Here is a 183,959-nt window from a genome sequence, read left to right as displayed (position 1 = left end):
CTTACGGTGACCGGGACAAGAAGCCTTTTGGTGACCGTCCGCGTCGTGAGGGTGAGGGCGAGCGCCGTAGCTTTGGAGCCGGTGACCGTGACCGCAAACCCTCCGGGGACCGTCCGCGCCGCGATGGCGAGGGAGAACGCCGGGGTTTCTCCGGTGGTGAGCGCAAACCGTTCGGTGACCGTGACCGCAAGCCTTACGGTGACCGGGACAAGAAGCCTTTTGGTGACCGTCCGCGTCGTGAGGGTGAGGGCGAGCGCCGTAGCTTTGGAGCCGGTGACCGTGACCGCAAGCCTTACGGCGACCGCGACCGCAAACCCTTTGGTGATCGCGAAAACCGCTCCTTTGGTGACCGACCGCGCCGTGACGGTGAGGGCGACCGCCGGAGTTTTGGCGGGGGAGAGAACCGGAAGCCTTTCAGCGACCGTCCGGGCCGCGGCGACCGCCAGGACCGTGCGCCCCGGAGCTTTGACCGCGACGCCGGACCCCGCACCTTTGACCGCGACGCCGGACCCCGGAGCTTTGACCGCGACGCGGGACCCCGCACCTTTGGCCGGGACCGCCAGGAAGAGCGTCCTGCCCGCGTTCCCAACCTGCGCGACCTCCGAAGCGCCAACCGTCCGGATCGCGAACGGTCTCCCCAGATTGACGACGATGTTACCGGGAAAGAGCTGGACCGGGCCACGCAGCACCAGATCAAGACTCTCGAGGCCGCCAGCGCGGAGTGGGTTGCCCGCCACCTGGTGATGGCCGGCCGCTTGATTGACGACGAGCCGGAACTGGCGTTCCAGCACGCCCTTGCTGCCAGCCGGCGCGGTGGAAGGCTCGCTGCTGTCCGCGAAGCTGTTGGACTTACGGCCTATGCTGCCGGCCACTACGGCGAGGCGCTTCGGGAATTCCGGACCTACCGCCGGATCAGCGGCTCCAACGTACATCTGCCGGTGATGGCTGACTGCGAACGCGGCCTCGGGCGTCCGGACCGTGCGCTGGACGTAGTACGGTCCGAGGAAGCCCAGGACCTCGACGCTCCCGGCAAGGCCGAGCTCGCCATCGTGGCTGCCGGCGCGCGTACCGACCTCGGCCAGCTCGACGCCGCCGTGGCCGAACTGGAGATCCCGCAGCTGGACATCAACCGTGCGTTCTCCTACAGCCCCCGCCTCTTCCGCGCTTACGCGGACGCACTCGCCGCAGTGGGCCGTACCGCCGAGGCGGAGAAGTGGCAGAAGCAGGCGGTGGTGGCGGAGAACGCCCTCGGCCTGGGCGTTGACGAAGAACCCGACATTATCGACCTGGGCTGGGACGAGCAGGAGGAAGCCCGCGAGGAAGCAGAACGCCGGCGCTTGCTGGACCGCGCCTCTTCCGCTTCGGCTTCAGCTGCTCCCGCTGACACGCGTGCAACAACCGGCGCAGCCGCAATATCTGAAGCCGTCCCAAAAGAGGCATCCGGAGCAGGCCACGCCGTCGACGCCAGCATCGATGACGAGGAACCGGACTACTTCGTTTCCGACGACGCCGAATCTGACGAGGACTCGGTCGAAACCGATGAACTGGACCACGACGGAGAGGAACTGCCCGCCGGCAACGCTCCTGAAGATCAGCAGGATCACCAGGATCGCCGGGAAGACTAAAGGCCAATGACAGAAGCGACTCTGATTTCCCGGTTCGATGCACTGCTCGCAGACCTGGACGGCGTGGTCTATGCAGGACCGCACGCCATCCCGGATGCGGTGGAATCACTCCAGCAGCTGGCGGGCCTGGGGGTGAGCCTGGGCTATGTGACGAACAACGCCTCGCGCCGTCCTGCCGATGTCGCAGCGCATCTCCGGGAGCTCGGTGCACCCGCCGATGACGACCAGGTGGTGAGCTCATCCCAGGCTGCTGCCGAGTTGCTGGCCTCTGAGCTGCCCTCAGGTTCCAAAGTGCTTGTCACCGGAAGCCCTGCCCTGGCACACGAAATCGACCTGGTTGGCCTGGTTCCCGTGTATGGCCAGGAGGAGGACCCTGTGGCGGTGGTCCAGGGCTTTAACCCGGCCATCGGCTGGAAGGAACTCGCTGAGGCAGCCTACGTGGTATCTGCCGGCGCGATGTGGGTGGCTACCAACACTGACATGACCGTACCGCAGGCCCGCGGCATCGCACCCGGAAACGGCACCCTTGTCGCGGCGGTCACCGCCGCTACAGGCCAAACACCCCGCGTCGCCGGCAAACCTGAGGCGCCGCTTTTCCACTCCGCCGCAAAGCGGCTTGCCGCCGAGCGTCCCCTGGTGGTCGGCGACCGGCTGGACACAGATATCCTGGGCGGCAACAACGCAGGCTTCGCCACCGTGGCGGTCCTTACCGGCGTCGACACCCGGCTGACCATCCTGGCTGCCCGCTCTGCTGAACGCCCTAAATACATCATCAGTTCCCTGGCCGGCTTGCACCGCCCGTACCCGCCAGTCACGGAAGCCGACGGTACCTACACCTGTGGCGAGACATCCGCACGTGTGGCAAACGGCGCCGTCGGCATCATTGGCGCCCAGGACAACCTCGATTCGTGGCGTGCGGCGTGCGCCGCGTGGTGGGCAGCGACACCGGACGCCTCCACGCCCCAGGCGCCGAAGCTCGTGTGGATGGATCACTAGGCTGGTTGCATGTCTGTGCTGAGCCAACCCGACCATCCAACAGCAGCCCAGCCCTCCCCGGACTGGCCGCAAGCCGGCCAGGCCGAGGTGGCGGACCCTCTGGTCCAACAGTCCCTCGGCCGCCTGGACGCTTTGCGCCGGACACCGGTGGCGGAGCATGAAGCGGTTTACAGCGAACTCCATGATGAACTGCGCGCCGCCCTGGACGCCGATCCGGCGGAGCACCACCGCGCCCGGATCAGGAATTCGGACGGCGCCTGATGCCGCTGCGCCTTGACCAGGCGTTGGTTGCGCGCGGCCTTGCCCGGTCCCGCACCCATGCCGCCATGCTGATAGCTGAAGGAAAAGTTAGCTCGTCGGGCCAAGTGCTCGGCAAGGCATCACTCCAGGTTCCTGAGGACAAAGACCTCGTGGTCCGGCACGACGGGCAGGACAGCTACGTGAGCCGCGCCGGGCACAAACTGGCAGGGGCCCTCGATGCCTTTCCCGAAGTTTCTCCCGCCGGGAAAAGGTGCTTTGACGCCGGCGCCTCCACCGGCGGCTTCACTGATGTGCTGCTCCGGCGCGGCGCCTCGCGGGTGGTGGCGGTCGACGTCGGGCATGGCCAGCTGGTCCCTCAGCTGCGGGACGATCCGCGCGTGGAAGTCCACGAGGGACTCAACGTCCGCTACATGAAGCCGCAGGACATAGGCGGCGCGGCTTCGCTGACCGTGGCTGACCTGTCCTTTATTTCCCTGACCCTGGTAGTGCAGCCGCTGGCGGATTGCACCGAGCCGGGCGGTGACCTGGTGCTGATGGTGAAGCCGCAATTCGAGATCGGCAAGGACCGCCTGGGCCGCACCGGGGTAGTCACCTCTGAACGGGAACGCCGGATGGCGGTGGAGAAAGTGGCCCGGGCAGCGCAGGAGGCGGGACTGGAGCTCGCCGGCCTTGCCCAGAGCCCGCTGCCCGGCCAGGACGGAAACGTTGAATACTTCCTGTGGATAAAGCGCAGGATCAACCAAGAGTTGCCTAAGATCGAAGAGCGAGACGCAGCCACCGCTGCCTTGCTCGGACGTATCTGGCACAACCACTAGAAAGCGGAACCTGATGAGCAGGCGTGTACTGGTCCTCGCCCACACTGGCCGTGAGGAATCTTTGAAGGCCGCCTGGGAGGCCTGCGCCCAGCTTCACGCCTCCGGCATAGTCCCGGTCATGCAGGAATCAGAGCTGGATGACATGGAAAGGTTCTTCGGACACCTCGCCCAGCCCGTGGAGGTGCTCCACGACCACGTCCAGCTCCCCGACGTTGAACTGGTGATGGTCCTCGGCGGGGACGGAACGATCCTGCGCGCGGCCGAACTGGTCCGGGAAGTGGACGTGCCGCTGCTCGGCGTCAACCTCGGCCACGTGGGCTTCCTCGCCGAAAGCGAACGGGCGGACCTGGCCCAAACCGTCGAATGGATCGCCAGCCGCGAATACACGGTGGAAGAGCGCATGACCATTGACGTCCAGGTGTGGGTCCGGGGACAGAAGATCTGGCACACCTGGGCCTTGAATGAGGCCGCAATCGAGAAGGCCAACCGCGAACGCATGCTCGAGGTGGTTACCGAGGTGGACCAGCGTCCGCTCACCTCCTTCGGCTGTGACGGCATCGTTGTTGCCACTCCCACGGGATCAACGGCCTACGCATTTTCAGCGGGCGGTCCTGTGGTGTGGCCGGAGGTGGAGGCACTCGTCATTGTCCCCATCAGCGCGCACGCACTCTTTGCCAAGCCGCTGGTGGTCTCGCCCCGCTCACGCCTCGCTGTCGAAGTCCTCGGCCGCACAGATGCCCAGGGCGTCCTCTGGTGTGACGGCCGGCGCTCCGTGGATCTGCCGCCGGGCGCCCGGGTGGAAGTGACGAAGTCAGCAACTCCTGTGCGGCTGGCGCGGACCCATCAGACCCCGTTCTCGGCGCGGCTGGTGCGGAAGTTCGAACTGCCCATCCACGGCTGGCGGGGACCCGTCCCCAAAGCCGAATCCATCCACACGGGCCCCATTCCCATCGTCCGGACACCCCGGCCCATGCCGCCGCTCCAGGTGGCCGGCAGCGGGCAGCCGGACGCCGATCCCGATCCCTCAACCGCAAAGTGAACCATGCTTGAAGAACTGAGAATCCGCGATCTGGGCGTCATTACTGACGCAACTCTGCCGCTGGGCCCCGGGCTCAGCGTGGTCACCGGCGAAACCGGTGCCGGAAAAACCATGGTGGTCACCGCCGTCGGCCTTCTCCTGGGAGCCCGAGCGGACGCCGGCGCCGTCCGCAGCGGTGCCAAGAGCGCAACTGCAGAGGCCGTGATTAAGCTCGATTCCGGCCACCCCGCCATTGCGCGCGCCCTCGACGCAGGTGCCGAAGCGGAAGAGTTCGACGGCGGCGCTGAGCTGATCCTCGCGCGCCGGCTTGGCTCAGATGGCCGCAGCCGTGCTTTCCTGGGCGGGCGTGCCGCACCGGTGGGTGTCCTTGCCGAGATCGGCGAAACGCTTGTTGTGGTCCACGGCCAGTCGGACCAGATCCGGCTCAAAGGCGCGGCAGCGCAGCGCGGGGCGCTGGATAAGTTCGCGGACGAATCGTTGGCCGGTCCGCTGGGCGCCTACCAGGACCTTTACAGCCACTGGAAGTCAATCCAGGCAGAGCTGGACTCGCTCCGCAGCGCCGCCCGGGACCGGCTCCGGGAAGCCGAGTCCCTGGAGGCGGCACTGGCTGAGATTGACGACGTGGACCCGCAGCCGGGGGAGGACGAACTCCTCAAAGCAGAGGCAGTCAAGCTCGCCAACGTCGAGGAACTGCGGATTGCGGCGAGCACCGCCCACCAGGCCCTGATCGCCGAGGACTTTGGCGAAGCAGGCGACGCAACAACCCTGGTGGATGCCGCCAAGCGCACCCTGGAGCACGTGGCTGAGCACGATGCCGAGCTCGGTTCCGCAGCAGCCCGGCTGGCTGAGGTGGGGTTCCTGCTGAACGATATCGCCACCGAACTGGCCAGCTACCAGGCCGGGCTGGACAGCGAAGGACCTGAACGGCTCGCCGAGATCGAGGACCGGCGCGCCGTCCTGGCCAAGCTGATCCGCAAGTACGCGCCCTCCGTCGACGAAGTCCTCCAATGGGCTGACAATGCCCGGGTGCGCTTTGAAGAGCTGCAGGACGATTCAACCCGGATCGAAACTTTGGACGCCGAGGTGACCCGGGCCGGGGCGGACCTGCAGAAGCAGGCGGCGGCCATCACTAAAATCAGGACCAAAGCGGCCAAGGAGCTTTCATCCCGCGTCAGCGCTGAACTGAAGGCCCTGGCCATGGCCGATGCCACATTGGTGATCAACCTCGAGGGCACTGGCCAGCCGGGACCGCATGGCGCGGACGAAATCAGTTTCCTGCTGCAGCCGCACTCAGGAGCTCCCGCCAGGCCGCTGGGCAAGGGGGCGTCCGGCGGTGAGCTGTCGCGCGTCATGCTGGCCATCGAGGTGGTGCTGGCCGCCGTCGACCCGGTTCCCACGTTTGTCTTCGACGAAGTGGACGCCGGAGTGGGCGGACGCGCCGCCGTCGAGATCGGCCGCCGTCTGGCCATGCTGGCACGCCACGTGCAGGTGCTGGTGGTTACCCACCTGCCGCAGGTGGCCGCCTTCGCGGATCAGCACATTACGGTCACCAAAACCTCCGTGAGGGGAGCGGACGGCAAGACAGCCACCGGTTTCACCTCAAGTGATGTCCGACTCCTCGCCGGCCCGGAACGGGTGCGCGAACTGGCCCGGATGCTGGCCGGCCAGGAAGACTCGGAGTCGGCGCAGGCACATGCGCAGGAGCTGCTGGACGACGCCAAACTGCTGCCACAGCGGGCCTGACCCGTTGCCGGCCACGGACGGCCGGCCCGGCGGGCCCCTTGCCTGCCTCAAGTCCGGAGCCGCAGTATGGATCATTTGGGGAACAATTACCGGACCCGTGGAAGGCTCATTTGATGATAGGCTCGAATTCCGTGGTGCAGCGATCAAATTCCCGTGTAAATTCCCGGTTCCCGGGCTCGTCCAAGACGACCAAACACATCTTCGTAACCGGTGGTGTGGCGTCCTCGCTCGGTAAGGGACTGACGGCATCAAGCCTCGGTCATCTGCTGCGGGCACGCGGCCTGTCTGTAACTATGCAGAAGCTCGATCCCTACCTGAACGTGGATCCGGGCACGATGAACCCCTTCCAGCACGGCGAAGTCTTCGTCACTGACGACGGCGCCGAGACAGACCTGGACATTGGACACTACGAGCGCTTCCTCGACGAAAACCTCGAGGGCTCGGCCAATGTGACCACCGGCCAGGTGTACTCCACCGTCATCGCGAAGGAACGCCGCGGTGAGTACCTCGGCGACACCGTACAGGTCATTCCGCACATCACCGATGAGATCAAGCGCCGCATGCGCCTTCCCGCCGAAGGCAAGAACGCCCCGGACGTCATCATCACCGAAATCGGCGGGACCGTTGGCGACATCGAGTCCCAGCCGTTCCTCGAATCGGCCCGCCAGGTCCGCCAGGACATCGGCCGCACCAACGTTTTCTTCCTGCACGTGTCCCTGGTGCCGTACATTGGGCCCTCCCAGGAACTGAAGACCAAGCCCACCCAGCATTCCGTGGCGGCGCTGCGCTCCATCGGCATTCAGCCCGAAGCGATCGTTATCCGCTCAGACCGCGAAGTGCCGGACGCCATGCGCGAAAAAATCGGCCGGATGTGCGACGTCGACATCGACGCCGTGGTGAACGCCGCAGATGCCCCCAGCATCTACGACATCCCCAAGACCCTGCACAGCCAGGGCCTGGATTCGTACATTGTGCGTGCCCTGGACCTGCCGTTCAAGGACGTCGACTGGACCAGTTGGGACAAGCTGCTTGAGGCCGTCCACAACCCCAAGCACCACGTTGAAATCGCACTGGTGGGCAAGTACATCGACCTCCCGGACGCCTACCTGTCCGTCACTGAGGCACTGCGCGCCGGCGGCTTCGCCAATGATGCCAAGGTCAAGATCCGGTGGGTCCCCTCCGACGAGTGTGAAACCCGTGAAGGTGCCATCCAGGCCCTGGACGGGGTCAACGCCATCTGCGTCCCTGGCGGCTTCGGCATCCGCGGCCTGGAGGGCAAGCTCGGCGCCCTCAAGTTTGCCCGCGAAACCAAGCTTCCCGTGCTGGGACTCTGCCTGGGCCTGCAGTGCATGGTCATTGAGTACGCCCGCAACGTTGTGGGGCTGGAGGGGGCTTCCTCCAGCGAGTTCGAGCCGGACTCCAAGTACCCCGTCATCGCCACGATGGAAGAGCAGCTGGAGTTTGTTGAAGGCGGCGGCGACCTCGGCGGCACCATGCGCCTGGGCCTCTACGAAGCCAAGCTTGATGCCGGCTCGGTGATCGCCGGGACGTACGGCAAGACCACCGTCAGCGAACGCCACCGACACCGCTACGAGGTGAACAACAAGTACCGTGAGCAGATCGCAGCCGAGGGGCTCGTCTTCTCCGGCACGTCGCCGGACGGCAAGCTGGTGGAGTTCGTCGAGCTCCCCGCCGACGTCCACCCGTACTACGTGGCCACCCAGGCGCACCCTGAGCTGAGCTCGCGCCCCACGCGTCCGCACCCGCTGTTTGCCGGGCTTGTGAAGGCAGCCCTGGACCACCAGGAGGGCGCCGACACGGCCGCCGGCCTTGGTGCTGTTGCTCCGGAGGCCGAGCAGTCCGGTACGGTAGCCGCTAAGTAGTTCCCGCACGACAAAAGGACGGCGCGATGCCCGGTACACCTGAAGCCACCCATGTAGTCCAGGTTTCGGATGCACCGAGCCCGCGCCGTCTTTTGTCTACGGAAAAGGTTTACGGAGGCCGGATCTGGGACGTGGTCAGTGACACCTTCCTGCTGCAGGAAACGGGGGAGGCCCTCACCCGGGACTACATTGAACACCCTGGCGCCGTGGCCGTCCTGCCCATGAACGACGACGGCGAGATCCTCCTTCTGAAGCAGTACCGGCACCCGGTGGGTATGGACCTCTGGGAGATTCCCGCCGGGCTGCTTGACATCGAAGGTGAGGACTTCGTGGTGGGCGCCGCCCGTGAGCTCGCCGAAGAGGCAGATCTCGCTGCCGGCACCTGGAATGTCCTGGCCGACTTCTTCAACTCACCCGGTTCCTCGAGCGAGGCCATTCGAATTTACCTGGCCCGAAACCTCACCTACGTCCCGGACCATGAGCGCCATTTGCGTACGGACGAGGAAGCCGAGATCGAGTTTCACTGGATCGCCCTTGACGACGCCGTGCAGTCCGTTCTGGCCGGCCGGCTCCACAACCCGTCCGCCGTCGTCGGGATTCTCGCCGCTGCAGCGGCCCGCGCTGAGGGATATGCCACTCTCCGCCCCGCGGACGCGCCCTGGCCCGCGCACCCCAGCCAGCGCTGATGGTCCCTGGTCCCTCTGCTGAGCTGGCTCCTGCTGCACCGGTTCAGGAAGCTCCGGAACAGATCAGTGACGCCGCGCGGCCAGTTGCCCCGCCATCGGCCATTGACCGCGGCATCACGGACTACCTGCAGCACATGGGCGTTGAACGGGGCGTTGCAGCCAACACGCTGGCGGCCTACCGCAGGGACTTGGCCCGGTACTCCCGGCACCTGGCCGCAGCCGGCTGCAGCCGCCCCGAAGACATCACCCGCCACCATGTGACAGGCTTCGTGCGCGCCCTCACGGACGGGTCCGACGGCGGGTCCGCCCTCGGCGTGCGCTCCGCCGCCAGGACAGTGGTGGCCGTCAGGGGGCTGCACAAGTTTTGGGCCCTGGAAGGGTTCACCACAACGGACCCCGCCAGTGATGTACACCCGCCCATGCCCGGGAAGCGCTTGCCAAAAGCCATCAGCGTGGACGAGGTCACCAGGATCCTGGAGGCGGCCGGAACCGACACCGCCACCGGGCTCCGCGACCGCGCACTCCTGGAATTCCTGTACTCCACCGGCGCCCGCATCAGCGAGGCGGTGGGGCTGGACGTGGATGACATCTCCCTGCAGGAGCCGGAGACGGGGCCGGCCATCGTACGGCTGTTCGGAAAAGGCTCCAAGGAACGGCTGGTACCGCTGGGTTCCTACGGCGCCCGTGCCCTCGATTCCTACCTGGTCCGCGGCCGCCCGCTGCTGGCCGCGAAGGGAAAGGGAACGCCGGCGTTGTTCCTTAACGCCCGCGGCGGCCGCATCAGCCGCCAGAGTGCCTGGACCATCCTGAAGGCTGCCGCGGAGAAGGCCAACATCACCAGGGACGTCTCACCGCACACCCTCCGGCACTCCTTCGCCACACACCTGCTCGAAGGCGGCGCGGACGTGCGCGTGGTCCAGGAGCTGCTGGGGCACGCGTCCGTGACCACAACCCAGGTCTACACACTGGTCACCGCGGACACCCTGCGTGAGACTTACGCCGCAGCACACCCGCGGGCACTGGGCTGATCGTGGCTGCTGCCGCAGTAGCACTGTGTTTCCTGCTCCGCGAGGTGGACGGCGCCTCCCAAGTCCTGCTGGGGATGAAAAAGACCGGCTTCGGGCGTGGAAAGATCGTCGGCATCGGCGGCCATGTGGAAGCGGGGGAAACTGACGCCGAAGCAGCCATCCGGGAGGTTCGGGAGGAAGCCGACGTGGGAATCCTTCCCGGTGACCTGAGGGACGCCGGCATCGTGCGCTTCGTGTTTCCTGCCAAACCCGAGTGGGACATGGACACGCGGCTGTTCACCTCCGTCCGCTGGGAAGGCGAGCCCACCGAGAGCGATGAGATTGCTCCGGCCTGGTTCGACACCGCTGCCCTGCCGGTGGACCGGATGTGGCAGGACGCCGGCCACTGGCTGCCGGTGGTACTCGAAGGCGGCAGGGTGAACATCGTGGTCACCATGGACAACGACAACGAAGCCGTCGCCTCATCGGAAAGCCTCCTCTTTTAAGGCAATAAGCAACATACCGCGGCCCGGCCACCGGGAGGTGACCGGGCCGCCGTCGTACCTTGGCCGATGAGGCGCCTAAGGCAGGTGCCGCTCCTCGGGCCCCACGTATTCGCTCAGCGGCCGGATCAGGGAGTTGGCCTCCAGCTGCTCCATGATGTGCGCGGTCCACCCGGTAATGCGGCTGGCCACAAACAGGGGAGTGAAGGTGGGGGTATCGAAGCCCATGAGGTGGTAGGTGGGGCCGGCCGGATAATCGAGATTTGGCTTGATGCCCTTCGCCTCGTCCATGGCTGACTCCAGCCCGTTGTAGAGCCCCAGCAGCTCAGGGCGGCCGTAGTGGGCGATCATTTTGTCCAGGGCGGCCTTCATGGTGGGCACCCGTGAGTCACCGTGCTTGTAGACGCGGTGACCGAAGCCCATGACCTTCTTTTTCTGGGCCAGCGCGTCTTCCATCCATGCCTTGGCGCGGGCCGCCGCTTCCTCCAGGGATTCCTGCGGCCGGATGCCGATCTCGTCGAAGGTGTGCATCACGGCCTCGTTGGCGCCGCCGTGCAGTGGCCCCTTCAAAGCACCGATGGCTCCCGTCACCGCCGAGTGCAGATCCGCGAGCGTGGAGGTGATCACCCTGGCTGTGAAGGTCGAGGCATTGAAGGAGTGCTCGGCGTAGAGGATCATTGAGACGTTGAAGGCCTCCACCACCTCCGGCACCTGTTCCTCGCCGAAGGTCATCCACAGGAAATTCGCGGAATAGCCGAGGTCATCACGGGGTTCGATGAGACCGTGCCCGTGGCGGCGGCGCTGGTCGTAGGCCACCACCGCCGGCATGGCCGAGAACAGGTCAATGGCTTTGGCCATGTTGGCCTCGCGGGAGGAGTCCTCAGCGAGGAGATGCCGGGCTCCCATTACCGAGGCGGCGGTCCGGCAGACATCCATCGGATGGGAGCTCTCCGGCAGCGCGTCGATAACCTGCTTGACCACCGGGTCCAGGTCACGGCCCGCCCGCTCCCGGGCAGTGAACTCTGCCAGCTGCTGCCGGCCGGGCAGCTCACCATTCCACAGCAGGTAAGCCACTTCCTCGAAGCTGCACCTTGCGGCAAGCTCCTGGACCGGGTAGCCCCTGTAGAGCAGGGAATTGGTGTCCGGGTTGACCTTTGAGACGGACGTGTAATCCACCACTACGCCGGCAAGACCTTTTTTGATGTCCTCTTCAGCCATGCTGAAACTCCTTCGTTCCTGTCGCCTGTTGTGCCGGACCGGGCCGGCGTGGCTTTCCCTACTCCCCGGGGACCCGGAAATTGAATACTCCGCTGTCGAAGCGGTTATAGCCTTCGTAGTCAACGAGATCGTATAAGCGTGCGCGGGTCAGCATGCTGCCCACCTGCGCTTCCTGCGTGCCCTCAGCCTTGATCGATTCCAGCGTACGCTCGGCGGCGCCCATGGCACTACGGAGAAGCGTTACCGGATAGATGACCATGTTCACGCCGGCACGTTGAAGCTGCTCCGTGGTGAACAGGTCGCTCCTGCCGAACTCGGTCATGTTGGCAAGGATCGGCACGTCCACGGCTTCCCGGATGGCCCGGAACTCGCCAAGGTCCTTCATGGCCTCGGGGAAGATGGCGTCCGCTCCCGCTTCCACCAGGGCCCGGGCGCGGTCCTGCGCGGCCTCGAGCCCGTCCACGGCGCGGATGTCGGTGCGCGCCATGATGAGGAAGTTCGGGTCGCGGCGGGCGTCCGCAGCTGCCCGGATGCGTTTGGTTGCCGTCTCCAGGTCCACAACGTTTTTGCCGTCCAGGTGGCCGCAGCGCTTGGGGTTGAACTGGTCCTCGATGTGAAGCCCGGCCAAACCTGCGTTCTCAAGTTCCTGCACCGTCCGTGCCACGTTCATTGGTTCACCAAAGCCGGTGTCGGCGTCCACGATTGCGGGCAGGTCCGTCATGCGGGCAATTTGCCCGGCGCGGGTGGCCACTTCCGTGAGGGTGGTCAGGCCGATGTCGGGCAGGCCCAAATCATTGGCCAGGACGGCCCCGGAAATGTAGACGCCGGCAAAGCCCTTTTCCTCGATCAACCGGGCCGAGAGCGGGTTGAATGCCCCGGGGAACTGGGCGATGGTCCCGGCGGCAAGGAGTTCACGGAACCGGAGCCGCTTCTGCTCGGGCGTTACCTGGGAGTACAGCATCAGAAGAGTCCTTTGGGGGAGGCGGCGGGATCGATGACGCCGGGCGCCGCGGTGATGTTCAGCTGGTCCAGCTCGCCGGCAGCGAGCTCCGGCAGGCGTTCGACGGCGGCAAGGAACCGATCGATCTCTGCCTCCTCCACGAGGCCGGCGGCGAGGGTGCGGAACTTGTTGACGTACTGAGAACGGCCGAAGGGGCGGGCGCCGAGCGGGTGGGCGTCGGCAACGGCGATCTCATCCTTGAGGACGGTCCCGTCTGCGAGGGTGATTTCCACGGAGCCGCCGAAGGCCTTCTCCGAAATGTCCAGCGAGTGGTACCGGCGGGTCCACTCGGGGTCTTCCTCGGTGCTGACCTTTTGCCACAGGTCTACAGTGTCCGGCCGGGCAGCACGGGCAGGGGAGTAGGAATCCACGTGGTGCCAGGCGCCGTCCTGCAGGGCGACAGTGAAGATGTAGGGGATGGAGTGGTCAAGGGTTTCCCGCGAAGCGGTGGGGCTGTACTTCTGCGGATCGTTGGCCCCGGACCCGATGACATTGTGGGTGTGGTGGCTCGTCCGGATCAGCACGGACTTCACGTTGGCGGGATCCGTAGCCTCAGGGTGCTTCCGGTTCAGCTTCCGCGCCAGGTCAATCCAGGCCTGCGCCTGGTACTCAGCGGAGTGTTCTTTGGTGTAGGTGTCCAGGATGGCCCGCTTGGCCTCGCCGGCTTCGGGCAGTGGTACCTGGTAGGAGGCGTCCGGGCCGTCCAGCAGCCAGGCGATCACCCCGTCCTCGCCTTCGTAAATGGGAACCGGGGAAGTCTGTCCGCGCATCGCCCGGTCTGCCGCTTCCACTGCCATCTTGCCGGCGAAGGCTGGGGCGTGGGCCTTCCACGTGGAGATCTCACCCTTGCGGGACTGCCGCGTGGCGGTGGTGGTGTGCAGGGCCTGTCCCACGGACTGGAAGATGGTTTCGACGTCGAGCCCCAGCAATGTTCCGATCCCCGCCGCGGCGGAAGGGCCCAAATGGGCAACATGGTCGATCTTGTGCTTGTGCAGGCAGATTGCCTTCACCAGGTTCACCTGGATTTCATATCCTGTGGCGATGGCACGCACCAGGTCCCGGCCGCTGGACCCCACATGCTGGCCCACGGCGAGGATCGGCGGAATGTTGTCCCCGGGGTGGGAGTAATCCGCCGCCAGGAACGTGTCATGGTAGTCCAGCTCACGCACCGCCACCCCATTGGCCCACGCCGCCCACTCAGGGGAGACGCGCTCGCCGATCCCAAAGACATGTGAGCCCTTCCCGCCGGAGCTGGGGCCGTGGGTGAGTGCCTGCGCCCGGGCTGCAATGATCGGTGCCCGGTTGAGCGAGGCGACTGCCACGGAAGCGTTGTCAATAACGCGGTTGATCACCATGTCCGTGACGTCGGCGGGCACCTTTACGGGATCGGCTGCAACCTTCGCGATTTTGTACGCAAGCTGGTCCTCGCGCGGCAGGTTTTCTTCGCTTTTGTAAACGCGGACGTGGTGTTCCTTGACCATGGTGCTCCTTAGCGGGATGGGTGGGTGGCTTTGATGTGGCACAGGCTGCGGTGGAGGTGGAGGGTGGTGGCGGCCTGGGCCAGGCGCGGGTCCCGGGCCGCAATGGCCTCGGCAATGGTGGCATGCTCCGCCGCTGCTGCTGTGAGCCGGGAAGCGTCATCGGCAGCAAGGCGTCGGATGCGGACCAGATGGACCCGAAGGCTGCGCATGGCCTGGGCAAGGTAGGAATTGGAGATGGCGGAATCAACGGCGGAGTCCAGCCGGCCCACCAGCAGGTAATAGTCCTCCAGGGCGGGGGCAGCCCCGGTAAGGAGCGACGGCGCTGCCCGGAAGCCGGCTTCGAGCTCCCGGAACGTTTCCGGATCGCCGCGTTCGGCGGCGAGGGCGGCTGCTTTGCCTTCCAGCGTCTCCCGGAGTTCGAACAGTTCGTCAATATCCTCCAGCGAAATATCTGTGACGACGACGCCGCGGCCGCCCGCCGCCGTCGTCAGTCCTTCTGCGGTCAGGCGCCCCAGCGCCTCCCGGAGTGGCGTGCGTGAGACGCCCAGGCGTTCTGCCTGCTCCACTTCGGCAAGCAGGGCGCCTGGCTGGAGGCGCCACTGGACGATGTCATCGCGCAGCGCGGCGTAGGCGCGGTCGCTTGCTCGCACTGGTTTCCCTTCGATGGTGGAAGGCCAGTGTATACAGGAGGGCCTGCCTTTGCACCGTTCCCCGAAAAAAGACCATCAACTCCCGCCGTGTGTATACAGCGGCTCTCCAGGTGCTCGATCCAGCCTATGTACAGGCCGGGTTAGCGGCCGCTCCACCGGTATTCGTTCTCCGGCCGGCCCGGCGTGCCGTAGCGGGATGTCCTGGATACCGTTCCGGCGTCGGCGAGGTACTCCAGGTAGCGGCGCGCGGTGACGCGGGACATGCCCAGCGCGTCCATGACCTCGGTGGCGGAGACGGCGCCGTGCTGCTGCTTTATGAACTCCTGGACCGAAGCCAGGGTGGACACCGAGAGGCCCTTCGGCAGGGGCAGTTCGGAGGGTGCCCGCAGGCTGGCAAACGCCTGGTCCACGTCCGTTTGGGAGGCCCCTGACTTCCCGTACCCGCCTTGCGGTCCGGCCAGTTGCTGCCGGAACTGCTGGTAGCTTGCCAGTTTGTCCGCAAAGGTTGCGTAGGTGAACGGCTTGATCAGGTACTGGACAACACCGATGGCAACGGCGCTGCGGACGATGGCCAGCTCCCGGACTGCTGTGATGGCGATGATGTCTGCAAGTATTCCTGCCGCCCTCATCCGGCGGGCAATGTCCAGGCCATGGAGGTCGGGCAGGTTCATGTCCAGCAAAACAAGTTCCACCGGGTTTCCTGCGGCGGCGAATTCGTTCAGCAACCGCAGGGCTGACTGGCCGTCGGGGGCGGTGCCGGCGAGTTCGAAGCCTGGCAGCCGCCCCACGTAGGCTGCGTGCGCGGCGGCTGAGATGGCCTCGTCCTCCACCACGAGGACCCGGATGATGCTCATTGTTGGTGCTCCTTCTGTGCCGGGATTGCTGCGGGGAGGAACACCTCGAACTTGGCGCCCCGCCGTCCATTAATGGCAAGGCTGCCTCCCAGGCGCTGGACCGCCTGCCGTACCAGGGCGAGCCCAATGCCCCGGCCGCCGGGGCCTGCCGGTTTGGTGCTGTACCCGTGCCGCAGAATGTTCTCCGCTGCGGCCTGATCGATGGCGGGGCCGGAATCATGGACTGTGATGTCCAGTCCTTCCTCGTCGGACTCCACCGTGAGCTCCACCCGGCGCGGCGGCGGGCCGTCCGCCGCCGCGTCCATGGCGTTGTCCAGCAGGTTACCAAGGATGGTCACCAGGTCCTGGACGGCGATTCCGGCAACACTGGCTGAGCCGAGGGTTGCAACATCCAGCTGCACCCCGCGTTCGTGGGCTTCAGCCACCTTGCCCATCACCAGGGCGCCAACAACGGGCTCATCCACGGAGCTGAGCATGTCATCGGTCAGCTGCTGGCTAAGCTCCAGGTCCTTGGTGGCGAAGGCCAGGGCCTCCTGGGTGCGGCCCAGTTCCAGTAGGGAAACCATGGTGTGCAGCCGGTTGGCGTGTTCGTGCGTCTGGGCCCGGAGGGCATCGGAGAGGGTGCGCATTGTTTCCAGCTCGCTGCCAAGGGCTTCTATTTCTGTGCGGTCCCGCAATGTTGCCACGGTGCCGTACACGGGCGTTCTGCCGCGGCTGCCCGGGGATCCGGGCCCCTTGGCGGGACCCTGGTTGACCACCAGGATGCGCGAACCGGTCAGGATGATCTCGTCCTTGGCGCTCCGCCCGGACTCGAAGAGCGTCCGGAGCCCCTCCTCGAGCGGCAAGTCGGCCAGCGAGGGCGGACGGGCAGGGTCTTTGCTGGCGGGTCCTTCCAGGCCCAGCAGTTCCGCCGCCTGGTCGTTGTACATCACCACCTGGCCCTTTGTGTCGATGAGGATCAGTCCCTCCCGTACGGAATGCAGCACCGATTCGTAGTATGCAAACAGTTGGGCAAGCTGCTCCGGCCCCCAGCCGCGGGTGACCCGGCGGAGGTAGCGGCCCAGCAGCCACGACGCGAGGGAGCCCCCCACCAGCAGGGCCAGGCCGATGGCCAGGAGGGCGGGCAGGCGCCCGGCGAGGGCCACATCGATGGTCCGCACAGTCACGCCGACAGACACCATAGCCTTCACCGCTCCCGCGCCGTCCTTGACTGGAACGATGGAGCGGACTGATGGCCCAAGGGTTCCGGCCACCACCTCAGTGAAGGCCTCGCCGCGAAGCGCGGCCTCGATGGAACCAATGTAGGGCCGTCCGATTTCCTCGTTCCGGGGATGCGTCCACCGCGTCCGGTCCGGCGCCATGATGGTGATGAAGTCCACGCCGGTTGCCGCTATGACGTTATTGGCAAACGGCTGGAGGGTAGGGGACGGGTTTGGGGAAGCGGCCGCTTCCAACACCAGCGGACTGGCTGCGATGGCAGCTGCTATTCCCGCCATCCGCTGCCCCGCTTCGTCATAGGTACGGTCGCGGGCGTCCACATACGTGGCCGTGCCAACCACGGCGATGAACGCCGCCACAATCAGCAGGTTCGCCACGAAGAGCCGTCGGGCGATACTCCAGCGGTGGATCATCTGTACCTCCCACGACCAATATGAACGCAACGGTGAGCTGGATCACCACGTGCCCAATGATGGATATCACACCGGAGGACGCGTAGAGCCCAGAGATTGTGCCGCAGCGTCTATCAGATTATCCAAAGGAGACACATCATGGCTTCTCAACGAGGAGAGTCGCTTGACACCGTGGGGACGCGGCGCAAGGGCATCGACAAATCGCATTACCTCTACATCGCCGTTATCGCCGCCGTCATCCTCGGCGCACTGGTCGGCCTGATGTTCCCTGAGGTTGGCAAATCCCTCAAGCCGCTCGGCGACGGGTTCATCAAGCTCATTAAGATGATGATCGCTCCGGTGATCTTCTGCACCATCGTCCTGGGCATCGGCTCCATCGCCAAGGCGGCCACGGTGGGCAAAGTGGGCGGCCTGGCGCTCGGTTACTTCGTCGCGATGTCGACGTTCGCGCTCGCGATCGGCCTGGTGGTGGGCAACCTGATCCACCCGGGCGAGGGCCTGAAGCTGGCGCCGTACGATCCCAACAAGAAGGCAGAGGTCGACAGCACCGTTGCCTTCCTGCTCAACATCATCCCGGGCGATATTCCGGTCCTGCCGACGCTGTTCGCCGCCATCCTCGTTGGCTTCGCGCTTCAGAAGATGGGCCCGCAGGGCGCGCCGATCCTCAAGGCCATCGGCCACGGCCAGGTACTGGTCTTCCGCATCCTGATCATGATCATGTGGCTCGCCCCCGTCGGCGCCTTTGGTGCCATCGCCGCCGTAGTTGGCGCCACCGGCTTCCAGGCCATCGTCAGCATGTTCACCCTGATGGCCGCCTTCTACATCACCTGCGCCCTGTTCATCGTCATCATCCTGGGCGGCCTGCTCAAGGTGGTTACCGGGGTCAACATCTTCAAGCTGATGAAGTACCTGGGCCGGGAGTACCTGCTCATCTTCTCCACGTCCTCCTCCGAAGCTGCCCTGCCCCGCCTGATCGCCAAGATGGAACACCTCGGCGTCTCCAAGCCTGTCGTCGGCGTCACGGTACCCACCGGCTACTCCTTCAACCTGGACGGCACGGCCATCTACCTGACCATGGCCTCTCTCTTCGTTGCCAACGCCATGGGAACCCCGCTGGACCTCGGCGCACAGATCTCCCTGCTGGTCTTCATGATCATCGCTTCCAAGGGCGCCGCCGGCGTCACCGGCGCCGGCCTGGCCACCCTTGCCGCCGGCCTGCAGGCACACAAGCCGGAACTGCTGGGCGGCGTGGGCATGATCGTCGGCATCGACCGGTTCATGTCCGAGGCCCGTGCCCTCACCAACTTCACCGGCAACGCTGTGGCCACCATCCTGATCGGCACCTGGGTCAAGGAGATCGACGGCGCCCAGGTAAACGACGTCCTCTCCGGCCGCGAACCGTTCGACGAGGCAACGATGATGGCGCACCACCACGGCGAGGTGGTGCACAAGGAAGAAGGAGCCCGGACGGTTCCCGCCAGCGCCTGATCCTCCTTACGGGCGGAAGCTCTGCCGACAAGACAAAATTGCCCCCGCAGCCTTCGCTGCGGGGGCAATTTTGTCTTGTTGCAGGCCAACCTTCGACCTCAGCTAGAGGGTCAAGGCTCAACATCCGCAGAAAGTCAAGTTGCCTCGAATACCGTGTCGGGCGCTGTAACCTTGGGAAGAAGAAGGAGCGTTGCTGGCCAGCCAGCGGCAGGAAATCAACGTCATCGAAAGTGTGGATAGATACGTGAGCAGCGAACAGGGTTCAGCAACTCTGGAGGGCACGCAATTCGACCTGGAAGATGCGGTGATGGGACCCACCGGGCGCCCCTACCGTGAGTTCCCGGAACCAGCGCCCCTGGCCTCCCACGGTCCGGCCCGCGTCATTGCCATGGTCAACCAAAAGGGCGGCGTAGGGAAGACCACCTCCACCATCAACCTCGCGGCGGCACTGGCCGAGTACGGCCGCCGTGTGCTCCTGGTCGACTTTGATCCCCAGGGCGCACTGTCTGCCGGCCTGGGCGTTAACCCCCATGAACTCGACCTCACGGTCTATAACGTGCTGATGGACCGCAAGGTGGACATCCGTGACGCCATCCACCAGACCGGCGTCGAAAACGTGGACCTCCTGCCCGCAAACATCGACCTTTCCGCGGCGGAAGTCCAGTTGGTCAACGAGGTGGCCCGCGAGCAGGTCCTCGACCGTGCCCTCAAAAAAGTGGAGGACGATTACGACGTCGTCCTCATCGACTGCCAGCCGTCCCTTGGCCTCCTGACCGTCAACGCCCTCACCGCCGCGCACGGCGTCATCATCCCGCTCATCTGCGAGTTCTTCGCCCTGCGCGCGGTTGCGCTATTGGTGGAGACCATAGACAAGGTCCAGGACAGGCTTAACCCGCGCCTGCAGGTGGACGGTGTTCTGGCCACCATGTACGACGCCCGGACGCTGCACAGCCGCGAGGTCATTACCCGCCTGGTGGAGGCCTTCGGGGACAAGGTTTTCGAAACCGTCATCAAGCGCTCCATCAAGTTCGCGGACGCTACTGTCGCAGCAGAACCGATCACCAGCTACGCGGGCAACCACGTGGGTGCCGACGCCTACCGCAGGCTGGCCAAGGAGCTGATTTCGCGCGGCGGCGCACCGTAGCCACCCGGGTGGCCGAATCAAAACCCGGCTTCGAGGTACGGCTTGCCAACTTCACAGGACCCTTCGACCTCCTGCTGGGACTGATTGCAAAGCACCAGCTGGACATCACCGAGGTAGCCATTGCCACGGTGACCGACGAGTTCATCAAGTACATCCGGAACCTGCAGAAACTGGGCGAAGAGTGGGCCCTGGACGAGGCCAGTGAGTTTCTGGTCATCGCGGCCACGCTGCTGGACCTCAAAGCCGCCCGGCTGCTCCCTGCCGGGGAGGTCGAGAACGATGAAGACATCGCGCTGCTGGAAGCCAGGGACCTGCTCTTCGCCCGGTTGCTCCAGTACAAGGCCTTCAAGCACGTCGCGGGCCTTTTGGGCGAAACCCTGCAGCAGGAGGCCGAGCGCTTTCCCCGGCAGGTGGCACTGGAGGGACACTTCGCCGCCATGCTTCCCGAGCTCGTCTGGAAGCACACTCCGCAACAGTTTGCCCGCATGGCTGAGGCCGCACTGCTGCCAAAGGCCTCAAAGCCAACAGAAGTCGGCCTGTCCCACCTTCATGGGGGCAATGTCAGCGTAAAGGAGCAGGCAGAAGCGATGGGCCTGCGGCTTCAGCTTGAATCACCGCTGACCTTTCGCGCCCTGATCGCCGATGCCGAATCCACCCTGGTGGTTGTTGCGAGGTTCCTTGCCCTCCTGGAACTGTTCCGGGACAAGGCCGTTTCCTTCGACCAACTGTCCCCGCTCGGGGACCTGGCTGTTCATTGGACTGCCGGAAAGGCGGAATGGTCTGCCGAAAACCTGAGCGAAGAATTTGAGGAGCAGCTGTGACTGAGCAGCCAACAAAAGCGGCCCCCGCTGCGGAGCCGGACATTGAAAGTCTTCCCGGCGGGGCCAAGGCCGCCCTTGAGGCGGTACTTATGGTCATCGACCAGCCGGCCTTGGAGGAAGAACTGGCGGCAGGACTTGACCTTCCCCTTGCCACGGTCGCTGCCCTGCTCGCAGAACTTCAGCGGGAGTATAGCGGCTATACTGTTAAAGCCCCGGATTTGGATCAAGCCAGTGGAACTGGTCTAGGCTCCAGCCCCCGGGGTTTTGAATTGCGGAAAGTCGCCGGTGGCTGGCGGATCTACTCCCGTACGGAGTTTGCGCACATCGTGGGCAAATATGTGCTGGAGGGCCAGACGGCCAGGCTTACCCAGGCCGCCTTGGAAACGCTGGCGGTCATTGCATACCGCCAGCCGGTTTCCAGGACCAGGGTGTCCGCAATCAGGGGAGTCAATGTTGACTCTGTCGTACGGACGCTTGCCCAGCGCGGACTGATCGAGGACTCGGGAACGGATGCAGAGTCCGGCGCCATCCTCTACCGGACCACTTCATATTTCCTGGAACGGATGGGGATCGGCTCGGTGGCTGAGCTGCCGCTGCTGTCCCCGCATCTGCCGGGGCTGGACGGTATCGCAGAGTTCTACGACACCGAAGGAATGTAGCCAGGGCGCAACCCCGGGCTGCACGCAAGAGTACTCACAAGGGCAGATTATTTCTGCAGGGCTGGCTAGGGTTGTCCATGGACACCCAGCCGGTCAACATATCGAAGGACGGGTCATGACACAGGCGGGACGCCAGGGTTCACCACGTAACGGTTCGGGACGTAACGGTTCGGAACGAAACTCATCACAGCGCAGCTCCTCCCAGGGCGGCAAGCCGGGCGGCGGTTTCCGCGGCGGGGCCCCAAAGCGCGGTGCCGGATTCGGCAGCGACCGCCCGCACCGCGCACCCAAGCCCCGCGAGGAGCGCTTCATCGATCCGGACGAGGCTGCTGCCGGTGGCCAGCCGGGCCGTGGGGCAACGGATCCAAAATCCGCCAAACCCTCTTCACGGAAGCCTGCCGCCCGCAAGCCCGGCGCGAAGAAAGCACCAGGGACCCCGGGAGCCCTTAAGCCAAAACCGCGCACCGGCGCGCCGGGAGCAGCAGCTTCCCGTGCTTTCGGCAGCGAACGCTTCGGCCAGAACCTGGGTCCGGTCCGCCGGCCCTCCCGCAGGAAAGCCCCGCGGGGCGAGGTTCCCCAGTCTGAACTCCATGATGCCGACGGCGTCCGCCTGCAGAAGGTCATGGCCTCCGCCGGCGTCGCGTCACGCCGTGTCTGCGAGGAAATGATTGCCGAGGGCCGGGTGGAGGTGGACGGCCAGGTAGTCACCGAGCTCGGCGTCCGCATCGACCCCAAAACCGCTGTCATTCACGTTGATGGACTCCGGATCCAGCTCGACGAGAACCTGGTGTACATGGTGTTCAACAAGCCCAAGGGCGTTGTTTCCACCATGGAGGATCCCGAGGGCCGCCCCTGCATCAGCGACTTCCTCCGCCACCAGCAGGGCGAACGCCTGTTCCACGTGGGCCGGCTCGACGTCGCTACCGAGGGCCTGCTGCTGCTGACCAACGACGGCGAACTCGCCAACCGCCTGACGCACCCCTCCTACGAGGTGCCCAAGACGTACCTGGTCCAGGTCCGGGGCCCCTTCCCGCAGGGCATTGGTGCCAAGCTCAAGGAAGGTGTGGAACTTGAGGACGGTTTCGCGTCAGTGGATTCCTTCCGGCTCGTGGATTCCACTCCCGGCCACGTCCTGATCGAAGTAGTGCTGCACTCTGGCAAGAACCGCATTGTCCGCCGCCTGTTCGACGCCGTCGGATTCCCGGTACTGCGGCTGGTTCGCGTCAAGGTAGGTCCCATCGGCCTGGGTGACCAGCGCCAGGGAAGCATCCGCAACCTTGGCAAGCAGGAAGTCGGCCATCTGCTGGCGTCCGTAGGGCTCTAGGGCATGTCCGCTTTCCACAGCCAGGGCCGCGGGCACCTGGACGGTCCCGTGGTGGTCCTCGGCACGGGGCTTCTGGGCACCAGCATCGGGTTGGGCCTGCGCGGCCGGGGTGTGCCGGTTTTCCTTTCCGACCCTTCGCCCACCAACCAGGCTGTTGCGGTGGACATTGGCGCGGGCCAGCCCTTGGCCGGGTTTGCCGGCGCCAGCCCGCAGCTGGTGGTTGTCGCGGCACCGCCGGATGTCACGGCCGATGTTGTGGCAAAGGCGCTGGCTGATTACCCGCACTCCGTTGTTGTGGACATCGCAAGTGTCAAGGCGGAAATCCTCGCTGCGCTGCGCAGCCGCGGCGTGGATCTTTCCCGCTACGTTGGCACGCATCCTATGGCCGGGCGGGAAAAGTCCGGCCCCGTTGCAGCCCGCGGAGAGCTATTCACCTCGATGCCCTGGGTAGTCTGCCCCTCGGAGGAAACGTCCGGCGCTGCCCTTCAGACCGCCCGCTCACTGGCTACGGACCTGGGGGCGGTTGTTTCCCAGTTCACTGCTGACGAACACGATGAAGCCGTGGCCCTGGTATCGCATTTGCCGCAGGTCATGTCATCGCTTTTGGCCAGCCGGCTGCAGGGAACCCCGCTGCACGCATTGTCCCTTGCAGGCAACGGATTGCGGGATGTCACCCGGATCGCCGCGAGTGATCCTTCCCTCTGGGTCCAGATCCTGGGCGGCAACGCGGCCAAGGTGGTCGAAATTCTCTATGGTGTTCGGGAGGACCTCAACCGCCTTATCAGCACGCTGGAAGAGCCAACAGCCCCGGGCGCCCGGCTTGACCTGGCACAGCTGATGAGTGAAGGCAACGCGGGACAGGCGCGGATTCCGGGCAAGCACGGCGGGCCTCCCCAGGCGTATTCGTGGCTCACCGTCCTGGTGGACGACAAGCCGGGTCAAATTGCCCGGCTCCTCACCGAGATCGGCGAAATCGGCGTGAACCTTGAGGACCTGCGCCTGGACCACTCGTCAGGCCAAAACGTGGGTATGGTGGAAATCTCCGTGTTGCCGAACAAGCATGACCACCTGATCGAAGCACTCAACGACCGCGGATGGCGGGTACTCCAGTAATGACACAAGAACTTCTTGACACCGTGCCCGCGCTTCGCGTCGGCAGGCCGTTGGTGGTTGCCATCGACGGGCCGTCGGGTTCCGGCAAGTCCAGCGTCAGCAAGGAAGTGGCCCGCAGGCTCCGGCTTGCCTACCTGGACACCGGCGCAATGTACCGGGCTCTTACCTGGTACTGCCTCAACCAGGGCATCGACCTTGACGACGGCGCGGCGGTGGAGCAGGCGTCCAGGGACCTGGTCCTGGCCCTGAGCACCAGCCCGCAGGAGGAGTACGTCCGCGTGGGCGGGGTTGACGTTACGGATGCCATCCGTGAACCTGCCATCTCCTCGGCAGTCAGTGCCGTTGCCACCACCCTTGGGGCGCGGACGGAGCTCATCCGTCGCCAGCGCGAACTGATCGACAAGCACCACCGCCGAATGGTGGTGGAGGGCAGGGACATCACCACCGTCGTCGCCCCCGGTGCTGAGGTGCGCATGCTGCTGACGGCCAGCGAAGAGGCACGGCTGCGCCGGCGCGGAATCCAGCTCGGCGGTACCCAAAACGCCGAGCAGCTGGCCGCACAGGTAACGCACCGTGACGCCAAGGACTCCACGGTGGTCAACTTCACGCAGGCCGCTTCCGGCGTAGTGACCCTCGATTCTTCCGATTTGGACTTCGACCAAACAGTTGCCGCGGCCCTCGTGATTGTGACCAAGGTTTTGAACCGTGACTGATACCACCGCGGCCAAGCCCAGGCCGGACATCCCATCCGCCTGGACCATGGCCTGGAGCAGGCCCGTCGGCTGGATCCTGGACCACCTGGTCTACCGGACGTCGGTCACCGGCCGGGACAACGTTCCCACCGGCGGTCCCGTCATTTTCGCAGGCAACCACATCAGCTTCCTGGACGGACCGGTGATGTTCGGGGCTTCGCCGCGCCCCATGCACATCCTGGTGAAACAGGAGATGTTCAAGGGCTTTCTTGGCGGGGTGCTGACCGCATCCGGCCAGTTGCCCGTGGACCGGTCAGGTGACCGTGCGGCACTGCAACGCTGCAAGGACGTGCTGGACTCCGGCCGTTGCGTCGGGATCCTTCCCGAAGGTACGCGGGGGAGCGGGGCAGCCGCTGACATCAATGGCGGCGTGGCCTGGCTTGCGTTGAACTCCGGCGCTCCGGTAGTGCCGGTGGCCATCCTGGGCACCCGCAAGGGGGACGAGCACCTGGATTCGGTTCCGCGGCCGGGCAGGCGGTTCCACGTCAGCTTCGGAAATGCGCTGACGCTGACACGAAGGGCCGGTGAAAGCGGCCGGGCTTCCATGGACCGGGCGGCCCTGGAGATCCGGGCGGCATTATCGGGGCACGTGCAGGACTCCATCCAGCTCACGGGCCAGCCCCTGCCGGATGCACACTTTTCCAAAGATTTCACAGCAGTAGCCGGGACGCCGGCAGATGACCACTAAGGACGATGCAATGAGCGACACAACCCAGAATTCCGGCCACACCGGCGCGGGCGATGACGAATACATCCCCTCCGGCGCGGACCAGGTGGCCGAACGGCTGGCCGCGATAGACGACGACGAGGCGGAGCTCCGTGCTGCCTCGCTCCGGGCGGGCCTGGAGGACTACGACCTTGACGAGGACGACGCCGCGCTGCTCAGCGGCGAATACGACGACGAGGACTATGAAGGCCCGGTCAAGCTCGATCCCGTCCTGGCCATCATCGGGCGCCCCAACGTCGGCAAGTCCACCTTGGTCAACCGCATCCTGGGCCGCCGCGAAGCCGTAGTGGAGGACACCCCCGGCGTTACCCGCGACCGCGTGATGTACTCCGCCAACTGGAACGGCCGCAACTTCACCCTGGTGGACACCGGCGGCTGGGAGCACGACGCGCGGGGCATTCACGCGCGGGTGGCCGACCAGGCGGAAATGGCCGTGGAACTTGCAGACGCAGTCCTCTTCGTGGTTGATTCCGCTGTGGGTGCCACCGCCACCGACGAAGGTGTGATGAGGATGCTGCGCCGCAGCAAGAAGCCGGTCATCATGGTGGCCAACAAGGTTGACGACTTCGCCCAGGAAGCCGACTCCGCCACGTTGTGGGGCCTCGGCTTCGGCGAGCCGTATCCGGTCTCTGCGCTGCATGGCCGTGGCGTGGCCGACCTTTTGGACCATGTCATGGACGTCCTCCCCGAGTTCTCCACGATCGAAGGATTGGAACGCTCCGGCGGCCCCCGCAGGATTGCGCTGATCGGGCGCCCCAACGTGGGCAAGTCTTCACTGCTGAATAAGCTGGCCGGCACCGAGCGAGTGGTGGTGGACAACACCGCCGGCACAACCCGTGATCCCGTGGACGAATTTATCGAACTTGGCGGCCGCACCTGGCGGTTCGTGGACACTGCAGGCATCCGCCGCCGCCAGCACATGGCCCAGGGCGCGGACTACTACGCCTCCCTGCGCACGCAGGCCGCGCTCGAGAAGGCCGAGGTCGCCGTCGTGCTCCTCGCCGTGGACGAAGTCCTCAGCGAGCAGGACGTCCGGATCCTCCAGCTCGCCATCGAATCGGGCCGCGCCATGGTGCTCGCCTTCAACAAGTGGGACCTGCTCGACGACGAACGCCGGCGTTACCTCGAACGTGAAATTGAGCAGGACCTGGCCCATGTTGAGTGGGCGCCCCGCGTCAATATCTCGGCCAAGACCGGCTGGCACAAGGACCGCCTGGTTCCGGCACTGGACCTGGCGCTGGAAAACTGGGACAAGCGCATCGCCACAGGCCGCCTTAATGCCTTCCTCGGCGAACTCGTGGCCGCGCACCCGCACCCTGTCCGCGGCGGCAAGCAGCCGCGCATCCTTTTCGGCACCCAAGCCTCAAGCAGGCCGCCAAAATTCGTGCTGTTCACAACCGGATTCCTGGACCCCGGCTACCGCCGCTTCATCACCCGCAGGCTGCGGGAAACCTTCGGTTTCGAGGGCACTCCCATCGAGGTCAACATGCGGGTGCGGGAAAAGCGCGGCAAGAAGCGCTGATTCCGGTGATCTTTGCGACACGGGAGACCTGGAAGGCCGGAAAGTGTCACTGGCACCCTCCGGAATCGTGTAAGCTCTTCTAGGTGGTTCGGCCGGACTGCTGGTGAAAATCCTCGGGGAAATCCTGGATTAAGCACAGCGGAGAACGGCGGAACCAGCGGGCTGTAGCGCAGCTTGGTAGCGCACTTGACTGGGGGTCAAGGGGTCGCAGGTTCAAATCCTGTCAGCCCGACCACAAAGGCCGGAACCACGCGGAAACGCGTGGTTCCGGCCTTTTTTGTAGCCACTGTCCAGCATCGGGACATTCACTCAAGGCTTGGCAGCGCCCAGCCGACAGTATTCCTGGGCGCTGCCAAGAGGGCCTTTTCAGCCCTTACGTGGAGGCGTCGCGAGAGCACCCCACGCTTCGGTTGTCAGTACCTCACCAAGTAGATGTAGATGACGAACTTCCACTCTCCCTTGTAATTCTTGTACCAGGCGCGGTGGTACTTGCCGTGGCAGTCCTTGTCGTGATGGTTGTGGACGTAAACATACTTATAGTTGCCGTCCCAGGCGCGATCATACTTATGGCCCTTGGCGTCGTGATCATGGTGGTGGGCGTGCCTATAGCCATTCGAGTGGTCGTGGTGATGTCCGCGCTTGTGGTCGTTGACGTACTTGCTGTGATGCGATTTGCCATCTCTGTCTTTGTAGTCGTCGCCGGCAACAGCGGCACCAGCTGATCCACCGAAGATCAGGCCTGTGGCGAGGACGGTGGAGCCGAGGAGGCGGGATACTTTGTTCATTGCACTTTCCTTACGTGATCGCATGATCGATACCGCAGGAACGGGAGAGCCGGCAGGGTGGGCACGGCCGTCATTGGGCGCGGTCCACTCCGTTGTTGACTCGCCTGTCTACGGTTTTGTCTCAAGCCCGATCGATGTGCAGGAAGCACCAAGCTTGAGGATGCGAGCGCCCGTACCAATGTTAAACCTGCTACTTCCCCCGGTTTATCTGTTGAGGGGCGCTGTGGGTGATGACTGAACACACGGTAAAGGCCCAGAGAGGCACTTTATGTTCGTATTGAGCGCCGGTTTCTGGACCCTCATGTAATCAGATGCCGTCCGCCGGGTTTGTATGCGGGGGGACGTGCAAACAATGATAAGTCGCTGGGCGCACGCTGTGAAGGCTCGGTGTTCCATTACGCAAAAGTTTCTGCGAATACTTATTCCGCCCCGTTGATTGCGGCGCCGCTGGAAGCCTTCTGCCCAGTTGGGGCCTGCCCGGCCAGTTTCGGCTGCGTGGCACATACTTGCTCCCTGGACCCTGTTGAAACACGCTTTGGTTCCAGGCGCAAGGGAATTAGCAGAAACTACAAATTGGCTGAAGCGCGCGAAGCGCGTTTACTTCAGGAACTTTGACGTCCTGCGGTCGGCGAGGATTTTGCCCTTGGTCTGGCACGTGGGGCAGTACTGCAGGGCGGTATCGGCGAAGGAAACTTCCCGCACGGTGTCGCCGCACACGGGACACGGCTCGCCGGTCCGGGCATGGACCCGCATGTGGCTGCGCTTGACGTCCTTTAGGTCCTTCGGTGGTTTCCCCCGGGCCTCGGCAAGGGCGGTTCCCAGCACACCGTGGATGGAATCATAAAGAACCTGTACCGTCTCACGGTCCAGAGATTTAGCGGTGGCGAAAGGGGAGATCCGGGCAGCGTGAAGTATCTCGTCACTGTAGGCGTTGCCGATGCCGGCGATCACACTCTGGCTCCTCAGGAGGCCCTTGATTTGCTGTGAGCTGGCCGCAAGGATTTCGGCCAGCATGTCGGCGTCGAACGCCTCGGTGAACGGATCCGGCCCGAGCGTTGCGATCCCCGGCACCTCCTGGGGATCCCGCACCACGTAGACGGCCAGGCTCTTTTTCGTACCGGCCTCCGTAAGGTCGATGCCGCGCGGCCCATCCGGGCCCCCGAAGGTAAAGCGCGCCGCGATGTGCCCCTTACCCATCCGCAGCTGGGCGTCGGTGGGAGAGTCGGTAAAACGCACCCAGCCGGCCCTGGCCAGATGGAAAACCAGAGAGATGCTGCCGGTGTCGATGCTGACAAACTTGCCGAAGCGGCGTACGCCCGTCACCGTCCTGCCTTCCAGGGCGGTGAACGGCGGATCTGCCGTTTTGAGGACAGCGAAGGACACGATCTGCACTTTGGTCACCGAGGTTCCCCTTAGATGATCGTCGAGAAATTCAGCCAGGCCGGCCACCTCGGGAAGTTCCGGCATGGCCTACCCCGCTGCTTCCCGGCGTCCCGGAAGGGTGCGTGCGCTCATGCGTCCCATCTTGTCAGAATCCCCGGCGAACGCTCCGGCAGTTGTGCCTATACTTTCAGCGGCGGCCCGTTCGGGCCCCTTTGACATTGGTGTTCCACCCATGAAAGGCCCCTGATGAGCAACATTCCCGAAGACCTGTCCTACACCGCCGAACATGAGTGGGTATCTGCTCCCAATGGCGACGGTGTGGTCCGGGTGGGCATCACCGACTTCGCCCAGGACGCACTGGGTGACGTCGTTTACGCCCAGATGCCGGAAGTGGGCACCAAGATTACGGCAAACGAAGTTGTTGGTGAAGTCGAATCCACCAAAAGCGTCAGTGACATCTACGCGCCCGTCAGCGGCGAAGTGGTGGCCCGGAACGAGTCCCTCGACACTGATTCAGCGCTGATCAACACCGATCCCTACGGCGACGGCTGGCTCATTGAAGTAAAACTCGCCGAAGCGGACGCCGTTGAGTCGCTGCTCAGTGCATCCGAGTACGAACAACAGGTAGGCTAAAAGCTATCCGGTAAATCCGGTTCGGCCAGCTGAGCAGACGGCACGTCTTCGCACGTCAGCGGCCGGATCGGGAGCCGGTGCCGGACCCGCAAGGCAGGCCCGGACGGCAAACGACACTTGCAGGCGTGAGAGCTGCAGCGGAAGAGGAGGAATCCATGGCTGGCCACACAAACAACCCTGCCGATGGGGAATACGGCAATGGTGCGGCCAGGGCGTCGGAGACCACCTCAATCCATCTCACCCCGGTGCGCGATGAACCCACCATCACCCCCAAACTCTCATCCGACGAGCGGAGCTCTGTTGAGGCACTGCCCGCCGGGTCCGCGCTCCTCGTTGCGCACAGCGGACCCAACGCCGGCGCCCGCTTCCTGCTGGACTCGGACGTCACCACCGCCGGCCGGCACCCCGACGCTGATATCTTCCTGGATGACGTCACGGTGTCCCGCAGGCACGTCGAATTCCGGCGCACCGCCCGCAGCTTTGAAGTAGTGGACAAGAACAGCCTGAACGGAACCTACGTGAACCACGACCGCGTGGACAGCGTTGAACTCAAGTCCGGCAGTGAAGTCCAGATCGGCAAGTTCCGCCTCACCTTCTACCTGAGCCCTGCCAGCGCTGCAGGCCGCGGCTGATCCGGGGACCGCTGCCTGTGGCAATGGCACAACCGGAACGCCGCGGACCCCAGGTCCTGAACATCGGCGAAGTCCTCGCTCAGCTCAGCGGGGACTTCCCTGGCATGACAGCGTCAAAAATCCGGTTCCTGGAGGAAAAAGGCCTGATCAATCCCCGCCGCACCCCGGCGGGCTACCGCCAGTATTCCGACGGCGACGTGGAACGCCTGCGCTTTGTCCTGGCTCTGCAGCGGGACCAGTACCTGCCCCTGAAGGTCATCAAGGACTACCTTGATGCCATCGACAGGGGAGAGCGCCCGGAAAACCTGCCGCCCGGCGTCGTGGTGTCCCCGCGCATCGTTTCGGATGAACTGGCGGCAGAACTGCAGAACCGGGGGCGGAAGCTCACCGAAGAGCAGCTCCGCACGGAGTCCGGCGCCAGCGTTCCGCTGCTCCAGGCCCTCCTGAGCTTCGGCCTGATCAGCCACTCCAACGGGCAGTTCGACGAACACGCCCTCCAAGTCGCCAAGGCCTGCGTGCAGCTGGAAAGCCACGGGCTTGAGCCGCGGCACCTCCGGCCCTTCCAGGCTGCTGCCGAAAGGGAGTTCGGCCTGGTGGAGCGCGCCGTTGCGCCCCTTGCTTCACGCAAGGACGCTTCGTCACAGGCGCGGGCAGCGGAGGCAGCCCGCGAAATCAGCGACCTCTGCCTCACCCTGCACCGTGCTCTGGTGCAGGACCACATCTCACGCATGGACATCTGATGATTGAAGTTGAGATCGTAGGCGTTCGGATCGAACTGCCTTCCAACCAGCCGCTGGTCCTCCTGCGGGAGATGCACGGGGAACGCCACGTGCCCATCTGGATCGGCACCCCTGAGGCCAGCGCCATCGCACTCGCCCAACAGGGTGTGGTTCCGCCCAGGCCAATGACACACGACCTCCTGGTGGACGTGGTCGAGTCGCTCGGCCACTCCGTGGTCAGTGTGAACATCGTGGCCGTGGAGGACAACATTTTCTACGGCCAGCTCCAGTTCGAGAACGGCACCACCGTCAGTTCCCGCGCCTCCGACGCCCTCGCCGTCGCCCTCCGTGCAAAATGCCGGATATGGTGTGCCGATTCAGTGATGGACGAAGCCGGCGTCCGGATTACCGAACACGATGAGGGTGAGGACGCAGAGCCCGGCCCCACCGTGGATGAAGAGCGTGAGATGCGCCGCTTCCGTGAGTTCCTGGACGACGTGGAACCGGAGGACTTCGACGGTTAAGGTCACGTTAAGGTTAAAGTTCAGCCTTAGAGTTTCGACACGCCTCTTTCAAAGGCCCAACGTCTTTGACCTCGGGTCCCCGCGGGCCTAACGTCTAAGTATCGAGTTCCCATTGCTTACGGCAGCCGCGCAAGTCACACTGGAAGGTGCGCCCCGCGGAATTACAGGCATGAATTTCATACCTGTTGAGACTGCTGCAGTTCTTCCCGCGGAGCTTATGACAAGGAGGATCCAGGTGAGTCCCAAAGGCGAAGCAGGCGGGCTTAAACAGCCCACGGCCGGTGTTGCTGTGCCCGCAAGCGGTGCCCAGGGCCTCCTGTTCACCGAAGACCTCCCTGTCCTGGACGAGGACGCAGGATACCGGGGCCCCACCGCCTGTAAGGCAGCCGGTATCACCTACCGCCAGCTGGACTACTGGGCGCGCACGGGACTGGTGGAACCCGCGGTCCGCGGCGCCGCCGGCTCGGGATCCCAGAGGCTGTACGGCTTCCGCGACATCCTGGTCCTCAAGGTCGTCAAGCGCCTGCTGGATACGGGGGTATCCCTGCAGCAGATCCGCACGGCCGTGGAGCACCTGCGTGAACGCGGCGTGGAGGACCTGGCACAGATCACGCTGATGAGCGACGGCGCCAGCGTCTACGAATGTACGTCTGCGGACGAAGTCATTGACCTTGTGCAGGGCGGCCAGGGTGTTTTCGGCATCGCCGTCGGACGAGTCTGGCGGGAGGTGGAAGGCAGCCTCGCATCGCTACCGAGCGAGCACGCTGAGCAGTCCTTTCCCGACGACGAACTGAGCAAGCGACGGGCTGCCCGCAAGATCAGCTGAGGCCTGCCCCGCACCCTTTTGTGTACTGCAGAGGCCGCTCTCCCGAGGGGAGGGCGGCCTCTGCTGCGTTTCTTAGCGTACCCGGCTGCACAAGCCGCTTCCGACCGCCATCACGTTGGCCAGCAGGTCATCGAACAGGGCTGCGGCGGCCTTGGCGGACTCACCGGGCCAGTGGTGCACCGGATGGGCAGCACCCTGGATCTGCTGCCAGTTCGCCTGCTCCGGTATCCGGGGGCTGAGGAGGAGCTCGCCGAACATAGACTCCATTTCGGCCAGCCGGTAGCTGTGCTCGGAGGATCCCGAGCGCACCCGGTTGGCGATGATGCCGGCGGGGGACAGGTTGGGCGCGAATTCCTGCCGGAAAAGCTGGATGGCCCTCATGGTGCGCTCGGTCCCGGCAACGGAAAACAGTCCGGGCTCGGCAACAAGGGCCACCTTGTCGCTGGCTGACCATGCCATCCGGGTCAGGCCGTTGAGGGATGGCGGGCAGTCGATCAGGACCAGCCCGTAGTTCTCCGCGGAGCCCAGCACCGTGGAAAGCCGGCGCAGATCGCGGCGGCTGAGATCGGGGCGGTCGTAGATGCCCGTGTAGGCAGAGCCGACGGCGACGTCCAGGACCGCCGGACCGGAACCGTTGGAACCGGCCTTAGCCGTCCAGCTGCTGCCAACAACGTTCTCAGTGAGCTTGGCGCGGCGGGGGCTCTTGAGCATCCTGCCGATGTCCAGCTGGTCACCGGGCTGCACGCCCAGGGCGGTGGTCGCGTCTGCGTGGGGATCAAGATCCACCACCAGCGTACGGACGCCCGCGGCAAGGGCTGCAGATGCCAATCCGGTGGTGACTGAAGTCTTGCCGACTCCACCCTTGAGGCTGCTGATGCTGACTACTTGCACTTGAGAGACCAAAACCTAACGCCGGATGCCGTGTTGGGAGTAATGTTTGCTCCGGCAGTGCCGAAGCCGGACGGTCCTGCCGCCCTACACATCATATGTGGATGCGTCGGCGAATCCTGCTTTATCAGGCGTTGGCATGGCACCGACTATGCTGCCAGGGCGGTTTCTGCCCGGCCCGACAGAAGGGCACGGGACATGACGGGGAAATCTGTGATGGTGGCCACAAAGATTTGTGTTTGTCCTTGCGGGTCCTAGACACTGTGACCACTCACCGATCCACCCGCAATGATGCAGGAGAAGTATGTTTTCCAAAGTTCTGGTGGCCAACCGCGGCGAAATCGCGATCAGGGCCTTCCGCGCCGGCTACGAGCTGGGCGCTAAGACCGTTGCTGTGTTCCCCAATGAGGACAGGAACTCGATCCACCGCCAGAAAGCGGACGAGGCCTACCTGATTGGCGAAGAGGGACATCCTGTCCGGGCTTACCTTGACGTCGCTGAGGTGGTGCGGGTGGCAAAGGAGTCCGGCGCGGACGCCATTTACCCCGGCTATGGTTTCCTTTCGGAAAATCCGGACCTGGCGCGCGCGGCCAAGGAGGCAGGCATCACCTTTGTAGGCCCGCCGGCCGAGGTTCTGGAACTTGCGGGTAACAAGGTGGCGGCACTGAAGGCAGCCCGCGACGCCGGTGTCCCCGTGCTGAAGTCCAGCGCCCCCTCCAAGGACCTGGACGAGCTCATTGCGGCTGCCGATGAAATCGGCTTCCCCATCTTCGCCAAAGCCGTGGCCGGCGGCGGCGGACGCGGCATGCGCCGGGTGGACACCCGCGAGGCACTGCCGGAGGCGTTGCAGTCCGCCATGCGTGAGGCCGATGCGGCCTTCGGCGATCCCACCATGTTCCTCGAGCAGGCCGTACTGCGGCCGCGGCACATCGAAGTGCAGATCCTGGCTGACGCCGAGGGCAACGTGATGCACCTCTTCGAGCGTGACTGCTCCATTCAGCGCCGCCACCAGAAAGTCATTGAAATCGCCCCGGCCCCAAACCTGGACGAAGGCATCCGGCAGGCCCTATACCGCGACGCCGTCAAGTTTGCCAAGGCCTTGAACTACGTCAACGCCGGCACCGTGGAGTTCCTCGTTGACACCGTGGGTGAGCGCGCCGGCCAGCACGTCTTCATTGAGATGACCCCGCGCATCCAGGTGGAGCACACTGTCACCGAAGAAGTCACCGACGTCGACCTCGTGCAGGCACAGATGCGCATTGCCGCCGGCGAAACGCTTGCGGACCTCGGGCTTTCCCAGGACGCCGTAAAGCTGCGGGGCGCGGCACTGCAGAGCCGCATCACCACCGAGGACCCGGCGAACGGCTTCCGCCCCGACGTCGGAAAGATCACCGGCTACCGTTCCGCCGGTGGGGCCGGTGTACGGCTCGACGGCGGCACTGTCTACTCCGGTGCCGAGATCAGCCCCCACTTCGACTCCATGCTTGTTAAGCTCACCTGCCGCGGCAGGGACTACCCGTCAGCCGTCGCCCGTGCCCGCCGTGCCCTTGCCGAATTCCGCATCCGCGGTGTCTCCACGAACATCTCGTTCCTGCAGGCGGTGCTTGACGACGCCGACTTCATCGCCGGCGACGTCGCTACGAACTTCATCGACGAGCGCCCGCAGCTGCTTAAGGCACGGGTCTCGGCTGACCGCGGAACCAAACTCCTCACGTGGCTGGCTGAAGTAACAGTCAACAAGCCGAACGGCGAGCTGACCGTGCACTCGAATCCTGCCAGCAAGCTGCCGTCCGTGAAGGACAAGCAGCCGGCAGCCGGCTCACGGCAGAAGCTTCTTGAGCTGGGCCCTGAGGGCTTCGCCAAGGCTCTGCGCGAACAGAACGCCGTAGCCGTCACGGACACCACCTTCCGGGATGCCCACCAGTCACTCCTGGCCACCCGCGTCCGTACCCGTGACCTGGTGGCCGCCGGTCCCGCGGTCACCGCACTTATGCCGGAGCTGCTTTCCGTAGAGGCCTGGGGCGGTGCCACCTATGACGTCGCCCTCCGGTTCCTCGGCGAAGACCCTTGGGACCGGCTCGCCGCGCTGCGCCAGGCGCTTCCGAACGTGTGCATCCAGATGCTCCTGCGCGGACGCAACACCGTGGGCTACACGCCCTACCCGGAAGAGGTCACAGAAGCGTTCGTCAACGAGGCCGCGGCAACGGGCATCGACATCTTCCGTATCTTCGATGCGCTGAATGATGTCAGCCAGATGGCACCGGCCATCCGCGCTGTCCGGGCAACAGGCACCGCCGTCGCCGAAGTGGCGCTGTGCTACACCGGAGACATGCTGGACCCTGAAGAGAAGCTCTACACGCTGGACTACTACCTGGAGCTCGCGCAAAAGATCGTGGACGCGGGAGCCCACATCCTGGCGATCAAGGACATGGCGGGCCTGCTCCGACCCGCGGCCGCGGCGAAACTGGTTTCGGCCCTGCGGGAGCGTTTCGACCTGCCGGTGCACCTGCACACGCACGACACCGCAGGCGGCCAGTTGGCCACCCTGCTGGCCGCCGTGGATGCCGGTGTGGACGCAGTGGACGTGGCCTCCGCATCGCTGGCCGGAACCACCAGCCAGCCCTCGGCCTCCGCCCTGGTTGCAGCACTGGCGCACACTCCGCGGGACACTGGCCTCAGCCTCGCCGCCGTCAGCTCGCTGGAGCCGTACTGGGAAGCGGTCCGCCGCGTCTACGCCCCGTTCGAGTCCGGCCTTCCGGGCCCCACCGGGCGTGTGTACCAGCACGAGATTCCCGGCGGGCAGCTTTCAAACCTCCGCCAGCAGGCCATGGCCCTGGGGCTGGGGGAGCGCTTCGAAGCGATCGAGGACATGTACACCGCCGCTGACCGCATCCTCGGCCACCTGGTCAAGGTCACGCCGTCATCCAAGGTGGTGGGCGACCTCGCCCTGCACCTCGTAGGCCTGAACGCCGATCCTGCGGACTTCAACGAAAACCCGCAGAACTACGACATCCCGGATTCCGTGATCGGATTCCTCTCCGGTGAACTGGGTGACCCTCCCGGTGGCTGGCCTGAGCCGTTCCGCACCAAGGCCCTCCAGGGCCGGAGCGTGAAGGTCCGCGACGTGGAGCTCAGCGCCGAAGACAGCGCCGCCCTGAAGTCCGATTCGAAGACCCGGCAGCACACGCTGAACCGGCTGCTCTTCGACGGGCCCACCAAGGATTACCTGAAGAGTGTGGAGACCTACGGCAACATCTCGGTTCTGGACACGCGCGATTACCTCTACGGGCTCCAGCGCGGCCAGGAGCACGAGATCCAGCTGGAAAAGGGTGTGCGGCTGATCGCGTCCCTCGAAGCTGTATCCGAGCCTGACGAAAAGGGCATGCGCACAGTGATGTGCACCCTAAACGGCCAGTCCCGGCCTGTAGTGGTCCGGGACCGTTCGGTGGTCAGCAACGTCAAGGCCGCCGAGAAAGCCGACCCCGCCCAGCCCGGCCACGTCGCGGCCCCCTTCGCCGGTGCCGTCACGGTGACGGTCAAGCCCGGCGACGCCGTGAACGTGGGCGACACCGTAGCCACCATCGAAGCCATGAAGATGGAAGCGTCCATCACGACGCCGGTAGCCGGCAAGGTTGGCCGGCTCGCCATTTCCTCGGTTGAGCAGGTCCAGGGCGGAGACCTGCTGCTGGTGATTGAGCAGTAACGGGGTAACTGATTGAAAACAACGAGAGGGCCCTCCGTCAGGAGGGCCCTCTCGTTGTGTTCAGGTAGTGGTTGAGGCAGGGCTCGATCCTCTGCGTGCTATTCCCCACGCCCCGCTGGGGCCGCTTCGCGGCGAGCGGGGGCGCGGGGCCCCTTTTACGCACGCTGTCGGACCGGGCCCTGCCTCTTGCGCTGCCCCGCCACACCGGGCGTCACGAGCGGGGTGCTGAGTACATTTCTTCGATGACCGTTTCGAAGTCCTTCATCACCTGGGCGCGCTTGACCTTCATTGAGGGTGTCAGGTGTCCGGAGGCTTCGGTGAAGTCGGCGGGAACGATCCGGAAGGACTTGATGGCCTCGGCCTGGGACACCGAGGCGTTTGCTGCGGTGATCAGGTCCTGGACGGCGGCCTTCACGACGGAGTTGTTGGCCGCCTCCTCGAGGGAGGTGTTGGCCGGAAGGTTGTGGCGCTGCAGCCAGCCGGGCAGGGCTTCCTGGTCCAGGGTGACAAGGGCTCCGATGAAGGGCCTGTTGTCGCCGACCACCAGCACCTGGGACACCAGGGCATCGGCGCGGATCTGGTCCTCCAGCAGTGCCGGGATGACGTTCTTGCCGCCGGCGGTGACGATGATTTCCTTCTTGCGGCCAGTGATCCACACGAAGCCGTCGTCGTCGAGGCGGCCGATGTCCCCGGTGCGGAACCATCCGTCGGCGAAGGTCTCCGAGGTCAGGTCCTCCCGCTTGTAGTAGCCGCGCATCACGCAGACGCCCTTGGCGAGGATTTCCCCGTCCTCGGCAATCCTGACGGCATTTCCGGGCAGTGGCTTGCCGACGGATCCGATCTTGATCAGGGACGGGGTGTTGACGGAAATGGGGGCCGTGGTTTCGGTCAGGCCGTAGCCCTCGAGGACCTGCAGGCCGATGCCCTGGAAGAAGTGGCCCAGGCGTTCACCCAGGGGGCCGCCTCCGGAGACGGCGTGCGCAACGTGCCCGCCCATGGCCGCGCGCAGCTTGCTGTACACCAGTTTGTCGAAAAGGGCGTGGCGGAGCTTGAGGCCAAGGCCCACCCGCCCGCTCTGGCGCGCTTTGGAGAAGGCGATGGCGGTGTCCGCGGCCCTATGGAATATGGCGCCCTTGCCGCCGTCCTCTGCCTTGGTCAATGCCGAGTTGTAGACCTTTTCGAAGACGCGCGGCACGGCAAGGATGAAGGTGGGCTCGTAGCTTTGCAGGTCCGCGAGCAGGTTCTTGATGTCGGGCGTGTGGGCCACTGTTGTTCCGGCAGCCATCGCCAGGACGGAGATAAAGCGTGCGAAAACATGGGCCAGCGGCAGGAACATAATGGTCTTCGCGTTTTCATGGACGATTTCGCCGATGATTGCAAGGGCGTTGTCCGAGAGTTCAACGAAGTTTCCGTGCGTGAGCTCGCAGCCTTTGGGACGGCCAGTGGTGCCGGAGGTGTAGATGATCGTGGCGACGTCGTCCAGGCTGGCGGTAGCGCGCCGTGCCTCAAGGTCTGCGTCGCTGACCCCGCGGCCGGCTTCGCGCAGGGCATCCAGGCCCTGGCCTTCCAGTTGCCACACGTGCTGGAGTGTTGTGAGCCCTTCGGCGGTCACGGCCTGGCGGATCACGTCCTCATGGTGCGCCGCCTCGCCGAAGGCTGCCACCGCACCGGAATCCCCGAGGTTCCAGGCCACCTGGGAGGGGGATGAAGTTTCATAGATTGGAACGGATACTGCTCCCGCAAACCAGATGGCAAAATCCACCAGGGCCCACTCGTAGCGGGTGCGGGACATGATTCCTACCCGGTCACCCGGCGCCACGCCGCTTGCCATCAGCCCCTTGGCCAGGGCCGAGACGTCGGCCAGGAAGTCCGTAGCTGAGATGTCCTGCCAGGCGCCGGCGGAGTCGAGCCGCGAAAACAGTGCAGGGTTGCTGGGCTTTGCGGCCTGCCGCAACACCAGGTCAGTGATGTTGGTTTCCCGTGGGACAACAACAAGAGGCGGAACACTGAATTCGCGCACTATAGCTCCTTTGATATCCGAAGACCCGCGCAGGGTATGCCTAAAGACTAGTACGCCTGTAACGGGCCGTGCAGTAAACAAAACTACTGACCAGTAACTTGGGCGTCAATGGTGCCGGCGGGACATGCGGGGCTGCCTCCTCTGTCTCCGCAACCGCAAGCCTAGAATTGTTGACTATGTATGTACCGCCACCCGGCGAACAGGCCGGACCGCTCCGACGACCAGTTCCCTGGAGGCGGCGCCCGGCTACCGGCCCGACCAGGCTGCGTCACGGTGAAGGCTTCCGGGAACACCTGCGCCTTGGGCGAAAAGGCCTGGCCATCGGCATCGACATCGGCGGAACCAAGGTGGCTGCCGGCGTCGTGGATGCCGAGGGCAGGATTCTCAACGAGGCGCGCCGCTCAACGCCGGGCACGGACCCGCGGGCAGTGGAACAGGTCATCGTTGAACTCGTGGCGGAACTTGGCCGGGGGCACCGGATCTGGTCCGTGGGGATCGGCGCTGCGGGATGGATGGACCTCGACGGCGGCACTGTGCTCTTCAGCCCGCACCTCGCCTGGCGGAACGAACCTCTGCGGGAAAACCTGCAGCGCCTCCTGCGCCGTCCCGTCCTGCTCACGAACGACGCCGATGCCGCTGCCTGGGCGGAGTGGCGCTTTGGCGCCGGCCAGGGCGAGGACCGGCTGGTGTGCATCACCCTGGGCACGGGAATCGGCGGCGCCATGGTGATGGACGGGCGGGTGGAACGGGGCAGGTTCGGCGTGGCCGGCGAGTTCGGCCATCAGATCATCATGCCGGGCGGGCACCGCTGCGAGTGCGGCAACCGGGGGTGCTGGGAGCAGTATGCATCCGGAAATGCGCTGGGGCGCGAAGCCCGCATCCTGGCGCGGGCGAACTCCCCGGTGGCCCAGGACCTGCTGGCAGCCATGGGTGGCAATCCCGACATCATCACCGGGGCAGTCGTCACAGAGCTCGCCCTGGCAGGTGATGCCGCTTCCCGTGAACTGATCGATGAAGTAGGTGGGTGGCTGGGTCTCGGCCTGGCCAACCTGGCGGCCGCACTGGATCCCGGCCTGTTCGTTATTGGCGGCGGCCTTTGTTCCGCCGGGGACCTGCTGGTGGAACCCGCCCGCAAAGCATTTTCCCGCAACCTCACCGGCCGTGGCTTCCGCCCTGCCGCCGGCATTCAGTTGGCGGCACTGGGACCGAATGCAGGGCTGATCGGGGCGGCGGACCTCTCCCGCGTGAGCAGCAGGTTACGTGCTTAGGGTATTAGCGGCCAGGCACTAAACGCGGGCGCCGTCGTCGTTCTCGTCTTTTTCCTGCGGAAGCTTCATGATCAGGTAGACCGTACCCAGCACAAACACCGCCACAATGCCTAGAACGGCGAGCACTGGCGCCGACCGCCAGAACATGACTGACAGCAGCAGGGCTATGGGCCCGCCCACAGCAGCCAGCCAGGCCAGCATGGTCAACGGGTCCGTTCCGGCCAGGCTCGGCGGTTCCTCGGGAATGAACTCGCCGTCGTCCGCGTCCACGTCATAATCGCGGGGGCCGGCAGCTGCAGCGCCGTTGCCGTCGCTGCCACCGGCTGGGTCCTGCCGCTCGGCGGCGGACAGCTCGGTGGGGGCTGCCCCGGCAAGTCCCAAGGGGTCAAAGTCACGGAAAGTGGCGGACCTGCCCGCCGCGGGAGTGCCCTCCTGCCCTTCCGGAGTGCCGGCCGGTTCGGTGGCTGCAGGGCCGGTGGGGGAGTCAGCTTCAAGGCGGGCCACGAGGTCACGCCAAACGGCGTCGTCATGATTGGCCCCCTGGTCCGGCGGGCCGGCGTCAGGCCTGTTCACGGAGGGCCTCCTGGCTGGGGCGTGCACCAGCTGCGGCTGCAGGGCCGGCAGCGGGAACAACGCTGCGGATGAACTCCACCGAACCCGCAAAGATCTGGTCGGCGTCGTTGTCCATGGTAGCCACGTGGTAGCTGTTCTCCAGCCGGACCAGCTCCAGGGGAGCGTGGGTGAGGCCGCGGCGAAGTGCCACGATGCTGGCGTCGGACACCACGTGATCAATGGTGGAACGGTAAACCTGCACAGGTGCGGTGACCCTCGGCAGGATCCGGATGGTGTCCTTGAACATTTTGTTGAGTTCATGGGCGGCGGCCACCGGGGTGCGGTTGTATGCGCCCTCGTCCATGCCTTCCTTGAGGATGTCGTTGGCAATGGCCGGCGTGCTCTTCATGACCAGTTTCAGGATTCCGGCGAGCGGCGCGCGGGGATCATCGATCACCAGTGCCGGGTTCACCAGCACGACTCCTGCCACCGGCCGCGTGGCTGCGATACGCAGCGCCAGCGCCCCTCCCATGCTGAGGCCGGCGGAAAAAACGTAGTCGCAGTCCGTGTCGAGTTCAAGGTAGGCGTCGTCAAGTGCGCCGTGCCACTGCTGCCACGTGGTCCTGGCCAGCTCCTGCCAACTGGTTCCGTGACCCGGCAGCAGCGGCATGCGGACAGCGAAACCGGCAGCGGAGAAGGCCTGCGCCCACGTCCGCAGGCCATGGGGGCTTCCGGTGAATCCGTGGGACAGGACCACGCCGATCCGGGGCCCCTCGCCGTTAAATACGCAGCTGTAGGGGCTGTGGTCCGGACTGGAGGTCATGGGGTCTCCACTGAGGTGTTCTGGCTGGAGTGGGCGTAAAAGAAGGCACTGGATTTGGCGAAGATCTCCGGTGCGTCCACGTCCAGCGTAGCCACATGGCCGCTGCTTGCAAGGCTGACGACCTCCACCAGGTGCGTGCCGAGGCGTTTCCGCAGTACTGCCAGCGAAGTGGGCGGAACTACCGCGTCGGTGCTGGACTTGAACACCTGCACCGGGGCAGTGACCCGGGGCAGGCCCCGTGTGGCGGCTCCAAAGAGCTTTTTCAGCTCGTGCACGGCGGCGAGGGGAGTGCGGGAATAGTCGCCGTCTTCGGTGACCACCGCCGTGGCTTGCTCCTCCTGGATGGGGAGGGTGGTCTTCTGGAAGTATTTGAGCACGCCAATGACACGTACCCGCCGGTCATAGAAGCTCAGCCCCGGGTTCACTACCGAGACCCCCGCCACCTGGTGCCTGGACGCAGTCAGGAGCGCGATCGCTCCGCCCATGGACAGCCCTGCCACAAAGCAGGTCTCAGTCCGCTCCGCAAGCTCCAGGTAGGCGGTTTCAAAGCTGCCGTACCATTCGCTCCAGCGTGTCCGGGCAAGCTGGCGCCAGTCCGTCCCGTGCCCGGGCAGAAGCGGAACGGTTACTGCGTACCCCTGGGAGGCAAGGTGTTCCGCCCAAGGCAGAACACTCAGCGGGCTGCCGGTGAAACCGTGGCAGATTGCCACTCCGACGCGGGCGTTTTCCCCATGGCCCGGATAGCTGAAAGCGGCAGGACGGGACGGGATGCTGCTTTCGCTCATGACTCCATCGTGTCACTGTTCCGGGCAAATCTCACTAGAGTATGGTTGCACTGAACTGCCGGTCAGGCCCGACGCGGGGCTTGGCGGCTGCCTTTCGGAGAGGTTTTGCACGTGTTCTATTGGGTGATGAAAAGGATCTTTCTGGGTCCGGTCCTGAAGCTGCTTTTCCGCCCCTGGGTAAAGGGCCTGGATAACATTCCGGCCGATGGTCCGGCGATTATCGCGTCCAACCACCTCTCCTTTTCCGACTCGATCTTTATGCCGCTGATGGTCCGCCGCCCCGTGGTGTTCCTGGCCAAGTCGGAGTACTTCACCGGCACGGGGGTTAAGGGGAGGCTGACGGCAATGTTCTTCCGCCTCACCAACCAGCTCCCCATGGACCGGTCCGGCGGCGCGGCGTCGGAGGCGTCGCTGAGCGCCGGAATGGACGTCCTCTCGCATGGCGGGCTGCTCGGTATCTACCCGGAGGGCACCCGCAGCCCTGATTCGCGGCTGTACCGGGGCAAGGTGGGCGTGGCCAGGCTTGCGCTCAAGGCGGGCGTGCCGGTGGTTCCAGTGGCAATGATTGGAACGGACAAGGTCCAGCCCATCGGCAAACGCCTGCCGAACATCCGCCGGATCGGCATGATTTTTGGTGAACCGCTGGATTTCAGCAGGTATCACGACCAGGCTGGGGACCGGCTGATCCAGCGGCAGGTTACGGACGAGATCATGTTCGAGCTGATGCGTCTCTCCGGACAGGAATACGTGGATGAATACGCGGCGGTGGTGAAGCTCCGGCTCGCCGGCAAGCCGTTGGACCCGGTCGCTGCCGCAGCACCCCCCGCCGCGCCGGCGCCCATCGAAAGTGCCCGCGGCAGCTTCGATGCTGACGCGGCCGGTCCAAGTGCCGAGGCCGGGCAGCCGGGCGCCGGCAGCGAGAAACAGCAGGACGACGGCGGAGCTGCCGCCAGCGCCTGAGCCCTTCTGCCAGGGGCCGCGGCCGGCACCCCTCCGCGGCCGGTGGTGTCTATGACGCCGGGCCTGGGATGCGTGACGCGGCGGTGTTCGGAGCACCTGCGGGACCGTTAGTCTTAGAGGGTGACTGAGCTATCTGCAAAACCTGCCTTTTCGCTGTCCAGCACCGCACAGAGCGGCGCGGCCAACTATCCCGGACTCGACGACTGGCGGGACCTTCCCATCTCCCAGCAGCCCAGCTGGCAGGACCGGGACGTTTTCGATGCCTCCGTCAAGGAACTGTCCGTGCTTCCTCCGCTGGTGTTCGCCGGCGAGGTGGACGTGCTCCGCGAGCGGCTGGCCGCTGCTGCCCAGGGCAAGGCATTCCTGCTCCAGGGCGGCGACTGCGCCGAAACGTTCGAAGCCGCCACAGCGGACAAAATCAGCGCGAGGGTCAAGACCATCCTGCAGATGGCAGTGGTCCTGACGTACGGCGCCGCAATGCCCGTCATCAAGATGGGCCGCATGGCGGGCCAGTTCGCCAAGCCCCGTTCGTCCAACGATGAGACCCGCGACGGCGTTACACTTCCCGCCTACCGCGGCGACATTGTCAACGGCTACGACTTCACCCCGGAATCCCGCGGCCACGACGCCGCCCGCATGCTCCGCGCCTACCACACCTCCGCCTCCACGCTTAACCTCATCCGCGCCTTCACCCAGGGCGGATTCGCGGACCTGCGCTCCGTACACCAGTGGAACAAGGGTTTCACCGAGAACCCGGCCCACGCACGCTACGAGTCCCTGGCGCGGGACATCGACCGTGCCATCATGTTCATGGATTCCTGCGGAGCGGACTTCGAGGCGCTCAAGCGCGTCGAGTTCTTCGCCAGCCACGAGGCTCTCCTCCTGGACTACGAGCGTGCCCTCACCCGCATCGACTCCCGCACCGGGTTCCCCTACGACACGTCCGCGCACTTCCTTTGGATCGGGGAACGGACCCGCGAACTGGACCACGCACACGTCGACTTCCTGTCCCGCGTGCGGAACCCCATCGGCGTCAAGCTGGGCCCGTCCACCACCGGCGACGACGCCCTCCGCCTGATCGACAAGCTGGACCCGGAGCGCGAGCCCGGCCGCCTGACCTTCATCACCCGCATGGGCGCCGGGAACATCCGGGAGAAACTGCCCGCCGTCGTCGAGAAGGTCACGGCCTCAGGCGCACAGGTGCTCTGGGTCACCGATCCCATGCACGGGAACACGGTTACGTCCCCCAACGGGTACAAGACCCGCAATTTCGACGACGTCATTGACGAAGTACGCGGCTTCTTCGAAGTGCACCACGCCCTGGGGACCGTCCCTGGCGGCCTGCATGTGGAAATGACCGGCGACGACGTCGCGGAGTGCCTCGGCGGCGCGGACCCCATCGACCAGGACGCCTTCCTGGACCGTTATGAGTCAGTATGTGATCCGCGGCTGAACCACATGCAGTCGCTGGAGATGGCCTTCCTGGTGGCTGGGGCACTGGCCAAGCGCTGAGCCGGGCCCATCCCTGAAGCGCGCAGGCGCTTGTCCTGACTGGCACGATCGGGAACCGGCACGACGGGTGTGGGCGGAGCGGATCCGCCTACACCACAGTCAGTGTGATGACTGATCCTTCGGGTACTTCGGTATCCACGGGGTCCTGGTCCCGCACAGTGCCAAAGAAGCCGCCCAGGATATTATCTACCTGAACCTGGAAGCCCAGGCTTTCGAGGGCACGCTTCGCTTCAGCCGCCTGCCGGCCGATGTAGCTGGGCACCTCCACCATTCTCGGTCCCTTTGAGATGGTCAGGGTCACCGTCCCGCCCCGGGTGAGGGTGCCGTTTGCCGGAGACTGGCTCACAACGGCGCCCTCCGGGATATTCCTGTCGAAGACCTCTTCCCGCGCTACCTCCGCCTCCAGGCCGGCCGCCTCGATGGCGTCCTTGGCATCATCCTCGTCCAGGCCCACAACGTTGGGTACCGGGATTGGCTCCGGACCTTTGGACACCACCAGGTTGACCGGAGTGCCGTGCCGTAGCGGGGTACCGGCGGCCGGATCCTGGGACAGGACAACTCCCGCCGGCGCAGCCTCGTCAAACTGCTCCGTGACCGTTCCCAATGCCATCCCGGCACTGTTCAACCCGGTTTTTGCTTCCTCGATGGTTGCCCCGGTCAGCCCGGGCAGAGGAAACAGTTGCGGGCCCTTCGAGACAAAGACCGAAACAGGCTGGAACTTCCGGATTTCCGACCCGGCCGGGGGTTCGGTGCCCACCACCAGCCCGCTCGGCACGGCGTCGTCGAAAACGTCCCTGGTGGTGGACCGGAACCCCGCCTGGCTGAGGAGTTCCTGGGCCTGTGCCACCGTCTTGTTCGCCACGGCAGGAATGGCCGCAGCCGAACCGGGCCCCATGCCGAAGAACCAGCCTGCTCCTGTTGCCAGCAGCGCGGCGATGAGCAGGACAACCACCCACAAGACCCCCCGCCGGCGCGGGCTGCCCTCGCGCAGGTTGCGTGCCGGAGTGGCCGCAGCCCGTGCGCGGGCTTTTTCCTCTTCCTTATCAGCCTTGCGCTGGGCCCGCTTACTGATCGCCGCAGGCGCCGCCGCCCATGGTGCGTCATCGTCCGTCCCAGGGGGAGTGAGTTCATGCCGAAGACCGGGAGCAGGAGAGCTGGCTGCCTGACCGGTGACCTGGCCCGGCCCCTGCTCCTCCACTTGCTGCAACGGGCGGTACGGCGGTAACGACGGCCGGCCAAAGGGCATAACGCTCGTTGGATTGTTGGTACGGGCTATAACTTCGGTGTGGTTGTGGTTCCCGGCGGGACCCGGGCTGCCTGCAGCCAGGGCGCCAGGCGGCTGCAGGTCCAGTTCGCGGTCACTGAGGTTGGTCCTGATATGGCGCAGCTCCTGTAACAGGGCGTTGCCGTCGATGGGACGGTTCTCCGGATCGTTGGCAGTACACCACTGAACGAGTTCATCCACTTCGGCCGCCAGGCCCGGCACCAGTGCCGAGGGTGGACCCACCGTCCCGTTGACGTGCTGATAGGCCACCTGAATGGGGCCCTCGCCCGTAAACGGCTGCTGGCCCGTGAGCATCTCGTAGAGCATGATGCCCGTGGAGTACACATCGCTCCGGGCATCGGCGGGTTTGCCGAGAACGAGTTCGGGGGAGAGGTAGGCCACCGTTCCGAGCAGCGTTCCGGTGCTGGTGGAGGTGGTGACTGCCCGGGCCAGGCCAAAATCCCCGATCTTGATCCTGCCGTCTTCGGCTATCAGGACGTTTTCAGGTTTCACGTCCCGGTGGATGAACCCGGCTGCGTGGGCGGCGCCCAGGCCTTCCACCACCGGATCAATGAGCGCCAGCGCGAGCCGGGGCGGAAGCGCGCCCTTGGCCTTGAGGACGTCCCGCAGCGTATGACCCTTGATGTACTCCATCACCAGATACGCGGTGTTGGCGTCGGTGCCTTGGTCCAGAACTCCCACGACGTGCGGGTGGGAAAGCCTGGCTGCGGCCTTGGCTTCCCGGCTGAGCCTGTCAAGGAAGTTTTCGTCCGCGGAGAGGTGGGGGTGCAGTACCTTCAGGGCCACGTCCCGTTCCAGCCGCTGGTCGGTGGCCACATAAACGGTGGACATGCCGCCCCGCGCCAGCCTGGACCTGACGGCGTACCGGTTGTCCACCAGGGTTCCTACCAGAGGGTCTGACACGTGTTCCTGCACCCTACGATCGTAATCCAGCAATGAAACGGGTCCGAACCGATATCGGTCCGGACCCGTGCCGCCTTCCGCTGGCCGCCCCCGCGTTGCGGGAGCAGCCGGGGTTGCTAGCCGAAGTTCTTCTGGTGTGCCTTAATGGCGGCGACGTAGGCCTTGGTGTCCTCGTACATGCCGTATTTGCTCACCGAATACTGCCCCTGGTAGTAGCCGGCGATGGCTGAATCCCTGTCCTTGCTGGTGGCGAGGAGCTGGCGGATGATCGCCACACCTGCCGTCGCATTGTCGTAGGGATCCAAAAGGTTCAGCTTCCGGCCCACCAGGTCCGATGCCCACTGGCCCGAGCTGGGGATGACCTGCATGGTTCCGATGGCATTCGCAGGGGATACCGCACGCTGGTCGAAGCCGGACTCCTGGTGGGCGAAAGCGAGGGCGAGAGACGGCTCCACGCCCATGGCCCGCGCCGTGTTCGCGACAATGCCGCGCATCTGATCGCGTGACGGCACCGGCGAAGCGTTCAGGAGTGCCTTGTTTTCGTTCGCTGAGCTCACCACGGCGGCGGGGTAGGTAAAGCCAAGGAAGGAACTGGGCACGAGGGGCGTAACAGAGGCTGGTGGCTGGGGTGCCTGCTGGCCGGCCCCCGGGATGGCCAGCTTGTTGCCCGGGTAAATCACCGTACGCAGGTTCATCTGGTTCGCGGAGAGGAGGTCCGAAAGCTTGACACCGTGGCGGGAGGCAATGGCAGAAAGCGTGTCACCGGCCTTGACGGTGTACGAGCCGGATGCCGGGGCAGCAGCCGAGGTGTTTGCCAGAGCCGGGGCAGGTGCCGCCGGTGCAGGAGCGGGGGCCGCCGGTGCGGGAGCGGAGCCGCCGCCGCCAACCTTGATCTTTTGCCCCGGGTAGATGATGGAGCGCATGTTGAGGTTGTTCCACGAAAAGACGTCCGACAGGCTTACCTTGTGCTTGGCGGCGATGGCCCCCAGCGTGTCGCCCGGCTTCACGGTGTAACTGGCACCGCCGCTGGCCGTCGACGGTGCGGCAGCCGGTGCAGGGGCCGGAGCGGGAGCTGCGGGCGCCGGGGTACCGGAAAGCTTGATCTTCTGTCCCGGGTAGATAAGTGTGTTCGCCTGCAGGTTGTTGAGCTTCAGGATGTCGCCCGTGTTCAGCCCGAACCTGCCGGCGACAGCGCTGATGGTGTCACCCCGGGCGATGGTGTACTCGGCCGGCACGGAGGGCTGGGCCGGCTTGAAGGCCGAGGGGATGGTGGTGGAGACGGACGACGCCGGGATGACGGCCGCCGTCGCCTGTGCCGCCTGCGCTGCCTGGGCCTTCATGGCCGCGGCGAGGGTGGCCGGAACAACGCGGGCGGGCGGCTCCGCGGCAGCGGGCTGGGCGAGGGCCAGGGATGACAATACGACCGCAGGCAGCGCTGCCGTAGTGGCAGCGATTGTGGGCAGGCTCGGTTTTGGGGGCTGCTTGGGCGAGCGGGACATCGTCATGGAAAGAATCCTCTTCTCAACTGCGGGCGCGGGCGGGGATGCCGCTGTCATTCCGATACTACTGTTACAGGTGTTATTCCTGTTACGAATGTGATCTATGTGAATCTCTCACGAATTTGTCCGTAGCACAAGAATTTCGGCATTTGCCGTAAGCAGGACTTTGTGGAGTGTCCGCAGGTCAGCTGCGGGCAAGCGATGAACCGACTAGGCGCGACGGTATCCACCGTGGCAACCTTGATCCGTGAGTAATGTAGAAAACCTCGTGGGCGAATGGTTGCCCCTGCCCGACGTCGCCCAATTGTTGGATGTCTCGATTACCAAAGTCCACAGCCTTATTGACGAGCATGCTTTGGCGGCTTTGCGGGTGGGAGAACGGAAAATCCGTTCGGTCCCGGCTGAATTCATTCAGGACGGCCAGGTGGTGGACAGCCTTAAAGGCACCATTGTTGTGCTGGCGGACGCAGGTTACTCGGACGAGGACCTCATCATCTGGCTGTTCACGCCTGATGAGTCACTGCGCGGACGTCCCATTGACGCCTTGCGGGAGGGCAGGAAAACAGAAATCAGGCGCAGGGCCCAGACTTTGGCCTGGTAGGTGCCGGCTTTTCCGCCGATCGAATCAGGAGGCGCGGCTGACGGTTGCTTCGGCCAGCCTCTGCAGGGCGGTTTTCGGCAGTTGGTCCAGGGGAAGTGCCTCGAGAGCATCGTAGGCTGCCGCGCCGAATTCGTTGATGAGGACTTCGGTGGCCTGCAAAGCCCCCGATTCTTCGATGATCCGCCGGATTTCGAAAATGTCCTCCTCCGTGAGGTCGGGGCTGCCCAGGCGTGCGTCGATATACGCCGATTCGGACTCCGATGCCTGGTCCAGGGCAAGCGCTACCAGCACGGTCCGCTTGCCTTCGCGCAGGTCGTCTCCGGCCGGCTTGCCGGTGGTGAGCGGATCGCCGAAGACACCCAGCACGTCGTCACGAAGCTGGAAGGCTTCGCCAAGGGGCAACGCGAATGCAGAGTACCCGCGGAGAAGTTCGTTGGAAGCACCGGCGAGTGCGCCGCCCAGCGCGAGCGGGTGCTCGGTTGAATACTTGGCCGACTTGAACCTGATGATGGACTGGGCCCTGCTGACGGCTCCCGCCCGGTCCCGCACGGGTCCGGCTACTTCCTCCAGGATGTCCAGGTACTGGCCGGCCATGACCTCTGCGCGCATGAGGTTGAAGATCAGCCGGGCTCGGCTGCCGGCAGCAGCCCGCTCGCCGATGTCCGTAAACGCTTCTTCGCTGAACGAGAGGCAGAGGTCGCCGGTGAGGATTGCAGCTGCCTGCCCAAACCGCTCGCTGTCCAGGGCCCAGCCTTGGGTTCCGTGGAGTTGGCTGAACCGGCGGTGGACGCTGGGTCCGCCCCGCCTGGTGTCCGAGCGGTCGATGATGTCATCGTGGATTAGCGCGGCAGCCTGGAACAGCTCCAGCGCGGCACCGGCTGTCACGATCTGCCGGGCGGACGGTTCACCGCCGGCGGCCCGCCAACCCCAGTAGCACATCAGCGCCCGGAGCCGTTTCCCCCCGGTCACCAGGTTGGAGATGGAACCCGTGAGGGGTTCGATGTCAGGGGAGATGGCGGACATGATGGATTGCCGGGATGTGAGGAAGTCGGTCAGCTCACCGGCGACCGCCGCTACGAAGGCGGCCTGTTCATCCCTTATCTGCTCAGTTGCCGTCACTTGGCTGACTCAGCTGCCACGTTGGCACCGATGGTGAAGGTGACAACGCCGCCGGCCTCCACGGCGGAGATGTTGACGGTCTCACTGTCTCCGCGGACAAAGTCCTTGGAAGCTACCGCCCCCACGGCCTCGCCCGGCACTGCCTTGAACCCGCGCGCCTCAAGTTCTTTGGTGTAAAAGTCCAGGACGGCCGCAGTGGGCGAAGTGATGGTGGCAACCAAGGCTGCGGTGGCCGGCGTCGATGCCTTGTCGAAGCTGCTGGACACCACGCCCGCGCCCGGCATGAGCGGCAGGAGCTGCTGGGGGAAACCTTCGACGACGGCCCCTACGGTAGCGGAGGTGTTGGGCGAGGCGGAGGGGCTGGCCGCAGCTGTCACAGTGGACTGCACCGTTTCCGGTGCAGAGGCGGAGGCTGTGGGGTCCGGTGTTCCTGAGGGCGTTGGGCTGCAGGCAGCGAGCGCCAAGGCTGCACCGGCAGCAAAAGCGGCCAGGGCTGCTGGCTTAGGTTTTCCAATGACCGTCACAGGGACATTCCTCCTGGTGTAGATGCCGGATTCAGCCACCAGTTTAGTCAGTACAAGGCGATAGGATTGCAGCCGTGGCACCTGTTGGGACGATCGAGCCGGCCGGAGCAGGCCTCCTGCCCCGGAGGCGCAACTGCATCATGCACGTGGATATGGATGCTTTTTTCGTCTCCGTGGAACTGCGCACGCGGCCCGAACTGCGTGGCAGGCCGGTCATCGTGGGTTATCCGGCGGAGCGCTCAGTAGTCCTCTCCGCGTCCTACGAAGCCAGGGCCTTCGGCGTCAAATCCGCGATGCCAATGGCAGTGGCCATGCGCATGTGCCCCCAGGCGGTAGTCATCGAGCCCCGGCACAAGGAGTATTACGAGGTTTCCGCCCAGCTGATGACGATCTTCGAGTCCGTCACCGAACTTGTGGAGCCGCTCAGCGTGGACGAGGCGTTCCTGGACGTCAGCGGTGCGATACGCAGGCTGGGTCCGCCCCGGACCATCGGAGAACTGATTCGGCGCAGGGTGGCTGCGGAGCTCGGCATTACCGCCTCGGTGGGGGTTGCTGAGACAAAGTTTGTGGCAAAAATTGCCTCCACCCGCTGCAAACCGGACGGGTTGCTCCTGATCGGACCTGACGAGACGGTTCCGTATCTCCACAGTCTGCCCGTCGGCGCATTGTGGGGGGTTGGCGCGAAGACCACCGACGTCCTGGCGAGGATGGGCATCAAAACGGTCGCAGACCTGGCAGCCACGCCGGTCTCGTCCCTCAAGAAGATGCTTGGCGCGGGCGGGGTTCATGTCCACCAACTCGCTTGGGGATTGGACCCGCGTCCCGTCACACCCGTCCGTGTCGAAAAGAGCATCGGCGCGGAAGAAACCTTTGCTGTGGACACCGCCAACGACGCCCTCCTCCACCGGGAACTGCTGCGGCTTTCGCACCGTACGGCGGAGCGGTTGCGCAGTTCGGGGATGGTGGCCCGGACCGTCGCCTTGAAGCTGAGGTTCGCGGACTTCTCCACCATCACCCGCAGCCGTACCGTCCAGACTCCCGTGGACAGCGCGCAGCTCATCTATGCCGTGGCGCTTCAGCTCCTGGACTCCGTGGACAGGCCCATGACTGTCAGGCTGGTGGGAGTGCGGGCTGAGCAGCTTGAAGAGGCCGCGCGGACCTCGCTGCAGCTGAGTATCGACCGCAGGGACGAAAACTGGCGCGCCGCGGAGCAGGCCGTAGACCAGGTAGCCCGCAAATTCGGTGGAAAATCGGTCCTTCCTGCCCGGCTGCTTGAGCCCGGCAGCGGTTCCGAATAAGCCTGCAAATAAGCCGTTTGGCGGCTGCCGGGAAAGTCATTGCCGTCTTTCAGAACGGCCCTGAACAAACTATCCTTATAGATACGAAGTTTTGGAGTGACTGGACTTACTGCCTGGCTCTCCTGGTCATGCTTCCGCTCACCGTTTGCATGCCCGGGTTGCCGTTTACCGCTACAGCAGGCGGGTACGGGAACCACCAGGGCATACCAGACGTTATCCGAACAGAAGAAATGGCTGGGATCAGCCCGGACGTTGGCCTACAAAGGAGGTCGTGATGCCGCTGTCGGAGCACGAACAGAAGCTGCTTGAGCAGCTGGAGAAGCAGCTTCACGAGGATGATCCAAAGTTCGCGAATTCCATGGGATCGGACCCCGGGCGTTCGTGGTCTACCAGACACGTCGTGATTGGCGTCCTGTGCGCGCTGGCCGGCGTCTTCCTGCTGCTTGTGGGAGTCACCCTCCAAAACATTTTTGTCGGTGTCCTGGGATTTGTTGTTATGGGCGGCGGCGTCTATTTCGCCACGATGCGCAGCAATTCGTCAGCAACGAAAACCGCCAAGCCCGGCACCGGTAAGGGCGGCAAGCAACGGAGTTCCTTCATGAGCAACCTTGAGGAGCGCTGGGACGAGAGGCGCCGGGGAGAGCCCTAAAGGCTACGGCGTCCGCTGACACCAAAAGCGCAGTACGCACCACTTTGCTCCACAACGTGGGGTTATTGCCAAAAAGACCCGCTTCGGCGGGTCTTTTCGCATTTAAGCGGCCTCCATCTTTCGCGATGTCCGCGGATACGTTGGGGGCACAGGCGCCTTGCGCGTCCGCACTGCGGGAATTGCCGAAAGTCCTCCACTTCCCACCACCAACGCAATTCCGCGTGTTTAGGGGTGCCTTTCCCAGGAATTGAGCGCTTCCCCGCGCTTTTCACGTTGACTGTGGTGGAAAGTGGAGTAATGTGGAGGACATAAGAGGGTGGTTGCAACATAGGGGATGTGCAGTTCCTGACATCGGACAGGCGGTGGGCCAGTGTTTCTGGGCACGCATTCGCCACGTCTGGATGAGAAGGGCCGGATCATTCTCCCCGCGAAGTTCCGCGAGGAACTTGCCAGCGGACTGGTACTCACCAGAGGCCAGGAGCGTTGCATCTACGTCTTCAGCGAGAAGGAATTTGCCCGGGTTCACGAGCAAATGCGGGAGGCACCAATCTCCTCAAAACAGGCGCGGGACTACATCCGCGTCTTTCTTTCTGGAGCCTCGGACGAGGTACCTGACAAGCAGGGGCGCGTGACTATTCCGCCGGCGCTCCGGGAGTACGCAGGGCTCGGGAGGGAACTGGCCGTCATCGGCGCCGGAACCCGCGCCGAGATCTGGGACGCCCAGGCCTGGAATGAATACCTCGCGGAGAAGGAAACCGCCTTCTCCGAAACCGATGATCCCATTCCGGGCATTCTCTGACCGGAACAGGACCGCGGGCAGATGTCTTGGCTGAGATCTCCAGCCGGCCCATCGGCTGGCCAACCTGGCTCACTTCCCCGGAGCCAGGCGGGCACGACGATAGGCGCGGATGGGGATCTGGGCCAAGAACCATACCAGTGACAGCGACGGCGAGAGAGGACGGGGCATGCACGATCAACAGAAGCCAACGTCTGAACGCCATGTGCCGGTCCTTCGCGACCGGTGCATCAATTTGTTGGCGCCGGGTTTTGAAGCGGCGAGGAGCCGCGGCGAAACCCCGGTGGCCATCGACGCGACGCTGGGCATGGGGGGCCACTCCGAAGCCATGCTGCAGCGGTTCCCGGACCTCCACCTGATCGGCATCGACCGCGATGAAGAAGCCCTTGCCCTGGCAGGGGAGCGGTTGGCTCCGTTCCAGGCGCGGACAGACCTGGTCCACGCGGTCTATGACGAAATCGAAGAAGTCATCGCTGACCTTGGCGTGACCGAAGTACACGGCATCCTCATGGACCTGGGCGTTTCCTCCCTCCAGCTGGATGAGCGCGAACGGGGTTTTGCGTATTCATTCGACGCACCCCTGGACATGCGGATGGATACCAGCCGCGGACAGACTGCGGCCGACGTCGTCAACAACTACAGCGAAGAGGAACTCGTCCGGATCATCCGGAAATGGGGCGAGGAGAAGTTCGCCGGACGCATAGCAAACAGGATCGTTGCCTCCCGGGCCTCCCGACCTTTCACCACTACCGGCGAGCTCGTGGAACAGATCCGCGCAGTCGTCCCGGCCGGAGCGGCAAAGTCCGGCGGCCATCCTGCCAAACGGACGTTCCAGGCCCTGCGGATCGAAGTCAACGAGGAGCTTGACGTGCTGGAGCGGGCGGTCCCCGCGGCCGTTGACGCCACGGCCCTGGGCGGCCGAATAGTGGTCATGTCCTATCACTCCCTGGAGGACAAGATCGTCAAGGGAGTTTTCCAGGCCCGATCCAAATCCTCCGCTCCCCTCGGCTTTCCCGTGGAGCTGGAAGAGCACAAACCCGAACTGAAGACCCTGACCAAAGGCACCGAGGTGCCAACCGCCGTCGAAATCGCCGAAAACCCCCGCGCTGCCTCAGCAAGGCTGCGCGCGGTGGAACGTATCCGAACCAGGAGAGCTTAGTGAGCACCGCTGCCGTCAAGAACTTTCCCGTCGTTTCCGGTTCGGCGGCCAAGCAGCTTCCTGCGGGTTCGCCGGCCGGTCCCCGCCGGAACCGCACCCCGCTGTCCGTAGTCCGGACCGTTCCCCGCAAACGCCGCGCCCCCTTCGTGGTGCTCTGCTTCGCCATGCTTGCCGTGGCCCTGATCGCTGTTCTTGTCCTGAACATTTCCGTATCCACGGCGCAGTACCAATTGGTGGAACTGCGCGCCCGGCAGAGCACCCTGACCAAGCAGAACCAGGACCTCACCCAGCAGGTCCAGAACTTCGAAGCACCCCAAAACCTTGCAGCGCAGGCGACGAAGCTGGGCATGGTTCCTTCCACCGTCAAAGGCCAGATTGACCTGTCCACCCTCACCGTCACCGGCAAGGCCACGCCGGCTGTGAAGGACGGTGCTGCCGGCGCCGTTATCCCGGCGCCTGCTGTCGCAGGCCAGGTAACCGTGGTTCCGCCGCCAAGCAAGCAGGATCCGCTGGAAGCCCGGAAGCCCGCCCAGGCACCTGCGGCTGCTTCCGCCCCCACAGACGCCAAGCCCGCCGCCGGCGCCACGCCTGGCCAGGCATCGCCGTCGTCCGCGCCTGCCCAGACACCGTCGTCGGCGCCGGCCCTGCCGCCGGCAGAGCTCCACGGAGGGTCAGTACCGGCACCCGAGCAGAAGGTCCCCGGACAGTAACGCGGCAGGTCTGACAGGCAACAAGGTCGAGCAGCAAGGAAATATCACGGTGGCGCAGAGGACCGGCAAAGCAAGCAGCGGCAAGGTACCCAGCGCCAAAAAGCGGCTCCGGCTGGGACTGGGAATAATGCTGACACTCCTGCTGGTGGTGGGCGGCAAGCTCTTCCTGGTCCAGGGGCTGGACGTCGGTGGAATGGCCGAAGCAGCACTGAACAGCCGGATGAAGCGGACCGTCCTGCCTGCCGAGAGAGGCAGCATCCTGGACTCCCGGGGAACCGTGCTGGCCAACAGCGTGATCCGCTACAACGTGGTGGTGGACCAGCGCGTCAACACCAAAACCGAAACCTTCAAGCGCCTGGACACGGTGGACGGCAAAGAGAAGCTGGTGGATGTCAGCCGTGACCAGGGCCTCACCGAGCTCGCCGCCGCGCTGGGCATGGAAAAGGACGCTGTCCGGGACGCCGTCACCGGCGGGCAGCCCTATTACATCGTTGCCAAGGACGTAAAGCCGGACATTGAGGACCGGATCTCCCAGCTCCAGATCCCCGGCATCGTCACCGAAGGCGTCAGTAAGCGGGTTTATCCCAACGGTTCCGTCGCCGGTGGCATCATCGGGTTCCTGGCCGACGGCGCTACTGGCCAGGCCGGCATAGAACAGACCCAGGACGAACTGCTGAAGGGCGCTGACGGCGAACGCCTTTTTGAAATCGGCGCCGACGGCCTGCGCATCCCCGTGGGAGTGGATGAGCTCACAGCGCCGCAGGACGGTAAGGACATCAAGCTCACGCTCAACTCGGACCTGCAGTATTTTGCGCAGCAGGCCATTCAAAGCCAGTCGGACAAGCTCGACGCAGAGTGGGGCGTCATCATCGTGATGGACGCCAAGACCGGGGACCTGGTGGCGATGGCCGACACCAATTCCCCCGACCCCAACGACCCCGGCCGGGTGGCCGCCAAGGATCGCGGTGTCCGCGCAGTCACGGCTGCATACGAGCCCGGCTCTGTTGAAAAGATGATGACCGCGGCAGCCCTCATTGAAGAGGGAAAGGCCAAGCCGCTCGACTCATTCACCCTGGGGCCCACTTACACCGTGGACGGCCAAACCTTCAGCGACTCCTTCGCCCACGGAACCGAGGAGCGCACCCTCGCGGGCATCCTGGGCTACTCGATGAACACCGGCACTGTCATGGCCGGCCAGCGCCTCAGCAAGGAGCAGCGGTACGACTGGCTGAAGAGGTTCGGCATCGGCGAGGCGCCGGACATCGGGCTTCCTGCCACGGCCTCCGGCATCCTCACGCCCTGGCAGCAGTGGGACGGGCGCCAGGAATACACCGTGCTGTTCGGGCAGGGCGTGTCCCAGTCCACCCTCCAGACGGTACGGGCATTCCAATCCATCGCCAACGACGGCGTGATGCTCCAGCCAAGGCTGATCGACGCCCACGTCTCCCCGGACGGAAGCGAGGAAAAGGTGCCCGCCGCACCGTCGCGGCAGGTCGTCTCGGAGAACACGGCCCAGCAGGTCCGGGACATACTGGAAAGCGCCGTGACGGAGGGCCAAATCAAGGACGCTGCCATCGACGGCTACCGCGTGGGCGCAAAGACGGGCACCTCTGAATCCCCCTGCGACGACGGCAAGTCCGGGTTCTGCGGCTACACCGCCTCCATGGTGGGCATGGCACCAATGGATGATCCGCGGTTTATTGTGGAGGTGGTACTCCAGCGGCCCAAGGGCAGCATCTACGGGATTACCAACGGGCCGGTCTTCCGGTCCGTCATGAGCCAGGCGCTGCGGACCTACAATGTCCAGCCGTCCACCGGCGAACCGGCCAGGCTTCCCCAGTTCGCCAAGTAGCACCCCCGCAACAGCCAACCAGCAGCACCACCGGTTCATCCATGCCGGGCCCGATCCACTAGCACCATCGGAGATTCCTTGTCTGACCTCAATCCGTCCGATAGCCTCGCCGTCCCGGAGGGACCCGCCGGCCAAAGCCGCTTCCGCCCGTCAACTGTAGAAGCGGTCCGGCTGGCAAGCATCGGCGATGCCATCGACGTAGCGGTTCCCGGTCCGGCCGCTGAAGTGGAAGTCACCGGAATTTCGCTGAACTCGCGGACAGTCGAACAGGGGGACCTCTACGTCGCCCTTCCGGGCGCGGCACGCCACGGCGCGGATTTTGCGCCGCAGGCCATCAAAGGGGGAGCCGTTGCCGTCCTCACCGACGATGCCGGAGCCAGGCTGCTCGCGCTCTCCACCGAGGTGCAGGTACCGGTAATCATCGTGGACTCGCCCCGCAACGTGGTGGGTCCACTGTCCGCCTTGATCTATCAAAGCCAGCCGGGCGGCGCCCAGCCGCAGTTGTTTGGCGTCACGGGCACCAACGGGAAAACCACCACCACCTACTTCATCAACTCGCTGCTGCGCGCCCTCGGCCGGAAGACCGGTCTTATCGGCACCATCGAGATACATGCCGGCGGCGACCCCATCCCGAGCCTGCTCACCACGCCCGAATCTACCGACGTGCACGCGCTGCTGGCCCTCATGCGGGAAAGGGGACTGACCGCCGCCGCCATGGAGGTCTCGTCCCACGCCATCTCCTTCCAGCGGGTGGACGGAGTGCTTTTCGACGTTGCAGGCTTCACCAACCTCACGCAGGACCACTTGGACCTGCACCACACCATGGACGACTATTTCGCCACCAAAGCGGAGCTTTTCACCCCGCGCCGCGCCCGCGCTGCCGTTGTGACGGTCGACGACGAATGGGGCCGCCGTCTCGCCGGTGCCACGGAGGTGCCGGTCACCACCCTCTCCACGACCGCCGGAACCACTGCCGACTGGACTGTGACGGCTACCGCCGCGCGCGGCCTCGGCACGGAATTCACCCTCAGCGGCCCGGACGGCGCCATGCTCACTGTGCACACCGGACTTCCCGGCAGCTTCAACGTAGCCAATGCGGCGCTGGCCGCAGTGATGGTCCTGACGGCAGGCGTGGACGCCGCCGCGCTGCAAGCGGCACTGGACGAGCACGACCCCTTCACAGTAGCGGTGCCCGGACGCATGCAGCTGGTCTCCAGGCGGCCGGCCGCGGTGGTGGATTTTGCCCACAACACCGACGCCCTGGCCCGTGCCCTCGAGGCCGTACGGTCCCCGCAGCAGGGGTCACGCCTTATCGTCGTGTTCGGTGCAACCGGCCAGCGTGACCAGGGCAAACGCCCCGCCATGGGCGCCATCGCGGCGCGGCTCGCGGATACCGTGATCATCAGCGATGACGACCCCCACGATGAAGATCCCGCCGCTATCCGCGCGGACGTCCTGGCCGGAGCCAGGGAAGCAAAGGAAAAGGACTCCCTGGTGTGTGAAGTCCTGGAAGTCTTCCCCCGCGCCGACGCCATCCGCCATGCCGTGGAGTTGGCCCGGCCGGAGGACACTATCCTGGTGGCCGGCCGGGGCCATGAGGTGTGGCAGGAGGTCAAAGGCGTCAACCTTGCCCTCGACGACCGGGTGGAACTGCGCAGCGCCTTGACAGCCAGGGGATTCAACGTTCTCCAAGACGACCGGATAGAGTCCTAGACCGAGATGATTGCATTTACTGCGGCGGAGATCGCCGAAATCACTAACGGGCGCCTGGACGCCGATCCCGGGATTACGCCCCTTTCGGTGGTCACGGACTCACGCGAAGCCACGCCGGGTTCGCTCTACGTTGCAAAGCCGGGTGAGCACGCGGACGGCCATGACTACGTGGCAGCTGCCTTTACAGCAGGCGCCACCCTTGCGCTCGTGGAGCGGCCGGTGTCCGCACCGGGCGGAACACCCTACCCCTCGGTGCTGGTCCAGGATGCCGTCCTTGCCATGGGCGCCCTGGCCGCCGAGGCCGTGCGCAGGATCCGGGCTGCCCGCGCCAGGCAAGGCAGCGAACTCACGGTCGTGGGTATCACCGGCTCGGCCGGGAAAACCACCACCAAGGACCTGCTCGCCGGCATCCTGGCCACACAGGGAAACACCGTGGCGCCGCAAGGGTCCTACAACGGTGAAATCGGTGTCCCCCTGACCGTGTTCCGCGCAGGAACAGAGACGCGCTACCTGGTGATCGAGATGGGCGCTACCGGAATTGACCACATCCGGTACCTCGCGGACATGGTCAAACCTGACATCGGCGTGGTGCTCGCCGTCGGCACAGCACACGCCGGCGAATTCGGGGGAGTGGAGAACATCGCCCGGGCCAAGGGTGAACTTGTCGAGGCCCTCGCCCCGGCCGGCACAGCCGTGATAAACCTCGACGACAAGCGGGTGGCCGCAATGCGCGCGCGCACCTCGGCGCAGGTCCTGGGCTTCTCGGCAGAAGGCCGCGAAGACGCCGCCGTCCAGGCAGTGAACGCCGACACCAATGCCGCCGGCCATCCTGAATTCGATCTTCAGCTGCCGGGCAGCGAAGCCGGCCTGCACGTGAGCAGCCGCCTTATCGGCGCACACCACGTGGGCAACCTTTTGGCCGCTGCCTCAGCAGCCTGGGCTGCGGGTGTTTCCGGGCGGGACATAGCGTCCTCCCTCAGCAGCCAGACTGCCGCCAGCCGGTGGCGCATGGAGCGCACCGAGCGTCCGGACGGCGTCACCGTCATCAACGACGCCTACAACGCCAACCCCGAATCCATGCGGGCCGCCCTGAGGACGCTCGCGGACCTGGGCCGGGGCAGGCGTACCTGGGCCGTGCTGGGAGCAATGCTCGAACTCGGCGAGGACTCCATCCGCGAACATACCGCCGTGGGTACCCAGGTGGTCCGGCTCAATATCTCCCGGCTGCTGGTGGTGGGCCGGGAAGCACGTGCACTGTACGTGTCAGCGGTGCAGGAGGGGTCCTGGGGCGACGAATGCCTTTTCGCTGAAACAGTGGAAGAGGCCTACGAACTGTTGGACGCTGAGCTGCAGCCCGGGGACCTGGTGCTGTTCAAGTCCTCGAACAGCGTGGGGCTTCGCCATTTGGGCGATCGGATAGCATTACCCCGACAAACCCCCAGCACCGCCGATGAAAGGAGCACTCTGCTGTGATTGCACTTTTGATCGGCGCGGGCCTGGCACTCCTGTTCGCCCTCGTAGGGACCCCGCTCTTCATCCGGCTTCTGGTCCGCCGCGGCTACGGCCAGTTCATCAGGGACGACGGTCCCACCTCGCACCACACCAAACGCGGCACGCCCACCATGGGCGGGACCGTGGTGGTGGCGGCGGTACTGCTCAGCTACGGCCTCACGCACCTGATCATGCTGATGCTGAACCCGGGCTCTTCGGGCCCGTCCGCGTCTGCCCTTATCCTGCTGTTCCTCATGGTGGGAATGGGGCTTGTGGGGTTCCTGGATGACTTCATCAAAATCTCCCGCCAGCGGAGCCTCGGCCTCAATGCCAAGGCAAAGCTGATCCTGCAGGCAGCCGTCGGCATCATCTTTGCGGTACTCGCCCTGAACTTCCCCAACCGGGCCGGTGTCACGCCCGCCTCCACAAAGATTTCGCTGGTCCGTGACCTGCCCTGGCTGGACCTTGCCTTCGGCGGAACCGTCCTTGGGGCCATCCTGTTCGTGGTGTGGTCGAACCTGATTGTCACCGCCGCCACCAACGGCGTAAACCTGACCGACGGCCTTGACGGGCTCGCCGCAGGTGCCGCCGTAATGGTTTTCGGCGCTTATACGCTGATGGGGATCTGGCAAAGCAACCAGGCGTGCGGCTCACCCCGTGAGGCCGGCGGCGGCTGCTATTCCGTCCGTGATCCCCTTGACCTCGCGCTGCTGGCAGCCATCATGAGCGCCGCGCTGGTGGGCTTCCTGTGGTGGAACACCTCACCGGCCAAAATCTTCATGGGTGACACCGGCTCGCTGGCCATTGGCGGCGCCATTGCAGGTTTCGCCATCCTGTCCCGTACCGAGCTGTTGCTGGGCATCATCGGCGGCCTGTTCGTCCTGATCACCCTGTCCGTCATTATCCAGGTGGGCTACTTCAAGGCCACCGGCGGAAAACGCGTCTTCAAAATGGCCCCCCTGCAGCACCACTTTGAGCTGCAGGGCTGGGCGGAAGTAACGGTGGTGGTCCGGTTCTGGATCCTCTGCGGGCTGTTCGTCGCCGCCGGGCTTGGGATTTTCTACGCTGAATGGGTTGTGCTGCTGTGACCGTTTCCCCCCGACTCGAAAACCTCACCACCTGGGACTCCGACTGGTCCGGGCTGCGCGTAGCCGTGACCGGAATCGGGGTCTCCGGTTTTGCGGCGGCCGATACCCTTATCGAACTCGGTGCCCGGGTGGTGGTGGTGGACGCTGCCACGACCGATACTGCCAAGGCCCACGCGGAAACCCTGAGGATCGTTGGCGCAGCTGATGTCCTGCTCGGCGAGGACGCGGTACAGCGCATCCCCCGGATCGACGGTGAACTTCCCGAACTGATCGTGACCTCGCCCGGCTGGCGCCCGGACCAGGCCCTCCTGGCCGCTGCTGCAAGGGCCCACATACCGGTGTGGGGCGATGTCGAACTGGCCTGGCGGGTGCGGGTGCGGGAAGGCCGGAAGACGGCCGACTGGCTTGCCATCACGGGAACCAACGGAAAGACCACCACCGTTGGCCTTACCGAGTCGATGCTCCGCGCCGCCGGGCTTAAGGCGATCGCCGTCGGCAACGTGGGCACCCCCATCCTCGATGCCCTCAGGGACCCCGTGGAATACGACGTTTTCGCTGTGGAACTCTCCAGCTTCCAGCTCCACTGGGCGCAGTCCCTCTCACCGGTCGCCAGTGTCTGCCTGAACGTTGCAGAGGACCACGTGGACTGGCACGGCTCCTACTATTCCTACCTGGCGGACAAGGCCAGGGTTTATGAACAGACGCAAAAGGCCTGCATCTACAACGCCGAGCAGATTGAAACCGAGCGCATGGTGGAGAATGCCGACGTGGTGGAGGGCTGCCGCGCCGTCGGTTTCACCACCGTCACCCCGGCCGTCAGCATGCTGGGCGTGGTGGAGGGACTGCTCGTGGACCGGGCGTTCATTGCCGAACGCAAGGACAGCGCCGCCGAACTCGCCTCCATGAGCGACCTCGGTGCATTCGCCCCGCGGCACATGGTGGCCAACGCCCTGGCAGCCGCCGGACTCGTGCGCGCCTATGGCGTAGAGGCAAAAGCCGTCCGGCAGGGCATTCAGGACTACATCCCCGGCGACCACCGCATCCAGCCCGTGGCCCGCCACAACGGTGTCCTCTGGGTGAACGACTCCAAGGCCACCAATCCCCACGCGGCGGCTGCCTCGCTGGCTGCGTTCAGCAACGTCGTCTGGATCGCCGGCGGACTCTCCAAGGGTGTGACCTATGACGATCTGGTCCGGGAAAACGTCCAGCGGCTCAAAGCCGTAGTGCTGATCGGAAGCGATACAACTGCCCTCACCGAGGCCCTCCAGCGACACGCGCCCGATGTCCCCGTGATAACCCCGGCCGCAGGCGAAACTGAAATGGTGCAGACTGCCGCGGCGGCCGGCGCCGTCCCATCCGGTTCTTCCGTACCTGGTGAGACGGTAATGGCCAGGGCCGTAGCGTCAGCAGCGCAGCTCGCCGCCTCAGGCGACACTGTGCTGATGGCTCCGGCGGCTGCTTCCATGGATCAGTTCTCTTCCTATGCCCACCGTGGCGACACCTTCATCAAAGCTGTCCGCGGGCTGGTGGAAGGGCAGGCACAGACCGGCGAGGAGTAACAATGGCCAGCACGCCAATGCGCCAGCAGCCAGCGAAGCAGCAGCAGCCGGTTGGACAGCAGAGCGGCAAGCCACGCCCGGGTTCCTCGGCAACAGCCGGCCCGCGGCCGGCGGCGGCCGCAGCCAGGCTCCGAACGATGTACCGCAGGTTCTGGTCCGCACTGGAAGGGAACGGCACCTCCCGGAACGGCTCCACGTACTACCTCATTCTGGGCTCAACCCTCGCACTGACTGCCATCGGCATCATGATGGTGCTCTCAGCCTCCAGCGTGGAATCCATTGCCGCCGGAAAGTCGCCCTACGGAGATGCCCTGAAGCAGGGCATGTTTGCCGCCATCGGCATCTTCACCATGTTCGTGCTGTCCCGGATCAACGTCATCTGGCTCAAACGGCTCGCCTGGCCGGCAATCGGGGCGGCGCTGGTCCTCCTGATCCTCGTCCAGGTGGTGGGTGACGAGGTCAACGGCAACAAGAACTGGATCGACCTCGGCGGTATCACCTTCCAGCCGTCGGAAGCATCGAAACTCGCCCTGGCCCTCTGGATGGCCACGGTCCTGGCCATGAAGGGAAAGCTGCTCAGCAAGTGGCAGCATGTGGCAGTTCCGGCCGTGCCTATGGCCATCATCATCGTTGGCCTGGTCCTGGTGGGCAACGACCTCGGAACGGCCATGATCATCATGATGATCACCGCGGCCGCGCTTTTCTTTGCCGGGGCTCCGCTCTACCTCTTCGGTATTGCAGGACTTTTCGGAGCTGTCCTGGCCGGTGTCATGGCCGTGACCAGCTCGAACCGCATGTGCCGCATCACGTCCTGGTGGACCGGGCAGTCCTGCGCCGACGGCATTGACGCCAACTACCAGGCCACCAACGGCCTCTACGGCCTGGCCTCCGGTGGCTGGTTTGGCGTGGGCCTTGGGCAAAGCCGGCAGAAATACAGCTGGATCCCCGAAGCCCACAACGACTTCATCTTCGCCATCATCGGCGAGGAACTCGGCCTGGTGGGCACCGTCGTCGTACTCATCCTTTTCGCCATCCTCGGCGCGGCCATCTACCGCGTGGTGGTGGCACAGGAGGGCATGTTCCACCGTGTCCTGGCCGGCACCATCATGGTGTGGCTGCTCGGCCAGGCCACCGTGAACATGTCCGTGGTGACAGGCCTGATGCCCGTTATCGGTGTGCCGCTGCCTTTCATCTCCTACGGCGGGTCCGCCCTGCTGATGTCACTGTGTGCCATCGGCGTGGTGCTTTCCCTGGCCCGGGAGCAGATGGCCCCGGCCATCCGGCCCAAACGGATGCTGAAGTTCAAGGCGAAGCCGGCCACAGCGGCCGCGCCCAGGAAAAAGACTGCAAGAAAGCGTGCCTAAGCCCCACATGAATTCCCCAAATCCCTCCATCGTCCTGGCGGGCGGCGGAACCGCCGGCCACATCAGCCCCCTTCTGGCCATCGCCGCTGCCATCCGCACCGCAGCACCCGGCGCCGCCATCCTCGCCGTCGGAACACCTGCAGGAATGGAAACCCGGCTGGTGCCCGCCGCCGGGGTTGACCTGGCCACCATCGACCGCGTGCCCCTTCCCCGGAAGCCCTCCGTGGATCTCCTTCGGCTCCCCGGACGGCTCGGCGGCGCCGTCCGGCAGGCCGGCGCCGTCCTGGACAACGCCCGCGCGGACGTTTTGGTGGGAGTCGGAGGTTATGTGTGCACGCCCATGTACCTGGCCGCACGAAAACGGAACATCCCGATCGTGATCCATGAGGCAAACATCCGTCCCGGGCTCGCAAACAGGGTGGGCGCGATGTTCACCAAGCGTGTGGCAGTAGCCTTTGACAGCACCCCGCTGAAGGGAGCCCTGCACGTGGGCATGCCGATGCGCACCGAAATTTCGGGCCTCGACCGGGCAGCTGCGCGGACCGCGGCACGGGAGGCCCTCGGACTGGATGCTGGGAAGCCCACGCTAATCGTCACGGGCGGATCATTGGGCGCGCAAAGCATCAACCGCACCATCACAGCCTCCCTCGGGCAGCTAGCAGCTGCAGGAATCCAAACCCTGCACATCACCGGCCGCGGCAAGTCGGTTCTGGACGACGGCGGCCTGCCGCTGGCCGCCGAAGGCTACCGCCAGGTGGAGTACATCGACGGCATGGAGCTGGCCTACGCCGCCGCCGATGTGCTGCTTGCCCGCTCCGGCGCCGCGACCGTCTGTGAGATCGCGGCCGTCGGCGTGCCGGCCGTCCTGGTGCCGCTGCCCATCGGCAACGGTGAACAGGCCCTCAATGCGGCAGGACTCGTAGCCGCCGGCGGCGCCGTGCTTGTCGCAGACCGGAGCTTCACCCCTGAGTGGGTGGGCAACGAACTGGTTCCCCTCGTCACCGACCAGCCCCGCCTCGCCACCATGGCAGCAAACTCCTACCGACTTGGTATCCGCAACGCCGACCAGCGCATGGCCGGCCTCGTCCTGGAAGCGGTATCCGCATGACCTCCGACACCATCCCCAGCCTCGCGTCCCTGGGCAAGGTCCACTTCGTCGGCGTCGGCGGCGTGGGCATGTCCGCCGTCGCCCGGATCATGGTGGCCCGCGGCGTGCAGGTCAGCGGTTCCGATGCCAAGGACCTTCCCGTTATGGCGGACCTCTCTGCTGCCGGGGCGCGCATCGCCAGCGGTTACGACGCTGCCAACCTTGCCGACGCACAAACTGTGGTGGCAGGCTCAGCCATCAAGGCGGACAACCCCGAAGTGATGGCGGCCAGGGAAGCAGGAGTGCCGGTGCTGCACCGGTCTGTTGCCCTCGCGGCAACCATGGGCGGAGACGTGGTGGTGACCGTCGCCGGAACCCATGGCAAGTCCACCACCACTTCGATGGTCGCGGTCCTGCTGCAGGGGGCAGGCCTGGACCCTTCCTTTGCCATCGGTGCCAACGTGCCTGCCCTCGGCGTCAATGCCGCCTCCGGAACCTCCCCGATCTTCGTGGCTGAGGCCGACGAGTCCGACGGCTCCTTCCTCAACTACCGGCCCAGGATTGCCGTGGTCACCAATGTGGAGCCGGACCACCTGGACTACTACGGCACTGCCGGGGCAGTCTACGAATCCTTCGACCGCTTCACTGAGCTGCTTCCGGCCGACGGCGTACTGATCGCCTGCGCCGACGATCCAGGGGCACTGGCCCTGGCAAAACGCACCCGGGCGCGGGGCAATGCCCGGGTTGTTTTGTACGGGACGGGCGGTGAGGCAGAGCTTGTGCTGCACGACGGCGGCCCGGGAGACGTTGCGGTGTCCACGCCGTCCGGCCGCTTTCCGCTCGAGCTTCAGGTCCCGGGCAGGCACAATGCCCTCAATGCGGCGGCCGCCTTTGCCGCGGCCCTTGAGCTCGGCGTGGAGCCGGCCGTGGCTGCCGGCGCCCTGGCCCAGTTCTCAGGGGCTTCGCGGCGCTTTGAGCTGAAGGGCCAGGCGCGGGGCGTGCGGGTCTTCGACGATTACGCCCACCACCCCACCGAAGTCCGGGCAGCCCTGGCCGCAGCCCGCTCCGTGGCCGGCAGCCATAAAGTGCATGTCCTCTTCCAGCCGCACCTGTTCTCCCGGACCCGCGAGTTCGACCGGGAGTTCGCAGAAGCATTGAACCTTGCCGATACTGCCTGGGTGCTGGACATCTACCCGGCACGTGAAGACCCCATCCCCGGTGTCACCAGCCAGCTCATCGCAGACCACCTCGACGACGGCGGGCGGCTGGTCCGGGCAGACGCGGCCGTGGCTGCCCTCGCCGCGGCCGCCGGTGCCGGCGACATCATCCTCACGGCCGGTGCAGGCGATGTGACCGCGTACGGGCCGCTGATCGTCGAGGCGCTGCGTGCCTAGCTCCCGCCGCCCCACATACGCATCCACCGGCCGGCGCCCTGCCGCCGGAGCTCCGGCCGGCCGAACCCCGGGTGCTGCCAAGGCAGACGTTGCTGCCGATAGCGGCTCCGACGTTATTTCTGCCTCCCGGCCGGTTGAGCAGCTTCAGGAGCCAGCCAAAGAGGCCAAAAAAACCCCGTTCATGCGCCTGGGCAAGGACAAGTTGGCGTCATCCTCCGCTGCCACGGCAGGCCCGGCCGGCAACGTCCTGGCCTTTCCCGAGCCCAAGGGCAAGCGGCGAAAACGCCATGTACTGACCGTGGCGGCAGTGCTGGTTGCCCTTGTAGCAGGACTGCTGGCCGCGGCGGTTTTCACCCCGGTCCTCGCCGTCGACACCATTTCCGTCTCAGGGACGCGCCTGCTGACGCCCGCCCAGGTCCAGACCGCGCTGGAACCCCTGCGCGGCAAGCCCCTGCCACAGGTTACGGACGAGGAGGTAGGGCGCCTCCTCGAACCCCTGGTCCAGGTCAAGTCCGTCTCAGCGGAGGCGCGTCCGCCGTCCGGCCTTGCCGTGGCGGTGCGCGAACGCGTGCCGGTGGCGCTGGTCAAGCAGGGGGAGCAGTACCAGCTGGTGGACGTGGAGGGCATCCAGCTTGCGGCAACCGCAGATCCCGCATCCGTCTCGCTGCCCGTGATTGACGGTGGCGCCGGTACCGTCGGCAAGGACCTCTTCCGCGCCACCGCCGACGTGCTGGGGGCGCTGCCGGCAGATGTGCTCGCGAAACTGTCCAACGCTTCCGCCCAGTCAGTGGACGCGGTGGAACTGAAGCTCGTGGACGGCCAAACGATCATCTGGGGCAACGCGGGGGAGAAGGAACTCAAGGCCAAAGTGCTGGCCGCCCTGCTCAAGGTTCCGGCGGATCCCAAAAACCCGGTTAAGGTGTACGACGTAAGTGTGCCCCGGCATCCGGTGACCCGCTGAGTGCTTTCTTTCCGGTATTAATCCGACACGCGGAGCCGGTTATTGAATGTGGGTACCAGAGGAAATACCGTCACAGACATGAGTTACTTGACATAACTATAACCTTCAACTCGAAGGTTAGGGTTTCAGTCGCTAAGCTCTTCATCAGATTTCGCAATAAGACACGAACAAGGGACACGTAACGTGGCAGCTCCGCAGAATTACTTGGCCGTCATCAAAGTCGTCGGCATCGGCGGCGGTGGCGTGAACGCAGTCAACCGCATGATCGAGGTCGGCCTCCGGGGTGTTGAGTTCATCGCCATCAACACTGACGCCCAGGCCCTGCTGATGAGCGACGCCGACGTCAAGCTCGACGTAGGACGTGAGTTGACCCGTGGCCTCGGGGCAGGCGCCAACCCCGAGGTGGGCAAGCAGGCAGCAGAGGACCACGCAGACGAGATCGAGGAAGTCCTCCGCGGCGCCGACATGGTCTTCGTCACCGCCGGCGAGGGCGGCGGCACCGGCACCGGCGGCGCTCCCGTCGTCGCCCGCATTGCCCGGTCCCTCGGCGCCCTGACCATCGGTGTGGTAACCCGCCCGTTCACGTTCGAAGGTCGCCGCCGCGCGGGCTCTGCCGAGGCCGGCATCGACGCCCTCCGCGACGAAGTGGACACCCTGATCGTTATCCCGAACGACCGCCTCCTCTCGATCAGCGACCGCAACGTCTCAGTTTTGGACGCCTTCCGTTCCGCTGACCAGGTCCTGCTTTCCGGTGTCCAGGGCATCACTGACCTCATCACCACCCCGGGCCTGATCAACCTTGACTTCGCGGACGTGAAGTCAGTCATGCAGGGCGCCGGTTCGGCCCTTATGGGCATCGGCTCCGCCCGGGGCGAAGACCGCGCCGTCAAGGCCGCTGAGCTGGCCATCGCCTCACCGCTGCTGGAAGCGTCCATCGATGGTGCCCACGGCGTGCTCCTGTCCATCCAGGGCGGCTCGGACCTCGGCCTGTTCGAGATCAATGAAGCCGCACGCCTGGTCCAGGAAGTGGCGCACCCGGAGGCTAACATCATCTTCGGCGCTGTCATCGACGATGCCCTCGGCGATGAAGCCCGTGTGACGGTCATCGCGGCCGGCTTCGACGACGTCAAGGCCACCTCGCCGTCCATGGACCAGTCACAGCCGCAGGTAGCCCCGCAGCGGCCGGCCGCCGCTGTCGCTCCGGCGCCTGCCCAGGCTCCTTCCGCCGGCAACCACTCCCTGAACGCGCAGCCGGTCCACGCAGGAGTCGGCGCAGCAGGGCTCAGCAACTGGGGCCAGCAGCGTCCCTCCGCTGTTCCCGCTGACTCAGGCTTCGACGTCGACCTCCCCTCCGTCGTGGAGCCGGACCTCTCCGGCAGCCACTCGGATGACCTGGATGTCCCCGACTTCCTGAAGTAGGCGCCGGATTGTTCCACTGGCGTGCCGAAGTCCGGCCTGGAGTGTCCGTAGGCTTCACCGACGCTGCTGCGGGTAACCTCGCACTGCACGTGGGCGACGATCCCGCAGAAGTGGGCAGGCGCCGGCGGGACCTTGAACGTTCCATCGGCCTCGCTCCGCACGACCTGCGCTTCATGAACCAGGTCCACGGCAGCACCGTGGCGGTCATGGCTCAAGGAAGTGCGGCGCCAGAAGCGGACGCGATGGTTTCGCGCCGGCTTCCGCTGGCAGTCATGGTTGCCGACTGTATTCCTGTCCTGCTGGCAGGGGAGTCAGCGGAAGGGCCGGTCCTCGCCGCTGTGCACGCGGGCCGGCCCGGCCTTGCCAGCGGGGTGATTCCGGCCGCTGTGGGGCGGATGGAATCCCTTGGCGCCTTCGGCATCCGCGCCTGGCTCGGGCCGTCAATTTGCGGGAACTGCTATGAGGTGCCTGCCGGGATGCAGGCCGAGGTGGCAGCGGTTGTGCCTGCGGCGCGGAGCACAACCTCCTGGGACACTCCCGGGCTGGATTTGCCCGCCGGTGCCCGGAGCCAGCTGGAGCAGCTGGGCGTAGGCGTGGAGTACAACGGACCATGCACCCTTGAGACACAGTCGCTTTTTTCCTACCGCCGGAACAGGAACACCGGGCGCTTCGCAGGCGTGGTGTGGTGCCATGACTGATGGCGGAGCAGGGGCGGACCCCCGCCTCGAGGAGCTGAAAAGCCGGCTCAATGCGGTCCGAGGCCGCATCACTGCCGCAGCAGCTTCGGCGGGCCGCGGAGGCAACCTCCCCACCCTGATCGTGGTCACCAAGTTCCACCCGGCGGAGGACATCAGACGGCTCGCTGCGCTTGGTGTTACCGACGTGGGCGAAAACCGTGACCAGGAAGCGGCCGCCAAGGCGGAACAGCTCGCCGACTGCGGATTGGCCTGGCACTTTGTGGGCCAGGTGCAGACCAAAAAGGCCAAGTCAGTGGTCCGGTACGCCGCCGCCGTGCACTCCGTGGACCGGCCGCAGCTTGTCGAGGCGCTGGCCAAGTCAGCGCAGGCCCAGCAGGACACGGCCGGACGGGCGGCGCTGGAGTGCTTCATCCAGGTCAGCCTGGAGGACGACGCCGGAACCCACCGGGGCGGCGCGGCCCCCGGCGACGTCGGGATGCTGGCCGAACGGATAGCGGCAGCGGGCAGCCTCAAACTTGCCGGGGTGATGGCGGTGGCTCCGTTGGGTGCCCCGCCGGAGCCCGCCTTCGAAAAGCTTGCCGCCGTCTCAGCCGGAGTGGTGGCGGAGTATCCCGAGGCCACGGGCATTTCGGCAGGCATGAGCCAGGACCTGGAAGCAGCCATCCGGTTCGGAGCGACACACCTGCGAATCGGCTCCGATATTCTCGGATCGCGTCCCCCCGTGGGGTAGCGTCGGGGCTATTGGAAGTGATGGGCGGGGGACTCCAGTGCTGTCAAGCCATTGGGCGGCCCGCTTACGGACACGATTAGGAGTCGACCATGGCCGGCGCTCTGCGCAAGACAATGATCTATCTTGGGCTCGCCGACGGCGATGAACACTACGAGTCCGAGCAACAGACCACACGTAAGGATGAGGACGAAACGATGGAAGCTGACCGCGAGGATCGCCGTGCACCTGCACCCGTCCGTGAGGTCAGCCGCGAGACGTCCTACACCCCCGAAGAGGAATACCGCGCCCCAGTGACCCCCATCAAGCGCGCGGCCTCGAGCCGCGAGGAGACCAGCGGTCTCCGCCAGATCACCACCATCCATCCGCGCTCGTACAACGATGCCAAGCTCATCGGCGAAAGCTTCCGGGATGGAATCCCGGTCATCATGAATGTGACGGACATGGGCGAGGCCGACGCCAAGCGCCTGGTGGATTTCTCTGCCGGCCTGGTCTTCGGGCTGCGCGGGAGCATCGAACGGGTCACCAACAAGGTGTTCCTGCTCTCGCCCTCGTACGTCGAGGTCATTGGCGATGACAAAAAAGTCAGCGAGACCCAGGCCAGCTTCTTCAACCAAAGCTAGCCGGACCACCTGAGCGATGCCAGGCAGGGACACACCTGCCTGGCATCTGTGCTGAAATAGACAAGAAGCATCGGCCGGGCGTCGCAGTAACCACCACTATGGACATGGAGATATGAATTAAGTCATGGGAATTGTTTTCGGGCTTGTCTATCTCGCGCTATTGCTGTTCTTTGTGGCCTTGATCATCCGCCTGGTATTCGACTGGGTCCAGATGTTCGCACGGGAGTGGCGCCCACGCGGAGCAGCCCTGGTGGTTGCCCATGCCGTCTACTCCATCACGGACCCGCCGCTCAACGGATTGCGCCGGCTGATCCCGCCGTTGCGCCTTGGCGGCATCTCCCTGGACCTGGGCTTCCTGGTCCTTTTCATCGGCGTCAGTATTGCCATGGGGATCACCAGAGGCCTCGCCTGATCCACCCGATAGACCCAGCAGCGCACCCGGATGGAACCCGCGGGAACCACCCATGCAATGCGAAGAAAACTCGCGTTTGACACCGCAGTGTTGAATTAGAGGAACCAGTCCAACTTTAGGTACCGTAGTTTTGACGGCCGGAAGGCCTACTGACTAACCAGACCAGTGAGGTGACCAGATGGCTTTGACGCCAGAAGACGTTGTCAACAAGCGCTTTCAGCCGACCAAGTTCCGCGAAGGCTACGACCAGGATGAAGTTGATGACTTCCTGGACGAGATCGTTGTTGAACTCCGCCGCCTGAACCAGGAAAACGACGAACTTCGCAAGAAGCTCTCCGAAGCCGGATCGAGCGTTCCGGCCAGCTCCGCCGCCGCCCCCGTTGTGGAGAAGGTCCCCGCACCCGTCAAGTCCGACAAGGACGAAGCGCGCGAGAAGGCTGAAGCCGAAGCCAAGGCCGCCGAAGAGCGCAAGAAGAAGGACATCCAGCCGGCTGCTCCGGTGGCTGCCGCTCCCGTCGCCGCCGCTCCGGTCGCCTCCACCGCTTCAGCCGAGTCCGCCGCCGGCCTGCTGGCCATGGCCCAGCAGATGCATGACCGCCACGTTGCAGACGGACAGGCGCAGAAGGACAAGATCATCGCCGAAGCGCAGATCGAAGCCAGCAGCCTCGTCAACGATGCCCAGGAGAAGTCCCGCAAGATCCTGGGTGCCCTCGAACAGCAGCGTTCCGTGCTGGAGCGCAAGGTTGAGCAGCTGCGCGGGTTTGAACGCGACTACCGTTCACGCCTGAAGGCCTACATCGAAGGCCAGCTCCGCGACCTGGACGCCCGCGGTTCAGTGGCTACGCCGGAAGTCAGCGAAGCCAACTAGTCCGGCAAGCACGTATTCTGAAAGCCGGTGGCTGGGGATTCCTCGGCCACCGGCTTTTTGGCATTGAACCAGGTTTCTTAGATGAAAGCACCATGACTGACGAACTCGCCGCCGACCCCGCCCGCCCCGTACCGCCTTCGCAGCGCCCCCGGAAGGCCGTACTGCTGTCCCTCTTTGTGGGAGTCGCAGCTTTCGCCTATGTCCTGGACCAGCTGACTAAAATCTGGGTTACTTCCACCATGGTGGAAGGCGAGCGGATTCCGGTCTTTCCGCCGCTGCTGCACTGGTACTTCATCCGGAACTCCGGGGCTGCGTTTTCCATCGGAGAAAATGTCACGTGGGTGTTCTCCATCATCATGGCCGCGGTTGCTGTGGCCATCCTGTTCCAGGTCCGCAAGCTGGGCTCGAAATGGTGGTCGCTCGCCCTCGGACTGCTGCTCGGCGGCGCCCTGGGCAACCTCACCGACAGGCTTTTCCGGGAGCCGTCCTTCGGCATGGGCCACGTGGTCGACTTCATCCAGCTGCCGAATTTCGCGATCTTCAACATCGCCGACTCCGCTGTCGTCTCGGCCGTCACCATCATCTGCATCCTGACACTGCGCGGAATCACCCTGGACGGAACCCGGCTGACGTCCGGCCACAAGGAAAAGCCCGGCGATGCCTGAACGCATCGTCGTCGCAGAAGAGTATGCCGGTTCCCGCGCCGACGCCGGCCTTGCTGCACTGATGGGCATCTCGCGCTCACTTGCGGCCACCCTTATCGCTGAAGGCAACGTCCTCAGCAAAGGCAAAGCGCTGGGAAAGTCAGCAAAGCTGGTAGCCGGAGACGTCCTTCAGGTGAGCCTGCCGGAACGGCGTGACCCCCTGGAAGTCGTGGAGGAAGTTGTGGAAGGCCTGAAGATCCTGCTGGACGACGACGATTTCGTCGTTGTGGACAAACCCGTTGGTGTTGCCGCCCATCCCTCTCCGGGCTGGGTGGGTCCCACCGTTGTGGGCGGTTTGGCCGGCGCCGGGTACCGCATCTCCACCTCCGGCTCGCCGGAGCGGGCAGGAATTGTCCACCGGCTCGACGTCGGAACCTCGGGAGCGATGGTGGTGGCCAAATCTGAACGCGCCTACACTGCCCTGAAGCGGGCATTCAAGGAACGCACCGTGGACAAGGTTTACCACGCAGTGGTCCAGGGCCTGCCCGACCCGCTGACCGGCACCATCGACGCACCGATCGGCCGCCACCCGGGGCATGACTGGCGGTTCGCAGTCATCGAGGACGGCCGCCCTTCGGTCACCCACTACGAAGTGGTGGAAGCGTTTGGCAAGGCCAGTTTGGTGGAAGTGCACCTGGAGACCGGCCGCACCCACCAGATCCGCGTGCATTTCTCGGCCCTGCGCCATCCGTGCGCCGGTGACCTCACCTACGGCGCTGACCCCCGCCTCGCTGCCACGCTCGGCCTGACCCGGCAGTGGCTGCACGCCCGCGAGCTCGGCTTCGAACACCCGGTGACGGGAGATCCCGTCCGGGTCATCAGTGACTACCCGCAGGACCTTGCGTTTGCCCTCGAAGTGCTGGAGTCCGGGCGGGCCTGACCTGCGGCAGGGGTGCCCGGCGCATAGAATAGTGCGGTGACTTCCAGCAACGACTCGTTTGTCCATCTCCACAACCACACCGAGTATTCAATGCTGGACGGTGCCGCAAGGCTCGGCGAGCTGTTCGACGAAACCGAACGGCTGGGCATGCCCGCCATCGCCACCACGGACCACGGCTACCTCTTCGGTGCTTTCGACTTTTGGAAGAAGGCCACGGACAAGGGGATCAAGCCGATCATCGGCGTCGAGGCCTACGTGACGCCCGGAACGGCCCGCGGCGACAAAAGCCGTGTGCGCTGGGGCGAGGAGCACCAGCGCAAGGACGACATCTCCGGCGGTGGTTCCTACACCCACATGACCTTGCTCAGCTACAACAACGCAGGCATGCGGAACCTGTTCCGGGCCTCGTCCATCGCCTCGCTGGACGCCGTATTCGGCAAGTGGCCACGCCTGGACCGTGAGCTGCTCAACACCTACTCCGAAGGGCTCATTGCCACCACGGGCTGCCCGTCAGGGGAAGTACAGACCCGCCTGCGGCTGGGCCAATACCGCGAAGCGCTGGAAGCGGCTTCCGAGTTCCGCGACATTTTTGGTGCCGAGAATTACTTCTGCGAACTGATGGACCATGGCCTGGACATTGAACGCCGCGTCACCGGGGACCTGCTCCGCCTGGCCAAGGACCTGAACCTTCCCCTCGTCGCCACCAATGACCTCCACTACACGCACGAGCACGACGCCAAAGCCCACGAGGCGCTGCTGGCCATCCAGTCCGGTTCCACCCTCCTGGAACCCACGTACGACAACGGCGGTTCCCGCTTCGCCTTCTCCGGCAGCGGTTACTACCTGAAGTCGCCGCAGGAGATGAGGGAGCTGTTCCGGGACCACCCGGAGGCCTGCGACAACACCCTCCTCATCGCCGAACGGTGCGAGGTTTCCTTCAACACCGGCGCCAACTACATGCCGCGGTTCCCCTGCCCGCCGGGGGAGGACGAGACCTCCTGGCTGGTCAAGGAAGTGGCCAAGGGCCTGGAGTACCGCTATCCCGGCGGCGTTCCGGACGAAGTGCGCGCGCAGGCCGACTACGAGCTTGGCGTCATTACTTCCATGGGGTTCCCCGGCTACTTCCTGGTGGTGGCGGACTTCATCAACTGGGCCAAGAACAACGGCATCCGCGTGGGTCCCGGACGTGGTTCCGGTGCGGGGTCCATGGTGGCCTACGCCATGCGCATCACCGACCTTGACCCGCTGCGCCACGGACTCATCTTCGAGCGGTTCCTGAACCCGGACCGCGTCTCCATGCCTGACTTCGACGTCGACTTCGATGACCGGCGCCGCTCTGAAGTCATCGACTACGTGACCCGCAAGTACGGCGATGAGCGCGTGGCCATGATCGTCACTTACGGAACCATCAAAACGAAGCAGGCCCTCAAGGACTCCTCACGCGTACTGGGGTACCCCTTCAGCATGGGCGAGCAGCTGACCAAGGCACTGCCCCCGGCCGTGATGGCCAAGGACATTCCGTTGGCCGATATCCAGAACCCGGAAGCCAAGCGCTACGGCGAAGCCGGTGACTTCCGGCAACTGGTCAGCACGGACCCCGAAGCGGCCAAGGTGTTCGAGACCGCGCTGGGCATCGAGGGGCTGAAGCGGCAGTGGGGCGTCCACGCCGCCGGTGTGATCATGTCCTCGGACCCGATCATCGACGTCATCCCCATCATGCGCCGCATCCAGGACGGCCAGGTAATCACGCAGTTCGATTACCCCACCTGCGAGGGCCTGGGCCTGATCAAGATGGACTTCCTGGGTCTGCGGAACCTCACGATCATTTCCGACGCCCTGGAAAACATCAAGATGAACCGCGGCATCGACCTGGACTTGGAGTCCTTGGAACTCGACGACGCCCCGTCCTACGAACTGTTGGCCCGCGGTGACACCCTGGGCGTGTTCCAGCTCGACGGCGGGCCGATGCGCTCACTGCTCAAGCTGATGAAGCCTGACAACTTCGAAGACATCTCGGCAGTGCTCGCGCTGTACCGGCCGGGGCCGATGGGTGCCAACGCCCACACGGACTACGCGCTGCGCAAGAACGGAATCCAGGAAGTCATCCCCATCCACCCCGAACTGAAGGAACCGCTCGCGGAGATCCTGGGCGGAACCTACGGCCTGATTGTGTACCAGGAGCAGGTGATGGCCGTGGCCCAGAAGCTCGCCGGTTACTCGCTGGGACAGGCAGACATCCTCCGGCGCGCCATGGGCAAAAAGAAAAAATCCGAGCTGGACAAGCAGTTCGCCGGTTTTTCCCAGGGCATGCAGGACAACGGCTACTCCATGGAGGCCGTGAAGACCCTCTGGGACATCCTGCTGCCCTTCTCCGACTACGCGTTCAACAAGGCCCACTCAGCGGCATATGGAGTGATCTCCTACTGGACCGCGTACCTCAAGGCCCATTACGCCCCGGAGTACATGGCCGCGTTGCTCACGTCCGTGGGCGATGACAAGGACAAGTCCGCCATCTACCTCAATGAATGCCGGCGCATGGGTATCACCGTGCTCCCGCCGGACGTCAACGAGTCGGCCTTAAACTTCACTCCGGTCGGCAACGACATCCGCTTTGGCATGGGGGCCATCCGCAACGTCGGCGTTAACGTGGTGGAAGCCATGGTGGCCGCCCGCGAGAGTGAGGGCGCCTACACGTCCTTCAAGGACTACCTGATGAAGGTGCCCGCGGTGGTCTGCAACAAGCGGACCATTGAATCGCTGATCAAGTCCGGTGCCTTCGACTCCCTGGGCCATCACCGCCGCGCCTTGGCCATGATCCATGAAGAGGCCATCGATTCGGTCATCACGCTCAAACGGAATGAAGCGATCGGCCAGTTCGACCTCTTCGCCGGCTTCGAGGAAGCCGAATCGGAGTCATCGCTCAGCATCGAGATTCCGGACCTGCCGGAGTGGGAGAAAAAGGACAAGCTTTCCTTTGAGCGGGACATGCTGGGACTTTATGTCTCGGACCACCCGCTGCAGGGCCTCGAAGGGGTGCTGAGCCAGCACGCCGAAATGACCATCACGTCCGTACTGGGCGAGGACGGGCCGCAGGACGGCGCCATCATCACCATCGCCGGCATGATCACCTCGCTCAGCAGGCGCATCGCGAAGGCCAGCGGCAACGCCTACGCCCGGGCAGAGGTCGAGGACCTCGGCGGTTCCATGGAAGTGATGTTCTTCGGCCAGGTTTACGGACCCATCGCCTCGGTGCTCGCAGAGGACCTGATCGTGGTGGTCAAGGGCCGCCTGCAGAAGCGGGACGACGGCGCTATCACCCTCAACTGCATGGAATTGTCGGTGCCGGACCTGAGCGAAGGGCTGAACGGACCGCTGGTGATCACTATGCCCACCCACAAAGCCACGGAAGCAGTGGTCACTGAATTGGGCGATGTGCTCCGGACGCACCGCGGGAACTCCGAAGTGCGCCTGCACCTGCAGGGCGACACCCGGACTGAGATCATGGGCCTGCCGGTCCACCTCCGCGTGAACCCGAGCCCGTCCCTTTTTGGTGATCTGAAGGTACTGCTCGGCCCCGCCTGCCTGGACGCCTGACCGACGCCGGCCAGACGACGGCGGAACTTTCCGCCGTCGTCAGGTGCCGTCTTAACGCCAGGCCGGGGCACCAGCCCTGACTGGCCAGAAGGGGCGGCAGGGTGGGCCTTCTAAATCTCGTAGTCGAGGGGCGCGGGCTGGCTGTAGGCGCCCCCGTGGTAAAGGAGGGGCAACCCGTCCCCGCCTACCTGGCCGTCCACCACCTGCACCACTACAACTGCGTTGTTCTCGAAGGAAAGGCGCATCTGCACCTCGCCGATCAGCCAGCCGGCCACGTCCTTCAGTACGGGTACACCGTGCGGCCCGACGTCCCAGTGGTCGCCTTCAAACCGGTTGCCGGCCCCTGCGAACCTGTCAGCGAGTTGCAGGTTCTCCAGCCCCAGCATGTGGACGCCGAGGTAGGTGGTGTTCGCCACGGCGGGCCAGGACCGGGAACTGCGGGCCATGTTGAAGGTGAAACGGGGTGGCTGCGCTGACAGCGATGCTACGGAAGTGGCGGTAAATCCGAACGGGCTGTCCTGGTAATTGACCGTGATGATGGCAACACCCGCGGCATGGCGGCGGAACATCTCCCTGAACGTCCGCTCGAACGGCACGTCATTTGCGGTCACGGGAACTCCTGATCGTGGGTGGATGTGTGTTCTCCTCTAAGCCTATGGGCCGGTTGGCCAGGCAGGGAATCAGTTGAAGCCCCACGTCCGGCCGTTGGCCCGGCGGAACATTTGTTAAGGTTTGTTGCATGATGAAACCAACCCGCCGCACAGGTCCGCGGCTGCCCTGGGCCATGCTCGCGGTTCCGGCAGCGGCGGGAGTGCCCGCGGGAATCCTCTGGTGGCTCCTGGCGCCCGGCGGCCTGAACCTGATCACCAGGGATCCCGGCCTCGCGGCCGGAACCAATCCGCTGGTCTGGTTGCCGAGGGACCTGACGCTGGCCGCGATCCTCGTCTTCGCCGGGTGCCTGCTGGCCGTGTTTGTGGCGGACAAAAAGCGCCAGGATCCGCAGGCCGCCCTACTGATGGGGCTGGCCGGGGCTCTCTGCGGCGCTGTCCTTGCCTGGCAGGCGGGCCTGCTCTCAGCCCTGCTGTGGGGGCCCGCGGTGGATGCCTCGGCCAACGCGAGCATCGCGTTTTCGTTGCGCTCCCTGCCCGTGCTGCTGCTGTGGCCCGCTGCTACTGCAGTATCCGTCTTTGTGCTGGAGCTGATGCACCTCCTCGGACAAAAGGACAGCGGAGGGAAGGACGAGGGCCGGGCCGGGCGGACGCGGCACGTTGCCTTCGGGCCCGTAAAATAATGCGGTGACCATTTCTTCGGGCTTTCCCGCCACCCCCGCCGCCACCGTGAACTTCCGCACTGTTGATCTTCGCGGCCGCAACCTGACCCTCGCGGAACTTCGCGCCGCCGTGCCGCGCGCGCAGGGCCAGACCATGGCTGACGCCGAAGAGAAGGTCCTTGACATCATCTCTGCTGTACGCCGGCGGGGCTTTGAGGCACTCGGAGAACTCGCCCTTCGCTTCGACGGAGTGGCGCAAGAGCACCCGCTGGTCCCGCGTGAGGCCCTCGCGGCGGCGCTGCAGCAGCTCGACCCCGCCGTCCGGCGGGCGTTGGAGGAATCCATCAGCAGGGCACGGCGGTTCGCGGACGGCCAGCGGCCCCGCGACGTCGAGGTCCAGCTTGGCGACGGCGCGCTGGTGAGCCAGAACTGGGTACCGGTGGCACGCGTGGGGCTCTACGTGCCCGGGGGACTGGCCGTCTACCCGTCCTCCGTGATCATGAACGTTGTTCCGGCCCTCGCCGCCGGGGTGGAGTCGATAGCTTTGGCGTCGCCTCCGCAAAAGGAGTTCGGCGGCCTGCCGCATCCCACCATTCTTGCCGCCGCCGCCCTGCTGGGCATCACCGAGGTGTACGCCATCGGCGGTGCCCAGGCCATCGCAGCCTTCGCCTATGGAGTGACCGCAGCGGAGGCCGGTCCGGCACTGGACCCGGTGGATGTAGTGACCGGACCGGGCAACATCTTCGTTGCGACGGCCAAGCGTCTGGTGAAGGGGGCGGTGGGCATCGACTCCGAAGCCGGGACCACCGAGATTGCCATCCTGGCGGACTCCACGGCCAAGCCTGCCCTGGTTGCCGCGGACCTGATCAGCCAGGCCGAACACGACCCCAAGGCAGCCTCAGTGCTGATCACAGAGTCGGAGGACCTTGCCGCCGCCGTCCGGGTGGAGCTGGACCGGCAGGCGTCGGCCACCAAGCACTCCGCCCGGGTCCGGGAAGCGCTGTCCGGCCCGCAATCCGGGGTGGTCCTGGTAGACGGTTTGGAACAGGGCATCGCCGCCTGTGACGCCTACGCGGCCGAGCACCTGGAGATCATGACCCGCGATGCCGCGGCAGTGGCCACCAGGATCCGTAACGCGGGTGCCATCTTTGTTGGTGATTTCAGCCCCGTGAGCCTCGGGGACTACTGCGCCGGCTCCAACCACGTCCTGCCCACCAGCGGTACAGCTGCCTTCTCGTCAGGCCTGAACGTCACAACCTTCCTGCGGGCCATCCAGGTGGTGAACTACAGCCGGGAGGCGCTGGCGGAAGTAAGCGGCCACATTGTCAGCCTCTCCGGCGCGGAAGACCTTCCGGCCCACGGCGAGGCGGTTACCGCCCGCTTCTCCTGAGCTCGCAGAGCCGGCAGGCACCGTCATGTAGTAGTGCCCACCACTACATGTAGTAATTACAGGGTTGTGATTAGCTCCGTGCCGGACGTAAACTGAAGTCGCTGCGGGCAGGGCCTTGCCTTGCCTGCGGCTTGGACAAGCAACCGTCCACCAAGCGAAGAAGAGCCAGCGAAAGAAGGGACGCCATGTACTGTCCGTTCTGCCGCAATCCCGATTCCCGGGTAGTTGACAGCCGCATGGCGGACGACGGCTCAGCCATCCGCCGGCGCCGCCAGTGCCCCGAGTGCGGACGCCGCTTCACCACGGTGGAAACCACCAGCTTGTCCGTGATCAAGCGTTCCGGCGTAGGGGAGCCCTTTAGCCGCAGCAAGGTCATCAACGGTGTCCGCAAAGCCTGCCAGGGGCGCCCGGTGAGCGAGGACGACCTCGCGCTGCTCGCCCAGGAGGTCGAAGAGCAAATCCGCTCCTCCGGCGCCGCGGAAATTGACGCCCACGAGGTGGGACTCGTTATCCTCGGCCCCCTGCAGAAGCTGGACAAGGTGGCCTACCTTCGCTTCGCGAGTGTCTACCAGGCGTTCGAATCCCTCGAGGACTTCGAAACCGCCATCGCCCTGCTCCGGCAGGAAGCTGCAGAGGGCGCGAACGGCGCCAAAAGCTCCGAAAAGAGCCCCTTATAAGCTCCGGTGGTGGCACTGGAGGGGAAGCCGCAGCCACCACCGGCACCACGCCCGCGCTCAAGGCGCCTGGCGATGGCGGCACCGATGCCCCCGCCGGCACCGGTGGCCGCCAGAACGCCCCATCCCGTACCGGCTGAGGCGCCCCCGCTACTTCGCGAGCTTATGCTTCAGTGCGATTTCGATGGCGGCGCCCACGATGCCGGCCTCATTCCGCAGGACTGCCGGCACGATTGGCGTGCGCAGCTTGAGGTTGGGCAGATATTCATCCGCACGCTTGGAAATGCCGCCGCCAACGATGAACAGTTCGGGAGAGAACAGGAACTCGACGTGGGAGAAGTAACGCTGCAGCAGGACGCTGTACTCGTCCCATGTCAGGCCGTCCCTCTCGCGGGCCACGGCGGAGGCCTTGGTTTCGGCGTCATGGCCGTCAATTTCCAGGTGGCCCAGTTCGGCGTTGGGTACGAGTTGGCCGTTGAAGATGAAGGCTGAACCGATGCCGGTTCCGAGGGTGATTACCAGGACGGTGCCGGCCACGCCCGCGCCCGCACCGTACCGGGCCTCGGCAAGCCCGGCAGCGTCGGCGTCGTTGATGACCTCCACCGGACGGCCCAGGCGCGCCGTCAGGAGGCCGTCGATGTCCGTGTTGAGCCAGCTTTTGTCCACGTTCGCGGCGGAGTGGACCACACCGTGCTGGATGATGCCGGGGAAGGTGACCCCTACGGGGGAGCCGGCAACAGGGGCTTCGGGGCGGGCCGAGAGTTCGGAGACCACCAGCGCCACTGCTTCGGCAACCGCCTCGGGGGTGGCAGGCTGCGGAGTGGGAACGCGGAACCGTTCACCCAGCAGTTTGCCTTTTTTGAGGTCGACGATGCCGCCCTTGATTCCCGTGCCTCCGATGTCGATGCCGATCAGCGGGGCGTTCTTGTGCGACTTTTCGTCCTTCTTGGCCAATGGGTTTCCGTTCGTGGCAGGGGCGGGCAGGGAAGGGGCGGCGGGCAGCCGGCCCCGGGGTGTTGCGTGGCCGGCGGCCTGCCGATGACAGGTGCCGGGCCGGTACCGCTGGAGGGCACGGGTCAGGGCAGGGTAAGGATCTCCGCGCCGGACTCGGTGACCAGGAGGGTGTGCTCAAACTGGGCAGTGCGCTTGCGGTCCCGGGTGACAACGGTCCAGTCATCGGCCCACATGTCCCACTCCACGGTGCCCAGGGTCAGCATCGGTTCGATAGTGAACACCATCCCGGGCTCTATGACGGTGTTGTAGGCGGGGGCGGCATCGTAGTGCGGGATGATGAGTCCGGTGTGGAAGGCTTCGCCTACGCCGTGTCCGGTGAAATCCCGGACCACACCGTAGCCGAAGCGCTTGGCGTACGACTGGATGGCGCGGCCGATCACATTGATCTCCCGGCCCGGGGCAACGGCCTTGATGGCCCGGTTCAGGGATTCCTGCGTCCGCTCCACCAGCAGGCGGGACTCCTCGTCAACATCTCCCACGAGGAAGGTGTAATTGGTGTCGCCATGGACGCCGTCGATGAAGGCCGTGATGTCGATATTGAGGATGTCGCCGTCATTGACCACCGTGGTGTCCGGGATGCCGTGGCAGATGACCTCGTTCAGGGACGAGCACAACGACTTGGGGAACCCGCGGTACCCCAGGGTGGAAGGATACGCGTGATGGTCAAGGAGAAACTCGTGGCCCACCTTGTCCAGCTGATCGGTGGTGACGCCCGGCTCAATGTGCTTACCCACCTCCACGATGGCCTGCGCGGCGATTTTGGCGGCGACGCGGATCTTCTCGATAGTTTCGGCGGACTTGACCTCGGAACCGGTGAACTTCGCCGGTGCCGGCTTGCCGACATACTCGGGGCGGGCGATGGACGCCGGTACGGGACGCTGCGGGCTGACGGTTCCCGGGGTGAGGGTGCCGATGGGTGCAGTCGAGGCAAGGGAAGGCATAGATTGATCATATAAGGCACCACAGAAGGCCTAACAACCGGGAGCCGCGTCTGCCGTGCGCAGTGGTTTAAGTTACGCGCGTCACGCCGCAGCTTCCCTGCCTGCCGGAACGGGGAACAAGGGATGACTGAGTATTGGTACAACATCAAAACCCACGAGGTCGAGGAGGACCGGCTCTCCGACTGGAGCCAGCTGATCGGGCCCTATAAGACCAGGGAGGAAGCGGAACACGCCCTGGAGAAGGTCCGCGCCCGCAATGAAACCTGGGAAAAGGACGACGACGACTGAAGGCCGGCGGCAGGCAGGCCGGCGCCGCCGGCCTGCCTGCCGGACCCTTGGGCTAGAAGGAGTGCTCGGGCCCGGGGAACTGGCCGGACCTGACATCTTCCCCGTAAGACGCGGCTGCGTCCAGGAGCGTATTGCGCAGGTCCGCGTACTGCTTGACGAACTTGGCCATCCGGCCGCCGCGCAGTCCGGCCATGTCCTGCCAGACCAGCACCTGACCCGTGGTTTCCTTGCCGGCGCCGATGCCCACAGTGGGAACGGTGACGGCCCTGTCCACAGCTGCCGCAGTCTCCGCCGGCACCATCTCCATCAGCACGCTGAAGGCGCCGGCTTCGGCCAGGGCAACGGCGTCGTCGATCAGGCGCTGGGCGTCGTCGCCGCGGCCCTGGACACGGTAGCCGCCCAGCGCGTGTTCACTTTGCGGTGTGAAGCCGATGTGGGCCATTACGGGAATGCCTGCCTGCACCATGGCCCGGACTGTGGGAGCGTAGTACTTCCCGCCCTCGATCTTGACGGCGTGCGCCAGGCCCTCCTTCAGGAACCGGACGCCGGCGGCAACGGCCTGCTCGGGGGAAACTTCGTAGCTTCCGAACGGCAGGTCGGCCACAATAAGTGCCCGCCTGGCAGATCGCGCCACTGCCCGGCACAGGGGCAGCAGTTCATCGACGGTGACCGGAAGGCTGGTCTCATTGCCAAAGACATTGTTCGAAGCGGAGTCGCCCACCAGGAGCACCTCGATGCCGGCGGCGTCGAAGATTTCGGCCGTGTACTGCTCATAGGCTGTGAGCATCGCAAACTTCGTGCCCTCGTTCTTGGCCTGCTGGAGGTGGTGGATCCGCACTTTGGCCGGCTTCCGTTCCGGGGCCGGCGGGGCGCCCTGGCCGGGACCGCTGCCATAGGGGGCGGGGACGTCGGCGGACATGCTTTGGTCGGAACTGTTGCTTGAGGCCATGGCATGAGCGTAGTGCGACACCCGCGGTCCTAGCCACCGGCAGCGTCAACCTCAGCGGTGATTCACGCCATAGGGGAAGATTGGCGGCGATCCGGTCGGCGGCCGCCGGCGTCGCGATTCCCCGCCCTTCGTGTTAACGCTGTGTTACGCGGCTGGCAGGCTCCAGCACCGGCGTCAATTGCTTAGTACAGTGTTTGTGAACTGCTGCCGGCTTTCCGCGACCGGGGCATGGACGTTGACCGGAGAAGAGGCCATTAATGGACCGCCAGCAAGAGTTTGTCCTGCGCACAATCGAAGAGCGCGACGTACGTTTCGTGCGGCTGTGGTTCACCGACGTCGTGGGTTCACTCAAGTCCGTGGCTCTGGCGCCCGCGGAAGTGGAAGGCGCTTTCGAAGAAGGCCTCGGTTTTGATGGTTCAGCCATCGAAGGCCTCGCCCGCGTGTTTGAGTCCGACATGCTCGCGCAGCCGGATCCGTCCACCTTCCAGATCCTGCCGTGGCGCGGCGAGACCGAGCAGACCTCCCGGATGTTCTGCGACATCCTCACGCCGGACGGCGAACCCTCCACGGCAGATCCCCGCAACGTACTCAAGCGCACCCTCGCCAAGGCGGCCGACATGGGGTTCACCTGCTACACGCACCCCGAGATCGAGTTTTACCTCCTCAAGTCCCAGGAACCGGGGCCGGACGGCGCGCCGGTGCCCGTTGACGAAGGCGGCTACTTTGACCACGTTCCCGGTGGCGTGGCCCAGGATTTCCGCCGCACGGCCGTGACCATGCTCGAATCCGTGGGTATCTCCGTGGAGTTCAGCCATCACGAGGCAGGACCCGGGCAGAACGAAATCGACCTGCGCTACGCGGATGCCCTCCAAACGGCGGACAACATCATGACGTTCCGGACCATCATCAAGGAAGTGGCGCTCCAGCAGGGGACGTACGCCACATTCATGCCCAAGCCCTTCACCGCGCACCCGGGATCCGGCATGCACACCCACTTCTCCCTGTTCGAGGGTGACACGAACGCTTTTTACGAGGCCGGCGCGGAATTCCAGCTGTCCAAGACCGCCCGCCAGTTCATTGCCGGCATCCTCAAGCACGCACCTGAATTCACTGCCGTGACAAACCAGTTCGTCAACTCCTACAAACGGCTGTGGGGCGGCGGCGAAGCCCCCAGCTACCTGAGCTGGGGGCACAACAACCGCTCCGCCCTGGTCCGGGTTCCCCTTTACAAGCCGGGCAAGGGCCAGTCCGCGCGGATCGAGTACCGCGGGATTGATTCCGCAGCCAACCCCTACCTTGCCTACGCGGTCCTCCTTGGGGCCGGTCTGAAGGGCATCGAAGGCGGTTACGACCTGCCTGCGGCCGCCGAGGACGACGTTTGGTCGCTCAGCTCGGCCGAGCGCCGCGCGATGGGGCATGATCCCCTTCCCGCCAGCCTGCATGACGCCATCCGCACCATGGAGGAGTCCGAACTCCTGCCGCAGATCCTGGGCGAGCAGGTCTTCGAACACTTCCTGCGCAACAAGCGGGCCGAGTGGCAGGACTACAGGCTCCAGGTGACGCCCTACGAGCTGCAACGCAACCTGGCCATCCTCTAGGAGGTGGCGGTGAGCCTCGCGCGGCGACTGATCTCGGCCGGCTTCAGTGATCTGGAGAAGGCCGAGCGGTTCCTCGCTGCCCGTGAGCTCGAAGGACTGGATGAGGACCGGCTCTTTGCGGGGCTGCAGATGGCGGCCAGCCCGGACACCGCCCTGCAGTCCGTGGTGCGGCTGATCGAAAAGCATCCGGACCTTCGGGAGCTGGCCGGAGCAGATCCGGAAACGAGTGAAGCGCTCTACCGCGTGCTGGGTGCTTCGGAGGCGCTGGGGGAGTTCCTCATCCGCCATCCGGAACACCTCGACGCCTTCAAGGTCCGGCCCAGCCCCGAGCCGCTGCAGGCGGATCCGGCGAAGTTGCGCGCGGAACTCCTTGCGTCCGTAGGCGCTGATCCGCGTGCCGCCCGTCCCATTGCCGCTGTCACCGGCATGGAAGCCTACGCAGCTCTCCGGACCGCGTACCGCAGGGGACTGGTGGACCTTGCGGTGAAGGATCTTTGCGCTGCCGATCCGCTGGACTTCCTTCCCTTGGCGGGCGGGGAACTGGCAGACCTTGCCGGCGCAGCGGTGGAGGCCGCACTCGCTGTCTCGCGCGCGGAGGCTGCCGGCCAGTTCAGCGGCCCGCAGGTGGCCGAGATTGGCCTGGCGGTCATCGGCATGGGCAAATGCGGGGCCCGGGAGCTGAACTACATCTCCGACGTCGACGTAATCTACGTAGTGGATGCCGGCAGCCTGGAGGATGCGCAGGCCAGCACCATCGGCACGGCCCTGGCCAGCGGCATATCGCGGGCCATTTCCTCCGTGGCCCGGGAACCCGGGCTGTGGGAAGTGGACGCAAACCTCCGGCCCGAGGGGAAGTCGGGGCCGCTGGTGCGCACCCTGGCTTCACACCGGTCCTATTACGAGCGGTGGGCTGAAAGCTGGGAGTTCCAGGCGCTGCTAAAGGCCCGCACCATCGCCGGCGATGCTGCCCTTGGCCAACAGTACGAGGACGCCATTGCGCCGCTGATCTGGAGCTCAGCCGGCCGCGACGGGTTCGTTGAGTCCGTGCAGGCCATGCGCCGGCGGGTCACGGAGCATATTCCGCAGGCGGAGGAACAACGGCAAATCAAGCTGGGCCGCGGCGGACTCCGGGACGTTGAGTTTACGGTCCAGCTGCTCCAGCTGGTCCATGGCAAGTCCGACGAATCCCTGCGGCGTCGGGACACCACCTCCGCCATCGCGGCACTTTCCGCTGGCGGTTACATTGGGCGCACCGATGCTGCCGCCTTCGACAACGCGTACCGGTACCTGCGGCTGCTGGAGCACCGCATCCAGCTCTTCCAGCTGCGCAGGACACACCTGATGCCGGTGGGAGAGCCCGCGCTGCGTGCGCTGGCCAAGGCCGTGCTGGGGCCGTTTTCCAATGAACGCCCGCACCCGGACGCCCTGCTGGCCGCGTGGCAGAAGACCAAGCGCTCAGTACGTGAGCTTCACGAGCGGATCTTCTACCGGCCCCTGCTCAACACCGCCGCGAAACTCAGCAGCGAGGACGCCAGGCTTACCCCGGAAGCAGCGCAGGGCCGTCTCGCCGCCCTCGGTTACCGGGACCCGAAGGGCGCTATGCGCCACATGGAGGCTCTTACCGCCGGCGTCAGCCGCCGCGCAGCGCTGCAGCGCCAGCTGCTGCCCATCCTGCTCGACTGGCTTGCTGAAGGAGTGGATCCCGACGGCGGCCTGCTCGCCTTTCGCCGGGTCAGCGAGGCTTTGGGAACCACCCATTGGTATCTGGGGATGCTCCGTGACTCCAAGGCGGCTGCTGAGCGGCTGTGCCATGTGCTTTCCAATTCGCGGCTGATCGCGGACCTGCTGGAAGTGTCTCCCGAATCGGTGGCGTGGCTTGGCCATGACAAGGACCTCGTCCCGGTCAGCTTCGAGGCCCAATGGCAGGAAATTACCTCCAAGATGTCCAGGCATGCTGACCCGGAGAGCGCCATGCGTCTGATTCGCTTGATCAGGCGGCGGGAGACTCTCCGGATCGCGATCGCCGATTCTGCCGGGCTGCTGAACCAGGATCAGGTGGGAGCGGCACTGGCGGACACTGACCGGGCGGCGGTACTGGGCGCCCTGCGCGTTGCCGAAGGCGTTGTATCCGCCAAAGGTCCGTTGAAGACCGCTGTCCTGGTGGTTGCCATGGGCCGGCAGGGCGGGCGCGAGATCGGTTACGGGTCTGACGCTGACGTCATGTACGTCCACCGGGCGTTGCCGGGCTTCTCCGAGGCGGAGGCGCAGGAGCAGGCAACACGGATCGTAACCAAGGTTTCCAGCCTCCTGACCCAGCCCCTGAAACCGGCGATCATGGCCGAACGGGTGCTGCAGGTGGACGCCGACCTGCGCCCGGAGGGTAAAAACGGAGCGATGGTGCGCTCCCTTGATTCCTTCGCTGAGTACTACCGGCGCTGGTCGCTCATCTGGGAGGCGCAGGCGCTGCTGCGCGCCCGGCCGATGGCCGGTGACGACGCCCTGGCCGCGGACTTCCTGGAACTCATCAACCCCATCCGGTATCCGGAGTCGGTCTCGGGGCAGGACGTTCGGGAAATCAGGCGGATCAAGGCAAGGGTGGAATCTGAACGCCTGCCCCGCGGCGCGGACCCTGCACGGCATCTTAAGCTCGGCCGCGGCGGGCTTAGCGACGTGGAGTGGCTGGTCCAGCTTCTGCAGCTCCAGCACGCCGGCAAACACCCGGAGCTGCGGACCACCTCCACCATTGAAGCCCTCCAAGCCGCAACCGAAGCCGGTCTGCTGGCCAGGGACGACGCCGACCTGCTGGCGTCGGCCTGGCGCCTGGCCAGCCGGATCAGGTCCGCCAACGTCATCTGGAACGGCAAGGCCTCGGACCTGCTTCCGTCTTCGCGGCGCGACCTGGAAGCGGTGGCGCGCTGGTGCGGCTACGAGCCCGGCCAGGCCGCGGTCCTGGAAGAGGACTACCTTCGGGTCAGCCGCCGTGCCAGAGCCGTTTTTGAACGGGTTTTTTACGGCCATTAGCGTGGCGTTCGCGCCGTTGTCCCCGGCGGGCGGCTGGCACGTGCCAGGGGCCCGGTGCTAGCTTGAGCCCATGACCACCCATATCCGCGTCAACCTCCCCGTCAAGGGTCCGGGGCGCTGCGCGGACTTCTCCGCGGCCCCGGCCTTTTCCTCCAGTCCGCACGCCGGGGCGCCGTCCTGAAGGTTGTGAATGCCGGTGTCTGGCTGATCCCGCTGCGGGACCTCGACGACGACGCCCGCGCCATTCAGCTCGGCGCAGTGGCGGAACTGCAACTTGCGCCGGGCCAGGAGCGGTTCGTGGGCGATCCGCTCAGGATGGCCCTTGCAGGGCTGGCCGAGGAGTCCCGGCGTCCGTACGTCATAGAGTCCCTCGGCCTCGCCGTGGGCGTCCTCACCCTGCAGGCCGGGGCAGCCCGGCTTGCGGGTTGGCGGGACGACGATTCAGCCTGGTTGCTGCGGGGTTTCCTGATAGACCGGCGGCAACAGGGCAAGGGGCTCGGTCCGCTGGGTGCTGCCGCCGCCGTGGCGGCCGCGGCAAACCTCAGCGACCGGCACGGGACTGGTGAGACCGGCGTCGTTCTTTCCGTCAACGAGGCGAACCCGGCGGGACTGTCCGCCTACCGCAAGGCTGGATTCGAAGACCGCGGGCAGTACTCCGGGGGCTCAGCAGGACCCCAGCGCATCATGTTCCGGAGCTTCGGCCGGTCCGGCCGGGCATAGGCCAGGCGGTCCGGCATTGCGCTCAGCCCCGGATTGCTTGATTATGTGGATTGGCGGTGTTCTTCAAACCTTGTTGGGGGGAAGGCTTCCACAGTCTTCGTCTCGGGGGGCACTTGTCAGGGGATCCGGCTCCCGGTCTCAGCACGTCTGGAGCTGGATCCCCACCTACAGCCGCCGGTGGCCGGGCCGGGGCACGCGTAGGCGCCCCTGCAAAAGGCGAGTACAGCCTACTGGTGTTCGGAACCGTCGGGAACGGTTAGATATGAGTGCCGGCAGGTTGGAAGTTCGGTAGCCCCTCCAGCCTCCGCCGGCACCAGGATTGCTGAACGGGGAAGCCGGCGTGCCGGCCCAGAAAGCGGCAGGGTGCCATGCGAATCACAGTACACACCGAGGACGGGCTGGATCCGATGGATTGCCCGCATCAGTTCGTTGGCCGCTGTGAACAATGTTCCGCGGCGGGAGGGCCGGCGGATCCTGCCGGGATGGCCGCTGACGAAATTGCCGATCCCGGCTGGTTCGGGACCGGCGCGCTTGCCGGCTGACGGATCATTTTCGCCCGGGAACTGCAAGGGCCGGTCCCGTGGGGACCGGCCCTTGCAGTAATTCCATTCCAGCGGACTGCCTGCGGACTATGCCCGCTTCACCCGCTTGATCCAGCTAGACGCCGTAGTAGAGCTCGAACTCGTAGGGGTTCGGGCGCAGCGACAGCGGGCGGATCTCGTTTTCGTACTTGTACTCGATCCAGGTGTCGATCAGGTCCTGGGTGAACACCCCGCCGGCCTGCAGGAACTCGTTGTCCTCGGCCAGGGCCTCGAGGGCTTCTTCGAGGGTGCCCGGAGCCTTGGGGATGTCCTTGGCTTCTTCGGCAGGGAGCTCGTAGAGGTCCTTGTCGATCGGTGCCGGCGGTTCGATGCGGTTGCGGATGCCGTCGATGCCGGCCATCAGCTGGGCAGCAAATGCCAGGTACGGGTTGGAGGAGGGGTCCGGTGCGCGGAACTCAATGCGCTTGGCCTTGGGGTTGCTGCCCGTGATGGGGATACGGATACCGGCGGAGCGGTTGCCCTGGGAGTAAACCATGTTGACCGGAGCCTCGAAGCCCTTAACCAGGCGGCGGTAGGAGTTCACCGTCGGGTTGGTGAAGGCCAGGACGGCGGAAGCGTGCTTGAGCAGGCCGCCGATGTACCAGCGGGCGGTGTCGGACAGGCCGGCGTAGCCCTTCTCGTCGTAGAACAGCGGCTCGCCACCGTTCCACAGCGACTGGTGGCAGTGCATGCCGGAGCCGTTGTCACCGAAGACCGGCTTGGGCATGAAGGTGACCGACTTGCCCCAGGCGTCCGCGGTGTTCTTGATGACGTACTTGAACTTCTGCAGGTCATCGGCAGCGTGGGTCAGGGTGGTGAACTTGTAGTTGATCTCAGCCTGGCCGGCGGAACCAACTTCGTGGTGGCTGCGTTCAACCTCAAGACCGGCTTCGTCCAGGGCGACACACATAGCATCGCGCAGGTCGGCCTGCTTGTCCGTGGGGGAGACCGGGAAGTAACCGCCCTTGACGGGGGTCTTGTAGCCGAGGTTTCCGCCTTCTTCCTCGCGGCCGGTGTTCCAGTGGGCTTCCTCGGAATCGATCTTGTAGAAGCTGCCCTGCGGGGAGGACTGGTACTGGACGTTGTCAAAGACGAAGAACTCAGCTTCGGGTGCGAAGAAAGCGGTGTCGGCGATGCCGGTGGAGGCGAGGTAGGCTTCGGCTTTTTCAGCCACGCCGCGGGGATCGCGGTGGTAAGGATCGCCCGTGCGCGGGTTGACGATCGAGAAGTTCAGCGCGAGGGTCTTTTCCATGCGGAAGGTGTCCAGGAACGCGGTGGTGACGTCCGGAATCAGCTGCATGTCGGATTCGGCGATGCCCTGGAAGCCGCGGATGGAGGATCCGTCGAAGAGCTGGCCGTTGATGAAGAAGTCGGCGTCAACGCTCTTGGCCGGCACGTTGAAGTGCTGCTGGACACCCGGCAGATCCGTGAAGCGGATATCGACGAACTTAATATCTTCGTCCTTGATGAACTTGAGGACTTCGTCCGCAGTGGTGAACATCTATGCTCCTAACGCATATGTAAATATCTGGCGTGAAAGCCATCTGATCCAGCGCAATCCGAAGGCAGGGAAAACACAAGGTTTCCCTGCTCTGAGCACCTGCCGGGGGATTTGCTTGAAACTGCTAACAGCCTATGGACGCGGCATTTCCCGTCCGTGTCCACATTGTTTCGGGCAGGTTACAGAATGCCCTGTTAGGGCTACGCTATCGGCAGTCCACACTGTGGTCTAACTGCTTCCACACTCTGGGCTGCGCCTGCCCGGGTAAACTTGGACGGTGGTAGATCGCAAAGACATTGGCTCCTGGCTCACCGGCCCTGACACCTCGGGCATCTCGAAGTATCCCGGTGAAAGGCTTGGGTTGCCGGAGTCCGGACCGGGTTCCATTGCCCGCGCCGGGCGCCGGATCATCGCCATTATGATCGACTGGGGCGTCGCGTTGCTGATCAGCAACTACGCCTTTGCCGGCGACGCGTGGGCCACCCTGGCGATTTTCGCCGTCGAACAAATCCTCCTGGTGGGAACGCTGGGTTACAGCATCGGCCACCGCGTGGCCGGCATCCACGTGCTGAAGGCCGGCGGAGGAGCCCCCGGACCGCTCGCTGCGCTGGTGAGGTCGGTGCTGCTCTGCCTGGTGGTTCCCGCCGTTATCTTCGACCCGGACCACCGCGGCCTCCACGACAAGGCTATGAACACGCTGCTCCTGCGCCGCTAGAAGCAGCGTGTTCAGACGCGGCTTGCTTCCTTCGCTGCGGGAGCACTTGCGGCCGCAGCGGCAAGGTATCCGCGTTTGCCCGCCCATCGCTCGAACCAGAGCGTGGCAAACGGGAAGATTGCGGAAAGGCCGGCAAACAGGGCCACCGGGAACGGCCAGCGCTGCAGCCGCCAGAGCATCAGGGCCGCAATCCCGTAACCCACAAACAACGCACCGTGGATGGGCCCTGCTACCTGCACACCAACCTCCGTGGTTCGCGCAATCCACTTGAAGTACATGCCGGCGAGCAGCGCCGCCCAGCTGAATGCTTCGGCGATCGCGAGAATGCGGAAAGCGCGGAGGACGGCGTTCCTCACGGGGGATTGCACCTGGTCCTGTTGCAGCTGGTCCTGTTCCACTGTGTTCTGTCCTGTCGTTGGGCACTGGCCGGTCAAAAAATTGCCCCGGTTCCGGCAGGTGCCGGAACCGGGGCGCTTGCTTCAGCGTCCGCGGTTGGGACGGGCTTTGTAGGGGTCAATTCCCTTGGGGATGGGGAGCTTGTTGCCCAGCGAAGCAATGCGCTTGGATACGGCGTTGACCTCAAGCTTGGTCAGTTCCTTCTTGAGCTTGCCCATCTTCTTGGCCACCTGGCTGATGGGAACCTGGCCTTCGCCGCGGCCGCTTTCGATGACGTGCACGGTGACGTTGGGCAGGATCCTCGCAAGGCGCTTGCGCTCTGCCTCCAGCAGGGGCTTTACCCGGTGCGTGGGACCTTCGCTGACCAGCACGACGCCGGGGCGTCCGATGGCGCGGAACACGGCGTCCTGCGTGCGGGGGTTGACGGCGACGGGCTGTTCCTCGGTGATCCAGCCGCGCCGCAGGGTTCCCAGTGCAGCGCCCGACGCGCCGGGCTGGTTTTCAATCTGGGCGAAGGCCGCGCGTTCGGCGCGGCGGGAGAGAATCAGCGTGGCGCCCAGCAGGCCCAGCGGGATGCCGATGATCAAGCCGGTGATCCAGTTGTCCAGCCAGAAGCCCACGAGGAAGCTGACAGCAACAACGCCGAGGAAAACCAGCAGCATAAGCCACGGAACCATGGGGTCGTGGCGGCGGGTCATGTTGAAGACCTCACCGATCTGCTTTAGCCGGCTTGGTTTCTTGACCTTTGCTTCTTTCGGCTTGCGGGAGAAGAAGCCACGTTTCACTGCGCTTGAGCCCGCAGGAGTGGGGTTGCTGGAATCAGGGGATTTCGCCATAGTGCCTCAATTCTACGTGACCAAAGTCGAAGGGCCGGCACCGGAGTTCTCCGGTGCCGGCCCTTGGGGGAGACGCGTTTAGAGGGTCAGGAATGCGCTGCGAGCAGTGAGCTGGCTTCCTGGCGGGTGGTGCCGGAGGACTCGATGTGGGCCAGTTCGGCGGGGATTTCCCAGCCTTTCTTCCGCATCGCGGTGGCCCAGAGCCGGCCGGCCCGGTAGGAGGACCGGACCAGGGGTCCGGACATGACGCCGAGGAAGCCGATCTCGGTGGCCTCGTCCTGGAGGTCCACGAATTCCTGCGGCTTGACCCAGCGGTCCACCGGCAGGTGCCGCTCACTCGGGCGCAGGTACTGGGTGATGGTGATCAGGTCACAACCGGCCTCGTGCAGGTCCCGGAGGGCTTCGGAGATTTCCTCGCGGGTTTCGCCCATGCCCAGGATCAGGTTGGACTTTGTCACCATGCCCAGCTTCCGGCCCTGCGTGATCACATCAAGAGACCGCTCGTAGCGGAACGCGGGCCGGATCCGCTTGAAAATCCGCGGCACGGTCTCGACGTTGTGCGCGAACACCTCGGGCCGGGAATCGCAGATCGCAGCGATGTGCTCGGGCTTGCCGGAGAAGTCCGGGATCAGCAGTTCAACGCCGGTGCCGGGGTTCAACTCGTGGATCTTGCGGACCGTTTCGGCGTACAGCCACACTCCCTCGTCCTCGAGGTCATCGCGGGCCACCCCGGTGACGGTGGCGTAGCGCAGCTGCATCGACTGCACGGACCGGGCGACCTTGGTGGGTTCAAACCGGTCCACCGGGGACGGTTTGCCGGTATCGATCTGGCAAAAATCACACCGCCGCGTGCATTCAGACCCGCCGATCAGGAACGTGGCTTCCTTGTCCTCCCAGCACTCAAAGATGTTGGGGCAGCCGGCCTCCTCGCACACCGTGTGCAGGCCCTCTTTCTTCACCAGGTTCTTCAGGCCCACGAACTCCGGGCCCATCTGGACCTTGGCCTTGATCCACTCCGGCTTCCGCTCCACCGGGACAGCCGAGTTGCGCTGTTCAACGCGCAAAAGCTTCCGGCCTTCAGGTGCCAATGTCACAGTAGAGCTCCTTCGTGGGTAGCGACCAGGGCGTCTTCATTCTTGCGCAGTTCTTCGGTGATTCTGGAAACGAGGTCAGCAGGGGCGACGTCATAACCGGTTTCCTGGGCGATGGTTGTGACCCCGGCGTCAGTAATACCGCAGGCAATGATCTGCGTGTACGGGGCGAGGTCGTTGTTGCAGTTGATGGCAAACCCGTGCATGGTGACGCCCTCATGAACACGGATGCCGATAGCGGCGATCTTCCTGTCCGGGCCTTTCCCGTCCGCTTCGAGCCATACCCCTGCCCGGCCCGCGATCCGCACAGCCGCTATGCCGTAGTCCCCGAGGACGGTGATGATGACTGATTCGAGGCGTTCAACGTAGTCGCGAATCCCTGCCCGGTTCTTCAGTTTGATTATGGGATAACCCACCAGCTGGCCGGGTCCGTGCCAGGTCAGTTTGCCGCCGCGGTCCACCGGAACCACCGGCGTGCCGTCGAAAGGGCGTTCGTGGTCCTCAGTCCGTTTGCCCGCCGTGTACACGGGGGCGTGTTCAAGGAAAAGGACAGTGCTCGGCGCCTTTCCGGCGACAACGCTGTCATGGAGTTCACTCTGAATGGCCCAACCGCGGGTGTAGTCGACGTAGTCCGGAGCAAGACCCAGCTGTGAAAACTCAAGAGTCATGGCATCCAGCTTAGACCTTGGGCGGCCACAGGCCGGGTTTAGTGCTTAAGCTCACCGTGCGTGTGCGAGCCGTGCGCCTCTGTGTCCGAAGCCTGTGGATAACTTCTGCACGCAAAGTTGGATTCGACTAGACATGGGGCATGGAAGATCTTCAGGGGATGACGGTGTCCGGCTACGCCATAGGACGGCTGCTGGGACGCGGCGGCAGTGCCTCGGTATGGCTGGCAAGGGAGGAACGCAGCGGCCGGGAGTTCGCCCTCAAGTGCTTCCGCCCGCCGGCCCGCAGGTCTTCGCGCGGTGCAGTGATGACTGAAGAAGGAATCCGCCGGGAGATCCGCATCCTGTCGGTCCTCGATCACCCGCATCTCATCAAAGCCCATGACACTGTGCCGCTGGCAAGCGGCGTGGAAGGCCGCGCCGCACTCATCATGGATTATGCGCCCGGCGGGTCCCTGGCCAGCCTGGTAGCTGCCAGGGGGAAGCTGACTGTTGGGGGAAACGGTGACGGTGCTGACGCCCCTTTTCCAGGTCCTGGCGTATCTGCACGGCAAGGGGTTCACGCACGCGGACGTCTCCCCGGGCAACGTTCTGTTCACGGGCCAGGGTAAGCCGATGCTTTCCGATGTCGGCATCGCCCGGATGCTGGGCGATCCTGCCCCTGGGGCCGGTGCGGGCACCCCGGGATTCATGGACCCGGCGCCGGTGGACGCAGTGCGTGCCGGGCTGCAGCCTGAACGCGACGTCTATTCTGCTGCCGCCCTGGGTTGGTTTTGCCTGACGGGCCGTCCTCCGCAGCGCACCGCGGACCGGCCGCCCCTTACCATCCTGCTTCCCGGGGTCCCCCGGGAACTGGCGGCTGCCTTGGAGTCCGGACTGAACGAGGACCGCCGGCTCCGGCCCACCGCCGCTGCCATGGCCACGGCGGTCTACCGAAGCGCGGAGCCCCTGCCGCTGGACCTTGCACCGGCGGTCCACCCCACCGTTGTGCCGGAACTGGTAACCCGCCTGCATGCGCCGGCAAGCCCCGGCAGCCGGCTCGGCGGGAGGATAAGGGGGTTGCGGCGAAGGCTTACGACGGCGAAGTGGGCACGTCCGTTCGTTCCCCCGGAAAAGCTGCCCTTTCCCGAGCCGAAGATGCTTATGCCCCAGGCTTCCCCGGACGCCCTCAGGACAGGACGCCACGCCCGGCCCAGGGGCAGCCGGCGGCTGCGGCGCAGCATTCTTGCCGGTGCAGCCGCCGCGGCAGTTGCTGCCGCCTGGTGGCTGTCCGGTGGAGGTGTCACCTTCGCCGGTCCCGTTGCGCTGTCGGGGCCTTCGACCGCCGGCCCGGGTACCGCCGCTGCCGGCGAGTCCGCTCCTGCCGGCTCGGGTACCGCCGCTGCCGGCGAGTCCGCTCCTGCCGGCTCGGGTACCGCCGCTGCCGGCGAGTCCGCTCCTGCCGGCCCGGGTACCGCCGCTGCCGGCGAGTCCGCTCCTGCCGAAATGGACCAGCATGCCCTTGCGGTGACGGCTGCAAGGCAGCAGGCAGCGTCCCCGGATCCGGCGGTAGCTGTCCAGGGCCTCGCGCTGCTGAGATCACTGGCTTTTAGCGGAGGACAGCTGGAACTCCTGGACGAGGTGAACCAGCATGGCTCGGGTGCAGCGGCTGCTGATCTCGGCATCAGCGCACGGCTGCGGGAATCCGGCCGCAGGCTGTCCGGATTTTCCACCACGCTGACAGAGGTGCAGGCGGAGGAGGGCGGTAACGGGACCCGCACGGTAGTTGCTGTTACCTCGGCCTCTTCCGCTTATGAGGAAACGGATGGCCAGGGCGATGTGATGGCAACGGGAGCAGCCGCGGCCGGGCAGCGGCTCCGCGTGGTGCTGGTCTCGGTGGACGGCAGGTGGCGGGTCAGCGAGATCCTTCCCGGCACCGGCTGACCCTGCGCTCCTGCAAAAGGAGCCCCTACCTTCCGCCCGCCACCCACTGCGCGGCCTGGGCGAGAGTCGGGTGCTGCCAGGAAAAACCCGCAGAGGACAAAAGGGCAGGCTCCATGCGCTGGCTGGCGAGGAGCAGTTCGTCAGCCAAGTCGCCCATCACCAGGCGCAGCACCGGGGCCGGCGCGCGCAGGGCAGCGGGACGGTGCAGCGCCCTGGCCAGCTCAGCCACCAGGGCGTTCACGTCGGCATCCTCGGGGGCACAAAGGTTGACCGGACCGGTCAGTGGGGATTCCAGCAGGAAGAGGAAAGCTGCCGAGACATCCGGCAGCGTTATCCAGGGCCAGTATTGGCGGCCATTGCCGAAGGGTCCGCCAACACCCAGCCGGATCAGCGGAAGCAACCTGCCCAGGGCGCCGCCGGAACGGCTGAGGACCACCCCGGTCCGCGGAACCACTACGCGGACACCCTGCGGAGCGGTGGCAGCTGCAGCCTCCCACTCCCCGCAGATACTGGCGAGGGCCCCGGTTCCCTGGGGAGCATTCTCACGCAGCACAGTGTTCCCGGCATCGCCGTAGTAACCCGACCCGGACTGGCTGATGAAGACAGGCGGTGGAGAGTCGAGCTGCCGCATTGCCCGTGTAAGCGTCCGGGTGGAGTCCACCCGGGAACTGAAAAGCTCCTTGACCCGCCTGCGTGTCCATGGCCTGTCCCCGATGCCCGCGCCGGACAGATTGATGACGGCCCCCGCACCGGCAAGCGCCGCCGGTTCCAATTCGCCCGCGGCGGGGTTCCACCGTACTTCCATCGCCGACGCCGGCTCGCGCCTGACCAGGGACACGACCTCGTGGCCGGCACCGCGGAAAGCCGCTGACATGTGGGTTCCGATCAGCCCGGAGGCGCCGGCGATGACTATGCGCATGGGGTCCATCACACCACGGCTGGCGCGCCCGCGGCACCTCCAACAGGGTTAACCGGGGGCTGACTATGATCAAACGATGACATCTTCGAGCTACTTCCGTTACCCGCACCTGCACGGCGATCTGGTCACTTTTGTGGCTGAGGACGACGTGTGGATTGCGCCTCTGGGCGGCGGCCGCGCCTGGCGTGTCTCCTCGCTCCAGCTTCCGGCCCGCAACCCCCGCTTCACCCCGGACGGACAGCGGCTGGTGTGGACGGTGGTACAGGGAACGGCGCCGGAAGTTGTCTCTGCGGCGGTGGACGGCGGCGACTACCGGCAGCTCACGTACTTTGGCCACAGCACCACCAAGGTCAAAGGCTTTACCGCGAACGGCTCCGTGGTGGTCACCAGCGCCTTCCGCCAGGCTGAGAGCCGGCACACGCACGCCTACAGTGTCCCCCTTGAGGGCGGCTGGGCGGAGGAAATGCCGTTCGGGCCGGTGGAGTCCGTTGCCTTTGGTCCCGAAGTGGGGGATGAGCGCCCGGTAGTGGTGGGCAGCGTGCTCTCCCGCGAGCCGGCCTGGTGGAAGCGCTACCGTGGAGGCACAGCTGGAAAGCTTTGGCTGGACAATGACGGCAACGGCGAATTTGAACGGCTGCTGCCGGACCTTGACGGAAACCTTGCCGATCCCATGTGGGTTGATGGCCGGATCGCGTTCCTGTCCGACCATGAGGGTTACGGCAACCTGTACTCAGTCCTCCCGAACGGCAAGGACCTGCGCAGGCACACGGACCACGAGGACTTCTATGTCCGCCATGCCGCCAGCGACGGCAAGCGCATCATTTTCGAATCCGCCGGTGAGCTCTGGATGCTTTCCAGTTTGGAAGCTGACGCGGAGCGGCTGGACATCCTCCTGGGGTCCGCCTCCCAGTCGCGGCGCCCCACACTGCTCAACACCACCAAGCATCTTGGCGCTGCGGTCCCGGATGCCACCGGGGCGGCCAGTGCCATCGAAGCGCACGGCACCATCCACTGGCTGCGGCACAAGGACGGGCCGTCCCGCATCATCGAAGCTTCGCCGGGCGTCCGCGCCCGGCTACCCAGGCCACTGCGCAACGGGCGGTTGGCCTACGTGGCGGATCACGACGGAGTAGAGGCGCTGTACATCAAGGACGTCGCCGGACCGGTACCCGGGACGGCCGCCGCAGCCGCCCTGGGGACGTCCGTGCCGCCTGTCGGAGACCCCGGCAGCGACTCCCCTTCAACGCCGGGCAAGGCCGAGGCCGAGGCAGCCTTGCCCCAGCCCGTTCCGGCCGCCGGGGCTGCCGTCCTGGCAGGAGCCGGTCCGGCTCCTGCAGCCAGGGACGACCAGCAGGCAGACGTCGCCCCCGGGAACGCACCCACAGCCACCGCAGCGCCGGATCCGGCAGCAGCAACCCGAATCGCCTTCCCCCGCCCCACCCGCACCAGCTCGCTGGAGGCGAGCCCGGACGGCAGCTGGCTTGCCCTGGGCACGTCCTTCGGCGAGGTATACACGGCCAACACCCGGACCGGAGAACTGGCACTCGTGGCCAGCATTGGGGAGGGCACCATCTCTGACCTGGCCTGGTCGGCGGATTCGCAATGGCTGGTCTGGTCCGAACCGGTTACCTCCTTCGGTTCCCGCAGCCGGCTCCGGCTGGCAAAGGTGACCGATTCCAAGGCCGACCCGGTGGACGTCACCGATGGCCGCTTCTGCGATACGTCACCGGCCTTCACCCCTGACGGCAAGTTCCTGGCTTTCCTCTCCAACCGCAGCTTCGACCCCGTGTACGACGGACACTCCTTTGACCTGTCCTTCCCGAGCCCCATCAAGCCTTACCTCGTGGCACTGGCCGCCGACACGCCGTCGCCCTTTGGTCCTTCCGTGGACCAGGACGCGGTGGACGAGACAGATACCGGCGACGGGGAACCGAAGCAGGACGCATCGTCAGCGGCCGCGGAAGTCAAGGTGGACGCGGACGGGCTCGCCCACCGGGTTATCGGTGTTCCCGTGCCCCAGGGCAACTACACGTCCCTCAAGGCAGCCGACGGCGCACTGCTGTGGCTCGACTGGGCACTGGCGGGCGTCACCGGTGACGGCAAAGCCAGCCAGGAAGACAAGGATGCCCGTCCCAGCCTTGCCCGGTTCGACCTCGCCCGGCGGAAGCAGTCCACCCTGGTGGAGTCCCTGGACAGCTTCCGGCTCTCCGGTGACCGGACGAAGGTTGTGCTGATCTCGGACAAGAAGGTCAGTGTTGTCCCGGCCGACAAGAAGGCTGACGAGGACTCGGGCGAGCTGGTCAAGGTTGACCTCGGCCGGGTCCGGGTGATGATGGACCCGCTCAGCGTCTGGGGCCAGGCCTTCGACGAGGCATGGCGGCTGCAGCGAGATTTCTTCTGGACCGAAGACATGGCAGGGCAGGACTGGGAGTCCATCCACAAGCGCTACCGTCCACTGGTGGACCGCCTTGGCTCCCATGACGACCTGGTGGACCTGCTGTGGGAACTTCACGGCGAACTGGGAACCTCCCACGCGTACGTCCGGCCCGCACCGGTCACGGAAAACGGCAGCCATGGACAGGGCCGCCTCGGGGCCGACCTCGCGCTCACGCCCGCCGGCTGGGAAATCACCCGCATTCTCGCCGGCGAATCCTCGGACCCCCTGGCCACCTCGCCCCTGACACGTCCGGGCGTCGGCGCAAAAGCCGGCGACATCCTGCTGGCCATCGACGGCGTTCCTCTCTCCGGAACCGTAACCCCTGCCATGCAGCTGGTGGGCGCGGCGGGCCGGGCCGTGGAGCTGACGCTCCTCAACGGTGCAGCACACGCCGGAGGCACCGGCAGGCAGCGCCGCGTGGCCGTCGTACCCGTCAAGGACGAGGAACGCCTGCGGTACCAGGAATGGGTTGCCTCCAACCGGCGGACCGTCCGGGAGGCCTCCGGCGGCAGCTTCGGCTACCTGCACATCCCGGACATGATGGCCAACGGCTGGGCCCAGCTCCACCGCGACCTCGACACCGAAACAGCGTTGGACGGGCTAATTGTGGACGTGCGGCGGAACCGCGGCGGCCACACCTCGCAGCTGGTGGCCGAACTGATCGGGCGCAAGGTCACCGGCTGGAGCATGCCGCGGGGCGAAAAGCCCCGCACGTATCCGCACCACGCGCCGCGCGGGCCGGTCATTATCCTTGCCGACGAATTTGCCGGATCCGACGGCGACATCATCACCCAGGTCTCCAAGTTGCGGGGCATCGGACCCGTGATCGGAACGCGCACCTGGGGCGGCGTGGTGGGCATCGACAACAGGTTCGCCCTGGCCGACGGCACGGGTGTCACCCAGCCGCGCTACGCCACGTGGTTCGGCGGCGGTGTGGGCTGGAGCGTCGAAAACTACGGCGTCGACCCCGACATCGAGGTCACCTACCCGCCGCACGCCTACGCCGCCGGGCGGGATCCGCAGCTTGAATACGGCATCGGGGCACTGAAGGAGATGATTCAGGAGCTTCCTACCGACCGCCCGCCTGCCCGGGAGGGGTACCGCCGGCTGCGTCCCGCGCCGCTTCCGGCGCGCCAACAGGGGTAGCCGGCGGCCCGCAAACAACAAAAGGGCCCTGCCTGGCCAGAGAACTCCGGCCAGGCAGGGCCATATTTCTTGTCCGAAGAGGCCGGATCAGGACTCCAGGGTGGCGTCCATGGTGATGTCGATGCTGGCGAGGGCGCCGGAAACCGGGCAGCCCACCTTGGCTTCGCCGGCGATCTTCTGGAATTCGTCTTCAGAAATACCCGGCACTGTGGCGGAGACGGTCAGGTGGCTGCCGGTGATGCCGGTGCCCGGCACGAACGTCACGTCCGCCTTGGTACGTACTTCCTCCGGGGTGTGGCCGGCCTTGGCCAGCTCGTTGCTGAAAGCCATGGAGAAGCAGGCAGCGTGCGCTGCTGCGATCAGTTCTTCCGGGCTGGTCTTGCCGTTGGCCGCCTCGGTACGCGCCTTCCAGGTGACGTCGAACGTTCCCAGGCCTGAGGTGGCGAGGCTGGTGCTTCCGGCACCCTCCGTCAGGTTGCCGTTCCATACTGCATTTGCTGAACGTGTTGCTGCCATGTCCACTCCTCAAGGTTGTTTCGAACCGGGGTCAGGCCGGTGCCCGCCCCGCCGTTTCCCATCCTAGGGACTTCACGGGAAGCGTGCACCCGCTGTCCGCTTCTGGTGGATTATGACCCCATGGCGTAAGACGACGGCGGCGGCGCCCCCCAAAGGGGAGCGCCGCCGTCGTGAGGCCGCAACTTGGGGTAATTACTGCCAGATAGTGGCGATGGCGATGTTCAGGAGCCCGAGGCCGCCCACACTGTGCGCCAGGCCCTTGCTGATGTCCTCGCCTGCCTTGTACTTCCGGCGGCCGATGAAGGCCAGGACGCCGACGGCAAGGGCGATGGCGAACTTGATGCCGAGCTTGGCGTAGTTGGCGTCCATGTCCAGGGCCGGGATCAGTCCCATCAGGGCTACGCCGGTGAGGAGCTGGAGCATGGCGCCGTCAAATTGGCGCGGGTGGACGGTGGGCTTTTTCATCTGGCCGATCCAGATGCCGACGATCATGGCGGCGCCAATGATGTGCAGGAAGACCACGGTGTTATAAACGATGTTCATGGGACCAGTGTAGCCAGTCCTTCTACGGCTTGTAGTAGTTCAGCATCGGGGGCGGGCGCACGTGCGTTAACCGGCGACGGCGGTGCAGGCCTTGCGGTGGTTTCCCACCGCTGCCTGCACCGCCGTCGTGCGTTGTGACGCGTTACAGCCCGAGGTCCGCTTCGAAGGCGCCTTCCTCAAGGCGTGCCTTCAGCGTCTGGAGGAAACGGCCCGCATCGGCGCCGTCCACCAGGCGGTGGTCGTACGTCAGGGACAGGTACATCATGGAGCGGATGGCGATTGAATCGTCACCGTTCTCATCGGCCACCACCACGGGGCGCTTGACGATGGCGCCGGTTCCCAGGATGCCCACCTGCGGCTGGTTGATGATGGGAGTGTCGAACAGGGCGCCCACCGAACCGATGTTGGTGATGCTGAAGGTACCGCCGGACAGCTCGTCCGGGCCGATCTTGCCATCACGGGTGCGGCCCGCAACGTCGGCAATCTTGGCAGCCAGTCCGGCCAGGTTCAGGTTGCCCGCGTCGGAGATAACCGGGACCAGCAGGCCCTTGTCGGTGTCGACGGCGATGGCCAGGTGCTCAGCGTTGTGGTACGTGATTTCCTGCTTGCCCTCGTCGTAGGCAGCGTTGAGCTTGGGGTGCTGCTTGAGCGCCTCAGCCACAGCCTTGGCGATGAACGGGAGGAAGGTCAGCTTGACGCCGTTCTGGGCCTGGAACGAGTTCTTAGCCTTGAGGCGCAGCTTGGCGACCTTGGTCATGTCCACTTCATGCACCTGGGTCAGCTGGGTGGAGACCTCGAGGGACTCGCGCATGCGCCGGGCGATGACCTGGCGGATGCGGGGAGCCTTCTGCGTGGTGCCGCGCAGGGAAGAAACAGCGGCGTTGGAAGCGGCCGGGGCTGACGCGGCCGGCGCGGCTGCGGGGGCTGCGGCGGGCGCGGACTTGGCTTCGGCGGCAGCGATGACGTCCTGCTTGCGGATGCGTCCGCCTACTCCTGTGCCTGACAGTGATGCGATGTCCACGCCGTGCTGGTTGGCCAGCTTGCGGACCAGGGGAGTGACATAGCCGGACTTGGATCCACCGTTGGCTGGTGCGGCCTCGGTTGCGGCCGGGGCCGCAGCGGGGGCGGGAGCAGCCTGCGGTGCCGGTGCAGCCTTGGGTGCTTCCGGAGCCGGTGCAGCCTGAGGTGCCGGTGCCGGTGCGGGGGCGGGTGCTTCAGCCTTGGGGGCTTCCTGGACCGGTGCCTCGGTGGAGGGTGCTTCTGCCGGGGCAGCAGCTGCACCTGAACCGATGACAGCCAGGACGGAGCCGACTTCCGCTGTTTCGTCTTCGTTGACGCGGATTTCCTGGAGAGTTCCAGCCACCGGCGACGGGATTTCGGTGTCAACCTTGTCCGTGGAGACTTCCAGGAGCGGCTCGTCAACCTCCACGGAGTCGCCCACGGCCTTCAGCCAGCGGGTGACGGTGCCTTCGGTGACGCTTTCGCCCAGCGCCGGAAGGGTAACTTCATGTCCTTCGCCGCCGCTGGCCGGTGCCTCAGGTGCAGGGGCCGGTGCTGCTGCGGGAGCTTCTGCAGCGGGTGCTGCTGCGGGGGCTTCTTCCGCGGGAGCTGCAGCGGGTGCTGCTGCGGGGGCTTCTTCGGCGGGGGCGCCGCCGCCGGAGCCGTCACCGATGCGGACCAGGGGAGCGCCGACCTCGGCGGTCTCGTCCTCGGCAACCAGGATTTCCTCAATCACGCCAGCGACAGGAGAGGGGATTTCAGTGTCTACTTTGTCGGTGGATACTTCGAGCAGCGGCTCGTCCACCTCTACCCGGTCACCTACCTGCTTGAGCCAGCGGGTGACGGTTCCTTCGGTGACGCTCTCACCGAGGGCGGGCAAGTTAACGGATTCAGACATGTCGTCCCCGTTCTCCTTATTGATCTTTAGTGCGGATGATTGCTGCCTTGTTGGCCAGCCTAATGCACCCGGCATTTCGTGCCGGGTGCACCAGGCCCTTTGGTGCTGGGGGGAGACTAGCCGTGAAGCGGCTTGCCAGCGAGTGCCAGGTGGGCTTCGCCCAGGGCCTCGTTCTGGGTGGGGTGGGCGTGCACCAGCTGGGCAACATCCTCCGGGTAGGCTTCCCAGTTCACGATCAGCTGGGCCTCGCCAACCTGCTCGCCCATGCGGGCGCCGATCATGTGGACGCCCACCACGGGGCCGTCCTTTTGGCGGACCAGCTTGACCAGCCCTGAGGTGCCCAGGATGGAGCTCTTGCCGTTGCCGGCCAGGTTGTACTCCTGGGTCTGTACCTGGTCCTCGCCGAACTTCTCCTTGGCGGCCTTTTCGGTGTAGCCGACGGTGGCGATTTCGGGATCGGAGTAGGTGACCTTGGGGATATTGATGTCCTCGACGATCACGGGCTTCAGGCCGGCGATCTCCTCGGCCACGAAGATGCCCTGCTGGTAGCCGCGGTGGGCCAGTTGGACGCCGGGGACAATGTCGCCCACAGCGTAGACGTTGCCGACGCCCGTGTGGAGGCGCTCGTTGGTGATGACGAAGCCGCGGTCGATGGTGATGCCGGCTTCCTCGTAGCCCAGGTTGGCCGTGACGGGGCCGCGGCCGACGGCGACGAGCAGCAGGTCGGCTTCGAACGTTTTGCCGTCCACCAAGGTGACCTTCACGCCGTCGCTGTTCTGCTCGACGCCCTGGAAGAACACGCCGGTGGAGAACTTGATGCCGCGCTTCTTGAAGGCTCGCTCGAAGTTCTTGACGATGGTGGCGTCCTCGTTGGGAACCAGTGAGGGCAGGCCCTCCACGATGGTGACGTCCACGCCGAAGGACTTCCAGACGGAAGCGAACTCGACGCCGATAACCCCGCCGCCCAGGATGATGACGCTCTTGGGAATGGAGTCCATGGTCAGGGCCTGGTCGGAGGTGATGACCTTGCCGCCGATTTCCAGTCCCGGAAGGGTGCGCGAGTACGAGCCGGTGGCCAGGACGATGTTCCGGCCCTTGTACGCGGTCCCGTTCACGACGATGGTGTCGGTGCCCTGGAGCTTGCCTTCACCTTCGATGACGGTGATGCCCTTGGACTTAATCAGGCCCTGGAGGCCTTTGAACTTGCCGGCGATGATGCCGTCTTTGTAGGCGTTGACGGCGGTGATGTCGATGCCGTCGAGGGTGACGTTCACGCCGTATTTGGCGGAGTCACGGGCGTGGTCGGCGAGTTCTGCAGAGTGCAGCAGCGCCTTGGTGGGAATGCAGCCATTGTGGAGGCAGGTGCCGCCCAGCTTTGCCTTCTCCACGAGGCCGACGGTAAGGCCAAGCTGTACGGCCCGCAGTGCGGCGGCGTACCCGCCGCTGCCGCCGCCGAGTACCAGGATGTCGAATTCTTGCGCAGTTGCCTGATCGGCCACTTAAACGCTCCCTCGCGTGAACGATGACGCGTTCTGCGCGCATCATCTGGTCTTGGAACTTACACTGCCGTGATTATGCCAGCAGGCCTGTTCTCTTGCATTTGTGACTACCGTGGTTCACCTTAGCGAACCACCTATCCATGCTCCACCTTGGCGCCGCGTTTGTGGAGCGCTTGTGTCCAGAGTCACGCGGTACTGCGGTGCAGGGAACAAACCCGCACCGCAGTACCGCGCAGCCTCTGCGCGCGGACACCTGTGTCAGGCCGCCGCGGCCAGGATGTCCTCTACATAGGCCACCAGGGTCCGCACGGTGCAGCCCGTGCCCTGCTTATGGGTGTAGCCATAGGGGCTTCCGTTGTTAAAGGAAGGCCCGGCAATGTCGATGTGGGCCCAGGGGATCTGCTCCCCGTCCTTGCCCTTACCCACGAACTCACGCAGGAAAACCGCAGCCGTCATCATGCCGCCGTGGCGTTCGCCAATGTTGGCAAGGTCTGCTACCTGGGAGTCGATGCTGGGGCGCAGTTCCTCGGGAAGCGGCATGGGCCACACGAGTTCGCCGGCCCGGTCCGCTGCGGCCTTGAGCGGACCGGTCACGCTGTCGGAGCCCATGACGCCTGCGGTGCGGTTGCCCAGTGCGATCAGCTGTGCACCGGTGAGGGTGGCGACGTCGATGATGGCGTCCGGGTACTCGCGGCTGGCTGCGACGATGCCGTCCGCCATGACCAGCCGGCCCTCAGCATCGGTGTTCAGGACCTCAACGGTCTTGCCGCCGAACATCGTGAGGACGTCAGCCGGACGGGACGCTGCACCGGAGGGCATGTTTTCGGCGATGCAGAGCCAGGCAGTCGCCTTGACCGGCAGGCCAAGCCCGGCGAGGGCCAGGACAGTATTAAGGACGACGGCGGCACCGGCCATGTCGCTCTTCATGTCGCCCATGCCAAGGGCCGGCTTGATGGAAATGCCCCCGGTGTCGAAGGTGATGCCCTTGCCGACGAGCGCAATCTTCGACGTCGGCCTGGCGGGGGAGTACTCCACCTTGACCAGCCGCGGCTGGCGGGCGGAGCCCTTGCCCACGCCCATGATGCCGCCGAAGCCTTCCTTCTCCAGCCGCTTCTCGTCCCAGACGGTGACCTTAACGGGCAGGCCCTTGGCCAGCTCCTTCGCAGCTTCGGCGAAGGTTTCGGGATAGAGGTGGCTGGGCGGCTGGTTCACGAGTGAACGGGTGGCGTTGACGGCCTTGCCGATCAACCGGGCACGCTTCAGTGCCGCACCGGTTTCGGCGTGGTCGGCGAGCTCCGTGAAAATGACCGCATTCCGGACCGGATCCTTCAGGCCGTCCTTCGACGACCGGAACTCGGTGAAGGAGTAGGCGCCGAGGGCGGCACCCTCGGCGAGGGCCGCGACGTCGGCAACGGACGCCGTCGGAAGGGCCAGGACAACCGTTGCGAGGCCGGCGAGTTGGCGGACGGCGGAACCTGCTGCGCGGCGCAGTGCCTCACCGGTGAGGGGCTCTGCTGCGGAGACCTTGCCGGTGCCGGCGAGGACCAGGATCCCGGCGCCGGTTTCGGGCAGGCCGGGAAGGCGGACGATCTGGTCGGCGGCGCCCGTGACGCCCAGGGACTTAAGGGAGCCGGCAAGGGCCTCCGCGGACTTGGCGGTGAGGGGGTTATCCAGGAGGACCGGCCCGTCAGTGCCCTTACCCACACCTATGACCACTGCGTCACTGGGGCTCTTCTTCAGGTCCCTTGAGAGGGTACTAAGGTTGATTTCAGTATTCTTGACCACAGGGATCAGTCCTCAATTCTCGAGAGATGTTCGGGCAGGAATGCATGTTCGGCGCTCTGCCATGGATGCCCGGATGCAATCGTTCGGGACGCAGTCCGGGTGTCTGCAGGCCCGTTTGGCAGGCCAGTTCCGATCGTAGCCCGTCCCCGCCCGGGCCGGTGTATTTCCTGAGAGGTGCGCCACAGGCGCAGCAGGAATGTGCGGCTCTCCTGCGGCGTTGTAGAAGGTAACCACCCGCACCTATGAAAGGAACATGCCGTGCTTGAACGGATTTCCGGCTCCCTGCTGGACCCCGATGCGCTTTATGCAAGCAACATCGGGCTGTTCCACAGCCCGGCGCTCCGTGGGCTGAACCTGGTGATGGGTTTCACCGGGTTCGCCGACGCCGGTCACGTGGTAAGGCAGATCAACGCGGAACTGCTTGACACGCTCGACGCCGAACCGGTTGCAGTTTTCGACGCCGACCAGCTGATTGACTACCGGTCGCGGAGGCCGCACCTGACGTTCGTCGAGGACCACCTTCAGGACTACCAGGAGCCCCGGCTCGCCCTCTACCGGCTGAAGGACGGCCTGGGCAATCCCTTCCTTCTGCTCGCGGGCTTTGAGCCCGACCTGCAGTGGGAGCGGTTTGCCCGCGCGGTGGTGGGCATCGTTGAGAAGCTGGACGTCAACCTGGTCACCTGGATCCACTCCATTCCCATGCCGGTACCGCATACGCGTCCAGTGGGCGTGACAGTGCACGGCAACCGGCCGGAACTGATCGAAGGCATCTCCGTGTGGAAGCCCACCGTGGAAGTGCCCGCAGCTGTTGGACACATCCTGGAGCTCCGCCTTGTAGAGGCAGGCCGGAACGTGGCAGGTTACGTCATTCACGTCCCGCACTACCTGGCCGAGGCGGAATACCCCACCGCCGCCGTCGCAGGCCTTGAATATCTCGGTGCGGCCACGTCACTGATGCTGCCCTCGGACAGGCTCCGCGAAGCCGGCCGTGAAGTCAGCCGCCAGATCGCCGAGCAGATAGACGCCTCAGAAGAAGTCCAGCAGGTGGTGGCCCGCCTGGAGACCCGGTACGACGAAAAGGCCGAAGGCACGGTCCGCCGCTCCCTTCTTGCGGACGAGAACGACGAGCTGCCCAATGCGGATGTCCTCGGTGCTGCCGTAGAGGCCTACCTCGCACGCGAGAACCCCGGCCAGTAACAACACTGCCGATTCCCCGGCCGGCAGCCGGATCACGCTGCTGCCGGGCGGCAAGGGCAGTCCGGGCATAATGAGATGGTGACTGCACCCCGCGCCTGGCTGATCTGGACCATTGGCATCTTCGGGTACCTGGTGGCCGTCACCCAGCGCACGTCCTTTGGGGTGGTGGGCCTTGAGGCCACGGAGCGGTTCCACGCCAGTGCCTCCGCCATCTCCTTCTTTACGGTCCTTCAGCTGCTGGTCTATGCCGGGCTTCAGATTCCCGTGGGCCTTTTGGTGGACCGGTTCGGTTCCCGGGCCATGATCGCCGGCGGTGCCGTGCTGATGGGCCTGGGCCAGCTCCAGCTGGCCTTTGCCGACAGTATTCCGGGCGGAGTGGCCGGGAGGGTGCTCGTAGGTGCCGGGGACGCGATGACATTCATCTCGGTGATTCGCCTGATTCCACTCTGGTTTGCGCCCGCCCGGGTCCCGCTCGTGACCCAGCTGACGGGTATGTCCGGCCAGCTGGGCCAACTGTTCAGTGTCATCCCGTTTGCCTTCGTCCTGCACGCCGCCGGTTGGACCCCGGCGTTCCTGATGCTGGCAGGGATGTCAGGACTCGCCGTTGTCCTGGTTCTGCTGCTCCTGCAGGACGTGCCGGCCGGTACGCAGCGGCCGCAGGCCCAGCAGGGGCTGAAGGCGACAGGAGCCTCCCTCGCCCGCGCCTGGCGCCAGCATGGGACGAGGCTGGGGTTATGGAGCCACTTCACCATCCAGTTCAGCGGCACCGTATTTGCAATGACGTGGGGATACCCGTTCCTGCTGTCCGGGCAGGGCCTCGATGCCGGAACGGTTGCCGCCCTCATGGCCCTGTACGTTGCCACCGCCATGGCAGTGGGGCCGTTCATTGGCCGTTTCGTTTCCCGCCACCCGCTGCGGCGTTCAACCATGGTCCTGCTGATCGCCGGTGCCACCGCCGGAGCCTGGGCCGCAGTCCTGGTGACACCCGGGCGCTCGCCGCTGTGGCTGCTGACCGGCCTGGTGGTGGTGCTCGCGATCGGCGGGCCCGGCTCCATGATCGGCTTCGACTTCGCCCGCACCTTCAACCCGGCACACCGGATTGGAACCGCTACGGGCATCGTTAATGTGGGCGGGTTCTTTGCCGCGCTGATAGCCATCTTCCTGATTGGCCTCGTGCTGGACGTGCTTTATGCCAGCGGGTTCTCCAACGGTGTCCTGTATGGGCTGGACCCGTTCCGGATCGCACTGAGTGTCCAGTTCCTGCTGCTTGGTTTCGGAGCTGCCGCCACCCTGGTCTGCCGCCGCAAGGTCCGGCGGCAGATGGCAGCCCAGGGCGTGGTGGTTCCGCCCCTGCGCAGCGCGCTCGCCCGCCAGCGCCGGGAAAGCCTTGCCCGGCGGAGCAGGGCGGCGGCTTCAGAGGACTGACTGGTCCTCCACAGCGCCGGACCCGCCGGGTGTATCCACATACCAACGGGCAGTGCTTTCGAGGGGTGCTCCGGCGGCGGATGCTGGAGCCATGACACTCCCAGAACGCCTGACAATCCGCGGCCCGGAAGACATCCTGGGTTTCATTCCGCACTCGCTGGGATACTGGCCGGCGGAGAGCCTCGTGGCCATGACACTGCACGGCAAAAGGCTGGGAGCCACACTGCGGCTGGATCTTCCCGGGCGGGATGTCCTTGCTGATCCGGCCGTCTTTGCCCGGACAGTTTGCGGGTATCTTGCAGCAGACGAAGATGCGGACGGGACCCTGCTGGCCTTTTACACCAACAACGGCTGGCTGGTGGGGCCGGACCGCTGCCAGGCACTGCTCGAGAGCCTTGAAGCAGCCCTGGGTGAAGCCGGGATGCCCGTCAGGGACGCCTGGAACGTCGGTGACCAGTACTGGCGGCACGTCCACTGCACCGGACCAGCCTGCTGTCCCTTGCCGGGGCGTTCCGTCCATGAAATTACGGACAGCCTGCTGAACACAGAGATGGTGTTCCGGGGAAGCAGCGTGGGACCGGCCCCCGGGCACCGGCAGGCGGCCAGCCCTGTTTCGGAACTCCACCGTGCCGCTGTGCTGAAGGCGGAAGCCACGTGGTCGGCCCAACTGGATCTCCGGCGGCACAGCAGGGCGCAGTTCGCCGCGGTGCTGGGCCAGTGGGAGCTGATGCTCGCCAGGCCGGTTGGGGACCTGCAACGGCGGTCGGTACACCGGGATGCTTTCCTGCGGGCAACGCTCCTGGTGCCCGCCTGGCGGGACGCTGTCCTGGTCATGGCAGCGGCCGGGAAAGCAGCGGCAGCAGCCGGGGCCGAAGAATTTGGAATCTTCAGCGAGGACGCCCGGTTTGGTCCGCTGGAACCTGCGGAAGAAGCCGGTGCAGAAGAAGCGCCAACAGCTGCGGAGGCGCCTGGTTCCGGATCCTTCTCCGCAGCCGGCCTCTGCAGTGGAGCCCTGGCCGCCTCCGGCCGCCAGGCGGGAATTCCTGGTTACGGGGACGTCCTGATGGGGCACGAGCCTGCAGTTCCCCTCTGGCCCAGCCTCGACGCCCTTGATCACGTCCTGGAGCACCTGGCTGTGCTCGGTGGACCGCCGTCAGCGGCTGCCCTGACGGGGAGGGGCTGGATTGCTTGGTGCCGCGGACGCGGCTCCTACTCGGCCTCGTACTTGGGGGAGGCGCTCGAAGCCGAGCCCGGCTACCGGCTGGCAGAGCTGCTGCTCGAGATGGTCCGCCGGGGTACGCTGTGCGGCTGGGCCGCGCGGAAGGAGGCTGCCTGGCAGAAGTTCGGCCCCGACGCGGCATGAAGTGACGGCGGCAGGAACAGCGGGTTGGGCTTTATTTGGCGAAATCGTGAGACAATGGAGGTCGAGACCCGGTTGGGTCCGTGTATCAGGTGCTCGCAGCGAACCCTTACGGGAACATTGCGGCCGCTCCGGCAGTTCTATTTATGGACTCTGCCGGCCGTGGTGGCGCTTGGTTTTCACCACGGACTTGACAGGGTCATAGTGGTGTTGCCCGTATGGCGATTCCACAGACCACCGCTAGAAAGGTTTTCTGTGACCCCGTCTTCCACGAAGAAGGACCCCGCCGCCCAGGACGAACTGTCCGCTGAGCAGAAGCAGGCGGCAACAAACGCCAAGCGGGCCGCCACTCGGGCAGCCAACAAGGCTTCGGCCGCTGAAGCTGGTGCGGACGGCAAGCGCGAGCCCAAAAAGCGCGGGCCCAAGCCCGGCGCGAAGGCTGCTGCTGAGGCCGCCGGAAAATCTGCCGGTGCCGACGCCGATGAAGTCGAGGAAGTTGAGGAAGACCTCGACGACATCGTCCTTGAAGGACCTGACGTTGTCGAGGAGGACGCCGAGGCCGACCCCGTCAAGGGAGCAGCCGGCTCGGGCAAGGGCTTTGTCTACTCCGACGCTGATGACGACGACGCACCTGTCCAGCAGGTCATGTCCGCCGGAGCCACTGCCGACCCCGTCAAGGACTACCTGAAGCAGATCGGTAAGGTAGCGCTGCTCAACGCCGAGCAGGAAGTGGACCTTGCGCTCCGGATCGAAGCCGGACTGTTCGCCGAAGAAAAGATCGCCGCTGACGACGGCTCCATGGACCCGAAGTACAAGCGCGAGCTTGAATTCATCATCCACGACGGCAAGCGTGCCAAGAACCACCTGCTGGAAGCCAACCTCCGCCTTGTGGTCTCGCTCGCCAAGCGCTACACCGGCCGCGGCATGCTGTTCCTGGACCTCATCCAGGAAGGCAACCTGGGCCTGATCCGTGCGGTCGAGAAGTTCGATTACACCAAGGGCTTCAAGTTCTCCACGTACGCCACCTGGTGGATCCGCCAGGCGATCACCCGTGCCATGGCGGACCAGGCACGCACCATCCGTATTCCGGTGCACATGGTGGAAGTCATCAACAAGCTGGCCCGCGTCCAACGCCAGATGCTGCAGGACCTCGGCCGCGAACCCACGCCTGAGGAGCTTGCCCTCGAACTGGATATGACCCCTGAAAAGGTCGTGGAAGTCCAGAAGTACGGCCGGGAGCCCATCTCGCTCCACACGCCGCTTGGCGAAGACGGCGACTCCGAATTCGGCGACTTGATCGAGGACTCCGAGGCTGTGGTTCCGGCTGACGCCGTGAGCTTTACCCTCCTGCAGGAACAGCTTCACTCCGTGCTGGATACACTCTCCGAGCGCGAGGCCGGCGTGGTGGCCATGCGGTTCGGCCTGACCGACGGACAGCCGAAGACTTTAGACGAAATCGGCAAGGTCTACGGAGTCACGCGTGAGCGGATCCGGCAGATTGAATCCAAGACCATGTCCAAGCTCCGCCACCCCTCACGTTCGCAGGTGCTGCGGGATTACCTGGACTAAAGCAGAACACAAAAAGCGGCCCGCCGGCTGCCGCGCCCACACCAGGCGCGGTACCGGCGGGCCGCTTTCTGCTGGCCCTCTTCCGATTCTTTGCTGGCCCTATTTGGAGGAGCCCCTTAAAAAGGTTGGGACCCTGCCTTACGGCAGGGTCCCAACAACTTCAGTAGAACTAGTCGATTTCCACGGCTGCTTTCTCGTGAAGCTTCCCCGTCTCATCGTGCCAGTCCGAGCTCAACGGCTTGAGCGTTGCCTCAACTGCACGGGCGTGGTGGCCACAGAACAGCAGCTCACCGCCGGAGGACTCCAGTACAACCCGGACATATGCCTGAGCTCCGCAACGATCGCACCGGTCCAGTGCGTTGAGTGTGCGGTCTGCCACTGCTGTTGTCATGTCGGCCTCCTTAGTAGATCAGTACGTCTATATAACCAGCATTCGTATCAAAACCATCGCAAGGATGGCCCAAGTTCGCTGTGCGCGTATCCGCAAGACTGCGTCAAGGGCTGCGAAGCGGAACCCAGGCACGCGGCACGTGGCGCGGTGCACACGGGGCCCAAGGTGTGGCAGTCCGCGCTGCCGGGCCGCGCCGACTACCCTAGAAAGAGCGACCCCAGCCCGCTTTTTCCCTCCCTGAAGGAGATCGTCACCAGTGGCACCAAGCTCTGATTACACTGCCCGGCACCTGTCTGTGCTGGAGGGCCTCGAAGCCGTCCGCAAGCGCCCCGGCATGTACATCGGCTCCACTGACTCCCGCGGCCTGATGCACTGCCTCTGGGAGATTATCGATAACTCTGTGGACGAGGCACTGGCCGGATTCGGCCACGACATCAAGATCATCCTGCACGCGGACAACTCGGTGGAGATCCACGACGACGGCCGCGGCATCCCCATCGACAAGGAGCCCAAGACGGGACTCACCGGCGTCGAGGTGGTCTTCACCAAGCTCCATGCCGGCGGCAAGTTCGGCGGCGGCTCCTACACCGCTTCCGGCGGCCTGCACGGGGTGGGCGCGTCCGTGGTCAACGCGCTGTCCTCCCGCCTCGACGTTGAGGTGGACCGCGGCGGTAAAACCTACAAGATGTCCTTTCGCCGGGGCGAGCCCGGGCGCTTCAAGGACAGCGGGTCGAAGTCCGATCCGGCTGCCCCGTTCACCCCGTTTGTGGACGACTCAGTGCTCGATGTCGTGGGCAAGGCTAAGCGGGGCATCACGGGAACCAGGATCCGCTACTGGGCGGACCGGCAAATTTTCACCCCTGACGCGAAGTTTTCCTACGACGAGCTTGCTTCCCGGGCCCGGCAGACATCCTTCCTGGTGCCCGGCCTGAAGCTGACGGTCCGCGATGAGCGCAAGGTCCCGGGAACCCCGGGCGAGGCCGGGCCCCATGAAGAGGTTTTCCACCACGACGGCGGCATCTCCGAGTTCGTGGAGTTCCTTGCCGCCGACCCCGCCGTCACCGACGTGTGGCGGCTGCACGGCTCCGGGAAGTTCAAGGAGACGGTTCCCGTGCTGGACGAACGGGGGCACAGCCAGCTCGCCGAGGTGGAGCGCGACTGCGAAGTGGATGTGGCGCTGCGCTGGGGGATCGGGTACGACAGCACGGTCCGCAGCTTCGTTAACATCATCTCCACGCCCAAGGGCGGAACCCACCAGTCCGGCTTTGAGCAGGCACTGGTGAAGACCTTCCGCAAGGCAGTGGAAAACAATGCCCGCAAACTCAAGGCCGGCAACGACAAAATTGAAAAAGACGACATCTTCGCCGGCCTTACGGCCGTCCTGACCGTACGCCTGGCTGAGCCGCAGTTCGAAGGCCAGACCAAAGAGATCCTGGGCACCTCAGCCGTCCGCGCCATCGTGTCCCGGGTGGTGGAGCGTGAGATCACCGCGAAGCTCACCTCTGCCAACCGGAACGACAAAGCACAGTCCGCGCTGCTCCTGGAAAAAATCGTCAGCGAGATGAAATCCCGGATCTCGGCCCGGGTGCACAAGGAAACCCAGCGGCGCAAGAACGCCCTGGAGACCTCCTCGATGCCCACGAAGCTTGCGGACTGCCGCACGGACGACGTCGAACGCTCCGAGCTTTTCATCGTGGAGGGCGATTCGGCGCTGGGGACCGCCAAACTGGCGAGGTCCTCGGATTTCCAGGCCCTGCTGCCCATCCGCGGCAAGATCCTCAACGTGCAAAAGGCATCGGTGGGGGACATGCTTTCGAACGCCGAATGCGCGGCCCTCATCCAGGTGGTGGGCGCCGGATCGGGCCGCAGTTTCGATATCGCCGCCGCGCGCTACGGCAAGGTGATCCTGATGACCGACGCCGATGTGGACGGCGCGCACATCCGCACGCTGCTACTGACCCTCTTCTTCCGCTACATGCGGCCCATGATCGATGACGGGCGCGTGTTTGCCGCCGTCCCGCCGCTGCACCGGGTGGAAGTCATCAACGCCGGCCAGAAGGCCAATGAAATGATCTACACCTACTCGGAGGCCGAGCTCCACGTACTGCTGGCCCGGCTCGCCAAGGAGGGCAAGCGGTACAAGGAACCCATCCAGCGCTACAAGGGGCTGGGCGAAATGGACGCTGAACAGCTGGCCGAGACCACCATGGACCCACGCCACCGCACCCTGCGGAAGGTGGGGATCGAGAACGCAAAGCAGGCGGAGGAGATCTTTGACCTCCTGATGGGCTCGGATGTCTCGCCGCGGAAGGACTTCATCATCGCCGGCGCCTCCAGCCTTGACCGGGAGCGCATCGACGCCTGACCCCGGGAAGCCAGGCAGGAAATACGACGGCGGCGCGTCAGCCGAGCAAACCCGGCACCACGAGCAGTGCGGTGGGCAGTGCCAGCAGGAGGACGCAGCCGGCGAGCACCAGGCTGCGGACCGGGGAGGACAGCTGGGGCTGCGGGGAGAGCAGCCGGCTGACACGCGAGGCAGTGGTGCGGGCCGAATCCGAGCCGGACGCGGACTCGATACCGGCAAGGGCCAGACTCGGGGCTCCGGAGTGAAGTTCGGCGTCACGGGCAGCCCCCGCCGAGCCGCTGGCCACAATCGCGATTGCCTTGATGAGCGTGGCCTTGCTCTCGGTCTTGAGTGCGACGTCATCTGCCAGCATTTCGATCAGGGAGTTGACGGACTCCTGGGCGAGCCGGGTGGTGGGCAGCCAGGGCAGTGCCTGGCGCCAGGCGGCGAAGGCCCACAGCAGCAGGTGGTGCCGCTGGCTCAGGTGCGCGTTCTCATGGATCAGGACTGCCCGGAGTTCGGCCGGTTCGAGGGCTGCCATCAGGCCGTCGGAGAGCACAGTCACCGAGCGCGCGCCGCCGGGGAGGCAATAGGCCACGGGCGAATCGTGGCTGATGACCAGCGTCCCGGCTCCCTCCGCGGACGGTGAGGCCAGGAGCGCCAGAAGCTCGCGGTGCCGCCGCCGCTGGCGCTCTATCTTGTAATAAGTCAGCAGGAGGGTGAATACCAGGTGGGCCGTCAGCAGGGCCGCGGCGGACAGTGCGAAGATGTGCCAAAAGCCCAGCGCGGTGGTGGGAGCATTAAAAAGTACCATCCCCGCAAGAGCCCGGAGGCCGGCGAGGAGATTGTCACCAATGGGCTCCAGGCCGTATACCAGCATTGCCCCGATCATGGACAGCCCGCCGGCCAGTGCAATGGCCTGCCAGAGCAGCATGGCCGTGAAAGGGCTGCGCGCGGGCCACTGCGCCCTTGACAGGAGGATAGGCACCGGCCATGCCAGGACTATCGCAAGGACCGCCAGCAGGTATGAGGCCCAGAACATGGTCCGTTAGATGTGGCCAAGCAGTTTGCGCAGAGTTTCGGCTTCACCTTCGGAAACGGATCCGATAAAACGGGCCAGCACGGCCTCGCGGTCCGGAGCTGACCCCAGAACCTCGTGCATCAGCTCAGCGGTATGCTCCTCGCGGCTGGACACTGCCTGGTAGCGGTGCGGGCGGGTGCCGCGTTCGCGTTCCACCAGGCCCTTTTTCTCCAGCCGGGACAGCACGGTAAGGACGGTGGTGACGGCAAGTTCCTTGCCTTCGTGCCCGGCTGCCCCGCCCTGGCCGGCCGAGGTCTGCGCAAGCCGGTCCCGCAAGGTGTTCGCGGTGGCTGCTTCATGGCCCGCCCAGAGCAGGTCCATCACTGCCCGTTCCAGTTCACCAAGACTAGCCATTGCATTTTTCCTTTGTTTCCCCGCACCGCAGCCGCAGAGGCAGCGCAGTGACTCATGCGTGTGTTTCACCTATAGGAACCAATTTACCCCTATTCCCCGTCACTTTCTACATTGGGTAGAACAGCCATCACCGTGGGCGCCAAAAGCGTGAGCCATCGATGAGACGGCGCGTTTTACACTCCCTGCGGCGCTGTTCTACACTTTGTAGAAGTTAGACTTTCTACAGCACGTAGAAAACCTGCATCGGCTGACAGTAGGGACCGCCTTGGACGCTTTGGACGCTCTGGAAATCGCACGGTGGCAATTCGGCATCACCACCGTCTACCACTTCATGATGGTCCCGCTGACCATCGGCCTGGGGCTGGTGGTGGCCGTAATGCAGACTGCCTGGCACCGGACAGGGAAGCCCGAGTATCTCCGGATGACCAAGTTCTGGGGCAAGCTCTTCCTGATCAACTTCATCATGGGTGTGGCCACCGGCATCGTCCAGGAGTTCCAGTTCGGAATGGCCTGGAGCGAATACAGCCGCTTCGTCGGCGATGTCTTCGGGGCTCCGCTGGCACTCGAGGCGCTCCTGGCCTTCTTTGTTGAGTCAACGTTCCTGGGCCTGTGGATCTTCGGCTGGAAGCAGTTGAAGCCGGCCGTCCACCTGGCGTGCCTCTGGATTGCCGTCATAGGCTCCGTGTTCTCCGCATATTTCATCATCGTGGCCAACAGCTGGATGCAGCACCCGGTAGGTGTTGAAATGATTGATGGCCGGCCTGTCATGACAGACGCCTGGGCGGTCTTCACCAACAACACCGCACTGGTGGCAGTTCCGCACACGCTGTTCGGCGCACTCGCCGTCGCCGGCGGTTTCCTGCTCGGCATCGCGTGGTACCACCTGTGGCGCAGGCGTCGCGACGGCGTGGACACCGTCGGTGCCGACGGCAAGGTCATCGCCGGCGAAGCCCAGGACATTCCCGGCCGGGACAAGGACGACCACAAAGTCTGGATCCGGTCCCTGCGCATCGGCGCGGTGGTAGCCATGATCTCCTTCGCCGGAACCGCCCTCACCGGTGACCTCCAGGGCAAGCTGATGTTCGAGCAGCAGCCCATGAAAATGGCGGCCGCAGAAGCAGCCTGCCACGACGGCACCGGCTTCTCGGTGTTGAGCATCGGCAACCTCGGCTCGCAGAACTGTGACGACATCGTGGCCCTGATCGAGGTGCCCGGCATCCTCTCCTACCTGGCCAAAGGCGACTTCACCACCGAAGTCCAGGGCGTCAACAGCCTCCTGCCCCAGTACAAGGAGGCCTACGGCACCCACCTGCCGGACAACCCCATCTACGGCGAACGCGCCGGCCAGGAAATCGACTACCTCCCCGTCATGGAGGTCACCTACTGGGGCTTCCGCATGATGATCGGTTTCGGCGGGATCGCCGCCCTGGCGGCCCTGGTGGCACTATGGCTGACCCGGAACGGAACCGTGCCCGAGTCCAGGTGGCTCATGCGCCTGGCCGTCTTCGGAATCCTGGCCCCGTTCGGTGCCAACGCCGCCGGCTGGATCTTCACCGAAATGGGCCGCCAGCCCTTTGTGGTGGCCCCCAACCCCGACCCCAGCGGCATCGACCAGGTGTTCATGTTCACCGCCGCCGCGGTGTCACCCGGAGTCACCGCCGGGGAGCTGCTGGCCTCACTCGTCACCCTGGCAGCCATCTACGGGGTACTGCTCGTAGTGGAAGTGAAACTGCTGGTCAAGTACATCGGGGGCGGCGTGGTGTCCGCCATGCCGGAACTGGTGCACGCCCCCGTCGATGAAAACGAGGATGCCACCCCGGGCCAGGGAGGCCAAGGCAGCGGAAAACCCGCCGACGACGTCCTCGCCTTCGCCTATTAGTCCGCGCCCGCCAACGAAGATCAGAGGAAACGACGAATGGAACTGCTGCCAACCATCTGGTTCATCGCCATCGCGGTGCTGTGGACCGGCTACCTCTTCCTTGAGGGCTTCGACCTGGGCGTCGGGATGCTGATGAAGCTTTTCGCCCGGAACAACACCGAGCGCCGCGTCCTGCTCAACACCGTGGGACCGGTCTGGGACGGCAACGAGGTGTGGCTCCTGACCGCCGGCGGCGCAACCTTTGCCGCCTTCCCGCTCTGGTACGCCTCGCTGTTCTCCGCCCTCTACCTGCCGCTGCTGGTAGTCCTGGCAGCACTGATCTTCCGCGCTGTGGCCTTCGAGTACCGGGGCAAAGTGGACACGGACCAGTGGCGGAACCGGTGGGACTGGGCCATTGCCCTGGGGTCCTTCTTCGCAGCCTTCGGCGTGGGTGCGGCGCTTGCGCTGACCACTACCGGGCTTCCCTTGAACGCCAACGGGGACCGCGAAGGCGGGCCGCTTGCATGGTTCAGCGGCTACGCCGTGCTGGGCGGGCTGGCCGTGGTGGGGTTCTCCCTGGTGCACGCCCTCGCATTCCTGGCATTGAAGACCGACGGCGACGTGCGGCACCGCGCGCGCAAGTGGTTCGTCCGCCTTCTCCCCGCCCTGCTCCTGCCGATTGCGGGCTGGGCGCTCAGCATCCAGTTCCTCGAAGGAAAACTTTGGACCTGGGCACTGGTGCTGCTGGCTGTCGCCGCCGCGGGTGCAGCCTGGGCCGCGGCGCGCAAGGGAAGGGAGGGCAAGGCCTTTATTGCGCTTGGCGCCTTCCTGGCCCTGGGATCGGCCTCCATCTTCGGGGCGGTGTTCCCGGTGGTACTGCCGTCCACGTTGAACGAGGCCTTCGACCTCACCATTTCCAACGCCTCATCCTCTGACTACACTCTGGGCCTTATGAGTGTTGTGGCAGCGTTCGGCCTGCCCCTGGTCATCGCCTACCAGGCCTGGACCTACTGGGTGTTCCGGCGGCGGGTCAGCGCCGCGCATATTCCGGAAGCCCACAGCTTCCTGCCGGCCATCGCCGCCAGGGCCTTCACCACCAAGGGCTGAGATGCGTCCAAGTTTCCCTGCCGGCCCGGCAACCCGCTCCGCCATTTACTGGCTGGGACTCCTGGCAGCCCTCAAGGCGTTGTCGCTGGTCCTGATCGGCCATGCTGTGGCCTCGGCGCTGGCCGGCCTCGCGGCCGGGGACACAGGCTGGGCGGAGCAGATTTCTGTCGGAATGGCCGGCGTGGTGCTGAGGTCCCTCACGGTCTGGGGGCAGGCAGTTGCAGCCCGCCGTGCTGCGCTGGGCATCAAGGAGGAACTCCGGTCCGGACTGCTCGAAAGGGCACTGCGTAACGGCGTCCGGAGCGAGGGACCAGCCGACGGCGGACTGGCGGTCCTGGCCACCCGCGGACTGGATGCCCTGGACAGCTACTACACCCAGTTCCTGCCTGCGCTGGTGAACTGTGCGGCCATCCCGCTCCTGGTGGGGGCGCGCATCCTTTTTGCAGACTGGGTCAGTGCTGTGGTCGTGGTCCTGACCGTTCCGCTGGTGCCGCTCTTTATGGTGCTGATCGGCCGGTACACGGAGGACAGTGTCCGCGAGGCACAGGCCTCCCTTGCCCGGCTCTCCACGCACATGCTGGAACTCGCCAAGGGGCTGCCAGTCCTGGTGGGTCTTGGCCGCGCCACCGCCCAGCGGAAGGCACTCGAAGAAATATCTGAGGAGTACCGGGCCCGGACCATGGGCACGTTGCGGACCGCGTTCCTCTCGGCGCTGGCCCTCGAGCTCATCGCCACCATCTCCGTGGCCGTGGTGGCTGTATTCATCGGCGTCCGCCTGGTCCACGGCGACATGCCCCTGGAGGCCGGCCTGCTGGCCCTGATCCTGGCGCCGGACTGCTACCTTCCGCTGCGCGAACTGGGAACCGCCCACCACGCCAGCGATGACGGCCGGGTGGCGCTCGCCCAAACAACGGCAGTGACCGACGCGCCGGAGCCGCAGCCTCTGCCCGCTGCCAAAGCCGGCCGGCCCGGTGCCCCGATAACCGTCACCGGACTCACCGTGACCTATGACGGAAGATCCCGGCCCGCCGTCGGCCCCCTCACCTTCACCGCGCCCCAGAGCAGGATCACCGCGCTGGACGGGCCCAGCGGCGTCGGCAAAAGCACTGTGCTCGGGGTCCTGGCCGGGACCATCGGCCATGGCGCCGGCACCACCGTCAGTGGCACCCTCACCGGCCTGGACCGCAGCAGGATTGCCTGGGTTCCGCAGCATCCGGTCATGGTGGCGGAGACAGTGCTCGATGAGATCGTGCTCTACCTCGGCGGCGATTCCGGCACGCGAACCACTGAGTCGGGAACCAGTGAGCCGGGAAGCACTGAGCACAGGCGCACGGCAGCGGAAGCTGCCGCCAGGGCCTGTCTGGCCCGCGCTGCAGCCGGACACCTCGCGGCAAAGCACCCCGCGGAGCTAAGCCCGGGGGAGCTGCGCCGCGTGGCCCTGGCCCGCGGTTTGGCGAGGATCGAGGCCGGGGCCACCGTCCTGCTGCTGGATGAACCAACAGCACACCTCGATGACGAGTCCGCAGCATTGGTGGAAGAGGCCATCAGGAAGCTCCGTGGACACGTCACGGTCATCCTGGTGGCCCATGAAGAACGCACCCGGGCGCTGGCGGAACACCTGGTGTCCGTGGGTGGAAACGGCCTGACACATCCGCTCCCCGGCAGCTCGCAGGTTGCCGAACCCGCGGCCGCCTTCGGTCCTGGTGCAGCCCTCTCCAGCCATCCGAAGACGGCCGCAAAAGAGCCGGAGTCGGCAGCCAATGCACACCCTGATGAATGCGGCGGCACAAGTGGCGTCAACGGACCCGGCTCAGCACAACTGCTCGCGGCACTTCTGGCGCCCGTGAAGGGCAAGTTCGCAACGGCAGCACTCGTGGGGACGCTGGCGGCGGTCTTCGCCGTCGCCCTCTCCGGGCTGTCCGGCTGGCTCATCATCCGCGCCAGTGAGCAGCCGCCCATCCTCTACCTGCTGACCGCGATCGTTGGGGTGAGGTTCTTTGGGATCGGCCGGGCAGTGCTTCGTTACTGCGAGCGGCTCCTCCTTCATGACGCCGTGTTCGCGGCACTGACCCGCCTGCGCGGCAGGTTGTGGGAAGCGTTAAGCCGGCGCGCACTGCCGCTCCGCCGGCTCCTGCAGGGCGGCAACGTCCTGGGAACGGTGATCGACGACGTCGACACCGTCCGCGATCTCCTTCCGCGGGTTGTCCTGCCGCCTGTCACAGCATTCGCGGTTGCCGCCCTGGCTTTGGTGCCCACCTCGCTGCTGGTCCCGGCGGCGCTTCCTGCCGTGATCGCAGCCGGCCTCACCGGCCTCCTGCTCGCCCCGGCAGTAGCACTCTGGGGCGACCGCAAGTCCGCCGCTGCCGAGCAGTTCCTCCGGTCCGGAGTCCTGCGCCGTGTTTCGGCAGCCCTGGACGCCCGCGCCGAACTCTTTGCCAACGGGGTGTCTGCCCGCGTTATGGACGTGTTGCGGGACCAGGACCGCCAGGCCACAAAAGCCTCCCAGCGCTCTGCCTGGGCTGACGGGTTGGGCCAGGCCCTCACCACCGCAGCCTGCGGAGCTGCGGCCCTGGCAGCTGCCTTGCTGGCTGGCCCCGCCGTGCTGGCCGGCCAGCTCGCGCCGGCGACGGCGGCCGTGGTGGTCCTGCTGCTCCTTGCACTGGTGGAACCCTTCGCAGCGATGACGACGGCGGTGCGGCAGTTCCCCGCGCTGCAGGCCGTGATGCAGCGCGTCAGCGAGTCCGGGGCCCTGGACGAGAATGTCCGGGATGGTTCCGGCAGGGGACTTGGTGACGGTTTGCAAGCCGTGCCTGCTCGTCTTAACGGGGTTCCCGGCGTCGAACTGGCAGGGCTTGCCGCTGCCTGGCCCGGGGGTGCCCCGGTGTTTTCCGGGCTGGACGCCGTGGCGAAGCCCGGGCAGTGGCTGGCCGTTACGGGACCCTCAGGGTCGGGGAAGTCCACGCTGCTCTCGGTCCTGCTTGGCTTCCTGCCGGTTGCGGCGGGCCGGATCGGCGTGAGCGGCCGGGCGGCGTGGTGCCCTCAGGAAGCGCACCTGTTCGATTCAACCATCCGCGGGAACCTGCTGCTGGGCCGGCCTTCCTCTGACACCGGAAGCCCCGAAACAATCAGCGACGACACCATGCTGGCCGCGCTTGCGTCAGTGGGCCTGACCGGCTTACTGGAGCGGCTTCCCGCGGGCCTGGACACCCGGATTGGCCCCGGTGGCGCGTTCCTCAGCGGCGGGGAGCGTCAGCGGCTGGCAGTGGCCCGCACGCTCATGACCGGGGCCGAGGTGATCCTTTTGGACGAGCCGACGGCCCATCTGGACGCGGAATCGGCCCGGGCCATGCTGGCGGACCTGCGGCAGGGCTTGCGCAGCCGTACGGTGGTGCTGGTGACACATAACCCTGCCGACATCAGGCCAGAGGATGCCCGGCTAGTGCTCGCCACCGGTTCAGGACAGCCGTCCCGGGAGCACGGGCAGGACCTGGCGGCGTCGTTTCCGGGGAATCAGCCGTCCACGTCGTGAAGGTGGTGCATCAGGTCATGGAGGAAGTACTGGGACAGTGTCAGGACGGTGAACTCGGAGCCGTTGCTGCGCAGCCCCTTGCGCCCCCATTGCGGCTCGCGGACCGCGGCGAAGGACTCCGCCGCCTGCTTGCCTTCCGCCGCCAGTTCTGCGCTGACAACCGCGGGGTCGGCGTTGGCGTAGTCCTTGTCAACGGCGGTCTGGTCCTGGTCCCAGTTGTCGAACCGGGCGTCCTCTGAATCGAGCATGAGGTTCAGGCGCTGGTCAAAAAGGCTGAAGACGTCGCGGACATGGCAGGCGTATTCCAGGGCGGACCAGGTGTGGTCGTCCGGGCGCTCGGCAGCATCAGGACGCCGGAGCACCGCACGCCAGCGGGGGAGCATGCTGTCGATACTGCCCGGGACTGTTGACGGCGTCACGGTGGAGGCGTCGAAGGAGCATTCCGGGCACGGACGGGTCAGGACCCAGGTCCAGTCCTTTTCATCAGGAACGATAGGCATGGCAGCAGTCTAAGCGGGATCAGTCCAGGCCATGGCAGGGCCCACCACTTCCACCGGCTGGGACAGCGGCACGCCGGAACCGTCACGCCGGCCGTGCTCCTGGGGGAGGGACCGTGCCACCCCGGCCGCAGAGGATGCCTTCGCCGGGCCGTGGCCGGCCCACGCCAGCAGCAGGGTGTCCTCGCCCTTCAGGAACCGGTGTGCCCGGACTCCGGCGGTCGCCCGTCCCTTCGCCGGGTACTCCGAGAACGCCGTCACCTTGGCCGTGCCAGGTGCCGTGCCGGGCAGGGCGCCGGTGGTACCGGCAATGGTCACCACCACTGCGGCCTCATCCTTGGGCTGGACAGCGCCGAAGAACAGCACGCGGTCACCGGCAGCAAGCTTGATCCCTGCCATGCCGCCGGCAGTGCGTCCCTGCGGCCGCACCACTGCAGCGCCGAACTTCAACAGCTGGGCCTGGCTGGTCAGGAACACCAGTTCGGCATCGTCCGCTCCGGCGGGGGCTACTCCCACCACGAAGTCCTTGTCCTTGAGCGCGATGACTTCCCAGTCCTCCCGGTTCAGGGGGTAGTCCGGCTGCACCCGCTTCACCACGCCCTGGGCCGTGCCAATGGCCAGCACCTCGTCCAGCGGAGCGAATGCCACCAGGGTTTCGCCCTTCAGCAGGGTGATGAAGTCCTTGGCCGGAACCCCGCCGGCGAGGTTGGGCAGGCCCGAGACGGGCGGCAGGACCGGCATGTCCATCACCTGCAGGCGGAGCATGCGCCCCTGGGAGGTGACAGCGGCGATCTCGCCCCTCGCGGAGGTCTTGACGACGGAGGTGTACACGTCATGCTTGGTCCTCGGCCCGGCCTCAGCCAGTGGTTCCCGGTTGGTGGTGCGCGCTATCTGCCCGGATGCGGTGACGATGGCCCAACAGGGGTCGTCGGCGATTTCCAGCGCCAGCGGGGCCGCCTTGCCTTTCTTTCCGTTGCTCAGGGCGAGGTCGGCGGCGACGGTGGGGGACACGGCTTCGGATTCGAGCAGCAGGGTCCTGCGGGGCGTGCCGTGCTCTTCAGCAATGGCGCCCAGTTCGTCGGACACAAGGGTGCGCAGCCGCTCCTCGGAGCCAAGGATCGCCTCCAGCTCCGCAATTTCGCGGCGCAGCTCGTCCTGTTCCTTCTCCAGTTCAATCCGCGAGTACTTGGTCAGCTGGCGGAGCCGCAGCTCCAGGATGTAGTTCGCCTGGATTTCGGTGAGGTCGTATATGGACATCAGCCGGGCCCGGGCGGCCGCGGCTTCATCCGACGACCGGATGATCTGGATGACCTCGTCGATGTCCACGATGGCGATGAGGAGGCCCTCCACCAGGTGCAGGCGGTCCTTTTTCTTCCCCAGCCGGAAAACGGTCCGGCGGCGCACCACGTCAATCCGGTGGTCCACGTACACGGTCAGCAGCTGCACCAGGCCCAGGGTTTGGGGCTGGCCGTCCACCAGGGTGACGTTGTTGATGCCGAAGGAGTCTTCCATCGGGGAGTAGCGGTAGAGCTGCTGGAGCACGGCGTTGGGGTTGAAGCCGTTCTTGAGTTCGATGACCAGGCGCAGGCCGTGCTTGCGGTCGGTCAGGTCGACGATGTCGCTGATGCCTGTCAGTTTCTTGGCGTTGACGGCGTCCTTGATCTTCTCGATGACCTTTTCCGGGCCCACCATGTAGGGCAGTTCAGTGACCACCAAACCGGTCCGGCGGGCGGAAAGCTGCTCGACTTCCACCTTTGCGCGGGTCTTGAAGGACCCGCGGCCGGTGGCGTACGCATCGCGGATTCCGTCCAGTCCCACAATCCGCCCGCCGCTGGGCAGGTCCGGCCCGGGAACGAAGCGCATGATGTCGTCCAGCGTTGCGTCCGGGTTGGCGATCAGGTGCCGGGCAGCGGAGATGACCTCCACCAGGTTGTGCGGGGCCATGTTGGTGGCCATCCCGACGGCGATGCCGGTGGCGCCGTTGACCAGCAGGTTGGGGAACGCCGCCGGCAGGACCTCCGGCTGGGTCAGCTGGTTGTCGTAGTTGGGGACAAAGTCCACCACGTCTTCATCGAGATGGTTGGTGAGGGTGAGCGCAGCGGCCGCCAGGCGGGCCTCCGTGTACCGCGGTGCCGCAGGGCCGTCGTCGAGCGAGCCAAAGTTTCCGTGCCCGTCGATCAGCGGCAGCCGCAGCGAAAAGTCCTGGGCCATGCGCACCATGGCGTCGTAGATGGCGGTGTCGCCGTGCGGGTGCAGCTTGCCCATCACTTCGCCAACCACGCGCGCGCTTTTGACGTGGCCGCGGTCCGGCCGCAGGCCCATGTCGCTCATCATGTAGAGGATGCGCCGCTGCACGGGCTTGAGTCCGTCCCTGGCGTCCGGAAGTGCACGGGAGTAGATCACCGAGTACGCGTACTCCAGGAAGGAGCCTTCCATCTCGGAGGTGACATCGATATCCACGATGTTCTCCGTGTAGGGGGAGCTGTCAGCCACAGCGGGGGCGGTACTTTGGCGGCGGGCCATGGGGTTGGTAAATCCTTCTGGGTACTGTGCAATCGGTCTATTGTGCGCAAGCTGCGGTGCTGCGGGAGTTTTTGGCTAGGCTAAGCCTATGGTGGATCAGCCCGGGGACGGCGAATATCCGGAACATTGGGAAGCCGATGTCGTACTGCGCGACGGCGGGACAGCGCACCTGAGGCCCATCCACCCCTCGGATGCGGACGCTGTCCAGGCCTTCCACATCGGGCAGTCGCAGGATTCAATTTACATGCGCTTCTTCGCCTTCAAAGCCAGGCTGTCCAGCAAGGAGCTCAAGCGCTTCACTGAGGTTGACTACAAGGACCGGGTGGCCTTTGTCATCACCATCCGCGGCGAGATCGTGGGCATCGGCCGCTATGACCGGCTCGATGACCCTACCGAAGCGGAGGTGGCGTTCAACATTGCCGACTCCCACCAGGGCAGGGGGATCGGCTCCATCCTGCTGGAACACCTTGCCGCCGCAGCGCACGAAAACGGGATCCGGCGCTTTAGTGCCGAGGTGCTGCCGGAAAACCGCAAGATGTTGAAGGTTTTCTCCGAGGCCGGCTACGACGTCCGGCGGCACTTCGATGACGGCGTCGTCAGCCTCGAGTTCAACATCGACCCCACCGAGAAGTCCCGTGCGGTGATGGAGTCCCGGGAGCACCGCGCCGAGGCGAGGAGCGTGCGGGACCTGCTGACGCCGTCGTCCATTGCCGTGATTGGCGCCAGCCGCAAATGGGGGACAGTGGGCTACCAGCTCCTGGAGCACATTATTGAAGGCGGCTTCCGCGGCCCCATCTACGCCATCAACCCTGAAGCGCTGGAACTGGCCGGCATGCTGTCCTTCGGCAAACTGTCCGAGGTCCCCGACCCTGTCCAGCTGGCCGTCGTCGCCGTGCCCTACGAGGAAGTCCCTGCCGTAGTGGCGGACTGTGCCGCAGCCGGCGTCAGGGGACTGGTGGTCGCCTCGGCAGGCTTCGCGGACGACGGCGAACGCGGCCTGTTGCGCCAGCGGGACCTTGTCCGCCAGGCCCGGGCGAGCGGCATGCGGGTTATCGGACCGGCGTCCCTGGGGATCGTCAACACCAATCCCGAGGTGTCGCTGAACGCTTCGATGGCGCCCACCCTGCCCCAGCGCGGCGGGCTCGGCCTGTTCAGCCAGTCCGCCGCCATCGGTGTCTCCCTGTATGCCGCCTCCAGCCGGCGGCGGCTGGGCCTGTCCACGTTCCTGTCGGCCGGGAACCGGGCCGACGTCTCGGGCAACGACATGATGCAGTACTGGGAGGACGACCCGGAGACTACCGCCGTCGGGCTCTACCTTGAATCCATCGGCAATCCGCGCAAGTTCTCCCGGCTGGCCCGCCGGCTGGCCCGCATCAAACCCGTGATCGTGGCCAAGTCCGACGCCATGGGGCTGCGGCTGCCGCCCGGGCACGCTGTCCGCACCACCCAGGCACCCTCCGGGGCGCTGGATGCAATGCTGCGCCAGTCCGGCGTTATCCGGGTGGAAACCATCGAGCAGCTGGTGGACGTCGCCCAGGTGGTCTCGGGCCAGCCGCTTCCCGCCGGCCCGGGACTTGCCATCTTCAGCAACTCGCAGGCACTGGGCAAAGTGGTGGCGGACAGCGCCACGTCCCAGGGACTCGCCGTCGAACAGCTGGTCACCGGAGTGGACCTCGACGCCGGCCAGTCAGTTGCCCTTCCCGCCCTGCGGGCCAGCCTGCTCAAGACGCTGGGGTCCGACGCTGTCCACTCGGCTGTTGCGGCCCTGCTTCCGGCACGCGGGCTGACGGTGGACAGCATCGCAGAAGTCCTGGCTGAATGCTCGGCTGCTACCGGAAAGCCGGTCGTCGCTGCCTTTACCGGCATCCTTGACCCTTCCATCTCCGTTGAGGGGATGCTGGGGTCCCCGGAGTGCGGGGTGCCCAGTTTCTCCAATCCCGGTGCCGCTGTTGCCGCGCTCGCCGCCGTGGTGCGCTACTCCGAATGGGTCTCCCGCGACCAGGGTCATTTTGTGGAACCTGAAGGCTGCAATCCGGAGCTTGCCCGGGCGGAACTTGAAGCCCTGCTTCAGGATGTCAAAGGCGAACAGCTGAAAAAGCTGGATCCTGCCGCCGCGGCGTCGCTGCTGGGCCACTACGGGATTAGGGTTCTGCCGTCCGTGGGCTTTGATAACCCTGACCAGGCGGTTAAAGCTGCCGACTCCCTCGGCTGGCCGGTGGTGCTCAAGACCACCGATCCCGCCCTCCGGCACCGCCTTGACCTCGGCGGCGTGCGGCTGGACATCCAGGACGCCGAATCGCTTCGGCTGAACGTGCAGCAGATGCGGCGCGTGCTTTCGAACTACGGCAACCCGGCACTGGAGGTGCAGAGCATGGCTCCGGTCGGCCAGGCCTGCACCTTCAGGGCTATTGAGGATCCGCTGCTCGGGCCGGTTATCTCCTTCGGGCTTGCCGGAGACGCCGTGAACCTGCTGGATGACTGGTCCCACCGGGTGCCGCCGCTGTCCGCTGCCGACGTCGACGACTTCATCCGGGGGCCCCGCGCAGCCCAAAAGCTGTTCGGATACCAGGGGCTGCCCGCCGTGGATGTCGAAGCCCTTGAAGATTTGGCCGGCCGGTTCGCCTGGCTCAAGGACAACCACCCCGAGATCGCCCTGGTGGAGCTCAACCCGGTGCTGTGCGGCACGTCGGGAGCCACCACCCTCGCCGCGGACGTTCGGATCGGCAACGCCGCCAAGCGGACGGACAGCGCGCGCAGGGCCATGTTGGGCTGAGGCGGTTAGCAAGTGACCGGCCGATCTGTGAAAATGGGGGAATGAGCTCTCAGCCTCCCGCCTCGGCGCCAGAAACGCCCGGCAATGAAACCACGGCACTGCGTCACCACAGCTCACACAACCACAGCGCGCAGGGCCAGAGCCTCGATGGTGCGCTCCAGAAGGCAGGCTTTTACCCCCTTCTCGTGGCCGATGTGGTGGACGACGCCCTGGACGGCCGCGACTGTGTTGCCCACCTGGTGCACCTGGAAACCCACTTCGACCGCGCCGAGGTCCGCCGCCACATCACGGTGCTCGTCCTTACTGCAGACATGCTGGTCATTACACATGTGGACGACCAGCAGCTGGACGAGGCAGGCGAGCAGATCGTGGCCCAGATTTCCACTGAGTCCGTCCCTGTGGCGCAGATCCGGTCCGTGGTGCTCAGCTACATGTACGCACAGCCGCAGGACTACAAGCCATCGGATCCTGTCCGTGAACTAACGCTCTCCATCGCCTGGTCGGGCGGGCAACGGCTGGACATGGGTCCGGCGAGCTGCGGCGACCCGCAGTGCGAAGCTGACCACGGCTACAGCGGAACCATCGCCCAGGAGGACATCGTCCTGCGTATCAGCGCGGAGGCGGACGGCCTGCAGGCAGTCCAGGACGCCAAGCTCTTTGCCCGCGCGCTCCGGGCCGTCAACACCGGTTCCCCGGCTCCGCAGGCACACGTCCAATCTTTGCCGCCGCGGCCGCGTGCCGGGGTATTCGGGAACCGCCTCAGCCGCGGGCACCAGCCGCGCTGATGCCGGAAGACCGCCACCCGAACCATGCTGTTTCCGCCCGGCCCCGCAGCCAGGTTGTCCTGCCGTCCGCTCCCGCCTACGGGCAGCGCTCGGTCGCGGAGGTGCTCACCAGCGCCGCGGCGAGCCTGGGCGTGGAGGGGTTCGCGAACACCCTTGGCCTGCCGGCGGCATCACGTGTCTGCGTGGTGCTGGCGGACGGGCTCGGCCGGAACCTCCTGAAGCAAAAATCGGCCCACACACCCTTCCTGCGCTCCGTTATCCAGGCAGGGCAGGGTGAGGTCCCTGTCTGGCTGGATTCCGCGTTTCCTTCCACCACCGCAGCTGCCCTGTCCAGTTTCGGCACCGGCCTGGCGCCCGGCCAGCACGGCATGGTGGGCTATGACGTGCTCGACCCGGAGCAGGACAAGGTAGTCAACCTGCTCGGGAACTGGGACGCCGGCGTTGATCCCGCGGTATGGCAGCCATTTCCCACCGTGCTGGAACGCGCGGCGGAACACGTGAACGTCACCACGGTGAGCCTGCCCCAGTTCGGCGGTTCCCCCATGACACGGGCTGCACTGCGGGGCGGCAACTTTCTCTCCGCCACAACAGCGCATGCCCGGACGGAGGCCGCGGCCGAAGCGATGTCCGGCGCCGGTCCGTCGCTTATGTACTTTTACCTCAACGAGCTGGACAAGGCCGGGCACCGCTACGGCTGCCAGTCCGAGCAATGGGAGCACCAGCTCGAAGAGCTTGACGCAACCATGAAGCGGCTCAACGCTTCCCTTCCGGCCGGCACCACCATCCTTCTCACCGCCGACCACGGAATGCTGGACGTGCCCGAACAGCGACGCATCGATTTCTCCGCCGACCCCGCGCTGGTGGAAGGGGTGCGGCATACGGCCGGGGAACCCCGGATGGTCCACCTCTACCTTGAGAACGGGGCAGGGGAAGACGTCCGGGAACGGCTGCTCGCAGCATGGCGGGGACGCTTTGGTGATCAGGTGTGGGCCTTCACGCGGGAAGACGCACTGGCAGCGGGCCTCTTCGGCGCGGTCCGTCCCGCCGTCGAGGGCAGGATCGGCGACGTGATGATCGCGGCGCGGGACGCCGTCGCCCTTTACGACACGCGGCGCGTCCGCCCAACCGCTATGGAGGTGGTGGGCCAGCACGGCTCACTCACCAAGGCCGAGCGGGAGGTTCCCCTGCTCTGCTTCAGCGCCGGCGGCAGGAGCCCCCGGCGTGGCTGAACTCGTATTCTTCTCCGGCACCATGGACTGTGGAAAGTCCACCCTCGCCCTGCAGATGGACCACAACCACCGGGCACGGGGACGCGGCGGAGTGCGCTTCAGCCGCAACGACCGGGCAGGGGAATCGCGCATCTCCAGCAGGCTTGGCCTGGAAACAGACGCGGTGGAGGTGCTGGACGGCACTGACTTCTGGGAGGAAGTCATGCGCCGGCGCACACAGGGGCAGCGGGTGGACTACCTGATTTGTGACGAAGCACAGTTCTACACCCCTGAGCAGGTGGAACAGCTGGCAAAAGTCGTGGACGAGATTGACGTGGACGTCTTCGCGTTCGGCATCACCGCCGACTTCCGTACCCGGCTGTTTCCCGGATCCCAGCGGCTCGTTGAACTTGCCGACCGGGTGCAGGTCCTCCAGGTGGAGGCGCTCTGCTGGTGCGGCCGCCGTGCCACCCACAACGCGAGAACGGTCGACGGCGTGATGGTCACCGAAGGTGCGCAGGTAGTGGTGGGCGATGTGGACATGGCGGGAGACTCCACCGCCGTTTTGATTCCCGCGGATCACGTCCCCGTGGTGGGGTACGAGACGCTCTGCCGCCGGCACTACATGCGACGCGTTACCGCGCACGGGGCCGCATTGATGGGCCAGCAGGACCCGCTGCTGCCCTTTGAAATTGATGCGTGCCTGTGGCGCGGCTCAGGCGGAACCGGAGTTACGGAGGCCTGAATTTCGGCGCCTGGCCTGATGCTCCGGGTTCGCAGCCCTCTGCCGCTTGCTGCTCCTTCGTCTCTCTGACGCGCCCGCACAAATGACTCCGGCACCGGTGCCGAACCTCATGGACCGGCTATTGGGCTGGAGTTGGAGCACCTCGCCGGAATACAGTACTGGACCGAGGGGACTACCTGAGCAGTAAGAACCCGCTTGTTAGAGCCGCTTTGTGACGGAAACCCAACACAGGAGCGTTGCCTGCTGCGCTGCTTGGACGCCGTGCGGGCTACCAGTTAATCGCCCCGCGTACCGAAGACTATCTCGTCCCACGAGGGAACGCTGGACCGCTTGGGCCTGCCCGGCTGGCGCTCGGGAGCGCCGGTCTCCGGCAACTGGCCGGTAGTGGGGGAGGCGTCTTCACTGCGTGAGGCTAAGCGCCCGAGGTTCCCGCCCAACAACTCGTTCAGGCCTCCGCCACTGGCGGACCCGCTGTTGGTGCCGCTGTTGGTGAAACCGTCCGAACTGGTGCCGCTGGCGTCCCCATGGCCAGCCTCGGAGGTGCTGCCGGAGGAGCGTTGGGGGGAGGCAACAATGGTGATTTCGCGGGTGTCGGTGCTCACGCCGTCGTGCAGCTTCAGAGTGTCATCCGGGGCGTCCCGGTGCGGCGGAATGAGGCTCAGGCGCGAAAGCATGGAAGGGCGGGCGTCACGCCGGCGGATGAAGGAGCTGCCCTGGGCCGCCTGGTCCTGTGCAGCCGCACCTTGTCCAGCCGGACCGTGTGCAGCGGGCGCCTCCGGTGTGTCTTTCTGAGGCTGGTCGTTGTGCTCTTCTGCGTCAGGGGTCACTTCCGACGGCCGCGGGTGTGCTGCGGGAACGCCGTGGGTCAGCAACAGGGCCAAGGCGTCGTCGGAATTTTCGTCGACGCCCAGACGCTGGCCGCGGCGCGACCGGAGCATGTCAAGGAGTCCGTCTGACTCCTTGCCGTCCGTCTGTCCGGCGTCGGGCCCGGAACCGGGCGAAGGGCGGGCCGAGTCTGCGTCAGCCTCGAAGTCGAATGGACGGTCGGATACCGCCGAGAGCCGGCGCGCCGGTACGGGCCCGTCCAGGGGCTCGAGCTCGCTGAGCTGCTGCGCCCACCTGTTTGCGTTCTGCAGTGACCTCCTGGCCGGGCTGAAAGTCCACAGTGCCGGAGGTTCCTCACCGATGCCGGCCTTCCCGCCCGTGTTGGTTTCGAAACTCGCCTGAACCGTCCACGTTCCGTCCTGGCGCCGCCAGGAATCCCACTCGACGGTAGAGGGGTCAATGCCGTGGGCTGAAAGCCGGTGGGCCACCATGTCCGCCAGCGTGGCTGGGTTGTCGCCGAAGGCCGACCTGTAGATGTCGTGACCGGGCGAAGGTGAAGCTACTTCCACCTTGCGCGCCTGCTGGGCAACATACTCGCGTTCTGCCAGAACGGGTCCTTCATACCGTTCCACCTTGGCCAGCGGCAGGCCGGACAGGTCTGCCACCTCCGCAGCGGTCGCTCCCGCCCGGATTCGGGCCTGGATGTCCCTCGGAGACATGGGAATGGCAGGCCGCTCAGCGGGCGGCCTTGCGGCTGACCTGCTCGCGGTCCTCAGCGCTTCGTCGATCGGCAGCTGGAACATCTCGCCGCCGGCACCGCTCAACAGGAGATGCGCTCCGTCGTCGTGCACGCCTACAAGCCGTAGATCCTGCATACAAATCCTCCACCCTGGCATTACTATCAGTCGGTACTCTGCCACCCGCTGAACCTGTTTTGGCTCAAGGGACAGGGCGCGCCGCGATATTCCGGCCCAACGCCGGGTACTGGGCGGCTGAAGGGCCCCCGTGCGGGCATGCCGCGGCCGGGCACAAAGCCGGGACGTTCGGCGTTATGGAGGGTGATGTCCGCAGGTTTGGGCCAAAGGAAGAGGGTTACAGCGACAATGGCCACCGATTATGATGCGCCGCGCAAGTCCGAGGAAGAGCTCGGGGAGGATTCCATCGAAGAGCTGAAGACCCGGCGGTCAGAAAAACCGGTTGCGGTGGTGGACGAGGACGAAAGCGATCTTGCCGCAGGCTATGAGCTGCCAGGTGCCGACCTTTCCGGCGAAGAGCTCACGGTGCAGGTGATTCCGGCGCAGCAGGACGAGTTCACTTGTTCTTCCTGCTTCCTTGTCCGGCACCGCTCCCAGATTGCACGCGAGAAGGACGGGCGCTTCTACTGCAGGGAGTGTGAGGGCTGAACACGGTCCGGCGCGGGGGCATTTGCGCTGAGCCAGCCTGGCAGGGCAGTTCAGCAGGCAAGGCGGGGTGCAGGCGTCACGACGGCGGGATCCTGCCCGGCCAGGCAGGTTACCTGCGTGACAGGGCGGCGGTGAGTTCCTCCGGGCGCCGCGTGGAGGTCAGCCAGTACGGCGTCTGGTCGGACGGATCGGTAATTCCGATCTTGACCACAGGGTCGATCCAGCCGCGGAAGCAGAGGTAGGCCAGCGCGTTCAAGCGGGTGCCGCGTTCTGCAGTTGCCTCCTCGCCCCGGAACGCCTCGACCTCGCCCACGAACCGGCGCTCGATGCTGGCCCGGCCAACTGTCAAGGAATCCTCGGTAACCGTGATCGCCGGAGTGGACAAAACCAGGAGTACCGCCATGATGGCAAAAAGCACTCCTGCGGCCGTGAAACCCGCTGCTGTGCTGATGGGCGCGAAGACCAGGATCCCGGCTCCTGCCACACCGGCAGCAATGATCCAGATCCACATGTTGGGCCAAAGCTTCTCCCGGTAAATCACCGCGCCCCCGGTGGACGGTCTCTGGGGGACGGGCGCGGGAGAGCTTGATTCGGGCATGAGCCAAGCTTTCCATCTTTGCCCTGCTAATTCATCTTGGGCTGTTTCTTCCTGCGCGGGACTGTTCCCGCCACCGTCACCTCCTCGCCAGGTGCAGCCGCCGGCAGGAGGCCGTCCCTAGGAGCGATTGCCACACGCGGGTTAGAGTGAGTGACTGTGACTGATCATCCCGCCACAGTAGATGCCTTTCCCGTTGAAGCTGCCGCAGCCGGTCCCGCCGCGGCCCCGGGCGCTCCCACCTTGCAGGTTCAGCTGAAGATGCTGGACCAGGACCTTGAAGCCCCGTCCTACGCCCACCCGGGCGACGCCGGGGCCGACCTTCGTGCGCGCGTGGACGTTGTGCTGGAGCCGGGAGAGCGGAAGATGGTTCCCACAGGGGTGGCCATTGCCCTTCCTGAAGGTTTCGTCGCATTGATCCATCCCCGCTCGGGCCTGGCTACAAAGCACGGCCTGACCATTGTGAACGCGCCCGGAACTGTCGATGCGGGCTATCGCGGCGAGATCGCCGTCACCCTCCTGAACACCGACGCCAGGGAGAGTATTGAGCTGCGCCGCGGCGATAGAATTGCCCAGATGGTCATCCAGCGCGTGGAGTACGCGCAGTTCATCCCCGTCAACGAATTGAGCGGATCTGTACGTGGCACAGGAGGTTTCGGCTCTAGCGGCGGCTTCAACGCCCCGGGCGCCTGAACTTTAGCTCTTCCTCAACCCTTCTTCCGTACCGGCGCAGGCATGCCGGACGGCAACAGAGCACGACGGCGGGGCCCCAAGGGCCGGACCGGCAACCAATTAAGGAGATACCCAATGGTCTTTGGGCTCGGCAGGAAAGCCAAGAAGGAACAAGCAGCCGAACCGGAGGAACTGTCCGCTGACGCGGAGACCGCGGAAGAGGCAGCGCCCGTTCCTGGACCTCGCTCGAACGGCCCGTTCGACGAGTCCGAAATCGGCAGCCGTGATGGCTATGTCGATCTGGGTGCGCTCCTGATCACACCCAGCGAGGGACTGCAGCTCCGGCTCGAGGTGGAGGAGGCCACCCAGCGGGTCGTTGCCGTCACCATGGACCTCAACGGCTCCAGCCTGCAGCTCCAGGCCTTCGCAGCCCCCAAGAGCGAGGGGCTCTGGGACGAGATCCGCGAGCAGATCGGCCAGTCCGTGGGAGCCCAGGGCGGGCAGGTTGAGGAAGTCGAAGGCGCTTTCGGCACTGAACTCGTGGCAAAGCTGCCGGCAGGGCTGCCGGATGGCAGCCAGGGCTACCGGGCGGCGCGCTTTATAGGAGTGGACGGTCCCCGGTGGTTCCTCCGGGGCGTTCTCGGTGGAGCCGCTGCACTGGAGCGCCCGGCCGCTGAACCCCTTGAAGCCCTGTTCCGCCAGGTAGTTGTGATCCGCGGAGACAGCCCCATGCCGCCGCGCGACCTGCTGCAGCTCCGGCTGCCGAAGGACGCCACCCCCACGCCGCCACCGGCTGCACCTGCACTTCAGGAACCTGAACGTGGTCCTGAAATCACACAGATTGGCTGATGCCGCAGCCGGGGGAGCTCCGCTGGACGAAAGCGGCGATGTTCCCCTCAGCCGGCTGCCGCTCAAGGGCCGGCTGGTCTGCCGCGGCCGCATCGAATCGGTGACCTACGTACCGGCCGACAGGACTGCAGCCTTCAGCGCCATAGTCTCGGACGCCGACCCCCGGGAATCAGGAGCCGGAACCGCAGCCGGACCCCGAGGGCGGCTCCGTGTGGTGTGGCTCGGACGGCACCGCGTCCCAGGCATCGAGGCCGGCGCCGAAGTCCGGCTCAAAGGAATGGTGTCCCGTGTAGAGGGCATGCCCACCATGTTCAACCCACGCTACGAGATATTGTCCCGCCAGGAGAACGAATGACTGCGTCCACGCCCCGCCCTTCCGGTACCGGCCCGAACAATGCCTCAGGCCCGGACGGTGCTTCGTCGAACGGCCGGGGCAGCCTGGAAAACAGCGCGGACCTTAACGGCGCCGGTGAAGTCAAACTGCCAGGCGCTGCCGGCGATGACGCCACAGGCCAGGCACCGTCCCCGGCAGCGGGCTTCGCTGCCGGCTACGCAGCAAAAGCCGGGCTGCACCGGACCCATGACGGCCGGGTGGATGTGCTGCGCAGCGCCGGCGGGTTCCAGGGCATCGCCGAAAGCATCGTTCCGGGACTGTTGTTCCTCGTGGCCTACACCATCACGCGGGACCTTACGGTGTCCCTTGTGGCCGCGTTGGCTGCCGCGGCCATGTTTACCGTGGTGCGGCTCGTGCAGCGGCGTCCCCTGACGCAGGCACTCGCAGGCGTGGTGGGTGTCGGCATATCCGCCTGGGTGGCCAACACCACCGGAAAAGCCGAAGACTTCTACCTTCCCGGGTTCTTCACCAACGCCGCCTACATCGTAGCCATGGTGATCTCCATTGCGGTCAAGTGGCCCGTGGCCGGGCTGCTCTTTGGGTTCATCCGCAATGAGGGCCTGGACTGGCGCAAGGACCCTGCCAGGGTCAAGGCCTACCGGATCGGCACCTGGATCATCGTCGCCGTATTGGTGCTTCGGCTTGTGGTGCAGGTACCCCTGTACCTGATGGGGACGGACGGACTCGCCGCGCTGGCGACCACCCGGCTCATCATGGGTACGCCGCTGTATATCCTTGGCGTCTGGATCGCCTGGCTCGTCACCAAGCCCGCTCCCATTGAGGACGAGGCAGCGGACGGCCCCGCGAAAGGTTGAGCGCGCGGCTTAACCGTCGAACCCGTCGTCGTCCGGGCCTTGCTGCTCCAGGTGCCCCGCATCTTCGCCCGGGCGCGGCTGCGGCTCCGCCGATTCGGGGGAGAGCAGGGCACGCAGCTCGTCCTCGGCGGCGATGGTGGTGACGAAAAAGAGCTCGTCGCCGCCGTCGATGACATCGTCCCGGCTCGGTGTGATCGGCGCGTGATCCCGCAGGATGGCCACCAGGGTGGAATCTTCCGGCCAGCGGATTTCCCCTACGGTTAGGCCAATCACATGTGAATCATGGGGAACAGTGAACTCCACCAGCGAGGACACCCCGGTCTGAAGGGTGAGCAGACGCACGAGGTCGCCGATCTCCACCGCCTCCTCCACCAGCGCTGTCATCAGCTGCGGCGTATTGACGGCAACGTCCACGCCCCAGGAATCGTTGAACATCCAGTCGTTCTTGGGATTGTTTACCCGGCCCACCGTGCGTCCAACGCCAAACTCGGTTTTGGCCAGCAACGACACCACGAGGTTGACTTTGTCGTCACCGGTGGCGGAGACCACCACGTCCGCGTCCTCCACCTTGGCGCCCTGCAGCGTACTGAGCTCGCACGCGTCCCCCACAAGCCAGTGGGCCCCGCGGAGTCCGCTCCGTCCGATAACCTCCGGCTTGAGGTCGATCAGCAGGATTTCATGCTTGTGCGCCAGCAATTCCCTGGCGATGGACGAACCGACGCTGCCGGCACCCACGATCACGACCTTCACTGGAACTCCTTGACGGGGGCTTTGGCCAGGATCTGGGCCACCTGGGCGCTGCGGTCCACCTGCAGCATGGCGTGGACGGTGTCGCCGTCCTGGTAGGCGGTTCCGGCGTCGGGCAACAGTCCTTCACCAAACCGGGTGAGGTACGCAACGCGGACATTGGCCGCCTTTTCGATGCTGCTGATCCGATGGCCCACCCAACCGGCGTCGAGATCCAGCTCGGCGAGCACGAGCCGCCCGGAAGGCTCCCGGAAGTCCCCGGCCAGGTGCTGTTCGGGAAGGATGCGGCGCAGTACCTGGTCGGCGCTCCAGCGCACCGCCGCCACCGTGGGGATTCCAAGGCGCTGGTAAATTTCGGCACGGCCGGGGTCGTAGATCCGGGCAACCACGTGGGGCACATGGAACGTTTCCCTGGCCACCCTGGTGGCCAGGATGTTGGAGTTGTCGCCGCTGGACACCGCGGCGAAGGCATATGCGTCGGCAACCCCTGCCTGCTTCAGGGTGTCGCGGTCAAACCCGACGCCGGTGACCTTGCGTCCGGTGAATCCCTGGCGAAGCCTGCGGAAAGCGCGGTCGTCCTGGTCGATGATGGCCACAGAGTGCCCGGCGTCTTCGAGCGTATGCGCAAGCGTCGCCCCCACCCGGCCACATCCCATGATCACGAAATGCGCCACCAGTATCTCCTCTGTGTGTTTCCCACGGTCCTGCCGCTAGAACTCTACCGTCAGCGCCGGAAGGCAGCTGTCCACGGGCCGTCATGACACAGCCCGGGAATCAGACTAGCTTTGTGGAGTGCTGACAATACTGAACGCTGCCAAGCGCGTGCTCGTAGGCAGGCCGTTCCGAAACGACCGGATGGCGCATACGCTGCTTCCCAAGCGGATCGCACTTCCGGTTTATGCTTCCGATGCCCTCTCATCCGTTGCCTATGCCCCCGACGAGATCCTGCTCACCCTGGCGCTGGCCGGCGTCAGCGCGGTGGCGTTCTCACCATGGGTGGGCCTGGCCGTCATGGTGGTCCTGCTGACGGTTGTCGCTTCCTACCGGCAGAACGTGCACGCCTATCCTTCAGGCGGCGGGGACTACGAAATAGCGGGGGAGAACCTGGGAAAGTACGCCGGCCTCACCGTCGCATCGGCTTTGCTGGTGGACTATGTCCTGACTGTTGCGGTATCGATGTCCTCGGCTGCCTCCTACGTCACCACTGCCATTCCGGCACTGCACGGCCAGCAGGCCGTGATCGCCACCATCGGCGTGGTGGTCCTTGCGCTGGTGAACCTCCGCGGAGTCAAAGAGGCCGGCAGCGTTTTTGCCGTGCCCACCTACATCTTTATGGCCTCAATCCTGGGCATGACGGCGGTGGGCATTTTCCAGGCGGCCACCGGCCAGCTGGGGGAAGCGCCCTCCGCGGCCTTCACCATTGTGCCCGCGCCCGGCTTTGACGAAGGGCTGGTGGGACTCGCCGGCGCCTTTCTTCTCCTGCGCGCCTTCTCCTCCGGTGCCGCCGCACTCACCGGCGTGGAAGCCATCAGCAACGGAGTCCCCAACTTCAAGCCGCCGAAAAGCAAGAACGCGGCGACCACCCTGCTGCTCCTGGGCGTGATCGGAGCGTCCATGCTCGCGGGGATCATCTACCTGGCCAACGCCACCAAGGTGCACATAGTCCTCGATCCCGCCACGGAGTTCCTGCTGAATGGCAGGCCTCTTCCGGAGGGCTACATCCAGACTCCCGCCATCAGCCAGATTGCGCAGACCATTTTCGGTCCGGGATCCATCCCCTTCTACATCGTGGTGGCCGCCACCGGCGTCATCCTGGTGTTTGCCGCGAACACGGCCTTCAACGGCTTTCCGGTGCTGGGGTCCATCCTCGCCCAGGACGGGTACCTTCCGCGCCAGCTGCGCACCAGGGGTGACCGGCTGGCCTTCAGCAACGGCGTCCTTGCCCTCGCTGCCGGGGCCCTGGTGCTCATCCTCGCCTTCAACGCCGATGTCACCAGGCTCATCCAGCTGTACATCGTGGGCGTATTCATCTCCTTCACTGCCAGCCAGCTCGGGATGATCCGGCACTGGGGCCGGCAGCTGAAGCTGGCGAAAGACAAAGGCGTCCGACGCCGGATGGCCAGGTCCCGGGCCATCAACAGCGTCGGTTTCGGCATGACCGCCCTGGTCCTGGTCATTGTCCTGATCACCAAGTTCGAGCAGGGCGCCTGGATCGCCCTGCTCGCCATGTTCGTTCTCTTCCTGATCATGTGGAGCATCAGGGCGCACTACGACAACGTGGCCAGGGAGCTGGCAGTGGACGAAGACTCCTCCCCGCGCGCCCTGCCCACCCGGGTGCACGCCGTGCTGCTGGTGTCCCATGTGCGCAAACCCGTCCTCCGGGCCCTCGCCTACGCCAGGGCTTCCCGGCCATCAAGGCTGGACGCAGTGACGGTGGACATCGACCCCGAAGAAACCGCCGGGACAGTGGCTGACTGGGAAAAGCTCGAGATTCCCGTGCCGCTGACCGTGCTGGCCAGCCCCTACCGTGAGACCGTCACCCCCATCATGGAGTACGTCAAGCAGATGCGGCGTGACTCGCCGCGGGACCTGATCGTCGTCTACATCCCCGAATACGTTGTGGGTAAGTGGTGGGAGCAGCTGGTCCACAACCAGACCGCCCTGCGCATCAAGACACGGCTCCACTTCGAGCCCGGCGTCATGGTGGCCAGCGTTCCCTGGCAGCTCAAATCATCCGAAGAAGCAAAGAACCTGCAGGACATTCAATGACAACAAAGACCCAAACCCAGGCGGAACTGACCGGAGAAACCGGCAGGGAAGTAGTGCTCGACGTCGGGCCTGTCGCCCACGGCGGGCACTGCGTCGCAAGGCACGAAGGACGCGTCATTTTTGTGCGGCACGCCATCCCGGGCGAGAAAGTGCGGGCGCGGCTGACGGACGCCGGTGAAAAAGCCAAGTTCTGGCGCGCCGACGTAGTCGAGATCCTTGAAGGCTCGCCGGACCGGGTGGACCATTTCTGGCACCCTGCGGATTCGCTCCGCGCCTGGCGCCGCGGGCACCCGCCGGTCGGCGGCGCTGAGTTCGGCCACATCACCCTGGCCCGCCAGCGCAGCCTCAAGGCAGAGGTCCTCTCGGAACAGCTCAACCGGCTGGCCGGCGTCGGGCAGCTCCCGGACGGCTGGGGCACCGTGGAAGCGGTGGGCGGCAGCCCATCCGCGCCCGGGGCAGGGGGCGGGGCAGCGCCCGACGGCGCGGACGGCCTCCGCTGGCGCACGCGCGCAAGTTTCTCGGTCACCCCCGGCGGCAAGCTCGGAATGCATGCCCACCGCTCGGCAGAGATCGTCCCCATCCAGGAGATGCCGCTGGCCACTGACGCCATCAATAACCTGCGCCTGTGGGACATGGACCTGCAGGGTGTTGACCGTGTTGAGGTGGCTGCTCCGGCGAATGGTTCCCGCCCCCTGGTGCTGCTGGCTCCTGCCGCTGGAACCAAGCCCAAGCGTCTTGCCGCCATTGCGGCAGCCCTTCCCGCTGACGTCTCCGTTGCAGCCTTCGATCCCATTACCGAGGACGTCCAGCAGTTGCGCGGCAGGCTGTGGGTGCAGGAATCCGCCGCCGGGCACGAGTACCGCGTCACCGGTGCCGGGTTTTGGCAGATACACCGCGACGCGCCCGGGACGCTTGTGGGGGCAGTCACAGAATTCCTGCAGGGCGGCGGCTTCCTTCACCCAGGCGCTGTAGTGGCGGACCTGTACGCCGGAGCCGGCCTTTTCACTGCCGTCCTTGCCGACGCCGTGGGCGCTACGGGGTCGGTCCTCTCGGTGGAAGGCGCCCCGGGGACCAGCCGGGACGCGCGCAAGAACCTGCACGCAGCGCCCCAGGTGGAAATCGTCCAGGGCCGCGTCGAGCGGGTCCTGCGCCAGAAACCGCGGGACTTCGACGCCTTGATCCTCGATCCGCCCCGGGCCGGCGCCGGAAAGGCAGTGGTGGGCCAGCTTGTTGCAGCCCGCCCGCGCGCCATTGCCTACGTGTCCTGCGATCCGGCGTCGTTCGCCCGCGACGTGGGGTACTTCCGCCAGGCGGGCTGGGAGCTGGCCGGCCTTCGGGCCTTCGACCTCTACCCCCACACCCACCACCTGGAGACGGTGGCGCTGCTGGCCCCGGGTCCCTGATGCCGCAACTGGTATCGACTACTATGGCGGTAGTAGTCCCACGTCGCGCTCCGTAATCACGGCCGGCCGTGTGCAATTTTCGGGCCCTGCACTAATTAGGGCTCCCTAACTAGCAGGCGGTCAACCGCGCGACAAAGATGAAACTGTTGCGAGAGGAGTCCTGCGATGAGCACTGTGGACAGCTTCGGTTCAAAAGGCAAACTTAATGTAGCCGGAACCGATTATGAAATTTTCCGGTTGAACTCCGTTGAAGGTGCAGAAAACCTTCCGTTCAGCCTCAAGGTATTGCTTGAAAACCTGTTGAGGACCGAGGACGGCGCGAACATCACTGCCGATCACGTCCGCGCCTTGGCAGGCTGGGATCCCAACGCCCAGCCCGATACAGAAATCCAGTTCACGCCTGCACGCGTGATCATGCAGGACTTCACCGGCGTTCCCTGCGTGGTTGACCTGGCGACGATGCGTGAAGCAGTCAAGGAACTGGGCGGTGACCCCAAGCGGGTGAACCCCCTGGCACCTGCCGAAATGGTCATCGACCACTCGGTCCAGATCGACGCCTTCGGCAACTCCGGCGCACTGGAGCGCAACATGGAGATCGAATACCAGCGCAACGGGGAGCGTTACCAGTTCCTGCGCTGGGGCCAGACCGCCTTTGACGACTTCAAGGTGGTTCCTCCCGGAACCGGCATCGTGCACCAGGTCAACATCGAGTACCTGGCCCGCACCGTGATGACCCGCGAAGTTGACGGCGCCCTGCGCGCCTACCCCGACACCTGCGTCGGCACTGACTCGCACACCACCATGGTCAACGGCCTGGGCGTCCTCGGCTGGGGCGTCGGCGGCATCGAAGCCGAGGCTGCCATGCTGGGCCAGCCCGTGTCCATGCTGATCCCGCGCGTTGTGGGCTTCAAGCTGACCGGTTCCATTCCGGCCGGTGCCACCGCGACGGACGTTGTTCTCACCATCACTGAACAGCTCCGCAAGCACGGTGTTGTGGGCAAGTTCGTGGAGTTCTACGGGGAAGGCGTGGCCGCTGTGCCGCTCGCCAACCGCGCCACCATCGGCAACATGAGCCCGGAATTCGGTTCCACGGCTGCCATGTTCCCGATCGACGACGTCACCCTGGATTACCTGCGCCTCACCGGCCGCTCGGAGCAGAACGTCGCCCTCGTTGAGGCATACGCGAAGGAACAGGGCCTGTGGCACGATCCTTCCCGCGAGATCAAGTTCTCCGAGTACCTGGAACTGGACCTGTCCACCGTTGTTCCGTCCATCGCCGGCCCCAAGCGCCCGCAGGACCGGATCGAGCTGACCGAGGCTAAGGACGAGTTCCGGCACGACCTGAAGAACTACGTCTCGCACGACGCCAACGCCGGTACCCTGGACGAATCGCTGGAAGAAACCTTCCCGGCCTCCGACTCGCCCTCCTTCACCGCCGGAGCCACCCACATCTCCGACACCGACCGCGAGCCCCCGAAATACTCGGCGGGCCACGGGGGAGCGGGACGCACCAGCAACCCCGTCCCGGTCAAGATGGAGGACGGCCGCGAGTTCGAACTGGACCACGGTGCAGTCACCATCGCATCCATCACGTCCTGCACCAACACGTCCAACCCGTCGGTCATGCTGGCCGCCGCAGTCCTGGCCCGCAACGCCGTGGACAAGGGCCTTACGTCCAAGCCCTGGGTGAAGACGTCGGTTGCCCCCGGCTCCAAGGTGGTCACCGATTACTACGAGAAGTCCGGCCTGACCCCCTACCTGGAGAAGCTCGGCTTCTACATCGTGGGCTACGGCTGCGCCACCTGCATCGGTAACTCCGGCCCGCTGGAAACCGAAGTTTCGGAAGCCATCCAGTCAAACGACCTCGCCGTTGCGGCCGTCCTCTCCGGCAACCGCAACTTCGAAGGCCGCATCAACCCGGACGTCAAGATGAACTACCTGGCCTCCCCGCCGCTGGTCATTGCCTACGCCCTGGCCGGTTCCATGGACTTCGATTTCGAAACCGACGCACTGGGCCAGGACCAGGCCGGCAACGACGTCTTCCTGAAGGACATTTGGCCGAACACGGTTGAGGTCCAGCAGGTCATCGATTCCTCGATCGACAAGGAAATGTTCGCCAAGGGCTACGAAGGCGTCTTTGAGGGTGACGACCGCTGGAAGGCGCTTGATACCCCCGCCGGTGACACGTTCGCCTGGGATCCGAACTCCACGTACGTCCGGAAGCCCCCGTACTTCGAGGGCATGAAGGCCAAGCCCGAGCCGGTCAAGGACATCACGGGCGCCCGTGTGCTCCTGAAGCTGGGTGATTCGGTCACCACCGACCACATCTCACCGGCCGGTTCCTTCAAGTCCGACACCCCTGCGGGCCAGTACCTGCTGGCCAACGGCGTGGAGCGCAAGGACTTCAACTCCTACGGCTCGCGCCGCGGCAACCACGAGGTCATGATCCGCGGAACCTTCGCGAACATCCGGATCAAGAACCAGATCCTGGACGGCGTCGAAGGTGGCTTCACCCGCGACTTCACCCAGGAAGGCGGCCCGCAGGCCTACGTTTACGACGCTGCGCAGAACTACCAGGCCGCCGGCACTCCGCTGGTTGTCCTGGCCGGTAAAGAATACGGTTCAGGTTCCTCCCGCGACTGGGCTGCCAAGGGTACTGCCCTGCTGGGTGTCAAGGCAGTCATTGCCGAGAGCTACGAGCGCATCCACCGCTCCAACCTCATCGGCATGGGCGTCCTGCCCCTTCAGTTCCCGGCCGGTGAATCGGCTGCAACCCTGGGCCTGTCCGGCACGGAAACGTTCTCCGTGGAGGGCGTCACCGCCCTGAACGAGGGCACCACGCCGAGGACCCTCAAGGTCACCGCGACAGCCGGGGACGGCAGCTCGACGTCGTTCGACGCCGTGCTGCGCATCGATACTCCGGGTGAAGCGGACTACTACCGCAACGGCGGCATCCTGCAGTACGTACTGCGCCAGATCTCCGCCAACTAGCGGTAACTGCCAAGCAGGCACCACCTGCTGAAGCCCCGGCCGGTCACCGACCAGCCGGGGCTTCGGCTTTGCGGCTAAGTCTGGTCCTGCTGACCAAGGCGTTAGAGTTAAACGGCACGTCTACCACCTGAAGGAGGGGTCATTGGGAATCTTGGACACCATCCGGAATCCGCAGGACCTGAACGAGTTGTCCGAAGAACAGCTGGAGCAGCTGGCTTCGGAGGTCAGGGATTTCCTGATCACGAACGTCTCGCAGACGGGCGGGCATCTCGGACCCAACCTCGGCGTGGTGGAACTGACACTGGCCGTGCACCGCATCTTTGACTCTCCCCGCGACAGCATTGTCTTTGATACCGGCCACCAGTCGTATGTGCACAAACTGCTGACGGGCCGCCAGGACTTCAGCACGCTGCGCCAGGAGGGCGGCCTCTCCGGCTATCCGTCCCGCGCCGAATCCGAACACGACATCGTCGAAAGCTCGCACGCTTCCTCGTCGCTGTCCTGGGCTGACGGCATCTCGCGCGCCCGGCAGCTCACCGGGGAAGGCGACCGGCACGTCGTCGCCGTGGTGGGCGACGGCGCGCTCACCGGAGGCATGGCCTGGGAAGCCATCAACAACATCGCCGCCGACAAGCGGCGCCGGGTGGTCATTGTGGTCAATGACAACGGCCGGTCCTATGCCCCCACCGTGGGCGGCTTTGCCGATTACCTCGCTTCCCTGCGCCCCACTATCGATTCCTTCCGCACAGCTCCTGCCTATGAGGTGGCGCTGGACTGGTGGAAGAAGAAGCTGCAGGACGGCGGGCCGGCGGGCCAGTTCACCTACAAGAGCCTGCATGCCATGAAGAAGGGCATTAAGGACTGGTGGGCGCCGCAGGGCATGTTCGAAGACTTGGGCATGAAGTACATCGGCCCGGTGGACGGCCATAACCTCCAGGCAATGGAGAACGCCTTGTCCACCGCCAAGCACTACGCGGGCCCGGTGATCGTCCATGCCATGACCGAAAAGGGCCATGGCTACGCACCGGCACGGGCGCACGAAGCGGACCAGTTCCACGCTGTGGGCATCATTGACCCCGAAACCGGGGAACCCACCGGCACCGCCGGGGCCCAGTCGTGGACCTCCGTTTTCGCTGACGAGATTGCTGCCATTGCCGATGAGCGGAAGGACGTCGTCGGCCTCACCGGCGCCATGCTCATTCCGGTAGGCCTGCACAAGTTCGCGGCCCGGCACCCGGAGCGGGTCATCGACGTCGGAATTGCCGAACAGCACGCCCTGACCTCCGCGGCGGGCATGGCGTTCGGCGGCCTGCACCCCGTGGTTGCCGTCTACGCCACCTTCCTGAACCGGGCCTTCGACCAACTCCTGATGGACGTCGCCCTGCACAAGGCCGGCGTGACGATCGTCCTGGACCGTGCGGGTGTGACAGGGCCGGACGGCGCCAGCCACCACGGCATGTGGGACATGTCCATGGTCCAGATCGTCCCGGGCCTCCACTTGGCTGCGCCCCGGGATGCCAGCAGGCTGCGCGAGGAACTCCGGGAGGCCGTAGCCATCGGCGACGCGCCCACCGTGGTCCGGTTCTCCAAGGGATCCGTAGGCGCCGAAGTGGAAGCACTCGAACGGCTCAGCGACGGCGTGGACGTCCTGTCCCGCAGGCCCAGCGGTTCCACCGAAAACGATGTCCTGATCATCTCAGTGGGTGCCATGTCCGAGCTCGCCCTCGATGTGGCTAACCGCCTCGGCGCGCAAGGCATCAGCACCACCGTGGTGGACCCGCGCTGGGTGCTCCCCGTTCCACGCTCCATCATCGCCCTGGCATCCCACCACCGCCTGGTGATCTGCATCGAGGACGGCGTCCGCGCCGGCGGTGTAGGCTCCCGCATCCGCCAGGAAATGCGCGCAGCAGGCGTGGACACAGCCCTGAACGAGGTGGGCCTGCCGGTCGAATTCCTCGACCACGGCACCCGCAAGCAGGTCCTGGAACGCGTGGGCCTTACGGCACAGCAGATAACGCACGACGTCGTCGCCCAGGTCCTCGGGACAAAAGTCCCCTTTGCGCGTCCCCTGCCCGGCCAGCAGCACCCCACCACCGGCAGTCTTCCGATCCTGTGAGGGGCGAGGACCTACTGAAGTATCCGGGCGTCCTGGGGGAGCCGGAAGCTGAAGACCAGCCCGGGACGAGCCGCGAACCGCAGCACCTGGAACCCGGCCACCTGGTCGTCGCACGGAACCGGAAGTGGAACGGCAAAGCTCATTGGGTTGTCCCTGGGCGCTACCTGGGCGAGGACCGGCATGGCTGGTGGATTTTCCAGGGAACCAATGAATTCTGCTCCCGGCCCGGTGCTGCCTTCTACACCAAGTCGGACGCCGTACTCCTTGTGCCGCGCGAGGGCGACTGGGTTGCCACCTTCTACGACGACGCGCACCCCGGCGGTGTGAGGATCTATATAGACCTGGCCGTAGCGCACGAATGGCACCCCATCCGACCGGCCGTGACGGAGTTCCACGTCATCGACATGGACCTTGACGTGGTGCGGACAGCAGGGCGCGGCGTGTTCATCGACGACGAGGACGAGTTTGCCGAACACCGGGTCGCCATGGACTACCCGGCAGCCTTGGTGGAAACACTCGAGGCCTGTGCGGACCAGCTTTACCAGGCCGTTAAGGCACAGCAGGCACCCTTCGACGGCACGGACGTCGAATGGTTTACAAAGGGACGTTCATGAGCGGAATTGTCAGGGTCTACAAACGGGACGAAGAGGGTACCCTCCATTTCCGGGAAGCCTGGTTCGATGAGGACTACAACCAGTTCCTGATGAACTACGGAGTTGTGGGGCACCAGAGCAAGACAGAGGAAACCGACGTCCCGGATGCGGCTGCAGCCGAAGGGCTGTTGGACGCCTTTGCCGTGCAGTGCGCCGAGGACGGCTACGCCGAAATCCCGTACGAGGAACAGTTCTGGGTAGTGGCCCAGTTTGCGCTCAAAACCAGGGAAGGTACCGACAGGGACCGCTACCTGGAAGAGAAGGCGACCGACGCCCTCATCAGCCATCTTGCCTGGCGCGGACTCGGAACTGTGGAACGCTCCGAATTCACGGACTACAAACTCAACATCTTCTGCCTCTGCCCCGACGTGAACAAGGCAGTCAGCGCCATTAAGGTGTGCAGCCGCGGCGAAGACCTGGACTTCACCAAGCTCAGCATCGGCGCGGCACCCTACAGCGATCCGCAGAACTTTAAGCTCAAGCACTCCGCCAAGCCCGCCAGCACCTTCAGCCTCTAGGAGCGTCCGTGACCACCTACCGCCGCGTCGGGAAGTCCGGCCTGACCGTCTCCACCGTCGGGCTGGGCTGCAACAACCTGGGCCGGGCCAGCACCGTCACGGAGTCGCAGGAGTCCACCAACGCCGTGGTCCACGCGGCGGTGGATGCCGGAATCACCCTGTTCGACGTCGCCGACACCTATGGCCGGGAACCCGGACTGAGCGAAACGATGCTGGGCAAGGCCCTCGGGAACCGGCGTGCCGGCGTCGTGCTGGCCACCAAGTTCGGCATGGACATGAAGGGCGCAAGCGGGCCGGACTTCGGTGCCCGCGGCTCACGCCGCTACATCGTCCAGGCCGTGGAGGCCTCGCTGCGGAGGCTGGCCACCGATTGGATCGACCTCTACCAGTTCCACACCCCTGATCCGCTGACCCCCATTGACGAAACACTGTCCGCACTGGATGCCCTCGTCAGCAGCGGCAAGGTCCGGTACATCGGGCATTCCAACCGTGCAGGGTGGCAGATCGCCCAGGCGGAGTACGTGGCCCGCGAACTCGGCAGCGTCCGCTTCATCTCCACGCAAAACCACTACAACCTCCTGGACCGGCGGGCCGAGCTTGAGGTGACACCGGCAGCCGAAGAGTTCGGGCTGGGGGTCCTGCCGTATTTCCCCCTTGCAAACGGACTGCTGACCGGCAAATACTCGCCCGGGCACGCCCCGGACGGTTCCAGGCTCAGCCACACCCGCAAGCACCTGGTCCACGACGCCGACTGGGACCAGTTGGACCGGTTCAGCAGCTTTGCCAGGGAACGCGGGCTGACCGAGATCCAGGTTGCTTTTTCCTGGCTGGCGGTCCAGCCCTCGGTGGCCAGTGTCATTGCCGGCGCCACCACGCCGGCGCAGGTCCGCCAGAACGCGGAATCGGCGGATTGGTTGCCTTCGGAAAAGGACCTTGCGGAACTGGACGAAATTTTCCCTGCCGCTCCCAAGGTGGCTCTGTTCTAGGCCGGCCATGACAGCCTTCCTGCTGGACGTTGACACCGGCATCGACGACGCCCTGGCCCTTGCCTACCTTGCCGCCTTGCCTGACACGGAATTCGTCTCCGTCACCGCAACCCCGGGAAACGTTGACGTGGACCAGGTGGCGCGCAACACCCTGGCCTTGCTGGAGCTCTGCGGCCGAACGGGGGTGGAAGTGGCTATCGGCGCGCGCGGGCCGCTGGCCATACCGCTGCTGACCACTCCCGAAACCCACGGCCCCCAGGGCATCGGCCACGCAGTCCTGCCCGAACCGGTCGGCAAAGTGTCGCCCCGCAACGCCGTCGACCTGTGGGTTGAGCACGCCAGGGCACGGCCGGGGGAGCTGACCGCGCTCATCACCGCACCCCTGACCAACTTTGCGCTGGCGCTTCGGCAGGAACCGCGACTGCCTGCGCTGCTGGCCAAAGTGGTGATCATGGGCGGCAGCTTCTACCACCAGGGCAACACAACGCCCACCGCAGAATGGAACACGCACGTGGACCCGCACGCGGCCAAGGAAGTGTATGCCGCTTTCCAGGGCTTGCCGCCGGAAAAGCTGCCCATCGTGTGTTCCCTGGACACCACCGAGCGGATGGAACTGCATCCCGAACATGTCCGGCAGCTGGCAGAGGCGGCCGGGGCAAGGGTTCCGGAACTGGTGCTGCCCGACCAGCCGGAGGGCCAGCGCAGCAGCTCCGACAACACCCTGATCCGGCACCTTTCCGATGCGCTCCGGTTCTACTTCGAGTTCCACCGCCACTACGACCAAGGCTATCTGGCCCACGTCCATGACTACTTCGCCGCCGGCGTCGCGGCAGGAACACTGGACTTCGAGGCCCGCCCCGCCACCGTGGACGTGGAAACCGGATCGAAGATGCTGATGGGCACCACCGTCGCCGATTTCCGCGGCCTTTGGGGCCAGCCGCCGAACGCCCGGGTGGTGTCCGCCAACCATCCCGGCGCTGCCTTCCGGGAGCTGGTGTTGGCCGTCGGAAATCTGGCCCGCCGCGTGGGCTGAGCCTTGACCGGGTCCCCATCGCGGAGGCGCCCGTGCACCGGTAGAATAGTCCGCGGACCGGACAGGCGCAGCTGCCTGGCCGCAGCTGCCGAGGTGACATACGCAGCGTTCCATCCCGGCCCGGGATTCCCGGGCCGGCCGTGCGCACCCCTCTAAGGAACTCCATGTCATCGCCCTCCCTGACGCTGCCGTCCCCGGCACCGGCCGCCGCCCGCAAACGACGGGTACTGGAAATCCTCGGCGCCCTGGCCATCGCCGGCACCTACGTCTACCTGGTCCTCAACCAGCCCGCAGACATCACCGGCGGGCCAGGCAGCGCTTCGGCCCTGATCGCACTGTCCGGTTTCCTCGCCGGCGCCGTCCTCCTCGTTGTTGCAGTCCTGCCCACCCTGCCCACATCAACCGTGGTGCTGATCCCGGTGGCCCTGGTGCTGAACATCGTGCTCGGACAGTTCGTCGGCAGCACCCTGGTCCCGTTCTACCTTGACGCGATCGGTACCGTCCTCATTGCGGTCCTCGCCGGCCCGGCTGCCGGGGCAGCAACCGGTGCGTTGAGCAGCATCGTCTGGTCCTTCTTCAACCCCACCGTGCTGCCGTTCGCGGCCGGTGCGGCACTGATCGGTTGCCTTGCCGGGCTGGCTGCCAAGCATGGTTTCTTCCGCCGTTTCTACCTCGCGCCCGTCGCCGGGTTCCTCACGGGGATCATCGGCGGAGTGGTCTCGGCCCCGGTGGCCGCCTTCGTTTTCGGCGGTACATCCGGCGTGGCCACCGGAGCGATCGTCAGTGCCTTCCGGTCCATGGGGGACACCCTCCTGGCCGCCATCACCAAGCAGGCACTCATCTCCGACCCCATGGACAAAGCCATCGTGTTCACCGTGGTGGCCGTACTGGCCTACGCCCTGCCCCGCCGTGCAAGCCTGCAGTTTCCGTTTGTCCGGCGGCACCGGGTGCTGGCCGGCAAGGCTCGCGGACAGGGTTCCTGACCGCCTTCCCATGCGACTGCATCCGCTGACATCCCTCGCGGCTGCCGGCAGTACCGCGGTCATCACGACGGCGGCAGCGAGCTGGCCGCTGTCCCTCGCCGTGATCGCGGCCGCCGTAGGTGTCTCGGCGTGGGGCGGGACGCTCCGCCGCCTGTTGCCCGCGGCAACTGCGGTCCTGGTGCCGCTGTGCCTGTCGCTGGTGGTCCTGCACGGCCTGTTTTTCCCCGAAGGGGCTACGGTGCTGGCATCGTGGGGACCCGCGCGGATCACCACTGAAGGGTTGTCGTTTGTACTCCAGAGGGCAGCGCAGCTGGGCGCTGCGGTCCTGGCTCTCCTGGTGTTTTCCTTCAGTGTCAGCGTTCCGGACCTGGTGGCGGCGCTGTCCGCGAAGGGCGTCCGGAGCCGGGTTGCTTTCGTGCTGGCGTCCACACTGACGTTGCTGCCTGCCGTCACGTCCCGTATGGAACGTATCCGGCAGGCGCAGGAAGCGCGGGGGCTGGTGATTCGGCGCGGCCTGCTGCACCGGATGGCCGCTTTCCGGCTGCAGGCCGTTCCCCTGGTTTCAGCGCTGGTGGAGGACGCCGGAACCCGCGCTGCAGCCCTCGAGGCCCGGGGATTCGGCAGCGCCGGCCCCAGCACCAGCTACCGGGACGTGCCGGACCGGCCCCTCGAACGGTTGCTGCGCGTCCTTTTGCTCCTGGCCGCTGTGGCTGCCGTAGTAGCCCGCGTGTGGCAGGCGGCGGCCTAGGTGCATACCTCCACTGCCCTTGGCGCAGGAATCAGCAGCTTTTCCTTCCACGGGGAAGACGCTCCCGTCCTTCAAGACGTGGCCATCTCCTGCGCCCCCGGGACCCTCACGGCAATCCTTGGTGGATCCGGAAGCGGCAAGTCCACGCTGGGCAGGCTTCTCGCCGGATGGCTGTCACCCGGCCGGGACGGGCACCTTCAGGGGCACCTCGAACTGGCAGGATCCAGGCTGGACTTTACCGGTACCGCCGGCGACCCGCGCCTCAACCCCGCCGAATGGGGTACACGCGTGGGGTTCGTGCCGCAGGACCCCGCCGGAGCACTGTCAACTGTCAGGGCCACCGTGGCCGAAGAACTCGCTTTTGGACTCGAAAATGCGGGCCTGGACCGTGGAGCCATGCATGCCGCCGTGGAACGTACTGCGGGGCTGCTGGGACTTTCCCGGCTGATGTCCCGCCACCCTGACACCCTGTCCGGGGGAGAGTTGCGCCGCCTGGCCACCGGCTGTGCTGTGATAGCTGAGCCGGAGGTACTGGTCCTGGACGAGCCCTTTGCCTCCCTCGACGCCGCCGGGACGGGCGAACTGGTGCTCCTGCTGCGTAAGCTCGTGGCCGGCGGTACTTCCGTCGTCGTCCTCAGCCAGGTGATGGATGAGGTGCTGCTGGAGGCCGACCGGTGGATTGTCCTCGACGCCGGCACGGTAACCGCCAGCGGTACGCCCACGGAACTGCACCAAGCGGCCGGTTGTCTGCCGCCGGCGATCCGGCGGCCCATCAGGCAGCTGGATTTCCAGAAGGCGGCCGGTACCACCGCAGCGGAGCCCGTCCTGGAGCTCCGGGGCGTGACCTTCGGGTATCACGGACGTCCGCGCCGGGTTGGGATGGCCAAGGCAGCCAGCCGCGGGGGCGCCGGGCACCACCGGATCACGGTCCTGCAGGGAGTCGATCTCGTGCTCCGGCCGGGGGAGGTTGTTGCCGTTACCGGACCCAACGGGGCGGGCAAATCCACACTCCTTCGCCACCTCAACGGATTGGTGCGGCCAACATCGGGCAGCGTCCTGGTTGGTGGGAAGAACATTGCCGGCGTGCCCGCCGGGGAGGTCGCCGCGTCGGTGGGACTGCTTTTCCAGAACCCGCGCGACCAGCTTTTCGAACGGACTGCCGCACGGGAAGTCCGGTTCGGACTGGGCCGGAAGTTCGGTGCCGGCGAGGCTGCGGAAAGAACCGCGGGAGCTTTGGCCCTAGTGGGTTTGTCCGGAGCCGCCAATGACCACCCCGGCGAGTTGCCGGCCTCCGGCCAGCGGCTGCTCGCGCTGGCAACGGTCCTCGCCCGCAGGCCCTCCGTCCTTGCCCTTGACGAGCCCACGGTTGCACTGGACGGCCATGGCCTGGCCGTCCTGGACGCCGCTGTGCGGTCCGCAGCAGCGGCGGGGGCCGCCGTCGTCCTGGTCACCCATGACGTGCCCTACGCACGTTCCGTGGCGCACCATCTGTTGAAGCTCGACGGCGGACAGCTGCTGGAGGGCTGATGTCATCGGCGCCGGCACGCCAAAGGGCTCCGTCCGACGTGCCGCACGAAGCCCTCTGCAATGCCCGTGGGGCTGGGGGGGACTAGTTTTCGACGGACTGGCCTGCCGGGCGGGAGGCCACCCCTGGCGGGAGGAACCGTTTGCCGTTGACCCGCTCGGAGGCCCCCACGCGGTCAAGATAGGGCGTGATGCCGCCAAGGAACATCGGCCAGCCGGCGCCGAGAATCATGCACAGGTCAATGTCTTCGGGGCCGGCCACCACGCCTTCTTCGAGCATCAGGCCAATTTCCTCGGCAAGGGCATCCTGGGTGCGCCGCAGGGCCTCCTCCGGTGTGGAGGGGCTGGTTCCGAAAGACATCAGCGACAACGTGGCCTGCGGGATCTCCCGGGTACCGTCCGGGCCGGGAACCCACAGGCTCTTCACGCCGTTGTCGATCAGTTTCTGCAGGTTCGCGGACACCGGAAACCGGTCACCGAAGGCTGCGTGCAGCGACTCCTGGACGTGCTGGGCCACGGGGAGCCCCACCATGGCGCCGAGGGTGAAGGGAGTCATCGGCAGACCCATCGGCCGCAGGGCGTTGTCCGCCACCTCAGCGGGAGTACCTTCGTCAAAAGCGGCAGTGACTTCGCCCATCAGCCGCAGCAGGATCCTGTTGACTACAAATGCGGCGGCATCCCTGACCAGCACCCCCGTCTTTTTCAGCTCTTTGGCAAGCTCAAATGCAGTGGCCAGGACGGCGTCGTCGGTCCTCGGGGCACGGACAATTTCCAGCAGCGGCATAACGGCCACCGGGTTGAAGAAGTGGAAGCCCACCAGCCGTTCCGGGTGCTGGAGGTCCTTCGCCATTGCGGTGACGGACAGGGAGGACGTGTTGGTGGCCAGAATGCATTCCGGGGTGACGATTCCCTCGAGTTCGGCGAACACCTGCTTCTTGACGTTGAGCTCTTCAAAGACGGCTTCGATGACAAAGTCCGCGTCGGCGAAAACCTCCTTGGAAACGGACCCCGTCACCAGGGCCTTGGTTCGGTTGGCGGCGTCCTGGCTGATCCGCTTTTTGCCCAGCAGCTTGTCCACCTCGGCGTGGACGTAACCCACGCCTTTATCCACCCGGGCCTGGTCGATGTCCGTCATCACCACGGGAACCTTCAGTTGCCGCGCGAGAAGCAGCGCCAGCTGGCTGGCCATGAGGCCGGCTCCGACCACTCCCACCTTTGTGACCGGTCGCGCCAGCTTGCGGTCGGGGGCGCCTGCCGGGCGCTTGGACCGTTTTTGGACCAAATCCAGGAAGGCGTACACGGTGGCGCGGAACTCGTCGGTCTGCATCAGCCCGGCGAGGGTTTCGCACTCCAGCGCAGCGGACTCGGCCTGGGTCATGGTGCGGTTGGCTTCAAGGATGTCCAGGACCTTGGCCGGAGCGGGTGCGGCGTTGGACGTTTTGGCTTCCACCAGGGCCCGGCCGGCAGAAACGGCGGCCGCCCAGCGTGCTGCAGTGTCCGGGTGGGCGGGGTCGACGGCGTTGGCACGTTCCGCCTTGGCTTCGCCGGTGATGACTTTCGCGGCCCAGGCAAGGGACTGCTCCAGGAAGTCCGCAGGCTCGAACATCGCGTCGGCAATACCCAGCTCGAAGGCCTGGGGCCCGGTCAAAGTCCGGTTGTTGCTCAGCGGATTTTCGATCATGACTCGCACTGCGTTTTCCGGTCCGATGAGGCGCGGGAGGATATACACGCCGCCCCAGCCAGGCACCAGGCCGATGAACGCTTCCGGGAGCGCCAGCGCGCCGGCCCCTGTGGAGACGGTCCGGTAAGTGGACTGCAGGGCAATCTCCAGGCCGCCGCCGAGGGCTGTGCCGTTGATGAAGGCAAAGCTTGGCACCCCCACGTTGGCCAGCGTGCTGTAAACGTCGTGGCCAAGCTGGGCCATCCATAAACCATGCTCGCGTTTGTCCAGGGTCTTAACCGTGGAGAGGTCGGCACCGGCAACAAGGTAGTAGGGCTTGCCGGTGACACCCACGCCGATGATCTCACCGCGGCGGGCCCGCTCCCGGAGTTCCTCCAGTACGGTGCCGAGTTCCACCAGCGTGTTCGGGCCCAACGTGGTGGGCTTGGAATGGTCCAGGCCGTTGTCCAGCGTGATGAGGGCGAACGTGCCGGGGCTGGGTTTTCCCGCCTGGGCCGGAAGTTCAATGTCCTGGACGTAGGAGTGCGTCACGGTTTCATGAGGAAAGAGGCTGGCAAGCTGGGTGAAATCTGCGGCGCTCATGCTGCTCCTTCGGAAACGGTTTCGGTGGTTGCGGCGGATACCCCTTGCCGGGCTCCGGTGTAGTCGGTGTGGAGAGGGTTCTCCCAAATGACGGTGGCACCCATTCCCAGTCCTACGCACATGGTGGTGATGCCGTACCGCACGGAGGGGTCCTCCTCGAACTGCCGTGCGAGCTGGTTCATGAGCCGCACACCGGAGGAGGCGAGGGGGTGGCCCACGGCAATGGCGCCGCCGTAGCGGTTGACCCGGGGATCGTCGTCTGCAAGGCGGAAATGTTCGAGGAAGCTCAGCACCTGGACGGCAAAGGCTTCGTTGATCTCGAACAGCCCGATGTCCCCGATGGAGAGCCCCGCGTTCTTCAGGGCCTTTTCGGTGGCGGGAACGGGGCCGATGCCCATGACCTCGGGCTCAACTCCGGCATAGGCGTAGCTGACCAGGCGCATACGGATTGGCAGCCCCAGCTCAATAGCGGTTTCGGCGGATGCCAGGATGGCGGCGGTGGCGCCGTCGTTCAAACCTGCGGCGTTTCCGGCGGTGACACGGCCGTGGGCACGGAAGGGCGTGCGGAGGGTGGCGAGGTCAGCGATGGTGGTGCCTGGCCGGGGCGGCTCGTCCACGGTGTTCAGCGTCCAGCCCTGGCCCGGCTTCAGGGTTGCTACGGGCACCAGGTCCTGCTGGATGCGGCCCGCACGCCGGGCCTCGTCGAATTTCTTCTGGGAGGCCACCGCATAGGCATCAGTCCGCTCCTTGGTGATGGAAGGAAAACGGTCGTGCAGATTCTCGGCCGTATTGCCCATGTTCAGCGCGGCTGGATCAACGAGCCGCTCGGACATGAACCGCGGGTTCGGGTCCGCCCCCGAGCCCATGGGGTGGTTGCCCATGTGTTCCACACCGCCGGCGATGACCACGTCGTAGGCGCCAAAACCGATTCCGCCGGCGGTGGAGGTGACCGCTGTCATGGCACCGGCGCACATCCTGTCGATAGCGAAACCGGGCACAGTCCTGGGGAGCCCGGCCAGGAGGGCTGCCGTCCGTCCGAGGGTCAGGCCCTGGTCGCCGGCTTGCGTGGTGGCGGCGATGGCCACCTCGTCAATGCGTCCCGGCGGCAGCGACGGGTTGCGGCGCAGCAGCTCCCGGAGGCACTTGACTATCAGGTCATCCGCCCGGGTGCCGGCGTAGATGCCTTTTTCTCCCGCCCGGCCGAACGGTGTGCGGAGGCCGTCGACAAAAACGACGTCCCGGACAGTGCGGTTGGACGCGCTGCTTCCGTTGTTGCTCACGTTTAACTCCTCATCGAGACGTAGGCGTCAGTCCACTGCCGCAGGGCGGCAGGCAGCTGAACGGCAATACTTTCGATGTTACTCGCGAGTAACTTAGGCCGCAAGGGGTGAGGGTCAGCCCTGCTGTCCGGCAGCGGCCGCGTCCGGACGGGGTTCCCTCGGCGGCAATGGCTGTGGGTTGAGGAAAGCTTCCGTGATGAGCGGCGCCACCAGTTGCACCTGCCACTGACGGGCACCGAGGGTTCGGAGTTCCGCACCGACCGACGATTCGCTGATCTCCGCAGGGGGCCGCCACGCCACCCGGCGCAGGAAGTCCGGGGTCAGCAGGTTCTCCAGCGGTAGGTTCAGCTGATCCGCCTTCTCCTGCAGGAGCGGCCTGGCGGTGCCCAGCCGGGCCGCAGCTTCGGGATCCCTGTCTGCCCAGACGCGCGGCGGGGGCGGCGCGTTTGTGGCAAGGTGCAGCGGCGGAAGTTCTTCCAGGTCCCGGGCCGCGGCAATGCACCGCAGCCACCGGGGAGCCTCGCGCTGCGCGGCACGCCCATGAAAGCCTTTAGTGCCCAGCAGCTGGGGCACGGTGGAGGGCATGGCCTTGGCCGCGGCAACCAAGGCGGAGTCCGGAATGAGCCTGCCCGGGGCCACGTCCCGCTTTTGGGCCAGGGAATCGCGTTCCAGCCACAGTTCCCGCACAGCTGCAAGCTGCCGCCGGTCACGGATCTGGTGGAGGCCGGAGGTTTTCCGCCACGGGTCAACACGCGGCGGGGCGAGCCCGGCGTCCAGGATGGCCGCAAACTCCTGTTCCGCGTACTCCAGCTTGCCGTCAGCTTCCAGGAGTTCAATCAGCTCTTCGCGCAGCTCCGTGAGGACCTCAACGTCGAGGGCTGCGTAGCGCAGCCATGGCTCAGGAAGGGGCCGGGTGGACCAGTCTGCGGCCGAGTGTTCCTTCGCAAGCCCGAACCCCAGCAGCTGCTCGATAACGGCAGCCAGGCCAACCCGCGGCAGGCCTGCCAGGCGGGCTGCCAGTTCCGTGTCAAAGAGCCTGTCCGGCCACATGCCGAGTTCCGACAGACACGGCAGGTCCTGGCTGGCCGCGTGCAGGATCCATTCGACGCCGCGCAGGGCGTCGTTGATGATGTCCAGGTTGTCGAAAGGCTCCGGATCGATCAGCCACGTCCCGGCCCCCTCGCGGCGGATCTGGACGAGGAAGGCACGCTGTCCATAGCGGAAGCCGGAGGCCCGTTCTGCGTCAACTCCTGCAGGGCCGGTGCCTGCGGCGATGGCAGCCGCGCACCGCTCCAGCCCGGCTTGCGTTTCGATGACCAGCGGAACGCCGTCGCGGGGCGAATCGAGTTCGATGATTTGGGGGATGGGGCTGTCAAAGCCTTCCACCGTGATGTGGGGGGCGGTATCAGCAGCCGGAACGCCGGCCGTGGTGTTTTCCGGAATGTTAGGGGTCATGATGCCTTTAGTTTACCGGCCGGCCGTTGGCCGTATGGATCGCCGCTCCGCGCCGAAAGGCACAACAGCCGGGCTCCAAGCCGCACTGCAAGCCACCAGCTAGCTCCTGCGCCGGTTCGGGAGCTGGGTGACCCCGTCAGGAAGGGGTGGCAGGCCAGCAAAGGTGCACACCATGTCAGACCAGGCTTCGAGGTGTGCGGTTACGTCCGACGTGGCCGGAGTCCAGGACGCGCGAAGCTCGATGTCGATGGACCCGGGCCGTTCCGCAAGCGTTCCGAAGCTTTCCGAAAGAACCCTGGTGGCAGTGCCGCCGGCTGCGCGGTAGGGGGCTTTGTGGTTCTCGAGCGCCTCAACAAGCCAGGTCCAGGCCACTGTCCCCAGCATCTCGTCATTTCCCATTTCCGGCTCCAACTGGGCGCGGATGTAGGTGACGATGCGGAACTCCCCGTCCCACACCGCGGAGCCTTCCGGGTCGTGGAGCAGGATGAAGCGGCCCGTTGCCAGCTCAGTTTCGTCGTCGTCCGCTGTTCCTGACGCGGCGGCCAGCGCCATCGCCGCAGGGCCGTGCAGGGGAGTGGCGGCCGTCCCGGGCCCCGGTGAGAGGACCTCCGCCCCCAGCGCCACAGCGAAGGGCGCGAGCCGAGCCGGCGCGGGAATCTCCGCCAGGTGGAGTTCCTCCCGGCACCGGGCTTTCCTGAGGGTTCCCAAGGCGTGAAGAAATTCCGGGGGAACCTTGTCAAGTGCGTTCACCTTCGCAGGTTACGCAACTGGGCCGGTGACGGCGGGAAGGCTCGCCGTCACCGGACGCCGCCTAGCCGGACTGTCTGTTTTCATGGCCTTGAAGTTCATGGCGGATTGCTGCAACGAATGCATCGATGTCCTCCTCGGTGGTGTCAAACGAACACATCCACCGGACTTCCCCGGCAGCCTCGTTCCAGTCGTAGAAGCGGAAGGAGTTCCGCAGCCTGTCTGCCACACCGGCGGGCAGGACGGCAAAGACGCCGTTGGATTCGGTTTTCTGTGTGGGCTGAACGCCCTCAATGCTGTCCACGGCGGTGCGGAGCCTGGTGGCCATGGCATTGGCGTGGGTGGCCGACCGCAACCAGAGGTCGCCTTCCAGGAGGGCGATGAACTGGGCGGACATAAAACGCATCTTCGACGCCAGCTGCATGTTCATTTTTCGGAGGTACACCAGCCCGTGCGCAGCCTCCGGGTTCAGCGCCACCACCACTTCGCCAAACAGCAGCCCGTTCTTGGTGCCGCCGAAGGACAGGATGTCCACCCCGGCGTCGCGGGTGAAGGCCCGCAGCGGGACCTGGAGGTGGGCTGCCGCGTTGGCCAGCCGGGCGCCGTCCATGTGGAGCTTCATGCCTTTGGCGTGTGCGTGGTCAGCAATGGCCCGCACTTCTTCCGGGGTGTAGCACGTTCCCAGTTCCGTGGTCTGCGTGATGGAGACGGCGAGCGGCTGGGCGCGGTGCTCGTCGCCCCAGCCCCAGGCTTCCCGGTCGATCAGTTCGGGCGTGAGCTTGCCGTCCGGCGTGGGGACGTGCAGGAGCTTGATGCCGGCAATGCGTTCGGGCGCACCATTCTCATCCATGTTGATGTGCGCGGTGGAGGCACACACCACCGCGCCCCAGCGGGGCAGCAGCGACTGCAGCGACAGGACATTGGCGCCGGTGCCGTTAAAGACAGGGAAGCACTCAATGCCAGCCCCGAAGTGTTCCTCCATCAGTTCCTGCAGCCGGGCGGTGTAGTCATCTTCCCCATAGGAGACCTGGTGGCCGTCGTTGGCTGCCGCCAGGGCCGCGAGGACCTCCGGGTGAACCCCCGAGTAGTTGTCCGAGGCGAATCCGCGGATGGTGGGATCGTGCAGCCGGGTTCCGGCGGCAGTTTCTGCTGTTGTAGTCATGGCTTTGCTCACGCTTTCAGTCTAAGTACAGTCAGGACGCCAGCAGCAGCCGGCTGCCGTTCAGGCCGGTGGCCCCGGTATCAAACAGGCCGACGACGGCGCGCGCCAGGTCCTCGACATCTGTTGCGCCCGGGAACTTGCGTTCCGGGTGGTTCCTTCGCAGGGCATCGTCCACGAGGGCCTTGACCACCAGCACGACGGCGGCACTCTCCGCGCCGCTGCTCACCACGCTGGCACTCTCCGCGCCGCTGCTCTTTCGGCCGTCGGGCTGGGCAGCTTTGCGAAAGCCGTCCGCGATTGCCATGGTCCAGGTTTCTGCAGCGGCCTTGGCGGCAACATAACTGGCCGTGGCCGCCGTCGGCTTGTCCACGGCTGTGGAGGACACCATGGCAAACCGGCCGCAGCGCGACCCGGCAATGTCGTCGAAGAAGATGCGCGACACGTTCCGGAGGGTGGTGATCGCGCCGCGTTCCAGGAAGTCCCAGTCCCCGTCCGTCTGGTCCGGGATGCCCTTGGCCCCCCGCCAGCCGCCCACCAGGTGGATGACGGCGTCAACAGCACCGGCCGCCGCTGACACCTCTGCCCGCAGCTGCCGAACGTCGTCCAGCTGGGCGAGGTCGCACACAAGTCCTGTCACGCCGTCGCCCGCTTCTTCGGCTGCGGCCTTGATTCTCGCCTGGTCCGAGCCGACCGTGAACACCCGGTGCCCTGCCTTGTGGAGGGCACGGGCGACAGCGATGCCCGAGGCCCCGCTGCCACCGGTGACCAGCACGTTCAGCCCCGGCGCCTGCGTGTCCGGCGCTGATTCCCCTGCCAATGGTTCTTGGGTCACAGAGCAAATGCTCCGGTGATCCCGGCAGTTGATTCGATGACAGGGCGCATCTTCTTCTCCAGTGCTTCGTAGAACATGGACAGCGGAAATTCATCATCCAGCACCTGGTCCGTCAGCCCGCGCGGCGGACCGGCCAGGGCCAACGCCTCGGGGCCCTTAGCCCAGACCGAAGCCGGGTTGGGCGTAACGGTAGCCGAGATCAGCTGGTAAGCGGCCAGCCAGTGCGCCTTCTTGGGGCGGTCGATGGACCGCCAGTACAGCTCGTCGATGGAGGCACCCAGGGCGATGACAGCGTCCGCCACCTCGTCCCAGTCGATGGTGAGCCGGGTGTCGGTCCAGTGCAGGACGTGCTGCTGGTGCAGCCATGCGAACAGGAGCTGCCCGCCCAGCCCATCGTAGTTGCGGACCCGGCTGCCGGTGATGGCGAAGCGGAAGATCCGGTCGAAGATGATGGCGTACTGCACCAGCTTCGCGTGGCGGCGCGCCTCCGGATCAGCGTCCTCATCCTTTTCGATGCGGACGGACTCACGGAAGGCCGTCAGGTCGCAGCGCAACTCCTCAAGGGAGTACAGGAAGAAGGGCATCCGTTGCTTGATCATAAACGGATCGAACGGCAGGTCGCCGCGCATGTGGGTGCGGTCGTGGATGAGGTCCCACATCACGAAGGTGGCCTCGGTCAGGTCCTGGTCGGCGAGCAGTTCCGCCGCGCCCGCGGGGAGTTCCAGGCGGGTGGTTTCGGCCGCTGCCTTCAGCACACGGCGGAACCGGGCGGCCTCGCGGTCGGCGAAGATGGCTCCCCAAGTGAAGGTGGGAGTCTGGCGAACAGCCACCGTCTCGGGGAACAGCACTGCGGAGTTGGTGTCGTAGCCGGCGGTGAAGTCCAGGAAGCGGATGGGCACGAAGAGTTTGTTCGAGTATTCCCCGGCCTCCAGCCCGGCGATGAACTCGGGCCAGATCACCTCGATCAGGACCGCCTCCACCAGCCGGCTGCTGCTGCCGTTCTGCGTGTACATAGGGAAAACCACCAGGTGCTGGAGCCCGTTTTGGCGCTGTTCCTGCGGCTGGAAGGCCAGCAGCGACGACAGGAAGTCGGGGACGCCGAAGCCGTTCGCTTCCCAGTCGGCGAAGTCTTCGCAGACGGCGTCCAGGTAGCTGGCGTCGTGTGGAAAGGCAGGGGCAAGCGCGCGGACAGCGTCCACGATCTCGCCCACGTGCCGGGAAGCTTCTTCACGGGCGCCGGCATCCGGAATTGACCCGTCCTTCACCTGCAGGGATTGCAGGGCGGAAGCCGCGGTTTTGAGCTGGAGCCAGTGCTGGTTGTGCGCGGTTACTCCGGTAGAAGCGGCGATCAGTGTTTCGGTCATCGTCGGCTGCCTTTCTGGTTGCTTGCCATCTTTTGCGAGCGTAGCAAGCAACCAGCAGGACTAATCTCAAAAGAGCCGATGCCAAAGAAGTTCTAATGCTCAAGGTGCTTTGCAGCGCCTCGAGCTCCAGCGCTTCCAGTTACTCAGGCGCCGGCCCGGGCTCGCTGACCTGCGGTTCTTCCCGCGGTACCAGTTTCAGGGAGACGGAATTGATGCAGTAGCGCTGGACAGTGGGCGTTGCGTAGCCTTCGCCCTCAAACACGTGTCCCAGATGCGAATCACAGGTGGCGCACCGGACCTCTATCCGTTCCATCCCCAGTGTCCGGTCGTGGATGTACCGCACCGTGTCCTCAGCGAGCGGAGCCCAGAAGGAGGGCCAGCCGCAATGCGAATCAAACTTTTCAGTGCTGGTGAACAGTTCCGCTCCGCACGCCCGGCACTGGTAGACACCGGCTGTGTGCGTGTCCCAGTATTCGCCGGTATAGGGCCGTTCCGTCCCCGACTGGCGGAGCACGTGGTATTCCTCCGGCGTGAGTTCCTGCCGCCACTCGGCGTCGCTCTTATGGACAGTGGGTTCGGCCGCGGGACCCTCAGGCGCCGGATCGGCAGCCTTGTTCCCGAAGATGCTGTTACCCAGGATGTTGTTTCCGAAGATGCTCATAGCCCTGTCAACGTTCAGGAGTCGCCGATAAATCCCGAACCTGCGTACAGGTGAAGGACGGGGAGACCCAGTTGGTCCTGGGCCTTGTTGGCCCAGTCGGTGTGGAAGGTGTCTGCCACGGCGTGCGGCCTGGTGATCACCACGGCCTGGGAAGCGCCGGTCTCCTTGACCTTCGAAACGAGGCCCTGCACCGCCCCGCCGTCCACTACTTCCCCGCTGACGCCGGCGCCCAGCCCGCCCAGCGCCGCCAGCGATACCGCAAGGGTTTCCGCTGCCTGCGCCCGCTCCACGGCAGGGTCCGGAGCGTGCGCCGTGAGTTCCCGGAACGCCTTGGCAATTTCAAGCAGGGACAGGTTTTCAAGGAAGTCCACCAGCAGATGACGCTCTGTGTTCCCCGGGACCAGCACAACGAGCCGGGTGTCTGCTCCATCCACCAGGCGCTCGATGTTCAGGCGGTCATCCGCCCCCAGGGGTTCTTCGGTCAGGATGACGATGGGATCACTCATGGCCCTAGCCTAGTCCGGCACCAGGTGCGCTGCACTCCTTCACGGGCAAGGCATTCCTGCACCAGGCCGCGGGAAATACGGCCCTGCGGTGCGGGGACGGTAAGAATAGTTCCATGGCACTTTTCCACCGCCCCCGCCCTGCTACGGTCCCGCATTCCCAGGATCCGGGAGCCGGTTTGTCCCACCGCGCGAAATGGGCCATTGGCACGGCCATCGGCGGTGGCGCCCTCGCCGGGCTGCTGGCCACAGGTTCCTCTGCGCTGGCTGTCTATTTTGCCCGCCGCGTCATCATCCCGGCCAGGCAGCGCGCCGAAAACCAGGAAGTCCTCGCGGTGATCCGGGACGGCCACAGGCAGCAAGTGATCCTTGCAGCCAACGACGACACCACGGTGGACGGCGTGTACGGATTCTTTTTCGACGGCGGAAAGGGGCATGCGCGCATCGGCCGCATCGTCTCGTACTCTCCCGCCGAACGGACAGTGGCGCGGGAGGTCGAAGCGGTCTACTCGGGTGACCTCAGCAAGGCGCGCTGGGGCTGGTGGAGCGGTGCGGTCCATCCGGACCCGGCCGCCGTCGGCCTTCCTGCGGAGGATGTGCTCGTTGAGGTGGACCGCGGACAGGCGCCCGCCTGGCTGGTCCGCGCCGGCGGGACAGCACGGACCTGGGCGGTTATGGTCCACGGACGGGGAGCCAGCAGGCAGGAGGCGCTGCGCGCCGTCGGGCCCGCCCTTGAGCTCGGCCTGACCAGCCTCCTGGTGTCCTACCGCAACGACGGCCTGGCGCCGTCCGCGGATGACGGACGCTACGGACTGGGCTCCACCGAGTGGCGTGACGTCGAAGCCGCCATTGAGTACGCGCTGGCCAACGGAGCTGAGGAGATCGTTTTGTTCGGCTGGTCAATGGGCGGCGCCATTTGCCTGCAGGCCGCCGACCTGTCGCGCTACCGGCACCTGATCAGGGCCATGGTGCTGGATGCGCCGGTCATCGACTGGGTGACCGTCCTGGCGCACCATGCGCGACTCAACCGGATCCCCTCGCTGGTGGGGCGTTACGGGCAGCTCATGCTGGGGCATCCGCTCGGGCGTCGGCTCACCGGGCTGTCCGCACCGGTGGACCTCAAGGTCATGGACTGGGTGTCCCGTGCAGTGGAACTGCGGACTCCCACCCTGATCATCCACAGCGTCGACGACGAGTACGTGCCCTATAAGCCCTCGGCGCTCCTGGCGGAAAGAAACCCGGAAATAGTCACCTTCGAGGCCTTCAGCCATGCCCGGCACACCAAGGAGTGGAACGTGGATCCCGAACGCTGGGAAAACGTGGTGAAGGCGTGGCTGCGCCAGCAGCTGGCGCCCCGGCTGAACCCGGGCGGGGTCCGGCAAGGATCCGACGGTGCCGTGGCGGACCGGGTTCAATAAGACCTGTTTGTCCGGGTGGCGCCAGTGGCTGAACCAACCGGGACGTGGTCTCAGCCGATGGGGTGACCCTGGCTGCAGGTGCTCTCGCCCGGCAGAATCTCGTGCCCTTGAAGACACGTCACTGATGGTGGTGGCGGGTTTTCGTGGGCAATAAAGAAGAGGCTGCTCTTTCCGTGGCTGATGGCGGTATCTTCGCGCCGGAGCCAGGAAGTGTGGTGGTTTTTCCCGGTGTCCTGGCCCGGATCATGCGGGGAGTGTTTGAATGGATTTTTGACCACGGTGACCGCGACCTTCCAGTGCCGTCGCTGCTTCTGCAGTGAACCGCCGGTACAACGATTATAGGCCCGCAGCAGGAGGATCAGCCGTGCCTGTCCGGGGCCTACGGGGCGGACAGCGAGCTGATGGGAGCGGTGACGGCGCCGGTGAGGCGGACGAGGTCTCCAGGGGCGAGCTCGATGTCCAGGCCGCGCCTGCCTCCGGAAACCAATAGTGTCTCGAGTGCCAGCGCGCTGCGGTCCAGCACTGTGGGGGAGGGTAGCCGCTGGCCCAGCGGGGAGATTCCGCCCAGCACATATCCGGTACGCCGCTGGGCGGCAGCGGGGTCTGCCATTGCCGCTTTCTTTGCTCCCAGGGCTGCCGCGAAGGCCTTGAGGTCCAGGGTGCCGCTGACGGGTACGATGCCCACCGCCAGCTTGCCTTCCACCTCAACCATCAGCGTCTTGAAGACCTTCGAGGGATCCATGCCGAGGACCTCGGCGGCCTCGGCGCCGTAACTGGCTGCGGAGGGATCGTGGGCGTAGGGGTGCAGCACAAAGGGAACTCCGGCTGCCGCCAGTACGGCGGTGGCCGGAGTTCCCTGTGCTGCGCTTTTGCGTCCCGTCAATGTTTTGGCAGCTAGGAGCGGATGGCGGGCGAAGCCGCAACCTTGCGTTTGATCCTGCCCAGCATCGCCGTCATTCCCCGCATGCGCAGGGGCGTGATGGCGCGGGTCAGGCCCAGCAGCTCCGGCATATCGTCGGGCACGGAGAGGATCTCTTCAGCGGACAGTCCGTCCAGGCCTTCATGCAGGACGCCGGCGAAACCGCGCGTGGTGGGAGCCTCCGGAGGGGCCTTGAAGAAGAGCCGCACGGCAGGTGCCGGCCCGCCGTCGTTCTTCTCCGTCTCAATGGTGAGGAACAACGGCGACTGGCACTCTACAACCTGCTCGAGCAGCTCGGGATGGTTGGTCAGCCGCTCAGGAAGCTCCGGCAATCCCTCGGAGAATTCCAGCAGCAGCTGCAGCCTCTCGGGTTCGGTCAGGGACTGGAAGTCGTCCACGATCGCTGCAAGGGCGGAAGGCAAGGCTTGAGTAGTCATCAGTCCAAGTTTACGCGGGACACCCGCGTTAGACTCCCACTGCCAGCGGAACGGAACCGCGCTCGGCGCCCTTCACGATGGGAACGCGCACGGCATTGCCCCACTCGGTCCACGAACCGTCATAGTTGCGGACGGACTCGAAGCCGAGGAGGTACTTGAGGGCGAACCAGGTGTGGCTGGAACGCTCTCCGATCCGGCAGTAGGCCACGACGTCGTCACCTTCGGTGAGGCCCGCTTCGCCCAGGTAGATGGCATCGAGTTCCTCCCGGCTGCGGTACGTGCCGTCGGCAGCGGCAGCGCGTGCCCAGGGGACGGACGCTGCCGTGGGGATGTGGCCTCCGCGCAGGGCACCTTCTTCCGGGTATGCGGGCATGTGGGTGCGCTGGCCGGTGTATTCCTCGGGGGAGCGGACATCGATGAGCGGGCCGGTGCCCAGGTGCGCCAGGACGTCTTCCTTGAAGGCGCGGATGGGGGTGTCGTCACGCTCCACCACGGGATAGTTACCCCGGGCCGGTGACGGCTTGTCCTTTGTCAGTTCGCGGCCTTCGGCAATCCACTTGTCCCGGCCGCCGTCGAGGAGCCGCACGTCCTGGTGGCCGAAAAGGGTGAAGACCCACAGAGCGTAGGCAGCCCACCAGTTGGACTTGTCACCATAGATGACAATGGTGCTGTCCCGCGAGATACCCTTCGACGACGCCAGTTCGGAGAATGCGGTGCCGTCGACGTAGTCGCGGGTGACTTCGTCGTTCAGATCGGTGTGCCAGTCGATTTTTACGGCGCCGGGAATGTGCCCGGTTTCGTACAGGAGCACGTCCTCATCGGACTCCACCACAACCAGCTGGCCCTTTGCTACGGCTCCGTTATTGATGGCGGCAGCAAGCCATTCGGTGGAAACCAGGCGCTCGGGGTGGGCGTAGGCGGCAAACTTCTCGTTTTGTTCAACTGGGTAGGACATATTTTTGCCTTTCATCGAGAACACGGCCGACCCTTGGGACCGGCATGGGACCTTCTCCCACCCTAGCCACCGCCTCCGGCGGTGTCCGTTTTCCGTTAACAGGAGGAAATGTTGCCTTGGTCACGCTGCGGGGCCCGGGGGTCCGGTTCACCAGGGCCGGGTGGCGGGTTGCCGGTATCCTTTCTGGGGACCAACCACCAGCAGAACGGACCACCTTGGTACAGATCGAACAGCTTGCCGCCCGAACTCCGTCCGTATCGGTGGATGAGCTCCTTAAGGGATTTTTTCCCTCGCCACGCTTCGGCGAGGTCTCCTTTGCGAGTTACCGTCCCGATCCCAAGCAGCCCAGCCAGGCCCACGCCGTCCGTGCCCTCGAGGGTTTCGCCGGGGGCGTCGGGGCAGGTGACGGGGGCGGGCTGTTCAAGAAACTGTTCGCCAAAAAGGACACGTCCCGCGCGGGGATCTACCTGGACGGCGGGTTCGGCGTCGGCAAGACCCACCTGCTGGCCTCGCTCTGGCACGCAGCACCCGGGCCCAAGGCCTTCGGCACCTTCGTGGAGTACACCAACCTGGTGGGCGCGCTGTCCTTCCGCAAAACGGTGGACGCGCTGAGTGGTTACAAGCTCGTCTGCATTGACGAATTCGAGCTCGATGATCCGGGCGATACCGTGCTGATGTCGCGGCTGATGCGCGAACTTGCCGACGCCGGCGTGAAGCTGGCAGCCACCTCCAATACCCTGCCGGGCTCCCTGGGTGACGGCAGGTTCGCGGCGGTGGATTTCCAGCGCGAGATCCAGGTCCTCGCAGACCAGTTCGATGTGATCCGGATCGACGGCGAGGACTTCCGCCACCGCGGACTGCCGGCCGCACCATCGCCCCTGAAGAACAGCGAACTGTCCGCCCACATGAAGGCGGAGTTCGACGGCAAGACGGTGGCGCAGGACGAGTTCAGCACCCTGATTGCACACCTGGCCGGCGTCCACCCGAGCCGCTACCGCCAATTGATCGACGGCATTGACGGGGTGGTGTGGCGCAACGTCAATACCATCACCGAACAGGCGGTGGCCCTTCGGTTCGTGGTGCTGGCGGACCGGCTCTACGACAAAGACGTGCCCATCCTGGCCAGCGGCGTTCCCTTCGACAAGTTGTTCACGGAGGAAATGATGACGGGCGGGTACATGAAAAAGTACTTCCGCGCTGTCTCCCGCCTTACAGCCCTGGCCCGCGAGGGCCAAAACCACGAGCCGTCCTAGCCGGACTCAGCGTGGCGCGATATCAGTAAACGGACGGGCCCTGCCGGGACCCGGCGTCGTACGTTCCACCGCAGCCGGGGGGAGCGGGCGTTAAACGCCAAAGGTGCGGGCGCCGCCTCCCGGCGGGACCCGCACCCCGTTGACGTACTAGGGCAAAGCCCTGGCCAAATCCTTTACGGAGCCTTGTCAACCGGCGGAACCGGGTTGACCGGCGGAACCTGCCCGGGGGCAGGTGCCTGGCCCGAAGTTCCGTTCTTGTCAATGAGCTTGGAAGCGCCATGCTGGATCTTGCTGACGTGACCTGAGTACTTGCCTCCGGTCTTGGTGTCGACAAAATCACCGGCCTTGCTGATGCCGTTCTTGATGGCCTGCTCGTTGCCGTGGATAAGACCCTGAGCCTTGCCCTTTAGGTCGCCAATCAGTCCCACGAGCACCTCCCTTCAATCGCGGAGCCAGGTCGCTCCTCCGCCTAAGATCCTAGCCCTGCCCGGGAGGCATGCCAAGGTAAAAGGGGACTTTGAGCGTTCACCGCCAGCGGATGCAACTGCATCGGCAGGAAAGGGGCATGAAAAAAGCAGCTCCGGGGAGCTGCTGTGTGGGCGATACTGGGATCGAACCAGTGACCTCTTCCGTGTCAGGGAAGCGCGCTACCGCTGCGCCAATCGCCCGGAACCGGAAGCCCGGCTGATGGGATTGTGGGAAATAAGAGAGCGGACGACGAGATTCGAACTCGCGACATCCACCTTGGCAAGGTGGTGCTCTACCAGCTGAGCTACGTCCGCATATGAAGTACGCTCCAGCTACAGCCGGCCGTACTGCATGAAGCAAGTTTCCTTGCTTGGTGGGCGATACTGGGATCGAACCAGTGACCTCTTCCGTGTCAGGGAAGCGCGCTACCGCTGCGCCAATCGCCCATGTTTGTCCGGAATGACCCGGAAACCATGGTTTTCACCGAGGTGGGTACGGGATTCGAACCCGTGTATACGGCTTTGCAGGCCGCTGCCTCGCCTCTCGGCCAACCCACCGTGTAAGCGTCGATTCACAAAGAATCTTTGCCGTGACAGTGTCCTGCGAGCGGACGACGAGATTCGAACTCGCGACATCCACCTTGGCAAGGTGGTGCTCTACCAGCTGAGCTACGTCCGCATTTTGGAGGGCCGATTCGCTGCCGTTCCCGGCATTTCCTCGCTTTCCAACGAGTAAAAACAATATAGGAGGTTCCGGGATTCTCCAAATCGGCGGGTCTTTGTGAAGGAACAATGCCGCCGCTTCCCTGCAACGGCGTGGATTCTGCCGACTTACATGGGTGTAATTCACTAGGGCGCCCGGGCGTTCCGTCGGTTTATGGGCTGCTTGTGCAGGGGAGGGGGACGCCATTGTTTCCTGCTCAGCGCCGGCGCGTATCACCGGTCCTGCTGCACGGGCTAATGCCCCTTCTGCCGTCGGCGGGCGCCGATTTCCGAAATGGCTGCAAGGTCCGCTACCATTCAAATGCATCAGGGCGATTGGCGCAGTGGTAGCGCGCTTCGTTCACACCGAAGAGGTCACTGGTTCGAACCCAGTATCGCCCACCGCATATTGGTCCGTTTCCGCTTATCCGCAGCGGGAACGGACCTTTTTTGTGCGCCCGGACATTCTGTCAGCCCCCTGTGAAAGAGTCTTTGTTATGACTGCTCCACTTCTTGCCCACGCCACGGAATACGGGCGGATGTACGCCCGGTCCACCTCTGAGCATTTTTCCGTGCCGTCCATTACCACTGTGATCGGCCAGCAGCCGCACGGTCTTGACGGCTGGTTTGGGTATATGGGCGCGAGTAGCCTGGCGAAGGATCCGCTGCTGGCCGACTGCCTGGGCAGCCCTGCCAAAATCAAGCAGGCGGTCAACCGCGCGGCCAAGGCTGCGGAGACGTACCGGGACGAGGCCGCCAGGCGCGGGGACCGCGTCCACTTCTACTGTGAGCAGGTGGCCCTGCGTGCCCTCGGCCGGCCGCACGCCATGAGGGAAGCGCGCGAGGCCCTGGCGTCCAACGGGGAGGAAGCTTTTGCGGTCCGCTTCGATGAGTGGTGGGAGCTCTTCAGGGTGGAGCCCATTGCCCCGGAAATCACGGTCTGGAACAACGCGGTGGGCTACGCCGGCACCCTTGACCTGGTGGCGAGGATCAACGGACGGGTTTGCCTGATCGACTACAAAACCAAGGGCACCACCCGAGACGGCCTGGTTAAGCCGCTGGACGACAAAGTGGTGATGCAGCTGGTGGCCGGCATGAAGGCCGAAGAGAGCCTGGTGGACCCGGTGGCAGGGACGTGGGAGCCCTGGAAGTACGGCGATAACCCGGTCTTGCTGGCTGTAGCCATCGGCGAAACAGAGGTCCGCCCGGTACGCGCCAACCCGGACGTCCTCAAACACCACTGGTGGAAGTTCTGTGCCTTGCGGCGCGTCTGGGAGCTTTCCGCGGACACCCTGTCCGCAGGTGCGGCACTGCTGCCCATTGCCCCGCCGCCGCTGCCGCAGGCGCAGCCCGCCTGAGGGCGCAGGACCGGAACTGCCTGTTGTTCGTCTGCGCCTAAACTGGATTGGTCCCCTTTGCCGCCTACCTTAAGGAAAAACAGCCCATGGCTATTCTGAATATCCGCATCATCGGTGATCCTGTGCTCCGCACAGTGGCCGATCCTGTTACGGAATTCGGGCCTGAGCTGGCCAAACTGGTGGCGGACATGACCGAGACCATGGAAGACGTGGACGGTGCCGGCCTCGCCGCACCGCAGGTCGGGGTAAGCAAGAGGGTGTTCACTTACCGGATTGACGGCGTGGAAGGGCACATCATCAATCCGGTGCTGGAAAACAGCGAGGATTTCCAGCCGGACCAGGTGGAGGGCTGCCTTTCCATCCCCGGGTTGGGCTTCCCGGTTCGGCGTTTCCGCTCTACCCGCGTCACCGGCGTGGACATGCAGGGGAACCCCGTGTCATTGGAGGGCGAGGGGATGCTGGCGCGCTGCTTCCAACATGAGAACGACCACCTGGACGGGATCCTTTATACGGACCGGCTGGAGGGGGAGGACCGCAAGGCTGCCCTGCGTTCCATCCGCAACGCCAACTATGACTCCGTCACGGAACGGACGACGGCGAAGCGTGCCAAGACGGTCGGCTCAAGTTTTGGCGGTTCAAGCTTCGGCGGCACGGCGTCCGGGTCAAGCTTCGGTGCCGGCGCGGCTGGTGCCAACGGGTGAGGGTACTTTTCGCCGGGACACCCGCCGTCGCTGTCCCGTCTTTGAATGTGCTGGTCGAAGCAGGTTTCGACGTAGTTTCCGTGCTTACAAGGCCGGATGCTCCAATTGGCCGGAAGCGCGTCCTGACTCCGTCGCCTGTTGCTGCCCGGGCAGCGGAGCTGGGGATCCACGTCATCCACGCTGCCCGGATTGATGCGGAAGCCATCGGCAGGATCTCTGCGGTGAGCCCGGATGTGGCCGCGATTGTTGCCTACGGCGGACTGGTTCCCCCGGCCGCCCTGCCGATTCCCCGGCACGGTTGGATCAACCTGCACTTCTCCCTCCTTCCGTCCTGGCGCGGCGCGGCGCCGGTGCAGCGGGCTGTTATGGCCGGCGACGACGTCACCGGTGCCGTGACCTTCCAGCTCGAGGAAGGCCTGGACACCGGGCCGGTATTCGGAACCCTCACCGAAACGGTGGGCCCGGAAGATACCGCCGGCCAACTGCTGGAACGGTTGTCCCACAGCGGGGCGGTGCTCCTGGCCCAGACGCTTTCGGCGCTCGACGCCGGTAAGGCCGTTGCCCTTCCGCAAACGGGTGACATTTCCCTTGCCCCCAAGCTGACCCTCGAGGACGGGCGCCTCGATTGGAAACATCCGGCCCTGGCCATTGGCAGGCAGGCGCGCGGGGTTACTCCTGAGCCGGGAGCGTGGACGGTGTTGGATGGACAACGAATCAAGCTCGAGCCCGTCCGCCTGCGGCCTGACATCTCAGGTTTGGCTCCCGGGTCCCTGTCACTTCAAGGCAAAAGCGTCCTGGTGGGAACAGGCTCACACGGCGTCGAGCTGACCCGGATCCAGCCTGCGGGCAAAAAGATGATGGCCGCTGCCGATTGGGCACGCGGTATGGCTTCCCTTGAAAGCGTGGTGTTCGAATGAGCGGTTCCGGCGGCAACCAAAGCGGTCGCGGCAATGCCGGGGGCGGAGGCTCAGGCGGCGGGCAGCGCGGGAAGGGAGACGGCGGCCGCGGCAACGGCGGACCGCGGGATTCCAGCAATCGCAACGCCAAGGGCAGGGAACGGAACCGCAGCGCCCAGCGCAGTTTCACCGGCAATGCTCCCTCACAGCGCACGCGCAGGGCGGATCCGGCCCGGCTGGTGGCGTTCGAAGTCCTCCGTGCCGTGGCCGCCGAGGACGCGTACGCGAACCTGGTGCTGCCGGCACGGATCCGGCACCACGGGCTGGACAAGCGGGACGCCGGCTTCGCCACAGAACTCAGCTATGGGGCTCTCCGCGGCCAGGGCACCTACGACGCCATCCTGGCCCGCTGCGTGGACCGTCCGTTGGACCAACTGGACCCGGCCATCCTCGATGCCCTTCGGATCGGGGCCCATCAGCTGCTGGCCATGCGCGTCCCGGCGCACGCCGCACTGGACCAGACCGTTGGCCTGGCCCGGGCAGTCATCGGTGCAGGACCGTCGGCCCTCATCAACGCCGTCCTCCGGAAGGTCACTGCCCACAGCCTCGAGGAGTGGCTCGAGCAGTTGGTTGCGGGAGAAACCGACGAGACCAAGGTGGCTTCCCTCCGCTACGCCCATCCCGAGTGGATCGTCCGCGCCATGCGCCAGTCCCTCGTGGCACACGGGCGCTCTGCCTCGGAAATCACTGACCTTCTGGAAGCTGACAACGCCGCACCCGTAGTCAATCTGGTGGCCCTGCCCGGGATCGGAAACCTCGACGAGGCTTTGGAAAGCGGTGCCACCCCCGGTGAGCTGGTGGAGGGCTCTGCTCTCTCCAGCGGCGGAGACCTGGGCCGGCTTGCCTCGGTCCGGGAAGGCAGCACCAGGGTCCAGGACGTTGGTTCACAGCTGGTGGCACGCGCCATGGCTGCAGTTGACCTCGGCGGACAGCGGCAGGATGGAGCCGACGGGCGTCCCAACGCAGACGGGTCCGGGAGCCCTGCCGAGGCCTGGCTGGACCTGTGCGCGGGGCCAGGCGGAAAGGCTGCCCTGCTGGGTGCGCTGGCAAGCCAACGCGGCGCCACCCTGCTGGCCAACGAACCTGCTCCGCACCGGGCAAAGCTTGTAAGCCAGGCACTTTCGGCGGTGCCGCGGGATACCTGGCAGGTCCGCACCGGGGACGGCCGGGAGGTAGGGACGGAAAAGCCCGGGGTCTTTGACCGGGTGCTTGTCGACGTACCCTGCAGCGGGCTGGGCGCGCTGCGGCGCCGGCCGGAGTCGCGCTGGCGCCGTACTCCCAAGGACCTTGCAGACCTGGGGCAGCTTCAGCGTGACCTCCTCAAGTCGGCACTGGCAGCAGTCCGGCCCGGGGGAGTGGTGGCCTACGTGACCTGCTCCCCCCACCCGGCCGAAACCACGGCTGTGGTTACCGACGCCCTGCGCAAACGCGATGACCTTGAACTGCTCGAAGCCGGCCAGGCCTTGGACAGCGTCAGCCTGACCGGAAACCTCGGTGCCGGACATGAGTCAACCGCCCAGCTGTGGCCCCACATCCACGGCACCGACGCGATGTTCCTTGCCCTGATCCGCAAAATGCCCTGATCCGTTTAATTTGATCCGTTCAACCTGATCGAAAAGGCCGTGCCCGGCATGGAACGGGCCGGTAAAAACTGGCCACAAAAGCGCAACCCCTGAAAGGCTCCCCTGTGACGCAATGCTGCATTAACCCGAGCATCCTGTCTGCCGACTTCGTCAACCTTGAGGCCGAACTGCAGCGGATCAGCAATGCAGATGCCGTGCACGTGGACGTGATGGACAATCACTTCGTGCCCAACCTCACCCTCGGGCTGCCGGTGGTCCAGCGGATCCAGGCCGTGAGCCCGGTTCCGCTGGACGCGCATCTGATGATCGCCGACGCCGACCGCTGGGCCCCGGGTTTCGCCGACGCGGGTTTGGCCTCCGTTACCTTCCACGCCGAGGCTGCCATTGCCCCCATCAAGCTGGCCCGCGAGCTGCGCGCCCGGGGTGCAAAGGCAGGGATGGCGCTCCGTCCCGGAACTCCGGTGGAGCCGTACCTGGACATGCTTCCGGAGCTGGACATGCTGCTCATCATGACGGTGGAGCCCGGATTCGGCGGCCAGGCGTTCCTGGATGTGACCCTGCCGAAGATCCGCAGGGCAAGGAAGGCCATCGACGGCTCGGGGATTGGCGTGGCCATCCAGGTTGACGGCGGCATCACCGAGGACACCATCATCCGTGCTGCGGAGGCAGGTGCCAACGTCTTCGTGGCGGGCTCGGCGGTGTACGGTGTAGAGGATCCGGCCGCAGCCATTGACCGGCTGCGGGAAGCCGGGAGCCAAAAGTTACGCTCCGCGGCGGAATAGCCGGGAGCCGCACGCGGTTATGGCACAATAGCAACACACATACGTGCTCCGGGGTCGGTGTAAGTCCGAACCGGCGGTGACAGTCCGCGACCCGCGAGCCGGTGGTTTTCCTTCCGAGGAAGTCCCCGGCGGACGGTTGAACCGGTGAAATTCCGGTACCGACAGTTAAAGTCTGGATGAGAGAAGCACGTACAGCTGTTTCTGCGGCGTCACTCGACGCCGCAGCCTTCTGCTGTCGTATATCCCCGGAGCCATCGCGGTTCTAGAGGGAAGGAACGACACAAGCACTATGAACCTGCTGCGATGGCTCTTATCGGCCACCACTCCTGCTGCCGCCATGCCCGGCAGCACAACCAGCGAGGCCCCCGCATGACGGCCGAAGTCGTGACGGCCTTTACTGCTGCCGAAACCGCCGCCATGGACAAGGCCCTGAAGGCGGCCCTTCATGGTCCCCGCGGCGCGAACCCGTTGGTGGGCGCCGTCGTCGTCGATTCCGAAGGCCGGGAACTCGTCGCGGGTTTCCACCGCGGCGCGGGAACAGCCCACGCCGAGGCGGACGCCATTGCCCGGGCAGCTGCCGCCGGGCTTGATCTTTCCGGTTGCACCATGATGGTCACCCTGGAGCCCTGCAACCATATCGGCCGTACCGGCCCTTGCGCCCAGGCGATCATCGACGCCGGAATAACGGACGTGGTCTACGCCGTGGACGATCCCCATGATCCCGCCGCCGGCGGTGCCGCCACCCTTCGGCAGGCGGGCGTCCGCGTACGCAGCGGACTGGGTGCCGGCGAAGCACTGGACCTGAACCGTCATTGGTTTGAGGCAGTAGCCGCAAAACGCCCGTTCGTCACCCTGCACATCGCACAGACCCTGGACAGCCGGATCGCCGCTGAGGACGGCACCAGCCAATGGATTTCCAGTCCGGAATCCCTGGCTGACAACCACGCCATCCGGGGCCGCATCGACGCCATCCTCGTGGGAACCCAGACCGTGCTGGTGGACAATCCCCGTCTCACTGCCCGCGGCCCCGCAGGGACGCCGGCTCAAAAGCAACCATTGCGGGCCGTGATGGGGTTGCGGGACATCCCGGCAGATGCTGCCATCCACGGGAGCGACGGCCTGGTAACCCACCTGCAGACCCGCGACCCCCAGGAAGCGCTGGCCACCCTTTACGGTTCCGGCATCCGCCACCTGATGGTGGAGGGCGGATCAAGCATCCTCAGCGCGTTCCTCGCCGCCGGGCTCGTCGACGAACTCATCATCTACCTTGCCCCCACGCTGCTGGGTTCCGGAACCCCCGCCCTCACCGGCCTGGGCATCACCACCCTCGCCGATGCCCAGCACTGGGAGTGGGACCCGTCCGACGGCGGGGCCGTCCGCACGCTGGGCCGGGACCTCCGGCTCCACCTCCGACCGCAACGCGCCGTTGCCCCAGACCCACAACCGTCCCGCCCCAGCGCGGAGCAAGCCCAGGGAGGCTACTGATGTTCACCGGAATTATCGCCGAGCAAGGGCACGTTCTGTCCGTTCAGAGGGACGGGAACGCCAGCGCCACCGTCCGGCTGCACGCCCCCGGCACTACCGAAGGCCTCGGTCTGGGCGGGTCCATCGCCGTCAATGGCGTATGCCTCACTGCCACCGAAATCGACGGCAAGGAATTCAGCGTGGACGTGATGGGGGAGACCCTCGTCCGCAGCACCATCGGTGAGTTGGCTGCGGGGGATGCCGTCAACCTTGAGCGTTGCGTCCCTGCCGGCGGAAGGCTGGACGGGCACGTGGTGCAGGGCCACGTGGACGGCGTCGGCGTGCTGGTCGAACGCGAGCCCCTGGGCAACTGGGAAAGGCTCCGGTTCGGGGTGCCAATCAACCTGGCCCGTTACATCGCGGAAAAGGGATCAATCGCCATCGACGGCGTTTCACTCACCGTTACCATGGTCAGCCACGCAGCTGAACAAAGCCCCTGGTTCGAGGTGGGACTCATCCCCACCACCCTTGCCGAAACCGGCCTCGGTGCCAAAAGCACCGGCAGCAGGGTGAACCTGGAGGTGGACGTCCTGGCCAAGTACACCGAGCGGCTCCTCGCGTTCAGCACCCCCGCTCCTGCCGCTGTTGAGGGAGGAACACCGTGAACGCCGCCGTCGGATTCGAAGCTGACGTGGCCGGCGCTGCCGTCCCCGCTGCCCCGGGAGGAGCTGCCGTGCCGTTAAACACCATCGAGGAAGCTGTGGCGGCCATGGCCGCCGGAAGGCCGGTCCTGGTCGTGGACAACGAGGACCGGGAAAACGAAGGCGACATCATCTTCGCGGCCCAGCACGCCACACCCGCGCTGATGGGCTGGACCATCCGCTACAGCTCAGGAGTCATCTGCGTGCCGCTGTCCGGCGAGCGCGCCGACACCCTTGCCTTGCCCCCCATGGTGGCTGTCAATGAAGACGCCAAAGGCACGGCCTACACCGTATCCTGCGACGCCGCCGTCGGCGTCAGCACCGGCATCTCCGCCACCGACCGTGCCCTCACCGCCCGGGTTCTTGCCGATCCGCGGACAGGGCCGGCGGCCGTGACCCGTCCTGGGCATATTTTCCCGCTCCGCGCAGTTGACGGAGGTGTGAGGGAACGCCCGGGCCACACCGAAGCTGCGGTGGACCTGTGCCGCCTTGCAGGCGTCGAGCCCGTAGGCGTTATCGCCGAAGTGGTGTATGACGACGGCGAGATGATGCGCCTGGACGGGCTCCGGGTGTTCGCGGCGGAGCACGGCTGTCCACTGATCTCCATTGAGGATTTGGTGGCCTACCTTGCAGCAGGGACAGGCGGCGCTCCGGTTCAGGGCGTCCGGCCGGTACCGGCCGGGGAGAAGGAGGAACGATGACGGTATCTGCGGCCAGCAATGGCCACTATCAGAACGGCTATCACCCGGAGCGGACCGGCAGCGGAGTGGTGCCCCATCCCGTCAGCGGCGGGCCCATCGTGCAGCTGCCCACCGCCTTCGGCGACTTCGTGGCCCAGGCCTGGACCGATCTCGTCACCGGCGCTGAACATCTGGCTGTCAGTTCCCCCAACCCGCCCCGGGACGGCAAGGCGCCCCTGGTGCGGCTCCATTCCGAGTGCCTCACCGGTGATGTGTTCGGATCGTACCGCTGCGATTGCGGCGAGCAGCTTGCGTACGCCCTGGAACTGATCCGTGAACAAGGCGGTACCCTGCTGTACCTGCGCGGCCAGGAGGGGCGCGGCATCGGCCTGGCAAACAAGATCAAGGCATACGCGCTGCAGGAGGCAGGCTTTGACACGGTAGAGGCCAACGAGCAGCTGGGGCTGCCCGTGGACGCCCGGTGCTACAACGCCGCCGCCCAGGTGCTTGCCGAGATGGGCCTTCACGAGGTCCGCCTGCTGAGCAACAACCCGGACAAGCAGAACAGATTGGCCAGGGCCGGGGTGAAAGTGGTGGAGATGGTTCCCACCGAAGTCCCTTCCCGGGACCAGAACCTCCGCTACCTCCAAACGAAGAAGGACAGGATGGAGCACCGCCTCCTCCTGGACACCCACGTGGCCCCCGTGCCTGTTGCCAGCCCCACTACCTTTACCCACCAACAAGACTGAACGGAACAGCACTGACTTATGAGCGGACACGGCGCCCCCGATATCGACCTCACCACCCTCAACCCGGACGAAACGTCCCAGCTGCGGCTGGCCATCGTTGCGGCCAGCTGGCACACCCAGATCATGGACGGGCTCCTGGATGGCGCACTTCGCGCCGCCAAGGACGCCGGGATCGCCGAGCCCACCGTCCTGCGCGTGCCGGGCAGCTTTGAGTTGCCCGTCGCAGCCGCGCGGCTGGCACCGCACTTCGACGCCGTCGTCGCCCTCGGCGTCGTGATCCGCGGCGGTACGCCGCACTTCGAGTACGTCTGCCAGGCGGCGACGTCAGGCCTCACCGACGTGAGCGTGCGCACGGGCGTTCCGGTGGGCTTCGGAGTCCTGACCTGCGACACCGAACAGCAGGGCCTGGACCGCGCAGGCCTTCCCGGCTCAAAGGAAGACAAGGGCCACGAAGCCGTCACGGCGGCGCTGGCCACCGCCGTCGTCCTGAAGCAGTACAACAGCTAGCAATCTGCGCCGCGGCGGGCGCGGTGTGTCTTCACTCACATCGTGCCCGTCATCCAGCGGCCCGACAGGCGCCCTGCACGCCGCAGCAAGTAGGCTGGAGGGCGTGAAGAATTTCGAGACGCTGTTCGCTGAACTCAGCGAGAAGGCAGCCACCCGCCCGGAAGGCTCCCGCACCGTCGCTGAATTGGACTCCGGTGTCCACGGCATCGGCAAGAAAGTCGTTGAGGAAGCAGCCGAGGTATGGATGGCTGCCGAATATGAATCCGATGAAGCGGCGGCCGAGGAAATCTCCCAGCTGCTGTACCACCTGCAGGTTCTGATGCTCGCCAAAGGCCTGACCCTGGAAGACGTCTACAAGCATCTGTAGCCACCGGTCCGGCGTGCCTTTGCCGCCGGTGCCCGCCGTGGCCTGCATTGCCTGACTTCTTAGACCTCCCGAATCCAGAAAGATTTCCCATGCTGCGAGTAGCCGTCCCCAATAAGGGTTCCCTGTCCGAAGCCGCCTCCGCCATGCTGTCCGAAGCCGGCTACCGCCAGCGCCGCGATACCCGCGAACTGGTCATGGTTGACCCGGACAACGACATCGAGTTCTTCTTCCTCCGTCCCCGCGACATTGCCGTTTATGTAGGCCAGGGAACGCTCGACGTCGGCATCACCGGGCGGGACCTGCTGCTGGACGCGGAGGTGGAAGCCGAGGAACTGCTTCCGCTGGGATTCGCTGCCTCCACTTTCCGCTTCGCCGGTCCGGTAGGGGATTTCGCCAAGGTGGAGGAGCTGGAGGGCAAGCGGCTGGCCACAAGCTATGACGGCCTGCTCCGCGGCTACCTGGCCGACCGCGGCATCAACGCCAAGGTGGTGCGCCTGGACGGCGCCGTGGAATCCTCGGTCCGGCTGGGCGTTGCGGACGCCATCGCGGACGTCGTCGAGACGGGCAACACCCTCAAGGCAGCAGGGATGGAGATTTTCGGCGAACCCATCCTGAAGTCCGAAGCCGTCCTGATCCGGCGGACTGAAGGTGGAGGCGCCGCGAACGGCACCACCAAGGAAATTGAGGTCCTGATCCGGCGCCTGCAGGGTGTGCTGGTGGCCCGCCAGTACGTCCTGATGGACTATGACATCCGCAAGGAACTCGTGGAACAGGCCGCTGCCCTGACGCCCGGCCTGGAATCACCTACGGTTTCTCCGCTGCGGGATTCTGAATGGGTTGCGGTGCGTTCCATGGTGCCCAAGCGGGAAACCAACCGGATCATGGATGAGCTGTACGACCTTGGCGCCCGCGCCATCCTGGTGAGCAGCATCCACGCCTGCCGTATCTGATTCCGCCCGCCCAGCAGCACTCCCGCACCACAGAATTCCAGGAGTTCCCATGGCAGTAGCCGTACGCGTCATCCCCTGCCTCGACGTCGACGCCGGGCGCGTCGTCAAGGGCGTAAACTTCGAGGGTCTCCGCGACGCCGGCGACCCCGTGGAACTGGCCCACCGCTACGACAACGCCGGCGCCGACGAACTGACCTTTCTTGACGTCACCGCCTCCTCCGGCAACCGCGAAACCACGTTCGATGTGGTCCGCCGGACCGCCGAGGAGGTCTTCATCCCGTTGTGCGTCGGCGGCGGCGTCCGTGGTGTGGCAGAGGTGGACAAGTTGCTGCGTTTCGGTGCGGACAAGGCCTCCATCAACACCGCAGCCGTTGCCCGGCCCGATGTCATCGACGAGATCACACGGCACTTCGGCTCCCAGGTCCTCGTCCTGTCCGTCGATGCGCGGCGCACCCGCCCCGGGTCCCGGCCCACGCCGTCGGGCTTTGAAGTGACAACCCACGGCGGACGCACCGGCACCGAAATCGACGCCGTCGCATGGGCAAAGGAAGCCGCCGACCGGGGTGTGGGTGAAATCCTCCTCAACTCCATCGACGCGGACGGGACCAAGGACGGCTTCGACCTCGAGCTCATCAACCTGGTCCGGGCCGCCGTCAAAGTGCCCATCATCGCCTCCGGCGGCGCGGGGGAGCCGGCACACTTTCCGCCAGCCGTCGCAGCCGGCGCTGACGCCGTACTGGCCGCATCAATTTTCCACTGGGGCCCGGACGACATGATGTCCCAGGTCAAAACGGCCATCAGGGAAGCGGGCTTCGAAGTACGCTAACCCAACTGACTGGCAGTTGTTGTCGTTTTGGACGCTGATAACGACAACAACTGCGAGTTAGTTTGGTTAGAGTCCCACTTCGGCTGACTGCAGAAGCGCGACGGCGTCCGGCTGGCCTTCGAAAGTGACCAGGGCGTGCCGTGTTCGGCCGTGCGCGTGCATGAGCAGTTCGCCCGGCTCGCCGACAATGGCTACAGAAACGGGGGCGCGCTTGGCAACATGCCGCGGTCCTGAAGGCCGCACCAGCACGATGCCCAGGTCTACTCCCCGGTACAGGATGGCCGCGCGCTTGACGAGTTCATCCCACAGGGCGTCCGAATAGGCTTCGTCCAGTGCCCTCGGCGCCCACCGGTCCACTGCGCGCCGGACGTCTTCGGTGTGGACGAAGTACTCGATCAGGTTGGCGCTCTCATCCAGCCCCTTGATCTTCAGGGGCGAAAGCGCAGGCGGCCCGGCACGGAAAGTGTTCACCAGCCGGGTGTAGGCCTCGGCCGTGGTCAGCTTTTCTGCGAGTTTTGCGGTGGCCTGGTCGGACGCTTTTGCCAGCCGCTTGATGATCAGGCCCAGTCCCACGGCGGCTTTGCGTTCGCGCAGGTAAAGGTGCGCGGCGAGGTCCCTGGTGCGCCAGCCCTTGCAGAGCGTGGGCGCGTCAGGACCGGCCGCAATGAGGGTTTCGGCCAGGACTTCTCGGGACGGATCAACGAAATGCATCACTTGGAAAACTAGCACGAGAGCCGCGCAGTTGGGCAGCACGTCCACAGGGGCCGGCCTACCTTCGTTCACACAGGAATCGGGGCAGGGCCAAGGCACTAGACTTGACCTGATGTCTGAGCAGCCCACCCCCACCGCAACCCCTGATTCCACCGTGCCTGCAGCGCCAGCTGCAGTCCCGGAGGCAAC

The 183,959-nt window shown here is 65.5% G+C and carries 163 protein-coding genes, 7 tRNA genes, 1 pseudogene and 1 riboswitch (1 of these 172 only partly in view); of the genes and pseudogenes, 111 read left to right on the top strand and 60 right to left on the bottom strand.

The features are described 5' to 3' along the window. The 10 genes from AC5RT4_RS10470 to AC5RT4_RS10425 form a co-directional block, all read left to right on the top strand. A partial coding sequence (locus AC5RT4_RS10470) for a tetratricopeptide repeat protein (protein WP_494105663.1) occupies nt 1–1,625 on the top strand: 1,625 nt, incomplete at its 5' end. 6 nt (nt 1,626–1,631) lie between these two features. After that, nucleotides 1,632–2,621, top strand: coding sequence for an HAD-IIA family hydrolase (locus AC5RT4_RS10465; RefSeq protein ID WP_494105662.1), 990 nt, complete (start codon nt 1,632–1,634; stop codon nt 2,619–2,621). A gap of 9 nt (nt 2,622–2,630) precedes the next feature. Continuing rightward, nucleotides 2,631–2,882 (top strand): hypothetical protein, encoded by a 252-nt coding sequence (locus AC5RT4_RS10460; RefSeq protein WP_494105661.1) that lies wholly within the window; start codon nt 2,631–2,633, stop codon nt 2,880–2,882. Continuing rightward, complete coding sequence (locus AC5RT4_RS10455; protein WP_494105660.1) at nt 2,882–3,697, top strand: TlyA family RNA methyltransferase; 816 nt, start codon at nt 2,882–2,884, stop codon at nt 3,695–3,697. Before AC5RT4_RS10460 ends, AC5RT4_RS10455 begins: the two co-directional genes overlap by 1 nt. Nucleotides 3,698–3,710: 13 nt before the next feature. Continuing rightward, nucleotides 3,711–4,736 (top strand): NAD kinase, encoded by a 1,026-nt coding sequence (locus tag AC5RT4_RS10450; RefSeq protein ID WP_494039383.1) that lies wholly within the window; start codon nt 3,711–3,713, stop codon nt 4,734–4,736. Nucleotides 4,737–4,739: 3 nt separating this feature from the next. Next, the gene (recN, locus tag AC5RT4_RS10445) at nt 4,740–6,479 is read left to right on the top strand and encodes a DNA repair protein RecN (protein ID WP_494105659.1); all 1,740 of its coding nucleotides are present in this window, start codon (nt 4,740–4,742) and stop codon (nt 6,477–6,479) included. A 113-nt stretch (nt 6,480–6,592) separates the two neighbouring features. Continuing rightward, nucleotides 6,593–8,362: a CTP synthase gene (pyrG, locus tag AC5RT4_RS10440; RefSeq protein WP_494039385.1), complete on the top strand. Its 1,770-nt coding sequence runs from the start codon at nt 6,593–6,595 to the stop codon at nt 8,360–8,362. A 26-nt stretch (nt 8,363–8,388) separates the two neighbouring features. Further along, nucleotides 8,389–9,048, top strand: coding sequence for an NUDIX domain-containing protein (locus tag AC5RT4_RS10435; protein WP_494105658.1), 660 nt, complete (start codon nt 8,389–8,391; stop codon nt 9,046–9,048). Next, a complete protein-coding gene (xerD, locus tag AC5RT4_RS10430; protein ID WP_494105657.1) occupies nt 9,048–10,076 on the top strand; it encodes a site-specific tyrosine recombinase XerD in 1,029 nt (342 codons plus the stop codon). The genes AC5RT4_RS10435 and xerD overlap by 1 nt, the downstream gene beginning before the upstream one ends. Nucleotides 10,077–10,078: 2 nt before the next feature. Continuing rightward, entirely contained in the window at nt 10,079–10,561 is a 483-nt protein-coding gene (locus AC5RT4_RS10425) for an 8-oxo-dGTP diphosphatase (protein ID WP_494039388.1), read from the top strand. A 75-nt stretch (nt 10,562–10,636) separates the two neighbouring features. On the opposite strand, the gene AC5RT4_RS10420 is transcribed toward AC5RT4_RS10425, so the two are convergent. From AC5RT4_RS10420 to AC5RT4_RS10395, 6 genes and pseudogenes are all read right to left on the bottom strand, one after another. After that, a complete protein-coding gene (locus AC5RT4_RS10420) occupies nt 10,637–11,776 on the bottom strand; it encodes a bifunctional 2-methylcitrate synthase/citrate synthase (RefSeq protein WP_494105656.1) in 1,140 nt (379 codons plus the stop codon). 58 nt (nt 11,777–11,834) lie between these two features. Beyond that, nucleotides 11,835–12,737 carry a methylisocitrate lyase gene (gene prpB / locus AC5RT4_RS10415; protein WP_494105655.1) on the bottom strand — a complete coding sequence of 301 codons (903 nt, stop codon included), beginning with the start codon at nt 12,735–12,737 and terminating at the stop codon, nt 11,835–11,837. Further along, nucleotides 12,737–14,257, bottom strand: a complete 1,521-nt coding sequence (locus AC5RT4_RS10410) for an MmgE/PrpD family protein (RefSeq protein WP_494105654.1) — start codon at nt 14,255–14,257, stop codon at nt 12,737–12,739. The genes prpB and AC5RT4_RS10410 overlap by 1 nt, the downstream gene beginning before the upstream one ends. Further along, nucleotides 14,253–14,907, bottom strand: a pseudogene (locus tag AC5RT4_RS10405) (GntR family transcriptional regulator); the annotation flags it as partial. The pseudogene AC5RT4_RS10405 and the gene AC5RT4_RS10410, both read right to left, overlap by 5 nt. Nucleotides 14,908–15,047: 140 nt before the next feature. After that, nucleotides 15,048–15,761: a response regulator gene (locus AC5RT4_RS10400; protein ID WP_494105653.1), complete on the bottom strand. Its 714-nt coding sequence runs from the start codon at nt 15,759–15,761 to the stop codon at nt 15,048–15,050. Further along, the gene (locus AC5RT4_RS10395; protein ID WP_494105652.1) at nt 15,758–17,392 is read right to left on the bottom strand and encodes a sensor histidine kinase; all 1,635 of its coding nucleotides are present in this window, start codon (nt 17,390–17,392) and stop codon (nt 15,758–15,760) included. The genes AC5RT4_RS10400 and AC5RT4_RS10395 overlap by 4 nt, the downstream gene beginning before the upstream one ends. Before the next feature lie 138 nt (nt 17,393–17,530). On the opposite strand from AC5RT4_RS10395, the gene AC5RT4_RS10390 reads away from it, so the two are divergent. The 10 genes from AC5RT4_RS10390 to AC5RT4_RS10345 all read left to right on the top strand — a co-directional run bounded on the left by AC5RT4_RS10390 (nt 17,531) and on the right by AC5RT4_RS10345 (nt 27,177). Further along, entirely contained in the window at nt 17,531–18,880 is a 1,350-nt protein-coding gene (locus AC5RT4_RS10390; protein WP_494105651.1) for a cation:dicarboxylate symporter family transporter, read from the top strand. 244 nt (nt 18,881–19,124) lie between these two features. Next, nucleotides 19,125–20,024, top strand: coding sequence for a ParA family protein (locus tag AC5RT4_RS10385; protein ID WP_104045332.1), 900 nt, complete (start codon nt 19,125–19,127; stop codon nt 20,022–20,024). An 8-nt stretch (nt 20,025–20,032) separates the two neighbouring features. Then, nucleotides 20,033–20,845 carry a segregation and condensation protein A gene (locus AC5RT4_RS10380; RefSeq protein WP_494105650.1) on the top strand — a complete coding sequence of 271 codons (813 nt, stop codon included), beginning with the start codon at nt 20,033–20,035 and terminating at the stop codon, nt 20,843–20,845. Continuing rightward, the gene (gene scpB / locus AC5RT4_RS10375; protein WP_494105649.1) at nt 20,842–21,504 is read left to right on the top strand and encodes an SMC-Scp complex subunit ScpB; all 663 of its coding nucleotides are present in this window, start codon (nt 20,842–20,844) and stop codon (nt 21,502–21,504) included. Before AC5RT4_RS10380 ends, scpB begins: the two co-directional genes overlap by 4 nt. A 115-nt stretch (nt 21,505–21,619) precedes the next feature. Beyond that, complete coding sequence (locus AC5RT4_RS10370) at nt 21,620–22,828, top strand: pseudouridine synthase (RefSeq protein ID WP_494105648.1); 1,209 nt, start codon at nt 21,620–21,622, stop codon at nt 22,826–22,828. A 3-nt stretch (nt 22,829–22,831) separates the two neighbouring features. Next, nucleotides 22,832–23,941, top strand: coding sequence for a prephenate dehydrogenase (locus AC5RT4_RS10365; protein WP_494105647.1), 1,110 nt, complete (start codon nt 22,832–22,834; stop codon nt 23,939–23,941). Then, complete coding sequence (gene cmk / locus AC5RT4_RS10360; RefSeq protein ID WP_494105646.1) at nt 23,941–24,654, top strand: (d)CMP kinase; 714 nt, start codon at nt 23,941–23,943, stop codon at nt 24,652–24,654. Before AC5RT4_RS10365 ends, cmk begins: the two co-directional genes overlap by 1 nt. A gap of 46 nt (nt 24,655–24,700) precedes the next feature. Then, nucleotides 24,701–25,381 carry a lysophospholipid acyltransferase family protein gene (locus AC5RT4_RS10355; RefSeq protein WP_494105667.1) on the top strand — a complete coding sequence of 227 codons (681 nt, stop codon included), beginning with the start codon at nt 24,701–24,703 and terminating at the stop codon, nt 25,379–25,381. A gap of 10 nt (nt 25,382–25,391) precedes the next feature. Continuing rightward, nucleotides 25,392–26,942: a ribosome biogenesis GTPase Der gene (gene der / locus AC5RT4_RS10350; protein ID WP_494039400.1), complete on the top strand. Its 1,551-nt coding sequence runs from the start codon at nt 25,392–25,394 to the stop codon at nt 26,940–26,942. Between the two features lie 158 nt (nt 26,943–27,100). Next, nucleotides 27,101–27,177 (top strand) — tRNA-Pro (locus tag AC5RT4_RS10345). A gap of 178 nt (nt 27,178–27,355) precedes the next feature. On the opposite strand, the gene AC5RT4_RS10340 is transcribed toward AC5RT4_RS10345, so the two are convergent. Further along, complete coding sequence (locus tag AC5RT4_RS10340) at nt 27,356–27,751, bottom strand: hypothetical protein (RefSeq protein WP_494105645.1); 396 nt, start codon at nt 27,749–27,751, stop codon at nt 27,356–27,358. 573 nt (nt 27,752–28,324) lie between these two features. Continuing rightward, nucleotides 28,325–29,194 carry an Fpg/Nei family DNA glycosylase gene (locus tag AC5RT4_RS10335; protein ID WP_494039402.1) on the bottom strand — a complete coding sequence of 290 codons (870 nt, stop codon included), beginning with the start codon at nt 29,192–29,194 and terminating at the stop codon, nt 28,325–28,327. Between the two features lie 162 nt (nt 29,195–29,356). Here AC5RT4_RS10335 and gcvH point away from each other — a divergent pair, with 162 nt between their 5' ends. The 5 genes from gcvH to AC5RT4_RS10310 all read left to right on the top strand — a co-directional run bounded on the left by gcvH (nt 29,357) and on the right by AC5RT4_RS10310 (nt 32,444). Then, nucleotides 29,357–29,743, top strand: a complete 387-nt coding sequence (gene gcvH, locus AC5RT4_RS10330; RefSeq protein ID WP_494039403.1) for a glycine cleavage system protein GcvH — start codon at nt 29,357–29,359, stop codon at nt 29,741–29,743. A gap of 155 nt (nt 29,744–29,898) precedes the next feature. Continuing rightward, nucleotides 29,899–30,375, top strand: a complete 477-nt coding sequence (locus AC5RT4_RS10325) for an FHA domain-containing protein (RefSeq protein ID WP_494105644.1) — start codon at nt 29,899–29,901, stop codon at nt 30,373–30,375. 23 nt (nt 30,376–30,398) lie between these two features. Further along, nucleotides 30,399–31,115, top strand: a complete 717-nt coding sequence (gene ftsR, locus AC5RT4_RS10320) for a transcriptional regulator FtsR (protein ID WP_494039405.1) — start codon at nt 30,399–30,401, stop codon at nt 31,113–31,115. Then, nucleotides 31,115–31,618 carry a bifunctional nuclease family protein gene (locus AC5RT4_RS10315; protein ID WP_494039406.1) on the top strand — a complete coding sequence of 168 codons (504 nt, stop codon included), beginning with the start codon at nt 31,115–31,117 and terminating at the stop codon, nt 31,616–31,618. The genes ftsR and AC5RT4_RS10315 overlap by 1 nt, the downstream gene beginning before the upstream one ends. A 235-nt stretch (nt 31,619–31,853) precedes the next feature. After that, nucleotides 31,854–32,444, top strand: a complete 591-nt coding sequence (locus tag AC5RT4_RS10310; protein WP_494039407.1) for a MerR family transcriptional regulator — start codon at nt 31,854–31,856, stop codon at nt 32,442–32,444. Between the two features lie 72 nt (nt 32,445–32,516). Here the strand turns inward: AC5RT4_RS10310 and AC5RT4_RS10305 are convergent, their stop codons facing one another. Beyond that, on the bottom strand, nt 32,517–33,335 hold the full coding sequence (locus tag AC5RT4_RS10305; protein ID WP_494105643.1) for a ParA family protein: 819 nt from the start codon (nt 33,333–33,335) through the stop codon (nt 32,517–32,519). 301 nt (nt 33,336–33,636) lie between these two features. Between AC5RT4_RS10305 and AC5RT4_RS10300 the strand changes: the two genes are divergently transcribed. Next, on the top strand, nt 33,637–37,035 hold the full coding sequence (locus AC5RT4_RS10300; RefSeq protein ID WP_494105642.1) for a pyruvate carboxylase: 3,399 nt from the start codon (nt 33,637–33,639) through the stop codon (nt 37,033–37,035). Between the two features lie 211 nt (nt 37,036–37,246). Here AC5RT4_RS10300 and AC5RT4_RS10295 read toward each other — a convergent pair whose 3' ends face one another. Beyond that, nucleotides 37,247–39,055 carry an AMP-dependent synthetase/ligase gene (locus AC5RT4_RS10295; RefSeq protein WP_494105641.1) on the bottom strand — a complete coding sequence of 603 codons (1,809 nt, stop codon included), beginning with the start codon at nt 39,053–39,055 and terminating at the stop codon, nt 37,247–37,249. A 176-nt stretch (nt 39,056–39,231) separates the two neighbouring features. On the opposite strand from AC5RT4_RS10295, the gene AC5RT4_RS10290 reads away from it, so the two are divergent. Then, entirely contained in the window at nt 39,232–40,323 is a 1,092-nt protein-coding gene (locus AC5RT4_RS10290) for an ROK family glucokinase (protein WP_494039411.1), read from the top strand. A gap of 18 nt (nt 40,324–40,341) precedes the next feature. Here AC5RT4_RS10290 and AC5RT4_RS10285 read toward each other — a convergent pair whose 3' ends face one another. Genes AC5RT4_RS10285 through AC5RT4_RS10275 form a run of 3 tightly spaced genes read right to left on the bottom strand, consistent with a single transcriptional unit; the run spans nt 40,342 to nt 42,483 of the window. Next, nucleotides 40,342–40,896 (bottom strand): hypothetical protein, encoded by a 555-nt coding sequence (locus tag AC5RT4_RS10285; protein WP_494105640.1) that lies wholly within the window; start codon nt 40,894–40,896, stop codon nt 40,342–40,344. Further along, the gene (locus AC5RT4_RS10280) at nt 40,883–41,698 is read right to left on the bottom strand and encodes an alpha/beta hydrolase (protein WP_494039413.1); all 816 of its coding nucleotides are present in this window, start codon (nt 41,696–41,698) and stop codon (nt 40,883–40,885) included. Before AC5RT4_RS10280 ends, AC5RT4_RS10285 begins: the two co-directional genes overlap by 14 nt. Then, on the bottom strand, nt 41,695–42,483 hold the full coding sequence (locus AC5RT4_RS10275; RefSeq protein ID WP_494039414.1) for an alpha/beta hydrolase: 789 nt from the start codon (nt 42,481–42,483) through the stop codon (nt 41,695–41,697). Before AC5RT4_RS10275 ends, AC5RT4_RS10280 begins: the two co-directional genes overlap by 4 nt. A 111-nt stretch (nt 42,484–42,594) precedes the next feature. Between AC5RT4_RS10275 and AC5RT4_RS10270 the strand changes: the two genes are divergently transcribed. Both AC5RT4_RS10270 and AC5RT4_RS10265 read left to right on the top strand, forming a co-directional pair. Beyond that, nucleotides 42,595–43,443: a lysophospholipid acyltransferase family protein gene (locus AC5RT4_RS10270; RefSeq protein WP_494040119.1), complete on the top strand. Its 849-nt coding sequence runs from the start codon at nt 42,595–42,597 to the stop codon at nt 43,441–43,443. 120 nt (nt 43,444–43,563) lie between these two features. Further along, nucleotides 43,564–44,955, top strand: a complete 1,392-nt coding sequence (locus tag AC5RT4_RS10265; RefSeq protein ID WP_494039415.1) for a class II 3-deoxy-7-phosphoheptulonate synthase — start codon at nt 43,564–43,566, stop codon at nt 44,953–44,955. A gap of 88 nt (nt 44,956–45,043) precedes the next feature. Here AC5RT4_RS10265 and AC5RT4_RS10260 read toward each other — a convergent pair whose 3' ends face one another. Both AC5RT4_RS10260 and AC5RT4_RS10255 read right to left on the bottom strand, forming a co-directional pair. Further along, on the bottom strand, nt 45,044–47,155 hold the full coding sequence (locus AC5RT4_RS10260; RefSeq protein ID WP_494105639.1) for a Stk1 family PASTA domain-containing Ser/Thr kinase: 2,112 nt from the start codon (nt 47,153–47,155) through the stop codon (nt 45,044–45,046). A 104-nt stretch (nt 47,156–47,259) separates the two neighbouring features. Beyond that, nucleotides 47,260–48,648 (bottom strand): lytic transglycosylase, encoded by a 1,389-nt coding sequence (locus AC5RT4_RS10255; protein WP_494039417.1) that lies wholly within the window; start codon nt 48,646–48,648, stop codon nt 47,260–47,262. Between the two features lie 241 nt (nt 48,649–48,889). On the opposite strand from AC5RT4_RS10255, the gene AC5RT4_RS10250 reads away from it, so the two are divergent. Beyond that, on the top strand, nt 48,890–49,243 hold the full coding sequence (locus AC5RT4_RS10250; RefSeq protein ID WP_494105638.1) for an Rv2175c family DNA-binding protein: 354 nt from the start codon (nt 48,890–48,892) through the stop codon (nt 49,241–49,243). Between the two features lie 24 nt (nt 49,244–49,267). Here AC5RT4_RS10250 and AC5RT4_RS10245 read toward each other — a convergent pair whose 3' ends face one another. Both AC5RT4_RS10245 and AC5RT4_RS10240 read right to left on the bottom strand, forming a co-directional pair. Further along, entirely contained in the window at nt 49,268–50,362 is a 1,095-nt protein-coding gene (locus tag AC5RT4_RS10245; RefSeq protein ID WP_494039419.1) for a polyprenyl synthetase family protein, read from the bottom strand. Further along, on the bottom strand, nt 50,359–50,886 hold the full coding sequence (locus AC5RT4_RS10240; protein WP_494040120.1) for a hypothetical protein: 528 nt from the start codon (nt 50,884–50,886) through the stop codon (nt 50,359–50,361). Before AC5RT4_RS10240 ends, AC5RT4_RS10245 begins: the two co-directional genes overlap by 4 nt. A gap of 140 nt (nt 50,887–51,026) precedes the next feature. On the opposite strand from AC5RT4_RS10240, the gene dinB reads away from it, so the two are divergent. From dinB to dnaE, 23 genes are all read left to right on the top strand, one after another. After that, complete coding sequence (gene dinB / locus AC5RT4_RS10235) at nt 51,027–52,184, top strand: DNA polymerase IV (RefSeq protein WP_494105666.1); 1,158 nt, start codon at nt 51,027–51,029, stop codon at nt 52,182–52,184. A gap of 274 nt (nt 52,185–52,458) precedes the next feature. Continuing rightward, on the top strand, nt 52,459–52,833 hold the full coding sequence (locus tag AC5RT4_RS10230) for an SCO2097 family morphological protein (protein ID WP_494039420.1): 375 nt from the start codon (nt 52,459–52,461) through the stop codon (nt 52,831–52,833). Nucleotides 52,834–53,203: 370 nt separating this feature from the next. Continuing rightward, nucleotides 53,204–53,632: a division/cell wall cluster transcriptional repressor MraZ gene (gene mraZ, locus AC5RT4_RS10225; RefSeq protein ID WP_018763545.1), complete on the top strand. Its 429-nt coding sequence runs from the start codon at nt 53,204–53,206 to the stop codon at nt 53,630–53,632. A 166-nt stretch (nt 53,633–53,798) separates the two neighbouring features. Next, nucleotides 53,799–54,788 carry a 16S rRNA (cytosine(1402)-N(4))-methyltransferase RsmH gene (rsmH, locus tag AC5RT4_RS10220; RefSeq protein WP_494039421.1) on the top strand — a complete coding sequence of 330 codons (990 nt, stop codon included), beginning with the start codon at nt 53,799–53,801 and terminating at the stop codon, nt 54,786–54,788. Continuing rightward, nucleotides 54,788–55,498: a cell division protein FtsL gene (gene ftsL / locus AC5RT4_RS10215; RefSeq protein ID WP_494039422.1), complete on the top strand. Its 711-nt coding sequence runs from the start codon at nt 54,788–54,790 to the stop codon at nt 55,496–55,498. The genes rsmH and ftsL overlap by 1 nt, the downstream gene beginning before the upstream one ends. A gap of 49 nt (nt 55,499–55,547) precedes the next feature. Continuing rightward, nucleotides 55,548–57,350, top strand: coding sequence for a peptidoglycan D,D-transpeptidase FtsI family protein (locus AC5RT4_RS10210; protein WP_494105637.1), 1,803 nt, complete (start codon nt 55,548–55,550; stop codon nt 57,348–57,350). A 78-nt stretch (nt 57,351–57,428) separates the two neighbouring features. Further along, nucleotides 57,429–59,063: a UDP-N-acetylmuramoyl-L-alanyl-D-glutamate--2,6-diaminopimelate ligase gene (locus AC5RT4_RS10205; protein WP_494039424.1), complete on the top strand. Its 1,635-nt coding sequence runs from the start codon at nt 57,429–57,431 to the stop codon at nt 59,061–59,063. A gap of 6 nt (nt 59,064–59,069) precedes the next feature. Continuing rightward, nucleotides 59,070–60,536: a UDP-N-acetylmuramoyl-tripeptide--D-alanyl-D-alanine ligase gene (locus AC5RT4_RS10200; protein ID WP_494105636.1), complete on the top strand. Its 1,467-nt coding sequence runs from the start codon at nt 59,070–59,072 to the stop codon at nt 60,534–60,536. Beyond that, on the top strand, nt 60,533–61,642 hold the full coding sequence (mraY, locus tag AC5RT4_RS10195) for a phospho-N-acetylmuramoyl-pentapeptide-transferase (RefSeq protein ID WP_494039426.1): 1,110 nt from the start codon (nt 60,533–60,535) through the stop codon (nt 61,640–61,642). Before AC5RT4_RS10200 ends, mraY begins: the two co-directional genes overlap by 4 nt. After that, the gene (gene murD, locus AC5RT4_RS10190; protein WP_494105635.1) at nt 61,624–63,201 is read left to right on the top strand and encodes a UDP-N-acetylmuramoyl-L-alanine--D-glutamate ligase; all 1,578 of its coding nucleotides are present in this window, start codon (nt 61,624–61,626) and stop codon (nt 63,199–63,201) included. The genes mraY and murD overlap by 19 nt, the downstream gene beginning before the upstream one ends. Nucleotides 63,202–63,203: 2 nt before the next feature. Beyond that, nucleotides 63,204–64,565, top strand: coding sequence for a putative lipid II flippase FtsW (ftsW, locus tag AC5RT4_RS10185; RefSeq protein WP_494039428.1), 1,362 nt, complete (start codon nt 63,204–63,206; stop codon nt 64,563–64,565). 7 nt (nt 64,566–64,572) lie between these two features. Further along, nucleotides 64,573–65,673 carry an undecaprenyldiphospho-muramoylpentapeptide beta-N-acetylglucosaminyltransferase gene (gene murG, locus AC5RT4_RS10180; protein WP_494105634.1) on the top strand — a complete coding sequence of 367 codons (1,101 nt, stop codon included), beginning with the start codon at nt 64,573–64,575 and terminating at the stop codon, nt 65,671–65,673. Beyond that, complete coding sequence (gene murC, locus AC5RT4_RS10175) at nt 65,670–67,046, top strand: UDP-N-acetylmuramate--L-alanine ligase (protein ID WP_494105633.1); 1,377 nt, start codon at nt 65,670–65,672, stop codon at nt 67,044–67,046. The genes murG and murC overlap by 4 nt, the downstream gene beginning before the upstream one ends. After that, entirely contained in the window at nt 67,039–68,007 is a 969-nt protein-coding gene (locus tag AC5RT4_RS10170; RefSeq protein ID WP_494105632.1) for a cell division protein FtsQ/DivIB, read from the top strand. The genes murC and AC5RT4_RS10170 overlap by 8 nt, the downstream gene beginning before the upstream one ends. Before the next feature lie 183 nt (nt 68,008–68,190). Next, a complete protein-coding gene (gene ftsZ, locus AC5RT4_RS10165; protein WP_494039432.1) occupies nt 68,191–69,426 on the top strand; it encodes a cell division protein FtsZ in 1,236 nt (411 codons plus the stop codon). 8 nt (nt 69,427–69,434) lie between these two features. Continuing rightward, a complete protein-coding gene (locus AC5RT4_RS10160; RefSeq protein WP_494039433.1) occupies nt 69,435–70,124 on the top strand; it encodes a purine nucleoside phosphorylase YfiH/LACC1 family protein in 690 nt (229 codons plus the stop codon). Then, nucleotides 70,117–70,854, top strand: coding sequence for a YggS family pyridoxal phosphate-dependent enzyme (locus AC5RT4_RS10155; RefSeq protein ID WP_494039434.1), 738 nt, complete (start codon nt 70,117–70,119; stop codon nt 70,852–70,854). The genes AC5RT4_RS10160 and AC5RT4_RS10155 overlap by 8 nt, the downstream gene beginning before the upstream one ends. Before the next feature lie 89 nt (nt 70,855–70,943). Then, complete coding sequence (locus AC5RT4_RS10150) at nt 70,944–71,474, top strand: cell division protein SepF (protein WP_494039435.1); 531 nt, start codon at nt 70,944–70,946, stop codon at nt 71,472–71,474. 124 nt (nt 71,475–71,598) lie between these two features. Then, nucleotides 71,599–71,886 carry a YggT family protein gene (locus AC5RT4_RS10145; RefSeq protein ID WP_050055518.1) on the top strand — a complete coding sequence of 96 codons (288 nt, stop codon included), beginning with the start codon at nt 71,599–71,601 and terminating at the stop codon, nt 71,884–71,886. Between the two features lie 178 nt (nt 71,887–72,064). After that, on the top strand, nt 72,065–72,754 hold the full coding sequence (locus AC5RT4_RS10140; protein WP_494039436.1) for a DivIVA domain-containing protein: 690 nt from the start codon (nt 72,065–72,067) through the stop codon (nt 72,752–72,754). Between the two features lie 92 nt (nt 72,755–72,846). Continuing rightward, complete coding sequence (lspA, locus tag AC5RT4_RS10135) at nt 72,847–73,419, top strand: signal peptidase II (protein WP_494105631.1); 573 nt, start codon at nt 72,847–72,849, stop codon at nt 73,417–73,419. Further along, nucleotides 73,412–74,338 (top strand): RluA family pseudouridine synthase, encoded by a 927-nt coding sequence (locus AC5RT4_RS10130; RefSeq protein WP_494039438.1) that lies wholly within the window; start codon nt 73,412–73,414, stop codon nt 74,336–74,338. The genes lspA and AC5RT4_RS10130 overlap by 8 nt, the downstream gene beginning before the upstream one ends. 36 nt (nt 74,339–74,374) lie before the next feature. Then, nucleotides 74,375–77,932 carry a DNA polymerase III subunit alpha gene (gene dnaE, locus AC5RT4_RS10125; RefSeq protein WP_494039439.1) on the top strand — a complete coding sequence of 1,186 codons (3,558 nt, stop codon included), beginning with the start codon at nt 74,375–74,377 and terminating at the stop codon, nt 77,930–77,932. 110 nt (nt 77,933–78,042) lie between these two features. On the opposite strand, the gene AC5RT4_RS10120 is transcribed toward dnaE, so the two are convergent. Next, nucleotides 78,043–78,543, bottom strand: a complete 501-nt coding sequence (locus AC5RT4_RS10120) for a flavin reductase family protein (RefSeq protein WP_494039440.1) — start codon at nt 78,541–78,543, stop codon at nt 78,043–78,045. Nucleotides 78,544–78,671: 128 nt separating this feature from the next. Here AC5RT4_RS10120 and AC5RT4_RS10115 point away from each other — a divergent pair, with 128 nt between their 5' ends. From AC5RT4_RS10115 to nrdR, 3 genes are all read left to right on the top strand, one after another. Continuing rightward, complete coding sequence (locus AC5RT4_RS10115; RefSeq protein WP_494105630.1) at nt 78,672–79,223, top strand: hypothetical protein; 552 nt, start codon at nt 78,672–78,674, stop codon at nt 79,221–79,223. A gap of 4 nt (nt 79,224–79,227) precedes the next feature. After that, entirely contained in the window at nt 79,228–80,592 is a 1,365-nt protein-coding gene (gene hisD / locus AC5RT4_RS10110) for a histidinol dehydrogenase (protein ID WP_494105629.1), read from the top strand. Nucleotides 80,593–80,777: 185 nt separating this feature from the next. Next, nucleotides 80,778–81,269, top strand: a complete 492-nt coding sequence (gene nrdR, locus AC5RT4_RS10105; protein ID WP_494039443.1) for a transcriptional regulator NrdR — start codon at nt 80,778–80,780, stop codon at nt 81,267–81,269. 147 nt (nt 81,270–81,416) lie between these two features. Here the strand turns inward: nrdR and ppgK are convergent, their stop codons facing one another. Both ppgK and map read right to left on the bottom strand, forming a co-directional pair. Then, a complete protein-coding gene (gene ppgK, locus AC5RT4_RS10100; protein ID WP_494105628.1) occupies nt 81,417–82,220 on the bottom strand; it encodes a polyphosphate--glucose phosphotransferase in 804 nt (267 codons plus the stop codon). 122 nt (nt 82,221–82,342) lie between these two features. Beyond that, the gene (map, locus tag AC5RT4_RS10095) at nt 82,343–83,221 is read right to left on the bottom strand and encodes a type I methionyl aminopeptidase (RefSeq protein ID WP_494105627.1); all 879 of its coding nucleotides are present in this window, start codon (nt 83,219–83,221) and stop codon (nt 82,343–82,345) included. A gap of 123 nt (nt 83,222–83,344) precedes the next feature. Here map and AC5RT4_RS10090 point away from each other — a divergent pair, with 123 nt between their 5' ends. Then, a complete protein-coding gene (locus AC5RT4_RS10090) occupies nt 83,345–83,509 on the top strand; it encodes an SPOR domain-containing protein (protein WP_494105626.1) in 165 nt (54 codons plus the stop codon). Between the two features lie 52 nt (nt 83,510–83,561). Here AC5RT4_RS10090 and panB read toward each other — a convergent pair whose 3' ends face one another. Continuing rightward, nucleotides 83,562–84,458: a 3-methyl-2-oxobutanoate hydroxymethyltransferase gene (panB, locus tag AC5RT4_RS10085; protein ID WP_494105625.1), complete on the bottom strand. Its 897-nt coding sequence runs from the start codon at nt 84,456–84,458 to the stop codon at nt 83,562–83,564. Between the two features lie 257 nt (nt 84,459–84,715). On the opposite strand from panB, the gene glnA (AC5RT4_RS10080) reads away from it, so the two are divergent. The 4 genes from glnA (AC5RT4_RS10080) to AC5RT4_RS10065 all read left to right on the top strand — a co-directional run bounded on the left by glnA (AC5RT4_RS10080) (nt 84,716) and on the right by AC5RT4_RS10065 (nt 90,339). Continuing rightward, complete coding sequence (gene glnA, locus AC5RT4_RS10080) at nt 84,716–86,056, top strand: type I glutamate--ammonia ligase (protein ID WP_494039448.1); 1,341 nt, start codon at nt 84,716–84,718, stop codon at nt 86,054–86,056. Nucleotides 86,057–86,065: 9 nt separating this feature from the next. Continuing rightward, entirely contained in the window at nt 86,066–89,077 is a 3,012-nt protein-coding gene (locus AC5RT4_RS10075; RefSeq protein ID WP_494105624.1) for a bifunctional [glutamine synthetase] adenylyltransferase/[glutamine synthetase]-adenylyl-L-tyrosine phosphorylase, read from the top strand. A gap of 186 nt (nt 89,078–89,263) precedes the next feature. Then, entirely contained in the window at nt 89,264–89,797 is a 534-nt protein-coding gene (locus tag AC5RT4_RS10070; protein ID WP_494105623.1) for a GNAT family N-acetyltransferase, read from the top strand. A gap of 368 nt (nt 89,798–90,165) precedes the next feature. Next, entirely contained in the window at nt 90,166–90,339 is a 174-nt protein-coding gene (locus tag AC5RT4_RS10065) for a hypothetical protein (RefSeq protein ID WP_494105622.1), read from the top strand. A 115-nt stretch (nt 90,340–90,454) separates the two neighbouring features. Here the strand turns inward: AC5RT4_RS10065 and glnA (AC5RT4_RS10060) are convergent, their stop codons facing one another. Beyond that, the gene (gene glnA / locus AC5RT4_RS10060) at nt 90,455–91,879 is read right to left on the bottom strand and encodes a type I glutamate--ammonia ligase (RefSeq protein WP_494039452.1); all 1,425 of its coding nucleotides are present in this window, start codon (nt 91,877–91,879) and stop codon (nt 90,455–90,457) included. Between the two features lie 277 nt (nt 91,880–92,156). On the opposite strand from glnA (AC5RT4_RS10060), the gene AC5RT4_RS10055 reads away from it, so the two are divergent. Further along, complete coding sequence (locus tag AC5RT4_RS10055; protein WP_494039453.1) at nt 92,157–92,594, top strand: RDD family protein; 438 nt, start codon at nt 92,157–92,159, stop codon at nt 92,592–92,594. An 11-nt stretch (nt 92,595–92,605) separates the two neighbouring features. Here AC5RT4_RS10055 and AC5RT4_RS10050 read toward each other — a convergent pair whose 3' ends face one another. From AC5RT4_RS10050 to lipB, 4 genes are all read right to left on the bottom strand, one after another. Next, nucleotides 92,606–92,992: a DUF3817 domain-containing protein gene (locus AC5RT4_RS10050; protein ID WP_494039454.1), complete on the bottom strand. Its 387-nt coding sequence runs from the start codon at nt 92,990–92,992 to the stop codon at nt 92,606–92,608. 81 nt (nt 92,993–93,073) lie between these two features. Next, on the bottom strand, nt 93,074–93,826 hold the full coding sequence (locus AC5RT4_RS10045) for a DUF4191 domain-containing protein (RefSeq protein ID WP_494039455.1): 753 nt from the start codon (nt 93,824–93,826) through the stop codon (nt 93,074–93,076). Between the two features lie 86 nt (nt 93,827–93,912). Continuing rightward, nucleotides 93,913–94,920: a lipoyl synthase gene (gene lipA, locus AC5RT4_RS10040; protein ID WP_494105621.1), complete on the bottom strand. Its 1,008-nt coding sequence runs from the start codon at nt 94,918–94,920 to the stop codon at nt 93,913–93,915. Then, the gene (gene lipB / locus AC5RT4_RS10035; protein ID WP_494105620.1) at nt 94,917–95,585 is read right to left on the bottom strand and encodes a lipoyl(octanoyl) transferase LipB; all 669 of its coding nucleotides are present in this window, start codon (nt 95,583–95,585) and stop codon (nt 94,917–94,919) included. The genes lipA and lipB overlap by 4 nt, the downstream gene beginning before the upstream one ends. A 140-nt stretch (nt 95,586–95,725) precedes the next feature. Here lipB and AC5RT4_RS10030 point away from each other — a divergent pair, with 140 nt between their 5' ends. Next, a complete protein-coding gene (locus AC5RT4_RS10030; protein ID WP_494105619.1) occupies nt 95,726–96,193 on the top strand; it encodes a protein kinase domain-containing protein in 468 nt (155 codons plus the stop codon). Next, entirely contained in the window at nt 96,093–97,505 is a 1,413-nt protein-coding gene (locus tag AC5RT4_RS10025; protein ID WP_494105618.1) for a protein kinase domain-containing protein, read from the top strand. The genes AC5RT4_RS10030 and AC5RT4_RS10025 overlap by 101 nt, the downstream gene beginning before the upstream one ends. 25 nt (nt 97,506–97,530) lie before the next feature. Here AC5RT4_RS10025 and AC5RT4_RS10020 read toward each other — a convergent pair whose 3' ends face one another. Then, a complete protein-coding gene (locus AC5RT4_RS10020) occupies nt 97,531–98,424 on the bottom strand; it encodes a TIGR01777 family oxidoreductase (RefSeq protein ID WP_494105617.1) in 894 nt (297 codons plus the stop codon). 76 nt (nt 98,425–98,500) lie between these two features. Here AC5RT4_RS10020 and AC5RT4_RS10015 point away from each other — a divergent pair, with 76 nt between their 5' ends. Next, a complete protein-coding gene (locus AC5RT4_RS10015; protein WP_494105616.1) occupies nt 98,501–102,007 on the top strand; it encodes a S41 family peptidase in 3,507 nt (1,168 codons plus the stop codon). A gap of 87 nt (nt 102,008–102,094) precedes the next feature. Here AC5RT4_RS10015 and AC5RT4_RS10010 read toward each other — a convergent pair whose 3' ends face one another. The 5 genes from AC5RT4_RS10010 to AC5RT4_RS09990 all read right to left on the bottom strand — a co-directional run bounded on the left by AC5RT4_RS10010 (nt 102,095) and on the right by AC5RT4_RS09990 (nt 108,247). Beyond that, nucleotides 102,095–102,523 carry an OsmC family protein gene (locus AC5RT4_RS10010; RefSeq protein ID WP_494039461.1) on the bottom strand — a complete coding sequence of 143 codons (429 nt, stop codon included), beginning with the start codon at nt 102,521–102,523 and terminating at the stop codon, nt 102,095–102,097. 192 nt (nt 102,524–102,715) lie between these two features. Next, nucleotides 102,716–103,066 carry a hypothetical protein gene (locus tag AC5RT4_RS10005; protein ID WP_494039462.1) on the bottom strand — a complete coding sequence of 117 codons (351 nt, stop codon included), beginning with the start codon at nt 103,064–103,066 and terminating at the stop codon, nt 102,716–102,718. A gap of 142 nt (nt 103,067–103,208) precedes the next feature. Further along, nucleotides 103,209–104,963: a 2-oxoglutarate dehydrogenase, E2 component, dihydrolipoamide succinyltransferase gene (sucB, locus tag AC5RT4_RS10000; RefSeq protein ID WP_494105615.1), complete on the bottom strand. Its 1,755-nt coding sequence runs from the start codon at nt 104,961–104,963 to the stop codon at nt 103,209–103,211. A gap of 116 nt (nt 104,964–105,079) precedes the next feature. Further along, nucleotides 105,080–106,462 carry a dihydrolipoyl dehydrogenase gene (gene lpdA, locus AC5RT4_RS09995; protein WP_494039464.1) on the bottom strand — a complete coding sequence of 461 codons (1,383 nt, stop codon included), beginning with the start codon at nt 106,460–106,462 and terminating at the stop codon, nt 105,080–105,082. A gap of 258 nt (nt 106,463–106,720) precedes the next feature. Then, nucleotides 106,721–108,247 (bottom strand): leucyl aminopeptidase, encoded by a 1,527-nt coding sequence (locus AC5RT4_RS09990; protein WP_494039465.1) that lies wholly within the window; start codon nt 108,245–108,247, stop codon nt 106,721–106,723. Nucleotides 108,248–108,505: 258 nt separating this feature from the next. On the opposite strand from AC5RT4_RS09990, the gene AC5RT4_RS09985 reads away from it, so the two are divergent. The 4 genes from AC5RT4_RS09985 (at nt 108,506) to AC5RT4_RS09970 (ending at nt 113,798) form a co-directional block, all read left to right on the top strand. Then, entirely contained in the window at nt 108,506–109,444 is a 939-nt protein-coding gene (locus AC5RT4_RS09985) for a proteasome assembly chaperone family protein (protein ID WP_494039466.1), read from the top strand. A 78-nt stretch (nt 109,445–109,522) separates the two neighbouring features. Continuing rightward, nucleotides 109,523–110,869 carry an MFS transporter gene (locus tag AC5RT4_RS09980; RefSeq protein ID WP_494105614.1) on the top strand — a complete coding sequence of 449 codons (1,347 nt, stop codon included), beginning with the start codon at nt 109,523–109,525 and terminating at the stop codon, nt 110,867–110,869. A gap of 91 nt (nt 110,870–110,960) precedes the next feature. Beyond that, nucleotides 110,961–112,232, top strand: coding sequence for a DUF4192 family protein (locus AC5RT4_RS09975; protein ID WP_494105613.1), 1,272 nt, complete (start codon nt 110,961–110,963; stop codon nt 112,230–112,232). Between the two features lie 252 nt (nt 112,233–112,484). Further along, a complete protein-coding gene (locus tag AC5RT4_RS09970; RefSeq protein ID WP_494039469.1) occupies nt 112,485–113,798 on the top strand; it encodes an RNA polymerase sigma factor in 1,314 nt (437 codons plus the stop codon). Between the two features lie 169 nt (nt 113,799–113,967). On the opposite strand, the gene AC5RT4_RS09965 is transcribed toward AC5RT4_RS09970, so the two are convergent. Next, complete coding sequence (locus tag AC5RT4_RS09965; RefSeq protein WP_013600696.1) at nt 113,968–114,189, bottom strand: DUF7455 domain-containing protein; 222 nt, start codon at nt 114,187–114,189, stop codon at nt 113,968–113,970. A gap of 256 nt (nt 114,190–114,445) precedes the next feature. Here AC5RT4_RS09965 and AC5RT4_RS09960 point away from each other — a divergent pair, with 256 nt between their 5' ends. After that, complete coding sequence (locus AC5RT4_RS09960) at nt 114,446–116,554, top strand: DNA gyrase/topoisomerase IV subunit B (RefSeq protein WP_494105612.1); 2,109 nt, start codon at nt 114,446–114,448, stop codon at nt 116,552–116,554. A gap of 37 nt (nt 116,555–116,591) precedes the next feature. Here the strand turns inward: AC5RT4_RS09960 and AC5RT4_RS09955 are convergent, their stop codons facing one another. Together AC5RT4_RS09955 and AC5RT4_RS09950 are read right to left on the bottom strand one after the other, a co-directional pair. Next, nucleotides 116,592–117,575: a M56 family metallopeptidase gene (locus tag AC5RT4_RS09955; RefSeq protein WP_494105611.1), complete on the bottom strand. Its 984-nt coding sequence runs from the start codon at nt 117,573–117,575 to the stop codon at nt 116,592–116,594. Between the two features lie 6 nt (nt 117,576–117,581). After that, complete coding sequence (locus AC5RT4_RS09950; RefSeq protein WP_494039472.1) at nt 117,582–117,968, bottom strand: BlaI/MecI/CopY family transcriptional regulator; 387 nt, start codon at nt 117,966–117,968, stop codon at nt 117,582–117,584. Between the two features lie 274 nt (nt 117,969–118,242). Here AC5RT4_RS09950 and AC5RT4_RS09945 point away from each other — a divergent pair, with 274 nt between their 5' ends. The 3 genes from AC5RT4_RS09945 to cydD are packed head-to-tail and all read left to right on the top strand — an operon-like array spanning nt 118,243 to nt 124,462. After that, a complete protein-coding gene (locus AC5RT4_RS09945; protein ID WP_494105665.1) occupies nt 118,243–119,847 on the top strand; it encodes a cytochrome ubiquinol oxidase subunit I in 1,605 nt (534 codons plus the stop codon). Between the two features lie 36 nt (nt 119,848–119,883). Continuing rightward, nucleotides 119,884–120,933, top strand: a complete 1,050-nt coding sequence (gene cydB, locus AC5RT4_RS09940; protein WP_494105610.1) for a cytochrome d ubiquinol oxidase subunit II — start codon at nt 119,884–119,886, stop codon at nt 120,931–120,933. A 1-nt stretch (nt 120,934) separates the two neighbouring features. Then, on the top strand, nt 120,935–124,462 hold the full coding sequence (cydD, locus tag AC5RT4_RS09935) for a thiol reductant ABC exporter subunit CydD (protein ID WP_494105609.1): 3,528 nt from the start codon (nt 120,935–120,937) through the stop codon (nt 124,460–124,462). Here the strand turns inward: cydD and AC5RT4_RS09930 are convergent. Together AC5RT4_RS09930 and AC5RT4_RS09925 are read right to left on the bottom strand one after the other, a co-directional pair. Continuing rightward, nucleotides 124,444–124,962, bottom strand: a complete 519-nt coding sequence (locus tag AC5RT4_RS09930; RefSeq protein WP_494039475.1) for a DinB family protein — start codon at nt 124,960–124,962, stop codon at nt 124,444–124,446. The two genes, cydD and AC5RT4_RS09930, sit on opposite strands and share 19 nt — an antisense overlap. A gap of 9 nt (nt 124,963–124,971) precedes the next feature. Next, complete coding sequence (locus tag AC5RT4_RS09925) at nt 124,972–127,482, bottom strand: DNA gyrase/topoisomerase IV subunit A (protein ID WP_494105608.1); 2,511 nt, start codon at nt 127,480–127,482, stop codon at nt 124,972–124,974. 88 nt (nt 127,483–127,570) lie between these two features. Here AC5RT4_RS09925 and AC5RT4_RS09920 point away from each other — a divergent pair, with 88 nt between their 5' ends. The 4 genes from AC5RT4_RS09920 to AC5RT4_RS09905 are packed head-to-tail and all read left to right on the top strand — an operon-like array spanning nt 127,571 to nt 132,993. After that, nucleotides 127,571–130,255, top strand: a complete 2,685-nt coding sequence (locus AC5RT4_RS09920) for a bifunctional acetate--CoA ligase family protein/GNAT family N-acetyltransferase (RefSeq protein ID WP_494105607.1) — start codon at nt 127,571–127,573, stop codon at nt 130,253–130,255. Between the two features lie 41 nt (nt 130,256–130,296). Next, the gene (locus tag AC5RT4_RS09915; protein WP_494039478.1) at nt 130,297–131,040 is read left to right on the top strand and encodes a DUF5998 family protein; all 744 of its coding nucleotides are present in this window, start codon (nt 130,297–130,299) and stop codon (nt 131,038–131,040) included. Further along, on the top strand, nt 131,040–132,269 hold the full coding sequence (locus tag AC5RT4_RS09910; RefSeq protein ID WP_494039479.1) for an alkaline phosphatase family protein: 1,230 nt from the start codon (nt 131,040–131,042) through the stop codon (nt 132,267–132,269). Before AC5RT4_RS09915 ends, AC5RT4_RS09910 begins: the two co-directional genes overlap by 1 nt. Continuing rightward, nucleotides 132,262–132,993 (top strand): thymidine kinase, encoded by a 732-nt coding sequence (locus tag AC5RT4_RS09905; RefSeq protein ID WP_494039480.1) that lies wholly within the window; start codon nt 132,262–132,264, stop codon nt 132,991–132,993. Before AC5RT4_RS09910 ends, AC5RT4_RS09905 begins: the two co-directional genes overlap by 8 nt. 275 nt (nt 132,994–133,268) lie before the next feature. Here AC5RT4_RS09905 and sepH read toward each other — a convergent pair whose 3' ends face one another. Continuing rightward, a complete protein-coding gene (gene sepH / locus AC5RT4_RS09900) occupies nt 133,269–134,693 on the bottom strand; it encodes a septation protein SepH (RefSeq protein WP_494105606.1) in 1,425 nt (474 codons plus the stop codon). Between the two features lie 228 nt (nt 134,694–134,921). On the opposite strand from sepH, the gene AC5RT4_RS09895 reads away from it, so the two are divergent. Then, nucleotides 134,922–135,221 (top strand): DUF4193 domain-containing protein, encoded by a 300-nt coding sequence (locus AC5RT4_RS09895; protein WP_494039482.1) that lies wholly within the window; start codon nt 134,922–134,924, stop codon nt 135,219–135,221. A 109-nt stretch (nt 135,222–135,330) separates the two neighbouring features. Here AC5RT4_RS09895 and AC5RT4_RS09890 read toward each other — a convergent pair whose 3' ends face one another. Beyond that, the gene (locus AC5RT4_RS09890; RefSeq protein WP_494039483.1) at nt 135,331–135,819 is read right to left on the bottom strand and encodes a DUF3093 domain-containing protein; all 489 of its coding nucleotides are present in this window, start codon (nt 135,817–135,819) and stop codon (nt 135,331–135,333) included. A 156-nt stretch (nt 135,820–135,975) separates the two neighbouring features. Between AC5RT4_RS09890 and dut the strand changes: the two genes are divergently transcribed. The 4 genes from dut to AC5RT4_RS09870 all read left to right on the top strand — a co-directional run bounded on the left by dut (nt 135,976) and on the right by AC5RT4_RS09870 (nt 138,546). Beyond that, complete coding sequence (gene dut, locus AC5RT4_RS09885; protein WP_494105605.1) at nt 135,976–136,509, top strand: dUTP diphosphatase; 534 nt, start codon at nt 135,976–135,978, stop codon at nt 136,507–136,509. Nucleotides 136,510–136,623: 114 nt separating this feature from the next. Then, on the top strand, nt 136,624–137,337 hold the full coding sequence (locus AC5RT4_RS09880) for a DUF3710 domain-containing protein (RefSeq protein ID WP_494039485.1): 714 nt from the start codon (nt 136,624–136,626) through the stop codon (nt 137,335–137,337). Next, nucleotides 137,330–137,692, top strand: coding sequence for a single stranded DNA-binding domain-containing protein (locus tag AC5RT4_RS09875; RefSeq protein WP_494039486.1), 363 nt, complete (start codon nt 137,330–137,332; stop codon nt 137,690–137,692). Before AC5RT4_RS09880 ends, AC5RT4_RS09875 begins: the two co-directional genes overlap by 8 nt. Continuing rightward, entirely contained in the window at nt 137,689–138,546 is an 858-nt protein-coding gene (locus AC5RT4_RS09870) for a DUF3159 domain-containing protein (RefSeq protein ID WP_494105604.1), read from the top strand. The genes AC5RT4_RS09875 and AC5RT4_RS09870 overlap by 4 nt, the downstream gene beginning before the upstream one ends. Nucleotides 138,547–138,555: 9 nt before the next feature. Here AC5RT4_RS09870 and AC5RT4_RS09865 read toward each other — a convergent pair whose 3' ends face one another. After that, nucleotides 138,556–139,296, bottom strand: a complete 741-nt coding sequence (locus AC5RT4_RS09865; protein WP_494039488.1) for a potassium channel family protein — start codon at nt 139,294–139,296, stop codon at nt 138,556–138,558. After that, nucleotides 139,293–139,967: a potassium channel family protein gene (locus tag AC5RT4_RS09860; protein WP_494039489.1), complete on the bottom strand. Its 675-nt coding sequence runs from the start codon at nt 139,965–139,967 to the stop codon at nt 139,293–139,295. The genes AC5RT4_RS09865 and AC5RT4_RS09860 overlap by 4 nt, the downstream gene beginning before the upstream one ends. A gap of 118 nt (nt 139,968–140,085) precedes the next feature. Between AC5RT4_RS09860 and AC5RT4_RS09855 the strand changes: the two genes are divergently transcribed. From AC5RT4_RS09855 to AC5RT4_RS09805, 11 genes are all read left to right on the top strand, one after another. Continuing rightward, nucleotides 140,086–142,062 carry an APC family permease gene (locus tag AC5RT4_RS09855; RefSeq protein ID WP_494105603.1) on the top strand — a complete coding sequence of 659 codons (1,977 nt, stop codon included), beginning with the start codon at nt 140,086–140,088 and terminating at the stop codon, nt 142,060–142,062. Continuing rightward, nucleotides 142,059–143,465, top strand: coding sequence for a class I SAM-dependent RNA methyltransferase (locus tag AC5RT4_RS09850; protein WP_494105602.1), 1,407 nt, complete (start codon nt 142,059–142,061; stop codon nt 143,463–143,465). Before AC5RT4_RS09855 ends, AC5RT4_RS09850 begins: the two co-directional genes overlap by 4 nt. Before the next feature lie 165 nt (nt 143,466–143,630). Beyond that, nucleotides 143,631–146,456 (top strand): aconitate hydratase, encoded by a 2,826-nt coding sequence (locus tag AC5RT4_RS09845; RefSeq protein WP_494105601.1) that lies wholly within the window; start codon nt 143,631–143,633, stop codon nt 146,454–146,456. A 142-nt stretch (nt 146,457–146,598) separates the two neighbouring features. After that, entirely contained in the window at nt 146,599–148,572 is a 1,974-nt protein-coding gene (gene dxs, locus AC5RT4_RS09840; protein ID WP_494039493.1) for a 1-deoxy-D-xylulose-5-phosphate synthase, read from the top strand. Next, on the top strand, nt 148,569–149,186 hold the full coding sequence (locus tag AC5RT4_RS09835) for a DUF402 domain-containing protein (RefSeq protein WP_494105600.1): 618 nt from the start codon (nt 148,569–148,571) through the stop codon (nt 149,184–149,186). Before dxs ends, AC5RT4_RS09835 begins: the two co-directional genes overlap by 4 nt. Next, nucleotides 149,183–149,743, top strand: coding sequence for a hypothetical protein (locus AC5RT4_RS09830; RefSeq protein WP_494105599.1), 561 nt, complete (start codon nt 149,183–149,185; stop codon nt 149,741–149,743). Before AC5RT4_RS09835 ends, AC5RT4_RS09830 begins: the two co-directional genes overlap by 4 nt. Before the next feature lie 8 nt (nt 149,744–149,751). Next, nucleotides 149,752–150,729: an aldo/keto reductase gene (locus tag AC5RT4_RS09825; RefSeq protein WP_494105598.1), complete on the top strand. Its 978-nt coding sequence runs from the start codon at nt 149,752–149,754 to the stop codon at nt 150,727–150,729. 7 nt (nt 150,730–150,736) lie between these two features. Continuing rightward, nucleotides 150,737–151,762 carry a nucleoside hydrolase gene (locus tag AC5RT4_RS09820; RefSeq protein ID WP_494105597.1) on the top strand — a complete coding sequence of 342 codons (1,026 nt, stop codon included), beginning with the start codon at nt 150,737–150,739 and terminating at the stop codon, nt 151,760–151,762. Between the two features lie 164 nt (nt 151,763–151,926). Further along, nucleotides 151,927–152,745: an ECF transporter S component gene (locus AC5RT4_RS09815; protein ID WP_494039498.1), complete on the top strand. Its 819-nt coding sequence runs from the start codon at nt 151,927–151,929 to the stop codon at nt 152,743–152,745. 10 nt (nt 152,746–152,755) lie between these two features. Further along, complete coding sequence (locus tag AC5RT4_RS09810) at nt 152,756–153,493, top strand: energy-coupling factor transporter transmembrane component T (protein WP_494105596.1); 738 nt, start codon at nt 152,756–152,758, stop codon at nt 153,491–153,493. After that, nucleotides 153,494–155,020: an ABC transporter ATP-binding protein gene (locus tag AC5RT4_RS09805; protein WP_494105595.1), complete on the top strand. Its 1,527-nt coding sequence runs from the start codon at nt 153,494–153,496 to the stop codon at nt 155,018–155,020. Between the two features lie 82 nt (nt 155,021–155,102). On the opposite strand, the gene AC5RT4_RS09800 is transcribed toward AC5RT4_RS09805, so the two are convergent. The 9 genes from AC5RT4_RS09800 to AC5RT4_RS09760 all read right to left on the bottom strand — a co-directional run bounded on the left by AC5RT4_RS09800 (nt 155,103) and on the right by AC5RT4_RS09760 (nt 165,287). Beyond that, entirely contained in the window at nt 155,103–157,280 is a 2,178-nt protein-coding gene (locus tag AC5RT4_RS09800) for a 3-hydroxyacyl-CoA dehydrogenase NAD-binding domain-containing protein (RefSeq protein WP_494105594.1), read from the bottom strand. Next, nucleotides 157,277–158,560 carry a thiolase family protein gene (locus tag AC5RT4_RS09795; protein WP_494105593.1) on the bottom strand — a complete coding sequence of 428 codons (1,284 nt, stop codon included), beginning with the start codon at nt 158,558–158,560 and terminating at the stop codon, nt 157,277–157,279. The genes AC5RT4_RS09800 and AC5RT4_RS09795 overlap by 4 nt, the downstream gene beginning before the upstream one ends. A 114-nt stretch (nt 158,561–158,674) precedes the next feature. Next, nucleotides 158,675–160,015: an HRDC domain-containing protein gene (locus AC5RT4_RS09790; protein ID WP_494105592.1), complete on the bottom strand. Its 1,341-nt coding sequence runs from the start codon at nt 160,013–160,015 to the stop codon at nt 158,675–158,677. A gap of 99 nt (nt 160,016–160,114) precedes the next feature. Further along, the gene (locus tag AC5RT4_RS09785) at nt 160,115–160,765 is read right to left on the bottom strand and encodes a DUF3000 domain-containing protein (protein ID WP_494039504.1); all 651 of its coding nucleotides are present in this window, start codon (nt 160,763–160,765) and stop codon (nt 160,115–160,117) included. 61 nt (nt 160,766–160,826) lie between these two features. Next, the gene (locus AC5RT4_RS09780; protein WP_494105664.1) at nt 160,827–161,924 is read right to left on the bottom strand and encodes a threonine aldolase family protein; all 1,098 of its coding nucleotides are present in this window, start codon (nt 161,922–161,924) and stop codon (nt 160,827–160,829) included. 31 nt (nt 161,925–161,955) lie between these two features. Further along, on the bottom strand, nt 161,956–162,756 hold the full coding sequence (locus AC5RT4_RS09775) for an SDR family oxidoreductase (protein WP_494039506.1): 801 nt from the start codon (nt 162,754–162,756) through the stop codon (nt 161,956–161,958). Continuing rightward, entirely contained in the window at nt 162,753–164,120 is a 1,368-nt protein-coding gene (locus tag AC5RT4_RS09770) for a DUF6421 family protein (protein WP_494105591.1), read from the bottom strand. Before AC5RT4_RS09770 ends, AC5RT4_RS09775 begins: the two co-directional genes overlap by 4 nt. 139 nt (nt 164,121–164,259) lie before the next feature. Beyond that, nucleotides 164,260–164,781: a peptide-methionine (R)-S-oxide reductase MsrB gene (msrB, locus tag AC5RT4_RS09765; protein WP_494105590.1), complete on the bottom strand. Its 522-nt coding sequence runs from the start codon at nt 164,779–164,781 to the stop codon at nt 164,260–164,262. A 14-nt stretch (nt 164,782–164,795) separates the two neighbouring features. Continuing rightward, nucleotides 164,796–165,287, bottom strand: a complete 492-nt coding sequence (locus AC5RT4_RS09760; protein WP_494039509.1) for a hypothetical protein — start codon at nt 165,285–165,287, stop codon at nt 164,796–164,798. Between the two features lie 113 nt (nt 165,288–165,400). On the opposite strand from AC5RT4_RS09760, the gene AC5RT4_RS09755 reads away from it, so the two are divergent. Then, a complete protein-coding gene (locus AC5RT4_RS09755) occupies nt 165,401–166,702 on the top strand; it encodes an alpha/beta hydrolase family protein (RefSeq protein WP_494105589.1) in 1,302 nt (433 codons plus the stop codon). A gap of 143 nt (nt 166,703–166,845) precedes the next feature. After that, nucleotides 166,846–167,022: a hypothetical protein gene (locus tag AC5RT4_RS09750; RefSeq protein ID WP_494039511.1), complete on the top strand. Its 177-nt coding sequence runs from the start codon at nt 166,846–166,848 to the stop codon at nt 167,020–167,022. Nucleotides 167,023–167,081: 59 nt separating this feature from the next. Here AC5RT4_RS09750 and ybaK read toward each other — a convergent pair whose 3' ends face one another. Genes ybaK through AC5RT4_RS09735 form a run of 3 tightly spaced genes read right to left on the bottom strand, consistent with a single transcriptional unit; the run spans nt 167,082 to nt 169,013 of the window. Further along, on the bottom strand, nt 167,082–167,585 hold the full coding sequence (gene ybaK / locus AC5RT4_RS09745; RefSeq protein ID WP_494039512.1) for a Cys-tRNA(Pro) deacylase: 504 nt from the start codon (nt 167,583–167,585) through the stop codon (nt 167,082–167,084). A gap of 11 nt (nt 167,586–167,596) precedes the next feature. Continuing rightward, nucleotides 167,597–168,058 (bottom strand): SufE family protein, encoded by a 462-nt coding sequence (locus AC5RT4_RS09740; RefSeq protein ID WP_494039513.1) that lies wholly within the window; start codon nt 168,056–168,058, stop codon nt 167,597–167,599. Between the two features lie 28 nt (nt 168,059–168,086). Then, nucleotides 168,087–169,013, bottom strand: a complete 927-nt coding sequence (locus AC5RT4_RS09735) for a sulfurtransferase (RefSeq protein ID WP_494039514.1) — start codon at nt 169,011–169,013, stop codon at nt 168,087–168,089. A 215-nt stretch (nt 169,014–169,228) separates the two neighbouring features. On the opposite strand from AC5RT4_RS09735, the gene zapE reads away from it, so the two are divergent. Further along, a complete protein-coding gene (gene zapE, locus AC5RT4_RS09730; protein WP_494039515.1) occupies nt 169,229–170,266 on the top strand; it encodes a cell division protein ZapE in 1,038 nt (345 codons plus the stop codon). Between the two features lie 173 nt (nt 170,267–170,439). Here zapE and AC5RT4_RS09725 read toward each other — a convergent pair whose 3' ends face one another. The 6 genes from AC5RT4_RS09725 to AC5RT4_RS09700 form a co-directional block, all read right to left on the bottom strand. Next, nucleotides 170,440–170,694: an antitoxin gene (locus AC5RT4_RS09725; protein ID WP_494039516.1), complete on the bottom strand. Its 255-nt coding sequence runs from the start codon at nt 170,692–170,694 to the stop codon at nt 170,440–170,442. A 168-nt stretch (nt 170,695–170,862) separates the two neighbouring features. After that, a tRNA-Val gene (locus AC5RT4_RS09720) sits at nt 170,863–170,934 on the bottom strand. 41 nt (nt 170,935–170,975) lie between these two features. Further along, nucleotides 170,976–171,048 (bottom strand) — tRNA-Gly (locus AC5RT4_RS09715). A 57-nt stretch (nt 171,049–171,105) separates the two neighbouring features. Next, nucleotides 171,106–171,180 (bottom strand) — tRNA-Val (locus AC5RT4_RS09710). A 40-nt stretch (nt 171,181–171,220) separates the two neighbouring features. Next, a tRNA-Cys gene (locus AC5RT4_RS09705) sits at nt 171,221–171,291 on the bottom strand. Nucleotides 171,292–171,339: 48 nt separating this feature from the next. Continuing rightward, a tRNA-Gly gene (locus AC5RT4_RS09700) sits at nt 171,340–171,412 on the bottom strand. Nucleotides 171,413–171,765: 353 nt separating this feature from the next. Here AC5RT4_RS09700 and AC5RT4_RS09695 point away from each other — a divergent pair. From AC5RT4_RS09695 to hisF, 14 genes are all read left to right on the top strand, one after another. Further along, a tRNA-Val gene (locus tag AC5RT4_RS09695) sits at nt 171,766–171,837 on the top strand. Between the two features lie 95 nt (nt 171,838–171,932). Next, nucleotides 171,933–172,793, top strand: a complete 861-nt coding sequence (locus AC5RT4_RS09690) for a cytochrome (RefSeq protein ID WP_494039517.1) — start codon at nt 171,933–171,935, stop codon at nt 172,791–172,793. 86 nt (nt 172,794–172,879) lie between these two features. Beyond that, nucleotides 172,880–173,494, top strand: coding sequence for a peptide deformylase (gene def, locus AC5RT4_RS09685; protein WP_494105588.1), 615 nt, complete (start codon nt 172,880–172,882; stop codon nt 173,492–173,494). After that, the gene (gene fmt, locus AC5RT4_RS09680) at nt 173,491–174,411 is read left to right on the top strand and encodes a methionyl-tRNA formyltransferase (RefSeq protein ID WP_494039519.1); all 921 of its coding nucleotides are present in this window, start codon (nt 173,491–173,493) and stop codon (nt 174,409–174,411) included. Before def ends, fmt begins: the two co-directional genes overlap by 4 nt. After that, complete coding sequence (locus tag AC5RT4_RS09675; protein WP_494039520.1) at nt 174,408–176,033, top strand: RsmB/NOP family class I SAM-dependent RNA methyltransferase; 1,626 nt, start codon at nt 174,408–174,410, stop codon at nt 176,031–176,033. Before fmt ends, AC5RT4_RS09675 begins: the two co-directional genes overlap by 4 nt. Nucleotides 176,034–176,137: 104 nt before the next feature. Further along, complete coding sequence (gene rpe, locus AC5RT4_RS09670) at nt 176,138–176,815, top strand: ribulose-phosphate 3-epimerase (RefSeq protein ID WP_494105587.1); 678 nt, start codon at nt 176,138–176,140, stop codon at nt 176,813–176,815. Nucleotides 176,816–176,854: 39 nt separating this feature from the next. After that, nucleotides 176,855–177,008, top strand: a riboswitch (FMN riboswitch). A gap of 176 nt (nt 177,009–177,184) precedes the next feature. Further along, nucleotides 177,185–178,300 carry a bifunctional diaminohydroxyphosphoribosylaminopyrimidine deaminase/5-amino-6-(5-phosphoribosylamino)uracil reductase RibD gene (ribD, locus tag AC5RT4_RS09665; protein ID WP_494039522.1) on the top strand — a complete coding sequence of 372 codons (1,116 nt, stop codon included), beginning with the start codon at nt 177,185–177,187 and terminating at the stop codon, nt 178,298–178,300. Further along, entirely contained in the window at nt 178,300–178,944 is a 645-nt protein-coding gene (locus AC5RT4_RS09660) for a riboflavin synthase (RefSeq protein ID WP_494039523.1), read from the top strand. The genes ribD and AC5RT4_RS09660 overlap by 1 nt, the downstream gene beginning before the upstream one ends. After that, entirely contained in the window at nt 178,941–179,681 is a 741-nt protein-coding gene (gene ribB, locus AC5RT4_RS09655) for a 3,4-dihydroxy-2-butanone-4-phosphate synthase (protein WP_494039524.1), read from the top strand. The genes AC5RT4_RS09660 and ribB overlap by 4 nt, the downstream gene beginning before the upstream one ends. Beyond that, complete coding sequence (gene ribA / locus AC5RT4_RS09650) at nt 179,678–180,409, top strand: GTP cyclohydrolase II (RefSeq protein ID WP_494039525.1); 732 nt, start codon at nt 179,678–179,680, stop codon at nt 180,407–180,409. Before ribB ends, ribA begins: the two co-directional genes overlap by 4 nt. 18 nt (nt 180,410–180,427) lie before the next feature. After that, entirely contained in the window at nt 180,428–180,916 is a 489-nt protein-coding gene (gene ribH / locus AC5RT4_RS09645) for a 6,7-dimethyl-8-ribityllumazine synthase (RefSeq protein ID WP_494039526.1), read from the top strand. A gap of 103 nt (nt 180,917–181,019) precedes the next feature. Further along, nucleotides 181,020–181,283: a phosphoribosyl-ATP diphosphatase gene (locus tag AC5RT4_RS09640; protein ID WP_015936881.1), complete on the top strand. Its 264-nt coding sequence runs from the start codon at nt 181,020–181,022 to the stop codon at nt 181,281–181,283. 89 nt (nt 181,284–181,372) lie between these two features. Continuing rightward, nucleotides 181,373–182,233, top strand: coding sequence for an ATP phosphoribosyltransferase (gene hisG, locus AC5RT4_RS09635; RefSeq protein ID WP_494039527.1), 861 nt, complete (start codon nt 181,373–181,375; stop codon nt 182,231–182,233). Between the two features lie 49 nt (nt 182,234–182,282). Next, nucleotides 182,283–183,059: an imidazole glycerol phosphate synthase subunit HisF gene (gene hisF / locus AC5RT4_RS09630; RefSeq protein ID WP_494039528.1), complete on the top strand. Its 777-nt coding sequence runs from the start codon at nt 182,283–182,285 to the stop codon at nt 183,057–183,059. A gap of 66 nt (nt 183,060–183,125) precedes the next feature. On the opposite strand, the gene AC5RT4_RS09625 is transcribed toward hisF, so the two are convergent. Further along, nucleotides 183,126–183,770 carry a TIGR03085 family metal-binding protein gene (locus AC5RT4_RS09625; protein WP_494039529.1) on the bottom strand — a complete coding sequence of 215 codons (645 nt, stop codon included), beginning with the start codon at nt 183,768–183,770 and terminating at the stop codon, nt 183,126–183,128. Between the two features lie 112 nt (nt 183,771–183,882). Here AC5RT4_RS09625 and hisI point away from each other — a divergent pair, with 112 nt between their 5' ends. Then, a protein-coding gene (hisI, locus tag AC5RT4_RS09620; RefSeq protein ID WP_494039530.1) for a phosphoribosyl-AMP cyclohydrolase crosses the window boundary here: on the top strand, nt 183,883–183,959 show its start. 376 nt of this gene lie beyond the right edge of the window; 77 of the gene's 453 nt are visible here — the first part of the coding sequence; its start codon is at nt 183,883–183,885; its stop codon lies beyond the right edge, outside the window.

The organism is Arthrobacter sp. sptzw42 (genome assembly GCF_059089685.1).
This window is presented reverse-complemented; position numbering and strand designations above follow the sequence as displayed.

Coding starts and splice junctions, on each gene's coding strand:
- AC5RT4_RS10465 (WP_494105662.1), top strand. CDS start 1,632: ATGACAGAAGCGACTCTGATTTCCCGGTTCGATGCACTGCTCGCAGAC.
- AC5RT4_RS10460 (WP_494105661.1), top strand. CDS start 2,631: ATGTCTGTGCTGAGCCAACCCGACCATCCAACAGCAGCCCAGCCCTCC.
- AC5RT4_RS10455 (WP_494105660.1), top strand. CDS start 2,882: ATGCCGCTGCGCCTTGACCAGGCGTTGGTTGCGCGCGGCCTTGCCCGG.
- AC5RT4_RS10450 (WP_494039383.1), top strand. CDS start 3,711: ATGAGCAGGCGTGTACTGGTCCTCGCCCACACTGGCCGTGAGGAATCT.
- recN (WP_494105659.1), top strand. CDS start 4,740: ATGCTTGAAGAACTGAGAATCCGCGATCTGGGCGTCATTACTGACGCA.
- pyrG (WP_494039385.1), top strand. CDS start 6,593: ATGATAGGCTCGAATTCCGTGGTGCAGCGATCAAATTCCCGTGTAAAT.
- AC5RT4_RS10435 (WP_494105658.1), top strand. CDS start 8,389: ATGCCCGGTACACCTGAAGCCACCCATGTAGTCCAGGTTTCGGATGCA.
- xerD (WP_494105657.1), top strand. CDS start 9,048: ATGGTCCCTGGTCCCTCTGCTGAGCTGGCTCCTGCTGCACCGGTTCAG.
- AC5RT4_RS10420 (WP_494105656.1), bottom strand. CDS start 11,776: ATGGCTGAAGAGGACATCAAAAAAGGTCTTGCCGGCGTAGTGGTGGAT.
- prpB (WP_494105655.1), bottom strand. CDS start 12,737: ATGCTGTACTCCCAGGTAACGCCCGAGCAGAAGCGGCTCCGGTTCCGT.
- AC5RT4_RS10410 (WP_494105654.1), bottom strand. CDS start 14,257: ATGGTCAAGGAACACCACGTCCGCGTTTACAAAAGCGAAGAAAACCTG.
- AC5RT4_RS10400 (WP_494105653.1), bottom strand. CDS start 15,761: ATGAGCATCATCCGGGTCCTCGTGGTGGAGGACGAGGCCATCTCAGCC.
- AC5RT4_RS10395 (WP_494105652.1), bottom strand. CDS start 17,392: ATGATCCACCGCTGGAGTATCGCCCGACGGCTCTTCGTGGCGAACCTG.
- AC5RT4_RS10390 (WP_494105651.1), top strand. CDS start 17,531: ATGGCTTCTCAACGAGGAGAGTCGCTTGACACCGTGGGGACGCGGCGC.
- AC5RT4_RS10370 (WP_494105648.1), top strand. CDS start 21,620: ATGACACAGGCGGGACGCCAGGGTTCACCACGTAACGGTTCGGGACGT.
- AC5RT4_RS10365 (WP_494105647.1), top strand. CDS start 22,832: ATGTCCGCTTTCCACAGCCAGGGCCGCGGGCACCTGGACGGTCCCGTG.
- cmk (WP_494105646.1), top strand. CDS start 23,941: ATGACACAAGAACTTCTTGACACCGTGCCCGCGCTTCGCGTCGGCAGG.
- AC5RT4_RS10355 (WP_494105667.1), top strand. CDS start 24,701: ATGGCCTGGAGCAGGCCCGTCGGCTGGATCCTGGACCACCTGGTCTAC.
- der (WP_494039400.1), top strand. CDS start 25,392: ATGAGCGACACAACCCAGAATTCCGGCCACACCGGCGCGGGCGATGAC.
- AC5RT4_RS10340 (WP_494105645.1), bottom strand. CDS start 27,751: ATGCGATCACGTAAGGAAAGTGCAATGAACAAAGTATCCCGCCTCCTC.
- AC5RT4_RS10335 (WP_494039402.1), bottom strand. CDS start 29,194: ATGCCGGAACTTCCCGAGGTGGCCGGCCTGGCTGAATTTCTCGACGAT.
- gcvH (WP_494039403.1), top strand. CDS start 29,357: ATGAGCAACATTCCCGAAGACCTGTCCTACACCGCCGAACATGAGTGG.
- AC5RT4_RS10325 (WP_494105644.1), top strand. CDS start 29,899: ATGGCTGGCCACACAAACAACCCTGCCGATGGGGAATACGGCAATGGT.
- ftsR (WP_494039405.1), top strand. CDS start 30,399: ATGGCACAACCGGAACGCCGCGGACCCCAGGTCCTGAACATCGGCGAA.
- AC5RT4_RS10315 (WP_494039406.1), top strand. CDS start 31,115: ATGATTGAAGTTGAGATCGTAGGCGTTCGGATCGAACTGCCTTCCAAC.
- AC5RT4_RS10300 (WP_494105642.1), top strand. CDS start 33,637: ATGTTTTCCAAAGTTCTGGTGGCCAACCGCGGCGAAATCGCGATCAGG.
- AC5RT4_RS10290 (WP_494039411.1), top strand. CDS start 39,232: ATGTATGTACCGCCACCCGGCGAACAGGCCGGACCGCTCCGACGACCA.
- AC5RT4_RS10280 (WP_494039413.1), bottom strand. CDS start 41,698: ATGACCTCCAGTCCGGACCACAGCCCCTACAGCTGCGTATTTAACGGC.
- AC5RT4_RS10275 (WP_494039414.1), bottom strand. CDS start 42,483: ATGAGCGAAAGCAGCATCCCGTCCCGTCCTGCCGCTTTCAGCTATCCG.
- AC5RT4_RS10255 (WP_494039417.1), bottom strand. CDS start 48,648: ATGACGATGTCCCGCTCGCCCAAGCAGCCCCCAAAACCGAGCCTGCCC.
- dinB (WP_494105666.1), top strand. CDS start 51,027: ATGCACGTGGATATGGATGCTTTTTTCGTCTCCGTGGAACTGCGCACG.
- AC5RT4_RS10230 (WP_494039420.1), top strand. CDS start 52,459: ATGCCGCTGTCGGAGCACGAACAGAAGCTGCTTGAGCAGCTGGAGAAG.
- rsmH (WP_494039421.1), top strand. CDS start 53,799: ATGCACGATCAACAGAAGCCAACGTCTGAACGCCATGTGCCGGTCCTT.
- AC5RT4_RS10200 (WP_494105636.1), top strand. CDS start 59,070: ATGATTGCATTTACTGCGGCGGAGATCGCCGAAATCACTAACGGGCGC.
- murD (WP_494105635.1), top strand. CDS start 61,624: ATGGGTTGTGCTGCTGTGACCGTTTCCCCCCGACTCGAAAACCTCACC.
- ftsW (WP_494039428.1), top strand. CDS start 63,204: ATGGCCAGCACGCCAATGCGCCAGCAGCCAGCGAAGCAGCAGCAGCCG.
- murG (WP_494105634.1), top strand. CDS start 64,573: ATGAATTCCCCAAATCCCTCCATCGTCCTGGCGGGCGGCGGAACCGCC.
- murC (WP_494105633.1), top strand. CDS start 65,670: ATGACCTCCGACACCATCCCCAGCCTCGCGTCCCTGGGCAAGGTCCAC.
- AC5RT4_RS10155 (WP_494039434.1), top strand. CDS start 70,117: ATGACTGATGGCGGAGCAGGGGCGGACCCCCGCCTCGAGGAGCTGAAA.
- AC5RT4_RS10150 (WP_494039435.1), top strand. CDS start 70,944: ATGGCCGGCGCTCTGCGCAAGACAATGATCTATCTTGGGCTCGCCGAC.
- AC5RT4_RS10145 (WP_050055518.1), top strand. CDS start 71,599: ATGGGAATTGTTTTCGGGCTTGTCTATCTCGCGCTATTGCTGTTCTTT.
- AC5RT4_RS10140 (WP_494039436.1), top strand. CDS start 72,065: ATGGCTTTGACGCCAGAAGACGTTGTCAACAAGCGCTTTCAGCCGACC.
- lspA (WP_494105631.1), top strand. CDS start 72,847: ATGACTGACGAACTCGCCGCCGACCCCGCCCGCCCCGTACCGCCTTCG.
- AC5RT4_RS10130 (WP_494039438.1), top strand. CDS start 73,412: ATGCCTGAACGCATCGTCGTCGCAGAAGAGTATGCCGGTTCCCGCGCC.
- AC5RT4_RS10115 (WP_494105630.1), top strand. CDS start 78,672: ATGATGAAACCAACCCGCCGCACAGGTCCGCGGCTGCCCTGGGCCATG.
- nrdR (WP_494039443.1), top strand. CDS start 80,778: ATGTACTGTCCGTTCTGCCGCAATCCCGATTCCCGGGTAGTTGACAGC.
- map (WP_494105627.1), bottom strand. CDS start 83,221: ATGCCTTCCCTTGCCTCGACTGCACCCATCGGCACCCTCACCCCGGGA.
- AC5RT4_RS10090 (WP_494105626.1), top strand. CDS start 83,345: ATGACTGAGTATTGGTACAACATCAAAACCCACGAGGTCGAGGAGGAC.
- panB (WP_494105625.1), bottom strand. CDS start 84,458: ATGGCCTCAAGCAACAGTTCCGACCAAAGCATGTCCGCCGACGTCCCC.
- glnA (WP_494039448.1), top strand. CDS start 84,716: ATGGACCGCCAGCAAGAGTTTGTCCTGCGCACAATCGAAGAGCGCGAC.
- AC5RT4_RS10065 (WP_494105622.1), top strand. CDS start 90,166: ATGCGAATCACAGTACACACCGAGGACGGGCTGGATCCGATGGATTGC.
- glnA (WP_494039452.1), bottom strand. CDS start 91,879: ATGTTCACCACTGCGGACGAAGTCCTCAAGTTCATCAAGGACGAAGAT.
- AC5RT4_RS10045 (WP_494039455.1), bottom strand. CDS start 93,826: ATGGCGAAATCCCCTGATTCCAGCAACCCCACTCCTGCGGGCTCAAGC.
- lipB (WP_494105620.1), bottom strand. CDS start 95,585: ATGACTCTTGAGTTTTCACAGCTGGGTCTTGCTCCGGACTACGTCGAC.
- AC5RT4_RS10030 (WP_494105619.1), top strand. CDS start 95,726: ATGGAAGATCTTCAGGGGATGACGGTGTCCGGCTACGCCATAGGACGG.
- AC5RT4_RS10020 (WP_494105617.1), bottom strand. CDS start 98,424: ATGCGCATAGTCATCGCCGGCGCCTCCGGGCTGATCGGAACCCACATG.
- AC5RT4_RS10015 (WP_494105616.1), top strand. CDS start 98,501: ATGACATCTTCGAGCTACTTCCGTTACCCGCACCTGCACGGCGATCTG.
- AC5RT4_RS10010 (WP_494039461.1), bottom strand. CDS start 102,523: ATGGCAGCAACACGTTCAGCAAATGCAGTATGGAACGGCAACCTGACG.
- AC5RT4_RS10005 (WP_494039462.1), bottom strand. CDS start 103,066: ATGAACATCGTTTATAACACCGTGGTCTTCCTGCACATCATTGGCGCC.
- sucB (WP_494105615.1), bottom strand. CDS start 104,963: ATGTCTGAATCCGTTAACTTGCCCGCCCTCGGTGAGAGCGTCACCGAA.
- AC5RT4_RS09975 (WP_494105613.1), top strand. CDS start 110,961: ATGACACTCCCAGAACGCCTGACAATCCGCGGCCCGGAAGACATCCTG.
- AC5RT4_RS09965 (WP_013600696.1), bottom strand. CDS start 114,189: ATGACAACAGCAGTGGCAGACCGCACACTCAACGCACTGGACCGGTGC.
- AC5RT4_RS09955 (WP_494105611.1), bottom strand. CDS start 117,575: ATGTTCTGGGCCTCATACCTGCTGGCGGTCCTTGCGATAGTCCTGGCA.
- AC5RT4_RS09950 (WP_494039472.1), bottom strand. CDS start 117,968: ATGGCTAGTCTTGGTGAACTGGAACGGGCAGTGATGGACCTGCTCTGG.
- cydB (WP_494105610.1), top strand. CDS start 119,884: ATGGAACTGCTGCCAACCATCTGGTTCATCGCCATCGCGGTGCTGTGG.
- cydD (WP_494105609.1), top strand. CDS start 120,935: ATGCGTCCAAGTTTCCCTGCCGGCCCGGCAACCCGCTCCGCCATTTAC.
- AC5RT4_RS09930 (WP_494039475.1), bottom strand. CDS start 124,962: ATGCCTATCGTTCCTGATGAAAAGGACTGGACCTGGGTCCTGACCCGT.
- AC5RT4_RS09925 (WP_494105608.1), bottom strand. CDS start 127,482: ATGGCCCGCCGCCAAAGTACCGCCCCCGCTGTGGCTGACAGCTCCCCC.
- AC5RT4_RS09920 (WP_494105607.1), top strand. CDS start 127,571: ATGGTGGATCAGCCCGGGGACGGCGAATATCCGGAACATTGGGAAGCC.
- AC5RT4_RS09915 (WP_494039478.1), top strand. CDS start 130,297: ATGAGCTCTCAGCCTCCCGCCTCGGCGCCAGAAACGCCCGGCAATGAA.
- AC5RT4_RS09910 (WP_494039479.1), top strand. CDS start 131,040: ATGCCGGAAGACCGCCACCCGAACCATGCTGTTTCCGCCCGGCCCCGC.
- sepH (WP_494105606.1), bottom strand. CDS start 134,693: ATGCAGGATCTACGGCTTGTAGGCGTGCACGACGACGGAGCGCATCTC.
- AC5RT4_RS09895 (WP_494039482.1), top strand. CDS start 134,922: ATGGCCACCGATTATGATGCGCCGCGCAAGTCCGAGGAAGAGCTCGGG.
- AC5RT4_RS09890 (WP_494039483.1), bottom strand. CDS start 135,819: ATGCCCGAATCAAGCTCTCCCGCGCCCGTCCCCCAGAGACCGTCCACC.
- AC5RT4_RS09880 (WP_494039485.1), top strand. CDS start 136,624: ATGGTCTTTGGGCTCGGCAGGAAAGCCAAGAAGGAACAAGCAGCCGAA.
- AC5RT4_RS09870 (WP_494105604.1), top strand. CDS start 137,689: ATGACTGCGTCCACGCCCCGCCCTTCCGGTACCGGCCCGAACAATGCC.
- AC5RT4_RS09850 (WP_494105602.1), top strand. CDS start 142,059: ATGACAACAAAGACCCAAACCCAGGCGGAACTGACCGGAGAAACCGGC.
- AC5RT4_RS09845 (WP_494105601.1), top strand. CDS start 143,631: ATGAGCACTGTGGACAGCTTCGGTTCAAAAGGCAAACTTAATGTAGCC.
- AC5RT4_RS09830 (WP_494105599.1), top strand. CDS start 149,183: ATGAGCGGAATTGTCAGGGTCTACAAACGGGACGAAGAGGGTACCCTC.
- AC5RT4_RS09820 (WP_494105597.1), top strand. CDS start 150,737: ATGACAGCCTTCCTGCTGGACGTTGACACCGGCATCGACGACGCCCTG.
- AC5RT4_RS09815 (WP_494039498.1), top strand. CDS start 151,927: ATGTCATCGCCCTCCCTGACGCTGCCGTCCCCGGCACCGGCCGCCGCC.
- AC5RT4_RS09810 (WP_494105596.1), top strand. CDS start 152,756: ATGCGACTGCATCCGCTGACATCCCTCGCGGCTGCCGGCAGTACCGCG.
- AC5RT4_RS09800 (WP_494105594.1), bottom strand. CDS start 157,280: ATGAGCGCCGCAGATTTCACCCAGCTTGCCAGCCTCTTTCCTCATGAA.
- AC5RT4_RS09790 (WP_494105592.1), bottom strand. CDS start 160,015: ATGACCCCTAACATTCCGGAAAACACCACGGCCGGCGTTCCGGCTGCT.
- AC5RT4_RS09780 (WP_494105664.1), bottom strand. CDS start 161,924: ATGACTACAACAGCAGAAACTGCCGCCGGAACCCGGCTGCACGATCCC.
- AC5RT4_RS09770 (WP_494105591.1), bottom strand. CDS start 164,120: ATGACCGAAACACTGATCGCCGCTTCTACCGGAGTAACCGCGCACAAC.
- msrB (WP_494105590.1), bottom strand. CDS start 164,781: ATGAGCATCTTCGGAAACAACATCCTGGGTAACAGCATCTTCGGGAAC.
- AC5RT4_RS09760 (WP_494039509.1), bottom strand. CDS start 165,287: ATGAGTGATCCCATCGTCATCCTGACCGAAGAACCCCTGGGGGCGGAT.
- AC5RT4_RS09755 (WP_494105589.1), top strand. CDS start 165,401: ATGGCACTTTTCCACCGCCCCCGCCCTGCTACGGTCCCGCATTCCCAG.
- AC5RT4_RS09740 (WP_494039513.1), bottom strand. CDS start 168,058: ATGACTACTCAAGCCTTGCCTTCCGCCCTTGCAGCGATCGTGGACGAC.
- AC5RT4_RS09735 (WP_494039514.1), bottom strand. CDS start 169,013: ATGTCCTACCCAGTTGAACAAAACGAGAAGTTTGCCGCCTACGCCCAC.
- AC5RT4_RS09690 (WP_494039517.1), top strand. CDS start 171,933: ATGACTGCTCCACTTCTTGCCCACGCCACGGAATACGGGCGGATGTAC.
- def (WP_494105588.1), top strand. CDS start 172,880: ATGGCTATTCTGAATATCCGCATCATCGGTGATCCTGTGCTCCGCACA.
- AC5RT4_RS09675 (WP_494039520.1), top strand. CDS start 174,408: ATGAGCGGTTCCGGCGGCAACCAAAGCGGTCGCGGCAATGCCGGGGGC.
- ribD (WP_494039522.1), top strand. CDS start 177,185: ATGACGGCCGAAGTCGTGACGGCCTTTACTGCTGCCGAAACCGCCGCC.
- AC5RT4_RS09660 (WP_494039523.1), top strand. CDS start 178,300: ATGTTCACCGGAATTATCGCCGAGCAAGGGCACGTTCTGTCCGTTCAG.
- ribA (WP_494039525.1), top strand. CDS start 179,678: ATGACGGTATCTGCGGCCAGCAATGGCCACTATCAGAACGGCTATCAC.
- ribH (WP_494039526.1), top strand. CDS start 180,428: ATGAGCGGACACGGCGCCCCCGATATCGACCTCACCACCCTCAACCCG.
- hisG (WP_494039527.1), top strand. CDS start 181,373: ATGCTGCGAGTAGCCGTCCCCAATAAGGGTTCCCTGTCCGAAGCCGCC.
- hisF (WP_494039528.1), top strand. CDS start 182,283: ATGGCAGTAGCCGTACGCGTCATCCCCTGCCTCGACGTCGACGCCGGG.
- AC5RT4_RS09625 (WP_494039529.1), bottom strand. CDS start 183,770: ATGCATTTCGTTGATCCGTCCCGAGAAGTCCTGGCCGAAACCCTCATT.